Annotated in this window: 153 protein-coding genes, 1 pseudogene and 1 riboswitch; of the genes and pseudogenes, 80 read left to right on the top strand and 74 right to left on the bottom strand. The window is 62.7% G+C overall.

All coding sequences use genetic code 11. The features are described 5' to 3' along the window. Positions 1-34: 34 nt before the first annotated feature. From AC22G6_RS09105 to prfB, 4 genes are all read right to left on the bottom strand, one after another. On the bottom strand, positions 35-2824 hold the full coding sequence (locus AC22G6_RS09105) for an ATP-binding protein (RefSeq protein ID WP_487366512.1): 2790 nt from the start codon (positions 2822-2824) through the stop codon (positions 35-37). 5 nt (positions 2825-2829) lie between these two features. Continuing rightward, positions 2830-3543 carry a hypothetical protein gene (locus AC22G6_RS09100; RefSeq protein WP_487366511.1) on the bottom strand — a complete coding sequence of 238 codons (714 nt, stop codon included), beginning with the start codon at positions 3541-3543 and terminating at the stop codon, positions 2830-2832. Beyond that, entirely contained in the window at positions 3543-4841 is a 1299-nt protein-coding gene (locus AC22G6_RS09095; protein WP_487366510.1) for a hypothetical protein, read from the bottom strand. Before AC22G6_RS09095 ends, AC22G6_RS09100 begins: the two co-directional genes overlap by 1 nt. A 51-nt stretch (positions 4842-4892) precedes the next feature. Next, a protein-coding gene (gene prfB, locus AC22G6_RS09090) for a peptide chain release factor 2 (protein WP_108948417.1) occupies positions 4893-5997 on the bottom strand; the annotation gives its coding sequence in 2 pieces (ribosomal slippage) (positions 4893-5915 and positions 5917-5997; 1104 coding nt in all). A 404-nt stretch (positions 5998-6401) separates the two neighbouring features. On the opposite strand from prfB, the gene AC22G6_RS09085 reads away from it, so the two are divergent. Next, positions 6402-6806, top strand: coding sequence for a DUF2721 domain-containing protein (locus tag AC22G6_RS09085; RefSeq protein WP_108975190.1), 405 nt, complete (start codon positions 6402-6404; stop codon positions 6804-6806). Positions 6807-6833: 27 nt separating this feature from the next. Here AC22G6_RS09085 and AC22G6_RS09080 read toward each other — a convergent pair whose 3' ends face one another. Genes AC22G6_RS09080 through AC22G6_RS09070 form a run of 3 tightly spaced genes read right to left on the bottom strand, consistent with a single transcriptional unit; the run spans position 6834 to position 10076 of the window. Beyond that, the gene (locus AC22G6_RS09080; RefSeq protein ID WP_487366509.1) at positions 6834-7262 is read right to left on the bottom strand and encodes an HIT family protein; all 429 of its coding nucleotides are present in this window, start codon (positions 7260-7262) and stop codon (positions 6834-6836) included. A 55-nt stretch (positions 7263-7317) separates the two neighbouring features. Then, entirely contained in the window at positions 7318-9009 is a 1692-nt protein-coding gene (recJ, locus tag AC22G6_RS09075) for a single-stranded-DNA-specific exonuclease RecJ (RefSeq protein ID WP_487366508.1), read from the bottom strand. Beyond that, a complete protein-coding gene (locus tag AC22G6_RS09070; protein WP_487366507.1) occupies positions 9006-10076 on the bottom strand; it encodes a hypothetical protein in 1071 nt (356 codons plus the stop codon). Before AC22G6_RS09070 ends, recJ begins: the two co-directional genes overlap by 4 nt. Before the next feature lie 235 nt (positions 10077-10311). On the opposite strand from AC22G6_RS09070, the gene AC22G6_RS09065 reads away from it, so the two are divergent. The 3 genes from AC22G6_RS09065 to lolD are packed head-to-tail and all read left to right on the top strand — an operon-like array spanning position 10312 to position 14475. Beyond that, positions 10312-12450, top strand: coding sequence for a YgiQ family radical SAM protein (locus tag AC22G6_RS09065; RefSeq protein ID WP_487366518.1), 2139 nt, complete (start codon positions 10312-10314; stop codon positions 12448-12450). A gap of 53 nt (positions 12451-12503) precedes the next feature. Further along, complete coding sequence (locus tag AC22G6_RS09060) at positions 12504-13760, top strand: lipoprotein-releasing ABC transporter permease subunit (RefSeq protein WP_487366506.1); 1257 nt, start codon at positions 12504-12506, stop codon at positions 13758-13760. Beyond that, a complete protein-coding gene (gene lolD / locus AC22G6_RS09055; protein ID WP_487366505.1) occupies positions 13753-14475 on the top strand; it encodes a lipoprotein-releasing ABC transporter ATP-binding protein LolD in 723 nt (240 codons plus the stop codon). The genes AC22G6_RS09060 and lolD overlap by 8 nt, the downstream gene beginning before the upstream one ends. Before the next feature lie 19 nt (positions 14476-14494). On the opposite strand, the gene AC22G6_RS09050 is transcribed toward lolD, so the two are convergent. Beyond that, positions 14495-15058 (bottom strand): DUF2062 domain-containing protein, encoded by a 564-nt coding sequence (locus AC22G6_RS09050; RefSeq protein ID WP_487366504.1) that lies wholly within the window; start codon positions 15056-15058, stop codon positions 14495-14497. Between the two features lie 79 nt (positions 15059-15137). Between AC22G6_RS09050 and AC22G6_RS09045 the strand changes: the two genes are divergently transcribed. Together AC22G6_RS09045 and AC22G6_RS09040 are read left to right on the top strand one after the other, a co-directional pair. After that, a complete protein-coding gene (locus AC22G6_RS09045; protein WP_487366503.1) occupies positions 15138-17489 on the top strand; it encodes a DNA internalization-related competence protein ComEC/Rec2 in 2352 nt (783 codons plus the stop codon). A 132-nt stretch (positions 17490-17621) separates the two neighbouring features. Further along, positions 17622-20003 (top strand): protein kinase domain-containing protein, encoded by a 2382-nt coding sequence (locus tag AC22G6_RS09040; protein WP_487366502.1) that lies wholly within the window; start codon positions 17622-17624, stop codon positions 20001-20003. Between the two features lie 12 nt (positions 20004-20015). Here the strand turns inward: AC22G6_RS09040 and AC22G6_RS09035 are convergent, their stop codons facing one another. The 6 genes from AC22G6_RS09035 to AC22G6_RS09010 all read right to left on the bottom strand — a co-directional run bounded on the left by AC22G6_RS09035 (position 20016) and on the right by AC22G6_RS09010 (position 26670). After that, a complete protein-coding gene (locus tag AC22G6_RS09035) occupies positions 20016-22667 on the bottom strand; it encodes a chemotaxis protein CheW (RefSeq protein ID WP_487366501.1) in 2652 nt (883 codons plus the stop codon). A gap of 241 nt (positions 22668-22908) precedes the next feature. Further along, positions 22909-23448: a TPM domain-containing protein gene (locus tag AC22G6_RS09030; protein WP_487366500.1), complete on the bottom strand. Its 540-nt coding sequence runs from the start codon at positions 23446-23448 to the stop codon at positions 22909-22911. 2 nt (positions 23449-23450) lie between these two features. Then, positions 23451-24392 (bottom strand): TPM domain-containing protein, encoded by a 942-nt coding sequence (locus AC22G6_RS09025; RefSeq protein ID WP_487366499.1) that lies wholly within the window; start codon positions 24390-24392, stop codon positions 23451-23453. Positions 24393-24410: 18 nt separating this feature from the next. Continuing rightward, the gene (locus tag AC22G6_RS09020) at positions 24411-25028 is read right to left on the bottom strand and encodes a LemA family protein (protein WP_487366498.1); all 618 of its coding nucleotides are present in this window, start codon (positions 25026-25028) and stop codon (positions 24411-24413) included. A gap of 25 nt (positions 25029-25053) precedes the next feature. Continuing rightward, positions 25054-25941, bottom strand: coding sequence for a tellurite resistance TerB family protein (locus tag AC22G6_RS09015; RefSeq protein WP_487366497.1), 888 nt, complete (start codon positions 25939-25941; stop codon positions 25054-25056). Positions 25942-26064: 123 nt separating this feature from the next. Then, positions 26065-26670: a class I SAM-dependent methyltransferase gene (locus AC22G6_RS09010; protein ID WP_487366496.1), complete on the bottom strand. Its 606-nt coding sequence runs from the start codon at positions 26668-26670 to the stop codon at positions 26065-26067. A gap of 276 nt (positions 26671-26946) precedes the next feature. Between AC22G6_RS09010 and AC22G6_RS09005 the strand changes: the two genes are divergently transcribed. Continuing rightward, positions 26947-29682, top strand: coding sequence for a nitrate reductase (locus AC22G6_RS09005; protein WP_487366495.1), 2736 nt, complete (start codon positions 26947-26949; stop codon positions 29680-29682). Positions 29683-29709: 27 nt separating this feature from the next. Here the strand turns inward: AC22G6_RS09005 and AC22G6_RS09000 are convergent, their stop codons facing one another. The 9 genes from AC22G6_RS09000 to AC22G6_RS08960 all read right to left on the bottom strand — a co-directional run bounded on the left by AC22G6_RS09000 (position 29710) and on the right by AC22G6_RS08960 (position 40396). Continuing rightward, positions 29710-29928 carry a hypothetical protein gene (locus AC22G6_RS09000; RefSeq protein WP_108948399.1) on the bottom strand — a complete coding sequence of 73 codons (219 nt, stop codon included), beginning with the start codon at positions 29926-29928 and terminating at the stop codon, positions 29710-29712. Positions 29929-29958: 30 nt separating this feature from the next. After that, positions 29959-30660, bottom strand: coding sequence for a rhodoquinone biosynthesis methyltransferase RquA (gene rquA / locus AC22G6_RS08995; protein WP_487366494.1), 702 nt, complete (start codon positions 30658-30660; stop codon positions 29959-29961). 157 nt (positions 30661-30817) lie between these two features. Continuing rightward, positions 30818-31999 carry a formate-dependent phosphoribosylglycinamide formyltransferase gene (purT, locus tag AC22G6_RS08990; protein ID WP_487366493.1) on the bottom strand — a complete coding sequence of 394 codons (1182 nt, stop codon included), beginning with the start codon at positions 31997-31999 and terminating at the stop codon, positions 30818-30820. Between the two features lie 81 nt (positions 32000-32080). After that, a complete protein-coding gene (ettA, locus tag AC22G6_RS08985) occupies positions 32081-33745 on the bottom strand; it encodes an energy-dependent translational throttle protein EttA (RefSeq protein WP_487366492.1) in 1665 nt (554 codons plus the stop codon). Between the two features lie 101 nt (positions 33746-33846). Further along, positions 33847-35088, bottom strand: a complete 1242-nt coding sequence (locus tag AC22G6_RS08980) for a hypothetical protein (protein ID WP_487366491.1) — start codon at positions 35086-35088, stop codon at positions 33847-33849. Between the two features lie 115 nt (positions 35089-35203). Next, complete coding sequence (locus tag AC22G6_RS08975; protein ID WP_487366490.1) at positions 35204-35716, bottom strand: glutathione peroxidase; 513 nt, start codon at positions 35714-35716, stop codon at positions 35204-35206. Between the two features lie 55 nt (positions 35717-35771). After that, complete coding sequence (locus AC22G6_RS08970; protein ID WP_487366489.1) at positions 35772-38432, bottom strand: EAL domain-containing protein; 2661 nt, start codon at positions 38430-38432, stop codon at positions 35772-35774. Next, positions 38429-39463 carry a cytochrome-c peroxidase gene (locus tag AC22G6_RS08965; protein ID WP_487366488.1) on the bottom strand — a complete coding sequence of 345 codons (1035 nt, stop codon included), beginning with the start codon at positions 39461-39463 and terminating at the stop codon, positions 38429-38431. The genes AC22G6_RS08970 and AC22G6_RS08965 overlap by 4 nt, the downstream gene beginning before the upstream one ends. 156 nt (positions 39464-39619) lie before the next feature. Further along, complete coding sequence (locus AC22G6_RS08960; protein ID WP_487366487.1) at positions 39620-40396, bottom strand: ferredoxin--NADP reductase; 777 nt, start codon at positions 40394-40396, stop codon at positions 39620-39622. A 97-nt stretch (positions 40397-40493) separates the two neighbouring features. Here AC22G6_RS08960 and AC22G6_RS08955 point away from each other — a divergent pair, with 97 nt between their 5' ends. Continuing rightward, the gene (locus tag AC22G6_RS08955) at positions 40494-41420 is read left to right on the top strand and encodes a LysR family transcriptional regulator (RefSeq protein WP_108948392.1); all 927 of its coding nucleotides are present in this window, start codon (positions 40494-40496) and stop codon (positions 41418-41420) included. A 67-nt stretch (positions 41421-41487) separates the two neighbouring features. Then, positions 41488-42630: a methyltransferase gene (locus AC22G6_RS08950; protein ID WP_487366486.1), complete on the top strand. Its 1143-nt coding sequence runs from the start codon at positions 41488-41490 to the stop codon at positions 42628-42630. Positions 42631-42723: 93 nt separating this feature from the next. Here AC22G6_RS08950 and AC22G6_RS08945 read toward each other — a convergent pair whose 3' ends face one another. After that, the gene (locus AC22G6_RS08945; protein ID WP_487366485.1) at positions 42724-45336 is read right to left on the bottom strand and encodes a glycosyltransferase; all 2613 of its coding nucleotides are present in this window, start codon (positions 45334-45336) and stop codon (positions 42724-42726) included. 266 nt (positions 45337-45602) lie between these two features. On the opposite strand from AC22G6_RS08945, the gene AC22G6_RS08940 reads away from it, so the two are divergent. Further along, on the top strand, positions 45603-46040 hold the full coding sequence (locus AC22G6_RS08940) for a hypothetical protein (protein WP_487366484.1): 438 nt from the start codon (positions 45603-45605) through the stop codon (positions 46038-46040). On the opposite strand, the gene AC22G6_RS08935 is transcribed toward AC22G6_RS08940, so the two are convergent. The 4 genes from AC22G6_RS08935 to gcvT all read right to left on the bottom strand — a co-directional run bounded on the left by AC22G6_RS08935 (position 45942) and on the right by gcvT (position 52229). After that, positions 45942-47552 (bottom strand): glycoside hydrolase family 17 protein, encoded by a 1611-nt coding sequence (locus AC22G6_RS08935; protein ID WP_487366483.1) that lies wholly within the window; start codon positions 47550-47552, stop codon positions 45942-45944. The two genes, AC22G6_RS08940 and AC22G6_RS08935, sit on opposite strands and share 99 nt — an antisense overlap. A gap of 130 nt (positions 47553-47682) precedes the next feature. Next, positions 47683-50577, bottom strand: coding sequence for an aminomethyl-transferring glycine dehydrogenase (gcvP, locus tag AC22G6_RS08930; protein ID WP_487366482.1), 2895 nt, complete (start codon positions 50575-50577; stop codon positions 47683-47685). A gap of 67 nt (positions 50578-50644) precedes the next feature. Continuing rightward, positions 50645-51028 carry a glycine cleavage system protein GcvH gene (gcvH, locus tag AC22G6_RS08925; protein ID WP_487366481.1) on the bottom strand — a complete coding sequence of 128 codons (384 nt, stop codon included), beginning with the start codon at positions 51026-51028 and terminating at the stop codon, positions 50645-50647. Positions 51029-51137: 109 nt separating this feature from the next. Continuing rightward, the gene (gene gcvT / locus AC22G6_RS08920; protein ID WP_487366480.1) at positions 51138-52229 is read right to left on the bottom strand and encodes a glycine cleavage system aminomethyltransferase GcvT; all 1092 of its coding nucleotides are present in this window, start codon (positions 52227-52229) and stop codon (positions 51138-51140) included. A 165-nt stretch (positions 52230-52394) separates the two neighbouring features. Next, positions 52395-52484: riboswitch (glycine riboswitch) on the bottom strand. 181 nt (positions 52485-52665) lie between these two features. Between gcvT and AC22G6_RS08915 the strand changes: the two genes are divergently transcribed. Next, positions 52666-54558, top strand: a complete 1893-nt coding sequence (locus AC22G6_RS08915) for a SurA N-terminal domain-containing protein (protein WP_487366479.1) — start codon at positions 52666-52668, stop codon at positions 54556-54558. A gap of 343 nt (positions 54559-54901) precedes the next feature. On the opposite strand, the gene fabI is transcribed toward AC22G6_RS08915, so the two are convergent. Next, positions 54902-55693: an enoyl-ACP reductase FabI gene (gene fabI / locus AC22G6_RS08910; RefSeq protein WP_108948384.1), complete on the bottom strand. Its 792-nt coding sequence runs from the start codon at positions 55691-55693 to the stop codon at positions 54902-54904. A 131-nt stretch (positions 55694-55824) separates the two neighbouring features. On the opposite strand from fabI, the gene AC22G6_RS08905 reads away from it, so the two are divergent. The 5 genes from AC22G6_RS08905 (at position 55825) to AC22G6_RS08885 (ending at position 63239) form a co-directional block, all read left to right on the top strand. Then, positions 55825-56781 (top strand): bestrophin family protein, encoded by a 957-nt coding sequence (locus AC22G6_RS08905; protein ID WP_487366478.1) that lies wholly within the window; start codon positions 55825-55827, stop codon positions 56779-56781. Between the two features lie 121 nt (positions 56782-56902). Next, complete coding sequence (locus AC22G6_RS08900; protein WP_487366477.1) at positions 56903-59035, top strand: ABC transporter substrate-binding protein; 2133 nt, start codon at positions 56903-56905, stop codon at positions 59033-59035. After that, positions 59035-60012 (top strand): ABC transporter permease, encoded by a 978-nt coding sequence (locus AC22G6_RS08895; protein WP_108975140.1) that lies wholly within the window; start codon positions 59035-59037, stop codon positions 60010-60012. The genes AC22G6_RS08900 and AC22G6_RS08895 overlap by 1 nt, the downstream gene beginning before the upstream one ends. A 2-nt stretch (positions 60013-60014) precedes the next feature. Beyond that, a complete protein-coding gene (locus tag AC22G6_RS08890; RefSeq protein ID WP_487366476.1) occupies positions 60015-61421 on the top strand; it encodes an ABC transporter permease in 1407 nt (468 codons plus the stop codon). 258 nt (positions 61422-61679) lie between these two features. Further along, complete coding sequence (locus AC22G6_RS08885; protein WP_487366517.1) at positions 61680-63239, top strand: protein adenylyltransferase SelO; 1560 nt, start codon at positions 61680-61682, stop codon at positions 63237-63239. 48 nt (positions 63240-63287) lie between these two features. On the opposite strand, the gene smpB is transcribed toward AC22G6_RS08885, so the two are convergent. Beyond that, positions 63288-63734 (bottom strand): SsrA-binding protein SmpB, encoded by a 447-nt coding sequence (smpB, locus tag AC22G6_RS08880; protein WP_108948379.1) that lies wholly within the window; start codon positions 63732-63734, stop codon positions 63288-63290. Positions 63735-63825: 91 nt separating this feature from the next. On the opposite strand from smpB, the gene AC22G6_RS08875 reads away from it, so the two are divergent. After that, on the top strand, positions 63826-64263 hold the full coding sequence (locus tag AC22G6_RS08875; RefSeq protein ID WP_108948378.1) for a type II toxin-antitoxin system RatA family toxin: 438 nt from the start codon (positions 63826-63828) through the stop codon (positions 64261-64263). 2 nt (positions 64264-64265) lie between these two features. After that, entirely contained in the window at positions 64266-64589 is a 324-nt protein-coding gene (locus tag AC22G6_RS08870) for an RnfH family protein (RefSeq protein WP_108948377.1), read from the top strand. Positions 64590-64616: 27 nt separating this feature from the next. Here AC22G6_RS08870 and AC22G6_RS08865 read toward each other — a convergent pair whose 3' ends face one another. After that, positions 64617-65078, bottom strand: coding sequence for a DUF4124 domain-containing protein (locus AC22G6_RS08865; RefSeq protein WP_108948376.1), 462 nt, complete (start codon positions 65076-65078; stop codon positions 64617-64619). Positions 65079-65162: 84 nt separating this feature from the next. On the opposite strand from AC22G6_RS08865, the gene guaB reads away from it, so the two are divergent. From guaB to AC22G6_RS08850, 3 genes are all read left to right on the top strand, one after another. Next, complete coding sequence (guaB, locus tag AC22G6_RS08860; protein WP_108948375.1) at positions 65163-66623, top strand: IMP dehydrogenase; 1461 nt, start codon at positions 65163-65165, stop codon at positions 66621-66623. A 59-nt stretch (positions 66624-66682) separates the two neighbouring features. Beyond that, positions 66683-68248 carry a glutamine-hydrolyzing GMP synthase gene (gene guaA / locus AC22G6_RS08855; protein WP_108975126.1) on the top strand — a complete coding sequence of 522 codons (1566 nt, stop codon included), beginning with the start codon at positions 66683-66685 and terminating at the stop codon, positions 68246-68248. 442 nt (positions 68249-68690) lie between these two features. Further along, positions 68691-68981, top strand: coding sequence for a sll1863 family stress response protein (locus AC22G6_RS08850; RefSeq protein ID WP_108975122.1), 291 nt, complete (start codon positions 68691-68693; stop codon positions 68979-68981). A gap of 44 nt (positions 68982-69025) precedes the next feature. Here AC22G6_RS08850 and AC22G6_RS08845 read toward each other — a convergent pair whose 3' ends face one another. Beyond that, entirely contained in the window at positions 69026-69238 is a 213-nt protein-coding gene (locus AC22G6_RS08845; protein WP_487366475.1) for a hypothetical protein, read from the bottom strand. Between the two features lie 309 nt (positions 69239-69547). Here AC22G6_RS08845 and AC22G6_RS08840 point away from each other — a divergent pair. Then, positions 69548-70657, top strand: a pseudogene (locus tag AC22G6_RS08840) (IS3 family transposase). A gap of 148 nt (positions 70658-70805) precedes the next feature. Next, positions 70806-73898, top strand: coding sequence for an EAL domain-containing protein (locus AC22G6_RS08835; RefSeq protein ID WP_487366474.1), 3093 nt, complete (start codon positions 70806-70808; stop codon positions 73896-73898). 431 nt (positions 73899-74329) lie between these two features. Here the strand turns inward: AC22G6_RS08835 and AC22G6_RS08830 are convergent, their stop codons facing one another. After that, positions 74330-75217 carry an AraC family transcriptional regulator gene (locus tag AC22G6_RS08830; protein WP_487366473.1) on the bottom strand — a complete coding sequence of 296 codons (888 nt, stop codon included), beginning with the start codon at positions 75215-75217 and terminating at the stop codon, positions 74330-74332. Between the two features lie 218 nt (positions 75218-75435). On the opposite strand from AC22G6_RS08830, the gene AC22G6_RS08825 reads away from it, so the two are divergent. Both AC22G6_RS08825 and AC22G6_RS08820 read left to right on the top strand, forming a co-directional pair. Beyond that, complete coding sequence (locus AC22G6_RS08825; RefSeq protein WP_487366472.1) at positions 75436-76389, top strand: SDR family oxidoreductase; 954 nt, start codon at positions 75436-75438, stop codon at positions 76387-76389. A 14-nt stretch (positions 76390-76403) separates the two neighbouring features. Continuing rightward, the gene (locus AC22G6_RS08820) at positions 76404-76790 is read left to right on the top strand and encodes a hypothetical protein (RefSeq protein WP_487366471.1); all 387 of its coding nucleotides are present in this window, start codon (positions 76404-76406) and stop codon (positions 76788-76790) included. 78 nt (positions 76791-76868) lie between these two features. On the opposite strand, the gene icmH is transcribed toward AC22G6_RS08820, so the two are convergent. Genes icmH through tssJ form a run of 3 tightly spaced genes read right to left on the bottom strand, consistent with a single transcriptional unit; the run spans position 76869 to position 79685 of the window. Continuing rightward, entirely contained in the window at positions 76869-77657 is a 789-nt protein-coding gene (icmH, locus tag AC22G6_RS08815; RefSeq protein ID WP_487366470.1) for a type IVB secretion system protein IcmH/DotU, read from the bottom strand. Beyond that, positions 77654-78997, bottom strand: a complete 1344-nt coding sequence (gene tssK / locus AC22G6_RS08810) for a type VI secretion system baseplate subunit TssK (protein WP_487366469.1) — start codon at positions 78995-78997, stop codon at positions 77654-77656. Before tssK ends, icmH begins: the two co-directional genes overlap by 4 nt. 13 nt (positions 78998-79010) lie before the next feature. Further along, the gene (tssJ, locus tag AC22G6_RS08805) at positions 79011-79685 is read right to left on the bottom strand and encodes a type VI secretion system lipoprotein TssJ (RefSeq protein ID WP_487366468.1); all 675 of its coding nucleotides are present in this window, start codon (positions 79683-79685) and stop codon (positions 79011-79013) included. Here tssJ and AC22G6_RS08800 point away from each other — a divergent pair. The 8 genes from AC22G6_RS08800 (at position 79675) to tssH (ending at position 89158) form a co-directional block, all read left to right on the top strand. Continuing rightward, positions 79675-80403, top strand: coding sequence for a tetratricopeptide repeat protein (locus tag AC22G6_RS08800; protein WP_487366467.1), 729 nt, complete (start codon positions 79675-79677; stop codon positions 80401-80403). The two genes, tssJ and AC22G6_RS08800, sit on opposite strands and share 11 nt — an antisense overlap. Before the next feature lie 125 nt (positions 80404-80528). Beyond that, positions 80529-81032 (top strand): type VI secretion system contractile sheath small subunit, encoded by a 504-nt coding sequence (tssB, locus tag AC22G6_RS08795; protein ID WP_487366466.1) that lies wholly within the window; start codon positions 80529-80531, stop codon positions 81030-81032. Then, positions 81029-82510, top strand: a complete 1482-nt coding sequence (tssC, locus tag AC22G6_RS08790) for a type VI secretion system contractile sheath large subunit (RefSeq protein ID WP_487366465.1) — start codon at positions 81029-81031, stop codon at positions 82508-82510. The genes tssB and tssC overlap by 4 nt, the downstream gene beginning before the upstream one ends. Positions 82511-82544: 34 nt before the next feature. Beyond that, entirely contained in the window at positions 82545-83081 is a 537-nt protein-coding gene (locus AC22G6_RS08785) for an Hcp family type VI secretion system effector (protein WP_487366464.1), read from the top strand. Between the two features lie 60 nt (positions 83082-83141). Next, complete coding sequence (tssE, locus tag AC22G6_RS08780) at positions 83142-83621, top strand: type VI secretion system baseplate subunit TssE (protein WP_487366463.1); 480 nt, start codon at positions 83142-83144, stop codon at positions 83619-83621. 1 nt (position 83622) lies between these two features. Next, entirely contained in the window at positions 83623-85458 is a 1836-nt protein-coding gene (gene tssF, locus AC22G6_RS08775) for a type VI secretion system baseplate subunit TssF (RefSeq protein ID WP_487366462.1), read from the top strand. Then, complete coding sequence (tssG, locus tag AC22G6_RS08770) at positions 85422-86477, top strand: type VI secretion system baseplate subunit TssG (RefSeq protein ID WP_487366461.1); 1056 nt, start codon at positions 85422-85424, stop codon at positions 86475-86477. The genes tssF and tssG overlap by 37 nt, the downstream gene beginning before the upstream one ends. Before the next feature lie 14 nt (positions 86478-86491). Next, positions 86492-89158, top strand: coding sequence for a type VI secretion system ATPase TssH (gene tssH, locus AC22G6_RS08765; RefSeq protein ID WP_487366460.1), 2667 nt, complete (start codon positions 86492-86494; stop codon positions 89156-89158). 71 nt (positions 89159-89229) lie between these two features. Here tssH and AC22G6_RS08760 read toward each other — a convergent pair whose 3' ends face one another. Then, positions 89230-90030: an inositol monophosphatase family protein gene (locus AC22G6_RS08760; RefSeq protein WP_487366459.1), complete on the bottom strand. Its 801-nt coding sequence runs from the start codon at positions 90028-90030 to the stop codon at positions 89230-89232. Positions 90031-90110: 80 nt separating this feature from the next. Between AC22G6_RS08760 and AC22G6_RS08755 the strand changes: the two genes are divergently transcribed. The 11 genes from AC22G6_RS08755 (at position 90111) to iscX (ending at position 98387) form a co-directional block, all read left to right on the top strand. Further along, positions 90111-90842 (top strand): RNA methyltransferase, encoded by a 732-nt coding sequence (locus tag AC22G6_RS08755; protein ID WP_487366516.1) that lies wholly within the window; start codon positions 90111-90113, stop codon positions 90840-90842. A 77-nt stretch (positions 90843-90919) separates the two neighbouring features. After that, the gene (gene cysE / locus AC22G6_RS08750; RefSeq protein WP_487366458.1) at positions 90920-91675 is read left to right on the top strand and encodes a serine O-acetyltransferase; all 756 of its coding nucleotides are present in this window, start codon (positions 90920-90922) and stop codon (positions 91673-91675) included. A gap of 107 nt (positions 91676-91782) precedes the next feature. After that, entirely contained in the window at positions 91783-92265 is a 483-nt protein-coding gene (gene iscR, locus AC22G6_RS08745) for a Fe-S cluster assembly transcriptional regulator IscR (protein ID WP_487366457.1), read from the top strand. A 13-nt stretch (positions 92266-92278) separates the two neighbouring features. Continuing rightward, positions 92279-93427, top strand: a complete 1149-nt coding sequence (locus AC22G6_RS08740; protein WP_487366456.1) for a cysteine desulfurase family protein — start codon at positions 92279-92281, stop codon at positions 93425-93427. A 30-nt stretch (positions 93428-93457) separates the two neighbouring features. Then, a complete protein-coding gene (locus tag AC22G6_RS08735; protein ID WP_487366455.1) occupies positions 93458-94663 on the top strand; it encodes an IscS subfamily cysteine desulfurase in 1206 nt (401 codons plus the stop codon). Positions 94664-94686: 23 nt separating this feature from the next. Continuing rightward, positions 94687-95070, top strand: a complete 384-nt coding sequence (gene iscU, locus AC22G6_RS08730; RefSeq protein ID WP_108948335.1) for a Fe-S cluster assembly scaffold IscU — start codon at positions 94687-94689, stop codon at positions 95068-95070. 14 nt (positions 95071-95084) lie between these two features. Further along, positions 95085-95408, top strand: a complete 324-nt coding sequence (iscA, locus tag AC22G6_RS08725) for an iron-sulfur cluster assembly protein IscA (RefSeq protein ID WP_108951212.1) — start codon at positions 95085-95087, stop codon at positions 95406-95408. 26 nt (positions 95409-95434) lie between these two features. Continuing rightward, a complete protein-coding gene (hscB, locus tag AC22G6_RS08720; protein ID WP_108948334.1) occupies positions 95435-95968 on the top strand; it encodes a Fe-S protein assembly co-chaperone HscB in 534 nt (177 codons plus the stop codon). Positions 95969-95983: 15 nt separating this feature from the next. Continuing rightward, positions 95984-97855 carry a Fe-S protein assembly chaperone HscA gene (gene hscA, locus AC22G6_RS08715; RefSeq protein ID WP_487366454.1) on the top strand — a complete coding sequence of 624 codons (1872 nt, stop codon included), beginning with the start codon at positions 95984-95986 and terminating at the stop codon, positions 97853-97855. Continuing rightward, entirely contained in the window at positions 97852-98193 is a 342-nt protein-coding gene (gene fdx, locus AC22G6_RS08710) for an ISC system 2Fe-2S type ferredoxin (protein ID WP_108948332.1), read from the top strand. The genes hscA and fdx overlap by 4 nt, the downstream gene beginning before the upstream one ends. Next, the gene (iscX, locus tag AC22G6_RS08705; RefSeq protein ID WP_108948331.1) at positions 98193-98387 is read left to right on the top strand and encodes a Fe-S cluster assembly protein IscX; all 195 of its coding nucleotides are present in this window, start codon (positions 98193-98195) and stop codon (positions 98385-98387) included. Before fdx ends, iscX begins: the two co-directional genes overlap by 1 nt. 144 nt (positions 98388-98531) lie before the next feature. On the opposite strand, the gene AC22G6_RS08700 is transcribed toward iscX, so the two are convergent. The 6 genes from AC22G6_RS08700 to dapC form a co-directional block, all read right to left on the bottom strand. Then, positions 98532-98990: a response regulator gene (locus tag AC22G6_RS08700; protein WP_108975080.1), complete on the bottom strand. Its 459-nt coding sequence runs from the start codon at positions 98988-98990 to the stop codon at positions 98532-98534. Positions 98991-99050: 60 nt separating this feature from the next. After that, complete coding sequence (gene prmB / locus AC22G6_RS08695) at positions 99051-100016, bottom strand: 50S ribosomal protein L3 N(5)-glutamine methyltransferase (protein ID WP_487366453.1); 966 nt, start codon at positions 100014-100016, stop codon at positions 99051-99053. A gap of 7 nt (positions 100017-100023) precedes the next feature. Then, positions 100024-101166, bottom strand: a complete 1143-nt coding sequence (dapE, locus tag AC22G6_RS08690; protein WP_487366515.1) for a succinyl-diaminopimelate desuccinylase — start codon at positions 101164-101166, stop codon at positions 100024-100026. 24 nt (positions 101167-101190) lie between these two features. Further along, positions 101191-102369, bottom strand: a complete 1179-nt coding sequence (locus AC22G6_RS08685; RefSeq protein WP_108948329.1) for a PilT/PilU family type 4a pilus ATPase — start codon at positions 102367-102369, stop codon at positions 101191-101193. Positions 102370-102437: 68 nt separating this feature from the next. Next, entirely contained in the window at positions 102438-103256 is an 819-nt protein-coding gene (gene dapD, locus AC22G6_RS08680; RefSeq protein ID WP_108948328.1) for a 2,3,4,5-tetrahydropyridine-2,6-dicarboxylate N-succinyltransferase, read from the bottom strand. Positions 103257-103270: 14 nt separating this feature from the next. Beyond that, positions 103271-104464, bottom strand: coding sequence for a succinyldiaminopimelate transaminase (gene dapC, locus AC22G6_RS08675; RefSeq protein WP_487366452.1), 1194 nt, complete (start codon positions 104462-104464; stop codon positions 103271-103273). A 137-nt stretch (positions 104465-104601) separates the two neighbouring features. Between dapC and smc the strand changes: the two genes are divergently transcribed. From smc to galU, 4 genes are all read left to right on the top strand, one after another. After that, positions 104602-108138 carry a chromosome segregation protein SMC gene (smc, locus tag AC22G6_RS08670; protein WP_487366451.1) on the top strand — a complete coding sequence of 1179 codons (3537 nt, stop codon included), beginning with the start codon at positions 104602-104604 and terminating at the stop codon, positions 108136-108138. A gap of 14 nt (positions 108139-108152) precedes the next feature. Beyond that, positions 108153-109262 carry a cell division protein ZipA gene (locus AC22G6_RS08665; protein ID WP_487366450.1) on the top strand — a complete coding sequence of 370 codons (1110 nt, stop codon included), beginning with the start codon at positions 108153-108155 and terminating at the stop codon, positions 109260-109262. Then, positions 109262-111325, top strand: a complete 2064-nt coding sequence (ligA, locus tag AC22G6_RS08660; protein ID WP_487366514.1) for an NAD-dependent DNA ligase LigA — start codon at positions 109262-109264, stop codon at positions 111323-111325. The genes AC22G6_RS08665 and ligA overlap by 1 nt, the downstream gene beginning before the upstream one ends. A gap of 66 nt (positions 111326-111391) precedes the next feature. Further along, positions 111392-112294, top strand: a complete 903-nt coding sequence (gene galU / locus AC22G6_RS08655; protein WP_108948324.1) for a UTP--glucose-1-phosphate uridylyltransferase GalU — start codon at positions 111392-111394, stop codon at positions 112292-112294. Between the two features lie 191 nt (positions 112295-112485). Here galU and typA read toward each other — a convergent pair whose 3' ends face one another. Next, positions 112486-114303, bottom strand: coding sequence for a translational GTPase TypA (gene typA / locus AC22G6_RS08650; protein WP_487366449.1), 1818 nt, complete (start codon positions 114301-114303; stop codon positions 112486-112488). 151 nt (positions 114304-114454) lie between these two features. On the opposite strand from typA, the gene AC22G6_RS08645 reads away from it, so the two are divergent. Then, positions 114455-115192, top strand: a complete 738-nt coding sequence (locus AC22G6_RS08645; protein ID WP_487366448.1) for an S-methyl-5'-thioinosine phosphorylase — start codon at positions 114455-114457, stop codon at positions 115190-115192. 60 nt (positions 115193-115252) lie between these two features. After that, entirely contained in the window at positions 115253-115762 is a 510-nt protein-coding gene (locus AC22G6_RS08640) for a TIGR00645 family protein (protein WP_108948321.1), read from the top strand. 67 nt (positions 115763-115829) lie between these two features. Here the strand turns inward: AC22G6_RS08640 and AC22G6_RS08635 are convergent, their stop codons facing one another. Both AC22G6_RS08635 and map read right to left on the bottom strand, forming a co-directional pair. After that, complete coding sequence (locus AC22G6_RS08635; RefSeq protein WP_487366447.1) at positions 115830-118403, bottom strand: [protein-PII] uridylyltransferase; 2574 nt, start codon at positions 118401-118403, stop codon at positions 115830-115832. A gap of 24 nt (positions 118404-118427) precedes the next feature. Beyond that, positions 118428-119246, bottom strand: coding sequence for a type I methionyl aminopeptidase (map, locus tag AC22G6_RS08630; protein ID WP_487366446.1), 819 nt, complete (start codon positions 119244-119246; stop codon positions 118428-118430). 278 nt (positions 119247-119524) lie between these two features. On the opposite strand from map, the gene rpsB reads away from it, so the two are divergent. The 17 genes from rpsB to AC22G6_RS08545 all read left to right on the top strand — a co-directional run bounded on the left by rpsB (position 119525) and on the right by AC22G6_RS08545 (position 134964). After that, the gene (gene rpsB, locus AC22G6_RS08625) at positions 119525-120280 is read left to right on the top strand and encodes a 30S ribosomal protein S2 (protein WP_487366445.1); all 756 of its coding nucleotides are present in this window, start codon (positions 119525-119527) and stop codon (positions 120278-120280) included. 82 nt (positions 120281-120362) lie between these two features. Next, on the top strand, positions 120363-121253 hold the full coding sequence (tsf, locus tag AC22G6_RS08620) for a translation elongation factor Ts (protein WP_487366444.1): 891 nt from the start codon (positions 120363-120365) through the stop codon (positions 121251-121253). 12 nt (positions 121254-121265) lie between these two features. Further along, positions 121266-121982, top strand: coding sequence for a UMP kinase (pyrH, locus tag AC22G6_RS08615; protein WP_108948316.1), 717 nt, complete (start codon positions 121266-121268; stop codon positions 121980-121982). 17 nt (positions 121983-121999) lie between these two features. After that, the gene (frr, locus tag AC22G6_RS08610) at positions 122000-122557 is read left to right on the top strand and encodes a ribosome recycling factor (protein ID WP_108948315.1); all 558 of its coding nucleotides are present in this window, start codon (positions 122000-122002) and stop codon (positions 122555-122557) included. 48 nt (positions 122558-122605) lie between these two features. Then, positions 122606-123385 carry a polyprenyl diphosphate synthase gene (gene uppS / locus AC22G6_RS08605; protein ID WP_487366443.1) on the top strand — a complete coding sequence of 260 codons (780 nt, stop codon included), beginning with the start codon at positions 122606-122608 and terminating at the stop codon, positions 123383-123385. Then, positions 123378-124205, top strand: coding sequence for a phosphatidate cytidylyltransferase (locus tag AC22G6_RS08600; protein WP_487366442.1), 828 nt, complete (start codon positions 123378-123380; stop codon positions 124203-124205). Before uppS ends, AC22G6_RS08600 begins: the two co-directional genes overlap by 8 nt. A 14-nt stretch (positions 124206-124219) precedes the next feature. Further along, positions 124220-125422, top strand: coding sequence for a 1-deoxy-D-xylulose-5-phosphate reductoisomerase (gene ispC / locus AC22G6_RS08595; RefSeq protein WP_487366441.1), 1203 nt, complete (start codon positions 124220-124222; stop codon positions 125420-125422). Next, positions 125419-126798, top strand: a complete 1380-nt coding sequence (gene rseP, locus AC22G6_RS08590; RefSeq protein WP_487366440.1) for an RIP metalloprotease RseP — start codon at positions 125419-125421, stop codon at positions 126796-126798. The genes ispC and rseP overlap by 4 nt, the downstream gene beginning before the upstream one ends. A gap of 8 nt (positions 126799-126806) precedes the next feature. Next, positions 126807-129134, top strand: a complete 2328-nt coding sequence (bamA, locus tag AC22G6_RS08585; RefSeq protein ID WP_487366439.1) for an outer membrane protein assembly factor BamA — start codon at positions 126807-126809, stop codon at positions 129132-129134. Between the two features lie 34 nt (positions 129135-129168). Next, complete coding sequence (locus tag AC22G6_RS08580; RefSeq protein ID WP_108951208.1) at positions 129169-129669, top strand: OmpH/Skp family outer membrane protein; 501 nt, start codon at positions 129169-129171, stop codon at positions 129667-129669. A 15-nt stretch (positions 129670-129684) separates the two neighbouring features. Then, positions 129685-130710, top strand: coding sequence for a UDP-3-O-(3-hydroxymyristoyl)glucosamine N-acyltransferase (gene lpxD, locus AC22G6_RS08575; protein WP_487366438.1), 1026 nt, complete (start codon positions 129685-129687; stop codon positions 130708-130710). A gap of 5 nt (positions 130711-130715) precedes the next feature. After that, entirely contained in the window at positions 130716-131153 is a 438-nt protein-coding gene (gene fabZ / locus AC22G6_RS08570; protein ID WP_108948308.1) for a 3-hydroxyacyl-ACP dehydratase FabZ, read from the top strand. Further along, a complete protein-coding gene (gene lpxA, locus AC22G6_RS08565; protein WP_487366437.1) occupies positions 131150-131920 on the top strand; it encodes an acyl-ACP--UDP-N-acetylglucosamine O-acyltransferase in 771 nt (256 codons plus the stop codon). Before fabZ ends, lpxA begins: the two co-directional genes overlap by 4 nt. A gap of 4 nt (positions 131921-131924) precedes the next feature. Next, positions 131925-133088 carry a lipid-A-disaccharide synthase gene (gene lpxB, locus AC22G6_RS08560; protein WP_487366436.1) on the top strand — a complete coding sequence of 388 codons (1164 nt, stop codon included), beginning with the start codon at positions 131925-131927 and terminating at the stop codon, positions 133086-133088. Beyond that, positions 133081-133695 (top strand): ribonuclease HII, encoded by a 615-nt coding sequence (gene rnhB / locus AC22G6_RS08555; protein WP_487366435.1) that lies wholly within the window; start codon positions 133081-133083, stop codon positions 133693-133695. The genes lpxB and rnhB overlap by 8 nt, the downstream gene beginning before the upstream one ends. Further along, complete coding sequence (locus AC22G6_RS08550; protein ID WP_487366434.1) at positions 133692-134147, top strand: CopD family protein; 456 nt, start codon at positions 133692-133694, stop codon at positions 134145-134147. Before rnhB ends, AC22G6_RS08550 begins: the two co-directional genes overlap by 4 nt. 13 nt (positions 134148-134160) lie before the next feature. Continuing rightward, positions 134161-134964 (top strand): TrmH family RNA methyltransferase, encoded by an 804-nt coding sequence (locus AC22G6_RS08545; RefSeq protein WP_487366433.1) that lies wholly within the window; start codon positions 134161-134163, stop codon positions 134962-134964. Positions 134965-134975: 11 nt separating this feature from the next. Here the strand turns inward: AC22G6_RS08545 and bioD are convergent, their stop codons facing one another. From bioD to bioA, 5 genes are read right to left on the bottom strand one after another with little or no spacing between them, the layout of a single operon-like run. After that, positions 134976-135653, bottom strand: a complete 678-nt coding sequence (gene bioD, locus AC22G6_RS08540; protein ID WP_487366432.1) for a dethiobiotin synthase — start codon at positions 135651-135653, stop codon at positions 134976-134978. Continuing rightward, positions 135650-136444 carry a malonyl-ACP O-methyltransferase BioC gene (bioC, locus tag AC22G6_RS08535; protein ID WP_487366431.1) on the bottom strand — a complete coding sequence of 265 codons (795 nt, stop codon included), beginning with the start codon at positions 136442-136444 and terminating at the stop codon, positions 135650-135652. The genes bioD and bioC overlap by 4 nt, the downstream gene beginning before the upstream one ends. Next, positions 136437-137180, bottom strand: a complete 744-nt coding sequence (locus tag AC22G6_RS08530; RefSeq protein WP_487366430.1) for an alpha/beta fold hydrolase — start codon at positions 137178-137180, stop codon at positions 136437-136439. The genes bioC and AC22G6_RS08530 overlap by 8 nt, the downstream gene beginning before the upstream one ends. Next, the gene (gene bioF, locus AC22G6_RS08525; protein WP_487366429.1) at positions 137177-138340 is read right to left on the bottom strand and encodes an 8-amino-7-oxononanoate synthase; all 1164 of its coding nucleotides are present in this window, start codon (positions 138338-138340) and stop codon (positions 137177-137179) included. The genes AC22G6_RS08530 and bioF overlap by 4 nt, the downstream gene beginning before the upstream one ends. Positions 138341-138344: 4 nt before the next feature. Beyond that, a complete protein-coding gene (gene bioA / locus AC22G6_RS08520) occupies positions 138345-139691 on the bottom strand; it encodes an adenosylmethionine--8-amino-7-oxononanoate transaminase (protein ID WP_487366428.1) in 1347 nt (448 codons plus the stop codon). 107 nt (positions 139692-139798) lie between these two features. Here bioA and yaaA point away from each other — a divergent pair, with 107 nt between their 5' ends. Together yaaA and AC22G6_RS08510 are read left to right on the top strand one after the other, a co-directional pair. Beyond that, on the top strand, positions 139799-140584 hold the full coding sequence (gene yaaA, locus AC22G6_RS08515; RefSeq protein WP_487366427.1) for a peroxide stress protein YaaA: 786 nt from the start codon (positions 139799-139801) through the stop codon (positions 140582-140584). A 70-nt stretch (positions 140585-140654) separates the two neighbouring features. Continuing rightward, positions 140655-141785, top strand: coding sequence for a M14 family metallopeptidase (locus AC22G6_RS08510; RefSeq protein WP_487366426.1), 1131 nt, complete (start codon positions 140655-140657; stop codon positions 141783-141785). A 73-nt stretch (positions 141786-141858) separates the two neighbouring features. Here AC22G6_RS08510 and serB read toward each other — a convergent pair whose 3' ends face one another. The 15 genes from serB to AC22G6_RS08435 form a co-directional block, all read right to left on the bottom strand. Beyond that, positions 141859-142692, bottom strand: coding sequence for a phosphoserine phosphatase SerB (serB, locus tag AC22G6_RS08505; protein ID WP_487366425.1), 834 nt, complete (start codon positions 142690-142692; stop codon positions 141859-141861). Next, entirely contained in the window at positions 142689-143768 is a 1080-nt protein-coding gene (locus AC22G6_RS08500) for a 3-deoxy-7-phosphoheptulonate synthase (RefSeq protein ID WP_108948295.1), read from the bottom strand. Before AC22G6_RS08500 ends, serB begins: the two co-directional genes overlap by 4 nt. Positions 143769-143940: 172 nt before the next feature. Then, positions 143941-144762, bottom strand: coding sequence for a class I SAM-dependent methyltransferase (locus tag AC22G6_RS08495; RefSeq protein ID WP_487366424.1), 822 nt, complete (start codon positions 144760-144762; stop codon positions 143941-143943). A 90-nt stretch (positions 144763-144852) separates the two neighbouring features. Then, entirely contained in the window at positions 144853-145818 is a 966-nt protein-coding gene (gene corA, locus AC22G6_RS08490) for a magnesium/cobalt transporter CorA (protein WP_487366423.1), read from the bottom strand. 111 nt (positions 145819-145929) lie between these two features. Then, on the bottom strand, positions 145930-153792 hold the full coding sequence (locus AC22G6_RS08485) for a two-partner secretion domain-containing protein (RefSeq protein ID WP_487366422.1): 7863 nt from the start codon (positions 153790-153792) through the stop codon (positions 145930-145932). Positions 153793-153805: 13 nt separating this feature from the next. Beyond that, the gene (locus tag AC22G6_RS08480) at positions 153806-155599 is read right to left on the bottom strand and encodes a ShlB/FhaC/HecB family hemolysin secretion/activation protein (protein WP_487366421.1); all 1794 of its coding nucleotides are present in this window, start codon (positions 155597-155599) and stop codon (positions 153806-153808) included. 214 nt (positions 155600-155813) lie between these two features. Further along, a complete protein-coding gene (locus tag AC22G6_RS08475; protein WP_487366420.1) occupies positions 155814-156503 on the bottom strand; it encodes a response regulator transcription factor in 690 nt (229 codons plus the stop codon). Beyond that, a complete protein-coding gene (locus AC22G6_RS08470; protein ID WP_487366419.1) occupies positions 156500-158434 on the bottom strand; it encodes a sensor histidine kinase in 1935 nt (644 codons plus the stop codon). The genes AC22G6_RS08475 and AC22G6_RS08470 overlap by 4 nt, the downstream gene beginning before the upstream one ends. Continuing rightward, positions 158431-161877 (bottom strand): transcription-repair coupling factor, encoded by a 3447-nt coding sequence (gene mfd, locus AC22G6_RS08465; RefSeq protein ID WP_487366418.1) that lies wholly within the window; start codon positions 161875-161877, stop codon positions 158431-158433. The genes AC22G6_RS08470 and mfd overlap by 4 nt, the downstream gene beginning before the upstream one ends. Positions 161878-161971: 94 nt before the next feature. Beyond that, on the bottom strand, positions 161972-162511 hold the full coding sequence (locus tag AC22G6_RS08460; protein WP_487366417.1) for a putative metalloprotease CJM1_0395 family protein: 540 nt from the start codon (positions 162509-162511) through the stop codon (positions 161972-161974). 149 nt (positions 162512-162660) lie between these two features. Beyond that, positions 162661-163377, bottom strand: a complete 717-nt coding sequence (locus tag AC22G6_RS08455) for a dienelactone hydrolase family protein (protein ID WP_487366416.1) — start codon at positions 163375-163377, stop codon at positions 162661-162663. Between the two features lie 89 nt (positions 163378-163466). After that, on the bottom strand, positions 163467-164543 hold the full coding sequence (amrS, locus tag AC22G6_RS08450) for an AmmeMemoRadiSam system radical SAM enzyme (RefSeq protein WP_487366513.1): 1077 nt from the start codon (positions 164541-164543) through the stop codon (positions 163467-163469). Further along, complete coding sequence (gene amrA / locus AC22G6_RS08445) at positions 164543-165115, bottom strand: AmmeMemoRadiSam system protein A (RefSeq protein ID WP_487366415.1); 573 nt, start codon at positions 165113-165115, stop codon at positions 164543-164545. Before amrA ends, amrS begins: the two co-directional genes overlap by 1 nt. After that, positions 165096-165920, bottom strand: coding sequence for an AmmeMemoRadiSam system protein B (amrB, locus tag AC22G6_RS08440; RefSeq protein WP_487366414.1), 825 nt, complete (start codon positions 165918-165920; stop codon positions 165096-165098). Before amrB ends, amrA begins: the two co-directional genes overlap by 20 nt. 35 nt (positions 165921-165955) lie before the next feature. Further along, positions 165956-167227: an MgtC/SapB family protein gene (locus AC22G6_RS08435; protein ID WP_487366413.1), complete on the bottom strand. Its 1272-nt coding sequence runs from the start codon at positions 167225-167227 to the stop codon at positions 165956-165958. Between the two features lie 132 nt (positions 167228-167359). On the opposite strand from AC22G6_RS08435, the gene ispD reads away from it, so the two are divergent. Continuing rightward, on the top strand, positions 167360-168067 hold the full coding sequence (gene ispD / locus AC22G6_RS08430; protein WP_487366412.1) for a 2-C-methyl-D-erythritol 4-phosphate cytidylyltransferase: 708 nt from the start codon (positions 167360-167362) through the stop codon (positions 168065-168067). Beyond that, on the top strand, positions 168067-168558 hold the full coding sequence (gene ispF / locus AC22G6_RS08425) for a 2-C-methyl-D-erythritol 2,4-cyclodiphosphate synthase (RefSeq protein ID WP_487366411.1): 492 nt from the start codon (positions 168067-168069) through the stop codon (positions 168556-168558). The genes ispD and ispF overlap by 1 nt, the downstream gene beginning before the upstream one ends. A gap of 100 nt (positions 168559-168658) precedes the next feature. On the opposite strand, the gene AC22G6_RS08420 is transcribed toward ispF, so the two are convergent. The 6 genes from AC22G6_RS08420 to AC22G6_RS08395 all read right to left on the bottom strand — a co-directional run bounded on the left by AC22G6_RS08420 (position 168659) and on the right by AC22G6_RS08395 (position 175441). Next, positions 168659-169312 carry an HAD family hydrolase gene (locus tag AC22G6_RS08420; protein WP_487366410.1) on the bottom strand — a complete coding sequence of 218 codons (654 nt, stop codon included), beginning with the start codon at positions 169310-169312 and terminating at the stop codon, positions 168659-168661. 175 nt (positions 169313-169487) lie between these two features. Further along, positions 169488-169919 carry a host attachment protein gene (locus AC22G6_RS08415; RefSeq protein WP_487366409.1) on the bottom strand — a complete coding sequence of 144 codons (432 nt, stop codon included), beginning with the start codon at positions 169917-169919 and terminating at the stop codon, positions 169488-169490. Between the two features lie 182 nt (positions 169920-170101). Next, entirely contained in the window at positions 170102-170566 is a 465-nt protein-coding gene (locus AC22G6_RS08410; protein WP_487366408.1) for a flavodoxin family protein, read from the bottom strand. Further along, a complete protein-coding gene (locus tag AC22G6_RS08405; RefSeq protein WP_487366407.1) occupies positions 170563-171357 on the bottom strand; it encodes a M90 family metallopeptidase in 795 nt (264 codons plus the stop codon). The genes AC22G6_RS08410 and AC22G6_RS08405 overlap by 4 nt, the downstream gene beginning before the upstream one ends. A gap of 4 nt (positions 171358-171361) precedes the next feature. Next, entirely contained in the window at positions 171362-172255 is an 894-nt protein-coding gene (locus AC22G6_RS08400) for a DMT family transporter (protein ID WP_108948275.1), read from the bottom strand. Between the two features lie 78 nt (positions 172256-172333). Then, positions 172334-175441: a transglycosylase domain-containing protein gene (locus AC22G6_RS08395; protein WP_487366406.1), complete on the bottom strand. Its 3108-nt coding sequence runs from the start codon at positions 175439-175441 to the stop codon at positions 172334-172336. Positions 175442-175545: 104 nt separating this feature from the next. Here AC22G6_RS08395 and AC22G6_RS08390 point away from each other — a divergent pair, with 104 nt between their 5' ends. Further along, entirely contained in the window at positions 175546-177747 is a 2202-nt protein-coding gene (locus AC22G6_RS08390; RefSeq protein WP_487366405.1) for a RelA/SpoT family protein, read from the top strand. A gap of 99 nt (positions 177748-177846) precedes the next feature. Here the strand turns inward: AC22G6_RS08390 and ppk1 are convergent, their stop codons facing one another. Beyond that, positions 177847-179925: a polyphosphate kinase 1 gene (gene ppk1 / locus AC22G6_RS08385; RefSeq protein WP_487366404.1), complete on the bottom strand. Its 2079-nt coding sequence runs from the start codon at positions 179923-179925 to the stop codon at positions 177847-177849. Positions 179926-180087: 162 nt separating this feature from the next. Here ppk1 and ppx point away from each other — a divergent pair, with 162 nt between their 5' ends. The 8 genes from ppx (at position 180088) to AC22G6_RS08345 (ending at position 188545) form a co-directional block, all read left to right on the top strand. Then, positions 180088-181590, top strand: a complete 1503-nt coding sequence (gene ppx / locus AC22G6_RS08380) for an exopolyphosphatase (RefSeq protein WP_487366403.1) — start codon at positions 180088-180090, stop codon at positions 181588-181590. Positions 181591-181596: 6 nt separating this feature from the next. After that, positions 181597-182715: an ABC transporter permease gene (locus AC22G6_RS08375; RefSeq protein WP_487366402.1), complete on the top strand. Its 1119-nt coding sequence runs from the start codon at positions 181597-181599 to the stop codon at positions 182713-182715. Between the two features lie 11 nt (positions 182716-182726). Beyond that, positions 182727-183518: an ABC transporter ATP-binding protein gene (locus AC22G6_RS08370; RefSeq protein ID WP_487366401.1), complete on the top strand. Its 792-nt coding sequence runs from the start codon at positions 182727-182729 to the stop codon at positions 183516-183518. A gap of 3 nt (positions 183519-183521) precedes the next feature. Next, a complete protein-coding gene (locus AC22G6_RS08365) occupies positions 183522-184460 on the top strand; it encodes an MlaD family protein (protein ID WP_108948269.1) in 939 nt (312 codons plus the stop codon). Between the two features lie 47 nt (positions 184461-184507). Beyond that, positions 184508-185128 carry an ABC-type transport auxiliary lipoprotein family protein gene (locus tag AC22G6_RS08360; RefSeq protein WP_487366400.1) on the top strand — a complete coding sequence of 207 codons (621 nt, stop codon included), beginning with the start codon at positions 184508-184510 and terminating at the stop codon, positions 185126-185128. A gap of 61 nt (positions 185129-185189) precedes the next feature. After that, positions 185190-186842, top strand: a complete 1653-nt coding sequence (locus AC22G6_RS08355) for an acyl-CoA synthetase (RefSeq protein ID WP_487366399.1) — start codon at positions 185190-185192, stop codon at positions 186840-186842. 97 nt (positions 186843-186939) lie between these two features. Then, on the top strand, positions 186940-187740 hold the full coding sequence (locus AC22G6_RS08350; RefSeq protein ID WP_487366398.1) for an enoyl-CoA hydratase: 801 nt from the start codon (positions 186940-186942) through the stop codon (positions 187738-187740). Positions 187741-187762: 22 nt separating this feature from the next. Further along, entirely contained in the window at positions 187763-188545 is a 783-nt protein-coding gene (locus AC22G6_RS08345; protein ID WP_487366397.1) for a TatD family hydrolase, read from the top strand. Here the strand turns inward: AC22G6_RS08345 and AC22G6_RS08340 are convergent. After that, the gene (locus AC22G6_RS08340; RefSeq protein ID WP_487366396.1) at positions 188542-189141 is read right to left on the bottom strand and encodes a TetR/AcrR family transcriptional regulator; all 600 of its coding nucleotides are present in this window, start codon (positions 189139-189141) and stop codon (positions 188542-188544) included. The genes AC22G6_RS08345 and AC22G6_RS08340 overlap by 4 nt on opposite strands. Between the last annotated feature and the right edge of the window lie 185 nt (positions 189142-189326).

Here is a 189326-nt window from a genome sequence, read left to right as displayed (position 1 = left end):
CACACGACTCTGACCCCTTTGATTTACCTTTGATTTACAGTTCGCGGGTCAGCACGCCGATTGGCGGTGCCCATTCTTCTGCGGGCGGTTTTTTCCGCGTGACCAGCGTCAGCTGCGCGGGCGCGAATACGTTTGCGTTGTGCGTTACCGGCGTTGTGATCAGGTACTGCGCGCGGGTGGCGCGCAGGAAGGTGCCGACGCGGTCGATGTTGGCGACGTCGAGGTGGGCGAAGGGTTCGTCGATGAAGACGAAGCCGCCGGGGCGGGCGTCGTCCATCAGCAGGGCGATGAGCAGGATGAGGGATTTCATGACCTGCTGGCCGCCCGAGGCTTCGCCGTCATTGAGGCCGACTGCGCCCTTGCGGTCGAAGTCGAAGCGCACTTCGAGGCCGGCTGCACCAAGCGAGATGTCGTCGTTCTCAAGGTGCGGGGTGGGGCAGTCGACGCTGACGTTGGAGAGGTCGCCGAGGGATTTCAGGTTCTTGCCGTACTGACGCACGGTGGCGCGCAGCTTGGCGATGTAGGCGGCGCGGGCTTCGTCGGTGTGGCGGCTGGCGGTGGCGCAGTAGGCCTGACGGTCGCCATAGTCGCGTTCGCGGGTGCGCAGGTCGGCGGTGATGCGGTCGCGCAGGGTGAGCACCGAGATGTCGGTGATCCAGTCGCCTTCATCGAGGTGACGGTGCAGGCGCTCGAGTTGCAGGCGGGCGCCGCGGGCGTCGCCGTATTTGTCGGCGAGCAGCGCGATGTCGGCGTGGTCCATCCAGTGCGCGGGCATGCCGCGACGGCGACGGCGCAGTTTCATGATGCGCTGGGCCTGGGCGTGGCGACGCGGGGCGTGTTCGCGTGCAATGTCTGCCAGACGCAGGTCGACGGCTTTTTGTTCGCGGTTGCGGCGGTCGAGTTCGATCTCGATGCCGCGCAGCTTCTCGGCCACTTCGTCGAGTGCGCCGCGGGTGTCGGCACGCTCTGCGATGGCTTCGGTGAGGGCCTTGGTGGCGGCGGGCAGTTCGGCCTCCGCGCTGGCGTACTTCTCGGTGTTGGCCGCGAGCAGCTGGGCGGATTGCAGGCCGAGCAGGCGCTGGCGGATGCCGGTGAGCTTGTCGCTTGCGGCGTCGAGCCTGGGCCGGATGGCCTGCAGCTGCTTGTCGAGCTGGGCGATCTCGTCTTCGAGGTCGTCGATGCGCGACTGGCGGGCGAGTTCGCCGAAGTGGAAGTCGTGCGGGCGCCCAAGGTGCCGCGCACCGCGGCGTTCCCGGTGGTAGGCGTCGCGCGTGATCCATTCCTGCTCGCGCGGCAGGTCGCGGGCGGATTCCGCGTCCTCGACGCGGCGGATGCGGTTGAGCAGGTCGGTGAGCCAGCGCGGCACCGGTGCGCTGAAGTTGACCACTTCGGCCAGGCTCATCGGGCGCGGCGGTGGTGCGGTTTCGCGCTCGGGCACGACGAAGTGGCGGAAGCGCTCGCGCTCACCGAGTGCCCATGCGGCGTAGCGGTCGGATTCGCGCTCGAGCAGGATCACGTGGCGGTAGGGGCGCAGGATGGCTTCGATGGCGACCTGCCACGCGGGATCGGTGACTTCGACGACCTCGGCCAGCCCTTGGTGTGCGATGCCTTCGGCCGACAGGGTGGCGCGGAAGCGGCTGACCTCGACGTCGCCCGGCGGGCCGCTGCGGCTGCGGGCAGCGCGCAGCTGTTCGGTTTTTTCCTCGAAGGCGGCGAGCAGTTCGCGCTCCTTGCGGCGCAGGGCGAGCAGGGCGGCGTCGGCGGCTTCGTGTTCTTTCTCCAGCGCAACGGCGTCGGCGCCGTGCTCGGTGGCAAGCTGGGTGCGCAGGGCGTCGCGCTCGGCCAGGGTCTTCTCGAGGTCACGTACGCGGTCGTGAGCACCGAGGTGGCGCTGTTCGGCGTCCTTGTCCTGCTGCTTGAGGCGATTGCGTTCGGCGGCTGCGGCCTGCTGCTCGATCTGGATATCGGCGACGCGGGTGCGTGCATCGCGCTGCTCGGCGAGCTTGCTGGCGCGCTCGCGGTTGAGACGCAGCAGTTCGTCGCGCTCGGTGGCGATCTCGCGGGTGAGCTCCGCGCATTCGAGGCGCGGCACGATCTCGGCTTCGAGGGCGTGGATCTCATCGCTGAGCTGCTTCCACTCCAGGAAGCGATCGGCCTCGAGGCGCTTGGTTTCGGCCTGGGCGCGCAGACGGTCGAGGTCGATGCCGAGCGATTCGATCTCGCGTTCGGCGTTCTTCTGTTCCTCGCGGGCAGCGGCGTAGTTGTCGAGCACTTCCTTGTCGCCGAAAACGTCGAATACGAGTTCGAGCAGGGCCTTGGGCGAGTATTCGCACAGCTTGTCGGTGTCGCCCTGTTCGAGCGACAGCACCTTGGCGATGGCGGGGGTCAGTCCGCCCCAGGCGAGCCGGGTCTGGTAGTCGCGCAGGCCGGTCCAGTCGCTCGAGGTTTCGAGTTCTTCGATGGACAGGTTGCCGTCGATGATGGCGTAGTCGCGCGTCCATTCGCCGCCGCTCTTGCGGATGCGACAGGCGAGCGTGACTTCGTCGGCGAGGCAGGGGAAGAAGGGACGGCGCCCGTTGGTGCCGGGCACGTTGGCGACCACGGCGCGAATCCACGCGAAGCTGCGTTCGGCGCGGCGCACATAGCGGCGGAAGTCGCGCTTGCCCGAGCAGCGCAGCGCGAACAGCGTACGCATGGCGTCGAGCAGGGTGGTCTTGCCCGAGCCGTTGGGGCCGACGATGGTGATGATCTGGGCGTCCAGCGGCAGGCTGAAGCGGCGCCAGTAGTCCCAGTGGACGAGTTCGAGCGTCTTGATGTGGAACATCGTGATCAGTCTTCCGTGTCTTCGTCGGGCAGGTCGTCGTCGGGGAGCACGTCGGCGATGTCGAGCGCGTTCGCATTGGGTACTTCGTGGCCGGCTTCGGCGAGCACGTCGGCCAGGGTGCCGTGGATGATGCGGTCTGCGAGCAGGCGGTAATCGAGGGCGACGTCGAGCAGCGGGCCTTCGAGGATCTGGCCGTTGCGGCGCTCGATGAAGCCGAGGCGGGCGAGCTTGCCGAGGGCGAAGTTGCGCACCTTGGTCTTGCCGCCAAGGCGGGCACCGAAGTCTGCGATCAGCGAGGCCTCGGACAGGCCGGCAGATACGGAGTCGCCATGCGGCACCGGCTTGTCGCCGCCAAACATGTCAGTCTGGCCGTCGTCGATGACATCGCGCCGGGTGACCTGACGCTCGCGCTTGGGCAGCACGATGAGCGACCAGATGATGACCAGCAGGGCGATCTCGTCGCGGGTGAGGCCGAGGTTGCTGGCGGCGTATTCGCGGGTGGCGCCAAACACCGGTTCGTGCATGTCGGCGTTCAGGCCGACGGCGACATGCGCAGCATAGGGGTTGTCGAGCAGGCGCAGGCCGACGGCGGCAAGGCGACGGTCGAGATCGAGGCGGAAGGTTTCGTCCACCAGGGCGCGGCGCACCAGGCGATCGGTTCGCGGCAGCCAGCGATGGTTGAGCAGGCGCGCTGTGAGGGTTTGCAGTTCGTGTTCCATCAGGTCTCCGTGGCGGGGGCGTCCGCAGGGCGGGCGCTGCCTTGAGCGGGGCGGATCTCGCCTGCGGTCATGCGCGCAATTTCGTCTTCATCGACATCCACCAGCTGGTCGGTGAACTCGATCTGCAGCGGCAGGCGCATGAACTGGCCGACGGGGCCGTCGGCCGGGCCGCCCTCGCCGCCATCTGCGAGCAGGGCAAGCAGCGACAGGCGGTAACTTGCCGCGGCAAATCCGCCGCCGCTCACCATGGCGTGCAGGGGCGCCGGCTGCTGGAGTTGCTCCAGGCGGTGGCCGAAGTGTTCGAGCAGGCGCAGGTCTTCGTGCTCGGGGGCGATCGAGGTCGGGGCGTCGTGCGCCGCGGGCAGTTCGGCTGTGGCGGCTTTTTCGTGCGCGTCGGCGCCCAGCGCAGCTTCGGCACGATCCAGCAGTTCGTGGCCGCCGGCGAGGAAGGCGGGCGCGGGCGCAGCGTCGAGCGCGCCGAGGATCAGGTCGGCCAGGCGCGCCGAATCCTGATGGCGCAGCCAGGCCGAGACGTCGGACGAGGAAATGCCCGAGCCGCCGAGGGTGACGCGCTGGGTCTCGATCTTGTTGAGCGCACGCTGGAAGGCGGCGTCCACCCGGGCGAGGCGGGATTGCGCCAGACCGATGCGCTGGGCGACGCGGGCAATCTCGAAATCGACTTCGGGATCGGTGAGCAGCTCACGCAGGATGCCGGTGCCGCGGTCGAGCCAGCGGCCGTTGGCCTTGAGCCGGCTGCGGGCGGTGACGATGCGGAATTCCGAGCCCGAGGCGATGGCCTCCTCGAAGTGCCAGGTGAGGTCGTTGAGCTTGGACAACAGGTGGCTGAGGGCGTCGGGCGTAATGCTGCCGGTGGCGCTGAGGCCGGCGAGCTGTGCGGTGAGAAACCCGAGTTCGGCGTCTTCCTCGGCGCTGAAACGCAGCAGCATCGACAGCGAGGCGACCGCGTTGCGGCCCATGTCCGACAGGTGATAGAGGCCGTCGTCTGCGAATGCGAGCAGGTCGTGCTCGCGCAGGCGCTTGAGTACGGTTTCGAGCTTGACCGGGTCGAGGTAGGAAAACCGTCGGCGCAAGGTGTCGGGCGACCAGCGCGGGGCGTCCGCTTCCTGTCCGATCTCGCGCAACACCAGCAGGCGCAGCAACACCTCGGCATCCGAGCCGCGAAACAGCGAGATGAAGGTGCCGACAATCCCGCGTGCGGCCAGCAGCGGCGCGAGTTCGGGTACGTCATCTGTGGTGACGCCTGCGGCGAGGAAGTCGGAGAGGTCGGGATCGATCATAGGAAGGCACTGCACAGGCCGGTCATGATGACCGGCCTGTCCGGCGTGGGCTTAGACGCCCTGCTTGAGGCTGGCGGCGATGAAGTCGTCGAGGTCGCCATCGAGGACGGCCTGGGTGTTGCCGACTTCGTAGTTGGTGCGCAGATCCTTGATGCGCGACTGGTCGAGCACGTAGGAGCGGATCTGGTGTCCCCAGCCGATGTCGCTCTTGGAGTCTTCCAGCTTCTGCTGTTCGGACTGGCGCTTGCGCAACTCCAGTTCGTACAGGCGCGCTTTCAGCATTGACATGGCTTCGGCACGGTTCTTGTGCTGCGAGCGGTCGTTCTGGCACTGCACAACGGTTCCGGTCGGCTCGTGCGTAATCCGCACCGCAGAGTCGGTCTTGTTGATGTGCTGACCACCGGCACCCGAGGCGCGGTAGGTGTCGACGCGCAGGTCGGCGGGGTTGATTTCGATCTCGATCGAATCATCCACTTCCGGGAACACGAACACCGAGGTGAAGCTGGTGTGGCGACGCGCGTTGGAGTCGAACGGGCTCTTGCGCACGAGGCGATGGATCCCGGTTTCGGTGCGCAGAAAGCCGTAGGCGTAATCGCCGCTGACCTTGATCGTGCAGTTCTTGATGCCCGCGACTTCGCCTTCGGTTTCTTCCATCAGTTCGACGGTGAAGCCTTTCTTTTCGGCGTAGCGCAGGTACATGCGTTCGAGCATCCCGGCCCAGTCCTGGGCTTCGGTACCGCCGGCGCCAGCCTGGATTTCGATGAAGCAGGCGTTCGGGTCCATCGGGTTGCTGAACATGCGGCGGAATTCGAGCTTGTTGACCGAGGCTTCGAGGTCGCCGAGGTCTTCTTCGACGGCGACGAAGGTCTCGTCGTCATCTTCAGCTTCGGCGAGTTCGAACAGATCCTTCAGATCCTTCGACTGCTGGTCGATGTTCTGCAGGGTGACGACGATGTCCTCAAGCTGGCGCTTTTCCTTGCCAAGCTCCTGCGCACGTTCGGCCTTGTCCCAGACGGTGGGGTCTTCCAGTGCGAGGTTAACTTCTTCGAGCTTCGATGCTTTCACATCGTAGTCAAAGATACCTCCGGAGTTCGCGACCGCGGGCTGCGAGGTCGGCGAGTTTTTCGGCGATGGCGTTCTGGCGTTCTGCTTCCATTTACAGCTCCGGGGGACAATGCGGAAAACCGGGCATTATACCGGGGAAGGGCGTGGATTCGGGCAGAAGATGGGGGGTGAGCTGGGGCGGGGTGGGCTGGGCTGGGAGCTGGGGTCCGGTGCTGGGGCCTCGGGGCGTCACCGCGCGGGGCAGACGTTCGCGGCCTTCGGCTTCCCATTGCCAGCGGCACTGCGGCGGCGTCGGCGCAAACTCGGTCGCTGCGCGCCCTCAGACATGCGCCGCCGTGTTTCCGCCGCAGCACCGCTGTCAATGGCGCTCTCGACAGCCCCGCGCGGTGACACCCCAAGGCCCTTGGTACGACGGTTGCCGCTTCTCTGAATGAGGCGTGACTGCAGGTGGAAGAGGTAGACTGTGGCCTCAATGTCCCGCATCGGCCCCAAGTAATGGATCTCACCACGCCCGCCCTGTTGTTTCCCGCCATTTCGCTGCTGTTGCTGGCGTATACGAACCGCTTTCTGAGTCTGGCGCAGGTGATCCGGCAGTTGCATGCCTCGCCTGACCCGAGCAGCCCGGTGGTGATGATGCAGATTCCGGGGCTGAAGCGGCGGATCACGATGATTCAGTACATGCAGTCCTTCGGGGTGCTCAGTTTTCTGATGTGCGCGCTGTCGATGCTGGCGCTGTTCGTGCACAGCGAGGCGGCGGGAAAGCTGATGTTCGGCGTCAGCATCGTCACCTTGGCGGTATCGCTGGTGCTGTCGCTGGTGGAAGTGCTCGTCTCCACCAACGCGCTGTCGGTGGTGGTGGATGACATCCAGCGCATGGCCGACAAGACCCCGAAGCCTTGACCCGGGGTGTGCGGCCGGACCGAGTGCTCAGGCAGACTTCGCGAGTTCGGCGATGATGCGCTCGGCTAGTGCGGCAAGCTCGGCTGGCTCGGCCTTTTCGCGGCCGTGCGACTTCAGGCGCTGGTCGGGAAAGCGCGGAATGATGTGAAAGTGAACATGCGGCACGGTCTGGCCGGCAGCCGCACCGTTGAACTGCGACAACAGCAGGCCCGGTGCGCCGGTGACCGCCTGCACTGCACGGGCAAGTTTGCGCGTGGTGAGCATGGTGGCCTCGAGCGAGGCATCGCTCATTTCGGTGATGAACTCGGCCGGCGCCTTGGGCAACACCAAGGTGTGGCCTTCCGACTGCGGCATGATGTCGAGAAAGGCGAGGGTGTGCTCATCCTCGTAAAGACGCTGGCAGGGCAGCTCTCCGCGCAGGATGCGGGCAAAAACGTTGTTGTTGTCGTAGGCCATGGTCTGGTCTCCGGGATGTCAGGTCGTCGGGGGAAATGGCTGCCTTGTTTTTGCGTCAGGCAGCTTCGAAGTGTTCCAGCATCAACTGCACACTGGAGACGCCATTGTATTCATTGATGGCAAGTTTGAATGCCGCACGAATGTCTCCTGGCGCGCCGTCTGCATGGTTGAACTGGATGGCGTCATACCGTGTGCCGCCGCGCGACAGTTCGAGCTTGAGATGTTTGTCCTTCAGCAGGCGCTGACGCTCGACGCGGAAAACGTCGTCGAACACTGGTGCCGGGAAACCCTGACCCCAGATCTCCTGATCGAGCATGCGTGCCGATTCCAGACTCATGTAGCCGGACTCGAGCGCACCGTCGGTTTCGATGCGGCGCTGCAGGTCGGCCGGATCCACCAAGCCGCTGACCACTTCCTCGAATACATCGCGAAAGCGATCGAGCGCGGACTCGTTGATGGTGAGGCCGGCTGCCATTGCGTGGCCACCAAAGCGCACTATGAGGTCGGGCTCGCGCTTGGTGACGAGGTCGAGCGCATCGCGCAGATGCAGGCCGGGAATCGAGCGGCCCGAGCCCTTGAGCTCGCCGTCGCTGCTGCGGGCGAAGGCAATGGTGGGGCGGTGCAGCCTTTCCTTGATGCGGCCGGCGACGATGCCGACCACGCCCTGGTGCCAGTCTGGCTCGAACAGCGCGATGCTGGCGTTGTTGCCGGCATCGAAGCCTTCGAGGCGGAGCAGGGCCTCTTCCTGCATGCCGGCTTCGATCGAGCGTCGTTCGCGGTTCAGGCGATCGAGCTCCTGGGCCATGTTCATTGCGCGGCCGGGGTCGTCGGTGATCAGGCATTCGATTCCGAGACTCATGTCGGACAGCCGGCCGGCAGCGTTGAGCCGGGGGCCGAGGGCGAAGCCCATGTCGAAGGCACTGGCGCGCGAGGGATCGCGGCTGGCGATGGCGAACAAAGCGCGCACGCCCGGCTGCATGCGGCCCGCGCGCATGCGCTGCAGGCCCTGCGAGACCAGGATGCGGTTGTTGTGATCGAGCTTGACCACGTCGGCCACGGTGCCGAGCGCGACGAGGTCGAGCAGATCGGCCAGGTTGGGTTCCTTGCTGCCCTGAAAGGCGCCGCGCTCGCGCAGCTCGGCGCGCAGCGCAAGCATGGTGTAGAACATCACGCCAACGCCGGCCAGCGCCTTGCTGGGGAAGTCGCAGCCGGGCTGGTTCGGGTTCACGATCACGTCCGCCTCGGGCAGGGTCTCGGCCGGCAGGTGGTGGTCGGTGATCACGGTGGCCATGCCGTGAGCGCGCGCGGCGGCGACCCCTTCGACGCTGGCGATGCCGTTATCGACGGTGATCAGCACATCGGGTTCGAGCCGAGCGGCGATCTCCACCATGGCCGGGGTCAGGCCGTAGCCGAGGGTGACGCGGTCAGGCACGAGGTAATGCACGTCGGCACCAAAGGCACGCAGCGCGCGCACGCCGACTGCGCAGGCGGTGGCGCCGTCGCAGTCGTAGTCAGCGACGATCACCATGCGCGCGCCGGCCTCTATTGCGTCAGCGAGCAGTTGCGCCGCTTCACGGGTGCCGGTCAGGGCGTCCGGCGGCAGCATGGCGCGCAGCGAGGTGTCGAGCTCGCTCTTGCTGCGGATGCCGCGGCCGGCGTAAAGGCGGGCAAGCAGGGGGTGGATGCCGGCATCGGCGAGTGCCGAGACGGTACGCTGCGAAACTTCGCGGGTCTGGATACGGGTCATTGCGTGGGCTGGTCGGGCGTGGGCTGTACCGCGGGGGGCGGTGCCATGGATTTCAGGAGCGCATCGAGCGAGAGCGGTTTGCGCCAGAAGCGCCAGTGGTCGCGCGCGCCGGCACGAAGCTGCAGCGTGGAGCGGTCGCCCGGCGCGCTGAGTGTCAGTTGTTGCAGCCGACCGCTGCGCAAAGCCTGGGCGAGCGGGCCGAACCAGTCACGTTCGAGCGCGACGAGGCCGTTGCGCCAATTGTCGAGATCGAGCTGAAGCGAAGGCCGCAAGAGGGTGTCGAGCACCACGAGTGTGTCCTGCGCCAAAGCCTGAGCCGGGTCGGGTGCCGAACTCTGCGCACCGGCCGCGCGTGCAAGACCGATGCTCACCGGGTCGCTGGCCTGGACGGCTGCCATCGGCGTGCGTGGCGCCGTCTCGAATTGTCCCGCGCCCCAGAACCACAGGCTGTTCACCGGTCGTCGTCCGGCGGCTTCACGTGCCTGGCTGACGGGGTGGTTGTGCAGCACGATCTGAACTTCGTTCAGGGTTCGCTGCCACAGCCGGGCATCATCGCCTTCGGGCAGGAAGTGCTTGATCGGGCGTCCGACCACGTCGTGCAGTGGATAAAGCTTTGCGCGGGTGGGCTGAGCCAGCCGCACATACCAGCGCGTCGGGGTGCTGGCTTCGAAGCGGCCGATGTCGGCGAAGTTCTCGTTGAGCGCGGCAATCAGTTCGTCGGCTTCCGCGGCGCTGATGTCATCGGCGGGAAACTCGCCCAGCAGCAGATGTTCGCGGGCGAACGACAGGTTGACCGGGTCGGCGCACAGCCACTCGCCATCGCCGTCTTCGTCGATTGCGGGCGTCGTCGCAGGTTCGCCGAGGCGGCGCAGGGTGCCCAGCGGCAGGGGATCGGTGTCGAGGCCGAACAGGCGTGCGATCTGGCGGTCGAAGGGTTCGAAGTCCGCGATCTGCCGTTGCCCGAATCCGAGCAACTGATGCAGGCCGGGCAGTGCAAGGTCTGCTGCCGGGCCAAGCAGCGTTGCGCTGGGCCACAGCAGGCCGGGGAGAACAAGGTGAATCTGCATGGATCTGCCACAGGATGGAGCCGGGCGAGTCTAGCATGTGCGGGCCGCTCGCTAGGCTGCGCGGCGTCCCGGATGGAGCCGAACCGGATGAAGGTCTGGCTTTGATTGGTAAAAAGGTGCAAGCAGGAACGATGGCCAAAGGCCAAGGACCGATACAATGGCGCCCATCATGAGTGCTTCCCCTTCGATTCTTCCGGTCTCGGCGTCCCGCCGCAAGCCGGCCCCGTTCCTGCCCATGTCCCGCGCCGAGATGAAACAGCTCGGCTGGGATGCGTGCGACGTCATCCTCGTTACGGGTGACGCCTATCTCGACCACCCCAGCTTCGGCATGGCCCTGGTGGGCCGGCTGCTGGAGGCCCACGGCTTTCGCGTCGGCATCATCAGCCAGCCGGACTGGCATTCGGCAGAGCCTTTCCGGGCACTGGGCAAACCACGGCTGTATTTCGGCATTACCGCCGGCAATATGGATTCGATGGTCAACCGCTATACGTCCGACCGCAAGATCCGTTCCGACGACGCCTATACGCCGAACGCCGAGCCCAACAAGCGGCCCGATCGCGCGGTCACCGTGTATGCGCAGCGTGCGCGAGAGGCCTTTCCGGGCGTGAACGTGGTGATCGGCAGCATCGAGGCATCGCTGCGGCGGATCGCGCACTACGACTACTGGTCGGACAAGGTGCGGCGCTCGGTGCTGCCCGACTCCAAGGCCGACATCCTGCTGTTCGGCAATGCCGAGCGCGCGCTGGTGGCGCTGACGCAGCGGCTGGATGCCGGTGAGCCGATCGAGTCGATCCGCGACCTTCGCGGCACCGCCTTCATGGTCAAACCGGGCTCGCGCCCCGAAGGCTGGGAAGAGACCGCATCGACCGCGATTGACCGGCCCGGCCGCATCGACTCGCACCCCGACCCGTACTCGATGGAGCCCGCCGCGGCTGCACCTGCGGCGGCTGCCGATGGCGCCCAGCCGGTACGCATCGTGAGCCGCGAAGAGCGTGTGGCCAGCCGTCGCGCGCAGCGTGAGCACACCGTTGTGCGCCTGCCGTCCTATGAAGAAGTGAAGGACGACGCGGTGCTTTATGCCCACGCCTCGCGGGTGTTCCACCTCGAGTCCAATCCGGGCAATGCGCGGGCGATGGTGCAGCTTCATGGCGAAGGCCCCGGTGCGCGCGACGTGTGGCTCAACCAGCCGCCGATTCCGCTGAGCACGCCGGAGATGGATTTCGTCTACGGGCTGCCTTACGCCCGCCAGCCGCATCCGGCCTATGCCGGCGCACGGATTCCGGCCTGGGACATGATCAAGTTTTCGATCAACATCATGCGTGGCTGCTTTGGCGGCTGTACCTTCTGCTCGATCACCGAGCACGAGGGACGCATCATCCAGAGCCGCTCCGAAGCTTCGATCCTGCGCGAGATCGAGGAGATCCGCGACAAGTCGCCCGACTTCAAGGGGCATATCTCCGATCTCGGCGGGCCGACTGCGAACATGTACCGCATGGCGTGCAAGGATCCGGAAATCGAGCGTTCGTGCCGGCGCCTGTCCTGCGTCTATCCGGGCATCTGCGAGAACCTCGGCACCGATCACGGGCCGCTGATCCAGCTCTACCGCAAGGCGCGCGCGATTCCCGGCGTGAAGCGGATCACCATCGGCTCCGGGCTGCGTTACGACCTGGCGGTGCGTTCGCCCGAGTATGTGAAGGAACTGGTCACGCACCATGTCAGCGGCCTGCTCAAGATCGCGCCCGAACACAGTGAGGATGGCCCGCTGTCGAAGATGATGAAGCCGGGCATGGGCGCCTACGAGGCTTTCCGCGAGCTGTTCGAGAAGTATTCGAAGGAAGCCGGCAAGAAGCAGCACCTGGTGCCGTACTTCATCGCCGCGCACCCGGGCACGACCGACGAAGACATGCTGAACCTTGCGCTGTGGCTCAAGGAGCGCGATTTCCGCCTCGATCAGGTACAGACCTTCCTGCCCACGCCGATGGCGATCGCCACCGCGATGTACCACTCGCGCAAGAACCCGCTGAAGAAGGTTTCGGCCGATTCCGAAGTGGTGGAAACCGTGCGTACGGGCCGTATCCGCAAGCTGCACAAGGCCTTCCTGCGCTGGCACGACCCGGAGAACTGGCCGATCCTGCGCGAGGGCCTGATGCGCATGGGCCGCGCCGACCTGATCGGTGCCGGGCCGAGGTGCCTGGTGCCGCGCCATCAGCCGGCAGGCCCTGCGCCGGCAGGGCGTCCGGCGCCGCCGGTCGTCAGTCCTGCGCGCAAACCTGCGGCTGGTGCGGCGCGTCAGCCCGAGCGCACGGCCAGCGGAAAAGGTCAGCCCTCACGCAAACCGGCTGCGGGCGCCAAGCGCGCAATGCGGGACAGGTGAGCCGTCCCGTTTTCTGAGCACAACAACAATTCACTCTCTCGAACCCATTTCCGATGCGCTATGAATTCCTGGTTGGCCTGCGCTATACCCGCTCACGCAAGCGGGCGCAGGGGCGGAACCGTTTTATCTCCTTCATCTCGCTGGTATCGATGCTGGGCATTGCCCTCGGCGTGGCGGCACTGATCGTGGTGCTGTCGGTGATGAACGGCTTTCAGGAGGAGTTGCGCACCCGCATCCTCGGTGTGGCGTCGCATGTGCAGGTGCAGAGCCTGGATGGCGAACTGCGCTCGTGGCAGCAGGTTGGCGAACAGGCCCGCCGTCACAAGTCGGTCATGGCAACCGCGCCCTATGTGCAGGAGCAGGGCATGCTGTCCTTCGACGAGGCGGTGCGCGGCACGATGGTGCGTGGCGTGATTCCCGCGCTTGAAGATACGGTTGCGGACTTCGGTCAGCACATGAAGGCGGGCAGCTTCGAGGCGCTGCAGCCGGGGCGCTTTGGCATGATCCTCGGCCGCGATCTGGCGCTGGCATTGCGCGTCGGCCTCGGCGACAAGGTGACGCTGATCGCACCGCAGGGGCTGGTAACGCCGGCGGCGGTGCTGCCGCGGGTGAAGCAGTTCGAGGTGGTCGGCATCTTCGAAGCCGGCATGTACGAATACGACTCAGGGCTGGCGCTGATCCATCTTGCCGACGCCCAGGCGCTGTACCGGATGGGCGATGCGGTGAGCGGGGTGCGGCTCAAGCTCGATGACCTGTTCGCGGCGCCGCGTGTTGCACGCGAACTGCTGAGCTACCTCGAAGAGCCGGGGCTGGCGGTGAATGACTGGACGCGCAGCCACGCAAACTTCTTCCGCGCCGTTGCGCTGGAGAAAACCATGATGACGCTGATCCTGTTCCTGATCGTCGGCGTGGCCGCGTTCAACATCGTGTCCACGCTGGTGATGGCGGTGCAGGAGAAATACGCTGACATCGCGATCCTGCGCACCCTTGGCGCGAGCCCCGGATCGATCATGACCATCTTCGTGCTGCAGGGCTCGATCATTGGTCTGGTCGGGCTGGTGGCGGGGCTGCTCGGCGGGCTGGCGATCGCGCACAACCTGGATGTGGTCATTCCCGCGCTGGAAACGATTACCGGCGCGACCTTGTGGAACAAGGAAATCTATTACATCAACGAATTGCCTTCGAAGGTGCTGATGAGCGACGTGGTGAGCATTCTGACCGTGTCGTTCACGCTGACGCTGCTGGCCGCGCTGTATCCGAGCTGGCGCGCATCGAAGGTGAATCCGGCGGAGGCGCTGCGCTATGAGTGAAACCACGAATCGGGCGGCAGCCGAATCGACAAGCCTGTCGGCACACGAGCCCGTGCTCGCGTGTGACGGGCTGGAGAAGCAGTTCCGCGAGGGTGCGGATGCGGTGAAGGTGCTGGGCGGCGTGACGCTGTCGGTCGCGCGCGGCGAGCGCCTGGCCATCGTTGGCGCATCGGGCTCGGGCAAGAGCACGCTGCTGCACCTGCTCGGCGGGCTGGATGTGCCGAGTGCGGGCACGGTGCGGCTGATGGGCAAGGATTTCTCGAAGATGTCCGACGCGGCCCGTGGGCAGCTGCGCAATGGTGCGCTCGGCTTCGTCTATCAGTTTCACCACTTGCTGCCAGAGTTCTCGGCGCTTGAAAACGTGGCGATGCCGCTCTACATCCGCCGCATGAACCCGGCAGAAGCCAACGAACGCGCGGCTGCGATGTTGCGCGAGGTCGGCCTGTCGCATCGCCTCGATCATGCGCCCGGTGAGTTGTCGGGTGGCGAGCGTCAGCGTGCGGCGATTGCACGTGCGCTGGTCACCGAGCCCGCCTGCGTGCTCGCGGACGAACCCACGGGCAACCTTGACCGTCGCACCGCAGAGAGCGTGTTCGATCTCATGCTGTCGCTCAACGAGCGCCTGTCGACCAGCTTTGTCATCGTCACCCACGACGATGCGATGGCGCGCCGCACCCAGCGCAGCCTGCGGCTTGAGGACGGACTGTTGGTCTGAGCGTGGGGTTTGCGCAGGCTCAGCCTGCGTCACGCTGCCGTGGGGCGCGGTTCAGCTGCCGTGCCCGCCACTGGCGGATCAGCCAGATCCGCCACGCGCCGCGCACAATGAAGTAGCCGGCAAACGACAGGCTCGCAGCGAGCAGCACCAGCCCGAGCGCAAGCGGCTTACCGAGACCCGCCATCCAGTGGATCATTGCGCCGATCCATCCGGTGATGTCCATGCCCACGAGTTCCGGCGGTGCGCTGAACGCCACCGAGCCAGTGCTGCCGAGTGCGACATCACCAATTGCGAAGGCAGCTACATAGAGCGGCACGATGGTCAGCGGGTTGGAGTACAGGGTGATGATCAGGGCCAGCGGCAGGTTCACCCGCAGCACCACGCAGCAGATCGCCGCGCCGAGCATTTGCAGGGGGCCGGGAATCAGTCCGCAGAACAGCCCCACAGCCACCGCGCCCGCTGCCGAGTGACGGTTCAGGTACCACAGTCTGGGGTGCAGCAGCGTGCCGGAAAATGGCCGCAGCCAGCGGTTTTCGCGCACGGCCTCGTGTTTGGGCAGGAATCGTTTCAGTGATTTTCGCATGGTGTTCGCCCATTCTAGCGCAGCGGCCACCGCGCCTGATCTTGCCGGCAGACGGCGGCTGCGGGCATGATCCGTGTTTATGCGTATGGCAAGTCTCGCCTTCCTTCTCGGCATCTGGTGGCTGCAGCAGCAAGCCGCGCTTCCGCGCCTCGACGTGCCGTTCACCATTACCTGCGTGGCATGCCTCGTGGGGCTCATCCTTGCTGCTTTTCAGCGGCCTGCGGTCCGGTTCACGGGACTTGTGCGCTGGGGGCTGATCGCCATCGCGACGCTTGCGGTGTCCGGTGCCGGCTACCTGTACGCCGCGGCGCGGGCGAATGTCCGCCTCGCTGATTCCTTGCTGCACACCCTGGAGGGCAGGGATCTGGCGATGACCGGTGTCGTCGCGGAGCTGCCGCAGGCGGTGGGCGAGGGCGTGCGTTTCGTGTTCGAGGTCGAGGAGGCCGATGCCGGCGTACCGGGTCGGGTGCTGTTGTCCTGGTATCGGTCGCGCGACGAGGATGCGCCCTTGCCCCATGTCTCGCCTGGTGAGCGCTGGCACTTCGTGGTGCGCCTGAAACGCCCTCATGGCAACGCAGTGCCTGGCGGTTTTGACTACGAAGCATGGTTGCTGGAACGAAACCTTCGTGCCACCGGCTATGTGCGCAACCCAAACGAGGCGCTCAGGCTGGATGCGGATGCTCGCGGCTTCATGCACGGCGTGCATCGCCTGCGCGCCCACATTCGCGATGCCATCGGCGCTGCGCTGCCCGATGCCACTCATGCCGGCATACTGATTGCGCTTGCGGTCGGCGACCAGGGGGCGATCAGCCCCGCGCACTGGGAGGTATTCCGGCGCACCGGCGTGTCGCACCTTGTGGCGATCTCCGGCATGCACATCTCCTTGGTCGGTCTGATGATCGGCGGACTGTGCGCGCAGGTGTGGCGGCGGGTGCCGTGGCTGGTGCTGCGGGTTCCGGTGCGCAAGGCCGCGGCGACTGCGGCCCTGCTTGCCGCTCTTGGCTACGCGCTGCTGGCCGGCCTTGGCATCCCGGTGCAGCGTGCGCTCATCATGCTGATTGTGGCAGTGGTCGCGCTGCTCCTCGGGCGCGAGTCTGCGCCTGGCCGGGTGCTGGCACTTGCGCTGCTGTGCGTCGTGCTGATCGATCCGTGGGCGGTGCTGTCCCCCGGGTTCTGGCTTTCGTTTGGCGCCGTTGGCGTCATCCTGCTGCTGGCTGGCGGACGTGTGCGCCCGGGCTCCGGCTGGCGCATGGCGGTTCGCATCCAGCTTGCGATCACGTTTGCCACCATTCCGGCGCTGCTTGCCCTGTTCAATGCGTTCTCGCTGGTGTCGCCCGTTGCCAATGGGATCGCGATTCCGCTCGTCAGCTTCGTGATCACGCCGCTGACGCTGGGCGCAGTCCTGTGGCCCAGCCCCGTGCTGCTGGTGCCCGCACACACGGTGAGTGCGTGGATGTTGCATGTGCTCGAGTGGCTGGCCGATTCGCGCCTGGCGCTGTGGCAGCAGGCACAGCCACCGGGATGGATGATCCTCGCCGGATGCGTGGCTGCTCTCATTATGCTGCTGCCTGCTGCGACACCCGGCCGCGGTGCTGCCCTCGCGGTGATGGCAGCCTTGCTTTCATGGCAGGCGCCGCGGCCCGACTGGGGGCAGTTCAGGGCGGTGGTGCTCGATGTGGGGCAGGGGCTGGCGGTTCATGTGCAGACCGCGAGCCACGACATGGTGTACGACACCGGTCCGGCCTATGGTGCGAGTGATGCAGGGACGCGCGTGGTCGCGCCTTATCTGGGGGCGCTCGGCGTGAGCCGGCTCGACCGCCTGGTGCTGTCGCATGACGATGCCGATCACGTCGGCGGCACGCAGAGCGTGCTGGATGCGGTGGCGGTGACGCACATTCTGGCCGGCGACGAGGCACCGATCCTCCGCGGCCTGGCCCGCTGGCCGGGTGAGGCCTGTACCGCCGGTCGCACATGGGAGTGGGATGGCGTGGGCTTCGATGTGCTCTGGCCGCCGGCGAGGGCGCTGCCGGCCCGGCGCAACAACGAGCATTCCTGCGTGCTGCGAATCCATGGCGCAGGCGGCTCATTGCTGCTGGTCGGCGATATCGAGCAACTGGCGGAACAGGCGCTGGTGACGGCCCACGGCGATACGCTTGCGAGCTCGGCCATCGTCGTTGCACATCATGGCAGTCGCTCGTCGTCCATCGATGCATTCGTCGATGCGGTCATGCCCGAGCTGGCCGTTTTTTCGGTGGGCTACCTTAACCGCTTCGGCCATCCCCATCCTTCGGTCTGGACGCGCTGGGCGGTGGCAGGGGCGCGCAGCTACCGCACCGACAGTCAGGGCAGCATCACGCTGGAGGTGGATGCAGATGGCGTCACTGCAACGGCAAGTCGCGAACGCCATCCACGTTACTGGCACGGGCGTTGATCGGCCCGGCCTGCAGGGGGGTGCGCGGGAATTGAATGCGGAACCGTACCGAGTTACTCGACCGTATCGTTTTTCTGTAATACTTTTGACTTAGTCAATCTGCTTTCCACCACCCGCCAGAATCAGATAACAATGACAAACGCAATCGGACGCTTCGAAGTGCAGCGAGAACTCGGGCGCGGTGCGCAGAGCGTGGTATTTCTCGCCTTCGATCCCCAGCTCGAGCGCGAAGTGGCGGTGAAAACGGTACATTTCAGCGAGAAGCGTGCCGCCATGGGCGAAGCCCTGCTCGCGGAGGCGCGCAGCGTCAGTCGTCTGCGCCACCCGGGCATCGTGCCCATCTTCGAGGCCGGGGAGTTTGCCGGAGACCCCTATCTGGTGTTCGAGTATGTGCCGGGAGAGAGCCTTGCCCGGTTCATTAAACGTGAGGGCGTGGTCGAGCCCGCCCGTGCCGCAGGACTGATGGTGCAGATTCTCGCGGCCATCGCTGCCGCGCATGCGGAAGGGGTGATCCACCGTGACCTGAAACCGGGCAACGTGCTGATGGACGGCGGTGGTACGCCAAGGGTGATGGACTTTGGCATTGCCCGTCGGGTGGCGGGCGGCAAGGGCGCAGCAGGCGCGTTCTCCGGCACGCCGGCCTACATGGCGCCGGAGTACATTCTGGAGCGTGAGGTGAGTGCGCGCGGGGACGTGTTCGCCGCCGGGGTGATCCTGGTCGAGATGCTGCTCGGGCGCAGACTGTTCGTTGGCGACGACATTGATGCGGTGATGCGCAAGGTGGCCACGGAGTCGGTCGTTCTGCCCGACGATTGCGGGCTGGACGAGCGCCTGGCCGGGATTGCATTGCGTGCGGTTTCACGTGATCCGGCGACGCGCTACCAGACCGCGACCGAGTTCGAGCAGGCACTGCAGGGCTGGCTCGCGCCTCTGGAAGAAGCGCCGCCCACAGGCGGAAGCCAGAGTACGGTGGAGTTCCTGTTGCGGCGCCTGCGACACAAGAGCGATTTCCCGGCGCTGTCCGAGTCGGTCGGGGCGATCAATCGCATTGCCAGCAGCGAATCCGAGAGCATCAACAAGCTGTCCTCGCTGATCCTGCGCGACTTCTCGCTGACCAACAAGCTGCTGCGCCTGGTCAATTCGGTCTATTACCATCAGGCCGGGGCAGGCAATATCAGCACGATCTCGCGGGCGGTTCTGGTGCTCGGCTTCGATGCGGTACGCAACATCGCGATCACCGTGCTCCTGTTCGAACACCTGCAGAACAAGCACAACGCCAGTCAGCTCAAGGAAGAGTTTCTGCGCGCCAATCTTGCGGCGCTGCTTGCGCGCGACCTGGCGGTCAGACTGCGCTCGCGCGATCTGGAGCAGGCGTATATCTGCTCGATGTTCCACGGTCTGGGCCGTCTGCTGTCGCAGTTCTACTTTCCGGACGAGAGCGAGGAGATCCGGCGTCTGCTTGCACAGAAGGAGTGTGGTGAGGATGCGGCCGTGCATCGTGTGCTGGGCATCAGCTTCGAAGAGCTTGGTGTCGGGATCGCCCGCAGCTGGGGTTTTCCTGCGCTGATCGTCGACAGCATGCATCGTCTGCCAACGGACGCTGTGCGCAAGCCGGCGACGAACGAGGAGCGATTGCGCGTGCTGGCGGGATTCTCGAACGAGATCTGCTCTGCGCTCGCGCTGGTCAATCCGGAGCAGCGCGAACGCGAACTCCAGCGCACCGCGGCACGCTTCGGCGATGCCTTGCCGGCAGCCGAGTTCGATTTGCGGGAGACGGTCAATGCCTCGATCGAGGAGCTGACCGATTTTGCCCGCATCATCCGTATCAACCTGCACCAGACCCAGTTCGGCCAGCAGCTGAAGAAGTTCAGTCGCAGCAAGGGGTCGGCCCATGGCGGAAATGAGGCCGAGGACGCAGCGAGCGAGGCTGCCGCCGTCAGCAAGGGTGGCGCAGGTGGCACCATGCCCTCAGGCGTGTTCGATGCGGACGGGCTGCGGGTGGATATCGAGACCGTACTGTCGGCCGGAATTCAGGACATCAGCAACACCTTGGTCGAAGACTTCAAGCTCAACGATGTGCTGCGCATCATCCTCGAGACCATGTATCGCGCGATCGGATTCCGGCGGGTGCTGCTGTGCATCCGGGACGCCCGCAGCAACACCATGCAGGGGCGGTTCGGGCTGGGGCCGGAGGTGTCCGAGCTGGCCAGGAAGTTCTGCTTCCCGCTCAGCTTCACGCCCGACATCTTTCACGTCGCCACCTCAACGGGCGCCGACATCCTGATTTCGGATGTGAACGATCCCGGGATTGCCGACCGCATCCCGGGCTGGTTCCGGGACTCGGTGCAGGCGTCCACCTTTGTGCTGCTGCCGCTCACGATCAAGCAGAAACCGGTGGCCCTGATCTACGCCGACAAGGATCACGCCGGTGAGATCGTGATCTCGGAGCGCGAGCTTTCGCTGCTGAAAACCCTGCGCAACCAGGCGGTGCTCGCGATCAAGCAGTCAAGCTGACGGCGTCAGCCATCACTCGACGCCGTAACGCACTTCGAGCCGCGGCTGCATTTCCGCTTCGTCCCCGACCTCGCTCGCCGCCACGCCGGTCAGGCGACGCAGGATTGCTTCGGCTGACAGCATGATGAGAATGCGCTCGTTGCTGTGCGGTAGCGGCTTCACCAGGCTCTCGGTGAGGGCCTGCCCGCTGCGGCCCATCATCGCCGGAATGGGGTCGATTCGTGACGACGGAATCTCCGGAATGTCGCCAAGTTCGTCGACCAGAATGCCGAACTTCGCCTGATACTCTGCAACGTAGAGCACCACGATCTGACCCGCGGTGCGCAGTGGCGCGCGACCGGGCAGCATGGCCGACAGGTCGAAAACGCTGATCGCCTGGTCCTGGTACATGATGCAGCCGCGCACCCAGTCCGGCATGCCCGGAACGGCGGTGATGTTCTGCCTGTCGATGGCTTCCACCACGTGCGTGGTGCGCACGCCGTAGCGGCTGCCGGCGATGAGGAAAGTCGCCACCTCGACGCAGTCCTCATCCTTGGCTGTGCGTGGCGCGAATCCGCTGCTCTGTGCGGGTGCTTGCCGGCATCCGCCGGATCCCGCTGCGAGCGTCTCCGACAGGGGGACGAGCACGAGTGCGACCAGATCGTTGCGATAGCGATCGTCAGGGCCCTTGTACTCGCGGTAGCCTGAAGACATGCGCGATCCGACTGCGTAGTAGCGGTTGTCGAGTTCGACGATGTTGGCGCAGGATGCACCGGGCGCGAGTTCGAAGAAGCTGCGGTCGAGCACGATTCGGGCGCCGGGCTGGAATGAAGGGTTGGTGCTGGCGAGCACGCGTCCGTCAGGCGTGGCGAATACGCCGAAAGCCCCGCCAAACGCCTTCCCGTCGTCCTTGCGCGGCAGACTGTCCTTCAGCATCGCGGCGAGTTGCGGCTCGGCGTCGAACACGATGGCGATGCCGCCGACCACCTCGCCACTTTCGCCTGGGGCGCGAATCGCTGCGGCGTAAGTCCATGTCGGCCGATCGTCGTACAGGCGCGAGGGCGCAAACGGGGACACGCAATAGCCCTGGCTGTCGGGAAGTGCCAGCGTGGCGCGCACCCAGTCGCCTTGAAGGCGCTCGCCAATCAGCCCGGCAGCGGCAGGGTTCGACACCGCGACAACCGTACCGGATGCATCGAAGACCAGCAGGTTGGTATAGACGGTGTACAGGCCGTTGATCGTGCTCAGGATGTCCGTCAGCGCTCCGCTCCAGTCCCTCGGGCTGGTTTCATTCGATGCGAGGGCGCTGCGGAAGGCGCTCGTCAGTGCCCACCAGCGGCAGTCGTTGGCGCGCTCGTAGAGGTTGCGATCCATGATGTCCATCGCGAGCGCAGACTTGGCCACGCAATCGTGCAGCACCGACGACAGCACAGTCTCGTAGAGGTTGGTCGTGGAATCGCTGAACACCTTGTGCGTGCGCGCCCCGGTGCTGCCGATTTCGCGCAGCAGAACCTTTGCAAACGCGCCATTGAGTGCGGCGCCGTCGCGAGTCAGCCACAGGTGGCCATTCCATACCGCACGGTTGAGCTCGCTCTGAATCGTGGTTGCGCGTTGCGGGATCGCGCGCAGGTCGGGTGCGAAGAGGCGGGTTGTCTCAAGGGCGCCCGCCCGGATTGCGGCGGGTACCGCCTCCAGTTCGTGCGCAACGGCCATGTCGAAGGCATGGTCGAGCGGCGCCAGCGCGTGTCCCAGCCAGCCGGGACCAGCATAGCCCTGGTAGCTTTGCGCCGCACGGGTGGTGGCGAGATACTCGCGCCCGGCGAAGCGGACGATCTGGCTCACTTCGCCGCGACCATGCTCGACCTTTGCACCGAGGGGGAACTGATACTGGTCGCTGCTTGCAATGATGCAACCGCAGTCGTCGAGCAGGGTGATGACCGTCCAGTCATCGGCGTCGAGGAGGCTGTCGAAAATGCGTTCGCACTCGTCAGCAAAGCGGAAGCACAGGCAAAGTACGCCGACGGGACGGCTGCCGTCGGCCGACATCACCCGATAGGCGTAGATCAGCGGAGCGGCTTCGCCGGGCAGCAGGTCCGTCTTGCGGAACACTTCGACGTAAGGGGCGCTGGTGCTGAGTGCCTCGGCGATGAGCCGGTCGCCGGACGAGGACACCGGATTGCCCTCGTCAAGCTGTGCGAGCAGTTGCCCGTCGGGCGCGAGCAGAATGATGTTGTGATAGACGGAGTACTTGCGCACGTACTCGCGAAAACGCTGCCGCAGGGCATCGCGCTGTACAGGATCTGCGTCGGACGCCGACCCGGTGGAGGCTTCGGCAAAGTCGCGGATGTCCGCATCCGTTGCCAGAAAGCCGATATCGGCCGTGCGCTCGTACAGGTTGCGAACCAGCAGATCGATGGCGACCCGGGCGTTCGAGCCCAGACTCTGAACCGCCTTGCGTTGCAGCTCCCGCGCAAGCTGCTCCAGCAGTTCGCCGGCGAGCGTACTGAAATCGGTGCGCATCCCGCTGATATCCGTTCCTGCGCAGAGCAGCTGGCCGAGCAGGCTCAGGTTGTCGTAGATCGACTGTATCTCCTGCAGGCGGGTCTGATCTTCATGCAGACCGCTCATGAAGCGGGTCAGATAGGCAAGCTGGGGGACGGAGCGATGATGGCGTGTGCTGGACATGAGGGCACCCGATGGTTCTGTGTGCCAAGACTAAAGCAATAGCTGCGCCAGTCCGTGGCTGTCTGCGGCGAGGGCGCTCGATGTCAGGAAAAACACCTTCTGAACGGGCGCTTTGGCGCCGGTTCAGCGCGGCGCGCAGGCAGCGGGGCGGGTGAGCGCGCAAGTAAGCATCTCGGAATGCCCGTATCACGGCACGGATCAGGGGTTTGGTGCACCGGAACAGTGCGTACAAACCCCCGGCTCAGCGCACGACCGGTCGGTTGGGGAGCTGGTTTCCGCGCGCGCGGCTGATCGTTTGCCCGACGTCCGGGAAGCGCGCGCTCAGCGCGGCATCCACGGCATCGATGGCGATGCCCAGTCCCGCTTCATGGTCGCCGCTGGCGAAGGTGCCGAGCACGCGTGGCAGCACGCTGCCGAGCTGCTCAGGCCCGAGCAGGTCGGCGATGCTCCGGTCGGCGACGATCTCTATCCGGTGCTCGGCGAGCTGGACGTAGATCAGTACGCCGTTGTTGTCGGCCGTGTCCCACACCCGCATGGTGGAGAAGAGGTCGATCGCACGTTCACGCACAAGGGCTTCGATCGGCTCGCGGTGCCAGGCGTGGCGCCAGAGCATTCCCCGCGGCAGACTCGCCTCGATGCACAGGCAGATCTCGCCCGTGTGCTTCAGTTCGCTGTCGTGGATGCGCTGGTCGAGCCGGTTGAGTGCGGCCTCGCCCAGCAGGCGGAAGGCGTCGTCGGCGTCGAGCCAGAAATGGCGCAGGAGTCTTGTTGTCAGGTTCATGATCACCAGCCTCCCGACGCGCCACCACCACCGAAGCTGCCGCCGCCGCCAGAGCGGAAGCCGCCCCCACCGCTGCTGCGACCACCACCGAAGCCACCACCGCGGATGACGGGGCCGCCCCCGCCAAAGCCGCCACCCCCGCCGCCGCCAATGGCGATGGTGAAGATCAGCGCAAGCACGCCGCCGACGATGGCCAGCAGCAGGCTGCCGGTAATCAGCTGGACGATGAAGCCCATCACGCCGGCTGTGGCCAGGGTGCCGAGTTTGCGTCCAAGCACGCTGGTGAGAATGCCCCCGAGCACCGGCACACCTACAAAGAGAAAGGCGGCGATGTCTTCGAGCGAGAAGTCCCAGTCATCGCCTGAGGAGGCGGACTGTGCAGGGAGCGGCAGGTCTTCGCCGGAGATGCGGGCGATAAGGCCCTCCACCCCCGCCGCAATGCCGCCGGCAAAGTCACCGTCACGAAAGCGCGGGGTGATGAGGCCGTCGATGATGCGAAAAGCGATGACGTCGGGTACGGCGCCTTCGAGCGCGCGGGTGACCTCGATCCGAACCTTGCGGTCATTCTTGGCGACCACCAGCAGCACACCATCGCCTACCTCGCGGCGGCCGATCTTCCACTGATCGGCAACGCGGAAGGCGTACGAGGCGATGTCCTCCGGCGCGGTGCTCGCGACAACCAGCACCACGATCTGGCTGCCGCGTTCGGTTTCGAATGCGGCCAGTCTGGACTCGAGCGATTGACGGACGCCCGCGTCGAGCGTGCCGGTCTGATCGATGACCCGAGCGCTCAGTTCGGGCACCGGAAGCACCGCCTGAGCAAACACTGCCGGGCTCAGCAGCAGCATTGCACAGGCGAGCCAGCGCAAGGCGAGCGCGATCAGGGACGAAAGCCGTGTCCGGACGTGCCGACGAGCACTGCGGTGCGAACTGACGTGAATCATCCCGCGTCCTGACATGCCTCAGCGCGATCCCTGGCTACCGAAATCAACTGTCGGCGGACGCGAAATCTCGGCCTCGTTTGCAACCGTGAAGCCGGCCTTGGGCGCGTAGCTGAAGATCATCGCGGTCAGATTGGTCGGGAAGCTGCGCGCGAGCACGTTGTACTGCTGCACTGCGCCGATGTACTTGTTGCGGGCCACGGTGATGCGGTTCTCCGTACCCTCGAGCTGTACCCGCAGTTCTTGGAAGCCCTGGTTCGCCTTCAGGTTGGGGTAGTTCTCGGACACGGCCAGCAGTCGCGACAGGGCACCGCCGAGCTGCCCCTGTGCCTGCTGGAAGCGCTCCATGGCCTGTGGGTCGTTGAGGGTTTCAGGCGTGACCTGAATCGCCGTGGCACGCGAACGCGCTTCGATCACCCGGGTGAGGGTGGTCTGCTCGAAGTCGGCTTCGCCCTTTACGGTGGCGACGATGTTGGGAACGAGGTCGGCGCGACGCTGGTACTGGTTGAGCACTTCGGCCCACGCGGCCTTGGTCTCTTCGTCCAGACGCTGGAAGTCGTTATAGCCGCAGCCCGACAGCCCCAGCAGGGCGACCAGGCTGAGCAGCAGTGTAAAGCGGCGGATCAGGCGTTGAAGCATTTCAGTGATTCTCCGTTAAGCGGTCTCAGAGCTGAGGCGCGCCAGTGAGCGAATGCAGGCGTTCGACAGCGCTCGCATCCAGTTGCAGCATCTGCGCCAGGGTGCGCAGGTAGTTGCGCTCGGCTTCGGTGTCGAGGTTGATCGCAAGCAGGGATGCCGCATACACCTGAGTACCGACCAGCGCGTCGGGGACGTCGGCGACCAGCGCCTGAAGGTTGAGCGGTGCGCGCAGCTCATCGGTGATGAACTGCTTCTCTTCGGCGCTGACACCGTCGTCGTCGATCTTGCCGACGATGCGCTGGATCTCTTCGTCATCAACCTGGCCGTCGGCCTTGGCTGCGCTGATCATTGCGCGCAGCACCAGCGTTTCAGCCTGGGGCGATGTGAGCTCGGCAAACTGTTGCGGTGCGATGGCAGGCATTGCGGCAGCCGCGCCGGCGCTCTGCGACTGTTGCCAGTGCTTGAATGCGGCCATGGCCAGCGTGCCTAGAATTGCCATGCCACCACCGCTGGCACCGCCACTGGCGTCGCTGCGTCCGCCCCCGAGCAGCATGCCCGCGAGGTCGCCCAGACCGCCAGCGCCACCCGACGCGCCCGACCGCCCGCCACCAAGCAGCATGCCGGCCAGATCACCCAGACCGCCGCCTTGTGCGCCACCTGCACTGCGTCCACCGCCAAGTGCACCGGCCGCCATGTCGAGCAGACCGCCGAGGCCGCCACCGCCACCCCCCATTGCGTTCGACTGCGGGCTTTGCTGCGCACCACCCTGGCCGCCGAGCAGGCCGCCAAGCATCTCTTCGAGACCTCCCATGCCGCCGAGACCCTGTGAGCCCAGGGCGTGATCGAGGCGACCACGGCTCTGGTTGGCCATGCCTTGCTGCAGCAGTTGTCCGATGATGTTTCCGAAGCTCATGTTATTTACTCCTTCTGACGGGGCGTGCTGCCCCGAGTGAGTGGTGCCGGGCACCTTGCAACTGCGGCGGTCGGAGACCGCATCAAAATGTCAGTTGCAAGCATGCCTGAATAAGACGGGTGTTCAAAGCTTGCGCCACACGCTGGCAAGCCAGGGCTGTTGAGCGCACGGCAGGCCGGGTGGACGGTAGTAGTGATGCAGTTCGGTGAAGCCGGCACTGGCGAGTAACTGACGCCACGTCTCCAGATTGTAGTAACAGCCGTAGCGTTCGCCGCTGAAGCCTTCCTGGTTGTCGCCACGCGGATTCGAACTGAACAGGACGCCGCGCGGCTTCAGTGTGCGATGCAACTGTGTCAGCACATCGGGCAGCGCCGGGCGCGGCACATGGAACAGCGAAGCGTTGGCAAAAACGCCATCGAAATGCCCGGTCGGCAGATCGAGTGCGATGAAGTCCTGGTGCAGCACCGCGCAGCCGGTGTCGACGCTTGCCATGCCGACAAGGGCAGCCGAACCGTCCAGCCCGACTGCCTGATGCCCGAGCGCGCTGAAATACTTCAGATCACGCCCCGGTCCGCATCCGAAATCGAGCAGGGTGAAAGGGGCAGGTCCTTCAATCGCACCCAGGAATGCAGCGTAGTTCTGGCTGACGTCGTGACCGCGGGTTCCGTCGCGGAATCCGGCTGCTTCGCGGTCATAGTGTGCAATGGTGGCGCGGGTAAGTTCTTTCATCGATCCTGTTGGACGGAGGGGGGCACGGGCCCGGGGGCGCGATGCCGGCGACCAGTGCATCACTTGGCGCCAAACCCGAACAGCCTACCACCTGCACCCGTATGTCGGACGTCTGCACGGCACGATTCGTGACCTCTGGCACGGTTTCGGTGCGCAGAACGGGGGTGATGCACCGGATTGATGCGAGAGCTGCCGGGCTTGCCCCGGAAACGTGCCCGTTGCGTAGCGCTGAGTTGGCAAGCTTTCTGCTTTAGATCCTGAAACGAGGAGTCCAGTATGGCAGAAACGCGTTCCACCTGTTGTTATTGCGGCGTTGGCTGCGGTGTCATCATCGAGCATGAAGGCGATCAAATTACCGGTGTGCGTGGCGACCCCGCGCATCCGGCCAACTTTGGCAGGTTATGCACAAAGGGATCGACGCTGCATCTGTCGGCTGGACCTGAGACCCTCGCCGTCCGCGCGCTTCGGCCCGAGTTGCGCACTGAATGCGAGACCGCGCGTCAGGTGGTGAGCTGGGATGCGGCGCTCGATCACGTCGCCGACCGTTTTGCCGCCATCATTCGCGAACACGGGCCGGATGCTGTGGCGTTCTACGGTGCGGGACAGCTGCTCACCGAGGACTATTACGTCTTCAACAAGCTCGTCAAAGGCCTGATTGGCACCAACAACCTCGATACCAACTCGCGCCTGTGCATGTCGAGTGCGGTCAGCGGCTACAAGATGACGCTCGGCGCCGACGCTCCGCCGGCGAGCTACGAGGACATTGCGCATACAGACTGTCTGGTCATTGCCGGCAGCAACACCGCGTTTGCGCACCCGATCGTGTTCCGCAGGGTTGAGGACGCGCGCACGGCGAATCCGGCGATGAAGCTGATCGTGATCGATCCGCGCCGCACCGACACTGCCGAGGCAGCCGATCTTCACCTTGCGCTGCTTCCCGGCACCGACATCGCGCTCTACAACGCCATGCTGCATGTGATGCTGTGGGAAGGTCTGGTGAAACGCGAATACATCGACGCCCACACCGAGGGGTTCGATGCGATCAAGAAAACCGTGCGTGAATACACACCGGCCATGGCGTCGGCGATCTGCGGACTGAGCAAGAAGGAGATCGAAACGGCCGCTGAGTGGTTTGCCAGCAGCCCGGCCACGCTCTCGATGTACTGTCAGGGGCTGAACCAGTATGCGTTTGGCAGCCACAACAACGCGGCGCTGATCAACCTCCACCTTGCCACCGGTCACATCGGTCGGGCTGGCGCCGGTCCGCTATCCCTGACCGGACAGCCCAACGCGATGGGCGGGCGTGAGGTCGGCGGTCTCGCCAACCTGCTGTCGGCGCACCGTGATCTGGGGAACCCCGCGCACCGTGCCGAGGTTGCAGCCCTGTGGGGCGTGGATTCGGTGCCGGAGAAGCCCGGCAAGAGCGCGGTCGAGTTGTTCCAGGCGCTCAGGTCGGGCGAGGTGAAGGCGGTCTGGATTGCCTGTACCAACCCGGCGCAGTCGATGCCCGACCAGACCCTGGTGCATGAGGCGCTGGCGACCGCCGAACTGGTGGTGGTGCAGGAAGCCTTCGCCCACACCGAAACCTGCCGCCACGCCGATGTCTTGCTGCCGGCGACGACCTGGGGCGAGAAGGACGGCACGGTGACCAACTCCGAGCGCCGCATCACGCGCGTCCGGGGTGCCGTCCCGGCGCCGGGCGAGGCACGGCACGACTGGCAGATCGCGGTCGACTTTGCACGCCGGCTCGGGGTCGCGCTGGGCAAGGGTGAGCTTGCGCAGCGCATGTTCCCCTACGCAAACCCGGAATCGATCTGGAACGAGCACCGCGAAAGCACGCGCGGTCGCGATCTCGACATCACCGGCCTGTCGTATGCGATGCTGGAGGCGGACGGCCCGCAGCAATGGCCGTTCCCGACAGGTGCAAGCTCCGGAAAGCAGCGCCTTTACGAAGACGGTGTGTTCCCGACCGTTTCGGGCAAGGCGCGCTTCGTGGTGACCGAGCACGCGATGACGGCGGAGTCGCCCAGCGCGCGCTATCCCCTGCATCTGATCACCGGGCGTTTGCGCGACCAGTGGCACGGGATGAGCCGCACCGGTCTGGTGGCGCGCCTCTACAACCATGAGCAGGAGCCGCTGCTGCACATGCACCCCGAGGATCTCGCGCGGCGCAGGCTGAAGGGCGGTGATCTGGTGACGGTGCGCGCGCGTGGCGGCACGATCGTGGTCAAGGTGCTCGAGTCGACCACCGTGCGCGCGGGGCAGTGTTTCCTGCCGATGCACTGGGGCGGTAACGCGATGTCCGGACTGGGCTCGAACACGCTGACGCCGTCGAAGTTCGATCCGTATTCGAAGCAGCCCGAACTGAAGCATGCAGCGGTGCAGGTCGAGGCCTTCGTGGCCGCTCACACGCTGGTGGCAATGCGTGCAAGCGGCGAGGCCGGCGCGGACAATCCGCATGCGCTGATGGAGCGCCTGAGACCGCTGCTGTCGGGCTTCCCCTATGCCAGCCTGACCCTGGCCGGACGTGAACACCCGGTGGTGGTGCTCAAGGCGCGCAGCGAGCAGATCGAACCGGCGCTGCTGGCCGAACTCGATCGTGCGCTCGGACTGGACGATCCGGTCAAGACCCTGAGCTACAGCGACAGCCGCCGTGACATCGCAAAACATGCGCGCGTCGACGGTGACCGGCTGACGGCCGTTCGTCTGGCGGGTGAGGCGCTGGCGTCTGACTGGCTGACCGATCTGATGGTGAGGCGCGAATCCGCCGCGCCGGTGCGCAACTGGCTGCTGGCGCCGGTCACGCAGCCGCCCGCGGGCAAGGTGATGCGTGGGAAGGTGATCTGCAACTGCTTCGACGTTTCGGAAGACGACATCCTGGCGGCCTTCCACGCCGGCGAGTCGCTCGATGCCCTGCAGGCGCGAACCCGCTGCGGCACCAACTGCGGCTCCTGCGTGCCCGAACTCAAGCGCATGCAGAACGCCACGCCGACCTCCCGCACTGCCGCCTGAGCGCGGTGTCGGGGGAGGGGCCGGTTCTCAGCGCTTGCGCTTGGGGGCCGGCCCGTATTTCTTGAACACTGCGCGGGCGTCGAGGTCCGCACGTTCCTTGGTGCAGATCGACGGATCGTCGTCGTGGCCGCTGAAGAACTCATCTTCCTGCGCACGCATCACCATCGCAACGGCGTCTTCTTCGCTTTGGCCGAAGTTCTCGTAGAGCAGGGTGCAGACTTCGTCCAGATGTTCTTCGTAGGTCATGTCAGTTTCCGGATGTTTTCTCAGTAGCGGTCATGCCTTGCGGCGAATGGCGACAACATGCTGGTACAGCCCGCCGAACAGGGTGCGATGCGTCCAGTCGAACTCGCCAGCGCGGCCCGACATCGATTCAATCGGGGTGTCGAGCAAGGAGGGGGCGTAAGGCTCCAGCGTCCGGAACACCAGGTTCATCACCGGAGCAAGCGGGTTCCAGCGCGCGCAGCGATGATAATCGACAAACACCGCCTTGCCGCCGGGTTCGACTGCGGCGAGCAGATTGTCGACGATCTTCCGGCGCTGGTCTTCAGGGACTTCGTGCAGCAGAAAGAAACAGCACACCCCGTCATACGTCTTGCTGCCCAGCGGCTCGCTCAGATCGGCCAGGCGGGCACGGGCGTGAGTATGCGTGGCCAGTTTTCTGCGCACATTGGCGATCTGGATCGGCGCCACGTCGACGACGTCGAGCGCGCCGTTATTGCCGACGCGTGCGGCTAGCATCGGTGAGAATGCGCCATATACGCAGGCCGCCTGCAACACCCGCTGCCCTGGCGAAAACTCCGCCACCGCAGCACGCATCAGGCGCCCGGCATTGCCCCACAGAATCGCGGACACCACCAGGCTGCGATCCAGCCAGGGCAGGGTACGGTGGCTGAGGTAGGCCCAAGTATAGGTTTTTCGCAGGTAGTCGGGCAGGACGTCGGCGCTTGCGGCCGATTCGCTGGGGGGTGGGCTCATGGCGGCTCCATCGTATCGAGTCATGTCGGTGAGTCCGGGGTGCGACCGTCGCCGTCGTGGCCTGAACGAACCTGCGGCGATCGACGTTGCAGCGCACAACGCCTTCAGTATGCCCGCATACGGCCGGCGGCGAAACCGTCTGCCGGCCGTCCTGCGGTCAGCGCTGGATGCTGACTGCGCTCGCAGCCCTCAAGGCCTTGGCGCGCGCGTCCTCGATACTGTCGTCGAGTGCGAGCGCGACACCCATGCGGCGCTGGCCCTTGATCTCGGGTTTGCCGAACAGCCGCAGGGCGGTATCGGGCTCGCTCAGGGCTGCGTCGAGATTGCCGAACACCGGCTGGGTCGAATCGCCTTCGACCAGGATCACCGCGGACGCTGCCGGGCCGTGCTGGCGGATCGCCGGGATCGGGAGGCCGAGAAGTGCACGCGCATGCAGCGCAAACTCCGACAGATCCTGCGAGATCAGGGTGACAAGGCCGGTGTCGTGCGGGCGTGGTGAGACTTCGCTGAACCACACCTCATTGCCCTTGATGAACAGCTCCACCCCGAACAGGCCGCGTCCGCCCAATGCTTCGGTGACGGCCAGTGCGATGCGCTCGGAGGCGGCAATCGCTTCGGCTGTCATCGGCTGCGGCTGCCACGATTCCTGATAATCGCCTTTCTCCTGGCGATGACCGACCGGGGCGCAGAAGGTGGTGCCACCGGCGTGGCGCACGGTGAGCAGGGTGATCTCGTAGTCGAAATCGATGAAGCCTTCCACGATCACCCGGCCCTTGCCGGCGCGGCCGCCTTCCTGGGCGTAATCCCAGGCCTTCTGAACATCGTCTGCGCTCCGCAGCAGGCTCTGGCCCTTGCCCGAGGAGCTCATGATCGGTTTGACCACGCAGGGGAAGCCAAGCGCTTCAACCGCCGCCGCATAGTCTTCGAAACTGTCTGCGAAGCGGTAGGGCGAGGTGGGCAGACCGAGCGTCTCTGCGGCGAGGCGGCGGATGCCCTCGCGGTTCATCGTCAGCTGGGCCGCGCGCGCGGTGGGGATCACCGTGTAGCCTTCGGCCTCGAGCTCGACGAGGGTCGCAGTGGCGATGGCCTCGATCTCCGGCACGATGTAGTGCGGCTTCTCCTGCTCGATGACGGCACGCAGCGCAGCACCGTCGAGCATGCTGATGACGTGGCTGCGATGCGCGACCTGCATCGCGGGTGCGTTGGCGTAGCGGTCGACCGCGATCACCTCGCAGCCGAAGCGCTGCAGTTCGATGGCAACTTCCTTGCCGAGTTCACCCGAGCCGCACAGCAGCACGCGGGTGGCGGTGGGGGAGCGTGGCGTGCCGATACTGACCATGGCGGACATCCCTAAATGTGTTCAAACGAAAACAGACCGCCGGGATCGGCGGCGGTCTGTCCCTGGTGATGCGCAAGCCGCTTAACGTGAGATTGGCTTGTAGCGGATACGCTTGGGCTTGGCGCCTTCTTCACCCAGACGCTTGCGCTTGTCCTCTTCGTATTCCTGGTAGTTGCCAGCGAAGAAGGTCCATTGCGAATCGCCCTCGGCCGCCAGGATGTGGGTACAGATACGGTCGAGGAACCAGCGATCGTGCGAGATGATCATCGCGCAGCCGGCGAATTCGAGCAGCGCATCTTCGAGCGCGCGCAGGGTCTCGACGTCGAGGTCGTTGGACGGTTCGTCGAGCAGCAGCACGTTGCCACCGGCGATCAGGGTCTTGGCCAGATGCAGGCGACCACGCTCACCACCCGACAGGTTGCCGACGATCTTCTGCTGGTCGCCACCCTTGAAGTTGAAGCGGCCGATGTAGGCGCGGCTCGGCATTTCGAAGCGGCCGACAGTCAGGATGTCGGCGCCGTCGGAGATGGCCTCGAACACGGTCTTGTCGTTGGCCAGACCTTCGCGCGACTGATCCACTGCGGCAATCTTCACTGTCGAGCCGATGACCACTTCGCCACTGTCGGGCGTGTCCTTGCCCTGAATCATCTTGAACAGGGTCGACTTACCGGCGCCGTTGGGGCCGATCACGCCGACGATGGCGCCGGGCGGAACGCTGAAGCTGACCTTGTCCATCAGCAGCTTGTCGCCGAAGGCCTTGGAGACGTCGTTGAATTCGATGACCTTGTCGCCGAGACGCTCGCCGGGCGGAATGAAGATCTCGTGGGTTTCGTTGCGCTTCTGGTACTCGACCGTGGTCATTTCCTCGTAGCGCGCCAGACGGGCCTTGGATTTGGCCTGACGTGCCTTCGGGTTGGAGCGTGCCCACTCCAGTTCGGTCTTCATCGCCTTCTGGTGGGCGGCTTCCTGCTTGCTCTCCTGAGCGAGGCGCTCGCCCTTCTGCTCCAGCCAGGACGAGTAGTTGCCCTTCCACGGGATGCCGTGTCCGCGGTCGAGTTCGAGAATCCACTCGGCGGCGTTGTCGAGGAAGTAACGGTCGTGGGTGACTGCGACCACGGTGCCGGGGAAGCGGGTGAGGAACTGCTCCAGCCACTCGACCGATTCGGCGTCGAGGTGGTTGGTCGGTTCGTCGAGGAGGAGCATGTCGGGGCGCGACAGCAGCAGCTTGCACAGCGCGACGCGGCGCTTCTCACCACCGGACAGGTTGCCGACGACGGCCTCCCAGGGCGGCAGGCGCAGGGCGTCGGCGGCGATTTCCATCTGCGTCTCGATGTCGGCGCCGGCGGAGGACAGGATGTTCTCGTACTTCGCCTGATCTTCGGCAAGCTTGTCGAAGTCGGCGTCGGGTTCGGCATAGGCGGCGTAGATTTCTTCCAGCTTCTGGCGCGCTTCGACGATTTCGCCGAGGCCGGACTCGACTTCTTCCTTCACCGTCTTGGCGGGGTCGAGCTCGGGCTCCTGTGCAAGGTAGCCGATGCGCTGACCGGCGAGATGCTGGACTTCGCCTTCGTATTCCTTGTCGACTCCGGCCATGATGCGCAGCACGGTTGACTTGCCCGAGCCGTTGAGGCCGAGCAGGCCGATCTTGGCACCGGGGAAGAAGGAGAGGGAAATATCCTTGATGATCTGACGCTTGGGCGGAACAATCTTGCTCACGCGAAGCATCGACATTACATATTGGGCCATGGAGTTCCGGAAGGGATGGACACGAAACCATGGAGTCTACCCCAGCTGACGGGATGGCCGCCATGTGGCGATGGCTGCGGCGCCGCATTCGGGCGCGCCGCTCAGCGATACAGCGGCAGGGCGCTGATGCGGCGCTCGACTTCGGCGATCAGCTGACCGTAGGCCGCGCTCTCTGTGCTACCGAAGCGGCGGCGGAATTCCGCTTCGGTGATGAATTCGGGCAGGCCCCGCAGGATGGGGACGAGATCGCCGTCGCGCATCGGCGCAGCGAGCGCGGCGTCGATGCGTGCCGGATCGTCGGTGAGGAGCTTGCCGAAGCGGGTGCCGGCACGATCGGCGGCAAGGTCGGCGAAGGAGAAGCCGCTGCCGCTGCGGGCGTCCTCAAGCTCCTTGTACAGGCCGATGGCGTCCGCGATTGGCTCGCCTGCCCACGCCGAGAGCGCAGCCGAGATGATGAAATGCTGAGCGGTGTCCACGCGGCGGTGAAGCGTCAGCGCCCGGCGCGGCGGACGCGGCCATGCAGCCGCTTCGGGGATGACTGCGGCAAGGTCGCGCCCTGCGAGATAGCTGGCAAGGACGAGGAGTACAGCGCGGCGACGTGCAAGGGATGCGTCGTTACCCACCTGCAGCATGGGTTTAAGTACCGCAGGCAGGGGCAGTGCCTGTCCTTGCGCGCGGAAACCCAGCAGCCCCGCAAGGTCGCGCCGAGCGGCTTCGAGCTGTTGTGTGGTGTCGCTCGGGAGCGCCAGTGCGCGCGCGCGGCTCAGGAGTTCGGGCTGCCAGACATAGGCGATGTCCACCCTGTTGCCGCTGGCTGCAATCGCAACGCGCCTGACCGAGCTGCGGACGAGGCGCCATTCCTCGGTGTATCCGCCGATCCGCGCCAGCAGTCCGATGAGCGGCAACACCGATTGCGGCGGAAGGCTCAGACTGCCGACCTGAAAGCGATCGATGCGAAGCTGCTTGCCGTCATCGCTCAGGCGGGCGCGCAGGTTGAGATAGCGTTCCACCGGAATCAGCGGTACGGGGAGGGTAAGGCGGAGTTCCGCCTGCCTGGCCGCGGCAGTGAAGTCCGCCTGCCCGCCGCCGAAACGCGTGGCGAGGTGATTGACGCCTTCGTCGATGAGCCGCGCCGGTACCATGACCAGCCGCGACTGGCCTGGCTGCAGTTGCCTTGGATCGTTGTGCGCGAGCAGGCGGCGGGCCTCCGCGACCACTGCGGGCGAGATCGTTTCGCTGCGGCGGACCAGCGCGGACGAATCGAGGCTGGCCACGATCACAAGGGAGAGCGCGGCGAGCAGCAGGGTCCCTGCTGCGGCCAGAGCGAGAAACAGGCGGCGCATGTCTGTACGGAATACTCAGCTGCGCTTCGGCGAGCATGTGAGAGATGCCAATGAACACGGGCCCAATGAACCCGACTGCGTGACGCCAGCGCAGGTGCGCGCAAGCCAGCGCGACTCAGGCATCCAGCAGGCTCTCGATGTCGGACGCCATCGACGCTGGCGTCGTTGTCGGGGCGTAGCGGCCGACGACCACGCCTTCGCGATCGACCAGAAACTTGGTGAAGTTCCATTTGATCGATTCAGTGCCAAGCACGCCCCTGGCGTTGTCCTTGAGCCATTCGAAGAGCGGGTGTGCGTTGTCGCCGTTGACGTCGATCTTTGCGAACATCGGGAAGCTGACACCGTAGTTCTTCTCGCAAAAGATCGCGATTTCGCTTTCGTTGCCGGGTTCCTGCGAACCGAACTGATTGCACGGAAAACCGAGTACGACGAAGCCGCGTTCGGCGTAGTTCTTGTAAAGCGTCTCCAGGCCCGCGTACTGCGGCGTGAAGCCGCACTGGCTGGCGGTGTTGACGATCAGCATCACCTTGCCCGCGTACTCGGCAAGCGTGTGCTCCTGCCCGTCGAGTGCGCGCAGCGGGACTTCGTAAATCGGCGTGTTTGCCGGGGTGTCCGGGGTCTCATCCATGGCCTGACGCTCCTGCAGAAGGGAGGTCCGAGTGTGTCGTGGCGCGGCGCTCAGGTCAAATGCTGGTGACGTCCTCGTGCAGCTTGGCCAGCACGGTGCCTGGCAGCCCCATGCGACGTGCGGTCAGGGCTTTCTCGAACTCGGTGGCTGGCAGCGGACGACCAAACAGGTAGCCCTGGAACTGGTCGCATCCGTGCGCGAGCAGAAACTCGCGCTGGGCTTCGGTCTCGACGCCTTCAGCCACCACCTTCATGCCCAGACTGTGGGCGAGGGCGATCACCGCGGCGGCAATCTTGCCGTCGGTATTCTCGCGGTGGATGTCATTGACGAAGCTGCGATCAATCTTCAGCACGTTGACGCGGAACTGCTTGAGATAGGAGAGCGAGGAATAGCCGGTGCCGAAGTCGTCGATCGAGAGGTCGATACCCATGTCCTGCAGGATGTTGAGGGTCTCGATGGTGCGGTCGACATCGCGCATCAGCATGGTTTCGGTGAGCTCGAGCCCGAGCAGTCCGGCTGGCAGACGGGTTTCGGTTAATACCTCCTCGACCAGCGATGACAGCTTGCGCTGCGTGAACTGGTGCGCGGAGAGATTGACTGCAACCGGCACCGGCATCATGCCTGCGTCACGCCAGACCCGAAGCTGGCGGCAGGCCTCGCGCATCACCCATTCGCCGATCGGCACGATGAGCCCGGACTCCTCCGCCACCGGGACGAAGCGGCCCGGCGAGATGAGGCCGAGATCCGGGTGACGCCAGCGCAACAGGGCTTCAGCACCCACCAGGCGTCCGGTGGTCGCGCACACCTTGGGCTGGTAGTGGAGCTCGAGTTCGTTGCGTTCCAGGGCGCCACGCAGTTGGTTCTCGAGGAGCAGGTCGCCGAGCGAGGCCGAGTTCATGTCTGCCGAATAGAATTGATAGGCGTCGCGCCCCTCGGCCTTGGCCCGATACATGGCGGCATCGGCATTGCGCAGCAACTCGGCCGGGGTAAGCCCGTCGCCATCGAAAATGGCGATGCCGATACTGGCCGTGACCGTGATCTCGTGGTCGCCCAGCAGGTAGGGATGGCCCACGGTCTGCAGGAGTTTTCGTGCAACCATCGCCGCATCCTGGGGATGGTCGACGTCGGGAACGACCAGCACGAACTCGTCGCTGCCCGGTCTGGAGACGGTGTCGGTTTCGCGCACGACCGCAAGACAGCGGTGTGCGACCTGTTGCAGCAGACCATCACCAAGATCGTGTCCGAGCGAGTCGTTGATGGTCTTGAAACGATCTAGGTTGAGCAGCAGCACGGCGGTGTGGCTTCCGACCCGGCGCGACTGCAGGATGGCCTGTTCCAGCCTGTCCTGCAGCAGCAGGCGGTTGGGCAGGTTGGTCAGGCTGTCATGGTGGGCAAGGTGGTGGATGCGGGCCTCGGCCTGCTTGCGCTCGGTGATGTCGGAGAACAGCCCAATGTAGTGGCTGGTCGCGCCGTCCTGGTTGCGTACGGCCGTGATCGACAGCCACTCCGGATAGACTTCGCCATTCTTGCGCCGGTTCCAGATTTCGCCTTGCCATTGACCGCGCCTGTCCAAGGCACGCCACATGTCGCGATAGAAATTTTCGGGCTGACGGCCGGATTTCAGCATGGACGGAGAGCGTTCGAGCATCTCTGCAGTCGTGTAGCCGGTGATTTCGCTGAATGCCGGGTTCGTGGCGACGATCCGGCCGCTGCCATCGGTAATCAGCATGCCTTCCGTTGCATTGGTAAACACCGTCGCATAGAGCTTGAGATCATGTTGGGTGCGATCCAGCGTCGCGATGCGTTCCTTGAGCTGCCCGTTAACCTGTGCCAGGTCGCTGGATGTCCGCGCAAGGCGGAGCATGGCGAGCGCCAGATAGCCGGCAAGAACCAGCGCCAGCACAAAGAGGCTGACCCGGTAGTTATGGGCGGTGCGCGAAGCCCGTTCGTAACCGCGGGCATAGGTCTGCGCCAGCTCTTCGCCTAGCGCTGCCGTGGGCATGGCCAATGTCTCGCGGGTCAGGGTGTCGAGAATCGGCTTGTGCTCGAGGATTACACGGCCATGCAGCAGCACGTTGGTCATCTGCTGTTGATGCGCCCCTTTCAGCTGCGCGACGATCGATTCGAGCTTCGTCATGCTCTCTTCGAGGCGCTGTGCGAGCTGTACGTCAGCGTTATGCGCATGGGTCATCACGCCCCGCACGAAGATCCCGATAGGACGGGTCTGCGCGATCGGCGCGGTGTCGTCGCCGATCAGGAGATCGGTTGCGAGCGGCAGATAGGCAAGGGAGTTGCGGAGCACCGAGTGCTCGCGCTTGAACAGGTCGATCTGGCGGATCTTCTGTTCCAGCACATCCCGGTATTGTGCGACGCGGTTCAGCACCTGAAGACGGTCATTGGCGGACAGAAAGCCGGGTACGTCCTTGAGTTCGGACACCACCTCGTGCAGTTCACCGGTTGCCGTGCCGATGGTGTCGAAGTCAACCTGAATGCCGACGCGGCTGGCCAGCACCGCAGCGTTGAGTTCGGCGTCCGCCTGACGCAACAGCCTGAGTTCGCGCGCATAGTGCTCATGCGCCTGGGGCGAGATCGCATCGGCGCGCAGGAACAGCCAGCTCAGCAGGCTGGCAGCAATGCCGATGGCGACCAGCATCCACGCGAAGCCGGTGCGACTGACGATGGTGGGCAGCAGTGTCGGCCGTTCGTGGGCGCTCACTGCAGGGGGGCTCCACGAAAACTGCCGCTGAGCGTGTGCAGAAACGCCACGAGAAGCCGACGGTCCTCTGTGGTGAGCGGTCGGCCGAGCTGATAGCGTGCCATGATTTCTGCTGCATCTTCCAGTGTCTCGACGCTGCCATCGTGAAAGTAGGGGGCGGTGAGGGCGACGTTGCGCAGACTCGGGACGCGGAAAACGTATCGATCCTCCTGGCGGCCGGTGACGTTGAAACGGCCGAGGTCGGTCGGGCTGCTCATGCCTTTGTCGGCATAATAATCGCCCATCACGCCGAAGCGCTGGAACAGGTTGCCGCCGACATTGATGCCCTGATGGCAGCTGGCGCAACCGAGACTCTTGAAACGGGCGTAACCCTCGATCTCATCGGCGCTGAGGGCGTTGGTCCTGCCACGCAGGTACTGGTCGAACCGGGCGCCGGGTGTCAGCAGGCTGCGCTCGAAAGTAGCCAGTGCATCGGCGATCGTTTCCGCGCTGATGCCTTGTGGATAGAGCTCGGCAAACAGGCTGCGATAGTCGTCGCTCTTGTTCAGACGCTCGATCACCAGGCTCCAGCTGGAGCCCATTTCCACCGGGTTGTGAAGCGGGCCGGCAACCTGCTCTTCCAGCGTTGCGGCCCGTCCGTCCCAGAACTGAGCGAAGTTCAGGCCGGCGTTGAATACAGTCGGGGCGTTGGCGGTGCCGAGTGCGCCACCCACCCCTCTGGAAGCGGGCAGACCGTCGGTGCCGGCCCTGTCGAGCGGGTGGCAGCTGGCGCAGGAGATCGTGTAATCGACCGACAGTACAGGGTCGTGAAAGAGACGTTCGCCGAGGCCAGCGCGAAGCGGGTCTGTAAGCTGCGGATCGGCCGGCAGGGGGGAAATCGGCTCCGCGCGCCGGTCCACGCCGCCCATCATCAGCGTGATGGGCGATGGGGTGGCTGCCGATGGCGCTTCACGCCAGGTCAGGATGACCAGAGTGGCAGCAAATACGGTCAGCAGGCCAGCTATAACAAAACTAGGCGTACTGTCTTTCACCGCGGCATCTTACTTCCGCAGCTTTCAACCGATTTGACCCTGATCAAGGAATTTGAGAACTCTTCGTACTTCCGGAGAAGAGCCGAGAGAACTCTTCAGTAGTATGTCTTCCTGTCTGCCGGCCCGATTGCCGAAACAAGGGGGGCGGTCAATGGTTCAGCGCTCCACGAAAGCGCGCTCGATCACGTAGTCGCCCGGTTCCCCGATACGCTTGGAAATCTGGAAGCCCCGTTCATCGAGCAGGGTGCAGCAGTCGGCGAGCATCGACGGACTGCCGCAGATCATCGCACGGTCAAGCGCGGGGTCGAGGGGCTGCAGATCGCAATCGCTCAGCAGCTTTCCGGAGCGGATGAGATCGGTCAGGCGCCCGTTGTTGCGGAAGGGTTCGCGGGTGACGGTCGGGTAGTAAATCAGCTTTTCACGCACGGACTCGCCAAACCAGGGGTTCTCGGGCAGGTCCTTCTCGATGAAGTCGGCGTAGGCGAGTTCGGACGTATGGCGCACGCCGTGGATCAGGACGATGCGCTCGAAGCGCTCATAGGTTTCCGGGTCCTGGATGACGCTGATGAAAGGTGCCAGTCCGGTGCCGGTGGACATCAGGTACAGGTTGCGGCCGGGGCGAAGGTCGTGCAGCACCAGCGTACCGGTGGGCTTCTTGCTGACCACGATCGGGTCGCCTTCGCGCAGGTGTTGCAGACGCGAAGTGAGCGGACCGTCGGGCACCTTGATGCTGAAGAACTCGAGGTGCTCCTCGTAGTTGGGGCTGGCGATGCTGTAGGCGCGCGTCAGCGGACGGCCGTCGAGTTCGAGGCCGATCAGGACGAACTGTCCGTTCTCGAAGCGCAGGCCGGGGTTGCGGGTGGTGCGGAAACTGAACAGGGAGTCGTTCCAGTGATGGACGCTGAGAATGCGTTCCTGATTCAGATTGCTCATGGTGTGCTCTTGGATGAATGAGTGATGGGCGAAGTTTACCGGTGCTTCTTTACCTGAATGGTGGATAATTCAGCTAAGCCTTACCGGTTTTATAAATATGAAGTACACCCTTCGCCAGATTGAAGCCTTTGTTGCCATCGCCCGCAGTGACAATGTGTCGCGTGCCGCCGAAGCGCTCAACCTGTCGCAATCGGCTACCAGCGCGGCGCTCGCCGAACTGGAGAACCAGTTCGAGCATCAGCTCTTCGATCGTCACGGCCGGCGTCTGCACCTGAACGAGCAGGGACGTCTGCTGCTGCCGCGCGCGGTGGAACTGCTGGATCGTGCGGAGGAGGTGGAGGCGCTGTTGCGTGGAGAGCGCGGACTGGGCAGCCTGCGGGTCGGGGCGACGCTGACCATTGGCAATTACCTGCTGCCGCTGATTGTTTCGGGCTTTCTGCAGCGACATCCGGAAAGCCATGTTCAACTGCAGGTGCAGAACACGGCCAACGTGGTGGCCCAGGTACTTCATCATGAAATCGATCTTGGCCTCATCGAGGGGCAGGTTCTCGATCGCGAGATCGAGATCGAACCCTGGGTGGACGACGAACTGGTGGTGTTCTGTGCGCCGTCCCATCGCCTGGCGCAGCAGTCCACTGCGACCCTGGCCGAAATTGCAGCCGAGCCGATGATTCTGCGCGAGCGCGGATCGGGTACCCGCGAAACTTTCGAGCAGGCCCTGCGCCACTGGGAGGGGGGACTGCGAGTTCAGCTCGAACTCGAGCACACGGAAGCAATCAAGCGTGCAGTGGAGAGCGGACTTGGGATTGGCTGCATCTCGAGGCTGGCGCTGCGCGATGCCTTCAGGCGTGGCAGTCTGGTCCCGGTGGAGACCCCCGAGCTCGATCTGCGGCGTCGTTTTCAGTTCATCTGGCGTCGCGGGAAGTACCATACGGCAGCGATCAGAACCTTTCTCGACGATTGCCGGGCGCTGACGTCCGGCGCTCAGCGCAGTCACGAAATTTCATTGCCCGCGGTCCCCTGACCGCCGCATTTTCATCCTGCAGCGCCGCGGTGCGCGCAGGTCTTCAATCATTCCGGAGTTTCCGACCATGACTGATCCCCAGTTGAGCTGGATCGAACAAGACGAAGCGTGCACTGCGCGCTGGCATTCAGAAAGTGGAACGCCGCCACCGCGTCGCGTGCAGATGGCCGACGACACCATGAACGCGGATACGGCCTTCCGTCTTGCGTGCGAGGGCACGGCCCTGCTGTGGCGTGGCGACTTCCAGAACGCGCGCCTGCTGTTGCAGGCCGTGGCGCGGCGCGCCGAGCCGAAACCGAAAAAGGCTGCGCGCAAGAAGGCCAAGGCGGCCGATGTGACGCCAGCCCATGCCTTCCACCTCTATCGGCAGTCGCAGGCACAGCGCGCCCGTATTCTTGGCATGCTGCTGATTCCCGTGGGCGAGGATTACACCATTCCGCTGCGCCGTGCGCCGGATATCAGCGAAGCCTGCGTTGAGGCTTACGGCGAGAGCACGGGGCCCTTTGTCGTTTCCCTGCGTGAGTTGCTCGGGGTCGTCAGTGCCCATGAGTGGCGCAAGAAGGGCGTTGAGATTCAGGAGCTCGGTGCGCGGATCCATGCGCACTACGGCGTGTATTCGCCGGTGCGCGGCGAATATGTGGATCTCGTCGCCAAGGCGCCGCTGCCGGGCAAGGCGCTTGCGTTCGACATCGGCACCGGTACCGGCGTGCTGGCAGCCTTGCTGGTTCGGCGTGGCGTGGCACGCGTGATTGCGACCGATCAGTCGCCGCGCGCGATCGCATGCGCACGCGACAATATCGAGCGCCTCGGCATGAGCGACAAGGTCGAGATCGAGACCACCGACCTCTTTCCCGACGGCCGCGCATCGCTGGTGGTATGCAACCCGCCCTGGCTGCCGGCCGCCGCCAGTTCCCTGCTTGAGCAATCGGTGTACGATCCCGACAGCCGCATGCTCAAGGGCTTCCTGAGCGGACTGGCGGCACACCTGACGCCGGGCGGCGAAGGCTGGCTGATCCTGTCCGACCTCGCGGAGCACCTCGGCCTGCGCAGCCGTGAGTTCCTGCAGGAGGAGATCGCGAAGAATGGCCTGAAAGTCGTGGCGCGCACGGAAATCCGGCCCCGGCATTCACGTGCCACGGATGAGTCCGATCCGCTGCACCATGCCCGGTCGGCAGAAATGACTTCACTGTGGCGGCTGGCGGCGGCCTGAGCCTGCACGGATTCTGCCGTCCTGCCCACGGGCGGGGCACCAAAAAAACGGCGGGCCTGAGCCCGCCGTTTTTTCGTCTGTCGTTTGCGACCGTCAGTGCGCGGGCTGCAATTTGCAGTCGCTGTCGGCGGTCTGGCGGTCGGGCATGTACGCGGCCACCTGACACGCGATGGAGGCGACGTAGGGGATGCACTGCAGGCAGAGGATGCCAACCCACAGCTGGGTTTCGAGGTTGTCGGCGCCGCGGGTCATGACCAGCGAAACCGCACCCAGGATAAGCGCCAGCAGCATGCCGATCTCTTCCCGGATCGGGCCGAAGAAGGCCAGCGCACCCTTTGCCTTCCAGCCCTTGGGCGTAACGACGAACTCGCCCTTCTTCTTCGCCAGGCCGGCAAACACGCCGCGGGCGATCGAGTGCGCAAGTCCGACCGAGAGGATGGATGCGCCGAGGATGTCCCTCCACGGGCAGTCCATCGTGCGGCGATAGAGGATCGGTCCCAGCGCGGCCTTGAATGCCATGAAGCCAAGAATCGGGAAGGCGAGCGCAGTGACCGGCAGTCCGAAGGCCTTGGGGAAGGCGAGGATACCGAGCGTCCAGATCAGGCTGCCGAACGCAAACACCAGTTGCAGGGCATCTCCCAGCCAGGCGAACCAGCCCGTCAGGAAGTGATAGCGCTGCGCCAGGTTCAGCGTGCTGCGGCCGACCATGTGCGGCAGGTGGTTCTTGAGGATCTGCATTGCACCAAAGGCCCAGCGGAAACGCTGACTCTTGATGGCGGCAAAGTCCGACGGCGTCAGGCCGCGGCCGAGGATGTGATCCACGTAGCGCGTGTCGTAACCCTTTTCGATCAGGCGCAGGCCGAGTTCGGTGTCTTCACAGATACACCACTCCGACCAGCCGCCAACCTCTTCGAGCGCGAGCCTGCGCACCAGCGTCATGGTGCCGTGCTGGATCAGTGCGTTGCGCTCGTTGCGGTGGTGCATGCCAATGCGGAAGAAACCGTCGAACTCCCAGTTGCACATGCGGCGGAAGGGCTGGGTTTCCCAGTCGCGGTGGGCCTGCGGCGCCTGCACGACAGCGACATCGGGCTTGTCGAAGTGCGGAATGAGACAGGACAGCCACTCGGGGTCGACCACGTAGTCGGCATCGACCACACCGACGACTTCGGCACGCGGGTCGGTGACCTTGAGTCCGTAGTTCAGCGCACCGGCCTTGAAGCCTGGCCAGTTCATCAGGTGGAAGAAGCGGAAGCGCGGGCCGAGTTCGGCGCAACGCTTCTCCAGCGGCTTCCACAGGGCGTCATCCTTGGTGTTGTTGTCGAGGATGAGGACTTCGAAGTTGGCGTAGTTGAGCGCGGCCAGGCTGTCGATGGTGGCGATCACCATTTCCGGCGGCTCATTGTGACAGGCCAGGTGAATCGACACGAAGGGCTGCTCGTCGGGTGCATGCGGCGGCAAGGGCATGAAGCGGCGGCGCCACTTGTCCTTGAACAGCATTTCGCCGAATTCAAAGCCATGCGACAGCAGCACGGCCGCCGTCATGCCGGTCGCGGCAATGAGCATGCCGAGTCCGATCAGGTCGCGCTGGGTTAGGTAGTAGTCCACCGGTACGTTGAGGCCGACGATCAGGGTCGACACACAGGCCTGGATCATGCCGGCAAGAAAGATGCGGCCGGCGATGCTCCAGTCGGTGAGGAAGAAGGCAATCAGGAACATCGGCAGCAGCGCAAGGACGCCGGCGTTGCTCGCTTTCTTGCTCCAGTGCGGATCGCGCTGAACCAGGCCTTCAAGCGCAAACTTGGGCTGGCGGTCGGCGTTGAACATGCCCCAGTAGGCGCCCGCCCAGCCTTCGATTTCGACTTTCCACGGCTGGTCGATCGCTTCCATCAGGAAGTAGTCGATACGGGCGGTGCGGGGGTTGGCAAGGAACTCGCGGATGAAGCGGGCTTCGTTGTCGAGCGAAGGTACGGCCCCGCCGATGACCGGACCCTTGCTCGGCCAGCCGATCTCGCCAACGACGATCTTCTTCTTCGGGAAGGTTCTTGCCAGTTCGTCGTAACGCTCGAAAGCGTAGTTCACCGCGGCTTCGACCGGTACGCCTTCGTGGTAGGGCAGGAGGTGTACGGTGATGTAATCGACGTGCTTGGCCAGTTCCGGGTACTTGAGCCAGACGTGCCAGGGTTCGGCAGACGACACGGGCTTGCGCAGTTCCTTGCGCGCACGGTCGAGATAGACGATGAGCTCTTCCGGGCTGAGGTCTCCGCGCAGAATGGATTCGTTGCCGATCATGACGCGCTCGACGTGGCGCATCTTGCGTGCGGCCTCGACGAGGGCATCGATCTCGCGATCGTTCTTTTCCTTGTCGCGGTCGAGCCAGGCGCCGGCGGTGACGAGCAGGTCGCGTTCGCCTGCGATGGCGAGCAGGCTCGGCAGGTCGGTGACGCCGTAGGTGCGCAGGTTGTCGGCTGCGCTGGCAAGCAGGTCGAGGTCGCTACCAAGCTGGGCATCGGTGGGATAGGTACCGAGCAGCGGGCTTTGGTCACGCTGAAAACCGTTGTAGGCGAATCCCTTGATGCTCTGGGTCGCACCTGCAACTTCGGAACCACGGTTGAATTGTTGCCAGAGCCAGTACTGTGCGAGTGCAACAAGCGCGGCGATGGCAAACGCGAGGGCCAGGCGGTACGTGAGCGAGGCGGCGTTTTTCATGTCTAAAGCGTTTCCAGTCAAGGGCTTGTAGGCCCGGATCAACAGCGAGCACGGCTTTGTGGGCCCGAATTGAAGCGTGTCATCAGGCGCGCTTGCGCAAACGCACTCCGGGCCCGGCTTATGTGACAGAATCCACGCCGTCCGTTCCAGCTTCAACGGGCAGCATTTTATTCAGTATTTCAGTCCCTTAGGAGATTCTCTGTGGGCTGATTTGCAACAGGACGTATTGCGGGCGCATTACGATTGATTTGTAAGGGGAAAGCCGGGTGATTGGTAATAATTTGTTCAAACATGGCGGCCGGTCGGTGCTCGTTGCGGGCCTTGCCGTGCTGTTGATTGCAGCGGGGCTGCGTTACGGGGTGATCGAGAACGGTTTGCTGCCGCGCGACTGCGCCGCACCCGGGCAGGACAGCGGCCTTGCATGTACGCTGAAGTGGCTGCTGGTGCAGACTTTTCACCAGCAGCGCATGGGCTGGTTCAGCCTGATTTGCGGAGGGATCGCGTTCATGCTGTCCTGCCGCAAGCTCGCCTGGGCCGGCTGGCTGAGTGGTATCGGCGGCCTGCTGCTGTACAGCTACGATTACGCTGCCGTCGGCGGACTGCTGTCACTGCTCGTGTTGCTGCGTCCGCGCAAGCGCGGGCAGGGCGAACACGAGGCCGGTGAGCAGCCAGGCGATGGCCTGCGGGTTGGCGGGCTCAGGTAGCCAGCGGCCGACGACGGCAAGGACGATGAGCGCGGCGCAGACGCGTTCGGCGCGTCCTGCAGCCGGACTCCACCACGCGATCACGCCGTACACGCCTGCCGGCACCAGATAGAGCAGGGTGGGGAAGTCGCGATAGCGCGAATCGGCGAACAGCAGCAGTGCGGCGATGGCGGCTGCGAACAGCAGTGCGCCACGCAGCGCGCCGAGCGCGTTGGCGGCAGAAAGGTCGCCGCGACGCAGCGCAGCCCACGCCGTTTCCGCGCGTGGCAGGGCAGTCCCTTGCCAGCACGCCAGCGCGAGCGTCGATAGAACAGCAGCGACGGCCACGGCGCCGAGCACGGTCCATTCGGTGGCGTCGCGGTAGGCGAGGTGTGCATGCTCCCAGTGCAGCACCGCAAGCAGACCGGTCGTTGCGCCGCTCAGCGTCAGCGCTGCGATGCGCAGCAGCGAGGGCTTGCCAGCGCGCGACACGACGGCAAGGAGCAGGGCGAGCACGGCACCGACTGTGGCTCCGCCAATCGGCGTGGCAAGGTTGTCGCGCTCGGCAACCGGGCCTGAAAGCGGAAACTTGGCGTTCAGGGTCTCTGCATCAAGCATGCCCCAGAAACCGCCGACCGTGCCTTCGAGGCGACGTTTCCAGGGCTGGTCGATGGCCTCGATCAGGTTGTAGTTCCAGCCACTGGCGTGTGCCTGGTGGATGAATTCGCGAATGTAGCGCGCCTGATTGACGCGGGACGGCTTCGACTCCTCACGCTGACGACCGGCGCTGGGCCAGCCGGTTTCGCCGATCAGGATGTCCTTGCCCTTGAAGTGTTCGCCGACTTCCGTGCGAATCTGGGCAACGTGCAGGATGGCCTTTTCGATATCGACCGGCTCGTCTTCCCAGAAGGGCAGGATGTGGACGGTGACGAAGTCGACCGCGTCGGCAAGGCTGTCGTTACGAATCCAGAACTCCCACACGTCGGCATAGGTGACGGGCACTTCGGTCCTGGACTGCGCATAGGCGATGTGTTCGCGCATTTCGTCTACGGTGCGCTCACGTCGCAGCAGGACTTCGTTGCCGACGATCAGCGCCGTGACCACATCGGCATTGTCGTTGGCCACCTTGATTGCATGGTCGAGTTCGGTCTGATTCTTCTTGCGGTCGTAGCCGATCCAGGCCCCGACCAGCACCTTGATGCCGACCTCGCGCGCAACCGAAGGCACCTGATCGAGGCCCTGGTCTACCGAATACAGGCGCACGCACTCGGTGATCTTCGCCAGCGCAGCCAGGTCGTCCGCGATCTGCTCGCGCGAGATCACCGCCTCCGGGTCGAACGGCGTCTGGCCGGGGCGATGATAGGGGGCGTAGGACACGCATTTCAGCCGCTCGCCACCGGCAAGCTGGAGGTCGTGCATCGGCACGGGGCGGGTTTCCGACGTCACCCAGGCGAGTAGTGCTGCAAGTCCGGCGAGATGGGTGATCAGCAGGGCGATCCAGAGCGATCGGCGGGTCGGGCTGGGTGAGGTCATCGGTAGCCGGCTTTCGGTGAGAAGGTGATGAGCAGCGGGTTGCATGCGGGACACAAAAAAGCCACGCCCAAGGGCGTGGCTTCGTTGCGAAGCGCGTGAATTCTAACCCGGAAGCAGGGTCGGATCGCGATCAGTCAGCGTAGTCGCTCATCGGCACGCAGGCGCAGAACAGGTTCCGGTCACCATGCACGTCGTCGATGCGATTGACGCTCGGCCAGAACTTGTTCTCGGCCACCCAGGCCAGCGGGAAGACTGCCTGCTCGCGGGTGTAGGGACGATCCCAGTCGCCCATGACGTCCGCCTGTGTATGCGGTGCGTTCCTGAGCGGGTTGTTGTCCGCCCCCCAGGTGCCGCTCTCGATCTGACGCACTTCCTCGCGAATCGCGATCATGGCGTCGATGAAGCGGTCGATCTCGGCCAGATCCTCGGATTCGGTCGGCTCGACCATGATCGTCCCCGCGACCGGGAAGGACATGGTCGGTGCATGGAAACCGTAGTCCATCAGACGCTTGGCGATATCGACTTCGGTGATGCCAGTCGCGGCCTTGATCGGGCGGATGTCGAGGATGCACTCATGCGCGACCCGACCCTTGCTGCCGGTGTAGAGCACCGGGTAATGCGCGCCGAGCCGGTTGGCGAGGTAGTTGGCATTGAGGATCGCCACTTCGGTCGCGCGCTTGAGTCCGCTGCCGCCCATCATCGCGATGTACATCCACGAGATCGGCAGGATGCTGGCCGAGCCGAAGGGTGCAGCAGAGACGGCGCCCTGGCCCTTGTGCTCGCGCTCCGCTTCGCCCGTGGGGGCGACGACGTGGTCGGCCATGAAGGGGGCGAGGTGGGCGGCGAGGCCGATCGGACCCATGCCCGGGCCCCCACCGCCGTGCGGAATGCAGAAGGTCTTGTGCAGGTTCATGTGCGACACGTCGGCACCGATGGAGGCGGGCGAGGTGAGGCCGACCTGCGCATTGAGGTTGGCGCCGTCCATGTACACCTGGCCGCCATTTTCATGCACGACGGCGCAGATCTCGCGGATCGACTCTTCGAATACGCCGTGTGTCGACGGGTAGGTGATCATCAGCGCGGCCAGTTCATTGCTGTGCTGGGCGGCCTTGGCCTTGAGGTCAGTCACGTCGACGTTGCCGCGCTCGTCGCAATCCACCACTACGACCTTCATGCCACACATCTGCGCGGTGGCAGGGTTGGTGCCGTGCGCGGACTTCGGGATCAGACAGACCTTGCGCTGGGTGTCGCCACGGCTGGCATGGTAGCGGGCGATGGCGACGAGACCGGCGTATTCGCCCTGCGCACCCGAGTTGGGCTGCATGCAGATTGCGGGAAAGCCGGTCACGGCGCGCAGGTAGTCGGCCAGCCCTTCGATCATCTGCAGGTAGCCCGTTGCCTGTTCACGCGGCGCGAAGGGGTGCAGATTGGCAAACTCCGGCCAGGTCACCGGAATCATCTCGCTGGTGGCGTTCAGCTTCATCGTGCAGGAGCCGAGCGAGATCATCGAATGGTCGAGCGCGAGGTCGCGGTTCTGCAGCTTCTTGAGGTAGCGCAGCATCTCGTGTTCGGTGTGGTGAGTGTTAAACACCGGGTGCGAGAGCACCGCGTCCGTGCGCAACAGGCCGGCCGGGATGGCGCCGCCAGCCTGTGCGACGCTGACGTCGAGAGCGTCGACATTGGCGGTGGCGCCGAAGCAGCCCAGCACGGTCTGAATGTCTTCCCGGGTCGTGGTTTCATCGACCGATACACCGATCGAGGTGGCCGACGCATGACGCAGGTTGTAACCGGCGGTGTCTGCGGCGGTCAGGATCTGCGCGGTGTGAACACCCGTATCGACTTCAATGGTGTCGAAGAAACTTGCGCTTGCGAGCTTGAAGCCGGCAGCACGCAGGCCTTCGGCGAGGATGGCAGCGTGGCGGTGAATGCGCGCAGCGATGGTCTTCAACCCTTGCTGGCCGTGATAGACCGCGTAGAAGCCGGCCATGTTGGCCAGCAGCACCTGCGAGGTGCAGATGTTGGAGTTGGCCTTCTCGCGACGGATGTGCTGCTCGCGGGTCTGCAGTGCCATGCGCAGCGCGGTATTGCCACGGGCGTCCTTCGACACGCCGATGATGCGGCCCGGCATCGAGCGCACATGCGCCTCACGCGTGGCAAAGAAGGCAGCGTGCGGGCCGCCGAAGCCCATCGGCACGCCGAAACGCTGGGCCGAGCCGAGCGCGATGTCGGCGCCGAGCGAGCCCGGGCTCTTGAGCAGCACCAGCGCCATCAGGTCCGAGGCCACGGCGACCACGGCACCTTTCGCCTTCAGTGCAGCGATCGGGGCCGCGAGGTCAGCAACTGCGCCATGAGCATTCGGGTACTGCAGCAGCGCGCCGAACACATCGTGCTCGCCGGCGCTGGCCGCATCGCCGAACACGAGTTCGTAGCCGAAGAAATGCGCACGGGTGCGCACCACGTCGATGGTCTGCGGGAAGGTGGCCGCATCGACATAGAATGCGTTGGATTTCGACTTCGATACGCGGCGCGCCATGGTCATGGCTTCGGCTGCGGCGGTGGCTTCGTCCAGCAGCGAGGCGTTGGCCAGCTCCAGCCCGGTGAGGTCGATCACCATCTGCTGATAGTTCAGCAGCGCCTCGAGGCGGCCCTGCGCGATCTCGGCCTGGTACGGGGTGTAGGCGGTGTACCAGCCCGGGTTCTCCATCACGTTGCGCAGGATCACCGCGGGCGTGTGGGTGCCGTAGTAACCGGCGCCGATCATGGAGCGCTTGACGACGTTCTTCTCCGCGAGCTTGCGCAGGGCTGCCAGCGCAACATGCTCGGGCTGGGGCTCGGCCAGTGGCAGCGGCGCCTCGAGGCGGATGGCGGCCGGAACCGTCTGGTCGATGAGGGCATCGACGTCGGGCAGGCCGATGGCTGCACACATCTGAGCGATCTCGTCGGCATTGGGGCCGATGTGACGATGGATGAAGGCATCGCGCTGCTCAAGCTGCGCAAGCGGGGCGGAGAGGAGGGTGTCTGTCATGTCGGATACGGCTGGCAAGGTGGTGCGGAGCGGCTGGCAGACACCTGTCGGTGTCTGCCGAGGCGTCTTACTGAGCGGTTTCGGCGGTGTAGCCGGCAGCATCGAGCAGGCCGTCAACATCGGCTGCATTGGTGGGCTTGAGCTTGAACAGCCAGGCGCTGTACGCGTCGGCGTTGACGCTCTCGGGCGCATCGGCAACGTCCTGGTTGGCAGCGATGACCTCACCGGCGACCGGTGCGTAGATGTCGGAGGCGGCCTTGACCGACTCGATCACTGCGCAGGCTTCCTTGGCTGCAAGCTGGCGACCGGCTTCGGGGAGTTCGAGGAAGACCACGTCGCCGAGCGCTTCCTGAGCGTGGTCGGTGACACCGATGGTCAGGCTGCCGTCGGCTTCGACGCGGACCCATTCATGGGAGGTGGTGTACTTGAGATCAGCGGGGACGTTGCTCATGGAAATCTCCAGGATGTGTTCGCAATGCGAAAAGAAATGGCGGAAACGAGGGACTGCGGAATGATGGTGAGAGTGGCTGGCCGGCACATGGCCGGTCAGCAATCGTAAATCAGGCGACTGCCTTGCCGTTGCGTGCGAAGGGCAGGCGAACGGCGCGGGCCTTGAGCAGCTTGCCCCGCACCTCGACTTCGACGGCGTCGCCGGCTTCGACTTCGAGCGGCAGGCGGGCGAACGCAATCGATTTTTCCAGCGTCGGCGAGAAGCTGCCGCTGGTGGTTTCGCCTTCACCGGCTTGCGTGACCACTTTCATGTGCGAGCGCAGCACACCCTTGTCCTCGAGAATGAGGCCCAGCACGCGACGGCTGGCAGGTTGGGCAAGGAGTGCTGCCTTGCCGACGAAATCGCGCGACTCGTCCTTGAAATCGACGGTCCAGCTCAGGCCTGCGTTCAAGGGCGACACTTCTTCGTCCATGTCCTGGCCGTAGAGGTTCATGCCGGCCTCAAGGCGCAGCGTGTCGCGTGCGCCGAGCCCGCAGGGCGCAACACCCGCAGCGGTCAGGGCGACCCAGGCTGCAACGGCCTGGTCGGCAGGCAGTGCGATCTCGAAGCCGTCTTCGCCGGTGTAGCCGGTGCGGCCGACAAAGATGTCGCCGATGGCTGCGCCCGAGAAGGGCTTGAGCGGCTCGCTCGCGGCACGCAGTGCGGGCAGCGCCTGCCAGGTCTTCTCACGTGCGTTCGGACCCTGCACGGCGATCATGGCCAGATCGCGGCGGGCATTGAGGCTGACGTTGGTGCCGGTGCCTGCAATCTGCTTGCGCATCCAGGCCACGTCCTTGTCGGCGGTGCCGGCGTTGACCACGATGCGGTAGCTGGTGTCGGACAGACGGTAGACGATCAGGTCGTCGATCACGCCACCGTTCTCATTGAGCATGCACGAGTACAGCGCCTTGCCCGGTTCCTTGAGCTTGGCGACGTCGTTGGCGAGCAGGCCGCGCAGATAGGGCGTGGCGTCAGCGCCATCGAGATCGAGCGACAGCATGTGCGAAACGTCAAACATGCCGGCGTCGCGACGCACTGCATGGTGCTCTTCGATCTGCGAGCCGTAATTGACCGGCATGGCCCAGCCGGCGAAGTCGACCATGCGAGCGCCTGCGGCGACATGGGTGGCGTGAAGAGGGGTCTGTCTGACGGGTGCGTTCATGGAGGCTCCGGGCAAGTAAACGAAAAAAGGGGCGAAGCCGGCATGATGCCTGTTCGCCCCATCTGTCCCTTGTACCTGAGAGATTCCAGCACGGTGTGCCGGGTGCCCCTTCGGTGGATGTGCAGCCGGCTCTCGCACGCGCTCACATCACTCTCCAGAATTTCCATGCTGTGCGCGGTCCTTTTGCCTGAGCGATTCCGGGGGGTTACGCCTTCGGCGACTCTCTACGGGAGAGTGCTCTCCCGCGCAACGTGGCGGAAGATAGCATCCCGTGGGGCCGGGTCGCAACAGCAATTTGCGAGTGCGTGGCCTTGAGCGAGCGCTGCCGGTCGCGGTCATGCAGGCAGCCATCGGTCAGGATGCGCTACACTCCCGCCTCTGGCGCAAGCCTCACCGGTTTTGGCCACCCCATTTTTTAGTTTTCACGGAAATCGAGATGTTCGAGGCTGTCCGCACCAACCCACGCGTCGCACAGGTCATTCTGGCCCTTCTTATCGTTCCCTTCGCCTTCTTCGGCCTGGATTCGTACTTTACGGACGGACCGGGCGGGGGCGAGGTTGCAACCGTCGGTGGCACGCCGATCATGGCGGTGGAGTTCGACCAGGCGCTGCGCGAGCAGCAGGATCGCCTGCGCAATTCCTCCGACGGTCCGGTGGATCGCACTCTGCTTGAGTCCGAGGCACTGCGTCGCGCGGTGATCGAGAACCTGGTCAATCGCCGGGTGCTTGCACTTTATGCGGCAGAAAACCGCTTGGTAGTGACGCCCGCCCAGTTGCAGCAGACCATCTCCGAAGTGCCTTCGTTTCAGCAGGACGGCCGCTTCTCGCTCGAGCGTTACGAGGCGCTGCTGCGTGCCCAGGGGATGACGCCTGCGATGTTCGAAGCACGTCTCGCTCAGGACGTCCGGGTTCAGCAACTGGCTCTGCCGGTGGGTGAGGGCTCGTTCGCCGCGGTCGCGTCGGCCTCGCGCTTTCTCTCGGCGCAGCTTGAAGAGCGCGAAGTCAGCGAGCTGAAGTTCCCGGTCAGCCGCTTCGCGGGCGAAGTGAAGCTGACCGATGAAGCGGTGCAGAAATACTACGATGCCAACGGCGCGAGTTTCGAGCGCCCGGCCCGGGTGAAGGTCGAGTACGTGGTTTTCGATGAAGCCGCACTGCAGCAGCAGGTCAGCGTGAGCGACGAAGAGATCAAGGCCTTTTATGAAGAGAACCGCAGTCGCTTCGGTCAGCCTGAAGAGCGTCAGGCACGTCACATCCTGATCCAGGTTGCGGCCGATGCGGACGAAGAGACGGTCAAGAAGGCGCGTGCTCAGGCTGACGATATCCGGGCCCGCCTGAAGAAGGACCCGAGCCAGTTCGAAGCGCTGGCGGAGGAGTTTTCGCAGGATCCGGGCTCGTCATCGCGTGGCGGCGACCTGGGTTACTTCGGCCGCGGGATGATGGTGCAGGCGTTCGAGGATGCAGCCTTCTCCCAGGCCAAGGGTGAGATCGGTGAAGTGGTTCGCTCCGACTTCGGCTTCCACATCATCCAGGTCAGCAACATTCGTGCTGAGAGCACCCGTCCGCTCGAGGCCGTGCGTGAAGAACTGCGTGCCGAGCTGAGCAAGCAGGCGGCAGGACGTCGCTTCGCGGAGCTGGCCGAGCAGTTTTCCAACACCGTCTACGAGCAGGCTGACAGCCTCAAGCCCGTCGCCGACCTGCTCAAACTGCCGATTCAGAAGAGCGACTGGGTGCCCCGTGACGCCGAAGCCCTCGGCACCCATCGCAACGCACAGCTGATCGAGGCCGTGTTTTCGGATGACGCGGTCAAGCATCGCCGCAATACGCAGGCGATCGAAGTGGGTGGCAATACCCTGATCTCCGCCCGTGTCACGGACTACGAGGCCGCTCAGCGCCCGCCGCTGGCAGAGGTGAAGTCTGCGATCGAGAAGCAGCTGATCACCGAAGAGGCGGGCCGTCTGGCTGCCGAGGCCGGTGCGGCCGCACTGGCGGCGCTGCAGAAGGGCGAGTCGGTCGACGGCGCGTGGCTTGCCACGCGCAAGCTGCAGCGCGGCGCACCTGCGCTGCCGGGCAATGCAATGCAGGCGGTGTTCTCGGCCTCGAGCGTGAAGCTGCCGGCCTACGCGGGTGTCGCCCAGTTTGGTGAGGGTTACTCGATCTATCGTATTGAGTCGATCAACCGCCCGACGCTTGCAGCCGACGATCCGCGGGTTGCGGCCGTCGTGAGTCAGTATTCACGCGTACTTGCCGAGCGTGACTTCGCTGGTCTGGTTGCCGAGCTTCGCCGGCGCTACGAGGTTTCAATCAATCTGCCCGCTGTGCAGACGAATTAACGGGCGCGCCGCTACCCGCACTTAGGGGTAACGGGTCTTGAGTATCGGCGGCACGGTTTGTTGCCCGTCGAGAAAAGCGTCCCGCCAGGGGGCTGAGCGCTTAGCGGCGCTTGGCCCCTTTTCGTTTCGGAGCCAGGCGAGCTTGATGCGGCGGATGTCCACTGTCAGCTGACGGGATGAACGAGGACGGGCGCTGAGCGTGCGCCATCGGCGATACCGAGTATCGGCATGACGGGATGCGGCGTCCCGGCGCGCATAAAAAAGCCCGGCGCATCTGCGACCGGGCTTTCTTGCGACTGCAGCGAGCACATGTCCGGGCTTTGGCACCGGACCTGTTTCGGTGTTACATCGGGTCCGCGTTGCCGAGGGCAGTGGTGTTGAATCCGGCGTCCACATACATGATCTCGCCGGTCATGCCGCTTGCCAGATCGGAGCACAGGAAGGCGGCGGCGTTGCCCACTTCCTCAATGGTCACATTGCGGCGCAGCGGAGCATTGTGTTCGTTGAACGACAACAGCTTGCCGAAGCTGCCGATGCCGGATGCGGCAAGGGTCTTGATCGGGCCGGCCGAAATGCCGTTCACGCGTGTGCCCTCAGGTCCGAGACAGACCGCCATGTAGCGCACGGAGGCTTCCAGGCTGGCTTTTGCGAGGCCCATGATGTTGTAGTTCGGCATGGTGCGAACCGCGCCCAGGTAGGACAGCGTGAGCAGGGCGCCGTTGCGCCCCTTCATCAGCGGACGCGCAGCCTTGGCCAGCGCGGGGAAGCTGTAGGCGCTGACTTCCTGCGACAGGCGGAAGCCTTCGCGGGTGAATCCGTCCAGGAAATCACCTTCGAGCGCATCGCTCGGCGCAAAGGCGATCGAGTGCACCAGGCCGTCGAGTCCGTCCCACTGCGCACCCAGCTGCACGAACAGATCATTGATCTGTTCGTCGTCCTGAACATCACAGGGAAACAGCATCGTGCTGTCGAAATCTGCGGCGAGTTTGGCGACACGGTCCTGAAAACGGTCATTCACGTAGGTGAACGCGAGTTGTGCGCCTTCGCGATGCATGGCCTTGGCAATACCGTAAGCAATCGAACGGTTGCTCAGCAGCCCGGTGATGAGGATCCGTTTACCGGCGAGAAAGCCCATGGAATCAAAACTCCGAATGACAGAACGCGAGATTATAGCGAAAACAGCCACTGCGGAAGGGAGATGGGCGCCTCAAGGACAAGAACGGCTACAAGTGAGTTGCCGCCTGCGGCCGAAAACCTGCCAGAATCGTGGCTGTAACCCCCCCATTCACCGGGCTGTGCGCCCCATATATCGTGATCGTTCGTCCTCGTCCCCACTGGCTTCACCTGTTGTTCGTTCGCCACGGCTCCATCATTTACCGTATTTTTCCGCAGCTGCTGTTCACCACCGGCCTTGCAGGCGTGGTCGTGCTGGCACACGGGCAGCTGTTCCACTGGAAGGTGACGCTGACCTCCAGCCCGTTTTCGCTGATGGGCGTCGCACTCGCAATCTTTCTCGGTTTTCGCATCAACGCCAGCTACGACCGTTACTGGGAAGCACGCAAGCTGTGGGGGCGGCTGCTGATCGAATCACGCAACCTGACCCGGCAGGCGCTGACGCTCACCACCGCGGGTGAGGGTGTGCGAGAGTTTGCGCAGACGCAGATTGCGTTCGTGCGGACGCTGCGAAACCAGTTGCGCGGTCTCCCGCTGGCGCAAGGTCTCGACGGGCTGATTCCTCCGGAGCGGATCGAGCGACTGGCTGCAGCGCGGTTCGCGCCCAGCCTTGTGCTCTTGTGGCTGGCGGAATGGGTGCGTGATCGGCGGGAGCGCGGCGAGATCGAACCGATCCTTGCGCAACGCATGGAAACGCCCCTGGGCGGTTTCTCCGATGTGCTCGGCGGCTGTGAGCGGATTGCAAGCACGCCCCTGCCGTTTACCTACTCGGTCATCCTTCACCGTACGGTGTACCTTTACTGCATGATGCTGCCCTTCGGGCTCGTCGACAGCATCGGGCTGATGACGCCGGTGGTCGTGGCCTTCGTGTCCTACACCTTTTTTGCGCTTGAAGCGCTCAGTGACGAAATTGAGGAGCCTTTCGGAAACATGCCCAACGACCTCGCGCTTGACGCGATGACTGCCGGCATCGAAGCCAGTTTGCGCGAGATGCTGGGCGAGGTCCCTGCATCTGCGATGTTGCCCGATGCGCGCTACGTTCTGAGTTGATGGCACGAGACCGGCATACGTGATTTCAGGATCGATCATCCCATTGGCGCAGGCCTGCATCCGGAGGCGGTCCCGTAGCCTTGCAGCACTGCTGTGCGTGCTTGCGGCAGGCTGCGGCCCCGTGCTGAACGACCCTTACCCGGCGGCCGAACGCGGCCAGAACATCCTGTACACGGCGTTCACCCAGCAGCCGAAGCACTTCGATCCGGTGCAGTCCTACAGTGAGGACGAAGCAACCTTCCTCTATCAGATCATCGAGCCCCCGCTGCAGTATCACTTCCTGAAACGTCCCTATGTGCTGGAGCCCGCCGTGGCGGAGGCGGTGCCGGGCGTGCGGTTCTACGATGCGGGTGGCCGCGAACTGAAGAGCGATGCAGATCCCGCCAAGGTGGCGAAGAGTGTGGTCGAGATCCGCATCCGTCCGGGCATCATGTATCAGCCCCATCCGGCTTTCGCACGTGACGACGCCGGTGCCCCCCGCTACATGGGGCTGGACGATGCGGCGCTGCGTGGCGTGCGTACGCTGTCCGATTTTTCCGAGACCGGGACGCGCGAGCTGGAGGCGGGCGACTTCGTTCATCAGTTGAAGCGGCTGGCAGACCCCCATCTTCATTCGCCGATTTTCGAGCTGATCGCAGAGTATCTGCCTGGCCTCAAGACCCTTCAGGCGGAACTGGTCGAGGCCGGGAAAACGTCCAAGGGCTGGATCGACGTCGGGGATTTCGAGCTTGCCGGGGTTGAGGTGGTCGATCGCTACACCTACCGGATCAGTCTGAAGGGCGTCTACCCACAGTTCCTGTACTGGCTGAGCATGCCATTCTTCGGGCCTGTTCCGCCCGAAGTGGATCGCTTCTTCGGGCAGCCCGGCATGGCCGAGCGCAATCTGTCGCTCGATCGCTGGCCGGTGGGTACAGGGCCCTACATGCTGGTGGAAAACAACCCGAATTCCCGCATGGTGCTCGCCCGCAATCCCAACTTCAGGCTCGATCGCTATCCTTGCGAAGGTGAGGCTGGCGATGCCGAGGCGGGTTTGCTGGCCGATTGCGGCAAGCCGCTGCCTTTTGTCGACAAGGTCGTGTTCTCGCGCGAACGCGAAGGCATTCCGTACTGGAACAAGTTTCTGCAGGGCTATTACGACGCTTCTGGCGTGTCCTCGGACAACTTCGACCAGGCGGTGACAATGACCAGCCAGGGTGAAGTGAACCTGTCCGAGGACATGGAGCAGAAGGGTATCAGGCTGCTGACCTCGGTATCGCCCGCGGTCTTCTACCTGGGATTCAATCTCCTTGATCCGCTTGTCGGTGGTGGCAAGGATGCTTCGCCGGCTGCGCGCGAGCGCGCCCGCAAGCTGAGGCAGGCCATCTCGATCGCGCTCGACATGGAAGAGTTCGTATCCATCTTTCTCAACGGGCGCGGTGTGCCTGCGATGCATCCGATTCCGCCTGGCGTGTTCGGCGCGCGCGAGGACGAAGCCGGTATCAACCCGGTGGTCTACACCTGGCAAGACGGCGCGCCGGTGCGCCGCAGCCGTGACGAAGCGAAACGCCTGCTCGTGGAGGCGGGGTGGCCGGACGGTCGCAGTGCGGAGACCGGCGAGCCGCTGATCATCCATCTCGACACGACCCCGGGCGGGCTTGGTGACAAGGCGCGCTCGGACTGGCTGGCCAAGCAGTTCCGCGAACTTGGTGTGCAGTTCATCGTGCGCCCCACCGATTACAATCGTTTCCAGGACAAGGTGCGTCAGGGCAATGCGCAGTTGTTCTTCTTTGGCTGGAACGCCGATTACCCCGACCCCGAGAACCTGCTGTTCCTGCTTTACGGCCCCCAGGGCAAGGTCAGCTATCAGGGGCAGAACGGATCGAACTACCTCAACCCCGAGTACGACCGCCTGTTTGACCGCATGAAGGTGATGCCGGACGGGCCTGCGCGGCAGGCCGTCATCGACCGCATGGTCGCGATCCTGCAGCACGATGCGCCGTGGCTGTTCGGTTTTCACCCCAAGTCCTATTCGCTGCAGCATGGCTGGGTGTACAACCGCAAGCCGGGTTCGATCGTCCGCAACACGCTCAAGTACCAGCGAGTGGACGTGGCCGCCCGCGAACAGGCGCGTGCGCAGTGGAACCGGCCTGTGCGCTGGCCGCTCGCCGTGGTCGGGCTGCTGCTGGCGCTGATCATCCTGCCCGCGCTGCTGCACTGGCGGCGGCATGAACGGGCCACTGCGGTGGATGTACCTGTGAAGCGGGGGGCGCGCTGATGCTGGGCTACGTGCTGCGCCGATTGCTGTATGCGATCCCGATCCTGATCGGGGTGAATCTGATCACCTTCCTGCTTTTCTTCGTGGTGAACTCGCCAGACGACATGGCGCGAATGCAGATTGGCGTCAAGCGTGCGACCCCGGAGGCGATCGAGCGCTGGAAGGTTGATCGCGGCTACGACAAGCCGATGTTCATCAACGAGACGAAGACCGGGACGGCCCGTATTACCGAAACCCTGTTCTTCGACAAGTCGCTGCGCATGTTCGCACTCGATTTCGGGCGCGCGGACGACGGGCGGGATATCGCCACCGAAATTCTGGACCGGATGGGGCCTTCGCTTGCCATTGCGCTGCCGACCTTCCTGCTGAGCCTGTTTGCATCGATCACCTTCGCCCTGCTGCTGGTCTTCTTTCGCGCGAGCTACCTCGACTTCTGGGGCGTGGTGCTGTGCGTGGCAATGATGTCGGTCTCGAGCCTGTTCTACATCATCGGAGGTCAGTGGCTTGTGTCCAAGCTGTGGGCGCTGGTGCCAATTTCGGGCTATGCAGGCGGGCTGGACGCCTTCCGCTTCCTGGTGCTGCCGGTTCTCATCAGCGTGATCGCCGGTCTGGGGTCAAGTGCGCGCTGGTACCGGACCATCTTCCTCGAGGAGATCTCGCGGGACTACGTGCGCACCGCCCGCGCCAAGGGCTTGTCCGAGCTCAGGGTGCTGTTCGGCCATGTCCTGCGCAACGCCCTGATCCCGGTGCTCACCGGCGTTGTCGTGGTCATCCCGCTGCTGTTCATGGGCAGTCTGCTGGTCGAGTCCTTTTTCGCCATCCCCGGCCTCGGCAGCTACACCATCGATGCGATCAACGCGCAGGACTTTGCGGTCGTGCGCGCGATGGTGTTCATCGGGTCGGTGCTCTACATCATCGGCCTGATCCTGACTGACCTTTCATACACGCTGGTCGATCCGCGTGTAAGGCTGGAGTAGCCATGGATTTTCAGCCCGTCCTGTTGTGGACCGATCTCCTGCTCTTTGTGCTGGTGGCTGGCGCGCTGTTGATGACCCTGCATGTCCGCCGCCACGAACCGCTGCGCGCGGCCTGGCGCAAGGTCGGGCAGCGTCCGGCGGGAATGGCATCGATGACCGTTTTGATGGCGTTCGTCGTGATCGGATTGCTCGACAGCATGCACTTCCGTGCGGCCTTGCCGCCGGTCGAGGGCCAGCCGGACGCCGCAACAATCTACTCATCCGAAGTGCTGAGCGTGCTGGACCACGCATTGGCGCCCCTGCGGCTGCGCACCGAGAAAACCTACTCGGCCCCTTTCGCCGACCGCCTCTACCAGCGTGAAACGGTTGAGCTCGCCGGCGGCGGGCAGACCCGGATCTACCCGCGCCTGGAGCACGGTGGCAGCCACCTTCCCGAAGGGGCTTCGATTGCCGCTGACCTGGCGCAGCACCTTGTGACCATCCTGAGTCATGCCGGCATCGCGATGCTTGCAATGCTGACGGTGCTCACCCTCGTCGTGGGGCGGGGACGCCAGGGGCGTTATGGGGACGCGCTGCGAGCCATACTTTGCGGGCACACGACGCTTGCGTGGCGCGCTGCGCTGGTTACCACAGCATTGATTTCGCTGCTGGTGGCTGCGGCCTATGTGCTTGCGCCGCTCTATCACGTGATCGGGACCGACAAGGTGGGACAGGACGTGCTCTACCTGTCGCTCAAGAGCGTGCGCACCGCGCTCGTCATCGGTACCATCACCACGCTGGTCATGCTGCCATTCGCGGTTGCGCTCGGGATTGCAGCCGGGTATCTGGGCGGCTGGGTCGATGATGCCATTCAGTATCTGTACACGGTTCTGAATGCGATCCCGGGGGTCCTGCTGATCGCGGCGGCGGTGCTGATGATGCAGGTGGTGATCGACACGCACCCCGACTGGTTCGAAACCGCGGCCGAACGCTCGGACGCGCGCTTGCTGGCCTTGTGTTTCATTCTCGGCATTACGAGCTGGACCGGCTTGTGCAGACTGTTGCGCGGCGAGACCCTGAAACTGCGTGAGCTGGAGTACGTTCAGGCCGCACGTGCGTTCGGCGCCAGCACCGCGACCATCCTGCGGCGTCACATCCTGCCCAATGTCATGCATATCGTGATGATTGCGCTGGTCATGGATTTCTCGGGACTGGTGCTCGCGGAAGCGGTGTTGTCCTATGTCGGAATTGGCGTGGACCCGACAACGATCAGTTTCGGCACCATGATCAACATGGCGCGGGCCGAACTCGCCCGCGAGCCGATGGTCTGGTGGTCTCTCGCTGCCGCGTTCGCCTTCATGTTCGTGCTGGTGCTTGCGGCCAACCTGTTCGCGGACGTGGTTCGCGATGCCTTCGATCCACGGCGCTGACCCTCACGCTGTCTGAGGTCTGATGCGGTGGATTGACTGGGGCTTTCCGCGCGCTGCCCGTTTCTTGCTTCCACGGCACATGGCTCAGCCCAGGCGGGCATCGAACTCATCAACGGATTAAGGTTCTATCCCTTATCGAAAACGAAGCAACGCCCACGAACCTGCGGGTCGCGCGGGCCTGCTTGACGCAAGAGCGCTCAGGTTCAGGCCATGCTTCAACAACAGGACATCATTTTGGACGCTCCAATGCCCAGCCCCATGAAAGACCTCCAGTTCGACAATCGCTTCGTTCGCGAACTTCCTGCCGACCCTGAGACCGGAAGCCGGCTGCGGCAGGTGCAGGGGGCGTGTTACTCGCGAGTCGATCCAACCCCTGTCAGCCAGCCACGGCTGCTTGCATGGTCGCCCGAAGTTGCTGCGCTTCTCGGCTGGGACGCAAGCGATGTGGCGGACCCAATGTTCGCCGAGGTCTTCGGTGGCAACCGCCTGCTGACGGGCATGGAGCCTTACGCGGCCTGCTACGGCGGACACCAGTTCGGCAACTGGGCGGGCCAGCTCGGTGACGGCCGTGCCATCACGCTTGGCGAGACAATCAACGGCAAGGGGCAGCGCTGGGAGCTGCAGCTCAAGGGCGCCGGGCCGACGCCCTATTCGCGCCGGGCGGATGGTCGAGCGGTGCTGCGCTCATCCATTCGCGAATTTCTGTGCAGCGAAGCGATGCATCATCTGGGTGTGCCGACGACCCGCGCGCTGTCACTGGTCGGCACGGGCGAAGCGGTGGTGCGCGACATGTTCTACAACGGCAACCCGAGGCAGGAGCCGGGCGCCGTGGTGTGCAGGGTGGCGCCATCCTTCATTCGGTTCGGCAACTTCGAGATCTTTTCCGCACGCGGCGAGGTCGATCTGCTCGGGCACCTGATCGACTTCACCATCGACCGTGACTTTCCCGAACTCGAAGGCGATGGCGCGCTGCGCCGCGTACGCTGGTTCGAGGAAGTGTGCCGTCGCACGGCGCTGATGGTGGCGCACTGGACGCGTGTCGGATTCGTTCACGGGGTGATGAACACCGACAACATGTCGATTCTTGGCCTCACGATTGACTACGGGCCCTACGGCTGGATCGACAACTTCGACCCCGACTGGACGCCGAACACCACGGACGAAGGCATGCGCCGCTATCGCTTTGGTCACCAGCCCAAGATCGCGCACTGGAACCTGTGGCAACTCGCCAACGCGCTGTATCCGGCAATGCGCGATGCGGCGGCGCTGGAAAGGGCGCTCGCGCTGTTTGGCGACGTCTATGAGGTGGAGAACAGCAGAATGAGCGCCGCCAAGCTGGGGCTGGATGAATGGCGCGACGGCGATGCTGCCTTGCTCGAGTCCCTGCACCGCCTGATGTTCGAGGGCGAGATGGACATGAGCCTGTTCTATCGCACACTCGCCAACGTCGATACGCGGGCGCCGGATGCCGACCTTTTTGGCGATGTTTTTTACGACGAAAGTCGCCGCACCGAATCGCGACCGACGTTTGAAGCCTGGCTGGCGGAATACGCCGCACGGGTGGAGCAGGGGGGCGAGCCGGCCGAGGCCAGGCGCGCGCGGATGAATGCCGTCAATCCGCTCTATGTGCCGCGCAACTATCTGGCGCAGCAGGCGATCGATGCGGCGGAGCAGGGCGATCTGTCGCGTGTGAACGAGCTGCTGGACACCTTCCGGCGTCCCTACGAAGTGCAGCCTGGGCGGGAGCACTTCGCTGCCCGGCGTCCCGAGTGGGCACGTAACCGTGCAGGGTGCTCCATGCTGTCCTGCAGTTCCTGAACCCTGCGGTGGGCGCGAGCAGGGTGATTGCCTGCCGCGCCGGTCTGATCAGCCTTTCGCCCGCATCAGGCGCTGCTTTTCGCGTTCCCAGTCGCGCTTCTTGTCGTCCTCGCGCTTGTCGAACTGCTTCTTGCCCTTCGCCAGGCCGATTTCCGCCTTCACCCGGCCCTTGTTGTAGTGCAGGTCGAGCGGAACGAGGGTGAAGCCGGCGCGCTCGACCTTGCCGATCAGTTTGGCAAGCTCGTGGCCATGCAGCAGCAGCTTGCGGGTGCGGACTGGATCGGCGTGAATGTGGGTGGATGCGCTCGTCAGCGGGGTGATGTGCATGCCGAGGATGAAGAGTTCCTCGCCCCGCATGATGATGTAGGCTTCCTTGATGTTCGCGCGGCCGGCCCGGATGGCCTTGACTTCCCAGCCCTCGAGGACGAGCCCGGCCTCGTACTTCTCTTCAATGAAGTAGTCATGGTAGGCCTTGCGATTGTCGATGATGCTCATGGGCGGATATGTTCGTCCGGAATGACGGACCGAGCCTTTGCGGTAGAATCGCGCATTTTAGCAGTTCGGCGACTGGATCGCCCGATACCCGATGGCCGACGTCAAGAAACTGGTTCTGATCGAATTCACGCCCGCCCAGATGTTTGAACTGGTGGATCGTTGCGAAGACTATCCGCAGTTCCTGCCCTGGTGTGGAGGCACGGAAGTGCATCAGCGTACCGAGAAAGTCACCGGTGCGACGATTCATATCAACTATCACGGCATCAAGGCGCATTTCAGCACTGAAAACGAAAAGCATCCGCCAACCGAGATGATCATCCGGCTGACCGATGGCCCGTTCAATCACCTCGACGGCAACTGGCGCTTCACCGCGCTGGGCGAGACCGCATGCAAGGTGGAGTTCAACCTCCACTACGAGTTCTCGAGCAAGCTGCTGGAAAAGGTGCTGGGGCCGGTGTTCAACCACATCGCCAACACTTTCGTCGATTCTTTCGTCAAACGTGCAGCGCAGGTCTACGCGAAGGGATAAACATGGCCGCGACCATCAATGTCGAAGTTACCTACGCCTTGCCGCAGCGGCAGGAGCTTGTCAGTGTGCGTCTGCAGGAAGGTGCCTGTGTCCGCGATGCGGTTGAGGCGTCGGGCTTGTTGCAGAAATACCCGGAGATCGATATCAACGGCGCGAACAAACTGGGCATCTACGCCAAGCTTGCCAAGCCGGATGCGGTGCTTCGCGATCGCGACCGCGTCGAAATCTATCGTCCGCTGATCGCCGATCCAAAGGCCGTGCGCAAGAAGCGCGCGGACGAGGGCAAGGTCATGAAGAAGGGTGGCGGCCCGGCGGAAGAGTCCTGAGCGCCGGTTCCGGCGCGCACCGGGGCCTTACTTGCAGGATTCGTCGATCTGTTTCTGAATACGCTCGGTCTCGCTGCCGCGTTCGGCATCGGTGAGCATCACGCGTTCGCCCGCACTGTTGAAGCGTGCGATTCTTTGCCCGGACTTGAGCGCAGCGAGCTGGTTGCGCATGTCTTCGCACACCCGCTGGCGCTCGGCGGACTCGGACTGCTCTTTTTCGGCCTTGGCCTGGGCTTCGGCTTCTGCCGCCCGGCGCTGCCGAAACTCGAGTTCCTTCTCGGCCAGGGTCTTGGGTTTTGCTGCCGGCTCGCCCGATGTGGTGGTCGTGGCAGGGCGCGGCGCGGCTTCGCGCAGGGTTTTCACTTCGCCTGTCGGCGGGGGAACGTCTGAGAAATTGACCTTTCCGTCCTTGTCTTTCCAACTGAAAATTTCGGCTGAAACCGGCAGCGCGGTCAGAAGTGCGATCAAAACAAGGGCGGGACGCATCATCAGGCAGATCTCCGGGTTGCTGCACCGCTTACACGGCGCGAGAGGCCTCTGTATAATACGGATTTGGTCGAAAGGATAAAAGCCATGCGAGTGATCCAGAAGGCGCTGACGTTTGATGACGTCCTTCTCGTTCCCGCCCACTCGACGGTTCTCCCGCGCGATGTCGGCTTGCAGAGTCAGGTTACCCGTAACATCCGCCTGAATATTCCGCTGGTATCCGCTGCAATGGATACCGTTACCGAGTCCCGTCTGGCCATTGCACTGGCTCAGGATGGCGGGATTGGTGTGGTGCACAAGAACTTTACCCCGCAGCAACAGGCTGCCGAGGTGCATAAGGTCAAACGCCATGAGTCCGGCGTGCTCAAGGACCCGATTACCGTTCCGCCGACGATGCGGGTCGGCGAAGTCGTGGCCCTGACCCGTCAGCACAAGTTTTCGGGTCTGCCCGTCATCGACGGCAAGAAGGTGGTCGGTATCGTGACCAACCGCGACCTCCGGTTCGAGAGCAATCTCGAGCAACCGGTGTCCGCCATCATGACCCCGCAGGACCGCCTGGTGACGGTGAAAGAGGGCGCGAGCCTCGATGAGGCGCGTGAGCTGCTGCGCAAGCACCGTCTCGAGCGCGTGCTGGTGCTCAACGACGACGGCGAGTTGTGCGGGCTGATCACGGTCAAGGACATGATGAAGTCCACCGAGCATCCGCTTGCAGCAAAGGACGAACTCGGTCGTTTGCGCGTAGCGGCTGCCATCGGCGTCGGCGCAGGCACCGAAGAACGTGCTGAGCTGCTGGCTGAAGCAGGCGTGGACATGATCGTGGTCGATACGGCCCATGGTCACGCTCAGGGCGTGATCGACCGGGTGCGCTGGGTCAAGAAGAATTTCCCGCAGGTCGAGGTCGTTGGCGGCAACATCGCGACCGGTGACGCTGCACGAGCGCTGGTCGATGCCGGCGCCGACGGCGTGAAGGTCGGCATTGGCCCGGGTTCGATCTGCACCACGCGTATCGTTGCCGGTGTCGGTGTGCCGCAGATCACGGCCATCGACAACGTCGCCCGTGCGCTGCTTGGCAGTGGTGTGCCGATGATTGCCGACGGCGGCATCCGTTATTCGGGTGACATCGCCAAGGCGATCGCAGCCGGTGCCAACGTGGTGATGCTTGGCGGTCTGTTTGCCGGTACCGAAGAGGCGCCCGGTGAAACGGTCCTGTTCCAGGGCCGTTCGTACAAGTCCTATCGTGGCATGGGTTCGCTCGGTGCGATGGAAAAGGGCGCTGCAGACCGGTACTTCCAGGACAGTTCGGCCAACATCGACAAGCTCGTGCCCGAAGGCATCGAGGGACGCGTTCCGTACAAGGGTTCGGTCGGCGCCGTGATCCACCAGCTGGTCGGTGGCTTGCGTGCTTCGATGGGTTACCTCGGTTGTGAGAACATTCCCGCCATGCACGATCGTGCCCAGTTCGTCGAGATTACTTCGGCGGGCGTACGCGAGTCGCATGTGCACGATGTTCAGATTACCCAGGAAGCACCCAACTACCACGTCGGCTAAGTGCGTTTCTGAACCGGAACAGGCGGCCTCGGGCCGCCTTTCTTCATTTTGAGGCAGTCATGTCCCACCAGAAAATCCTCATTCTTGATTTCGGCTCCCAGGTTTCCCAGCTGATCGCGCGCCGTGTGCGTGAGCAGCAGGTCTATTGCGAGCTTCATCCCTACGATGTTAGCGACGAGTTCGTGCGCGAGTTCGGCGCTGACGGCATCATCCTTTCGGGCGGGCCGAACTCGGTGTACGAGGCGGCAGACTGGCGTGCGCCGCAGGCCGTGTTCGAGGCAGGTGTACCCGTGCTGGGTATCTGCTACGGCATGCAGACCATGGCGTCGCAGCTTGGCGGAAAGGTCGAGAGTTCCACGACGCGCGAGTTCGGCTATGCCGAGATGCGCGCGCAGGGGCACTCCAAGCTGTTCACAGATCTTCAGGATCGCAGCAATGAAGCTGGTCACGGCCTGCTTGATGTGTGGATGAGTCACGGCGACAAGGTCACCGGTTTGCCGCCCGGGTTCAAGATCATTGGCAGTAACGAATCCACGCCGATCGCCGCGATGGCAGACGAAGATCGGGGTTTCTACGGCGTGCAGTTCCATCCCGAGGTTACCCACACGATCAAGGGCAAGGAAATCATCGGCCGTTTCGTTCATGAGATCTGTGGCTGCGGTCATGACTGGAACATGCCTGACTATATCGCTGAAGCCGTGGAGCGTATTCGGGAGCAGGTCGGTGACGAGGAAGTCATTCTGGGCCTTTCCGGTGGTGTTGATTCTTCTGTCGCCGCGGCGCTCATTCACCGCGCCATCGGTGATCAGCTGACCTGCGTGTTCGTCGATCATGGTCTGCTTCGTCTGAACGAAGGCAAGATGGTGATGGAGATGTTTGCCGGACGCCTGCATGCGAAGGTGATCCACGTCGATGCGTCTGAGCAGTTCCTTGGTCACCTCAAGGGCGTCACCGACCCGGAGCAGAAGCGCAAGATCATCGGCCGCGAGTTCGTTGAGGTTTTTCAGGCCGAAGCGAAGAAGCTGCCCAAGGCCAAGTGGCTGGCGCAGGGTACGATCTATCCGGATGTGATCGAATCCGGCGGTGCCAAGAACAAGAAGGCGCACACGATCAAGAGCCACCACAACGTTGGTGGCCTGCCCGAGACACTCGGCCTGAAGCTGCTCGAGCCATTGCGCGAACTGTTCAAGGATGAGGTCCGCGAACTCGGCGTTGCGCTGGGATTGCCGCATGACATGGTGTATCGCCATCCTTTCCCCGGTCCGGGTCTGGGAGTGCGGATTCTCGGCGAGGTGAAGTCCGAGTTCGCCGATCTGCTGCGCCGTGCCGATGCGATCTTCATCGACGAACTGCGTGCCTCGGATTGGTACGACAAGACCAGCCAGGCGTTTGCGGTGTTCCTGCCGGTAAAGAGCGTCGGCGTGATGGGCGACGGCCGCACCTACGAGTACGTGGTGGCGCTGCGTGCGGTGCAGACGCAGGACTTCATGACCGCGCACTGGGCGGAACTGCCGCACAGCCTGCTCGGCAAGGTCAGCAACCGGATCATCAACGAAGTGCGGGGCATCAACCGGGTTGTGTATGACATCTCCGGCAAGCCGCCTGCGACGATCGAGTGGGAATGATTCGACGTCTGTGACTGCTTCCTGGCAGCACGAAAGGCAAACGAAGCCCGCGTAACTGCGGGCTTTTTCTTTGCTGGCATGAGTGGGTACTTCATGTCGCGAGGTTTGCGGCGCCTGGTTTGTTGCCGAGCCCTGATCCGCCATGCTGCCGCGCTTCTGTTCGGTAGCGGACATACGGGCGAGTGACAGCGCCTTACGCTCTCCCAAGTAAAGCAGGAAGCCGCTGACGATCTGCCCTTCGTCGCGCTGAACGCAGGCGGGCAGCGCGACCTTGGCAAGCAGGCGGGCGTGCGCGCATGAGTTGAATCGCCTGACGATCTCTGGCTCGTGATGAATCTGGAGGCGGACGACTTGCGAGTGGCCGCGGGCTGCAAGGAGTCGAATCCGTGTTTTGGACCGCACTGTTTGCGGTGGCCGCAGGATCAATGCAAGGAGACACATCATGGCAAAACGTGAAGAGTATCTGGCGCTGATGGAAAAGCAGTTGAACGAATGGAAAGCCAAGACGGAGCCATTCAAGGCCAGCGCAGAGCAGTGGGAAGCGCAGATGAAGGCTCAGTACGAAAAGAATCTGGAAGCATTGCAGGCCAAACGGGACGAAGCGTGGGAGCGCCTGTCCACGCTGAAGAGTGCGTCAGATGATGCCTGGGATCAGGTCAAGGCCAACATGGATAAAGCCTGGGAAGACCTCAAGGAAAGCACTGAAAAGCTGACCAATCTGCACAAGAAATGATCTGCGTGCGGCGTGATCCGGATGCCTCATCTGACCTGCCCGGCTCATTTGGGACCGGGCGGCTCCTTCATGAGCCTCAGCGCGATGCGCAAACCGAGCCAGAAATTGGCCAGCGCGAAGGTGGCGAGCGCCAGCATGATCGCAAGGGGAAACTCGCGGTTCTGCAGGAGCCAGGAGATCGCGGCTGAAAGCAGGTTGAGCGCCACAAGCAGCCAGAACTGCGGGTTTTTCGGTTGGAAGAGTCGCGAGAGCTTCAAGCGGGCATTCCTTGCGGTTCTGCTCAGGCGCCCATCATGACGCAGCGCCGGGCCAGGTGATCAAGCACCCTCAGCCTGCCGGGTGCGCCAGCGTACAACGAGCCACATCACGATGCCCATGGCGACGAGGCCGCTCACCGGCGTTCGACCATGCGAAACGGCGTGGCTGACTTGAAATACGGTCCCCTCCTGAGCAGCAATCCGGAAGACCGGTCCAATCCGGCTCGGGCCAACGGAAACCTGACCTGCTCCGGGCTTTTCGGGCCAGCTGAAACTTGAGAGGATGGCTTCCAGGAAGAAGAGGAAGCCATGCGCAAGAGCCGTTTTACAGAAGAACAGATCGTCAAGATCCTGCGGGAGATCGATCGTTTGCCGGTCGCGTAGGTCTCAAAGAAGTACGGAGTGAGCAAGCAGACGATCTACACGTGGCGCAAGCGCTTCGGCGCCATGAGCTCGGACGAGGTCAAGTGACTGCGGCAGCTGGAGGCCGAGAACGCGCGGCTCAAGTAGATGCTGGCCGAGCGGGATCTGGAGATCGACGTGATGAAGGAGATCACGGCAAGAAAATGGTGAGCACCTGCGCGCGTCGAGCGCAGGTGCTTTACGCAGTGAAGCGAGGCATTTCGCAGCGTCGAGCGTGCGCATCGTTGTGCGTGTCGCGCTCGGCACTTGGCTATGTGTCGCGGCTCGATGAGCGTGATCTTCCGCTGATCGGCGAGATGCGGCGATTGGCAGCGCAGTGCCCGCGCTACGGCTACCGACGCATCCGCATCTTTCTTCGTCGCGCTGGGCACCGGCTGAGCATCGGCCGCACCTGGCGTGCTGTGGCACAAAGCGGGCTTGCAGGTGCCGCGCAAGCGACCGCGCCGCCGGGTGGCCAGTCAGCGCGATCAGGTCGAGCGCGCATCGGAGGCGAACGGGATTTGGGCTTACGACTTCGTGTTCGATACCTGCGCGAACGGCCAGCAGCTCAAATGCCTAACGGTCATCGACGAGCACACCCGCGAGGCGCTGGCGATCGGCGTCGCAGGCAGCATCCGCTCGGAGCGCGTCATCGAGGTTATGAGCCGCTTGATCAGCGAACGCGGAGCGCCGAAAGCATTGCGCTCGGACAACGGCCCGGAGTTCGTCTCGACGCGGTTGCTCCAGTGGGCGACCGATGAGGGATTGCAGATGGCGCTGTCGCAGCCGGGCAAGCCATGGCAAAACGGTACCGACGAGAACTTCAACGGCAAGTTCCGCGACGAGTGCCTGTCCATGGAATACTTTCGCAACCGCCTTGAGGCGCGCGTCGTCATCGAGCAGTGGCGCCGTCATTACAACGAAGTACGACCGCATTCTGCGTTGGGATACCTGACCCCGGCGCAGTACGTTCAGAACCACTCAGGCAACGACCACGAGGCCATCCGTCTCAAGTAACTCGTGGTCCGAAGAATCGGGGCAGGTCAGGAAGTTCTCCGCTTTGTCACAAAGCTGTATGCACGACTCGTGCTTTCTTATTTGTTACAAACGAAAAGTATCAGATAGAGTGGGGAATGCTCTTCCCACTCTGATTTGGCACAGCAGCATGGTCCTCTCCCTGATCAATAACATTGCATTCCTGGTCGCTCTGGTGGCGGTCGGGCAACTCGTGACGTTGCAGTTTTACGATAACCTGCGGAGTCGCCAGATTCTGCTCGGATTATTGTTTGGCGGTGTCACCCTGTTGGTAATGGCTAACCCCGTTAATTTTTTGCCCGGCGTGTTTTTTGACGGTCGATCGATTGTGTTGTCGGTGGCTGGCTTGGTGGGTGGGGGTGTGACGGCAGCTATCGCAGCAGCGATGGCGGCGGTTTATCGCTATCAGCTGGGGGGTATCGGTGGGCCTGTCGGCGTCATGGTCGTACTGCTTTCCGCGCTGCTGGGGGTGCTAGCACGTAAATGGTGGCTTCGCCGTGCAAGCCCACCTCGACCCGTCGATTATCTCGCGCTGGGCGTGGTAGTTCAGCTGATGCAGTTGGCCGCATTCACACAGATTCCTGATCAGGCCGGTTTTGCCTTCATCGAGCAAGCTTGGTGGGTGCTGCTGCTGTTCTATCCACTCGCCACGATGTTGCTGTGCATGATTTTTCGCAATCACGAACAGCAACTGCATGACCAGCAGGCTTTATCTTCCGCGCAGGATGCAGCAGCGGCTGCGGAACGCGCCAGCTTAGAGCGCTTTCACGCCTATTTCGACAATGCCATCGTTGGCCTCGCGATAACCAGTCGGAACAAAGGCTGGATCGAGGTCAATGATGCGCTCTGCGCGATGCTCGGCTACACGCGCGACGAAATGACCCGGTTGACATGGACGGAGCTGACCCACCCCGAGGATAAGGCCGCCGACATGGCTCAGTTTAATCTCATGATGGCCAGCAAGATCGACAGCTATAGTCTTGAAAAGCGCTTCATCCAGAAGAATGGCCATGTGGTCGATACGCGCGTGGCGGTAAGCCCTGTGCGTAAGCCCGACGGCAGCATCGACTATATCGTGGCGATGGTCGATGACATCAGCGAACGCGTACGTGCGCAGATTGCCAGTGATGCACTGCGTAATCAGTTGCAAGCCACGCTGGATGCCTTGCCCGATCTGCTGTTTGACGTAGATTCCCAAGGTCGAATCGTCAGTTACCACTCTCACCGAAGTGACCTGCTGGCGGCCCCGCCGGAAGCGTTTCTCGGCAAAAGGTTTGCTGACTTTCTGCCGCCAGATGCTGCTCGTGCGTGTCAGAACGCAATCGACGAGGCAGCGAATAATGGTTTTTCGAATGGTGTTACCTACCGGCTCACCTTGCCGCAAGGTGAGCACTGGTTTGAACTCTCCGTGGCAGTCCTGCATGCAGATGCCAAGACAGACCGGCGCTTCATCATAATCTGCCGCGACATCACTGAAAGAACTCGGGCCAACGAACATCTTCAACAGGCAGCCAGTGTTTTTAGCCACACCCGTGAAGGCATCACCATCACCGACGTCAACGGCACTATCGTCGACGTCAATGAAGCCTTTACCCGGATTACCGGCTACAGCCGCGAAGAGGTCATCGGTCAGAATCAGCGCATCCTGAACTCTGGCAGGCAAGATGCCGGATTCTACAGCGCCATGTGGAATGCTTTGACCGAACAAGGTCATTGGAGCGGCGAGGTCTGGAACCGGCGTAAAGACGGCGAGATCTATGCCGAACTATTGACTATCAGCGCGATACGCGATGAGCAAGGCGCCACGCAGCGGTATGTGGCACTGTTCTCCGACATTACCGCCAGCAAGTCACACCAAAGAAAGTTGGAACACATCGCCCACTTTGATGCACTGACCAACCTGCCCAACCGCGTGCTGCTGGCTGACCGGCTAAATCAGTTGATGGCGCAGGCGCAGCGGTGTGCCATGAAGCTAGCGGTGGTCTTTCTTGACCTCGATGGTTTCAAGGTCATCAACGACACTCATGGGCACCAGGTTGGCGACCATGTGCTCATCGTAGTCGCCAAGCGCATGAAAAAGGCGCTACGCGAGAGTGATACCTTGGCTCGCTTTGGCGGCGACGAGTTCGTGGCGGTACTGATCGACCTCGAGGACACGCAGGCCAGCATCCCGCTGCTCAATCGACTGCTGACTGCGGCCGCACTGCCGGTGCAAGTGGGGGAGCTGCATCTGCAAGTCACTGCAAGCCTGGGCGTTTCCTTCTATTCGCAGGGGCAAGACATTGATGCCGACCAATTGCTGCGCCAAGCCGACCAGGCCATGTACCAGGCTAAAGTGGCGGGCAAGAACCGTTACTCCGTGTTTGATGCCGTGCACGACAGCAGCATGCGCTTGCGCCACGAAAGCATTGAACGTATCCGCCTTGCGCTGGCACAAGGCGAGTTCGTGTTGTTCTACCAGCCCAAGGTCAACATGCGCAGCGGCAAGGTCATTGGGGCCGAGGCGCTGATCCGCTGGCACCACCCTGACAATGGATTGTTGGCACCTGCCGCCTTCTTGCCGCTGATCGAAGACCACCCGCTGGCCATTGATGTGGGCGAGTGGGTCATAGACACCGCCATGCATCAAATGGAAGTGTGGCACGCTGCGGGTTTGGACTTGGCGGTCAGCGTCAACCTCGGTTCACGCCAATTGCTACAGGACGACTTTGTGGAGCGCCTCCAGGTCATCCTGACAAAGCACCCGCAAGTGCAGTCAAGCCGTATTGAATTCGAAATACTGGAGACCAGTGCCCTCGCCGATATGGCGCAGGCATCGCGGGTGATTGATGACTGTGCCAAGATGGGCGTGCGGTTTTCGCTGGATGACTTTGGCACTGGCTACTCATCACTGACCTACCTCAAACGCCTGCAGGTCGCGCTTCTGAAGATCGACCAGAGCTTCGTGCGCGACATGCTCGATGACCCCGATGACCTCGCCATTCTGCAAGGCATCATCGGCCTGGCCGCTGCCTTCAATCGCGACGTGATTGCCGAAGGCGTGGAGACTGTGGAACACGGCACGGCGCTGCTGCAACTGGGCTGTGAGTTGGCGCAAGGCTACGGCATTGCCCGACCGATGCCCGCAGATCAGTTGCCAGCTTGGGCCACCCACTGGCGGCCCGATGTGGCTTGGGGCGGGGTGAAGAGCTCCGCTGAAGCAACACGGGTCGCAGCTGATTAGGCTGGCCCAAAGCGGGTGCTCTCAAGGGTGGGTTTGCGTTGCATTGCCGTCGTTAAGATTGAAGACTTGCGATGGCTCGTATGGGTCGAAAGTTCGCGTTCGACGGATGAGAAAGCCGCCGTTCGTAGCCGTGCAGCGCTGAACGACAGATAACCGGTGCATTACTGCCCGATGCAGCGCGGCAGAGCAACGACAGGTCAGCCCGATCGGTTGCACTTGGCTAATGGTACGAGGCAGCGCATTGGCCTGACCGGCCATTGGATCTTTACGCCACGGACGGCAGCAACCAGTCAGTCCGCGGTCCTAGCCACGAGACTGCGGCCGACTGAGCGCTCGTCACTTGAGGCTTCAGCCGGCCTTGACCCGCTGTTGTCGTCCATCGCTATGAACTGAACGTCGCCGATTACGGACAACCTGTTGGGTTTCCGCAGCTAGGGCGCTGCATGGGGGCCGGCCTGGCTCCATTGCCGGGGTGGCTGCCCGTACAGGCGCTTGAACTCCCGGCTGAACTGGGATGAGCTTTCATAGCCCACCGCCATCGCGGCCTCGGTCACGCGCATGCCTCGGGCCATCTTCATGGCGGCGCTGTTCAGGCGCATGGCCTTTACAAACTGCATGGGCGACATCGTGGTCGCCTCCTTGAATTTGCGGTGGAGGACGGCCCGGCTCATCCCGACCTGTGCAGCCATGTCGTCGATGGTCACCGGCTCTGTCAGGCGCGACGACAGGTAGGCGATGGCTCGCGCGATGTCATTACCCACGCCGAACGCGCGCCGCGCGGCGTTCCCGGCCTCTCCTTTCAGTACGGCATAGCAGACCTCGCGCAGCCTGCTATCCCCGAGGATGGCCGTGTCCGCGGGACTGTCTCCCAGTTGAAGCAGGCGCAATAGCGCCCCGGTAAACGCTTCGTCCCAGTGGGCAAGCGCCAGGCCCGCTGGCTGCGGTGCTTGTCGGGAAGGTCGGCATACCCCGGCAGCACCTTCCATCGACAGGGACAGTTCGGTCATCACCCGGGTGTCCAGAGAGATCAGCACGCCGAGGAGCGGGTTGTCCGCCGAAGCAGTGGGCGTTCCGGCCTCCACGGGCATGGACATGGGACAGCACAGGTAGCGGCTGCTGTCGTACACGTGGCGGCGCCCGTCCAGCACGGCTTCCTTGCTGCCGCTGACGATGGCCACCACCGAAGGTTCGTACACGGCCGGCGCGCAGGGGACCGGGGCCGTGATCCGAAAGAGCTGCACACCTTTCACCCCGGTTTCCACCAGACCTTCCCCGCGGACCCGGCTTTCAATGAGTTGTCTGAGTTCCTGCTTGATCATGAAACCAATTTAGCACGCAATCGTCCTCCAGAAACTCACCTTGAGACGAATAGGCATGTTTTGGAGACGAAGCGGCCTATTTGTGTTCGACGCTGAGATTTAAAGTCATTCCCGTTGCAGCGAGACTGACCCGCTGCTGGCTGCAGGCGCTCAAGACGCAAGCACCGCAAGGGCTTACACGCTCCATGAATCGACACCAATTACACGGGAATTAAACCATGACGACGCACAACAGCTTTGGCCCAACGGGCTGGACACCCGAACGGCTCGGCAATCTCGCTGGCAAGACCTACCTCATAACCGGCGCAAACGCCGGGACAGGATTTCAGGCAGCGCGGGCCTTGCTGAAGAAGGGCGCGAAGGTCGTGATGCTCAACCGCTCTGCGGAGAAGTCGCAAGCTGCCATCGTGAAGCTCAGGAAGGAGTTTGGAGCCGGCGCCGACGTGAGCTTCATCCGCATGAATCTCGCGTCGCTGGCGAGCGTGCGCGAAGCGGCGGCTGAGGTGCTGAGAGCCGTCCCCCGGATTGACGCCTTCATCTGCAACGCGGCCATCGCGCAGGTGCCGACCCGGAAACTCACCGAAGATGGCTTTGAAAGCATGCTGGGTACGAACCACTACGGTCACTTCCTGCTCTGCGGCGTACTGTACCCGCGCATCAGGGACTCGAGAGGCCGCATCGTGGTCGTTGCCAGTCTCGGTTACAGGATGGGGATTCGGACCATTCAGTTCGACGACATGAACTGGGACAGGAACTACAACCAGAACAACACCTATTCGCAGAGCAAGCTGGCGCAGATGATGTTCGCCTACGAGTTGCAGGACCGACTGGCCGCGTCTGACCAGAGAGACGTCAAGGTCTATGTCTGCCACCCCGGCTCGTCACGGACATCGCTCATCAAGACCAGCGGCAACCTGCCGACGCGGATCGCTTTCGGACTCATGTGCCTGTCGCCGATGGTGCAATCAGCCGAAAGGGGATCCTGGCCCGAGGTCATGTGCGCAACCGAGAACGGCCTGGAGCAACGCGCCCTCTACGGTCCCACCGGCCGCATGGAATGGGTCGGTCCCGTCGGCAGGGGTACGCTGGAGTCTTATGCCTATGACAAGTCCGTCATGGAGCGCCTGTGGGCGCTTTCCGAGCAGGAAACCGGCATCGAGTGGGCGCTGTGATTGGGGAGAACTCAATGTCTGAACTTCGCATTTTCGGGATCGCCCTGACCATCCTAGGTGCAGTGGCTGCGGCGTTCCCCAACTGGTTCGGCCTTTTCACCGGCGGCCCGGAGGCTCCGGCCGACGCGTACGAGGCCATCGAGCGCAGGGTTCGCGGAGGCATGTTGCTCGGGGTGGGGTTGTGCTTCATCGCAGTCACCGCGCTTCGCCCCTGGTCAACGAGCATCCCCACTGCCGTCTTCTACTTCATGACGGGCGCACTGGCGGCACGTCTTCTCGGATTACTCGTCCACGGCCCTGTCACAAAGCAATGGCTCTGGGTTGCAGTGGAGGCCGTCGTGATGGCCTTGGCAGCGTTCTGTTTATGGCGCTGGGGCGGGACCGTGACCTGCGAACCTTAGGGTCCGGTCGATCACTGTGGCACTCGCGGACTGCCGGCATGCCGATCGAGCACATGAACCCGCCATATCTGCGTGCGCTCAGGGCAGTGTGATGGTAATGCTCGGCAGGTTGCGCGCAAAGCTCACCACATTTGAGTGAAGCGCCAGTTCTTCGCGCGTCAGGTTGTCTGTCCGTGTCTTGACGCCGAGATAGGCAAGCAGGGCTGCGAGCGCGAGCACTGAGGCGACGACCCAGAAGGGTACTTCGTGACGAAGAGTGTGGGCGACGCTGTCCGTCGCTCGCCAGTGCGGTGCAAATCCGGCGTGTCTGCCCCTGATGTGCTCGATCTGGTTACCGAGTTGGCTGGTGAGATAGTTGAGTTTTTCCGAGCCTTCGATCCGGTACTTGCCCTTGAATCCGAGCAGCAGACACATGTGGAAGACGTCCAGGCTGGGCAGGCGCGCCTTGCCTTTATCGCGGGCCCTCTCCAGTCGATCGAAGAAGTGCTCTCCGGCCAGTTGATCGCCGAACAGGCTCAGCTGAAGGGGGTGGCGCTCCCAGGCGTCGCGAAGCGGAAAGTTCGACGACAGTACCGCCTCATCGACCAGCGCACTGAAGGCGTACTTCGAGTCGAAGATGTCATCTGGCGAGTAATCGTCCTTTTTGGCCTGGCGTTCGAACTCAGTGAGGAAGGCCGTCACCCGATCGGAGAAGTCGGCGCAGGTCGTCGGTGACTTCCCGTTGCGTAACAGGAAGACCATGTAGAAACCCTCGTAGAGAAGGTCGACCAGGGTCGGCTTCGGGGCCGCATCATGCGTGCGTTCAATGGGTGTGTGCTCCCCTGGCGGATGCATGGAGCCGGTCAGTGAGGGGATGGGGGAGGTCATGATGAGAGTGCGATGAGTTCAAGACTGAGGTCTTGATAGTTGGAGGGCGCATAAATGGTGATGGCCTGTGCCTTCAGCATCCGCTGGTAGAGCGCGCCTTTTGAATCAAGGGCGAAATAGCAGGTGCCGGGGCGGACCGGTATTGCGCTTGGCACTTGAGGCGTATGGGTCAATTGCACACCGCTGAGTGCGGACAGCACGAGTTTCTCGACGTCGTCAGGGGCGCCGATTTTCATTCGCAGGGGAACGGATTCGATCAGTTCGGAAAGGGGCTGGTTTGCCCTGACTGCCAGATAGAACAGCGAGTCGGGTGTGATCTTTCCCGAATCGAGCCGGCCGGTATGGAAAGCGGGTTTTGATTCGTGCAGCGCGATGCTGAAATAGCGTGCCGAAATCACGGTTTCCAGCAAGGACCGCAGTATTTCGTCGATGCGAACAAACGACTGCCCGGGGTGCGCATGATCGTAGGCGGGCAGATCGGACAATTGATGTTGTCTGGAAAAGGTCATCAGGCTACCTCCTAGTCTGAGCAATTCCTGAAACAGGCGCTCGGGATGGAGCATTGGCGCATGGCGCAAATGCGACAGGGCAGCGTAGGCGCTGCTGACCGTGTGCTGAAGCCAGAACGAAGCATGGTCGCCAGATCTGAACTCGATGACGGACGGTGATGGCTCGCGGTGCAAGCCATGCAAGGCGTGCGATTTCGCTTCGAGAGAGTCGAGCAGGGCCTGAAGGCGGGACAACAGGCGCGGAGATGCGCTGATGCAGGTCATGGGAGGCATGAACTCCGGATCGCATTCGTATGCACCGCCCGCGGTCTTGCGTACCCGCAGAGCCGGAAGGTTCTGGTAGGAGTCGAGTGTCTCGAGCGCTGACTTCAGCACGCCGCGCTTGCGCAGCACGGATACCTCGGATTCCACCGCGTCGGTGCATCGATCGGACAGACTGATCGGTGTAATGATGAAACGGGTTTCGGCTGTCTGTGCGTCCTCGGCTGCGCAGTTGCTGCCATGTCTCTGGAGATGCCTGATGCCAAGGTGAAACTCGGTGGCGCCGTCGCTGAAGCGGGCGCGGTCGAGCATCACGGGCTCCGGCAAGCGATCGATCTGCGGCGCCCGGTATGTTTCGCCATCCTCGAACACGACGTCTGCGCAGTTGAGTCGGAGGATGCCGCTCGAAAGTGCGTCGAGATCCACCTCCAGCTTGCGAATGCCCCAGCCATAGGGCTGCGCGCAGAGAAGTGCGTTGCGGCTGAGGGATTCCAGGTATGCATCCTGTTGCTGAAAGTGCTGCGGCCGGAGAAACAGGCCTTCACCCCAGAGTACTTTTGACGTGTCCATGACGACTTTCCGTTCAGCTGTGTTTGCAGCGGATGTCTGCAACGACTGTGGCCGCTGCCTCACTTTTGGTGGTGTCCGCATCGGGGGTGGTGGCCATCGCACACACGCCGAGCATGAGTGCGATCTGATCTGTCGGCGCGCGCCCCCTTTCAATGGCGAGTTTCCAGCGCCCGTGCGCGGGGGAATGAAACAGCGCCACGATGCCGATGTGCCGGGTGTCGGGACGCATCTCCAGCGTTAGCGCGTAGTGTCTGCCAGGCAGGATGATCAGTTCCCGAACGCTTTCAAGTTCTGTCGCGAGTACCTCCGCGCCCATATCGTCCTGTTGTGCCTGCGCGTAGGTGAGCCGTGCGAATCCATGCTCGCTTTTCAGTTGATAGATGCGCAGCACCACGGACAGGGGCTCACCGGCAGCACTCGCGTTCAGTGCGGGTGCTGTCTCGATGGAAACCGGGACGGTAGCTGCGGATTCACGGTCGCGTCCCACACGCAGGCCTGAGGTTTCGAGTACCCCATTTACAGCACCGCTGACGGCTGCTCCCGCCAGCTGGATTGCGGCCGCGCCCGAGCAGCCGCTCAGGACTAACACCGAAGCAAGCACCCATAGCAACGCTCTGGACGGACACAACTTCTGTGGCAGCGCCCACCTTCGCGAAGACCTGAATCTGTGGTCTTTCATGAAATCCATTTGGCATTTTGAAAATGGCAATGTACTATGCGAACCGCATTTTCACAACGCTTACGGAGGCCCGAAAGTGAATGCTCTTCACCCGTTAAAAGTCGGTTCGAGCTTGTTGAATAGCGCACTGATCGTGGCCGTGATCCTGAGCCTGTCCGCATGTGCGACGGTGGCTGAGAAACCGGAGGCAACGGGATTTGCAGACGTGTACGAGGTGACAGGGGAAACGGTTGAGCGACTTCTTGTGGAGGAGAAGCGTGGCGAGGCCGTCGCGGTTCTGCAGACCGTCACCTCAAGATTTCCTCTGCACGCAGAGCCCTGGGTTCGCCTGGCTTCGCTGCATTTCGACGCTGGTGAGTATGGCCACGCCATCGTTTCCGCCGACGAAGCATTGCAACGCGATCCGGCGAGCCAGCTCGCGAAGAGCATCCGGGCCGTGTCGGGTTTACGCGTCGCAACGTCCTCGCTGGTCGATCTGCGCGCCGAGGCCCCATTGTCGGGTTCGACCCGGGCCGATGCGACGAGGCTTGCGATCGTGCTGCGCGGAACGCTCGGTGAGGAGGTTCTCGTACCCGAGGCGGTCCCGGCGCCAAAGCGGGTCACGCGGCGGGCGAGCGCTGCGGCTGCGGGGCGCGCCGTACCCGTCGTGCGTGAGCGTGGCGCAACGGGGGGCGCGAAGTCGTCGGCCACCGCCGTCAATGGTGATCCGTTCAGCGTTCTGAAATAGGGAAGCCTCTTGCAGGTTTGCCCGGTGCCGTGCGAACTGCTGCGGAACCATGCGGGCTTGCTCTGCAAGGCGGTGGCAAGTGTGTCTGCAGGGTCAGGAGGTGCAGCGTGTCAAAAAGGGAAAGCATGCAAAAGCGGCTGCAACGGGTGCGACCGCCCCGTGTTCAGCTTACCTACGATGTGGAGCGCGGAGATGCGATCGAGCACAAGGAGCTCCCATTCGTTGTTGGCGTGGTCGGTGATTTTGCAGCGGCGAGTGAAGCGCCGCAGCAGCGTCTGCGCGACCGGAAATTCGTGAATGTCGACCGGGAGAACTTCGACGACGTCATGAACAGCATTGCGCCGAGGACCGTCTTCAGGGTTCCGAACCGCCTGACGCATGCCGGCGGCGAACTGAGTGTGGAATTGAACTTCAGGCGATTCGAGGATTTTCGCCCCGAGTCGATTGTCGAGCAGGTCAGGCCGCTGCAAAGGCTGATGGAGGCGCGCTCGCGCCTGGCAGAGCTGAGGAACAAGCTCGCCGGCAACGAAAAGCTTGAAGACCTGCTGGCAGACGTGCTCGCCCGGACGGATGCGCTCACGCAGATTGGGCGCAAGGAACCGGGCTCAGACGGCGAGGTGACGGAATGAACTCCCGCCTCGAAGCTGCAACGGTCGTGCCCGTTCCCGGGCAGAGTCTGCTCGACAGGATCATCGACGAGAGTCGAGTTGCGCGATCGCCGGTCGAGCGGGATCGCGCGCGGGACATCATCGGTGAACTCGCTGAACAGGTCCTTCAGGGCGAGCTTGTTGTTTCGGAGAACCTCGCCGCCTCGATCGATGTCCGGATAGCGGAGCTCGATCGCCTGATCTCAGCCCAGTTGAGTGAAATCATGCACGCGCCGGCGCTCCAGGAACTCGAAGCGTCGTGGACAGGCTTGAACTACCTCATAAGGCAAACCGAAACGGGGACGAAGATCAAGATCAAGCTGATGAATGTGACCGCAAGGGAGCTGGTCAAGGACTTCAAGGTGGCGATCGATTTCGATCAGAGCGTGGTCTTCAAGAAAGTGTACGAGGAGGAGTTCGGCACCTTCGGTGGTGCGCCTTTCAGTGCATTGATCGGCAATTTTCAGCTCACCCGGCAACCGGAAGAACTGTATCTGCTTGAACAGCTGAGCCATGTCGCGGCGGCTGCACATGCGCCGTTCATCGCTGCTGCTTCTCCTGAACTCTTTGGCCTTGAGTCATTCACCGAGCTGGGGAAGCCGCACGACCTTGCCAAGGTGTTTGATACGGTCGAGTACGTGAAGTGGAAGTCCTTCCGCATGTCCGAGGATTCACGCTACGTCGGACTCACCCTGCCAAGGTTTCTCGGGCGCCTGCCTTACAACCCGGTGGATGGACTCGTCACTGAGGGGTTCAACTTCATCGAGGATGTCGACGGCGCCGATCATTCCCGCTACCTGTGGTGCAACGCGGCCTTCGCTTTCGCTGCCAGACTGACCAGCGCATTCGAACGCCACGGCTGGTGTGCGGCGATTCGGGGTGTGGAAGGCGGTGGTCTGGTCGAGGATCTTCCTGCTCACGTGTTCAGGACCGACGAGGGCGAGGTCGCACTGAAGTGTCCGACCGAAATATCCATTACCGACCGGCGCGAAAAGGAGCTGAGTGATCTTGGCTTCATGCCCCTTGTTCATTGCAAGAACACCGACTACGCGGCCTTCTTTGGTGCGCAGTCGGCGCAGAAGGCGCGGCGCTACGACACCGATTCCGCGAACGCGAACGCTTCGCTATCCGCGCAGCTGCAGTACATCTTTGCCGTGTGCAGGATCGCGCACTACATGAAGGCCATGATGCGCGAAAAGATCGGGAGCTTCGCGTCGGCGACAAACGTCGAGCGCTATTTGCAGCGATGGATCGACCAGTACGTCACGGCAGACGATTCTGCATCACAGGAAACGAAGGCGCAGTTTCCGCTTCGTGAGGCGTCCATCGAGGTCAGCGAAGTGCCGGGGCGGCCGGGCGTCTATCGCGCGGTGTCGTTCATTCGCCCCCATTTTCAGCTCGACGAGCTGTCGGTTTCACTGCGGCTCGTCGCCGAACTGCCGCAGACAAGCAAAAGTTGAGTTTTCTGTTCAATCACCGGGGAGTTGATGGGAAATGAAGGATATCTACGTTGAGTTCAAGGGTAGCGACATCAAGGGGGATTCACGGGATTCAAAGCACAAGGACCAGATCGAGGTCTACACCTGGTCGCACTCCATTCGACAGCCGAAATCCGCGACGGCGTCGAGTTCGGGCGGACACACGGCCGAGCGTTGCGAGCACGATGAAATGGTGTTCACCAAGGATATCGACGGGGCCAGCCCCAAGCTCTATCAGGCCTGCTCGTCGGGCCTCGTGATCAATGATGTGGTGATTTGTTTCTATCGCGCACATGGCGGAAAGAATACGACCGGCAACCCTGGCACAACGCAGAATCGCCACCAGTACCTGAAGATCGAGCTCAAGAACGTGCTGGTGGCGTCAGTGTCGCCGAATGTATCGAGCGAGGGTATTCCGATGGAAAGCTTTTCGCTCAAGTACTCCGCGGTCAAGTGGACCTACGACGAGTTGAACATCGACGGCAGCAAGACGGGCAAGGTCAATATTCAGGGCGCGTGGAATCTTGCCACGAACACGCCAAGCCTGACTTGAGTGCAGATGTGATCTTCGGGGTGGCGTTCGTTGGTGTCACCCCGGGCGGAGCCAGATGACGTGACAGGTTTTGAACCCTCTCTGCACGAGAAACTGTTTGGTGGTGCAAGTGATCCGGCGCCGCGTCAGGGCTTGTCCCTGGACCGGCTCAAGGCGTCTGTCGCGCGGGATCTCGAATCCTTGCTGAATACGCGTCTTGGCATGCCAGACGCAGCGTTTCACGCATTTCCAGAAGCGAGGCGCTCGGTCATTCACTATGGGTTGAGCGATTTCTCAAGCCTGAGCCTGAGCAGCCTCGCAGACCGTGCTGCAATTCTGAATGCATTGCGCGCAGCGATTGTCCTGAATGAGCCTCGTCTGAGAAACGTCGATGTGGCATTCGACAGCGATCGCAGATCGGAGAACCGTCTGCTGTTTACCATCAGGGCGCTGCTGGTGGTCCGGCCGCTTTGCGAGGCGGTGAGTTTCGACCTGATGCTAAAGCCCACGACACAGCAGTATCTGGTCGGGCCCGACAGCATGGCGCGTGCGAGGGTTTGAGATGAAGGACCTGCTCCCGCACTATGAGCGCGAACTTGCATTCCTGCGCACCCACGGCCGGGAGTTCGCCGAGCGTTATCCCAGGATTGCCTCCCGTCTGATGATGTCGGGGGAGGGCTCGGATGACCCCCATGTCGAGCGCATGATCGAATCCTTTGCGTTGCTCAGTGCCCGTGTCAGCAAACGCCTGGAGGACAGTTATCCGGAGTTCGCCGAGTCGCTGCTGAGCGTGCTGTACCCGCATTACCTGCGCCCGTTTCCGTCGTGCTCGATCGCCTGTCTCCAGAACGCGGAAACGCCTTCGGTGCAGCCTGAAGGCATCACGATTCCACGAGGAAGCACGCTGAAGTCACGCGCCGTGAACGGCGCCGAATGTACCTTCAGAACAGCCTGGGACGTATCGACATCCACAATGCACCTGAGTCGTGCGTGTTTCAGCCCGCTTCCACGCTTGCCTGCCGGGGTCAGCCTGCCTCCGGGCGCCAGTGCGATCCTGAGTCTGGGCCTGCGACGTACTCAAGGTTCTGGAGAGGCTGCGTGGTCAGGACAATCAACGGTGCGCCTGTTCATCGATGCTGCGCAATCGGTGACGGCTGCGCTGCGCGATGCATTGTTCCTCTCTGTTTCCGCTACGTTCGTCGAGTGTGAATCCCGCTGGCAGCGCGTGGCCGCAAGCCTGATCGAAGCCGTTGGCTTTCGGGCGGAAGAGGCGCTGGTCGACTATCCGTCCAACGTGCATGACGGTTACCGTTACCTGACCGAATACTTTGCCTTCCCGGAGAAATTCAGCTTTTTTGACCTGTGCCTCGACAGATTGCCACCGGATCTCCTAGAGCACGACGAACTCACGCTTCACTTCGCCCTTACCGGCCTGCATGCCGAGAGTGACGCGGCGCGCCTGCTTCAGGGCATCGATACACGGACTCTGCGCACAGGCTGCGTGCCGGTCGTGAACCTCTTTCCCAGGCGTGGCGAGCCGATCCGCTTGAGTGGTCAGAAGACCTGCTATCCGGTGATTGCCGATGCGCGTCGCGCGTATGCCTACGAGGTTGCGTCCATCGACTCGGTTCATCGGGTCAGTCAGAGCGGTCAGGGTGAGCAGATGACCGAGTTTCGTCCGTTCTTCTCCCTGCGCCATGGCGAACGTGCAAGCGAGGATGGCAACTACTGGATTTCTTCGCGTGATGCGCAGCTTGCGGAGAAGAGTCCTGGCCATGAAACCGGCATCGCAATCGTCGAGTCGGCAGCGGGGGTGCCGTCACGTCAATCCGATGTACTCAGCGTAGCACTCACGTGCACCAATCGTGACTTGCCGACCTTGCTGCCGGTCAATGGACCGGGCGCAGAGCTCATTCCAGAGGGGGATCCACATGTCGGCGCGCTTCGTCTGCTGAGGCGGCCGAGCGCGCCCTGTCGCTTCGACCATCAGCGGGACGGTCTGTGGCGTCTTGTGTCGCACCTTTCCCTGAATCATCTCTCCATTTCCGGGAGTGGTTTGCAGGCGTTCCGTGAAATGCTGTGCCTGTATGACCTCCCTCGCAACGCGCTCAATGGCCGGAAGATCGATGGGATCAAGGGCATCGAACATGTCACGAAAACCACATGGCTCAACGGCAAGCCCTTCGCCTGCTTCGTGCGCGGCATCGAGGTCAGGGTCACGATTGACGAGGATGCCTTCGTCGGTAGTGGTCTGGACGTCTTTGCCCGTGTGATGGATTGCTTTTTTGGCCTCTACGTTCATCTCAACAGTTTTGTCCAGGTGGTGCTGGTGTCGAGCCGCACAGCCGAGGAGTTGATCCGGTGCAAACCACGCAGCGGCGAGTCGATCCTGGGCTGATCGGGCATCTGCTCGAAGCCCCGTGGTCCTTCGAGTTCTTTCAGTCGGTCCGCCTGCTTGACCGTCAGCTCGGTTCGGGAGTGCGGCGGGAGAGTGCGCTCTCGCCATTGCTGCGCTTCTCCAATTCGCTCGGGCTCGGCTTTGCGCCGAGCCAGCTTGAGGCGGTGAAACCTGTCCGGGACGACGCGCAGGACAGTGAGATGCCCATGGCTGTGCGGGCGGTCGAGCTGACGCCGAGCTTCATTGGCTTTCTCGGCATCCACGGCAGTCTGCCCGCGCACTACACCGAACAGGTCATTGAGTCCCTGCGCATGGCCGGTGACCGCGGCGCGCACGCCTTCTTCGACCTCTTCTCCAACCGCGTTGTCGCTCAGTTCTATCTGGCGTGGAGAAAATACAAGCTTGCGCTGATGTACGAGCACGACAGACGCAAGCATTTCCTGCCCCAGGTGCTCGCGTTCTGTGGTCTCGGTCAGGATGGGCTGCGCGATCGTCTGAATCAGGCGCCAGGCGCGATTGACGATGAGTCGCTGGCGCATTTCGCGGCCCTGATCCGTCAGCGCCCGGTGTCGGGAACTGCGCTGCAGCGCGTGCTTTCGTCATACTTCTGCGTCGCGGTTCGGCTGGAACAGTTCGTTGGCCGCTGGTACCGGCTTGAGGCGCCACAGTGCGCCAGGCTTGGACAGGCAAACGCGAAACTCGGTCACGATGTCTTGCTGGGTGAGCGGATCTGGCAATGCGATCTGCGTGTCCGCGTCTTCCTCGGGCCGCTGCCACTGTCCACCTACCGTGCCTTTCTTCCCGGGAGTGAGCGTGCAGCGGCGATGAAGAAATTGCTGCAGCTGCTTACCGGGCTTCGGCTCGAATACGAGGTTCGACCGGTGCTCAAGGCCGAGGATGTGAAGCCCTGCAGGCTGTCCGGGCGCCCGGTGTATCGGCTCGGATTCGACAGCTTTGTGTGTTCCCGTCCCGCGGCATCCGACCGCAGCGACGCCGCGTTCGATCTTCACCCTTCCTGAGTTCTGTCCTCACCATGCAAATCTCGCTCAAATCCCTGATTGGCAAGCTCAACTCCGACTGCCGTGTTGCGCTCGAACGGGCCGCCAGTCTCTGCGTCGCCCGCACTCACCATGTCATCGAACTCGAGCATGTGCTGCTCGCATTGTGCGAACAGGAAACGACCGACTTCGTTCTGGTGTGCCGCAGCTTTGGCGTGAGTGCAGGCGCGCTTGCGGACGATCTTGAACGCACACTCTCCGGGCATCAGACTGGAAACGCACAGACGCCGGTGTTCTCGGCACGGCTTGTGCGTTTGCTGGAGCGTGCCTGGTTGCATGCCTCTCTTGAGTCACAATCGCCTTTCGTTCGCAGCGCTCATCTCCTGTTCGGGCTTGCAGGGGACCCGGAGTTGAGCCAGTTAGCGCAGCGTTTTCCTGCCACTCTGGGCCGGGTTCGCATCGATGTCTTGCGGGCCGAGTTTGATTCGCTTACCTCTGGCTCAAGTGAGGGCAGGGTGGCGCCGTGCTCCGCTGCTGACGCAGAAGGCAGCAATGGCTTTGCGCGCTCCGGGGCTGATCCAGCGTCGTGCCGTACCCCTGCGCTCGACCGCTTTACGGTCAGCCTGACCCGACTGGCGCGCGAGGGGAAGCTGGATCCGGTGATCGGGCGTGACGCCGAAATTCGCAGGATGATCGCCATCCTGATGAGGAGACGGCAGAACAACCCCATGCTTGCGGGCGAGGCCGGGGTTGGAAAGACCGCAGTGGTCGAGGGCCTCGCCATTCGGCTCGCCCGTGGCGATGTGCCTCCGGCGCTGAAGGACATGGAGCTGCTCGCACTCGATATCGGCTTGCTGCAGGCAGGCGCGAGTGTGAAGGGTGAGTTCGAGCAGCGTCTCAAGGGCGTCATCGACGAAGTCCGCGCCAGTGTGCGTCCGGTCATCCTGTTCATCGATGAGGCGCACGGACTGATCGGTGCGGGTGGGCCTGCGGGGCAAGGCGATGCCGCGAATCTGCTCAAACCGGCGCTCGCGCGCGGGGAGTTGCGCACCGTGGGGGCGACGACCTGGTCGGAGTACAAGAAGTACATCGACAAGGATGCTGCGCTGTCGCGCCGCTTTCAGGTCGTCCGGATCGACGAGCCCGACGAGACGCTCGCCTGTGCGATGTTGCGTGCCATGGTGCCAGCGCTGGAGGCGCACTTCGGAATCAGGGTTCTGGACGAGGCGGTGGTCGAGGCCGTGCGTTTGTCCAGCCGCTACATTGGCGCACGACAGCTGCCCGACAAGGCCGTCAGTGTGCTCGATACCGCCTGTGCGCGCGTCGCACTCGGGCAATGCGCAACCCCTGCAGAACTGGAGGACGCAAGGCAGGGCCTGGCCCGACTGCGAGAGGAGCAGTCTGCCCTGACGCGGGAATCGCTGAGTTCGGCCGCACACCGCGAGCGCCTTGCGGAACTGGATACGGCGATTGAAAGACAGTCGAAGGAGCTCGAGGTCCTGCACAGGCGCTTCGAACACGAACAGACCCTCGTGGCGAAGATCCGCCAGGCGCAGACTGCACTCGAGGCACTTCCTGCGACCGGGGCGTCGGCAAGGGGCTCGGGGCGGCGGCGGGGCGGCACCCTCGACCGGTTGCTGAAGACGCTGGCCTCGGTGCAGCAGAACGCATCGATGGTTCCCTTGCAGGTTGATCGTCAGCTGGTTGCCGATGTGGTGTCGGGGTGGACGGGCATCCCGCTCGGACGGATGCTCAAGGATGAGATCCGGACCATTCTCGGGTTGAAGGCGCTGATGGCAGAACGGGTCAGGGGCCAGGATCATGCACTGGAGGCGGTCGCGCAACGCGTGAGAACGGCGCGGGCCAATCTGGAGGATCCGTGCAAGCCCAAGGCGGTCTTCCTGTTTGTCGGCCCTTCAGGCGTGGGCAAGACGGAAACTGCGCTTGCGCTGGCCGACCTGCTCTATGGGGGTGAGCGCAAACTGGTCACGATCAACATGAGCGAGTACCAGGAGCCTCATTCGGTAGCGGGCCTGAAGGGGGCTCCGCCCGGCTACGTCGGATACGGGGAAGGCGGCGTGCTGACCGAAGCGGTGCGGCGCACTCCGCATTGTGTGCTGCTGCTGGACGAGGTCGAAAAGGCCCATCCCGATGTGCTGGAATTGTTCTTTCAGGTCTTTGACAAAGGGGTGCTCGAAGATGCTGAAGGGCGCGAGATCGACTTCCGCAACACGCTGATCATCCTCACGAGCAACGTCGGCTCCGCGCAGATCATGGCGTCGTGTCTGAACCTCGCGGAAGAAGCCGTGCCCACTGCAGACGAGCTCGCCTCCCGTCTGGCGCCTGTGCTGCATCAGCGCTTCAAGCCTGCATTTCTAGGGCGCATGAAGGTGGTGCCCTTCTATCCGATCAGCGACACGGTGCTGGCCGAGATCATCCAGCTCAAGCTGGCACGCATTCGTGAGCGGGTGGCCGCAAACCACAAGGCGCGCTTCATCCATGACGACACACTGACCGAGGCCGTGCTGGCGCGTTGCACCGAAGTGGACTCCGGTGCGCGCAACGTTGACCACATCCTGAACGGATCCCTGCTCCCCGAGATCGCGGGCGAGGTGCTTGCCCGCATGGCCGATGGCGAAGCCGTCAGCGAAATCCGGGTCTCGGCAGGCAAGCAGGGGCAGTTCCGCTACAGCGTGGTCTGATAGCGGGAGCAGGTACTGCGTTTTCCGTCACGGGACACCGCACGTGTGTGCAGTGTCCTGGCAAGAGCGGATCAGCTCTGGATGCTGTCGGTGCGGTAGGACTGGATGATGGGCAGCATCTGAGCGAACACCTTGGGGGTTCCGGCAACCACGTTGCCCGTCGTCAGGAAGTTGCCTTCGCCCGCAAAGTCGGACACCAGGCCGCCAGCCTCCTGAACCAGCAGGACGCCCGCTGCCATGTCCCACGGTGCGAGGCCCATTTCCCAGAAGCCATCGAGGCGTCCGGCAGCAACATATGCCAGATCAAGCGCGGCGGCACCCGGACGACGGATGCCCGCAGTCTTCTGCGTCAACTCGCGGAACATGGCGAGGTAGGCGTCGATGTTGCCGAATTCGCGATAGGGGAAGCCGGTACCGACCAGGGCGTCGGCAAGGCGCACACGACGCGACACGCGAATGCGGCGGTCGTTGAGGTAGGCTCCGCTGCCACGCGTTGCGGTGAACAGTTCGTTGTTGACCGGGTTGTACACGACGCAGTGCTCGGGCACACCGTTCTTGGTCAATGCGATGGAGATCGCGTACTGCGGGAAGCCGTGGATGAAGTTCGTGGTGCCGTCGAGGGGATCGATGATCCACACGAATTCGCTTTCGGCGCCGGACTCGCCGGACTCCTCTGCTAGAATCCCGTGCCCCGGGTAGGCTTCACGAAGTACTTCGATGATGGCTTTCTCGGCAGCTCGGTCAACCTCGGTCACGAAGTCGTTGGGCGATTTGGACTCGACCGTAAGCAGGTCGGTCTGGGTCGAAGCCCGGTTAATGACGGTTGCGGCACGGCGGGCGGCCTTTACGGCGATATTCAGGATGGGATGCATGCGGCTCGGTCTCGGCGGGTGGAGCGGTCCAGGGCAGTGCGCCCCGTCACGATCAGATACGAAAAACGGTGAATTTTAATATGAATGGCGGCTTTGCGCTTGATCGCATCCGTGTCGTGCTTTCCCGGCCGAGTCATCCTGGCAATATCGGGGCTGCCGCGCGCGCGATGAAAACCATGGGGCTGTCGCAATTGTGGCTGGTCTCGCCTGCCTGTTTCCCTGATCCGGTGGCCGATGCACGGGCTTCCGGGGCCACGGACCTGCTCGAATCGGCGCGTGTTGTGGATACGCTCGAAGAGGCGCTTGCGGGCACGGTGCTGGCTGCAGCCGTCACGGCCCGTCGTCGCGAATTGAGCCTGCCGCGCGTCACGGCGCGTGCGGCCGCGGCTGAAATGGTGCGGTGGGCGGATCGCGGCGAACTTGCGCTGGTCTTCGGCAATGAAACCAGCGGCCTGTCCAACGACGAGGTCGGCCTGTGTGCAATGCCGGTGACGATTCCGACCAATCCTGACTTTTCCTCGCTCAATCTGGGCGCTGCCGTGCAGTTGCTTACCTACGAACTGCGCATGGCCGCGCTCGAACCACCCGAGGTCTACGCGGGAGATCCTCAGCCTCAGCCTGCGACGCATGCCGAAGTCGAGGGTTTTCTCGCGCACCTCGAGCAGGCGGTGACCGAAAGCGGTTTCCACGAGCCACAGAACCCGCGCAGGCTGATGCCGCGATTCCGGCGGCTTTTTGGCCGGATCAGGCTCGAAAAGGAAGAGGTCGGCATTCTTCGTGGAATGCTCTCTAGCTTTCAGCGCAAAGCCTAGTAAAATAGTCGACTATTGTTGCCCAAGACGCCTGGGCATTCGAATTCTGTTTCATCTTTCCCCGGAGACCGCGTCAAATGTTTGAACACCTGCGTGAAGACCTGGCCAGCGTTCGCGAACGCGACCCTGCCGCCCGCTCTACATTGGAGGTGTTGACCTGCTATCCGGGTGTGCACGCGCTGATCTTTCACCGCTTTGCGCATGCCGCCTGGCAAAGACGCCTGTTCTGGCTCGGCCGCTTCGTCAGTCATGTCAGCCGTTTCCTGACCGGGATCGAGATTCATCCGGGCGCTGTCGTCGGGCGTCGGGTGTTCATTGATCATGGCATGGGCGTTGTGATCGGAGAAACTGCCGAGATCGGTGATGACTGCACCATTTACCAGGCCGTCACGCTGGGTGGAACATCGCTCTATCGCGGCACGAAGCGCCATCCGACACTCGGAAAAGGGGTCGTGGTGGGGGCTGGGGCGAAAGTGCTGGGCGGATTCACGGTTGGTGACGGCGCCAAGATCGGCTCCAACGCCGTCGTGGTCAAACCGGTACCCGCGGGGGCTACTGCGGTTGGCAACCCGGCGCGTGTGCTCGACGCCGAGCGCGACGCCGAGCGCGCACAGAAAGCGGAGCAGATGGGCTTCTCTGCCTACGGTGTGACCCGTGACATGGACGACCCGGTGGCGAAGGCCTTGCATGGTCTGCTCGATCACGCGGTAGAGACCGACCGTCGCTTCCAGGTGATCTGCAAGCGGATGGAAGCAGCGGGCTTGAAACTGGACCCCTCGGTCGAGTCTTCTGATGATTTTGATGCGTCCCGATTGTCCAAGATGGTCGATTGAATTGGCTGAAAGCCGATTAGTTGACCGTTTTTGTCGGGATATGTATAGTTGAGTGAAATGTTCGGGTATTCGCCCGTTTGCCCTCAATTCTGCTTCGAGGAATCATCATGAGACTCACGACTAAAGGTCGCTTTGCCGTTACGGCGATGATCGATCTGGCTGCGCGACAGGCGGACGGTCCGGTTACCCTCGCCGGCATCGCCGAGCGCCAGAAGATCTCTCTGTCCTATCTGGAGCAGTTGTTCGGCAAGCTTCGTCGCTACAAGCTGGTGACGAGTGTGCGTGGTCCCGGCGGTGGTTATCGTCTCGCGCGCGACATGCGCTCGATCACGGTAACCGACATCATCATCGCCGTCGATGAGCCGCTTGATGCGACAATGTGCGGTGGCAAACAGAATTGCCACGACGAGCAGCGATGTCTGACCCACGACCTGTGGACCAATCTCAACAAGCGCATGTACGCCTATCTGGATTCGGTGACGCTCGGCGCGCTGGTTGCGCGTGAAGTGAAGCCCGACCCTGATGTGAACGTGCTGCGTGAAGTGCGTCGTCGCGCAGCGAGCACGTTGCAAGACGTGGCGACGGCCTGAACAGGTGACTAGCATGTTTGCCCCGGTATACCTCGACTGGAACGCGAGTGCGCCGCTCGATCCGGCGGTGCGCGAGGCAATGCTGCCCTGGCTTGGGGAACGCTTTGGCAACGCTTCGAGCCGTCATGAGTATGGTCGTCAGGCGCGCGCCGCAATCGACACTGCGCGCGCTCAGGTGGCGGCGGCGGCGAACGCGCATCCGACCGAGGTGGTATTTACCAGCGGCGGGTCGGAAGCCAACAATCTCTTCATCAAGGGTGCAGCCGCCATGATGAAGCCTGGCCTGGTGGCGGTCAGTGCGGTCGAGCACCCCTGTGTGCGGGAGCCCGCACGGCAGCTGCGTCGCAGCGGCTGGGTGATGCGAGAGGTGGGTGTGGATGGCGAAGGGCGTCTGCGCGCAGATGACTGGCGCTCCACGCTTGAGGCCAGGCCTTCGCTGGTCTCGATCATGCTGGCGAACAACGAGACCGGTGTGCTGCAGGACGTGCGCGCCCATGCAGCCGAGGCCCGCGCCGGTGGTGCTTACATGCACACGGATGCGGTGCAGGCCCTTGGCAAGATCGAAGTTGATTTCCGTGCGCTGGGCGTCAATGCAATGACGCTGTCGGCGCACAAGATCGGTGGTCCGGTAGGTGCCGGCGCCCTGATCGTGGACAAGCGGGTTGAACTCGCTCCCCTGATCGCCGGTGGTGGTCAGGAGCGCGGGCTGCGCTCGGGTACCGAGAACGTGGCTGCAATCGTCGGTTTCGGCCTTGCCTGCGAACTCGCTGCAAAGCATCAGCGTGAAGAGCACGATCGCTTGCTTGTCCTGCGTGAGCGGCTTGAGCAGTCGCTTGCCGCCACCGGCGCAGTACTGTTTTCGAAGGCTGGCGAGCGCTTGCCGAACACCAGCTTTTTCGGCTTTGAAGGGCTTGATGGTGAAACCCTGGTGGGCAAACTGGATCGTGCAGGTTTTGCCTGTGCGAGCGGTTCCGCCTGTTCCAGCGCCAACCCGGAGCCATCGCACACGCTGCTGGCAATGGGCGTGGCGCCTGAGTTGGCCCGGTCGGCGGTCCGGGTCAGCCTTGGTCGTGATACCACCGCTCAGCAGCTTGCCGATTTCGACACTGCGCTGGCACGTATCGTGCACGAATTGAGAAACCTGGCTGCAATGGCAGCCTGACAAGACATAACGAATCCGCGGAGAAACGCAATGCTGAAGTTCCCGATCTATCTCGACTACTCTGCGACCACGCCGGTCGATCCCCGAGTGGCCGCAGCCATGATTCCCTGGCTTACCGAGCAGTTCGGTAACCCCGCCAGCCGCTCGCATGCATATGGGTGGTCGGCAGAGAAGGCGGTCGAGGACGCACGCGAACAGGTGGCCGCACTGGTGGGTGCCGATTCGAAAGAGATCATCTGGACCTCTGGCGCAACCGAATCCAACAACCTTGCGATCAAGGGTGCAGCGCACTTCTACAAGGGCAAGCACATCATTACCCTGAAGACCGAGCACAAGGCGGTGCTGGACACCTTCCGCGAACTTGAGCGTGAAGGTTTCGAGGCCACCTATCTCGACGTGCAGGAAAACGGTCTGGTCGATCTCGAGGTGCTCAAAGCTGCGCTGCGTCCGGACACCATCCTGGTTTCGGTGATGTTCGTGAACAACGAAGTCGGCGTGATCCAGCCGATCGCCGAGATCGGCGAGATCTGTCGTGAGAAGGGCATCATCTTTCATGTCGATGCAGCGCAGGCGACGGGCAAGGTCGAGATTGACCTGAACACGCTCAAGGTCGACCTGATGAGCTTCTCGGCGCACAAGACCTACGGCCCGAAAGGCATTGGCGCGCTGTACGTCCGGCGCAAGCCGCGTGTCCGTCTCGAGGCGCAGATGCACGGCGGCGGTCACGAGCGTGGTTTGCGCTCGGGTACCCTGGCCACGCACCAGATCGTCGGCATGGGCGAGGCCTTCCGTATTGCACGTGAGGAGATGAGCACCGAAAATACGCGCATTCGCGAACTCCGCGACCGCCTGCTCAAAGGGCTGACGGACATCGAGGCAACCTATGTGAATGGCGATCTCGAGCATCGCGTTCCGCACAACCTGAACATTTCCTTCGCATACGTCGAAGGCGAGTCCCTGATCATGGCGATCAAGGATATTGCGGTCTCGTCCGGGTCGGCATGTACGTCGGCCAGCCTTGAGCCGTCCTACGTACTGCGCGCGCTGGGGCGTAACGACGAACTGGCTCACAGCTCGATTCGTTTCACCATCGGCCGTTTCACCACCGAAGAAGAAATCGACTTCACCATCGACCTGCTGCACAAGAAGATCGGCAAGCTGCGCGAGCTTTCCCCGCTTTGGGAAATGTTCAAGGACGGCGTCGATCTCGATTCCGTGCAGTGGGCTGCGCACTAAATTACAGAATCAGGAGAACGAAAATGGCATACAGCGAAAAAGTTCTGGACCACTACGAAAACCCGCGTAACGTCGGATCGTTTGCCAAGGACGACGACAGCGTTGCGACCGGCATGGTCGGCGCGCCCGCCTGTGGCGACGTGATGAAGTTGCAGATCAAGGTTGGCAAGGACGGCGTGATCGAAGACGCCAAGTTCAAGACCTACGGCTGTGGCTCGGCTATCGCGTCGAGCTCGCTCGTCACCGAGTGGGTGAAGGGCAAGACGATCGATCAGGCCCTCGAGATCAAGAACACGCAGATCGCAGAGGAACTGGCGTTGCCGCCGGTCAAGATCCACTGTTCGATCCTGGCCGAGGACGCCATCAAGGCGGCCGTTGCCGACTACAAGAAAAAGCACGAAGCCTGAGCAGGAGGTTCATGATGGGCGTCACTCTTTCCGAAAGCGCAGCCAAGCACGTTGCCAATTTCATCGCCAAGCGCGGCAAAGGCTTGGGTATCAGACTCGGGGTGAAGACCTCGGGCTGTTCCGGCATGGCATACAAGCTTGAGTTCGTTGACGAGGCGCTGACTGAAGACCTCGTGTTCGACAGCCATGGCGTCAAGGTCATCGTGGACCCGAAGAGCCTTGTGTATCTTGAAGGCACCGAACTCGACTTCGTACGTGAAGGCCTGAACGAAGGCTTCAAGTTCAACAACCCGAACGTCAAGGACGCGTGTGGTTGCGGCGAAAGCTTCAACGTCTGACGGTTTGAACGGAAGCACATGACGGCATGAGCATCGACCTGACGCAGGATTTTTTCTCCCTATTCGGCCTGCCGCGCCGTTTCGAACTGGATGAGCCGAAACTGGATCATGCTTGGCATGAGCTCCAGTCACAGGTTCATCCGGATCGTCACGCACACCTTTCCGACCTCGAGAAGCGCCGCTCCATGCAGTGGGCGACGCGAGTGAACGAAGGTTTTCGTACCTTGAAGAAGCCCTTGCCGCGTGCTCAGTACCTGCTTGAACTGGCAGGTATCGACGCCGGCCTGGAGACCAACACAGCGATGTCCCCCGAGTTCCTCATGGAACAGATGGAGTGGCGTGAAGCGGTCGAAGAGGCCCGCCAGGCGGGCGAGATCGATGAGCTCGAGCAACTGCACCAGCGCTTGCGCGGGCACTCGCGAGAAGTGATGGGCAGCCTTGCCCGCGAACTCGACGAAGCACAGGATTACGCGGCCGCGGCCGATACGGTGCGTCGCCTGATGTTCATCGAGAAACTTCAAAACGAGATTGACGACGCCCTCGAGGCACTCGAAACCTGAATCTGGAATTCCCTGATGGCACTGTTGCAGATCGCAGAACCCGGAATGTCCACCGAGCCGCACAAGCACCGGCTCGCGGTGGGTATCGACCTCGGTACCACAAACTCGCTGGTCGCCACGGTGCGCAACAGCATCGCGGTGTGCCTTGCCGATGAAACGGGCCGTTCGATGCTGCCTTCCATCGTGCGATATCGCACCGATGGCAGCATCGATGTCGGTCAGTCGGCGATTCAGGCGCAGGCAAGCGACCCGCGCAACACGATCGTGTCGGTCAAGCGTTTCATGGGACGCGGGCTCAAGGATGTAGCTCACGTCGAAACCATGCCTTACGACTTCGAGGACAGCCCCGGCATGGTGCGTTTGCGCACGGTGCAGGGCGTGAAGAGCCCGGTCGAAATCTCGGCCGAGATCCTGCGCACGCTGCGCCTGCGTGCGGAGGCGAGCCTTGGCGGTGTGCTGAGCGGCGCGGTGATCACGGTTCCGGCCTATTTTGACGATGCCCAGCGTCAGGCCACGAAGGACGCGGCCCGCCTGGCCGGGCTGGACGTACTGCGACTGCTTAACGAACCGACCGCAGCTGCGGTGGCCTATGGGCTCGATAACGCGGCCGAAGGCACGTATGCGGTGTACGACCTTGGCGGCGGCACCTTCGATCTCTCCATTCTCAAGCTGTCACGTGGCGTGTTCGAGGTGCTGTCGACCAACGGCGACGCATCGCTCGGCGGTGACGACTTCGATCATCGGCTGTTCTGCTGGATTCTCGAAGAATCGAAGTTGCCGCCGCTGTCATCCACCGACTCGCGTCGTCTGCAGATCAAGGCGCGCGAGGCGAAGGAGTTGCTGACGGCCTGTGAAGAGGCGCCAATCCACCTTGTGCTGAGCTCGGGCGAGGAGATCAACCTGGTCATCAGTCGCGACCAGTTCGCGCAACTCACCCGTCACTTGGTGCAGAAAACCCTCGGTCCGGTACGCAAGGCGCTGCGCGACGCAGGCCTGAGCCCGGAAGAGATCAAGGGCGTGGTGATGGTGGGTGGTGCGACGCGCATGCCCCACATCCAGCGCGCAGTTGCCGAATATTTTGGGCAGGAGCCGCTGACCAACCTCGACCCCGACAAAGTCGTGGCACTCGGTGCCGCAATGCAGGCGAATGCGCTGGTCGGCAACCGCAAGGAAGATGACGAGGACTGGCTCCTGCTCGACGTCATCCCGCTGTCGCTCGGCCTGGAAACCATGGGTGGCCTGGTGGAGAAGGTTGTGCCCCGGAATGCAACACTGCCGATTGCACGTGCCCAGGAGTTCACGACCTTCAAGGATGGTCAGACCGCCATGGCTTTCCACGTGGTTCAGGGCGAGCGCGAACTGGTGTCGGATTGCCGGTCGCTGGCGCGCTTCGAACTGCGCGGGATTCCGCCGATGGTGGCGGGTGCAGCCCGCATCCGGGTGGCTTTCCAGGTTGATGCCGATGGATTGCTGTCGGTGTCTGCACGCGAGATGTCCTCGGGTGTCGAGGCCAGTGTGCTGGTGAAGCCGTCCTACGGCCTGTCCGACGACGAAATCGCTGGCATGTTGCAGGCCGGTGTCGAACGTGCCGGAGACGATCTCGTTGCGCGTGCCCTGCGCGAGCAGCAGGTCGAAGCCGACCGTGTCATTGAAGCGACCGAGCAGGCGCTGCTCAAGGATGGGCAGTTGCTCGACGAGGCTGAAAGAGCGCAGATCGATGAAGTGCTTGCCCGTTTGCGCAGCCTGCGCGACGGCGAGGATCATCGCGCAATCAAGGCCGGGATCGAGGCGCTTGCCAAAGCTACCGACGAATTTGCCGCGCGGCGCATGGACAGCAGCATCCGTTCCGCGCTTGCCGGTCACAAGATAGATGAGATTCCTGTATGACCCAGATTATTGTGCTGCCGCATGTCGAACTGTGCCCGGAGGGAACGGTTCTGGAGGTTGCCGAAGGCACCACCATCTGTGACGGCCTGCTTGAAAATGGCATCGAGATCGAGCACGCATGCGAGAAGTCCTGTGCGTGCACGACCTGCCACGTGATCGTGCGTGAGGGCTTTTCCTCGCTCGGAGAAGCGGAAGAAGAGGAAGAGGATCTGCTGGACAAGGCCTGGGGCCTGGAACCGCAGTCCCGGCTCTCCTGTCAGGCTGTCGTCCGTGCCGTTCCGCTGGTGGTCGAGATTCCCCGCTACACCATCAACATGGCCAGGGAGGGCAAGCACTGATGAAATGGACTGAAGTTCAGGAGATTGGCATCCAGCTTGCCGATGCACATCCGGATGTCGACCCGACCAAGGTGAATTTTGTCGACCTGATGAACTGGGTGCTCGCCTTGCCCGAGTTTGATGACGACGCCAAGCACTGTGGCGAACGCATTCTCGAAGGTATTCAGCAGGCCTGGATCGACGAGCTGAGCTAAGCGTTCAGTCAGCGACAGTGGGCGACAGCCCGGAGTCGCAAGGAAGAAGACCCGCAAGCGTCAAGCTGAGCGGGTCTTTTTTTGCGTATCAGGCGAGCGGCTGCACCGTGTGCTTCCTGCGCGTGAGCGGACCTGTGCAGTTGATCAGTACGGGCTGTTTGCCGCGCTTTCCGGCGTTTCGTTGAGCGTCAGCCAGTACAGGGCAATCTGGCTGACGGCGTGAATGAAGCGCTCGTAGTCCACCGGCTTACGAATATAGCTGTTGGCGCCGAGCCGGTAGGCCTGCTGGATGTCCTGGATTTCGCGCGATGTCGTGAGCACCACCACTGGCAGCATCGCGGTGTGTTCTTCGGCGCGAATGCGGCGCAGCACTTCCAGACCGTCGATGCGGGGCAGTTTGAGGTCGAGCAGAATCAGCACCGGCATGACCGTCATGTCCCGCCCCTGATGTGAGCCGGTTCCGGTGAGGTAATCGATGGCCTCGACGCCATCTCTGGCCACGACAACCGGATTGGTGATCCGGTTCTTTGTGAACGCGCGTAGCGTCAGGGCTTCGTCATCGGGGTTGTCCTCGATCAGCAGAATCGGGCGTTCCATCGCCATCTTGTTCTCTCCCCGAACGTGCCGGTCTGCCATGCAGGCCGGCACGGAATTCCGGTGCGCTCAGTCCTGGGCGCCCGGCAGATCTTCTCGTCGCAGAATGAATACCATGTCTTCGCCCCCGCGTGTGCTGAGCCAGTTGAACGGTAGTTCCGGGAATGCACTTTCCACCAGATCACGATTGTGCCCGACTTCCACCGCGAGTATCCCCTCGGGGTGGAGATGACTGGCCGCCTCCGCGATCAATGTTCGCACGATGTCGAGCCCGTCGCTACCGGCAGCCAGCGCCATTTCGGGTTCGTGGCGGTATTCGGTGGGCAGGGCTGCCATTGCATCGGCCGTGACGTAGGGCGGGTTGCTCAGGATCAGGTCGAAACGACGGTCGCCGACATTGCTGAAAACGTCGCTGCGGATCAGTTCGACCTGATCGCCAAGGCCGTAGTCGTCTACGTTGCGGCGGGCGACGGCCAGCGCGTCTTCGGAAAGGTCGACCGCAGCGATGTCGGCGTTGGGGAAGACGTGTGCCATCAGGATGGCAAGGCAGCCAGAACCGGTGCACAGGTCGAGTGCGCTGGTGACGGTGTCTGGGTCCTCGATCCAGGGCGAGAACCCTTCGTCGAGCAGCTCGGCAAAGAAGGAGCGCGGCACGATCACACGTTCATCGACGTAGAAGCGGAAATCCCCGAGCCAGGCTTCCTTGACCAGATAGGCCGTGGGCACGCGTTCAACGACGCGGCGCTCGATGTTCTCGAACAGTGCAACGCGCTCATCGGACGGAATGCAGGCGTCGAGGAAGGGGTCGAGGCGGTCGATCGGGAGCGCGAGCGAGGACAGGATCAGCCATGCGGCTTCGTCGAAAACGCTGGTGACGCCGTGGCCGCAAAAAACCTGGCCGCGATTGAAACGGGTGACGGCGTAGCGCAGCCAGTCGCGTACGGTAACGAGTTCGGCAAGCGGGCCACTTTCGTGCTCGTGCTCGTGGTCGTGATCGTGTTCGTCGTGCTCGTGAGCGTCGGTGTCGTGGGTCATGTCAGGGTCAGGCAGCCAGTAGAGTGCGCAGGGTGCGCATGTAAACGGTGGAAAGCGGTGCGATCGCATCAACTGCGACGCACTCGTTCAGTTTGTGGATGGTGGCGTTCACCGGGCCGAACTCGACGACTTCGCTGCAGATATCTGCAATGAAACGGCCGTCCGAAGTGCCGCCGGTGGTGGATAGCTCGGTTTCGACGCCGAGCGTTTCGCTGATCGCGCCCGACAGTGCGGCGACGAGCTTGCCACGACCGGTGATGAAGGGCTTGCCCGAGAGGTGCCAGTCGATCGTGTATTCGAGTCCGTGGCGGTCGAGCACTTCATGCGTGCGCGCCTTCAGTTCATCTGCGGTCGATACCGACGCGAAGCGGAAGTTGAACATCACTTCGCATTCGCCGGGGATGACGTTGTTGGCACCGGTGCCGGCGTGGATATTGGAGACCTGCCAGGTGGTTGCGGGAAAGAACTCGTTGCCTTCATCCCAGCGGATGGTGGTGAGTTCGGCCAGCGCGGGTGCGAGCATGTGAATCGGATTGCGTGCCAGTTGCGGGTAGGCGACGTGTCCCTGCTGGCCCTTGACGCGAAGGGTGCCGGAGAGCGAACCGCGGCGGCCATTCTTGATGGTGTCACCCAGGGTGTTCACCGAGGTGGGTTCGCCAACGATGCAGTAGTCGAGCCGTTCGCCGCGCGCAGCGAGCGCTTCGACGACCTTGACCGTGCCGTGGGAGGCAATGCCTTCCTCGTCTGACGTAAGCAGCAGCGCAATGCTGCCGCTGTGCTTCGGGTGATCGGCAATGAACTGCTCGATCGAGGTCACGAAGGCGGCGAGCGAGGTTTTCATGTCGGCCGCGCCACGGCCGTAGAGCATGCCGTCGCGAATCGTGGGCTCGAACGGGGGGCTGTCCCAGCGCTCGAGGGGGCCGGTCGGGACAACGTCGGTGTGACCGGCAAAGCACAGTACCGGAGCCTGTTCACCGCGGCGTGCCCAAAGGTTGCAGACGCCGCCGACATCGATACGTTCAAAGCGAAAGCCCAGCGGGGCGAGACGCGCCTGGATCAGATCCAGGCAGCCTGCATCCTCGGGGGTTTCCGAGGCGCGTGAAATCAGGTCGCAGGCAAGTGCCAGCGTCGGGTCGTCGGGGAGGGGCATGTTCATGTCTTATTGTGTGCGGTACTAGCCGTTGCCGTCCAGGTGCAGGGTGAATTCACGGAAGGAGGCGCCGTCGGGCTGGGTGCTCTCGAAGTCTGTGATCTGCGGGGCCGGTTTTTCGTTGTCGGTCTTGGCGTTGGGGTTGAACTGGGCGTTGTTGATCAGCCACGACAGGTTGGTTGGCGAATCGGAGTTGGCCAGGGCCTCGTCGAGGGTGATGATCTTTTCGTGATAGAGACGGAACAGGTCCTGCTCGAAGGTCTGTGAGCCGGGGGCAAGGCTTTGCTCCATGGCTTCCTTCACCGCATTGATTTCACCACGTTCGATCAGTTCCGCCACATGACGGGTGTTCATCAGGGTCTCAACTGCCGGAATCCGCCTTCCGTCGGGTTTGCGGACCAGGCGCTGCGAGATGATGCAGCGCAGGGCAACGGAAAGGTCGAGATAAAGGAGGGAGCGGTTCTCCATCGGGAAGAAGTTGGAGATCCGGTTCAGCGCGTGATAAGCATTGTTGGCGTGCAGGGTGGCCAGGCACAGATGCCCGGTCTGCGCATAGGCGAGCGCAGCCTGCATGGTTTCCTTGTCGCGAATTTCACCGATCAGGATGCAGTCCGGCGCCTGACGCATGGCGTTGCGCAGGGCTTCGTGCCAGCTATGGGTGTCGATGCCGACTTCGCGCTGGTTGACGACCGACTTGCGGTGCTTGAACAGATACTCGATCGGGTCTTCCACCGTCAGGATATGCCCGGTGCGATTGCGGTTGCGGTGATCGATCATCGACGCAAGCGTGGTCGATTTGCCGGAACCCGTGGCGCCGACAACCAGTACCAGGCCGCGCTTTTCCATCACGACATCATTGAGCGAGCCAGGCAGGCCGAGGCTCTCGATGGTGGGGATATCACCCTGGATGAATCGCACGACCACGGCAACCGAATTGCGCTGCAGAAACACGTTGACCCGGAAGTTGCCGACATCGCGACGACCGAAGGAGAGGTTCAGCTCCTTGTCGCGCTCGAAGTGCTCGATCTGCTCCGGCGTCATCATCTCGTAGATCATCTTCTGGGTCATGGCGGGATCCATGACCTGCTGATTGATCGGTACGGTATGACCCTGAATCTTGATGTGGATCGGTGCGCCTGCGGTGATGAAGATGTCCGAGGCCTGTTTTTCGGCCATGAGCTGGAAAAGCTTGTCGAAAATCATTGCTTCGGACTCCTTGGCAGGTCAATCAAATACGGGGCCGAAGCCCCGTTGAAGGCAGAAACGTCGGATCAGGCGCGCAGCAGATCGTTGATGGCGGTCTTGGCGCGGGTCTGTGCATCCACTTTCTTCACGATGACTGCGCAGTACAGGCTGTACTTGCCGCAGGCCGACGGCAGGCTGCCGGGCACGACAACAGCGCCGGCCGGGACACGGCCGTAATGCACTTCGCCGGTTTCGCGATCGTAGATCTTGGTGCTCTGGCCAATGTACACGCCCATCGACAGCACGGCGTTCTCTTCGATGATCACGCCTTCGACGACTTCCGAGCGGGCGCCGACGAAGACATTGTCCTCGATGATCACGGGGCCGGCCTGGATCGGCTCAAGCACGCCACCGATGCCAACGCCGCCAGACAGGTGCACGTTCTTGCCGATCTGGGCGCAGGAACCAACGGTCGCCCAGGTATCGACCATGGTGCCTTCATCGACGTAGGCGCCGATGTTCACGTAGGAGGGCATCAGCACCACGTTCTTGCCGATGAAGCTGCCCTTGCGTGCGACGGCAGGCGGCACCACGCGGAAGCCGCCTTCACGGAACTGTTCGGGGGTGTAATCGCCGAACTTGGTGGGGACCTTATCGAAAAAGTTGAGGCTGCCGGCCGGCATGACTTCGTTGTCGCGCAGACGGAAGGAGATCAGAACCGCCTTCTTGATCCACTGGTTAACCACCCACTGGCCATCCTTCTTTTCGGCAACGCGCAGTGTGCCGGCGTCGAGGCCTGCAATCACGCTTTCCACGGCATTGCGGATCTCGGCCGGAGCGGAGGAGGGCGACAGGCTGGCGCGGTTTTCGAAGGCGGTGTCGATGATGGTTTGCAGTTCTTGCATTTGAAGGGGCTCTCTTACAGTTTTTGACAGAAGGCGACGATACGTTCCGCCGCTTCCACACATTCGGCGGTGTCGGCCACGAGCGCAATGCGCACGAAGCCGGCGCCGGGGTTGATTCCGCCGGACTCGCGGGCGAGGTAGCTGCCGGGCAGCACCGTCACATTATATTCAGCCTGCAGGCGGCGGGCGAATTCGGTGTCGGGCAGCGGGGTGCGCGCCCACAGGTAGAATCCGGCGTCGGGCAGTTCGACTTCGAGACACGCTGACAGCATGGGCGTGATGAGGGCGAACTTTTCACGGTACAGGCGGCGGTTTTCCGCAACATGGGCTTCGTCATTCCACGCCGCAATCGAGGTTGCCTGCACAGTATTGCTCATCGCGCAGCCGTGGTATGTGCGGTAGCGCAGGAAGTCCTTGAGAATGCGCGCGTCGCCCGCGACGAATCCCGAACGCAGGCCGGGAACGTTGGAGCGCTTGGACAGGCTGGAGAACATCACAACGTTGCGGAAATCGGTGCGGCCCAGACGGTGAGCGGCCTCGAGCGCCCCAATGGGGCGAGCGTCGTCGTCGAAATAGATCTCCGAATAACACTCGTCCGCCGCAATCACGAAATCGTGCTGGTCGGAGAGTTCGAACAGGCGCTGCCATTCTTCCTGGCTCAGAACGCGCCCGGTCGGATTGCCCGGCGAACACACGAAAACGAGTTGTACGTCGCGCCAGACCTCGTCGGGAATGCTGTCGAAGTCGGACGCAAAGCCGTTGTCAGGCACGTTGTTCAGAAATACCGGTTCAGCGCCGGCGAGAAAGGCCGCACCCTCGTAGATCTGATAGAAAGGGTTTGGACACAGCACCTTGGCGTTCGGGCGCTTGCCGTCAATGACGCACTGGCCGAAGGCGAACAGCGCCTCACGCGACCCGTTAACCGGCAGCACCTGGCTTGCCGCGTCGATGGCGGGCAAGCCGTAACGTCGCTGCAGCCAGCCGGCAATGGCGCCGCGCAACGCATCCGACCCCTGAGTGGTCGGATAAGTCGCGAGTCCGTCGAGGTTGTCCGCCAACGCCTGACTGATGAAGCCCGGCGTCGCATGCTGGGGCTCACCAATCGAAAGCCTGATTGGCTTGAGGTCGGCGGGGGGCGTAATACCCTCGAACAGGTTGCGCAGTTTTTCGAAGGGGTAGGAGTGCAGACGGGTGAGGTTCGGATTCACTTTGGAACACTTTTCATCCGGTTCTGAGGCCGGACCGAGCGGGTCGTAAAGGCCGAAGATGTTATCATGCGCCGCCTTCCCGGCATTACCGAATCCGGGTCTTGTCACCCTGTTTCCCACTCTGCCTGCGCCCCATCGTGCGTCTTTCAAAGCTCAAACTTGCCGGCTTCAAGACCTTCGTCGATCCGACGACCGTGATCATGCCGGGCAACCTGGTAGGGGTTGTCGGTCCCAACGGGTGCGGCAAGTCGAACATCATCGATGCGGTGCGCTGGGTGCTGGGCGAAACGCGGGCGTCCGCGCTGCGCGGCGAGTCGATGCAGGACGTCATCTTCAACGGCTCGACCACCCGCAAGGCGGTGTCGCGCGCAAGCGTGGAGATGGTCTTCGACAACAGCGAGGGCCGGGCGTCGGGGCAGTGGTCGCGCTATGCGGAGATCTCGGTCAAGCGGGTGCTCGACCGCAGTGGCGATTCGAGCTACTACATCAACAACGTTCATGTCCGGCGCAAGGACGTGATCGATGTGTTTCTCGGCACCGGGCTGGGGCCGAGGGCTTACGCGATCATCGAGCAGGGCATGATCTCGCGCATCATCGAGGCGCGCCCCGAGGATATCCGTGGCTTTCTCGAAGAGGCCGCAGGCGTCACCAAGTATCGCGAGCGGCGCAAGGAAACCGAAGGTCGCCTGTCGGATGCGCGCGACAACCTCGCCCGTCTGGATGACATCCGCACCGAGCTCGGTGAGCGCATCGGGCACCTCGAGGCACAGGCGGAGGTTGCCGCGCGATACAACGCGCTCAACAACTCGCACATCCAGAAGCAGCAGCTGCTGTGGCTGCTCAAGCGCAATGAGGCGCGATCGGAGCACCAGCGCCTGGTGGAGGAACTGAACCGGAACAGCCTGCGGATCGACACCGACAGCGCCCGCCTGCAGGAACTCGACAGCGCGATCGAGGCCAGTCGCGAAGCACATTTTTCGGCCTCCGAAGCGGTTCACCTTGCGCAGAGCGATCTCTTCGCTGTCAGCGCCGAGGTGACCCGGCTCGAAACCGAACTGCAGCACCTTGCCGAGGCGCGAAAGCGTCTTGAGGCCAGTCTTGCACAGCTCGAACTCGATCATGCGCACTGGATCGCTCGCCGCGAAACCATGGGTGGCGAGCGCGAACGCTGGGAAGCGCTCGCCGAGAACGCCTCGATGCGCGCTGAGCAGGCCGAAGGCCGGCATGTCGAGATTGCCGACAGGCTGCCCGATGCGGACGCTGCCCGACAGGCGGCTGATGGCACCGTGGCGGCCGCACGTCGCGAACTCGCCCAGACCGAGCAGCAGTTGCGGGTGGAAGAAGCCAACCGCGCAAGCGCGACACGTGCGCTGGACGCCCTGCAGCAGCGTCGGGCCCGCCTCGAGAGCGAGCGTGGCGCGATTCAGGGGCCGGATGCACGTGAGCTGGCAGAGCGCGAAGCACGCGTAGAGGCGCAGCAGGACGCACTCGAGGAACAGCAGGGGGCGCTCCTCGATCTGCAGGGGCGTTTGCCGGATGCGCAGGCCGGGCTGAAGCAGGCGCTGGATCACGAACGGATGGTTCAACGCCGGCTGACCGAATTGCGCGCCCGGCGCGACGCGCTGGTGCAGCTTCAATCCCGGGTGCAGTCGCAGGGCAAGCTGGGCGACTGGCTCAAGCGCCACGGTTTCGTTGAACTGCCGCCGCTGTGGCGCAGCCTGCGCGTGACCGAAGGCTGGGAGGCCGCGGTCGAGGCCATTCTCCGCGAACGCCTGTCCGCCCTTACGCTCGACGAGGGAAGCGCCGACGAGGTTGCACGCGGAATGCTCGACGAGTTGCCGCCCGAGTCGCTCGCCCTGGCGCTGGGTGGTGTGCCGATGTCCGGAGCAGTCTCATCCCCGCCAGCGGGCACCACGCCGCTGATCGAGCGCGTTCAGTTGCTGGATGAAAATCTGCGTCCGCTGCTGGAAGACTGGCTGCGCGGCTGTTACGCGGTCGAGCACATCGAGGACTGGCTGCCGCGGCGCGGGCAACTCGATGCGGATGTCTGTCTGGTAGGCGCGCGCGGTCAGGTGCTGAGCCGTCATGCCTTGATTCATTTCGTGCCCGACAGCCGCACGCATGGCGTCATGGAGCGTCAGCGCGAGATCGACCAGCTTGCAGAACAACAGCAAATGCTGGAAGACGAAGCCCGTGGTGCGCACGACGCACTGCTGGCCGCCGAGGCAGCAACGGCCGACCTGCAGGAGCACATCAACGGCCTGCGCCGCGAGCTTCAGGGCGCACAGGCACAGCTGCATGCCGAGCAGGTGGATGTGCTCAAGCTCAGTCAGGCGCTGAGCCGGGCCGAAGAAAGACGCAGCCAGCTCGAGCGCGACCTGGACGATCTCGTACGTCTGGAAGCCACCGAGCGCGAGCACCACGCCCGGGCTGAGCTCGAACACGCCCGCGCGACCGAGCTTGCCGAGCTGCAGCGCAATCGGCTCGATGCCGCGACTGAAGTTCTGCAGGAACGCGAGCAGAGCCTGCGCGAACTGCGTGCGCTGGAGCAGGCCTGCGCCCGTGATCTGCAGGAGGCACGGTTTTCGGAACGCGAGTGTGCCGGCAAACTCGAAGACATCGCCCGCAATGAGCAGCTTGCCAGCGAACAGCTCGAGCGCATCGCGCGGGAAAACAAGACGAGGGGGCAGGAGCTCGAGGCAATCGACGATGTGCGCAGCGCCGATGCGCTGCAGTCTGCGCTTGCGCTGCGCTCGACCAGGGAGGCCGCGCTGGCGTCGTGCCGTGACGCGCTGGAGCAGATGACGACGAAGCTGCGCCAGGTCGAGGAATTGCGCATGCGGACCGAGCAGGAAGCCGCGCCGGTGCGCAACCGGGTTTCCGAGCTCAGGCTGGCGGTACAGGCGGCAGAACTGGCATCAGCGCAGTTCGATGAGCGCCTGGTCGAAGCGGGGGCGGACGAAGCCGCGCTGGCGCCGCTGCTGGCGTCAGACCCGAAGGAAACGACCCTGCAGCGCGAAGTGGCACGGCTGGGACGTGAAATTGCGGAACTTGGGGCGGTAAACCTTGCCGCACTCGACGAACTGCGGGCGGCATCCGAACGCAAGGGATACCTGGATGCGCAAACCGAAGACCTCCTCCAGGCCATCGCTACGCTGGAAGACGCCATTCGCCGCATCGACCGCGACACGCGTGAGCAGCTGCAGGAGACCTACAATACCGTCAATATGCAGTTCTCCACCCTGTTCCCGCAGCTGTTCGGGGGTGGGCGCGCAGAGCTGGTGCTGACGGGTGACGAGATTCTTGATGCAGGCATCCAGATCGTGGCCCAGCCGCCGGGCAAGAAAAATGCCTCCATTCATCTGCTTTCGGGCGGAGAAAAGGCGCTGACGGCGATTGCGCTGGTGTTTGCGATGTTCCAGCTCAATCCCGCGCCCTTCTGCATGCTTGACGAGGTTGATGCGCCACTGGACGATACGAATACCGAGCGCTATGGACAGATGGTGAAGCGCATGTCATCGCAGACGCAGTTCATCTTCATCAGTCACAGCAAGATCACGATGGAGATCGCGCAGCAACTGGTCGGGGTGACCATGCAGGAGCAGGGCGTGTCGCGCGTGGTGGAAGTGGATATCGAAGAGGCGTTGCGGATGGCTGAGCCGGCCGCAGCGTAACAACAGGAATAATTATGGACAGCGAACTTCAGATTGGGTTGATCGGTGCGGGTGTCGCAGGCTTCATCGCCATCGTCGCCTACAACAAGTGGCAGGAGCGCAAGCACCGCAAGCAGGCCGAGGAGGCGTTCCGTTCAGATCATCGAGACGTGTTGCTGGAGCCGGGTGAAGGGCCACGTGCAGAGGGTGCATCGGCACGCCGCGAACCTGTCGCAGACGATGTCGCGCCGGCGCGTGCCGCGCCGTCCCGTCCTTACCGCGATCCCGCCCCCAAACGGGTGTTGCCGGATTATCCGGAGGCGCTGGATGTGCGCGCCGACTGCATCATCCGGGTCGAAGCCATCGAGCCGCTCGATGCGTCCCGCCTGTGGGCTGCACAACAGGAAGCGCTGGATGGCCTGAGCAAGGCCGTGCGCTGGTTTGGTTTCGATGACAGCGAGAATCTGTGGCATCGACTGACGCCGCACAGTGCCGGAAGTTACCACTGGTTCTGCGTAGCGCTGCAACTGGTCGACCGACAGGGTTCGATTGGCGAAGGGGACTACATCCGCTTCTCGGGTGGTGTGCAACGGGTTGCAGAGCAGTTCCTGGCGGTGCCGGCCGGCTTGCCTGCACGCAGCGAAGTGCTGGGCAACGCGACCGAACTCGACCGCTTCTGTGCAGATGTCGATGTGCAGATCGGAATCAACGTTGTCTCCGCCAATGGTCAGCCCTTCCACGGTACCAAGATTCGCGGACTGGCCGAAGCCGAGGGCCTGGTGTTGCGTGGCGACGGCTGTTTCCATGCCTGCGACGAGGAAGGGAACACCCTGTATACCCTGTGCAACCTCGAGCCCACCCTGTTTACATCCGACGGCATGCGCAGCCTTCAGACCAACGGTGTCACGCTGGTGATCGATGTGCCGAGGGTGGCCAATGGTGGTGTGGTGTTCGAGCGCATGATGCAGTTTGCAGGCCACCTCGGCAACACGCTTGGCGGCGTCGTGGTCGATGACAATCGTGCGCCCTTCGGACCGGAGGCCGCGACCCTGATCCGTACGCAGATCCAGCAGTTTCAGGAACACATGGCCGAGCAGCGTATTCCGGCCGGCGGGTCACTGGCCAGGCGACTGTTTTCTGCATGATGCCGGCTGACAGCAAGACGATCGAGCGCGCAGCCTGGCTGCGCGCCGAACTGGCCAGGCACGAGCACGCCTACTATGTGCTCGACGCGCCGACCATTCCCGATGCCGAGTACGACCGCCTGTTCCAGGAGCTGGAGGGCATCGAAAAAACGTTTCCTGAGCTTGCAAGCCCGGACTCGCCGACACGGCGGGTTGGCGGCAAGCCGCTGGCCCAGTTTCCCGCCGTCAGGCACCGCATCCCGATGCTGTCGATCCGCACCGAGACCGACACCGAAGAGAGCGGGGCGCATGCCTTCGATGCGAGGGTGCGCCGCGAGCTCGGTCTCGACGAAAGCGATCCGGACGTGGAGTACGCGACCGAGCTCAAGTTTGACGGCCTCGCCATGAGCCTGCGCTACGAGGATGGGGTGCTGGTTCAGGCTGCAACCCGCGGTGACGGCGAGAATGGCGAGGATGTCACCAGCAACGTGCGCACGGTGAGGGCGATTCCGCTGCGTTTGCGCGGTGATGTGCCGCCGGTGCTGGAAGTGCGCGGCGAGGTCTACATGCGCCGCGATGACTTCGAAGCGCTCAATGCGCGTCAATCCGCAGCGGGCGAAAAAGTCTTCGTCAATCCGCGCAATGCCGCAGCCGGCAGCATCCGCCAGCTCGATCCGGGTATTGCAGCACGTCGCCCCCTGTCGTTTTTCGCCTACGGCCTGGGTGAAACCGTGGGGTGGAACACGCCGGCCACGCATGCCGGCATTCTCGATGCACTGGAGGCTTTCGGTTTTCCGGTGTGCAAGCATCGTGACGTGGTTGCAGGTGGTGCTGGCCTGGCAGGCTTTCACACCCGGGTCGGCGCGTTGCGTGACAGTCTTGCCTTCGATATCGACGGCGTCGTCTACAAGGTCAATGCGCTTGCCCTGCAGCGCCAGCTTGGCTTCGTGACGCGTGAGCCGCGCTGGGCTGTCGCACACAAGTACCCGGCGCAGGAAGCCGTGACGCGTTTGCGTGGTATCGAGGTGCAGGTGGGGCGTACAGGGGCGGTGACGCCCGTCGCCCGGCTCGAACCCGTGTTCGTCGGCGGGGTGACTGTGACCAATGCCACCCTGCACAATCAGGACGAGATCGATCGCAAGGATATTCGCTTGGGCGACTGGGTCATTGTGCGCCGTGCGGGCGATGTCATCCCCGAGATCGTTGCACCGGTGACCGAGCGTCGTGACCAGGATCTGCCGCGCTTCAACCTGCTTGAGAGTCTGCCCCAGCGTGACGGCCTGCCGTGCTGTCCGGTGTGCGGCTCGCATGTGGTCAGGGGTGAAGACGAGGCAGTTGCACGTTGTACTGGCGGGCTATACTGCCCGGCACAGCGCAAGCAGGCGCTGCTGCATTTTGCCGGTCGCCGTGCAATGGATATCGAAGGGCTGGGCGACAAGCTGGTCGAACAGCTTGTCGATGCCGCGATCATCAAGACCCCGGTCGACATCTATCGCCTCGGCATTCTTGCGCTGGCCAATCTCGAACGCATGGGCGAAAAGTCTGCGCAGAACCTGCTGGCCGCGATCGAGAAGAGCCGTCACACAACACTGGGAAGATTCATCTTCGCGCTTGGCATCCGCAACGTCGGCGAGGCCACGGCGCGCGATCTTGCACTGCATTTCGGCAATCTGGATGCGGTGATGGCGGCTGACGAGACGCGCCTGCAGCAGGTGCCCGACGTCGGTCCGATTGTTGCGAAATGCATCGTCGAATTCTTTGCCGAGGCACATAACCGCGAAATCATCGAGCAGTTGCGCGCTGCAGGTGTCGAGTGGGCGGAGGGTGAGCCCGCACCTGTCCCTTCTGGCGCACTGGCGGGGAAGGTCTTTGTGCTGACAGGCAGCTTGCCGACGATGAGCCGCGATGAGGCCAAGGCGCTGATCGAAGCCAAGGGCGGCAAGGTGACGGGCTCCGTCTCAAAGAAGACCGATTATCTGGTTGCGGGCGCGGATGCAGGCTCGAAGCTGACGAAGGCGGAGGCGCTGGGTATCGACATTGTCGATGAGGCCGGCCTGCTCTCACTGCTGGCCAGCGCGGGTTAGGGTCTTCCACGTACACGATCAAGCATTCCCAACGTTACAGAACAGGAACACCGAGGAGTCGAATACATGAAGAAAGTCACCAAGGCCGTATTTCCCGTAGCCGGCATGGGCACGCGTTTCTTGCCCGCCACCAAGGCGAGTCCGAAGGAAATGCTGCCGATCGTCGACAAGCCCCTGATCCAGTACGCGGTCGAAGAGGCAGTGGCGGCGGGTATCACCGACATGATCTTCATCACGGGGCGCACCAAGCGCTCGATCGAGGATCACTTCGACAAGGCGTACGAGCTGGAAACCGAGCTCGAGGCACGCGGCAAGAACGAGCTGCTCGAGATCGTCAAGAAGACCGTGCCGAAAGGCGTCAACTGCATCTACATCCGCCAGTCCGAAGCGCTCGGCCTTGGGCATGCGGTGCTGTGCGCAAGCCATGTTGTGAGCGATGAGGCTTTTGCGGTCATCCTCGCCGATGACCTGCTCGACAACCCGGGCTCCTCGTCGGTGATGCAGCAGATGGTTGGTGTCTACAACTACCATCGTTGCTCGGTGCTCGGAACCATGAACGTACCGCGCGAGGAAACCCGCCAGTACGGTATCGTCAGCACCGAGAACCAGAACGGTGATGTACAGCGTGTCACCGGCATCATCGAGAAGCCGAAGCCCGCAGATGCGCCGACCACGCAGGCCGTGGTTGGACGCTACATCCTGACCCCGCGTATCTTCGATCACATTCGTGCGCTCAAGCCGGGCGCCGGTGGCGAGTATCAGCTGACCGATGCGATCGCGTCCCTGCTCAAGGAAGAGGCGGTCCTGTCTTACCAGTTCCAGGGGGTGAGATACGATTGCGGCTCCAAGATGGGCTATCTGAAGGCGACGATCGAGCTTGGTCTGCGCCATCACGAGATCGGCGAAGAGCTTTCGAGCTACCTCAACGAGCGCTTTGGCGCCGCCGTCACCAAGAAGAAGGACAAGTAAGCACCGGACTGTCGTCTGCCTTCACGATTCCCCTGCGGAAAAGTCGAAGGCAGCGCGCGCCCCTGCAGCGATGCTGAATGTCCCGCTGTGCCGCGTGCCTTTCGCCCAAGGCCCAGCCGGAAACGAAAAACGCCCCGCCTGATCACTCAGGCGGGGCGTTTTGCTGTCAGAAGCGGACTGGCTGAACTGGCTTAAGCCGCGTCGCTCTTGGCTGCACGCTTGCGGTCGTTTTCCTTGAGGTGACGCTTGCGCAGGCGGATGTTCTTCGGGGTGATCTCGACGATTTCGTCGTCGGCGATGAACTCGATTGCCGACTCCAGCGACAGACCGATCGGCGGAATCAGGCGAACCGCTTCGTCGGTACCGGACGAACGCACGTTGGTCAGCTGCTTCCCCTTGATCGGGTTGACCACGAGGTCATTGTCGCGGGTGTGGATGCCGATGATCATGCCTTCGTACAGTGCTTCACCCGGGCTCACGAACATGCGGCCGCGATCCTGGAGGTTCCACAGTGCGTAGGCAACTGCGTCGCCGTCGTTCTGCGAGATCAGCACGCCGTTGCGACGCTCGGCCATGGCGCTGGCCATCGGACCGTAGTCGTCGAACACGTGGCTGGCCAGGCCGGTACCACGCGTCATGGTGAGGAACTCGCCCTGGAAGCCGATGAGGCCACGCGCGGGGATGCGGTACTCGAGACGGACACGACCCTTGCCGTCCGGCTGCATGTCCTGCAGCTCGCCACGGCGGCGGCCGAGCTCTTCCATTACGCCGCCCTGGTGATCTTCTTCCACGTCGACGGTCAGCATTTCGTACGGCTCGCACTTGACGCCGTCGATTTCCTTGAACACGACACGCGGGCGGCCCACGGCCAGTTCGTAACCTTCGCGACGCATGTTTTCGAGCAGGATGGTCAGGTGCAGTTCGCCACGGCCGGAGACTTCGAACACGTCGGAGTCGCTGGTGAAGTTAACCCGCAGTGCGACGTTCTTGAGCAGTTCCTTTTCCAGGCGCTCGCGAATCTGGCGGCTGGTAACGAACTTGCCTTCACGGCCGGCGAGCGGCGAGGAGTTGACCATGAAGTTCATGGTCAGGGTCGGCTCGTCCACCGCGATCGGGGTCATGCCTTCAAGGTTTTCGGGGTCACAGATGGTGACGCCGATGTTGACCTGCGACAGGCCGGCCACGATCACGATGTCGCCGGCTTCGGCGGATTCGGCCGGCGAGCGCTCGAGACCCTTGAAGGTCAGGATCTGGCTGATCTTGCCCTTGCCACGGTTCTCGTCGCCGTACATCACGACGACTTCCTGGTTGGGGCGGACACGACCGCGCTTGATGCGGCCGATACCCATCTGGCCCATGTAGGTCGAGTAGTCCAGCGAGCACACCTGCATTTGCAGCGGGCCGTCCGCATCCACTTCGGGCTGCGGTACGTGCTTGAGGATGGCCTCGAACAGCGGGCGCATGTCGGTGCGCTCGTCGTCTTCGTTGATCACGGCAAAGCCGTTCAGGCCGGAGGCGTACACGACCGGGAAGTCGAGCTGCTCGTCGGTCGCGCCGAGTTTGTCAAAGAGGTCGAAGGTGTGGTTGATCACCCAGTCGGTACGTGCGCCCGGACGGTCGATCTTGTTCACCACAACGATCGGCTTGAGGCCGAGGGCAAGTGCCTTGCGGGTCACGAAGCGGGTCTGGGGCATCGGGCCTTCGACCGCATCGACCAGCAGCAGCACGCTGTCGACCATCGACAGCACGCGCTCGACTTCACCGCCGAAGTCAGCGTGTCCCGGGGTGTCAACGATGTTGATGTGGGTGTCGCCGTACTGGATGGCACAGTTCTTCGACAGAATCGTGATGCCACGTTCCTTCTCGATATCGCCCGAGTCCATGATCCGCTCGCCCATCTGCTGGTTCTCACGGAAGGTGCCGGACTGGCGCAGGAGCTGGTCAACCAGGGTCGTCTTGCCGTGGTCGACGTGGGCAATAATTGCGATGTTGCGGATGGAACGGGACATGGGAAAGGGAAGTCTTTGAAAAGTCGATCATTCTAACACGTGCTATCGCGGCGCAGCATGAATCTTCCGCGTCATTTCGCTTGCGGTCGCGTGCGGAGCGGCAAAGTGGGCGCGTGATAGAATTCGCGCCGTTTTTCAGCGGAGAATTCTAATGCTCGCAATCATTGGCGGCACCGGTCTGACGCAGCTTTCCAGTCTCGAGATCGTCCGTCGCGAAGTCGTTCGCACTCCTTATGGCGAGCCCTCGGGGGCGCTGACGTTTGGCGCCCTGTGCAACACGCCTGTCGTGTTTCTTGCGCGGCACGGCTATGGCCACACGATTCCGCCGCATCAGGTGAACTATCGGGCGAACATCTGGGCGCTCAAGGAAGCAAAGGCCAGTGCCATCGTGTCGGTGGCTTCGGTGGGCGGCATTCGTGACGACTATGTACCCGGCGCGCTGGTGATCCCGGATCAGATCATCGACTACACCTGGGGCCGCAAGAGCACCTATTTCGACAGCGTCGACAAGCCCGTTCGCCACATCGATTTCACGCGTCCCTACGACGAGGCGCTGCGCCAGCGACTGCTTGCAGCGGCGGCGTCAGCTGGCGAGACCGTGTTTGATGGCGGCGTCTATGCGACCACCCAGGGACCCCGGCTCGAGACTGCGGCCGAGATCAACCGGCTTGAGCGTGACGGCGCCGACCTGGTCGGCATGACCGGCATGCCGGAGGCAGTGCTTGCGCGTGAGCTCGACGTGCCGTATGCGGCGATCAATGTCGTGGTGAACTGTGCCGCAGGGCGTTCGTCGAGCGAGCAGGGCATTCATTTCGACGATATCGAAGTGGTTCTGCAGGCTGCGATGGTGCGGGTGCACAATCTGCTGGAGCGTGTCTGCAAGGACTGAGCGTGGTGTAATGCTGCGCTGCTACAATCCATCGCTGTTCAATTCGCGTTGCGGAAACCCATGAAACGAATCGAAAACGCTTTCGAGCACCTGCTGTTTTCCAGTCGCTGGCTGATGGCACCGGTCTACTTCGGACTGGTGCTTGCCATGGTCGTTCTGCTGATCAAGTTCACCAAGGAAGTGTTTGGGATCTTTGGCAGCATCATGACCGCCACGGGTGGCGATTTGATCATCGGGGTGCTGTCGCTGGTGGACATCGCACTGATCATGAACCTGCTGATCATCATCATGTTCAGCGGCTACGAGAACTTCGTCTCCAAGATGGACGACCTGCACAGCCATCGGGACCGTCCGGACTGGATGGGGCACATCGGCTTCTCGGATCTCAAGATCAAGCTCATCGGCTCGATCGTTGCCATTTCGGGAATCGAGCTGCTCAAGGCCTTCATGAACGTCCAGAACCTGACTGACCGCGAGCTAGGATGGATGGTCGGCATCCACATCACCTTCCTGTTTTCAGGTGTGCTGTATGCGCTGATGGATCGCCTGCACGGCAGCAAAGGGCACTGAACGGTCGCCCGGCGCATCGATGTCTGCAAGCAGTCGGGGCGGCTCGTGAGAGTCGCCCCGACTGCGTTCACACCTGCAGTCTGTCGATGAGTTCCTGTTCGATACGCAGGACTCGCGCGTCCTGGGACAGTCCCCCTCCGCTAAGCAGGAAGGTGTCTTCGACGCGTTCGCCAAGTGTTGCAATCTTGGCGGTTTCGACGCTGACGCCATGCTTCGCCAGAATCTCCGCAACGTCGTACAGCAGGCCGGGACGGTCCGAAGCAGTGAGCGACAGGATGTGGTGGCGCCCGGCTTCGTCGGCGCGAAGGCTGACCTTGGGCGTGACCGGAAAGTGTCTGACCTGGCGCGAGACGCGCCCGCTTCCGGGCCGCTGCGGCTCGTCATGGTTCACCAGCAGGATGCTGAGTTCGTGCTCGATGAGGGCGACGATGTCGCGATAGCTCGCACTGCGCCCGCTGTCCTGCAGCATGAAACTGTCCAGCGCATAGCCGTGACGGGTCGTATGCACCTTGGCATCAAGAATGGTGAAGCCGAGCCGGCCGAAAAAGCCGGTAAGGCGAACGAAGAGATCCTTCTGGTCGCGGGCGAAGACCATGACCTGGACACCGTCCTCCTCGTCGGAGACGCGTGCCTTGACGACGGGCTCCTCTGCGTTCGGGCGGAAGTAGAGCACCCTGGTGTGCCAGGCAATCTCCTCGGGCGAATGGCGCATGAAGTACACCGCGTCCAGCTGGGCCCAGAGCGCATCTTCCACGCCCTGACGCAGGCCGTGGTAACGCAACAGGTGGCTTGCGTTCTCCTGGCGGTCGTCAAGCCCAAGCGCCTGTTGCGGCGTGGCGCCTCGGAGCAGGCGCTGGGTGGCGAAGAAGAGATCCTCCAGAAGCTTGCCTTTCCAGCCGTTCCATACCTTGGGGCTGGTGCCGCGAATGTCTGCGTGCGTCAGAAGATAGAGCGCGGTCAGGCGCCGCTCGTCACCCACGGTGGTTGCGAAGGCGTGAATCACATCCGGGTCGGAGGTGTCCTCCTTCTGCGCGACGTGCGACATGGTGAGATGGTGCTGAACCAGCCAGACGACCAGTTCGGCGTCATCCTTGTCGATCCCGTGATCGCGGCAGAAATCCCGCGCGTCGGTCATGCCGAGCTTGGAGTGATCGCCGCCACGGCCCTTTGCAATATCGTGGAAGAGGGCTGCGATGTAGAGCAGCCAGTAGCGGTCGAAGCCGAGGATGAGGCGGGTCATCAGCGGGTATTCATGCGCATGCTCCCCCATGCTGAAGCGGCGGACGTTGCGCAGGACCATGAGAATGTGCTGATCGACCGTGTAGGCATGAAACAGGTCGTGCTGCATCTGGCACAGGATCTTGCGCCAGGGCGGCAGGTAGCGCGACATGATGCCGTACTGGTTCATCTGCCTGAAGGCGTGAACGACGCCGCGCTTCTGGGTCACGATCTCCATGAAGAGGGCACGATTCTTTGGGTCGGCTCGGAACGCCGCGTTGACGCGCTTGCGATTGAGCCATACGGCGCGCAGCGTTCGCGCGGTCATTCCCTTCAGTTCGGAGCGCTGCTCCAGCAGCAGGAAGCACTCGAGCAGGGCGGACGGCGTGCGCTCGAAAACATTGTCATTGCGGATGTCCAGCAGTTCGCGAACCGCCTGAAAGCGGCTGTTGATGACGATCGCGGGTGAGTTTCGGTCCGGGAAGATCTCCGTGCCGTAGTTCTGCAGCAGGATGCCGTTGATCTGGGTGACCGTCTTCGCCGTAAGGTAGTAGCGCTGCATCAGGATTTCGGAGGCGCGCTTTGCGGCGGTAGCCTCGATGCCCATGATGTGGGCCAGTCTTTCCTGATGATCGAACAGCAGTCTGTCCTCGGCGCGGCCCGCGAGATAGTGCAGGCGGATCCGGACGTGCTGAAGGAAGCGTTCGACGCTGCGCAGGTCGCTCGCCTCCTCGCCGGTGATCAGGCGACGGCGGGCAAGTTCGCGCCAGTTTCGCCCTAGTCCCGCCGCGCGCGAGATCCAGCCCAGCATCTGCAGGTCGCGCAAGCCGCCGGGGCTCTCCTTGCAGTTGGGCTCAAGTTCGTAGGGGGTGTCGTGATAGCGGGCGTAGCGCTGCTCCTGTTCGAGCTGCTTGGCCTTGAAGAAGGCGCGAACATCGAGTTGCTCACGGTAGCGTTCGGTGAAGTCCTTGAACAGCTCGGCGTTGCCAGTGAGCAGGCGTGCCTCGAGCAGCGTGGTCTGCACCGTGATGTCGCCAAGCGACGCGTCGAGACACTCTTCGATGGTGCGCACGCTGTGCCCGATATCCAGGCCAACGTCCCACAGCGCCCCGACCAGCATCGACAGCTGGGACTGCAGTGCTTCGTCAGGGGGGGCGGGCAGGAGGATCAGCAGGTCTACGTCGGAGCAGGGGAAGAGCTCGCCCCGGCCATAACCGCCCACTGCGACCAGCGCAACGCTGGCCGGAATGCCGCTGGCCTTCCATAGCCGCCCGATCGTGCTGTCTACGAGCTTCGACCGGCCATGAAGCAGCTGGGCCGTGAGGGGGTGCGCTTCATAGGCGGCTCGCAGGCTTGCGTGTCCGTCGATCAGGTGCTGGCGTTCGTCGTTGATGGCTTGCTGCAGTGGATCGCTTGAGGTCAAAGTTGTCTTTCCTGCTGTGCGCCCTCAGGCGAATCGGTCTGCAACGAGTGCGGGCGGCGGCGGGCAGTTGGCGGACAGCGTGAGCACTTCGACGCCGGTCTCGGTCACCACGATGGTGTGTTCCCACTGCGCGGACAGGCTGCGATCCTTGGTGACGATGGTCCAGCCGTCGGGCAGCTCGGAAATCGCGGCTTTGCCTGCGTTGATCATCGGTTCGATGGTGAAGATCATCCCGGCTTCGAGCTCGACGCCAGTGCCCGGCTTGCCGTAGTGCAGCACCTGCGGTTCTTCGTGAAACTTGAGTCCGATTCCGTGCCCGCAGAATTCGCGCACGACGGAAAAACCGTTGCCTTCCGCGTGACGCTGAATGACGTGGCCGATGTCGCCCAGTCGCGCGCCCGGACGAACTGCTGCGATGCCGAGCCAGAGGCATTCGAAGGTCACCTGGCACAGGCGCTTGGCGAGAATCGAACCTTCCTTGCCGACGATGAACATGCGGCTGGTGTCGCCATGAAAGCCCTCGGGCGTAATCACGGTGATATCCAGGTTGACGATGTCGCCCTTCTTCAGCGCCTTGTCGCCCGGTACGCCATGGCAGACCTGATGGTTGATCGAGGTGCAGATCGACTTCGGGTAGGGCGTGTAACCCGGCGGCGCATAGTTGAGCGGCGCGGGGATGGTGTTCTGAACGTTGACCATGTAGTCGTGGCACAGGCGGTCGAGTTCGCCCGTGGTGACGCCAGGCTGTACAAAGGGCTCGATGTAATCAAGGACCTCTGCGGCCAGGCGGCAGGCGACGCGCATCTGTTCTATTTGCTCTGCGGTCTTTATCGTGATGCTCATGGTGGGGAAGAGGGGGTGTAAAAGGTCTCTAGGCTAGCGCATGCGTCCTCTGCGGGCAAACTCGACATTGCATCTTGGCTTGAGCGCTGTCATGTCTCAGTGCTATCATCACGGGCTTGTCTGCTTGCGCAGGCAAAATCCACACGCCGAATCGATCGGGGTCCGCATGCAGGTATTACGTCTGTTGCGGCGCAGGTGCGAAAAGCTTGTCAGGACGGGTGTCCGGCAGCGCTTCGCATCCGGTTCGGCGGAGGCTAACCCTAGATCTGGAGTTTCACATGTCAGTAACAATGCGTCAGATGCTCGAAGCGGGCGTTCACTTTGGTCACCAGACCCGTTTCTGGAATCCGCGTATGGCCCCGTACATCTTCGGCCACCGCAACAAGATCCACATCGTCAACCTCGAAAAGACGATGGTCAAGTACAACGAAGCCATGGACTTTGCCCGCAAGCTGTCGGCAAACCGCGGCACCATCCTGTTTGTCAGCACCAAGCGTCAGGCTCGCGAGATTCTCGCCGAGGAAGCACGTCGTGCAGGCATGCCTTTCGTTGACGAGCGCTGGCTCGGCGGCATGCTGACCAACTTCAAGACGGTCAAGCAGTCGATCAAGCGCCTGAAGGAAATGGAAGCGATGGTCGAAGACGGTTCCATGGAGCGTCTGAGCAAGCGCGAAGCCCTGACCGCCCAGCGCGAAATGGACAAGCTGCAGAAGAGTATCGGCGGCATCAAGGACATGGGCGGCCTGCCCGATGCACTGTTCGTGATCGACGTTGGTTACCACAAGATTGCCATCACCGAAGCCAAGAAGCTTGGTATTCCGGTCGTGGCCGTGGTTGATACCAACCACTCGCCCGAAGGCGTGGATTACGAGATCCCCGGCAACGATGACTTCTCGCGCGCCATCCGCCTGTACGCCCGCGGCGTGGCCGATGCTGTGCTGCAGGGTCGCAGCCAGGTGCTGCAGGAAATCGTGTCTGCCGGCGGCGACGAGTTTGTTGAAGTCGAAGAAGAGAACTCCCAGGAACAGGCCTGATCCTGCCTCGGGGTTGAAACGATAGTTTTCCGCGGCGGGCCGGTGCCCGCCGTGTGCTGTAAACGAACATTCAGGAGTTAGCATGGCGGAAATCACCGCAAGCATGGTCAAGGAACTGCGCGAGAAGACTGACGCGCCGATGATGGAGTGCAAGAAGGCACTGACCGAGGCAACTGGCGACATGGCCAAGGCTGAGGAAATCCTGCGCATCAAGCTCGGCAACAAGGCTTCCAAGGCAGCAGCCCGTGTTACCGCTGAAGGCATCGTCGGCACGCATCTTTCCGCCGACGGCAAGCTCGCAGCAATGGTCGAGCTCAACTGCGAAACCGACTTCGTCGCCAAGAACGATGATTTCATCGCGCTGGCTGCGTCGCTCGCGACCCTGATCGCCGAGAAGAACCCGGCTGATGTCGACGCGCTTGCTGCGCTCGAACTCAACGGCCAGACCGTCGAGCAGTTCCGTTCGGCACTGGTGGGCAAGATCGGTGAGAACATCACCGTGCGTCGTTTTGTTCGTATCGAAGCGAAGGGCTCTGTCGCCAGCTACATCCACGCCGGCGCCCGTATCGGTGTGCTGATCGACCTGGTTGGTGGTGACGAGCAGATGGGCAAGGATCTCGCGATGCACATCGCCGCGTCCAAGCCGAAGTCGCTCGACTCCACTGGCGTGCCTTCCGACCTGATCGAAGCAGAGCGTCGTATTGCGATCGAGAAGGCGCGCGAAGCCGGCAAGCCGGAAGCCATGCTCGAAAAGATTGCCGACGGTACCGTCCAGAAGTACCTGAAGGAAGTCACGCTGCTGGGTCAGCCTTTCGTCAAGGATGACAAGCAGACCGTTGAGGCGCTGCTCAAGTCGCGTTCGGCTTCGATTGCCAGCTTCACGCTGTATGTGGTTGGTGAAGGCATCGAGAAGAAAGTGAACGACTTCGCTGCTGAAGTGGCTGCCCAGGCTGCCGCTGCTGCGCAGAAGTAAGGAGCTTTGAAAATGACCGCTGCTGCTTACTCCCGCATTCTGCTCAAGCTTTCGGGCGAAGCCTTGATGGGTGATGACGCCTACGGGATCAACGAGGATGTGGTCAGCCGCATTGTCGCCGAGATCACCGAGGTGTCGCGTCTTGGTGTGCAGGTTGGGGTGGTGATCGGTGGCGGCAACATTTTCCGCGGCATGAAAGGCGCAGCGTCCGGTATGGACCGTGCCACGGCTGACTACATGGGCATGCTGGCTACGGTCATGAATGCCATGGCGCTTGCCGATGCCATGCGCCGGATGGGGCTCGAAGCGCGTGTTCAGTCTGCGCTTCGCATCGACCAGGTGGTCGAACCCTATATTCGCGGCCGCGCGATCCGTCACCTTGAAGAGGGGCGGGTTGTCATCTTTGCCGCAGGTACGGGCAACCCCTTCTTCACGACCGATACGGCCGCTGCGCTTCGTGGTGCCGAGATTGGCGCCCAGATCGTGCTGAAAGCCACCAAGGTGGACGGTGTGTATACGGCTGATCCGAAGAAGGATCCCGCTGCCCAGCGTTTTCACCGCATCAGTTTCGACGAGGCAATCGGCCGCAATCTCGCAGTGCTGGATTCGACCGCATTTGCACTTTGCCGAGACCAGAAGTTGCCGATCAACGTGTTTTCGATCTTCAAACCGGGCGCACTCAAGCGTGTGGTCATGGGTGAGGACGAGGGCACACTGGTTCATTCCTGATTCACGAAAGGACAACCATGATTTCCGAAATCAAGAAGACGACCGAACAGAAAATGAACAAGTCGGTCGAGGCACTCAAGCTCGACCTGGCCAAGGTGCGCACCGGTCGCGCACACACGGGCCTGCTCGATCATGTGATGGTCGAGTACTACGGCAGCATGGTGCCGGTCAATCAGGTCGCAAACGTCACCCTCATCGATGCCCGTACCATCGGCGTTCAGGCCTGGGAAAAGCCGATGCTGGCCAAGGTCGAGAAGGCGATTCGTGATTCCGATCTGGGTCTCAACCCTGCGAACATGGGCGAGATCATCCGCGTTCCGATGCCCGCGCTGACCGAAGAACGTCGCCGTGACCTGACAAAGGTCGTGCGTACCGAAGGCGAAAGCGCCAAGATTGCGGTGCGCAACCTGCGTCGTGACGCAAATCAGCAGCTCAAGGATGCCGTCAAGGAGAAACTGATCTCTGAAGACGACGAGCGTCGCGGCGAGGACGAAATCCAGAAACTGACGGATCGCCACGTTGGCGAGATCGACAAACTGCTCGCGCAAAAAGAGCAGGAGCTGATGCAGATCTGATCTGCCACAACCGAATGGCCCGCCAAGGGCCATGCGTGGAGTCCATTGATGGCAGATTCTGGCTTTACCAGTTCCACCCGTGCCGTTCCGGCAGCCAGCGGCGTGCCCCGGCACATTGCGATCATCATGGACGGCAACGGGCGTTGGGCGAAGAAGCGATTCATGCCGCGCGTCGCCGGCCACAGCCGGGGCGTCGATACGGTCCGCGCTACCATCCGGTCCTGCATGGATCGGGGGGTCGAGTACCTGACCCTGTTCGCCTTCAGTTCCGAGAACTGGCGCCGTCCCGCCGATGAAGTCTCATTTCTGATGCAGCTGTTCATCAAGTCGCTGCAGAAAGAGGTGGATCGCTTGCACGAGAACGGTATTCGCTTCCGTGTGATCGGAGATGTCTCCCGTTTCGACAGGAAACTGGTGGATGTGATCCATGCAGCCGAAGCCCTGACTGCAGGCAATACCCGCTTCAACCTCACGATCGCGGCAAACTACGGCGGTCGCTGGGACATTCTTCAGGCCGTTTCAAAAGTACTGGCCAAGCATCTGGGCGAAGAGTTACCCGTCACGGAAGAGGCGCTTGAGGCCGAGCTGTCGATGAGCTTCGCGCCCGAGCCGGATCTTTTCATCCGTACCGGTGGCGAGCAGCGCATCAGCAATTTCCTGCTCTGGCAACTGGCTTATACCGAACTACACTTCACCGATACGCTTTGGCCCGATTTCAATGCCAAGGCGCTTGGCCGTGCCATCGAGTCCTACCAGGGGCGTGAACGCCGGTTTGGTCGCACCAGCGATCAGGTGAAGGATGCTGCAAGTGCGGGGCGTCATGCTTAAAACGCGGATCATCACTGCGTTCATTCTGCTTTTCGGTCTGCTTGCTGCCGTGTTCATGTTGCCCGCCTCGCTCTGGCTCGCGTTCTGCGCGCTGGTTTGCGGCGGGGCCGCGTGGGAGTGGGGCGGACTCGCACGCTTCGCCATGCCCGGTCGCACGATCTTTGCGGTTCTGACCGGCGTGCTGTGCGGAGTGCTCGGGGCATTGTCCGGACTTGGTGGAGCGTCGACGCCTGTTATCGGCCTGCTGGCGCCGCTTTATCTCTCCAGTGCGCTTTTCTGGCTGCTTGCCATCCCCTTCTGGTTGCGGCTGAAATGGCGCCTGTCGAGCGCTGGCATGGCCATCGCGGTAGGGCTGGTGGTGATGGTGCCGCCGGCGCTGGCGCTGGCGCATCTCCGACAGCTCGGTCCATGGTTGCTACTGGCGATCATGGCAATGGTCTGGGTTGCCGATATTGCCGCCTATTTCAGCGGTCGCGCATTCGGGCGGCGCAAGCTGGCGCCCGGGATCAGTCCTGGGAAGACCTGGGAAGGTGCGTTCGGCGCCGCTGTGGGCGTAAGTGTTTTCGGCTACGTGCTGCTCTTTTTCTTTGCCGCTTTCGATACGCCGGGATGGCTGTATACGGCTGCCTTGCCCTTGCTGCTCGCATTTACCGCGGTCAGCATCATCGGTGACCTGTTCGAATCGCTGCTCAAGCGTCAGGCCGGGATCAAGGACAGCGGTGCCATCCTCCCCGGTCATGGCGGTATTCTCGATCGCATCGACAGTCTCACTTCAACCCTGCCAATGGCAGGCCTGCTGGCCCTTTGGCTCGCACGCTGACAATTTGACCCTTCATGCCTGACTCACGTCTGCAGCACGTCACCATTCTTGGCGCCACTGGTTCGATCGGCGTCAGTACGCTGGATGTCATCGGCCGTCACCCCGAACGCTATGCGGTCTTTGCGCTCACGGCCAATCGCCAGGTGGACAAGATGGTTGAGCAGTGCAGTCGCTTTGGCCCGCGCTATGCGGTGATGGTCGATGCTGACGCGGCGCTGCAACTGCGTGCACGGTTACGCGCGGCCGGTTGCGCAACCGAGGTGCTGTCCGGCGCCGCTGCGCTTGCAGAGGTCGCGGCCGCTGCCGAGGTTGACGCGGTCATGGCTGCAATCGTCGGCGCTGCCGGTCTTGAGCCTACGCTTGCAGCGGCACGCGCAGGCAAGAAGGTGTTGCTGGCGAACAAGGAAGCGCTGGTTCTCTCCGGGCAGCTGTTCATGGATGCGGTTGCGGCATCAGGGGCCTGCCTGCTCCCGATTGATAGCGAACACAATGCGGTTTTCCAGTCCCTGCCCGTCAGCTATCAGCGCAATCCGGGTGCGAGCGGTGTCCGGCGCATTCTGCTGACGGCCTCAGGTGGTCCCTTCCGAGATTCGGCGGTCGAAGATCTTGAGCATGTCACGCCCGATCAGGCTTGCGCGCACCCGAACTGGGTGATGGGGCGCAAGATTTCCGTCGACTCGGCCACGATGATGAACAAGGGGCTCGAAGTCATCGAGGCGCACTGGCTGTTTGGTGCGTCGGCGGACCAGATCGAAGTCGTAATTCATCCGCAGAGCGTCATCCACTCGATGGTGGATTACATCGACGGCTCGGTGATCGCCCAGCTTGGCAATCCCGACATGCGCACGCCGATTGCCCATGCACTGGCGTGGCCTGAACGGATCGATTCCGGCGTTGGGGCACTCGATCTGGTCGAGATCTCGCGGCTGACGTTCGAGCGTCCGGATCTCGAGCGATTTCCCTGCCTTGCCCTGGCATACCAGGCCTTGCGTGCAGGTGGCGCCGCACCCGCCGTGCTCAGCGCTGCAAACGAAGAGGCCGTGGCCGCATTCCTGGACGGAAACCTCGGATATCGGCGTATTGGCGATGTTATTTCTGCGACGCTGGAACGTGTCGGGGTAATGGCGGTCGATTCGCTGGAGGCAGTTCTGGCTGCAGATGCCCATGCGCGAGAAATCGCCCGAGACCAAATTACCAAGCGTGCCATGACCCGATGACCCTGTTTCACTACCTGATTCCGTTTGCCCTCGCACTCGGCCTGCTTATCCTGGTCCACGAACTTGGCCACTACCTTGTCGCGCGGTGGTGTGGTGTGAAAGTGCTTCGCTTCTCCATCGGGTTCGGCAAGCCGCTGGTGGTCAAGCGCGCTGGTGCTGACGGGACGGAGTGGGCGCTTGGCGCGTTTCCGCTTGGCGGCTACGTCAAGATGCTCGACGAACGCGAGGGTTCGGTTGCCGCGGACGAACTTCACCGGGCCTTCAATCGCAAGAGTGTCTGGCACCGGTTTGCGATCGTCGCGGCTGGTCCGCTTGCGAACTTCCTGTTGGCCATCGTGCTTTACTGGGGCATTTTCGTCGTCGGCACTGACGAACTTCGTCCCCGGATCTCGACCGTGGAGGTCAGTGACGCTGCGAGCTCGAACCCGGCACAACTGGCAGGCATTCGCGACGGGGATCTCGTTGTCGCGATTGACGACGAGCCCGTGCAGAGCTGGCAGGATCTGCGCTGGGTTCTTCTGCGCCATGCCCTCGACAGTAACAAGGTGAGCCTGCGCATTCGAACGCTCGAGGAAGTCGAGACCATGCGCACGCTGGATCTTGCCGGTCTGGATATCGATGACAGCAGCACGGACCTCATCGCACGGATCGGTCTGCGCCCATGGCGACCGGAGATTCCCGCTGTCGTTGGGAGGCTGGTCGACGACGGTCCCGCCGCTCGCGCCGGTCTGGTGGCGGGCGACGAGATCATCGCGATCGACGGCGAGCCCATCGGATCGTGGGGTGAAATGGTGGCGCAGGTGCGCGAGTCTGCCGGGCGCGAGCGTGTGTTCGGGGTGAAACGCGACGGCGTGGAGCGCAGTTTTGCCATCGTGCCCGACGCGGCCTCTGAGAATGGCGAAAGCATCGGACGCATCGGCATTGCGGTCGCGGAACCGGTGCTTGGCGGGCTGACGATGTTCGCCGAGGTTCGGTACGGCATCGTCGACGGCCTTGAGAAGGCCGTGCGGCAGACCTGGGATACCAGCGTACTCAGCCTGCAGATGATCGGACGGATGTTCACCGGTGAGATCTCGTGGAAGAACCTGTCCGGGCCGGTCACGATTGCGGACTATGCGGGGCAGTCGGCGCAGCTTGGACTGGGTCACTACATCAAGTTCCTGGCGCTCATCAGCATCAGCCTGGGAGTGCTCAACCTGCTACCCATCCCGGTGCTGGATGGCGGGCATTTACTGTATTATGTGATCGAAATCATCAAGGGCGGTCCCGTCTCGGAACGTGTCATGGAGATCGGCCAGCAGATCGGCCTTGCGCTCCTTGTCATGCTCATGGCATTTGCCTTCTACAACGACATCAATCGTCTAATCTCCGGCTGAATAACCGAATGAATCGCAAGCGCCTTTCAGGGCTGATCATGGCCCTTTTTGCCTCTTTTCCCGCGTTCGCCTTTGACCCCTTCGTGGTCAAGGACATCCGGGTAGAGGGTATCCAACGTACGGAAGCTGGTACGGTCTTCAACTACCTCCCGGTCCGTGTCGGTGACACGTTCGATGAAGGGCAGGCCGCCGAAGCAATCCGGGCACTGTTCGCTACCGGATTTTTCAGCGATGTGCGCATCGAAACCGAAAACGACGTGCTGGTGGTCCTGCTCGATGAGCGGCCTGCCATTGCCCAGATCGATTTTGTCGGGGTCAAGGAGTTCGACAAGGACCAGCTCAAGGCCGGCCTGCGCGAAGTCGGGCTCGCTGAGTCACGCATCTTCGACCGTGCCTTGCTTGATCGCGCCGAACAGGAGCTCAAGCGCCAGTACCTGAGTCGCGGCAAGTACGCTGCAGCGGTCACCACCACGGTGACGCCGCTGGAGCGCAACCGCGTCGGAATCAACTTCAGCGTGGAAGAGGGCGAAGTCGCCAAGATCGCCAGCATCACCGTGGTTGGTGCGAAGGCCTTCGATACCGAGGACCTCGTCGATCTGTTCCAGCTGACGACGCCGGGCTGGCTGACCTGGTACACCAAGAACGATCAGTACTCGCGCCAGAAGCTGTCTGCCGACCTTGAGAATCTGCGTTCCTACTATCTCAACCAGGGCTATCTCGATTTCAATATCGATTCGACCCAGGTGTCGATCACGCCGGACAAGAAAGAGATCTACATCACGGTGAATATCACCGAGGGTGAGCAATACACGGTCAGCGGGCTGCGTTTCACCGGCGAACTCATTCTTCCTGAGTCCGAGTATCTCGCGCTGAGCACGGTTCGTCCGGGCGAGATCTTCTCGCGTGAGAAGCTGACCGAGACCACCAAGGCGGTCACCGACCGGCTCGGCAACGAAGGCTATGCGTTTGCAAACGTCAATGCTGCGCCCGAAGTCGACAAGGCGAAGCGCGAAGTGGCCTTCACCATTTTCGTCGATCCGGGTCGTCGCGTATATGTGCGCCGGATCAACGTTGGCGGCAACACCAAGACCCGCGACGAGGTGGTGCGTCGTGAGATGCGCCAGATGGAAGGTGCCTGGTACGATGCCGCAGCGATCAATCGCTCGCGCGAACGTGTCGACAAGCTGGCCTTCTTTGACGAAGTGACGGTCGAGACGCCGGCAGTTCCGGGTACGACCGACCAGGTGGACGTGAATTTCGGCGTCAAGGAACGGCCCACGGGTAACCTGATGCTGGGCGCGGGCTTCTCCAGTTCGGAGAACATCGTGCTGTCGGCATCGATTTCGCAGCAGAACCTTTTCGGCAGCGGCAATGCGATGACGCTCGGGCTCAATACGAGCAGCTCCAGCCGCACACTGTCGCTGTCGTTCACCAATCCGTATTACACCGTTGACGGTGTGAGTCTGGGCTGGGACATCTATCACCGTACCTACGACACGACGGATTACTCTACGGTGTCGCCGTACAAGACGGTTTCGACGGGTGCCGGATTGCGGCTGGGATACCCGATTGCGGAAGACGACAGCATCAGCTTCGGCCTGGGGATTGACCGCACGCGTATCACGACCTATGACGACAGCACGGATCAGTACAAGGAGTTTTGTATTGATTTCGGTTGTAGCGATTCGAGCGGGATTGGTGACGTCACGGTGTCGAGCCTGTTGCTGACGGCGGGTTGGTCGCGGGACAGCCGCGACAGCTTCCTGTACCCGCGCAAGGGTGTGTATCAGCGCGTCTACGGTGAAATGGCCCTGCCGCCGGGCGATCTGCGTTATACCAAGCTGAACTACCAGTACCAGCACTGGTTCCCGATCGGCAAGGACTACGCGCTGATGCTCAACGGAGATATCGGCTGGGCAGCGGGATTCGGCGGCAAGCCGGTGCCGTTCTACAAGAACTTCTACGTTGGCGGTATCGGTTCCGTTCGCGGCTTTGACCAGAGCTCGCTCGGACCCAAGGATTCGGATGGCGACTCCATCGGTGGTACGCGCAAGGCCGTGGCCAACGCCGAGTTCTTCTTCCCGATGCCGGGTTCGGGCAAGGATCGTTCCTTCCGCATCTCGGCCTTCCTTGACGCTGGCTATGTCTGGGGTAAGGATGCGGATACGGGCGAGGACGAGAAGATCAACTTTGCCGACCTGCGTTACAGTACCGGTCTGGCCTTTGCTTGGACTTCGCCGATCGGTCCGTTGAAGTTCAGTCTTGGCTTCCCGCTCAAGAAGGAATCGGGCGACGACATTCAGCGCTTCCAGTTCCAGCTTGGCAGCGTGTTCTGATCGCGCCGCCCCCGGATAATTTGTGGAGACACATGTGAAAGTCAGTACTCTCTCCGTGATCGCAGTGGCCCTGATGGGGCTGAGCCAGGCTGCGTCGGCTGAAACAAAGATCGGGTTTGTTAATTCCGATCGCGTCATGCGCGAGGCCGGCCCGGCTGTCCGTGCGCAGCAGCGCCTTGAGAAGGAATTCGAGAAGCGCGACCAGGAAATGCAGCGCATGGCAAAGGACCTGCAGGCGATGCAGGAAGATCTCGAGCGCAACGGCGTGACGATGGCCGAGTCCGACCGTCGCAACAAGGAACGTGCATTCAACGATCTGAACCGTGATTTCCAGCGCAAGCAGCGCGAGTTCCGTGAGGATCTCAACCAGCGCCGTAACGAGGAACTCGCTTCGGTGCTGGACAAGGCGAACCGCACGGTCAAGCAGATTGCCGAAGCCGAGAAATACGACATCATCCTGCAGGAGGCGGTCTACGCCAGCCCGCGTATCGATATCACGGACAAAGTGGTCAAGGCCCTGTCCGAAGCCAAGTAAGGGCGTCGCTCGGCAATGATTCGCCTCGACGAACTGGTCCAAAAACTTGGTGGTGAGTTGGTTGGCGACGGCAGCGTCAGTGTCCGCAGGGTTGCGACACTCGACCAGGCAGGAGAGGGCGACCTCTCCTTTCTGGCCAATCCGAAGTACCTGAGTCAGGTCAAGAGCAGTGGTGCGGCGGCAGTCATTGTTGGCAAGAGCGCACGGGATGCGCTGACCGACCGGCCGCGCATCGTCGCAGACGATCCCTATCTCTACTTCGCGCACGTTGCAAGACACTTCAACCCGCCCGCAGCAGTGCTGGGCGGTATTCATCTTCTGGCTGCCGTATCCTGCTCGGTGCCGTCCTCGGTCGCGATCGATGCGGGCGCGGTTGTTGAAGAGGGTGTCGTGCTGGGTGAAGGCGCGCACATCGGTGCTGGCGCTTACGTCGGCCGTGGTGCCCACATCGGCGCGAACACCCGGATTGCACCGCGTGCCACGATCTATGCCGGCTGTGTGCTTGGCCAGGATTGCATTATTCATGCGGGTGCCGTGATCGGTTCGGATGGCTTCGGCTTCGCACGCCAGCGTGACGGTGCGTGGGTGAAGATTCCGCAGGTTGGCCGTGTCGTCATCGGCAATGATGTCGAAATCGGTGCAAACACCACGATTGACCGGGGTGCGCTGGACGATACGGTGATCGGCAACGGCGTAAAGATCGACAACCAGATCCAGATTGGTCACAACGTCCGTATCGGCGACTACACTGCGATTGCCGGCTGTGTCGGCATTGCGGGCAGCACGCGGATCGGTGCGCGGTGCATGATCGGCGGGCAGGCCGGCATCATTGGCCACCTCACGATTGCCGACGACGTCGTGATCTCGGCAGGGACGCTGGTGACCAAGTCGATCCGTCAGCCTGGCGTCTATACGGCCAATCTGCCGGTTCAGGGACACGCCGACTGGGTCAAAAATTTCGCGCACCTTCGCCATCTCGACACGCTCGTGGATAGAATACGCGCCCTCGAACAACGCCTGGAAGAACGGGAACAGAGCTGAATACCATGGATATCAACGAAATTCTTCAATACCTCCCCCATCGTTACCCGTTTCTGCTGGTCGACAGGGTGCTCGAACTTGAAGAGAACAAACGTATTCTGGCGCTGAAGAATGTGACCATGAACGAACCGTTCTTTCCTGGTCACTTCCCGCATCATCCGGTCATGCCGGGTGTGCTCATCGTCGAGGCGATGGCGCAGGCCGCCGCGCTGCTGTCGTTCAAGAGCATGGGCGTGAAGCCTGACGAAAACTCGGTGGTGTATTTCGCGGGTATCGACAACGTCCGCTTCAAGCGCCCCGTTGTTCCTGGCGACCAGCTTATTTTCGATGTCGAGATTACTCAGAGCAAACGCAATATCTACAAGTACAAGGGTGTGGCCAGGGTCGGTGATCAGGTCGCAACCGAGGCTGAACTGATGTGTGCGCTCAAGACCCTGTCATGATTCATCCGACTGCCATCGTCCATCCGGACGCGCGGATCGGCGAGAACGTATCGATCGGCGCATATTCGATTATCGGCGAGCACGTCGAGATCGGCGCCGGCACGCGGATCGGGCCTCACGTCGTGGTCGAAGGACATACGACGATTGGTTGCGACAACGAGATTTTCCAGTTCTGCTCGATCGGCGCTCAGCCGCAGGACAAGAAATACGTCGAGGAGCCGACTCGGCTTGAGATTGGTGATCGCAACACGATCCGGGAGTTCTGTTCGTTCAACGTGGGCACCAGCCAGGATGCGTACGTCACCCGCATGGGTAACGACAACTGGATCATGGCGTATGTGCACGTTGCACACGATTGTCAGGTCGGCAACCACACGATCTTTGCCAACAATGCGACGCTTGCGGGCCATGTGCATGTTGGAGACTGGGCCATTCTCGGCGGTTTCACCGGCGTGCACCAGTTCGTGAGGGTTGGCGCCCACAGTTTCTGCGGTGTCGGTACCGTACTGCTGCAGGATCTGCCCCCGTGCGTCACGGTCTCGGGCAACCCGGCTGCGCCGCACGGCATCAACAGTGAAGGTCTCAAGCGCCGCGGGTATTCCGCGGATGGGATCGCCGCGATCAAGCGCGCGTACCGCCTCCTTTACCGTTCGGGCTTGAGACTCGAGGAAGCACGGGAGCAGATTGCGGCACTCGCCGGCGAACACGCCGAGGTCCAGGCTTTCTCCGATTTCATCAGCCAGTCTGGCCGCGGTCTGGTGCGTTGATCACATGGCGCCCAGAATCGCCATGGTGGCCGGAGAAGCCTCCGGCGATCTCCTCGCCAGTCACCTGATCCGCGCCGTAAAGCAGCACGTTCCGGATGCCGTGTTCTACGGTATCGGTGGTCCCAAGATGCAGGCGGAGGGCTTCGAGGCGCGCTGGCAGTCCGAGCGCCTTGCGGTGCACGGTTATGTCGATGCGCTGAAGCGGTATCGTGAGCTCTCTGGCATTCGCAAGAAGCTGCTGGCCGAGATCCGTCGTGATCGTCCCGATGCCTTCATCGGCGTGGATGCCCCTGATTTCAATCTCTGGCTGGAAGGGCGGGTGAAGGATTCCGGAATTCCGTCGATCCATTTCGTCAGCCCTTCGATCTGGGCCTGGCGCGGTGGCCGGATCAAGATGATCGCGCGTTCGGTGAGCCGGATGCTGTGCCTGTTTCCATTTGAAGCGCCGATCTACGACAAGGCCGGCGTTCCTGCGACCTATGTCGGTCATCCGTTGGCGGACGTGTTTCCGCTCAAGCCTGACCGCGCAGCGGCCCGGGAGCGGCTGAATGTTTCATCCGACGCCAAGGTCATTGCGGTATTGCCCGGCAGCCGGCAGTCCGAGGTGCGCAATCTCGCGGATACCTTCATCGGTGCGGCAGCCATTCTCTCGCAACGTCATCCGGACGCGGTGTTCCTGGTGCCGCTTGCAACGCGCGAAACGAGAACGCTGTTCGAGGACGCGCTACGCCTCAACAGTGCGCGCGAGTTGCCGATCCGCATGCTCTTCGGACACTCTGTCGACGCCATGACGGCAGCGGACGTGGTGCTGGTTGCCAGCGGTACGGCCTCGCTCGAGGCAGCCTTGCTCAAACGCCCGATGGTGATCAGTTACCGGATGGGCGGCTGGCAGTACCGGCTGATGAAGCGCATGGCCTATCTGCCCTGGGTCGGATTGCCCAATATCCTGTGCAACGAGTCTCTGGTTGCAGAACTGCTTCAGGACGACGCGACGCCGGTCAGGCTGGCCGATGCGCTCGATCGCTGGCTGCTCGACCCTGCAGGTTGCGCGGCATTGGAAGAGCGCTTCACCGAGCTTCATCTCACGCTGCGCCAAAACACTGCGGACAAGGCTGCTGCAGCGATCCTGCCTTACCTTCAGGGCAAGACGGGAGTGACCCGTGTCTGATACCGACCGTATTGCGCTGATTTGCGGCGTGGATGAAGCTGGGCGCGGCCCCTTGTGTGGCGCTGTCGTTGCAGCAGCGGTCATTCTTGACCCGGCACGCTCGATCGAAGGTCTGGCCGACTCCAAAAAACTGAGCGAACGCGCACGGGACCGCCTCGCGCCCCTGATCCGCGAACGTGCTTTGGCGTGGGCAGTCGCCGAGGCTTCGGTCGAGGAGATCGATCGGCTCAATATCCTGCATGCAACGATGCTGGCCATGAAGCGCGCAGTGGAGGCGCTCCCGGTAAAGGCGGACGAGGCGCTGGTCGATGGCAACCGCTGTCCAGCGCTCGATATTCCCGTGCGGGCAATCGTGAAGGGCGACAGTCTTGAGCCGGCAATTTCGGCCGCATCGATTTTGGCAAAAACCGCGCGGGACGAACAGATGCGTGAACTCGATCTACGCTTTCCGCAATACGGACTCGCCGGGCACAAGGGCTATCCGACGGCAGCCCACCTGGCAGCGATTCGAAAACATGGCGTGCAGGATTTTTACCGGCGCAGTTTCGGACCGGTTCGAAATATTCTCGAAAACCCGCCGCTCTGGACCGAGGGAGACGATACGTGACCCTGCACCATCTGATGCTTTTCCTGCATGTCTGTGGTGTCGTCGTATGGGTTGGCGGTATGGCATTCGCGTGGTTCTGTCTCCGCCCCGCCGCGATGCAGCTGCCGCCCGATCGTCGGCTGGGACTCTGGGCTGGTGTGCTTCGGACATTTTTTCCCATGGTCTGGATCTCGATTGCACTGATCGTGGTGTCTGGCTTTGGCATGCTGATCGAAACCGGTTTTGCGCGGGCGCCACTTGCGTGGCACGTGATGCTGCTGACCGGCGTGGTGATGATCGGGGTGTTTGCGTCGATCTGGTTCGGGCCCTGGCGTTCGATGCAGCAGGCGGTCGCCGATGAGGATTGGGCGCGCGCGGCCGTGGCGATGAATACGATCCGCCAGCGTGTGGGCTTTAACCTCGGACTTGGGCTGCTGACCACCGCAATCGCCACGCTCGGCCTGGCTTTCTGAACGGAATCCGGGCGTGGAACGGCTGAGCTCTCGCGATAACCCCCGCGTCAAGCATCTTCATGCGCTGGCAGGTAGCGCACGGGACCGGCGCAAGCATGGCGAAACCGTGCTCGACGGCGCGCATCTGATCGAGGCTGCGCTGCAAGCAGGCATGCCGCTGAAGTCGGTGTTCGTCTCCGAGACTGGTCTTGCCACTGCCGAGATCGCGACGCTCGTCGATGAGCTGCCGTCCGCTACATCGCTGACCCAACTCACAGACCCCGTATTTGCCCACGTCAGCCCGGTTGACAGCCCGTCGGGCGTTCTCGCGCTCATTGACGTGCCGGCTCAGACTGCAGCGCCGACAAGCACGACCTCGGTAATCGTGCTCGACGCCGTGCAGGACCCAGGAAATCTTGGCACGATTCTGCGCACGGCCGCTGCGGCCGGCATCCGGACAGCCTGGCTGACGCCCGGTTGCGCACAGGCGTGGTCACCGCGCGTACTCCGCGCCGGCATGGGCGCGCATTTCAAACTTGAGCTGAACGAGCAGGTGGATGCACTGACCTCGCTTGCCAGCTTTCCCGGCAGGGTATTGGCCACCGGCCTCAGCGCCGGCGCCCGCCCGCTCTACGCACTCGATCTCGCTGGGTCAATTGCCTGGCTCTTTGGTGCTGAAGGGCAGGGCGTCTCGCCAGCGCTGCAGCGACGGGCCGACCAGATCGTGACCATTCCGATGGCCGAGGGGGTGGAATCGCTCAATGTTGGAGCGGCGGCGGCGGTCTGTCTGTTTGAGCAGATGCGTCAGCGCGAGTTTGCACGCGCAAGCGACAACTGATCGCCAAAGAATCAACCCGGTAACGCACACAGCTGTGAGACCGACGACGCATCGCCGCCCTCGACGAAGGGCAGTCGGGCGAGCAGGGGTGCATCAATCCGTGTTCGCAGGCTGTCGATATTCTCCTCCCTGCGCAGCATGGTGGGATCAATACAGTTCGCCACCCAGCCTGCCAGGCTGAGGCCGCGGCCCAGGATTGCATCGACCGTCAGCAGCGAATGGCTGATGCACCCCAGGCGCAGACCAACAACGAGAATGACGGGAAGTCCGAGATCACTGGCGAGATCTGCGGTGTCATATGCGGGCCCTAGAGGCACGCGAAATCCGCCCACGCCCTCGACGAAGATCCGGTCCGCAGCAGCGCTGAGAGTATTGAAACAGTCGATGATGCGACCGGGCTCGATTGAAAGGCCTTCTTCTGCGGCTGCGATATGCGGTGCAATTGGCGCCATCAGGCAGTATGGATTGATGAGCCCGAGACCCGGATCGAAGCTGCCCGCCGCACGCAGGAGGGCCGCGTCTTCGTTAATCCGCTCACTGCCAACCAGCTCGGCGCCCGCTGCGATCGGCTTCATGCCGAGCGTCCGATGGCCCTGCTTGCGGGCCGCGTGAATCAGCGCGGCGGTGGCAAAGGTCTTGCCGATGCCGGTATCTGTACCAGCTACGAACCAGGCGCGGGATTCATTCATGCAGGTTTCCTCAGTGCGATCAGGATCAGGTCATAGGTGGCGGGGAGCTGGCCGTCTGCCCGGCGCCATTTCTCATATGCGCACTGAAGCGTCGACCATGCGGACTTGCCAAGGGGCTGCCGGCGGCGATCGTCCAGTGTGTGTGCGCCGATCGCCTTGATGTCACGCAGCAAACTGCGCAGATCAGCCGCGAGCCCGGCAATGTCACTTTGTTCAACTGCCAGTGTTTCCAGCCCTGCCTGCTCGGCAGCGCTGCGCCAGTGTGTGGCGTCTTGAAAGCGAATCACATGTGCGACATCGTCGATTTGGGCAAAGGCGTCGCTCAGCTCGTGCAGGGTGCGAGGGCCGAGCGTGGCGATCCATGCCATGCCGCCGGGCGTGAGCACACGGGCGATCTCAGCTGCCACGTGCCCGCTGCTGCACCACTGTACGGCGAGGCTCGACCAGATGACGTCGATGCTGGCATTTCGCAGTGGCAGGTGCTCGATGTCTGCGCAGAGCGGGAGGGCCTTCGCACCGTCCTGACAGGCGCGCAGAAGCATTGCCGGCGAAAAATCGAGCGCGATATGCTGGGCTTGCGGGAAGCGCTCCATCAATGCAGCGAGTGCGTGTCCGGTGCCGCAACCGGCATCCACAACCCGCGACGCCTCATGCGCGAGCAAATGAGCACCGGCAAAAGTTCGGAGCCGGGCGCACGCTTCGCGCTGTACCGCGGCGGCGGCATCGTAGGTGGAGGCTGCGCGATCAAAGGCGGATCGCACCGCGCGTTTGCGCTTGCGCTGCTCAGTCATGGGCGAGCGCGCGGATCAGGTCGGCACAGCGATCAGGGCGGGAAAGGAGCGGCGCGTGGCCGCAGCCGCTCACAATCTCGACACCTGCGTTGGGGAGGGCTTGGGCAAGCCACTGGGCTGCAGCGACTGGCATCAGGGCATCGCCGTCACCGTGGATGAGTTGCACCGGCTGTTTGACCTGCGCGACCGACGGGCGCAGGTCGGCTTCTGCCAGAATGGAGAGGCCGACTGCAAGCGCACACTGGGCGCGACCTTCAGGATGTGCCTGTTGAGATTGCTCCAGCATTGGCAAGAGACCGCGGCGAGCACTGTCGCCAAGCGTCTGCAAGGCAAGAAAGCGCCTCAGTGTTGGCTGCGGCTCGGCGACATAACCGGACAAAAAGGACGACACGGTGTCTGGAGGCAAACCGCATGGCCAGTCGGCACTGCTGACGAACTTTGGTGATGCGCCGATCAGGGCCAGCCGCGATACCTTGTGCGGATAGCGGGCTGCGAGATCGAGAGCGAGCATGGCACCAAGCGACCAGCCAGTGACGACCGCGTCGTCGGGCAGCGCGGCCTGTATCGCATCGGTCCAGGCCTGGAGGATCGCGGACGCTGCGGCGGGTGCGCCGCCATGTCCGGGGAGTGCAGGGGCAAACACCGCATTGTCGCTGTTCAGCCGGGCGATCAACGGCTGCCACACGGCGGGGGTCATCGCCCATCCGTGGAGGAACACCAAGGGGGATGCATTCATAGGCTGTGTTCCAGACGGTTGAGCGTTGATGCCAGTCGTTCAACATCGGATTCGGTATGGGCAGCAGAGAGCGAGATTCGCAGGCGCGCGCTGCCTACGGGCACAGTGGGAGGTCTGATCGCCGGCACCCAGAGTCCTTCGTCCCACAGCGCCCGGGCCAGCGTGAGTGCTTCTGCGTTGTCGCCGACCCGAATGGGCTGGATTGGCGTTCTCGACGGCATCAGCTGCCAGCGTTTCAGCTGCAATCGACCGCGAAACAATGCGATCAAATGCTCAAGATGTGTCCTGCGTTCATTGCCGTGCAAGATGAGTTCCAGACTGCAAAGAAGTGCATGCGCCAGCGCCGGTGGCGCACCCGTAGTGAAGATGTAAGTCCGAGCCTTCTGCATCAGCCATTCGACAAGCTCGGTCTGCCCGGCAACGAAGGCGCCCGAGACACCCGCTGCCTTGCCCAGGGTGCCAATCAGGATCAGGCGCCAGGATGCTATGCCAGCCTCTGCCACCGCACCACGTCCGTTCGGACCCAGTACGCCGAAACCATGCGCGTCATCCACCATCAGCCAGGCATCGTAGGTGTCCGCGAGCCGGAGGAGGTCGGGCAGCGGCGCAACATCACCGTCCATGCTGAACACGCTGTCGGTCGCAATCAGCTTGCGGCGGGCCGTGCTCGCCTGCAGCATGCGTTCGAGTGCGGCGAGGTCGAGGTGCGGGTAGCGGTGCGTCTCCGCGCGCGACAGCAACATGCCATCGACCAGAGAGGCATGGTTGAGACGGTCAGCGAATACTGCACCACCACGTCCCACCAGTGCCGGTATTACCCCACTGTTGGCCATGTAGCCGGTCGAGAAGTAAAGCGCCCGCTCACAGCCGATGAAGCTGGCGAGGCCTTGTTCGAGCGAGTGCTGAACATCGTAGTGGCCGCTGACGAGGTGTGAGGCACCCGACCCTGCGCCCCAGCGTTGCGCACCCTCGGCAAGCGCATCGGCAAGTGCAGGATCGCCGGCCAGACCGAGGTAGTCATTGCTGCAGAAGGCGAGCATCTCACGTCCATCGACCACCGCACGTGGCGCGCACGGCAGCGCGTTGTTGCGTCGCTGTCGAATCAGGTGTGACTGCTCCAGATCACGCAGATCGTCGCGCAGGAGATCGAGTTGAGTCATGTGTTCAGACGAGAGCTGCATCGAGCGCAGCGGCTGCACCGTTGATAAGGTGTCGCAGTTCGGTCTCTTCGACAACGTAGGGCGGCATGAAATACACCGTGTTGCCGATGGGGCGCAGCAGCACACCGTGATCGAGCGCTGCGCGGAAGAAGCGCGTCGAAAAGTCTTTCATCGCGGTTTTCACATCAAACGCCAGGATCATGCCGCGTTGTCGCAGGTGCTCGACCTCCGGCCGTGAGCCGAAGCGCTCGCGGGCCAGCTTCCCGAGCAGCGCCGAACGAGTCCTGTTTGCAACGATTACATCGTCCTGCTCGAAGAGGTCGAGCGTGGCGAGGGCGGCACGGCAGGCCAGCGGGTTGCCGGTGTAAGAGTGCGAGTGCAGGAACGCGCGCGCGCTGCTGTCGGCGTAAAAGCTGTCATAGACGGCATCGGTGCTGAGCACCAGGGACAAGGGCAGATATCCGCCGGAAATGCCTTTGGACAGGCAGATGAAATCCGGCCAGTCGCCGCCGGTTTCATGCGTCGAGTCTGCAACCTGTTCCCAGGCGAAGAAGCTGCCGGTACGCCCGCAGCCGACGGCGATCTCGTCAGCGATCAGATGTACCTCGTAGCGAGTGCACAGTGCGCGTGCGAGGCGCAGGTATTCCGGGTCATACATCACCATGCCTGCCGCCCCCTGCACGAGGGGTTCGACGATCAGGGCTGCAATCTCGTCGTGACTTTCGGCGAGACAGGCTTCCAGTGCTGACGCTGCCCGGCGAGCAAGGTCGACAGGATCTTCACCCGATGACGCGAGGCGCGCGTCGGGGCACGGTACCGTGCTCGCCATTCTCACCAGCGGGGCGTAGGCATCGCGAAAGATTGCCACATCGGTCACTGCAAGCGCACCTACGGTCTCCCCATGGTAGCTCCCCGCCAGGCTGACGAAGCGGGTCTTGCCCGGGCGACCGCGGTTGCGCCAGCTATGCATGCTCATCTTCAGCGCGATCTCGGTCGCCGAAGCACCGTCGGACGCGTAGAAGGCGTGACCAAGGCGGTGTCCGGTGAGTGCAGCCAGCCGCTCTGAGAGCTCTACGACCGGTGGATGAGTGAAGCCGGCAAGCATCACGTGCTCGAGTGTTTCCAGCTGCGCACGCAGCGGTTCGTTGATGCGAGGATTGCAATGTCCGAAGAGGTTTACCCACCACGAGCTGATGCCGTCGAGCAGCCGCCGGCCGTCGGCATCAATCAGCCAGGGACCTTTTCCACGCACGATCGGGATCAGCGGCAGTGTCTCGTGCTGCTTCATCTGCGTGCAAGGATGCCATACGGCAGCGAGTGAGCGGGTAAGGAGAGGAGAATGAACGGACATCGAGACTCGGTGAAAAGTGAAACCGGTCAATACTGCGTAATCAGGCAGTGCGTGTCAAACCGGACGGATTTGCTAAGATCGAGGTCTCGATTCATTTGAGCTGCACCATGATCTTCGTCATCTCTCCCGCCAAGGCGCTCGACTACGAGACTCCCCCGGTTGTTGCCACTCACAGTCAGCCCGACTTCCTCGATCAGGCATCTGAACTGATCGACATCCTGCGTCAGCGCACACCGGCAGAGGTTGCCCAGCTGATGAAGCTTTCCGATCAGCTCGCCAGTCTCAACGTTGCCCGCTACGCGAGCTGGACGCGTCCGTTTTCGCCCGACAACGCCAAGCAGGCGGTGCTGGCCTTCAATGGTGATGTGTATGAGGGGCTCGATGCGGCCTCGCTGTCACCCGCAGATCTGGATTGGGCGCAGGCGCATCTGCGGATCCTGTCCGGGCTGTATGGCGTGCTGCGGCCGATGGACCTGATGCAGCCCTATCGCCTCGAGATGGGCACGAAGCTGGCAAACGCGCACGGCAAGGATCTCTACGCCTTCTGGGGCAACCGTATCACCGACGAGCTCAACGCCCTGCTGGCGCGTGAAGAAGAGGCCGGACGCGAACGGGTGCTGGTGAATCTCGCATCCGAGGAGTACTTCAAGTCGGTACGCCGCAAGCAGCTGCAAGGCAGGGTGGTCACCCCCGTGTTTGAAGACTGGAAGGCGGGGCGCTACAAGATTATCAGCTTCTATGCCAAGCGCGCGCGCGGCCTCATGAGCCGATATGCGATCACCCATCGTGCCGAGGACGTCGACGCCCTGCGCAAGTTCGATAGTGAGGGCTACGCTTTTGCCGCCGAGGCCTCGGACGCTGACACCTGGGTGTTCCGGCGACGCATGGACTGAGAGAAGCACGGCGGTCTGGATTGAACCGCGCGACGGCATGCGTCCGGCCGCGCCACAGGATGGAGAAAGCATGAAGATCAGTTCCAGCTTCGATTCAGGCTCAATCGAAGTCGTCAGCCTCGACGATCCACAGAACATCCGGCTGCGACTGCGTGCGGACAACGCAGCGGATTTCCGCCAGTGGTTCCACTTCCGTCTGCACGAGGCGGGTGGGAAGCCCGTGCGGATGGTGTTCGAGAACGCGGCGGACGCGGCCTATCCGGACGGGTGGCCAGACTATCGCTGTGTTGCGTCCTACGACCGCAAGAACTGGTTCCGGGTGTCCGGCACCAGTTACGAGAACGGCGAGCTCGTGGTCGAGCACACGCCCGAACGCGACATCATTTACTACGCCTATTTCGAGCCGTATTCACACGAACGCCATCTGGAACTGATCAGCTGGGCGGAAATGTCGCCTTATGCGACCGTGCAGAACCTTGGTACAACCGTGGAAGGGCGGGACCTCGACGTCGTGGTCGTCGGACGTCCGGTGGCGGGGCGCAAGCCGGTGTGGATCATTGCGCGCCAGCATCCCGGGGAGTCGATGGCCGAGTGGTTCATCGAGGGCTTGCTGAAGCGCCTGCTCGACAGCGCCGAACCGGTCGCACGCAAGATTCGCGAGCATGCCGTCCTCTACATCGTGCCAAACATGAACCCGGACGGTGCGGTGCGCGGAAATTTGCGTACCAACGCAGCCGGGCGCAACCTGAACCGGGAGTGGCGTGCACCTGATCCCGTCATGAGCCCCGAAGTCCATCTTGTCCGGCAGGCAATGGAGGAAACTGGATGCGAGTTGTTCCTCGACATCCACGGCGACGAGTCACTGCCATATGTGTTCCTTGCCACCGCTGACGAGGTGCCCGGCTTTACGGCCGAAATGGCCGAGCAGCAGGCGCGATTCATTGAGGGTCTACAGGCAGTCAGCCCCGACTTTCAGACTGAGCACGGGTATGTGAATGGCCGTTTCGGCGAGGAAATGCTGACACTCGCCAGCAAGTGGGTGGCGCACCGTTTTGGCTGCGTGTCGCTGACGCTGGAGATGCCGTTCAAGGACAACGCCAACATGCCTGATGGACAGACCGGCTGGAACGGCGCTCGCAGCCGCCGCCTTGGAGGCGCAATGCTGAACCCGATCCTCAGCCACGTCGCGGCGGAAGGCTGACGCGGTTCGCAGTCTGGAAGCCTGCTGGCGCCCTTGGCGGGGCGTGTCAGCAGGCTGCCAGAGCTGGGGAGTGTCAGGCAGGAAACAAGGCCAGGATGCCGTCAAGGCCGACGTGGTCGAAGCAGCAATTCGCCTCGGCACGCAACACCGGTTTGGCACGATAGGCGACGCCAAATCCTGCGGCCTGGAACATCGGAATGTCATTGGCGCCGTCGCCCGCGCAAATCACCTGTTCGGCGTTCAGCCCAAGTGCGTCGCGCGTGCGCTCGAGGTGCTCGGCCTTGGCATCGCCATCGACGATATCGCCGGTCACGCGGCCGGTCAGATAACCACCTTCAACTTCGAGTTCGTTTGCCCAGGCGTAGTCGAAGCCAAGCCGTTGCTTGAGGCGCTCGGTGAAGTAGGTGAAGCCGCCCGACACCAGCATGGTGCGGATGCCGGCCTGCTTCAGCCCGCGCATCAGGCGCTCGGCGCCTGGATTGAGCTGCAGCCGTTGCTCGTACACCTTTGCCAGCGCATCTTCTGGCAGGCCACGCAACAGCGCCACACGCCGGGTCAGCGATTCGCGAAAATCCAGCTCGCCGCGCATGGCGGCTTCGGTGATCTCGGCAACCTGAGCCTTCAGGCCCTGCATGTCGGCGATCTCATCAATGCACTCGATGTTGATCAGCGTCGAGTCCATGTCGGTCACGAACAGGCCGAAATCGCCCAGCCGGCGATCTTCAGCAACCCAGGCCCAGTCCAGCGCGGCGTGCGCACAATGCGTGGGCACGCCGGGGTCGGACTGCGCACCGCACAGGCGAAACGCCTGCGGCGTGATCTGCTCGATCGCTCGCGCGCCGGTCAGCTTGGCAAGCGATTTCAGGGCCAGGTTGTCAACGTCGAGCCCTTGTACGACAAGGCTCATTCAGTGCGCTCCCGGAGAGCCAGTGCCTCGCGCAGTTCTGCATCGGCACGCTTGATCATGTCTACAGTGGTGTCCCAGCCGACGCAGGCGTCAGTGACCGAGCAGCCGTACTTGAGCAGCGACAGATCCGCAGGAATGGGCTGGTTACCGGCTTCGAGGTTACTCTCGATCATCAGGCCAACGACCGAGCGGTTGCCTTCGCGCACCTGATGGACGACGTCCTTCATTACGAGCGGCTGCAGTTCGGGCTTCTTCCAGGAGTTGGCGTGTGAGCAGTCGACCACGATGTTGACCGGCAGCTTGGCCTTGACCAGCGCCTGCTCGGCCAGCGAGATCGATACCGTATCGTAGTTCGGGCGTCCGCCACCGCCGCGCAGGACGGCATGGCCGTACTTGTTGCCACGGGTGCGCAGAATGGCCGACTGGCCCTGTCCGCTGACGCCCAGGAAACTGTGCGGGCTGGCCGCCGAAATGATGGCGTTGACTGCCACATCCATGTCGCCGTCGGTCGCATTCTTGAATCCGACCGGTGTCGACAGGCCCGAGGCCATTTCGCGGTGCGTCTGCGATTCGGATGTCCGGGCACCGATGGCGGTCCACGAGATCAGGTCGCCGTAGAACTGCGGCGCAATCGGGTCGAGCGCCTCGGTGGCGATCGGCAGGCCGGTTTCGGCGACGTCCAGAAGGAAGCGACGTGCCTTTTCCATGCCCTCGTCGATACGGAAGGAGTCGTTCATGTAGGGGTCGTTGATGTAACCCTTCCATCCGGTCGAGGTGCGGGGCTTCTCGAAGTACACCCGCATCACCAGCACCATCGTTTCCGCGACTTCGTCCGCCAGCGCGCGCAGGCGGCGAGCATAGTCGAGGCCGGCAACCGGGTCGTGGATCGAGCACGGACCCACAACGACGAAAAGGCGCTTGTCCTTGCGGTCAAGGATGTCCATCAGCGCCCTGCGACCGGCCAGCACCGAGGCGGCGGCCTTGTCGGTGAGCGGCACGAGCGCTTTGATCTGCTCGGGCGACGGCATGTCATCGACAGCCAGGATATTGAGGTTTTCGGTCTGGGCGACAGGCATTGAGCGCTCCGCAAGGCTCCAAGAAAGAGCGGAATTGTAACCCGAAGGCGGGCTCAGGCCGGACTTGGACTGGAACTTTCGAACATGACAGCACGCTTGCCAGTCGCGCATACGGTCTGCAAGGCCGTGTGGCGAGGGGAGACGCAGGGCGCGATCGTCCTGCGTGTCGCGCTCAGTAGTTGAAACGTTCGGTCAGCGCGCCGAGGTTGAGCTGGTCGAGGATCTCCGCGAGACGCTCTCGTGCATTGCCTCGCGGGGCGCCGGTACGGCGCGCAACGATCAGCTCGTTCTTCATCGAATGTTCCCAGCCAACAAGCTCTGTCACGGTGAGCGAATACCCATGCGCTTCGAGCAGCAGGCAGCGCAGTACATTGGTGATCTGGCTGCCGAACTCACGGGTATGAATCGGATGGCGCCAAATTTCCGCGAGCGGCGTCTGCGACAGCGATTCGGCCTTGTGCTGGCGCAGGATGGCGGCCACTTCGGCCTGGCAGCACGGCACCAGCACGATGAACTGTGCCTGCTTGGCGAGGGCGAAGCGGATCGCATCGTCCGTTGCGGTATTGCAGGCGTGCAGTGCGGTGACGATATCGACGCGGTCGGGCAGGGCGTCGGACGTGATCGATGCCTCCACCGAGAGATCGTAGAAACGCATGCGCCTGAAGCCCAGCTTGTCGGCAAGCGCCCGCGAGCTCTTTACCAGCTCCGCCCGGGTTTCGATGCCGATGACCTTGCCCTTGTCGCGGGACTTGAGAAACAGGTCGTAAAGGATGAAGCCCAGATACGACTTGCCTGCGCCGTGGTCGACCAGTACGGGCTCGGCTGAGGTGGCAAAGGCTTCTTCAAGCAGGGGCTCGATGAAGTTGTAGAGGTGGTAGACCTGCTTCAGCTTGCGCCGGCTGTCCTGATTGAGCTTGCCGTCGCGGGTGAGGATGTGCAGCGCCTTGAGCAACTCGACGGATTGATCGGGGCGAATTTCGGGGGCAGCTGACATGACTTCGGTTTCGGGGGCAGGGCCCCGCATTCTAACCGTCCCGGGCACATCGCGCCCGGACTTGGCTCGCAAGACCGGGCTTCAAGGCTCCTACAACCACTTTGCCCGCTTGAATTGCCAGTACAGAACAGCCGACGCCAGCACGATCGCGATCAGTGCGGCGGGGTAGCCGTATTCCCACTGAAGTTCGGGCATGTGGCTGAAGTTCATCCCCCAGATGCCGGCGAGTGCAGTTGCCACGGCGAAGATACCGGCCCAGGCCGCAAGACGCTTGCTGACCTCGGTCTGATCGATGGTGACCATCGACAGGTTCACCTGGATGGCCGTGCCAATGGTGTCGCGAATGCTGTCGAGCGATGCGTTGAGGCGCGTAAGGTGGTCATACACGTCGCGGAAGTAGTGGCGGCTGTTGCTGCACACCTCGGGGACACGGCCGCTGTGCAGCTTTCCGGCCGCTTCCATCAAGGGCGTGACGGCGTGCTTGAGCAGGGTGACCTTGCGCTTGAGCCGGTACAGACGCCGGATGTTGGTGGGCGCAGCGCCCTTGGTGAAAATCCGCTCCTCCATCGCTTCGAGATCGGTTTCGAGCTTTTCGATGAGCGGAAAGTAGCGGTCGACCACCGCATCCATCAGCGCATACAGCACATAGCCCGGCCCCTTCACCAGCATCTTCGGTTCACGTTCGCAGCGCGCGCGGACGCCGAGGAAGTTCTGCTGGCTGCGGTTGCGGACCGAAAGGATGTAGTTGCGCCCGACGAAGGTATGCACTTCACCGACGGCGAGCTTTCCTTCCTGCTCTTCGACCAGGTGCATGACTGCGAACACCTCGTCGTCGTACTCCTCGACCTTGGGGCGCTGGCGACCGTGATTGGCGTCTTCCACTGCGAGCTCATGCAGCCCGAAAGCCGCCTTCATCTGCGCCATCTCTTCAGGGGTTGCATCCTTGAGCGCCACCCAGACGAAGCAGTCCTGCTTGTGAAGGTAGGAGGAGATTTCGCTGATCGGGAGATCGGCCAGCTTGCGGCCGTGCTGGTAGGCAGTGCAGTTTATGAGCATGAGATCATGGCGCAGTTGAGCTCATGCAAGTCTAACCCGCTTTGCGATTCGGGCAGCGGGGCAGCGGCTGTGGTGCGGCGGGCGCAGTGTCACATCCGCCGCACCTCATGCTTACTTCGCGGGTGCTTCCGCTGGTGCCGCTTTGGACTCCATGGCCTTGTCCAGCTTCAGCTTGTCGGCCTTGAGCTGGTCGATCGTCGCCCGCCGTTCGGCGGCCTTGTCCTCAGCCGACTGTCCGGTGTCGGTCGACGCAGCGGGAAGGTCGTCAGTCGTTTTGCTTCGCGGCGTGTCATCGACGGCTGTCCGGGTTCCGCTGTCAGGGATGTCGTCTGTCGTCTTCGAGCCGGTCTTCTTTTCCGGTGTCTTTGACTCGCTCGACGTCTCGTAACCTGCCTCGATACCGACGGCGATATCGCGATTCTCGGCCTGCTGCTTTATTTCATTGCCGATGATCTGCGTGCCGCCCTCTGCCTTGATGTCGGCCTCCTGGTTGATGACGTTGTTGCCCTTGATCGTCACCGTACCGCCCGAGCCGATCGACGTGGCGGTCGACTCTACCTTGTCTGCGTAGCCGACGTTGCCGCCAACGGCGCCGGTTTTCTCCTTGCCTTCGCTACCCGAGGTCGCCCCGATTTCGGCCTGAACGCCAAAGGACGTCGTGGTTTCGGTGTTCCTGGCTGCACGCAGATTGACGTCGCCTCCGGCGGCGATGCCCGTGTCGCCTTCAGCGCTGAGCGCCGTACCTTCGAAGTTGGCGTCCTTGCCTGCCGAGATGCTGATGCCACCGCTGCCAGCCTTGATCGACCCGACTTGCGCTGTGCTGCTGTTGCCGTTCTCCTGTTCATAGCCACCGCCCAGACCCATTGCCTTGTCGCCACCCTTTTCGGAACTCAGGGAAAGACTGGCGTTTGCGGCCTGGCTCGACGATTCGGTCGTGTCGCGTGCGGCCTTGAAGTCGACATTGCCCCCTGCATCGATGCCGACAGCATCGCCGGCTTCCAGCTGTGTCCCCTCGAAGCTCGCGTCGCCCGTGGTCTTGATGTTGATGCTGCCACCCGCTGCCATGCCACCTGCACGTGCGGTGCTCGTCTTCTCGCCCTCGTTCCCCATGCCGTATTCGGCATCGAGACTGCCGCCCGCCTTGCCGACCACGTCCACCTTGAGTTCGGCGGAGATGTCCTGCGACGAGCTGCTGCTGGTCGTGGTGTCCTTCGCTGCCTGGTAATCCAGCGAGCCCGCTTCGAGGTTGATGTCACCGCCGGATTCGAACTGCGTTCCGATCAGGGTCGTCTTCTCTTCCGACGTGGACGTGATGCTGCCGCCAGATTTGTAGCGCGTGGTGACGGCGGTCGTGCTGGCTTCACTCTCGCCTTCAGAAGCGCCGGTATAGCTGGCACGGAAACCTGCGCCAGCGCCTGCGCCAGATTCTGTTTCGGATTCACCCTTGGAGTTCGCACTGGCTCCGGCCTCCGCCGATGCTCCCGCACCGACGCCGATCCGGGCATCGTGACTGGAACTGCTCGAACTGGAGTAGCTGCTGTCCTCGGCCGCGATCTCGCGGATCTCGCGCGCGGTTTGATCAATGTTTCCGGCCGCTTCGATCTGCGTCCCCTGATCGACGATGGTGTCCTTCGCGGTCCGGGTGATGTTGCCACCTGACTTGAAGCTCGAAGTGACCTGGGTGACAGAGCCCTCGGCACTGGACTCCTCTTCCCTGTTGTAGCGCAGGCCGGTGCTCGCGTTTGCTTCCGCGCCGGCGCCGGCTTCTGCCGTGCCTGCCGCGCTGTTGCTCAGCCGTGTTGGATTGGCCTCGGTGCCTGCGTTTGCCTCGGCCTTCGCATCCGCGCCGACATACACGCCCGCAGTCTGCGTCGTCTTCGAGGAAGTGCGTTCGTCGATATCCTGTGCTGCCCGATTGACGATGTTCGTCGCCTCGATGTTCATGTCACCGCCGGATTCGACTTCGGCACCGACGAAGGTCGCATCCTGCCCAGCGGTGATGTTCATGCTGCCGCCTGACTTGAGTGTCGAGCCCGTGTTCCTCAACGTATATTCGGTTGTACTCTCGTTCTCAGTGCGCGCGCCAATCGTCGTCGTACCGCTGGCCCCGGCCGATGCGTCCGCACCCGCGCTGGCGTTGGTTCCGGTTGTGCCGGCTCTTGCCTGGGCTTCTGCGTTGGCACCTGCCGAAGACTCGCCGTCGTTGTAGATGCCCACCGACGTCCGGGTTGTCTCCGTGTTACTCCAGGTCTCGTTGCGCCCGGCGAGAACTTCGACGTTCTCGGCTTCGAGGTTCATGTCCCCGCCCGACTCGACGTTCGATCCCTGCACCCTGAGTGTGCCCTTGGTGCTTGCATTGAGGTTTCCACCGACCGTCAGGCTGGAAGCAACGCTGGTGTTGGAGCCCGCATTTGTCGTACTGACCGTGGTTTCCGCAAACTTGAGATCGGCTGAGCCGGACGCTTCCGCGTTGGCATTGGCGCTTGCGTCGGCGCTGGCACGTCCGGACGCGCTTTCCGATGCAGATGCCGACTTGCTGCCCGAATCGCTCTCACCCGAACTGCCAGTCTTGAGGAAGGTCGTGGTTTCGGTAACCGTGGTCGTGCGTTCCTCGTCCAGTCCGTCGAGAATATTGATGCCCTTGGTCGCGGTTATGTTCGCATCACCGCCGATCGCGACATCCGATCCCTGAATGGTCATCTCGTTCTTCGCTTCGATGTCGGCATTGCCGCCGACATTCAGCGTCGAACCCGCGTTGGTGCCTTTGAAGCTGTCCGTCGTGGTCTTTTCGGTGCCCCAGACGCCTCCACCGACGCCGACGCCGGATGTCTCGGTTACGCTCTTGGTGGTGAGCTTGTCCTGACGGGAGATGACATTGAAATCACCTCCGGTGTCGATATCAAGGTCGCCGCCGACGTTGGCGTTGGAACCCGCAATCGTAGTGTCGCCGCCACTGTTGAGCTTGAGGTTGCCGCCAGTCTGAAGGTTCGAGCCGATGTTGGTTTCGGCGGTGGTGGTGGTGGTCGTGGACGAGTTGTGTGCAGGACCAAGGTACAAAGATTCGCGCGTCGTCGTGGTGGTCTTGTCGACGATGGTGTCGAAGGTGATATCACCACCGGCCGTCAGCGAAGCGTCACCACCGGCAGTCACGTTAGCGCCAGTGACCTTGATGTCTTTGGCAGCGTCGAGGTCCAGCGAACCCGTGGCCTGAATTCCGCCAGTCTTGCCGATGGTCGTTATATAGTTTTCTTCGTTTCCGCTTCCCGACGTAAGGGTTTCATTGGTGATGTTGCCCTCGGTCGACCTGAGGCTGACATCGCCGCCGCTGATCGTCCCGCTCACGTTGGAAATGTCGCCCTTGGTGGTGATGCTCAGGCTCTTCTCGCCCGATATCGTGCCGCCGGTGTTGGTCAGGGTTGTGAGGTTAAGGGTGGCCTCGTCGGTCGCAATCACCGCTCCACCCGTAATCATGTCACGCGTGCTCTGGGCGAGATAGACCTGAGGCGCGAGCACTTTCTGCCCGGCAACCTCGACTTCCACCATCCAGACAATATCCTGGGAAAGCCCGGAAATCTGCGCGGCAGTCAGCGGCTTTCCGTACACCAGGCCCAGACTCTTGCCCTGATCAAGGGCCTGGTCCATCAATCGCTGCATTTGACCCGCTTCGTCGCCGTAGCCCTTGAGTACGTTGCTGCCGGTCTCAGCAATCAGTTGCTGACGAATCAGATAGGCTTCGTAGTTTGAATCACCAAGGCGCTTCAGGACGTTGTCGGGATTGTAGCCATAGCGGTTCTGCAGGTAGTCGGAACCAACGAAGTTGGAGCCAACGGCGAACAGGGGATTGGTTTCAATCAGGTAAGCCGAGCCCGGGTTCTTCGAGACCACAAAGTAGCCATTGGGGTTGGTTGGCAGGACGATGCTGACGCCGCCAAGGGGCACCGTCGAGCCCGCCACGACAGCAGAGCTGCCGGTCGCCGAGGTTCCGGAGACCGAGCCGACGCCTGTGGCACCACTTTGTGCAGTGGTACCGGCCCCGATGCTCGAAGGGCTGGCATTCCAGGGTGAGCTCTGGTTGTGAAGGGAGAACCCTGTCGCAATGAGCGAGCCCGCAAAGATCCCGGCGCCGTACGAATAGGAGGTCGCGGTCGCAGTCGTACTGCTGTAGCCCTGGTTGTAATACCAGTCACTGCCCGTGAGGGCCCAGTCCTTGTAGGTGTGCCAATACTCCGTAATCTGCTGGCTTTGCAGCGAGAGATCGTCGTTGGTGAAGCTGCCCGAACCGCTGATGGTCATCGTGCCCGCGCTGGCCGCGAGGACCGCCCCTGAGTTGAACGCAGCGCTGAACCCGGAGATGCTCATGTCGCGGCCCGCGATGATCTGCGGCTTCGTATTCGGGATGGCGGACGTAAAGTACTGGTACCGCGTGCCTGTGCGTTTGTAGTACCACCGCTCGTCACCGGGTGGTGGGCACGCACCGTTACACCAGTAGCCATCGTCTTTCGTACTGCCCCAACTCGTTGATGACCATTGGCGAGAAGGCACTCCCCCCGGGATTTCGTTACGGAAGGTCGTTGCCGAGATAGCGATATCGCGGCTCGCGTTGATCATGCTGTTGTTGGTGAAGGTGCCGCCTGCGATGAGCGTCATGTCCCCACCGGAGTCGAACGTGCCGGTGCTTGTGTAGTTGTTCAGATCTCCGCTTGTCGCCCGCAGGGTGAGCTGATTACCCGCATAGAAGGCGCCGTAGTTGTCGATATCGCTGCCGCCCGTAGCAAGCACGCTCAAGGTAGAGAGAGACGACATCCCGCCGGTGCTGCGGTTCGTCACGCCTGCCGCCGTGATTGCAAGATCGTCGTTCGAATGAATGGCGCCATAGTTGCTGACGCTGCCACTGACAGTCATCTGGCTGGCACCGGAGTTCATCGCACCAAACAGCAGGGCGCTGCTGTTGCTGGCACTGCCGTTGGTCAGGGATGATGCGGTGAGCGTCGTGCCACTGCTCCCATAGATCTTGCCCTGGTTTGAGATCCATCCGGCGACGATGTTCATCGTCGAGCCGGCGAAAAGGACGCCTGAGGCCGAATTGTCGAGCGTTTCGACACGGCTGCCACGACCCAGCGTCATGGCTGTGCCGGACTGAATGCGACCTGCATTGGTAAGGACAAGGGCGGTCAGGTCGACCGCGCCGTCGCCGATCATGGTGCCACCCGCCACGTTCGACACGCCATCCCCACTGACGATCGTCAGGGTGTCGGTACTGCGAACCTGACCACTGTTGGTCAGCACATCTCCTACCGTCCGGGTTGCGGTGAGCGTGGCGAGATCTGCGCTGTCGATGAACCCGGTGTTGTTCAGGGTGTTGCCCTGCAGGGCAAGGGTGTCGTTCAGTCCAGTCGTCTTGACTGTGCCGCTGTTGGCGATCGCTGCCGTGGCCACCACGGTCAGGCCGCCTGCGGACTGGATCGTGCCCTGGTTGTCGATTGCGCCGCTGACCGCAAGGCTGCCGTCTGCATTGGCTGCCGTTGAAACAATGAGGCGCGACGCGCTGCCACTGTTGGTGAAGCTCGTCGCATTCACCGTGCTGCCGGTGGCGGCCTGGATCGTCCCTGCGTTGCTGATGGTGCCCGCGGTGAGGGCAAGTGAAGCCTGGCTAAGGACGTTGCCACCGGCGAGGTTGTTCAGGTTGACCAGATGGCCGACGCCGCCGATTGTCAGCAGCGCAGCGGACTGGAGACGTCCGGCGTTGGTGAGCAGGAAGCTGGTTCTTGCGGAGCTGACATTGAGGGTGCTGTCAGCGATGATCCTGCCTGCCGCAAGTTGTTGAAACGCGTTACCGACATCGAGGCGCATCGCACCGCCCGCCTGCAATGCGCCACTGTTGGCAAAGCTCGTTCCGGTGGTGGCCGTTGCCGTTGCGTTCAGCAGGCCGCCTCCGTCGATGGTGCCGCTGTTGTCGATGGTCCGCGCTTCGAGGTCGAGTGTCCCGTTACTGCCTCCATTCCCGGTCCGGAGCGCCAGAATCTGACCACTGTTGGTGAGTGTGGTGCCCGCCTGGATGTCGAGCGCGCCAGCGGACTGGACCAGTCCCTGGTTGTCGAAAGTGCTACCGATGTTGAAGTCACCAGCGCCGTAAACGGCCGAGGTTGTTGATGCGATGAAGCTCGAGCCGGCGCTATTGATGAAGCGTGTGGCATCGACCGTGCTGCGATCGACCGCCTGTACCGTACCACTGTTTTCAACGGTGTCTGCGTTCACCGAAAGGGTCTTGGCAAGCAGTTCGCCGCCTGACTGGTTGAACAGGTCGGTGGCGCGGGTAGCGTCGCCCACGCCAAGCTCGCCGCCTGCCTCAACACGACCGCTGTTAATGAAACCGCCACCCTGGGCAATGACCTCGATATCACCACCGGCCGCGACATCGCCACGATTGTCGACGACAATCGCAGTGACCGAGAGCGCGTCGGCAACCTGAACGTCAGTGCTGGCTGAAAGTGCAACCTCACCGTTGCTCGCGGCCAATGTCACATCATCGGTGCTCAGGACTTCGGTATCGGCGAGGTCGATATCGCCGCTCGTAGCCTGGATGCTCAGACTGCGGCTTGTCGCTGCACTATTGGCGCCGCTGTAAAGCCGGGCGCCGTTGCTGGTCTGAATGTCTGCGGCGGTGATCTCGAGATCGCCACCCGCGCCCCAGACCGATCCGTTTGCGCTCGCTGCACCACTGAGGTTGATGCTCGAATCCTTGCCGGCAAAGCGCACCTTGCCTGTGGAGGCGTCGCTCATTGTTGCAGCATCGACACTCAGGTCGCTGGATGCGAACAGCTCGCCTTCTGCCAGACGGACCTGTCCGGCCGTTGCGGTGATGGCGAGGTCGTTGGCCGCCGAGAGCTTCGCGCCGCTGCCGTTGAGCAGCACATCGTCGGTTCCGCTCGCTGCGGAGGACGCAATGCGGTTGTCGCGGGCCGCGCTGATCGTCGACTGAACCTCGATCTTTCCGGCACTGGTCAGGGTGAAATCGTCAACCGTCGCTGCGGCTTCGCCGAGCATGCGCACACCTACGCCAGCCTCGGTCGCGATCAGCCGGATGCGGCCGGCGTACATGCCGCCCAGAGCGCTGGAGTCGATCGCGTATTCGGGTGCGGCGCCTTCTCCGGTTGCTGTTCCCGTGACTGAACGGCTTGCGTAGCTCCACTTGTTGGTGCCGGTCGTGACCCCGATCGAGCCGTCGGCAGCGGTGTTGATCTGACTGTCGATCCTGATCGAACGGGTTACGAGGTCCAGCGTCTGCTGTGCGCTCGCATTGAGCCCGGCACCGTTGATCAGGATATCGCCGCGGGTCACGGTGAAATGGGAAAGACTGCCGTCAGCATTGAAGCCGGGCATGCCGGTGGTGAGCGTGGCGCGGTCGGTATTGATGAAGCCACAACCCGAACAGGTAATCCCGTTGGGGTTGGCGACGATCACGTCGGCCTTCCCGCCGAGGACTTCGGTGAAGCCGGCGAGCGTGCTGCGCCGGGTCGACACCACTTCGTTGAGGATGACGCGGGCTTCGGCCGCGAGGTTCACGTTGGCCATGACCTGGCCCGCGAGTTGCGACTGGCGTGCGATCTCGGACGTATTGCCGTTGTTGAGCACAAGGCCAACTGACTCGACGTCGTAACGGGTGTACGTGTTGTGGGACAGTCCGGCCGCGTTCGCGGTGTTGATATTGACGACCGGGACGCCGTTGGGCGCGATATAGGCGTTCGTGTTTCCACCGGTCGGCACCACGGTAGTGGCTGCGTTAACCTGTGCGAAGGCACAGGACGACACGCCAAACAGGCCCGAGCCGATGGCCGCGACCAGCATTGCGCGGCTGGAGGGGGAGCAACTGCTCTTTGCGTGTCCCTTGGCGCTTTCCGGGGCAACGACATAAGCGCCTCTGGCGGCGCTCCAGATCAGGCGAAAGGCGCGGTTCATGGTGGCGTGTCCGTTCATGGCAATTTTTCTCTTATAGCGAGTAGCTGAGGCGAACCCAGGTCTGGGGCTCTTCGGCCGTCATGAAATCAGGCATGTCGATCGGGTAGGCGGTGAAGACATCCAGGCTCCCGCCCTTGATGGACAGCGTCACCCCGACGGCGCCGCCTTGCAGAAGGCCCTGCGGAATGCCAGCAACCCGGTTGCTGACCTCGCCTTGGTCAAGCGCCATGTAGAAGCGCATCGGCATTGCCGTGCCGTTCACGCTGAACGTGCGGCGCAGTGAGAGCTCATTGCGCACGTAGTAGCCGTGATCACCCGACAGCGTGTTGTCAACGAAGCCACGCACGGTGTAGATGCCACCGATCAGCAACTGCTCCGAGCCGTAGAGGGTGTCTTTTGCGATCTGTCCGGTCAGCTGGCTGGTAAATGCAAGATCAAGCTCGCCGACCTGGAAAGGGCGACTGAAGTAGTAGCCGTACTTGTACTTCTCGAACTGCGCACGCGGCGCTTCGCGCGGGAGATTCGGACCATCCTTGAGCGCGCCCGCAAAATCGAGGCCTCTGGCGTAACCGAGTTCAAGCGTCAGCGAACCACCCAGAAAACCGGTCGTGAGCGTGGTATCGAGATCGAAGATGGAAAGACGCCTGCTGCTGACTCCGAGCAGGAGTCCTTCGAGGTAGTTCTTCGACGACTTCATGGTGAGGGTGCCTGCGAGGCCGACTCGGCTCGTCTGATCACGAAACACTGTCCGATCCAGACGCCAGATATCGCTCTCGCTGGTACCACTCGTTTGCAGGTCGAGCCCGCTCGGGGCATTGACCATGCTGACGTAGCGCGATTCGCTCTTGGTGAAGGTGAAGGTCGAGTATCCAAGCGGCAGAACGAAGGTCAGGCTGTTGCTCTCCGACAGCTTGCGATCTTCATCGTGAGGCGCGGACTGACGGTGGGAGTACAGCAGAAACTCGTTCAGCCCGAACAGGCGGTCGGCGCTAAGGCTGACGCCGTATTGTTCGTCACCCGTGGACTTCGAGCCCTGGTTGTCGTACGACAGCGAGGCGTGAAACGGTGTGGACGGTTCATTGCGGACAGCGACGACACTGCCGCCAGGTGCGTCTCCCGGACGGATGTCCATGACCGCGTTGTTGGACGCAAGGCGGTTAATCTGCTCCATGCCCTGCTCAATGTCGCGCAGGTTCAGCAACTCCCCAGCCGAGACGGGGAAGGCGTTTGACACGCGCACGCTGCCCTCTGCGCCATCCTCAAGCAGAATCTTCTCGATGACGCCTTCGATGACGAGGATCTCGAGTTGACCGGTGCTGAGGTCCTGCTGCGGCAGATAGGCGCGTGTGGTGACAAAGCCACGGAATATGTAGTCCTGAGTGATGAGCGCAAGGATTTGCTCGATCTCAGAAACGCCGAGACAACGACCGGAGAACTCTGACTCGATCCGTTCCCTCGTCGAGGAGCTCAGATTGGGTGCGCCCGAGATGGAGATCTTTTTGATCTCCCGGCAAGTAAGGCCTGCGCCCGAGGCGTCCACCGGCGGCATCAGCCCGCGCGTATCGATGCCGCCACCACTGCGATCAGGCGGAATCTGGCGCTCAAGCTCCTGACGTCGTCTGAGTTCGTCCTGACGCTGCAGGATCTCAGCCTGACGGGCGGCTGCGTCCCGATCAGGCTGAGCCGGGGCTTGAGCACGTGCCTGAGGGATCAGAGTGAGGGTCAGAGCGAGCGCAACCAGCACGGGCAGGCTGCGGTTGAAACCATGGAGGAGTTGGGGCGTTACCCATTTCTTCAGTGCGGTTACGGCGGCGAGGCGAGTCATTGGCAGTCCGGTGGCTTCTAGCTGCCCCGGATGCTAGGTGCTATCGGATTGCTGAAACTTACATTTCCTGACAATTGCCAGGCAAGACGCCAGAAAACGGTAAAAACTCACGGTCGTTTGCAAAAAAACGACGGGTTGCTCGGCATTACTACTATTGAATTAGTCAGTGCTAATGAGAATTTCGCACTTCGGCCGCCGGGCAACCGGGCGCATTTCAGGCGATCAACACGACTGGCGCGCTGAACCGATAGCCTTCTCCCCGTTCGGTTTCGAGTGGCAGTCGAAAACCTGTCTTCTCCCGCCAACGGCGGCGCAGGCGACTGATCAGTGTGTCGAGTCGGCGTTGGTCGTAGTCCAGCCATTCGTGCCCCATTGCGGAAACGATCGAACGGCGGCTTACAGGCCCGCCTTGCTGCGCGGCCAATGCACGCATCAGCGTCATTTCGAGGGCCGTCAGGTCCATTTGTTCGCCAGAGGGTGCTGCGACACCGTATTGGCGACAATTCAACTGCCATTGCTCGCTTGGCTGGTCCGCGGCGGGAATGCGACGTCCGAGTGCTCGTATGACTGCAACCAGTTCATCGATGCTCACCGGTTTGACCAGATAGTGATCGGCACCGCCATCGAGTGCTTTCAGCTTTTCACGCGTATCGCTGCGTGCGGTGAGCATGATGATTCCCAGTGCCGCCTGGTCTGCGCGCATTCGGTAGGCAATGGAATGACCGTCCTCACCTGGCAGGCCGATATCCAGAATCAATAAATCCGGAATAAACGCGCCTCCACCGACCAAGTCGTCCAGCGCCGTTGCACTGGTCACCCCGCGTGCGTTGAAACCGGCATGCTCAAGCCCGAACAAGAGATCGTCCAGCAGGTCGTTGTTGTCTTCGACGATGACGATATTCATGGGTTTGGAGAGTCGGCAACCGGTTGGCGCGGAAATGTCACCCTAAAACAGCAGCTACCATGTGCATTGCGTTCAAGGCAAACCTCGCCGCCGTGGAGACGTGCAATCCTGCGCACGATGTAGAGCCCGAGGCCGGTGCCCGGAATATCTCCTTGGGAGGAGCCTCGAATATATCGGAGGAACAGGCTTTGCACCAATTCTTCCGGAATGCCCTTTCCGTGGTCGTTGACGCGAACATGCACGGCGTTTTCCGATTCGACGACGGACAAGGCGACCGGACTCCCCGCTGGTGAGTACTTGAGTGCGTTATCAAGCAGATTGCCGACCACGATCTGGAAAAGCGCGATGTCTACCCGCGCCCGGATGGCAAAGTCGGCGTTGAACTGCACACGCTGCTGCGATTCGAGGCCGCTGACCACCTGCCGACAGGCCTCAGTCAGATTCACCTCCTCGAATTGCGCCACCAGCCCCTCGTCGTCGACGCGGTCACTGGTAAGCAACTGGTTGAGCATGTCAGTGATCCTCGCGATGCCGCGCTGAATTCGGCCGTGACGCTTGGACGTCTCCGGATTTGCGTCGGCATCGAGGAGCTTGAGCCCATGCGCGGCGCCCTGGATCATCGCCAGCGGTGTGCGCAGTTCATGTGACAGCATGGCCATGAACTGCTGTTGCTGGGTTCTTGCGCTGTGCGCCTGCTCGGCGCGGATTTCGGCTCTTGCCGCGCGGTCGAGTGCGTTGCGGTGTTCTTGCTCCTGAGTCCGGAAGCGCGCACTCAACGCAAGATGAAAGGCCAGCACCGTACCCAGCGTCCCAGTCTGAAAGCCATGGCGCAGCCAGAAGTTGCCCGGCAGGATGCCAAGCAGCGTGAGAACGCCGGCCAGGCTGCCGAACAGGCCGGATGCGCAGGCCAGCGCAACGAAGGTTGCGCCAGCGCGGCGGGTGTGAACAAGCGCGAGGCTTCGACAGAGGCTGATGAGCGTAAGCACGACGGCGAACGCCATGGCAATGCGAACCACTTCCGTATAGTAGCCCACGAGGGCCAGCGGGATGCCGAACAAGGAAAACCACCACATGAAGCGGTAGAAGATGTGGAGAGCCGGGTTCTTGTCCGTGACTTCAAGCACGAGTTGGTAGAAGCGCGCTCCGCTCGCAAGCAGCAGCAGGGTGCTGACTGAAGTCCAGGCGTTTTCAAGCAAGGGCATCTCGGGGAGCAGGTATTGCCCGACGAAACCGTTTGTGCCAAGGAGGTTCAGCACCGTCGTCCCGAGGTAGATCAGGTAATAGCGGAACACGGCCTCGGTTCGCCACAGACTGGGCCAGAGATTGACCAGAATGATCATTACGATCACGCCGTAGAACAGTCCGAACAAGCCGTATTCGAGGGTTGCCGAGTCCTGGAAATCCTTGGGCGACCATCTCGTCAGGCTTAGCACCGACGAGCTGCTGGTCTCGAGACGCATGTAGTAGGTCTGGCTCTGTTCGGGATCCGGCTGGAGCGCGAACACGAATCCCCGGTATGGAATCTCCCGTGCGGAAAATTGGAGGTGGTCACCTGCGCGTCGTACCTCGAAACCATTCGGACGGGTCGTGTCGGGGACAAACAGTCGCAGGTCGTCGAGATACGGGGGGTGAGCGACCAGCCAGATCGGTGCGTTGTCATGCACTGAAGCGCCGAGCGTGAAACGGAACCAATGCACCTTGCGCGTGTAACCGGCGGAAAACCCGTTCGTGACCTCGACAAACTCGTGTGCACGCGCTGGCGCGCTGATGCGCTCGATCGTCTCCGTTCCATCCGGATCGACAAGAACGGCCAGGGCAACGGGTTCGCCGGCCTGTGCCAGCGCAAGTGCTGGCAGAAGGGCAAGACAGAAGACCAGCGTCCGGATGTACGCGAGGGAAAGCCGGAACGATGGTAACTGGTTCAGGCTCAAGCCTTCACCGCGTCCAGCAGCTCACGTACGGCTTTCACTCGCTGTTTGAGGTCGGGGAGGCTGGCGCGGCGGATAAGTTTGTCCGGCCCGGCCATCTTGGTGCTGCGGTCCTTCTGGATCAGGAAGATGACCTTGACCGGATCGATGGGCGCAGCCTTGCCGAACTGGATGCTGATCTGCGCATCGGATGCGTCGAGCTTCTGTACGTCCCAGGGCTTGAGCAGAAGGCGCATGCGGTGGGTTTCGAGAAGCGCGAGGGCCTGTGGCGGGAGTTCGCCGAAGCGGTCAATGAGCTCTTCCTGCAGATCGCGCAGTTCTTCCTCGGCCTCGCAGTTGGCCAGGCGCTTGTATAGCGTCAGGCGCTCCTGAACGTCAGGGCAATATTCGGTGGGGAGCAGGGCGGGGGTGTGCAGGTTGATCTCGGAGACCACTTCCAGCGGCTGGCTGAGGTCGGGCTCCTTGCCGGCTTGAAGATCCCGGACTGCATGCTTGAGCATCTCGGTGTAGAGACTGAAGCCGATCTGCTGGATCTCCCCGGACTGATGTTCACCCAGTACCTCACCTGCGCCCCGGATCTCGAGGTCGTGCATCGCCAGATAGAAACCCGAGCCCAGCTCGTCCATCATCGCGATGGCTTCCAGACGTTTCTGTGCCTGAGCCGACGGCTTGGCGTTGGCGTCGGTCAGCAGGTAGGCGTAGGCCTGATGGTGGCTGCGTCCGACGCGGCCACGCAGCTGGTGGAGCTGGGCCAGACCGAAGCGGTCGGCCCGATTCATGATGATGGTGTTGGCGGTCGGGATGTTGATGCCGGTTTCGATGATGGTGGTGCACAGCAACAGGTTGGCGCGCTGCTGGGTGAAGTCGCGCATCACGCGCTCGAGTTCGCGCTCCGGCAGCTGTCCGTGCCCGACCACGATGCGGGCCTCGGGCAGCAGGTCGGCGAGGTCGTTGCGCATGTTCTCGATGGTGTCGACTTCGTTGTGCAGGAAGTAGACCTGACCGCCGCGCTTGAACTCGCGTAACACCGCCTCGCGCACGATGCCCTTGCTCCAGCGCTGTACGAAGGTCTTGATCGCCAGACGTTTCTGCGGCGCGGTGGCGATCACCGAGAACTCGCGCAGCCCCTCCATCGCGAGGCCCAGCGTACGCGGAATCGGGGTGGCGGTGAGGGTGAGGATGTCGACCTCGCTGCGCAACTGCTTGAGGGCCTCCTTCTGACGCACACCAAAGCGGTGCTCTTCGTCGATGATCACCAGGCCGAGGCGTTTGAACACCACGTCCTTCTGCAACAGGCGGTGCGTACCGATGATGATGTCGACCTTGCCCTCGCCAAGCTGAAGCAGTGCTTCCGTCTGTTCCTTGGCCGACTTGAAGCGCGACAGTTCGGCAATCTTGATCGGCCAGTCGGCGAAGCGGTCGGCGAAGGTCTGGTAGTGCTGTTCGGCCAGGAGCGTGGTCGGGCACAGGACGACCACCTGCTTCCCGTCCGCGACCGCGATAAAGGCGGCACGCAGCGCGACTTCGGTCTTGCCGAAGCCGACGTCGCCACAGACGAGGCGATCCATCGGGCGGCCTGACTTCATGTCGGTTACCACGGCGTCGATGGCCGCCTGCTGGTCGGGGGTGGTTTCAAACCCGAAGGCCTCGGCGAAGGCTTCCAGATCATGTTGCTTGAAGTCGAAGCGGTGCCCCGGGCGGGCAGCACGCTGGGCGTAGAGCGAGAGCAGTTCGGCAGCGGTGTCGCGTACCTGCATCGCCGCCTTCTTCTTCGCCTTTTCCCATTGTCCCGAACCGAGCCGGTGGAGGTCGAGGTTCTCCGGGTCAGCGCCTGCATAACGCGTGATGACGTGAAGTTGCGATACGGGTACGTAGAGCTTGTCGCCACCGTTGTATTCGAGATGCAGAAACTCGGTATCCCCTTCACCGAGGTTCATGTGGATCAGCCCAAGATAGCGCCCAATCCCGTGCGAAACGTGCACTACCGGATCGCCGATCTTGAGTTCCGACAGATCGCGCAGCCAGCCCTCCATCGTTGCGGCCTTGCGGTTGTCGCGGCGGGCACGGGTGCGTGCAGTCGCGGCGTACAGCTCGGTTTCGGTAATGATCGCGAGCCTGGCTTCGGGCAGGATGAAGCCCGCACCCAGTGGTGCCGTGCCGAGCGCGATCGGCTCTCCGGACACGGCGAAGCCGTCGAAATCGGCGCTGGCTTCGGGCCAGACGCCATATTCGGCCAGGTACTCGGCCATGGTTTCGCGCCGTCCGGGTGAGTCCGCGAGCAGCAGCACCCGACCGTCGAATGCGGCGCAGAAGGCCTTGAGCTTGTGCAGCGGATCGCTCGCCTTGCGCTCCACCGCGATGTCGGGAAGGGGCAGGGCGGCCGGCGTACTGGCGCTCTCGCTGCTGCTGCCAAGGACCAGCCGGGGGTGATCCTTGAGTGCGACGAAGAAGGCTTCGTCACTGAGAAAGAGTTTCTCCGGTGGCATCACCGGCCGTGTTCGATCTCCCTTGAGCAGATCGTAGCGTGAGCGTGTGTCGCGCCAGAACTCCGCAATCGCGCCGGGCACGTCGCGATGCAAGAGCACCGGCGTATCTGCGGGCAGGTAGTCGAACAGCGTGGCAACTTCGTCGAAGAACAGCGGAAGGTAATACTCGATCCCTGCCGGCGCGATGCCGTTGGAGACGTCCTTGTAGATCGTCGCCCGGGTCGGGTCGCCCTCGAAGGTTTCACGGAACTGTCCACGGAAGCGGCTGCGGCCCTTGTCATCGAGCGGAAATTCCCGCGCGGGCAAGAGGCGGATCTCCTTGACCGGGTACACGGTGCGCTGCGTGTCGGGGTCGAAGGTCTTGATACTCTCGACTTCGTCGTCGAAGAGATCGATCCGGTAAGGCAGGGGCGAACCCATCGGGTACAGGTCCACCAGTCCGCCGCGTACCGAGAACTCGCCCGGGCTGACGACCTGGGTGACGTGCGCATAGCCGGCGACGGCCATCTGCATGCGCAGCTGCTCGACGTCAAGCTGCTCGCCTTGCTTAAGAAAAAAGGTATAGGCCGCAAGAAAGGCTGGCGGCGCCATGCGATAGAGGGCCGTGCTGGCCGGGACCAGGACGACGTCGGCCTCACTGCGGGTGATCGCGTACAGGGTGGACAGCCGTTCGGAGATCAGGTTCTGGTGGGGCGAAAAACTGTCGTAGGGCAGGGTCTCCCAGTCCGGCAGCAGATGCAGGCGCAAGCCTGGCGCAAGCCATGCGATTTCGTCCTGGAGGCGCTGTGCATCGAGCGGATTCGCGGTCACCACCGCCAGCATCCGGCCGCGCCCTGCCAGCTGCGCAATCACGAGTGCGTCAGCCGACCCGCTCAGTTGGGGCAGGTCGATCCGTTTGCCGGCCTTGGGCAATGCAAGGGCGGAGACGGTGGGGAGCAGCGTGTCGATTGAGCGGGGCATGGGGCTTCGCGGAGGCGTTCTTGCAGCAGGAAAGCGCCCAATTATAGGCGAACCAGTCACGCATGACGGCCGATGGGGCCGTCAGACGGTGATCTCAGGCGTAAGTGTCGATGGTGGGGCGTGCCGTGGGCGTCGCGCTGACCTGCGAAACAAGCTGGTTTAACGCCGTCTCGCGCCGCTCGGCGAGTGCGGGGTCCGCTTTGGCCTGGGCGTTGATCTCCTGGCGTGCTTCGATTGCCATGCGGTCCGCCTGCGCTGCGACCTGGCGGTCCTGCGCGGAAGGGTCGGCGGGTGCGAGGGCTGCGGCGCGGATTCTTGTCGCGCGTTCGAGCGTTTCTTCAGGCGTGCTGCCGGGCGAAGTGTCGATGCCGACCTCGCCCGCAACCGCGTAGCGCTTGTTATCGGGGCCGACCTGGTAAGTGAAACTGGCGCCGGAGGTAATCAGCTCGCCGCCGGCCGAGACGTGCGCCTGCTCGTGCGCGCGGACCTGCTTGTCTCGCGCCTCGAGCTGAGTCAGTGCCTGCTGTTCCGATTCGCTTAATGCGGTTTCATCGGGGACGCGACGGTTCGCGGCGTTGCCCTGAACCGTAGGTGTATAGGCGGTGAGCGATGAAGTGACACCGGATGTCATCATTTGCGTATGCGCTGCTCGAATGACCTCTTCGATTCTAGACGGCGTTTCACCTCGCGAAAAGCCGCAAACTCCGTCATGTGACAGCGTCCGTGACCGGTGACCGGGTTCAGGCCAAGTCGCCTCGCGTGTGCCCCGCGGCGGCGTGCTCTTCAGCTCGCTTCAGGTGGCAGCGCGTGGTCTTCGGGCAGATCGAACTCGAACTCGTCTGGAACCTGATCCCGCCTTGGCGGCATCTTCTTGCGCAGCCATTCCGCGACGAGGCTGGCGCTTTGCCTCAGATCCTCGGGGGCGAGGTGTTCAATTTCGCCGCCGTCAGCAGCCCGCCACTCGCGGTCGGCGGGGATCATGTCGAAGGCCTGACGCAGTATCGCAGTACCGGGGTCTTCTCGTCCGACCACGAACAAGGTCGGTGCCTGAAGGCTGCGCAACGGGCCCGCGCCCGCGAGGTCTGGACGACCTGCAAGGCAGGCGAGTGAGCCGAACCGATCAGGTTTCTTGGCAGCCGCTCGCACGATTGCGGCACTCGCCGTACCGAATGCAAGCAGACCGATGGGTAGGGCTTCGAGTGGTGGCTGGTGTTCGATCCAGTCGTTTGCAGCGAGCAGACGCTCTGCAAGCCGGGTAACGTTGAAACTGGCGTCCGGATCGTGCTGTTCCTCGTGGCGGGTCAGAAGGTCGAGCGAGAGCGTGGCGAAACCAGCGCCTTGAACAACGCCGGCGATCAGGGCCTGGCGCTTGTGAACGATCGGGTTTGCACCCGGTTGCAGGATCAGCACGAGGCCGCGGACGTCCGGTGCGTGCGAAAGCGTGCCGTCAAGCCAGATGCTTTCTGCCGGTATGCTGATCGGGGTGGTTCGCAGCTTCAATTTGTATCGACCTGAAGTAATAAGCCGGGGCGTCTCGCACAGCATCTCACAGCGTCGAGGGGCGTCGCAACCGCCACGCCTGGCGTGTGTCAGCCGGGCTCGCGATGAATCGGCACGCTGATCCGTCTCGGGCCAAAGGCGCCGACGAATTCGCCGAAGCGGCCAGCAAGCGGCGCATGACAGCTTGGGCACTCGCCCTTGCCGGTGAGTCGGTACGCCAGGATGTCGTACCAGTCACGCTCGATCAGGACTTCGTTGCACTGCGTACAGCGTGTGCGCCCCCCTTCCAGGTCGTGCACGTTGCCGGTGTAGACGTGCTTCAGGCCGGCGTCCAGCGCCAGTTTGCGCGCCCTCGTTAGCGTCTGCGGCGGGGTTGGGGGCAGGTCGTCGAGTTTGAAGTCGGGATGAAAAGCGGTGAAGTGCAGTGGTACTTCGGGGCCCATTTCGTCGTGCACCCAGCGCGACATCGCCTTGATCTCCGCGTCGCTGTCATTGCGTCCGGGAATCAGCAGGGTGGTCAGTTCGACCCATACCTGGGTTTCATGATGCAACCAGACCAGGGTGTTGAGTACGGGCTGAAGGTGGGCGCCGCACAACTGCACATAGAAATCGTCGGTGAAGGCCTTCAGGTCGACGTTCGCCGCGTCCATGCAGGAGAAGAAATCGCCGCGCGCCAGCTCGGTAATGTATCCGGCGGTGACCGCAACGGTTCGAATGTCGCGTCGATGACAGGCCTCCGCCACGTCGATCGCATACTCGGCAAAGATCACCGGGTCGTTGTAGGTGAAAGCGACGCTCGTACACCCGTGAGCCGCCGCCGTCGCAGCGATCTCGTCGGGCGAGGCTGCATCCATCAGGCGGTCCATGTCGCGTGACTTGGAGATGTCCCAGTTCTGACAGAACTTGCAGGCGAGATTGCATCCTGCTGTGCCGAAGGAGAACACGCTGCTGCCAGGGTAGAAATGGTTGAGCGGCTTCTTCTCGATGGGATCGATGCAGAATCCGGAGCTTCGCCCATAGGTTGTGAGCACCATGGCGTCGCCTTCGCGCATGCGCACAAAGCAGGCACCGCGCTGATCTTCGTGGAGTTTGCAGTATCGCGGACAAAGATCGCACTGGATTCGCTCGTCCGCGAGCCGATGCCAGTACTGCGCCGCATGGTTCATCATGCCTCCCGGGAAGTTTCCTCCCACTTTCTGACGCTGAAGCGGGCCGCCATCATGCCATTGACAGGCCGCTCGGGATCAAGCCCGGCTTTCTGCTTCAGGGCGGCAAGAAAATGCTCGGGCTGCGGCAGCTGCTCCCATACCTGAGGCAGAAAAGTCGCGCTGCGGCATCCGGCAAACAGAATGAGACCGTCTTCGTGCGGCGTGATCTGGCGGAGGAGATCGGCTTCGTCCGTGAACTCGATGAAATCCGGCGAGGACAGCAGGGAGACTTCGATCCGTACCTGTGCAAACTCGTCTGCCGTCAGCGGTGGGAAGCGCGGATCACGGCTGGCTGCCGCCACTGCATTGGCGGCGACGTCGTCAGCAAGGGTGCGCTGCGGACGGATGCTGCCAATGCAGCCGCGCAGAACGCCATCGATGGTGAGCGTGACAAAGCATGCCCCGCGCTGTGCAAGCCGGGCATCGCCCGCCGGCTCGGGGGCGATGCCAAGGTAGTGGCCAATGGCCTGGCGCGCACGGGCGAGAAGGCGCGGACCGGGATCGTCCTGTTCAGTGTTGTTTGCTTGCATGGGGCACCGGGTCACAGAAGGCAATACTGGCGTAACCGACGACACGGTTGCGGTCGCCGGCGGTATCGCCGGAGTTTCGGATGTCCAGCAGGTGAGGCACGAGTCCGTGGCGTGCTGCAGTCCGCAACAGGCCGTTGACCGGCGTTGCACCACAGGCTTGTTCGTGACCCAGACCGCTGCGCATGGCAAGGATTCGGTCAACGGTTTCGCGGTCCTGACACTGCGCCTGTTGGTAGGAGTGGAAGTGCGACAGGTCCGAACTGATCACGATCAGGGTTTCCGGTCCGCCCCACACCGACTCGATGAGCGCAGCGACGGCATCGGTGGAGGCGTCGCCCACCAGCACCGGCAGCAGGGTGAAGCGCTCCAGCACGGTCTGCAGAAACGGCAGTTGCACCTCCAGGCAGTGCTCATACGCGTGGGGTCGATCGTCGACGATCAGGTCCGGGCGCCGTTGCAGCGCACTCCAGCCCTCGCGATCGATCGCGACCCGGCCCAGTGGTGTTTCGAATGACTGTGCGGCGGGCAGGGCAAAGCCGTTGACTGCCATGCGGTGGGTCGGGCCGAGCATGACCACGCGGCGGATCTGGCTGCGCAAGGGGAGCAAGGCCCCGTAGGCCGCGGCGGCGACGGGGCCCGAATAGATGTAACCCGCATGCGGAACGATGATCGCCTTCGGTGGCGCTACCTGTTCCAGTGGAACGGCCGAGGCCAGCAGCTCGCTCAACTGCATGCGCAAAACGCGCTCGTCGGCGGGATAGAATTGACCGGCAACGGCAGCCGGGCGTATCGAAGCAATCGCCATGAACAGACCTTCCCCTTGCGCTGGTTCGGTTCTGATTATAGACCCAGCGCGTGCCAGCCAATTCCCAGCGTCAGCCCGAGCGCGACCGAACCCATCCCCGCGAACACCTTTCGTCCCAGCGACTGTCCGCCAATCACGGCGGCCATGCCGGCCTTGAAGCTGAGATTTGCAATCATGCCGAGACCGATCGCGATTGCCGCCGGCTCCAGTGCGAGCTTGTCGAGGGCAAACAGACGCAGGCTCGACAAGGCGATGGCGTCGATGTCGGTGAAGCCGGTGACGATCGCCAGCACGTACAGCCCGCGGGTGCCTGCATAGTCGGACAGCCATGCGGCACAGAAGAGCACGACGGCATACAGTGCGCCGAAGCCCAGCGCGGTGCGCAACTCGGTCGGGTTACTGGTTTCGGGCAGCACCGCATGGCCGCCATTGCTCAGCTGTCGCCAGCTCATCAGCAGCGCGATGGCCCCCAGGCTCAGCGCCGGTATCACGACATGGAACAGGGCGGGCAGGACGCCGGGGGCGACAACCGCTGCCACCACGGTGACGCGCACGACCATGACAAGGTTGGCGAGCACGATGACAAGGGCCGCCATCGACGACAGCCCTTCCGATGCGCGCGCATTGCGTGCATACACCATGGTGGTGGCCGTACTCGAGGCCAGGCCCCCGAAGATGCCAACGAAGGCCGCGCCATGCTTTGCGCCGACGAGCTGCAGCGCGGCGTAGCCCGCGAGGCTCACCCCCGAGATCAGCACGACCATCCACCAGATCTGGTACGGGTTGAGCGCTCCGTAGGGGCCGAACTCCTCGTTGGGCAGAATGGGAAGGATGACGAGCGACAGCACGCTGAACTGCAGGATGGAAATCCAGTCGCGCGGCCCGAGCCGGGTTGCGATCCCACGCAGCTGGGTCTTGAAGTACAGCAGCACGGTGGTACCAACGGCAAGCATGACGGCGATCTTGGCATAGCCGAGCCACACGGCCGTCCCGAGGCAGTAGCACACCATCAGCGCGGCGACCGAGGTCGTGCCGGGGTCGTTCGGGTCGGGGTGGCGCACGTAGGCGGCGATGATCATCGCCCCGATCACTGCCATCCCCACTGCAAAGGGCGCGATGCTCTGCAGGTGCTGGCTGAGCAGGCCGGCGAGGGCCCCAAGCAGGGCGACGAGACCAAAGGTGCGCAGGCCTGCGCGTGCGGACGGAACGCGCTCGCGCTCAAGCCCGATCAGCAAGCCGATGCCGATTGCGGTCAGGAAAGTCTCGATTTGTGCCGGATCGACCGGAATTGACGCATTGAATGGCATGCGTGCCGTCCTTCAGTAATACGCGTTCACGATGCTCGATGGTGCCAGGCAAGCGCCTGAGCGCGATATGGTGATCACTCTAGTCGATTCCGGGTTATGGCGTAATCGTGCGCTGCAGTTAGAATCCGCGCCATGCAGACCTCTCCCCCCAAACATTTCGCCATCGTCCCGGCCGCCGGCAGTGGTGCGCGCATGGCATCCGACCGCCCCAAGCAGTATCTCCCGCTGCTCGGGCAGCCGATGATTCGCCATGCACTGGCCACCTTGTGTGCGGCGCCCGAGATCGACAAGGTCTTTGTCATTCTCTCGGTCGGCGATGCCGAATGGGCACGTTACGACTGGCGTGATCTCGAACCCAAGCTGGTGCCGCTGTTCTGCGGCGGTCCGACCCGCGCGGATACGGTGCTAGCCGGTTTGCGGGCGATTGCGGGCGAGGCGTCTGCTGCCGACTGGGTGCTGGTGCACGACGCGGCGCGTCCCTGCCTGGCGCCCTGGCACATCGACAAACTCGTGCGCGAACTCGCCCACGATGAAGTTGGCGGTCTGCTCGGTGTGCAGGTTGCGGATACCCTCAAGCGCGCGGACGAACATCGGCATGTTGTAGCGACCGTCCCGCGTGACAGCCTGTGGCAGGCGCAGACGCCGCAAATGTTCCGCTACATCATGCTGCGGCGCGCGCTGGAAGGCGCGAGAAACGTCACCGACGAGGCCAGCGCAATCGAGGCTGCCGGCCTGCGACCGCGTCTGATCGAGGGCGACGCCACCAATCTCAAAGTGACCTATCCGCTCGACCTGCATCTGGCCGAGTGGATCCTGAACAACCGTGAAGGCATGAACTGATGAATATTCCGTTTCGGATCGGGCAGGGCTTCGACGTGCATGCCCTCGTCGCCGGGCGCCCGCTGGTGGTTGGCGGCGTCACCATTCCCCATGAGCGCGGCCTGCTCGGGCATTCGGACGCCGACGTGCTTCTGCACGCCCTGACCGATGCCCTGCTTGGGGCGGCAGGTCTGGGCGACATCGGCCGCCTGTTTCCCGATACCGACCCCGCGCATGCGGGCGCCGACAGCCGGGTGCTCCTGCGGACGGCTTTTGAGCGTGTGAAAGCGGCTGGCTGGGGCGTTGTGAACGTCGATGCGACAGTGATCTGCAAGGCGCCGAAGATCCTGCCGCATGCGCCGGCTATGGTTGGCAACATTGCGGCTGATCTCGAAATGGATGGCGCTGCAGTGAACATCAAGGGCAAGACCACCGAAAAGCTCGGCTTTACCGGGCGCGGTGAGGGTATCGCCGCCCAGGTCGTCGTGATGCTCGGGGCCTTGACGGCCTGAGCACAGCCTTGGAGCCTGGTCTGCGGCACCCTGCCGCCGGCCGACGGTCTGCTGCGGAGCCAGGCAGCGAACCTGCAATCGCTGCCTGCCGCCCGTTCGATCAGTCCAGCAGCAGTTTCAGCAGATCCGCAGGCGTTGCGGCTGCGCGCCAGTGCGGTGACAGCTCATCCTGCTCCAGGCTCCCGTATCCCCAGCTTGTGGCAATGAAGGGCAGCTTGTTGGCATCGGCCGATTCGCCGTCTTCCGCGCGATCGCCGATGTAGACCGCAGCCGAGACCGGGATGCTGCGATCTGCAAGCAGGCGGCCGATCATCGCCGCCTTGTTGGCGAGCCGGGGCTGGAACAGGTCAAGCGCATAGACCGCGTCAAAGTAGTCAGTCCAGCCCAGATGGTCGAGGATCAGGCGGGTAGGGTGGATGCGCTTGTTGGTGGCAATCGAGAGCGAGCGTCCGGCGCGATGAAGCTGCGCGAGCATGTCGCCGATTCCATCGTACGCTGCGGTTTGCAGCAGGCCCGTGGTGTCGTAACTGGCCTTGAAATGTTCGGCCAGGGTGGCGATCAGCTTTGGGTCCCGGGTGCCGCTCAGGAGTTCGAGCGTTTCGAGCAGGGGTGGGCCGATGATGCTGCTTTCGATTGCAACCGTCGGAGTCAGGCCAGCGCTGGCAAAGGCATCGCGAAAGCTGGCAACAATTGCGGGTGCGGAGTCGATCAGCGTGCCATCGAGGTCGAACAGGACGTGGGGGTATGAGGACATGTGCGGGCAGGCAATGGAGACAGGCCTGCATTATCGCCGCCCTGCATCGGTTCGGGACAGGACCCGTCGTGCATTCTCCGTGCGGTAAACGAAATTGCGGGGCGCAAAGCGCCCCGCGGCTCTTCGGTGGGGACGAGCCCTCACCATCGTCTTCGGTCAGAAGACGCTCGAAGAATCAAAGGAAGATGGCTGTTGACAGTCGGCTTGCGAGTTCCGACTCGGGTGCCTTGGTGTAGTCCTTCTCGAAACGGTCACTGACCAGCTGGGCAGTGGGCGCATCGAGGGAGTTATTCAACATTCCCATGAACGCCGGCGGGGCGACGATGATTGCGCGCTTGTACGCGTTGCTCGCCCGTCCGTTATAAAGCGTTGTCGCGATCTCCTGTGCAAACACTTTGGCTTCGTGCTGCTTGGGAACCGAGTGCGGTTCCATCGGACCGCCGTTACCGCCGGTACTGCCGGTGCGGTCACTTGCAAGCTCGGCGTTCTTCTGCCTGCTTTCGGGGTGGATCAGCTCCTTGACCAGCTTGAGACCCTTGTTCGGGCCGAGGTTCGCATACAGTTTTGCCAGGCTGGCGTTGGCAACCAGAATCCAGGTAATAGCCATGTGACACCCTCCGTTACTGAGAGAGAAGCGGGTTGCTGTGTTGGGTAACAGCACTTCCAGCTTAGACAGGGTGGTGCAGGACTGGCAAGCCTTATTATTACTGTTTCGGGAAATCTGAAACGTGCTGTGAGCCAGTGCCTTGACACAAGCACGCCATGGCGTCCTCTGCGCGATTTCGCCGTTCAGAAAATACCCATTGATAATCCGCTGGCCATCGCTTCACCGAGATCTGCGGCATTTTCGAGGTCTGCTGCGGTGATTTCCTTGCGCACGATCAGGGGCTCATTGATGGCGCGCCAGCCATATCCGTTGGCGATCCGGCCGATCTCGCGCACCGCGCCGGTACCATCATTACCTGCGCTGACGAAGACTGCAAAGGGCAGTCCGGTGGTCTTGCCCTCGCAAGGATAATACGTGCGGTCGAAGAAATCCTTGAGTGCGCCTGACATGTATCCGAAATTCTCGGGCGTTCCCAGCAGCAGTCCGTCACATGCGAGCAGATCGTCGGTGCCGGCATCGAAAGCGCGCAGCATCGTGGTCTCGGTTTCGGCCGTGCGCCGCGCGCCGGCCAGCACGGCATCGGCAAGGCGCCCGGTGTTGCCGGACTGGGTGTGATAGACAATCAGCAGACGTTTTTTCGCACTCATGTCGCGCCGCGGTGCGGGTCCGGCTCTGCCCTCAGGCCAGCCTCACCCGCTGCAGGATCCAGACCGTAGTATGACTTCAATTGATCATAGACTGCGGGAAACGCGTCGCGCAGCTGACCTGGCGTTTCGAAGAAGGCTTCGGACGCGACGGCAAAGAACTCTCCGGGGTTTTCACTGCCGTAGGGATCGAGCGCAGTCATCTCGTCAGCATCGACTTGGGCGCAGAGTTTTTCGTAGGCTGGCGTGAATGCGGCAGCCCAGTCCCTGCGCGACATGCGGGCGGGCAGTGCCGGAAACCCATCAGCCTCTCCATTTGCCATGTCGAGCTTGTGCGCGAATTCATGAATCACTACGTTCACGCCAATCGGGTGATGCCCTCCGAGCCAGGACACCAGCACCGGGCCGCCAGCCCATGCTTCACCCAGCACCTCGTCGTCGTAGCTGTGCACCACGCCGGCCTCATCGACCTCGTGGCGTGGAATGACGAAATCACCCGGATAGACGATGATGCCCACCCAGCCGCGGTAGGCCTCGAGGCCGATATTGAGTACCGGCAGACTTGCCTGCAAGGCGATGCCGAGAAGGATCTCGTCGGTCAGTTCGAGCCCTTGCGCACCATGGAACTCCTTGTCGGCCAGAAATTCCAGCGCCAGTTCGCGCAGACGAAGCCGGTCTGACGCTGTCAGAAAGTCGAGAAACGGCAGGCCGGATTCGATCCTGTCCCAGACTTCATCAGCGACCACGGGTCGTGGCGTTTCGAGTCCCAACCATTTTTTGAGGCGCTTCAGCATTGCGCTAGGTGGCGGGCCGCCGGGTTGTCAGCAGGATGCCGGAGAACACGAGCGAAATGCCGATGAAATGGTAGGCGTATGGCCGCTCACCCAGGAAAATCGCGGCGAGGATGGTAGCGAACACCGGCATCAGGTGGATGAATAGTGAAGCCCTGCTGGGTCCGACGGCGGCCACGCCGGCGTTGTAGAAAATGTAGCCAAGAAAGCCCGGAAAGACCCCGGTGTAAAGGATGCCGGTCAGGGATGCCGCGGACAGCACGATGTGGCGACCGGTACTCAGTTCCCAAAGATAGACCGGTGCCAGCGCAGTGAGGCCGACAAGGGTGAGCGCGGCAAGCATCAGCATCGGGTGCACGCCTTGCGGGCGCCACTGCAGGCCGACGGTGTACAGCCCCCAGACCAGCACCGCACCGAGCATCCACAGGTCGCCGGTGTTGAGACTGAGCCCGATCAGGGTGTCGATGCTGCCACGGCTCACGATGACGGTGACACCTGCCAGCGAGACGATGACGCCAGCGGCCTCGAGTCGGTGCAGGCGCTTGCCCAGCAGTACGAAGGCGAGCGCGATCGTGGCGATCGGAATGAAGGAGTTGAGCAGGGTGGCGTTGGTGGCAGTGGTGTGTTGCAGGGCAAGGTAGGCAAAGGTGTTGTAACAGCCAACGCCAAGAACCCCGAGGACGAGCACTTCCTTCCACGCGGCGCGCAGGCTGGGCCATTGCGCACGCAGGTGCGGCAGGGCGAATGGCAGCACGAGGGCCAGGGCAATCGACCAGCGCCAGAACGCGAGTGCGATCGGAGGGACGTCGCCGCGGATGCCGCGGCCGAGCACCATGTTGCCCGCCCAGAACAGGGCGGTGAGCGAAAGCAGCAGATAGGGGTTGGCGGTGAAGCGTTTCATTGCGCGCACTTGATCATGACGAGGCCGGATGATGGCACAGCCGCGCCCGCTGCCATACAGGGAAGGTGGCTGGCAGCCTCAATCCTGGCTGCTGCCAGCCTGAGACAGTGGTGCCGGGCAGCCCGCCCCGTGACTCGTCGCGGTTTCGCTCCACAGTGGCTTGAGCAGTGGCGCAATGCCGCGGGAAAGGAGTTGCACCGCGAGCGAACTGGTGAACTGGTAATCGGCTGCATGGGGTTCGGCTGCAAAGGCTGTCAGCGTGCCGAAGAAGCGGTCGCCTGCGAGAAAGATCAGCGTCGCCGAACGGGTGACGACACGCGAACTGACCAGGACACCGCCCGAACCATAGACCTCGTAGCGATGGTCCCCGGTTCCCGTCTTGCCGCCGACCACGAGCGGGCTTCCGTCGTCGCGGACAAACGCGCCGCTGAGGCGTCGCGCCGTGCCCTGTGTCGCGACGTCGATCATGGCCTCACGTGCAACCTGGGCGACCTCGGGCGGCAGCACCTGTTCGCCGGGTCCGGGCGCACGCTCCATGTAGGTCTCATAAGGGGTGTCTGAGGCGAAGTGCAGTCGCTCGATCCGCACGACGGGGAGCCGGAGGCCGTCATTCACCAGGATGCCAACGAGTTCGGCAAGCGCTGCAGGGCGGTCGGCGGAGCTGCCGATCGACGTGGCGTACGAGGGGGTGAGAGCTTCGAAGGGGTAGCCAAGCCGACGCCAGCGGCGGGCGATGTCGATGAATGCCTCGACCTCGAGCAGGCTGCGGATGCGCACGTCCTGGGCATTGCGGTGACGGGTGCGGAAGAGCCAGGTGTAGACCTCGATGCGCTGCTCCTGACTGGCCTCGGTGACCTGTGCGTGGGTCGCGCCGGGGTTGGCCTGAAGGAAGGCGAGCAGCCACAGTTCGAGCGGATGGATGCCCGCGAGGTAGCCACGATCCGGGAGCGAGTAGCGCTCCGGGCCGAAGCGGGAGTAAAGGTCCCGAAGATCGCCGTCGCTCAGCTGTGCCGGTGCATCGAGATGCTGTCGCATCTGTTCGGCGAAGGCTTTTTCATCGAGTTGCGGGCGCACCGAGCGCAGGATGACCGCAAGTCGCCGCGGCGTGACGCGAATGCCTTCGAGTACGCGTGTCAGCGCCTCGTCGCCGGTCTTGCCCTGATATTTGCGCAAGAAGCCGTTCAGGAAAACCCTGCCCTCCCGGTCGGCAAAACGGGTGAGGTAGGCCTTGCGGCGTGGATCGTCGGGATCCTCGAAGATGTCGGCTACGGCGGGATTGTTGCTGACGGTATAGCGCACGATGTCGCGCATCATGCGGATGAAGACCAGGTTGACCGAGTGGCGGAAGGCGACCTGCACCGGCAGGATCTTGTTGTTATCGTCGCGGCTGAAGTTCTCGAAACTGTGCAGGCCACCGCCGGTAAAGAATCTCTCGCCGGGATTGGCCGAGTAGGTGCGCTGCATGGCGGCGTCGAGCATGGGACGAAGCCTGCGTTCGTCGGTCGAGGCCAGATAGTCCAGCGCCCAGTTCAGCAGCGGGTTGTTCGAACTGCGCGGGGTGCTCCGCAGGGTTTCGCGGCTGTGCGCGCCGTACAGTTTGTGAAGCTCGGCGACGATCTCCAGATAGGTCACCAGGGTTCTGAGCTTGGCGGTTGATCCGAGGTCGAGTTTGGCGCCTTCGTTGATGTCGAAGGGCTGATCATAACTGTCGGTCTGAACACGCAGGAGATTGGCCGTGCCGACGCGTTCGTAAAGCGTGAAGCTGAACAGGACGCGGGAAGGGTCCTGCCCGGGGGCGAACATGCGCGGCCCGATCAGTCCGAGCGCTTCCGCCTGGGCGGGATCGCTGATGCTGCGCAACAGGCTCGTCACTGTCGATTGAATGCCACCGTGCAGCGTGCTGCCGGCGGTGAGATCGAGCCGGTCGAGATCGTAGAAGCGCGCAACGCCAAGCTGGCTGGACAGATGAGTGCGCAGCGCGTTGCCCGCCTTACGGGTAACGAAGGCGGTCTGGGGAGGGACTGCGGGCCCCTCACGCAGCTTGAGCGGCACAGCCAGCGCCGCATCGCGAAGCGCTGGCTGAATGATGCCGGCTTCAGCAAGGAGGCGCAGGTAGCTGTCGGTAAGCCCGCCGAGGCTCTGTGCGTTGCCGGCAAGATAGTAGGACGGACGACGTTGCGCGATCATCAGGGACAGGGCCTGCTTGTAGGCGAGCGCCTGTCTCAGCAGATCTTCATCGGCTGAATCCTGAAACCTGATCTTGCGCGTTCCTGAAGTGTTTGACTGTGCCTCGAGCAAGGCGTTGACTTCGCCGAAGTCTCTTTCATACCACGCCCACAGTCCGTCGCCGATGCCGTTGACCTCGCCAAAGCCGGTCTTTGCCGAAAGCGGCACGGTGTTGAGGTAGTCGGTGACGATGCGTCTGCGGGCGGTAAGGGTGTCCTCGCCCTCGAGGTAGGACCTCAGGGACGCACTGGCCATCTGCTTGAGCTTCTGCTCGCGTGAGGTGGTGCGCCCATCGGGCGAGTGGCGATACTTCTCGATCTGTGTGGCCAGCGTGCTGCCGCCCGGAGTGCTGCGGTCCTCGTCGATCAGGCCGACGAGCTGGTCGAAGGCGGCACGCGCGAAGCGGTCCCACTCGACCGCGGGATTGCGTTTGGGGCGACCTGGGTCGAGCAGTTCGCGGTTTTCGATGAACAGCAAGGTGTCGACAAGGACGCGGGGCACATCCTCGAAGCCTGGGTAGGTGCGCTCCGGGTAGCGTGAGACGTGCAGCGGGTTCGCCTGGCAGTCGAGCAGGGTAAGGCCGCCCTGATTCTTTTCGCGGTATATCGGAAACAGACCGAGGTCGTTCAGCTCCACGAGGCGCGCGCTCGCGCGCGCCTGCTGCATGACGGTATAGCCCCTGCTGCTGAGACGCTGCACGAAGGCAGGCATCTGGTTGTATCCAAGGCGGCTGTCGTAGGGGCCGGGCGGTGCGGGCAGGAGTTCGCCTGCACCCGGCGCCAGCTGGAAACCGGTTTCAGCTGCAATCCTGCTGAGATGGCGCGCCTGCAGGGCGGAGGTGCGCATCTCCTCCGCAAGCAGCATGATGCCGGCGACGATGGCGGCGACAATACACAGCAGGACGAGCCATCGCAGCGGTCGGGCGCGTTGGGCGGGACGGGCTTCGGAAGTTTGCTGCATGAGGGGCGGGAATTGAGTGACAGGTAGAGCGATGCCGTGGGCATCGGAGGAAATCCGTGTGGATGTTAGCACTGCCCCGCATCCGATATGGGATAATCGCTCGCATGGTTTTCGTTACACACGCTATTGCCCAGGATGCGTCAGGGCCACCAATCGAACTGCTCGCGGAAGGGCTGACGCCGCTTGAGCGGGCGACCATCGAGCAGGCGCTCGAGCTGGCCGCCGAAGCTTACGAAGGCAGGGTGCTGGGCACGGGCGAGTCGGCATGGACGCATGCGCTCGGCACCGCACTGATCGTCGCGTCCCTCAGGCTCGACGCCGACGCCCGGATTGCTGCGCTGCTGTTTGCAGTCGGCGAGTACATCGACGACGCGACCGAGCAGGTTGCGTCGCGCTTTGGTGTGCACGTGGCGCGTCTGGTGGAAGGCTTGCACAAGCTCAACGGCTTGCGCGTGATCACGCGCAAGACCACGAGCGCGACCGGGCCGGAGATTCGCGCCCAGACCGAAACGCTGCGCAAGATGCTGCTGGCGATGGTCGAGGATATCCGCGTTGTCCTGCTGCGCATCGCCTCGCGCACCCAGACGCTGCGGTATTTCACGGAAACACCGAGCGAGTCCCGTGTCGACGTGGCACGCGAAAGCCTCGACATCTATGCACCGCTTGCCAACCGGCTTGGCGTCTGGCAACTCAAGTGGGAGCTGGAAGACCTGTCGTTCCGCTTTCTCGAGCCGGAGACCTACAAACGCATTGCCAAGATGCTCGACGAGCGTCGCTCCGAACGTGAGGAGTTCATCCACAACGCGATCGAGCGTTTGCGGACAGAGATCGCTGCGGTCGGGATCAAGGCCGAGATCACCGGCCGGCCCAAGCACATCTACAGCATCTACAACAAGATGCGGGCGAAACGGCTCGATTTTTCGCAGGTGTACGATATCCGTGCGCTGCGCGTGCTGGTGGAAGAGGTGCGCGACTGCTACACCGTGCTTGGCCTGGTGCATCAGATCTGGCAGCCGATCAGCAAGGAATTCGACGACTACATCACCAAACCGAAGGGCAACAACTACCAGTCGCTGCATACGGCTGTGCTGGCCGGTGATGGTCGTGCGCTTGAGGTGCAGGTTCGTACCTACGACATGCACAAACATGCCGAGCTTGGCGTCGCAGCGCACTGGCGTTACAAGGAAGGCAGTGGCCACGGTGGCGATTACGACGACAAGATCGCGCTTCTGCGCAATCTGCTGTCGTGGCGCGACGAAGTGGCGGATTCTGCGCAATGGCTTGAACAGTTCAAGCGCGCCTCGCTCGACGACACCCTGTACGTGCTGACGCCTCAGGGGCGGGTCGTCGACCTGCCCCGCGGCGCCACCCCGATCGACTTCGCCTATCGCCTGCACACCGACGTCGGCCACCATTGCCGTGGGGCCAAGATCGACGGTCATCTGGTCACGCTGAACACACCGCTCGAGAACGGGCAGACGGTCGAGATCATGACCGCGAAGGAGGGTGGGCCCTCCCGTGACTGGCTCGATCCGCGGCAGCACTACGTCGTCACATCGCGTGCTAAGACCAAGATCAAGCAGTTTTTCAGTGCGCAGGACGAAGAAGAACTGCTGATCCGCGGGCGGAGTTTCGTGGCGCGCGAGATGCAGCGCGATGGTCACTCCCAGGCCAATATCGAAGGCCTCGCTGATCGCCTCGGGTTCAAGAACGCCGATGCGCTCTACGTTGCTGCCGGACGCGGCGAAGTTGGCCCGCGTTCGGTTCAGATGGCCCTGCGGGAAGCCGATGCACCGGCTGAGGCGCACGAAGAGCCCGAAATGGTGATCGGACGCAGTCGCACGGGCGACAACTCCGACAAGATCCTGATTGTCGGCGTTGGAAAGCTGCTGACCTCCCTGTCGCGCTGCTGCAAACCCGCGCCGCCCGATGCGATCGAAGGTTTCGTGACCCGCGGGCGCGGCATTTCCATTCACCGTGTCGACTGCCACGATTTTCAGCTGCTTGCGCGCCAGCAGCCCGAACGCGTCATTGCCGCCGAGTGGGGCGACCAGGCGTACAACAATCGTCAGGCGGTGTTTCCGGTTGATGTCGCGGTGCAGGCGAGCGATCGCCAGGGGCTGTTGCGCGACATCTCCGAAGTGCTGTCGCGTGAAAAGCTCAATGTGACGGCGGTCAATACCCTGACCAAGAAGGGTACGGCCTTCATGCGCTTCACCATGGAGGTTGGCGGCATCACCCAACTGCAGCGTGCGATCACGCTGATTCGCGAGGTGAATGGCGTGATCGACGCCCAGCGCAAGTAAAAACAGGACTGCCCGGTTGCATGCGTCGCAGACCGGGCAGTTTCAGTCGATGGTGAGTACGACTCAGCGCACGACTCAGCGCACGACTCAGCGCACGACTCAGCGTGCAGCCAGCTCACCCAGCAGGATCATCTGCGCCATGCGGCGGGTACCACGCGGCATCTTCTTCTTGTAACTGCCGTCCGACTGCATCTCCCACGACTGGCTGTTGTCACCCAGGTAGGGACGAAGGCCTTCCTTCATGACCCGGCGTTTGATGCGCGGATCGAGAATCGGGAAGGCAATCTCGATGCGGCGGAAGAAGTTTCGATCCATCCAGTCGGCACTCGACAGATACATCTGATCCTCACCGTCGGCATGGAAGTGGAAGATGCGGTGATGCTCGAGGAAGCGGCCCACGACCGAGCGCACGCGGATGTTGTCCGACAGACCCGGAACACCGGGGCGCAGCGCGCACGGACCGCGGATGATCAGATCCACTTCGACCCCGGCCTGCGAAGCTTCATAGAGCGCCTCGATGGTTTCCGGTTCGAGCAGTGCGTTCATCTTGGCAATGATTCGACCACGCCGTCCTTCGGCCGCGATCGCCGCCTCGCGCTTGATGGCCGTAACCACGTTGGGTTGCAGTGAAAACGGCGCCTGCCACAGATGGCATAGCGTCGTCGCCTTGCCGAGACCCGTGAGCTGCTTGAATACATCGGCGACGTCCTCGCCGATTTCAGGGTTGCTCGTGAGCAGGCCGAAGTCGGTGTAGAACCGCGTCGTACGGGGGTGATAGTTGCCCGTGCCGAGGTGGCAGTAACGACGCAATCCGTCTTCCTCGCGGCGCACCAGCATCAGCAGCTTGGCATGCACCTTGTAGCCGAACACGCCGTACACGACGTGCGCGCCGACTTCTTCAAGGCGGTTGGCCCAGGTGATGTTGGCTTCCTCGTCAAAGCGCGCCATCAGTTCCAGGACAACGGTGACTTCCTTGCCTTTCTGGGCGGCACGCGAAAGCAGTTCCATCAGCACCGAATCGGTGCCGGTGCGGTAGATCGTCATCTTGATCGCGACAACCTGAGGGTCGTCCGCCGCAGCGCGCAGCAGATCGATCACCGGCTCGAAGCTCTGGAACGGGTGGTGCAGCAGGATGTCCTGGCTGCGGATGGCAGCAAAGATGTCGCGCCTGATGTCGATTGGCTTGGGCAGTCCGGGCTGGAAGTTGCCGTACTTGAGGTCGGCGCGTTCGACCCAGTCCGGAACCTGCATCAGCCTGACCAGGTTGACGATGCCGGGCGTGCGGTAGAGGTCGGCGCGGCCAAGGCGGAAATGCTGCAGGAGGAAGTCCGCCATTTCTTCCGAGCAGTTGTCGGCAACTTCCAGGCGGACCGCGTCACCGAAATGGCGCTGTTGCAGTTCGCCCTTGAGCGATGCGCGCAAGTCCTTGACCTCTTCCTCGTCCACGAAAAGATCGGAGTTGCGCGTAACGCGGAACTGGTAGCAACCGAGTACGTTCATGCCGCTGAACAACTGCCCTACATGCGCATGCAGCACGGACGACAGGAACACGAAAGTGTAGGGCTGGTCGCTGATCTCGTTCGGCAGGCGGATGACACGGGGCAGGGCGCGCGGCGCCTGTACGATAGCTGCCCCCGAGTCGCGGCCGAAGGCGTCACGCCCTTCGAGCTCGACGGCGAAGTTCAGGCTCTTGTTGAGCACACGCGGGAAGGGGTGGGCCGGGTCCAGTCCGATGGGAGTGAGGACCGGCATGACTTCACGATTGAAGTAGTCCCTGATCCAGGCCCGCTGCTCGTCATTCCAGAGGCTGCGGCGCAGGAAGACGATACCCTCTGCCGCAAGCGCAGGCAGGATCTCTTCGTTGAGCATCAGGTACTGGTTGGCAATGATCTGATGCACTTCGGTGCTGACACGGGCCAGCAGCTCGTTTGGCTGGATGCCGTCATTGCTCGATGCATGACTGCCAAGCCTGATCTGCTCCTTGATGCCCGAGACCCGGATCTCGAAAAACTCGTCGAGGTTGCTCGATACGATGCACAGGAAGCGGAGCCTTTCGAGCAGCGGAACCGTCTCGTCCGCGGCCTGGGCAAGCACCCTGCGCTGGAACTGCAGCAGCGAAAGTTCGCGGTTGATGAAGTGCTCGGCAGGAAAATTCGATTGATGGACCGGTCTGTACATTTGGCATCCGCTGGAGTGACGTCCCCTAATTATGTGACATTTCTGTTGCATTTCAATGACGGCAGCAGGATTCTTAATGCAATTTCGATCACTGCGGTGCAGCCAGCCCGGATGGTAGAATGCGTGCTCTACGGCGCTTTGGGGCACGGATCCCTCTCCCTCATGATGCAAGACTTGATCGCCGCGATTGACCTCGGCTCCAACAGTTTCCGGCTCCAGGTGGGACGGATCGTCAACGACCAGATCTACCCCCTCGATGGCTTGAAGGAACCGGTACGGCTTGCGGCTGGCCTGTCGCCCGAAAAGTGGCTCGACATGGCCTCACAGCAACGCGGTGTCGCAGCCTTGCAGCGCTTTCATGAGCGCCTTGGCGGGTTCTCGCGCGAATCGGTGAGGGTGGTTGCGACCAACACCTTGCGTGTTGCGAAGAACGCATCCGAGTTCCTGATCCGGGCCGAGGCCGCACTCGGATTTCCGATCGAGGTCATTGCCGGCCGCGAAGAAGCGCGCCTGATCTACGTCGGGGTCGCGCATACGCTGCCCGACCCTCACAAGCAGCAGCTGGTTGTGGATATCGGCGGTGGTTCAACGGAATTCATCATCGGCAAGAGCTTCGAGCCGCTGCAGCTCGAGTCGCTTTACATGGGTTGCGTGGGTTACAGCCTCAATTACTTCCCCGAAGGGAAGATTGAAAAACGCGGGCTCAAGGAGGCAGAACTGGCGGCAAGGCGCGAACTGCAGGCGATTGCCCACGTTTACCGTGAAACCGGCTGGGAAGAGGCCGTGGGGTCGAGCGGCTCGGCAAAGGCGCTGGTGGAGATTCTCGAGCAGAACGGGTTGTCCGCAGGCGGCATCACGCGCGACGGACTGGAAAAGCTGAAGACTATTTTCCTGCGCGCCGGCCATATCGACGCGCTCGATCTTCCCGGTCTCAAAGGTGATCGTATTCCGGTCATCCTCGGCGGCTTCTCAATCATGAGCGCGATCTTCAAGGAGTTCGGGCTCGATCGCATGGTGTTCTCCGAGGGCGCATTGCGCCAGGGCGTGCTCTACGACCTGCTTGGGCGTTACCACCATGACGACTTGCGCGATGCGACGGTCTCTGTGTTCGGCACGCGTTACCGGGTTGACCGGCGCCAGGCCGAGCAGGTGGCCGACACCGCCAGCCATCTGCTGAGCCAGCTCGACCCCAGTGGCGAGAAGACGGACGAGACCGATCGCCGCTTCCTGCGCTGGGCTGCACTGTTGCACGAAATCGGCATCTCGGTCGCACACTCCAGTTATCACAAACACAGCGCCTACATTCTCGGCAATGCCGACATGCCGGGGTTTTCGCGCATGGACCAGGGCCGGCTGTCGCGGCTGGTGCTGGCGCACCGCGGCAAGCTGGAACGGGTCGCCGCGATCGATCCGGCGAGCTCGGACTGGCTGCTGATCGCCTGCCTGAGGCTCGCGGTGGTGATTCATCGCGCCCGCGATGCGCGGGGCGTGCCGCCAATCACCATGTCACGCGAGGGCAGGGGCTTCGCGGTAAACACGCCCTCAACCTGGCTGCAAAAGCTGCCGCTGACCGCGGCTGCGCTCGATGAGGAGCAGCGCCAGTGGATGTCGGTCGGGCGCGGGCTCTATGTTCGCAGCATGGCCAGTCGCACGATGGCAGGTTAGGCACAGATGTCGGGCACCATCTCTCCTGGGATTGCGATCGATTTGGAATCCGGGGTCTGGCGGCTGAGCGGCGACTGGACGCTGCGCGCACTGTCGCCGCAGGTTGCGTCAATCCGGCAAACGCTGGCGGCCCTGCCCACGGATGCACGCTGGGATCTCGCCGGTCTGAGACGTATCGACAGCTTCGGGGCGACGCTGCTGTGGGGCGGCTGGAAGCGACGCTGGCCGGATGCGGTCGAGCTCAGCGAATCCCACCGGGTGGTCATCGAACGGGTTGCGAAGGCGGATGCCAGCCAGCTTCCCAAAGCGCCCGGATTCACCGCACTCGATGCGGCCGCAACGCTTGGCTATGCACTTTTCGTCTTTCGCGATCACGTCCTGGCCTTCCTTGCCCTGCTTGGGCAGCTGTGCCTCGACGTTCTGCATCTGCTCCGCCATCCGCGCGAGTGGCCCTTGCTCGAAATCTCGGCCAACCTTTTCAAGGTGGGTGTGAAGGCCATGCCGGTCACGGCGCTGGTGGGGTTCCTCATCGGTGTGGTCCTGTCATACCTTTCCGCGCTTCAGCTCAAGGCCTTCGGCGCTGACGTCTTCATCGTCAACATCCTTGGCCTTGGCATCATCCGCGAACTTGGCCCGGTGCTGGTGTCCGTGCTCGTGGCCGGCCGTTCCGGCTCGGCGATGACGGCGCAGCTTGGCGTGATGCGGGTCACCGAGGAGATCGACGCATTGTCCGCAATGGGCGTGTCGCGCACGCTGCGGCTGGTGCTGCCCAAGGTGGTGGCGCTGACGCTCGCGATGCCGCTGCTGGTGCTGTGGACCTCGGGTATCGCACTTTTTGGCGGTATGGTTTCCGCACGTATCGACCTTGGCATGAGCTTCGGCTTCTTCATTGAGACCTTGCCTCGGGTCGTGCCAATCGCAAACGTGTTCATCGGGCTTGCAAAAGGCGCGGCTTTCGGTTTGCTGATCTCGCTCGTCGCCTGTCATTTCGGCTTGCGAGTGCGACCCAACACTGAGAGCCTCTCGTCCAACACGACTGCGTCAGTGGTTTCTGCCATCACCATCGTGATCCTGGTCGACGCGATCTTTGCCATTGCCACGCGTTCCATCGGGGTTCCCGCATGAGCGCGGCAACCATGAGTACGGCATCCGACACCTCGGCAGTGATTTCCCTGTCGGGTGTGGTGACGCGCTTTGGCAAGAACCTTGTCCATGACGGACTGGACCTGGATATCGCCAAGGGTGAGATCGTCTCGCTCGTCGGCGGCTCTGGCAGCGGCAAGACGACCCTGCTGAGACATATCATCGGCCTGACGCGCCCGGCTCAGGGTGAAGTCTCCCTTTTCGGCGAGCCGCTGCATTCGGGCTCCATGCATGAGCAGATCGCGCGCCGCAGGCGATTCGGTGTGCTGTTTCAGCAGGGCGCGCTGTTCTCTGCCTTCAGTGTTGGAGAGAACATCGCCTTTCCCCTGCGGGAGGAGCGTATTGCCACCGACGAGGAGATCCGTCAGCTGGTGACGCTCAAGCTCGCCATGGTGGAAATGGAACCGCAGCATGCCCTGTTGATGCCTGCCGAACTTTCGGGCGGGATGGTCAAACGTGCAGCGCTGGCACGTGCGCTGGCGCTCGAGCCCGAGCTGCTGCTGCTCGATGAGCCGACGGCGGGACTGGACCCCGACCGTAGCGCGAGTTTTGTGCGGCTGATCCTGTCCTTGCGCGACGAACTCGGGCTCACGGTCGTCCTGGTGACGCACGATCTGGACACACTCGCGGCGATGTCGAGCAAGGTGGCGGTGCTGGCCGACAGAAAGATACTGAGTTACGCCTCGCTGGAAGACACGATCAAGGTCGATCATCCCTTTATCGAACGCTTCTTTCGCGGCGCGCAGGGCCGACGTGCATTGGCACAGGTCCAAGGAGGAAACTGAATAATGGAAAATCGCGCCCATGCGATCGCGACCGGTCTCTTTGCCCTTTTTCTGGGCAGCATTCTGGTGCTATCACTCTGGTGGTTCTCGGAAGACAGGGAGCTGACACGGGACTATCTGCTGGTGTCGAACGGCACGGTAAATGGCCTCAACGTGCAGGCCCGTGTGCGTTACCGCGGGATGTCCGCCGGTAGCGTGACCGATATCGGCATCGACCCGGAGAATCCGCGCCAGATTTTGGTGCGCATCCGCATTCGTGCCGACCTGCCGGTCACGGACAAGACCCGCGCCAGCCTCGGGACGCAGGGCGTGACCGGACTCGCCTATGTCCAGCTCAATGAAACAGGCGATGGCGGGGTCCCGCTGGTGGATGAGGCGGGCAGACTGCCGAGGATTGCCCTGGAGTCGGGGCTGATAGACCAGATTGCCGACAGCGCACTGGCGGCGGCAAAGCGCTTCAAGGAAGTTGCCGACCGTATTTCCATTCTGTTCAATGACGAGAACGCGGATCGCCTGCGCGGCTCGCTCGAGCGCCTCGAGTCCGCCATTGCAGGCGTCGACAAGACCTTTGCCGACGCGCCGCGAACGCTGGCGGCCATCCGCAGTGCGTTCAGCGAGCACAACATGGCAAAGCTCTCGAGCACGCTCGCCAATCTTGAACGGACGAGCGCTGTGGCAGAGCCGACGATAGCCGAGTTGCGCGGCCTTCTGGTTCAGCTTTCCGAGATGTCGGCACGCGTCGATCGGGCCGCGATTGCGGCCGGTGACGGTTTGATCGACGGCACCTTGCCCCAGCTGAACGAACTGCTGCGCGACCTGACCGTTACCTCGCGGAGGCTCGGACGCTTGATCGAAGAAGTCGAAGCGACGCCCCAGATGTTGTTGACCGGACCGGCAGAGCGCACGCCAGGCCCTGGCGAGGCCGGTTTTCAGGGGCGCTGAGGACCCACTGATTGCCCCGAGAAATGCCCCCCGTGATGAAGGACACCATGCAAGCCTACTTCAAACTGTTGTTGATTCCGTTTCTCGGCATGCTGCTGGGCGCCTGCAATGGCCTGGTTGTGGCACCCAAAGCGGTTGCGATGTACGACCTCGGAATCGTCGAGACGCTCGAGATGCCGCCCGGGCGGGCACCGGCACAGATCCAGTTGCACGCACCGTCGTGGCTCAACAGCTCCGCAATGCAGTACCGGCTGGAATGGGATCGCCCTTTCCAGCGGCGGGCTTTCGTCGAGAGCAGATGGGTGGCGAATCCGTCCGAGCTGCTTGCGCGTTCGCTTGATCGTGCAATCCTGGGAGGCAGTCCGGTTGCCAACGAGTGCAGGCTCCGGATCGAGCTCGACGAATTCGTCCAGATGTTCGACAGCGAGACCAGCGCACGGGTTGAGATCGTGGCGCGTGCGGCCTGGCTTCCGGCCCGAAGTGACAGGGTGCTGGCACGCAAGGAGTTCCGGCTCACGCAGGACAGCACACCGGCCACGGCAGAGCAGGGGGTTGCAGCCTACCGTCGCCTGACAAGACAGCTGTCGCTTGATCTTGCCGAATGGCTTGAGGAGCTTGACCGCACATCAGGACAGGGGTTGAATGGACGGGCGCAATGTCGTGCCTGACATATTTTCGCGTCATTGCAGCAAGAATGCAGACCACAAAAATATTGCAGCGGGAGTCAAGATGACCGAGAGGAAAGTGTCGCCCTACGACCAGGGCCTGGACAAGAATGCGGCAAACTATGTGCCGATCACGCCGCTCACCTTCATTGAGCGCAGCGCGTATATCTACCCCGATCGCGTTGCGGTGATCCATGGTCAGCGTCGTTATACCTGGTCGGAAGCGTATAACCGCAGCCGCCGCCTCGCTTCGGCACTGAAGCAGCTCGGCGTTGGCAAACAGGACACGGTGGCGGTGGTGCTGAACAACACGCCGGAAATGTTCGAGGCGCACTTCGGCGTGCCCGGGTGTGGCGCAGTGCTCAATACGATCAACACCCGGCTTGATGCAGAGGGTGTGGCCTTCATCCTCAATCATGGCGAGGCAAAGGTCCTCATCACTGACCGTGAGTATTCACGCATGATGAAGACGGCCATCGAGCTGGCGAACCGCCCGGACATGATCGTCATCGATGTGGATGACCCCGAATACACCGGTCCCGGGGAGCGTGTCGGCACCATCGAGTACGAAGCGCTGCTGGAAACCGGCAGCCCGGAGTTCGACTTCGAGCAGCCGGCCGACGAGTGGGATGCGATCTCGCTTAACTACACGTCGGGCACGACCGGCAACCCGAAGGGTGTCGTGTACCACCATCGGGGCGCCTATCTCAACTCGATGTCGAACATCGTTTCCTGGGGCATGCCGCCGCAGTCGGTTTACTTGTGGACGCTGCCGATGTTCCATTGCAACGGCTGGTGTTTCGCCTGGACGATGGCGGCCAATGCCGGTGTCAATATTTGCCTGCGCAGGGTTGATCCGCGTCTGATCTTCGACGCCATCCGTGAGCACAAGGTCACTCACTATTGTGGTGCGCCGATTGTGCACTCCATGCTCGCCAATGCGCCCGAAGAGTGGCGCGAGGGGATCAACCACAAGGTGTCGGGCCTGGTTGCCGCAGCGCCGCCTCCGGCAGCGGTAATCGAGGGCATGGCCAAGATCGGCTTCGATGTCACACACGTTTACGGGCTGACCGAAACCTATGGTCCCGCCGCTGTGTGCGCCAAGCACGATGAGTGGGCCGATCTTCCGCTGGCGGAACAGGTCGTGAAGAACGGCCGCCAGGGTGTGCGTTATCACGCTCAGGAAGGCATCACTGTTCTCGATCCGGAAACGATGGAGCCGGTGCCTTGGGACAACGAAACCATGGGCGAGATCATGTTCCGCGGCAACCTGGTGATGAAGGGCTACCTGAAGAACGAAAAGACCACGGAAGAGGCTTTCCGCGGTGGCTGGTATCACACCGGTGACCTCGCAGTCATGCAGCCCGATGGCTACGTGAAGATCAAGGACCGGTCGAAGGACGTCATCATCTCCGGTGGCGAGAACATCTCTTCGATCGAGGTCGAGGACGCGCTGTACCGGCATCCTGCAGTGATGGCAGCTGCCGTTGTTGCCCTGCCCGACGAGAAGTGGGGCGAGGTGCCGTGCGCCTTCGTCGAACTCCGGAACGGCGCATCCGCGACCGAAGACGAGATCCGTGCCCATTGCCGCGAGCACCTGGCCGGCTTCAAGGTTCCGAAGAAGGTCATCTTTGGCGAACTGCCAAAGACCTCGACAGGCAAGATCCAGAAGTTCGTGCTGCGTGAACAGGCGAGGTCTACCGCGTCGTTCGAATAAGTTTGTCTAAATAAACATTCGTTCGGGATGGCCGATCATGAAGCTTCGCGCTAACATGATCGGCCGTTGACGTTAACGTAAACATAAAGGAGGAGACATGAGCGCCGTTCCCCATCCGGTCGATGAACCGATGCTGCTTCGCCGAGACGAAGCTGGTGTGACAACGCTGACGCTGAACCGGCCCATGCAGTTCAATTCGCTGTCACAGGCGATGCTCGAAACGCTGCTTGCCGAGATCGATGCGATTGCTGCCGACAAGAGCGTACGTGTGGTGGTGCTGGCCGGCGAAGGAAAGGCCTTTTGCGCGGGCCACGATCTCAAGGAGATGCGTGCCAACCACAACCTCGGCTTCCAGCAGGAACTCTTCCGCCTGTGCGGTAAGTTCATGGTCCGACTCACCGAGATTCCGCAGCCCGTCATTGCCCGCATTCACGGCATTGCGACGGCTGCCGGTTGTCAGCTGGTGTCGATGTGCGACCTCGCGGTGGCTTCCGATGTCGCCAGGTTCGCGGTCTCCGGCATCAATGTCGGTCTCTTCTGCGCCACGCCCAGCGTTGGCCTGTCGCGCAACATGGGGCGCAAAGAGGCCTTCGAGATGCTGGTCACGGGCGACTTCATCGATGCACACGAGGCCCAGCGGCGTGGTCTAGTGAATCGGGTCGTGCCCCTGGATCAGCTGGATGACGAGGTCGCAAGACTCGCTGCAGCGATCGTTGCGAAGTCACCGGTAGCCGTGAGCATGGGCAAGCAGATGTTCTATCGCCAGCTTGAGATGGGCATGGAGGCGGCCTACCAGATGGCGGCTGAAACCATGGCCTGCAACATGATGACGAACGATGCGGCCGAGGGTATCGACGCCTTCGTCGCCAAGCGCAAACCCGAATGGAAGGGGTGCTGAGCGCAAGGGCCTGACGGCGGTCATGCTGATCGATACGCATATCCATCTCGATGCCTCGGAGTTCGATGGCAGTCGCGATAGTGTGCTGATTGATGCGCGGGCCGCCGGCATTGGCGCGTTTGTCGTTCCCGCGGTGGATCGTGAGAGTTTCCACCGCGTTACTGCGCTTGCTGCGGCAAACCGCGATATTTACCCGGCGCTGGGAATCCACCCGCTCTTCACCGCTGCGGCAACCCAGGGCGATCTTGAAGTTCTGGAGCACGAGTTAGGCCGCACGAAGTGTGTTGCGGTCGGAGAAATCGGCCTCGATCATTTCGTCGAAGAGGCCGATCGTGAGCAGCAACTGCGCTTCTTCGTTGCCCAGCTTCGCATTGCGCAGCGTTTCCAGCTTCCGGTCATCCTTCATCTGCGGCGAGCGCAGGATGCGGTGCTGAAGCAGCTCCGACAGCATGCCGTGTGCGGAGGAATTGCGCATGCCTTCAACGGCAGCCGGCAGCAAGCGGACGCTTTCATCAAACTGGGCTTCAAGCTTGGATTCGGGGGCGCGATGAGCTTTGAAGGCTCACAGCGCATCCGCCGTCTGGCGACCGAACTGCCACTCGACTCAATCGTGCTTGAAACCGATGCGCCGGACATGGCGCCAGCCTGGGGGCAGGGGCGACCCAATGTCCCGGCCAATATTGCACGCTATGCACGGATTCTTGCCGAGCTGCGGGGCCTTCCCGTAGAAGAGGTGATTCGTGCGACCGGTGCAAACGCCCGCGCAGCCCTGCCCGGACTCGGCGCGAGCGGTGGAACGCCCTAGGTGGAGGTGGCCGCGCCCACGCACGAGCGCGCGATAAGATCGGCAATGTCGCGTTTCAGGCGTGCGACATCGCTGTCGAACTTCTCGTAGCTCATCAGGGAGACCCCGAACACATAGGCGTAAAGGAGCATGCAGCGGCTCGACGCTTCTTCCATTGGCACCCCACAGGCGAGAAAGAGATCGCGTGCGCAGCGCAGGCGGACGTCATCGACCTCTGCGACGATTGCCGCGGCATCGGCGTCACGGCGTGCCCAGTCGCGCACCGCGAGTTCGATCATCATGCCCCGGCGGCTTCGGTTCGCACTATAGACGTCGATGACGTGATAGATCTGCGCGAGCTCCTTGCCGGGGACAGCGGTGGTCTGTTTGATGATGTCGCGTATCCGTCCTTCCTTCCACAGGCCAAGGATGGCAATCAGGAGGTCGCGCCGATCCTGAAAATGCCAGTAGAAGCTGCCTTTTGTGACCTTCAGGCGCTTCGCCAGTACTTCGACCCGCAGTCCTGCAATGCCTTCTTCGGCGAGGACTTCGATGGCGGCATTGACCCACGCTTCGCGGTCGAGTTGAGTTCTTGGTTTGTTCGGGGATTTGTCCATACGGCATAGTATTGACGATTCTGTTTCCATACGCTACCGTATGTACCCCGTACCAATGCGTATGGTCGCAGACGTCATACGTATCGGCATGGGTGTAAAGCCTCGTCCGCAGTGACATAATGGTTCTGCTCTTCTGCTGAACAGCGGAACGGGGAGACAACGAAATATCCAAAGGAGCGCGACAT

This window comes from Parazoarcus sp. PS-13 R2A (genome assembly GCF_057621855.1).
The sequence above is the reverse complement of the archived record's forward strand: the minus strand, read 5'-3'. Positions and strand labels throughout refer to the sequence as shown.

Coding starts and splice junctions, on each gene's coding strand:
- AC22G6_RS09105 (WP_487366512.1), bottom strand. CDS start 2,824: ATGTTCCACATCAAGACGCTCGAACTCGTCCACTGGGACTACTGGCGC.
- AC22G6_RS09100 (WP_487366511.1), bottom strand. CDS start 3,543: ATGGAACACGAACTGCAAACCCTCACAGCGCGCCTGCTCAACCATCGC.
- AC22G6_RS09095 (WP_487366510.1), bottom strand. CDS start 4,841: ATGATCGATCCCGACCTCTCCGACTTCCTCGCCGCAGGCGTCACCACA.
- AC22G6_RS09085 (WP_108975190.1), top strand. CDS start 6,402: ATGGATCTCACCACGCCCGCCCTGTTGTTTCCCGCCATTTCGCTGCTG.
- AC22G6_RS09080 (WP_487366509.1), bottom strand. CDS start 7,262: ATGGCCTACGACAACAACAACGTTTTTGCCCGCATCCTGCGCGGAGAG.
- recJ (WP_487366508.1), bottom strand. CDS start 9,009: ATGACCCGTATCCAGACCCGCGAAGTTTCGCAGCGTACCGTCTCGGCA.
- AC22G6_RS09070 (WP_487366507.1), bottom strand. CDS start 10,076: ATGCAGATTCACCTTGTTCTCCCCGGCCTGCTGTGGCCCAGCGCAACG.
- AC22G6_RS09065 (WP_487366518.1), top strand. CDS start 10,312: ATGTCCCGCGCCGAGATGAAACAGCTCGGCTGGGATGCGTGCGACGTC.
- AC22G6_RS09060 (WP_487366506.1), top strand. CDS start 12,504: ATGCGCTATGAATTCCTGGTTGGCCTGCGCTATACCCGCTCACGCAAG.
- lolD (WP_487366505.1), top strand. CDS start 13,753: ATGAGTGAAACCACGAATCGGGCGGCAGCCGAATCGACAAGCCTGTCG.
- AC22G6_RS09050 (WP_487366504.1), bottom strand. CDS start 15,058: ATGCGAAAATCACTGAAACGATTCCTGCCCAAACACGAGGCCGTGCGC.
- AC22G6_RS09045 (WP_487366503.1), top strand. CDS start 15,138: ATGCGTATGGCAAGTCTCGCCTTCCTTCTCGGCATCTGGTGGCTGCAG.
- AC22G6_RS09040 (WP_487366502.1), top strand. CDS start 17,622: ATGACAAACGCAATCGGACGCTTCGAAGTGCAGCGAGAACTCGGGCGC.
- AC22G6_RS09035 (WP_487366501.1), bottom strand. CDS start 22,667: ATGTCCAGCACACGCCATCATCGCTCCGTCCCCCAGCTTGCCTATCTG.
- AC22G6_RS09030 (WP_487366500.1), bottom strand. CDS start 23,448: ATGAACCTGACAACAAGACTCCTGCGCCATTTCTGGCTCGACGCCGAC.
- AC22G6_RS09025 (WP_487366499.1), bottom strand. CDS start 24,392: ATGATTCACGTCAGTTCGCACCGCAGTGCTCGTCGGCACGTCCGGACA.
- AC22G6_RS09020 (WP_487366498.1), bottom strand. CDS start 25,028: ATGCTTCAACGCCTGATCCGCCGCTTTACACTGCTGCTCAGCCTGGTC.
- AC22G6_RS09015 (WP_487366497.1), bottom strand. CDS start 25,941: ATGAGCTTCGGAAACATCATCGGACAACTGCTGCAGCAAGGCATGGCC.
- AC22G6_RS09010 (WP_487366496.1), bottom strand. CDS start 26,670: ATGAAAGAACTTACCCGCGCCACCATTGCACACTATGACCGCGAAGCA.
- AC22G6_RS09005 (WP_487366495.1), top strand. CDS start 26,947: ATGGCAGAAACGCGTTCCACCTGTTGTTATTGCGGCGTTGGCTGCGGT.
- AC22G6_RS09000 (WP_108948399.1), bottom strand. CDS start 29,928: ATGACCTACGAAGAACATCTGGACGAAGTCTGCACCCTGCTCTACGAG.
- rquA (WP_487366494.1), bottom strand. CDS start 30,660: ATGAGCCCACCCCCCAGCGAATCGGCCGCAAGCGCCGACGTCCTGCCC.
- purT (WP_487366493.1), bottom strand. CDS start 31,999: ATGGTCAGTATCGGCACGCCACGCTCCCCCACCGCCACCCGCGTGCTG.
- ettA (WP_487366492.1), bottom strand. CDS start 33,745: ATGGCCCAATATGTAATGTCGATGCTTCGCGTGAGCAAGATTGTTCCG.
- AC22G6_RS08980 (WP_487366491.1), bottom strand. CDS start 35,088: ATGCGCCGCCTGTTTCTCGCTCTGGCCGCAGCAGGGACCCTGCTGCTC.
- AC22G6_RS08975 (WP_487366490.1), bottom strand. CDS start 35,716: ATGGATGAGACCCCGGACACCCCGGCAAACACGCCGATTTACGAAGTC.
- AC22G6_RS08960 (WP_487366487.1), bottom strand. CDS start 40,396: ATGAGCAATCTGAATCAGGAACGCATTCTCAGCGTCCATCACTGGAAC.
- AC22G6_RS08955 (WP_108948392.1), top strand. CDS start 40,494: ATGAAGTACACCCTTCGCCAGATTGAAGCCTTTGTTGCCATCGCCCGC.
- AC22G6_RS08950 (WP_487366486.1), top strand. CDS start 41,488: ATGACTGATCCCCAGTTGAGCTGGATCGAACAAGACGAAGCGTGCACT.
- AC22G6_RS08945 (WP_487366485.1), bottom strand. CDS start 45,336: ATGAAAAACGCCGCCTCGCTCACGTACCGCCTGGCCCTCGCGTTTGCC.
- AC22G6_RS08935 (WP_487366483.1), bottom strand. CDS start 47,552: ATGACCTCACCCAGCCCGACCCGCCGATCGCTCTGGATCGCCCTGCTG.
- gcvP (WP_487366482.1), bottom strand. CDS start 50,577: ATGACAGACACCCTCCTCTCCGCCCCGCTTGCGCAGCTTGAGCAGCGC.
- gcvH (WP_487366481.1), bottom strand. CDS start 51,028: ATGAGCAACGTCCCCGCTGATCTCAAGTACACCACCTCCCATGAATGG.
- gcvT (WP_487366480.1), bottom strand. CDS start 52,229: ATGAACGCACCCGTCAGACAGACCCCTCTTCACGCCACCCATGTCGCC.
- AC22G6_RS08915 (WP_487366479.1), top strand. CDS start 52,666: ATGTTCGAGGCTGTCCGCACCAACCCACGCGTCGCACAGGTCATTCTG.
- fabI (WP_108948384.1), bottom strand. CDS start 55,693: ATGGGCTTTCTCGCCGGTAAACGGATCCTCATCACCGGGCTGCTGAGC.
- AC22G6_RS08895 (WP_108975140.1), top strand. CDS start 59,035: ATGCTGGGCTACGTGCTGCGCCGATTGCTGTATGCGATCCCGATCCTG.
- AC22G6_RS08890 (WP_487366476.1), top strand. CDS start 60,015: ATGGATTTTCAGCCCGTCCTGTTGTGGACCGATCTCCTGCTCTTTGTG.
- AC22G6_RS08885 (WP_487366517.1), top strand. CDS start 61,680: ATGAAAGACCTCCAGTTCGACAATCGCTTCGTTCGCGAACTTCCTGCC.
- smpB (WP_108948379.1), bottom strand. CDS start 63,734: ATGAGCATCATCGACAATCGCAAGGCCTACCATGACTACTTCATTGAA.
- AC22G6_RS08875 (WP_108948378.1), top strand. CDS start 63,826: ATGGCCGACGTCAAGAAACTGGTTCTGATCGAATTCACGCCCGCCCAG.
- AC22G6_RS08870 (WP_108948377.1), top strand. CDS start 64,266: ATGGCCGCGACCATCAATGTCGAAGTTACCTACGCCTTGCCGCAGCGG.
- AC22G6_RS08865 (WP_108948376.1), bottom strand. CDS start 65,078: ATGATGCGTCCCGCCCTTGTTTTGATCGCACTTCTGACCGCGCTGCCG.
- guaB (WP_108948375.1), top strand. CDS start 65,163: ATGCGAGTGATCCAGAAGGCGCTGACGTTTGATGACGTCCTTCTCGTT.
- guaA (WP_108975126.1), top strand. CDS start 66,683: ATGTCCCACCAGAAAATCCTCATTCTTGATTTCGGCTCCCAGGTTTCC.
- AC22G6_RS08850 (WP_108975122.1), top strand. CDS start 68,691: ATGGCAAAACGTGAAGAGTATCTGGCGCTGATGGAAAAGCAGTTGAAC.
- AC22G6_RS08835 (WP_487366474.1), top strand. CDS start 70,806: ATGGTCCTCTCCCTGATCAATAACATTGCATTCCTGGTCGCTCTGGTG.
- AC22G6_RS08830 (WP_487366473.1), bottom strand. CDS start 75,217: ATGATCAAGCAGGAACTCAGACAACTCATTGAAAGCCGGGTCCGCGGG.
- AC22G6_RS08825 (WP_487366472.1), top strand. CDS start 75,436: ATGACGACGCACAACAGCTTTGGCCCAACGGGCTGGACACCCGAACGG.
- AC22G6_RS08820 (WP_487366471.1), top strand. CDS start 76,404: ATGTCTGAACTTCGCATTTTCGGGATCGCCCTGACCATCCTAGGTGCA.
- icmH (WP_487366470.1), bottom strand. CDS start 77,657: ATGACCTCCCCCATCCCCTCACTGACCGGCTCCATGCATCCGCCAGGG.
- tssK (WP_487366469.1), bottom strand. CDS start 78,997: ATGGACACGTCAAAAGTACTCTGGGGTGAAGGCCTGTTTCTCCGGCCG.
- AC22G6_RS08800 (WP_487366467.1), top strand. CDS start 79,675: ATGAAATCCATTTGGCATTTTGAAAATGGCAATGTACTATGCGAACCG.
- tssJ (WP_487366468.1), bottom strand. CDS start 79,685: ATGGATTTCATGAAAGACCACAGATTCAGGTCTTCGCGAAGGTGGGCG.
- tssB (WP_487366466.1), top strand. CDS start 80,529: ATGCAAAAGCGGCTGCAACGGGTGCGACCGCCCCGTGTTCAGCTTACC.
- tssC (WP_487366465.1), top strand. CDS start 81,029: ATGAACTCCCGCCTCGAAGCTGCAACGGTCGTGCCCGTTCCCGGGCAG.
- AC22G6_RS08785 (WP_487366464.1), top strand. CDS start 82,545: ATGAAGGATATCTACGTTGAGTTCAAGGGTAGCGACATCAAGGGGGAT.
- tssF (WP_487366462.1), top strand. CDS start 83,623: ATGAAGGACCTGCTCCCGCACTATGAGCGCGAACTTGCATTCCTGCGC.
- tssH (WP_487366460.1), top strand. CDS start 86,492: ATGCAAATCTCGCTCAAATCCCTGATTGGCAAGCTCAACTCCGACTGC.
- AC22G6_RS08760 (WP_487366459.1), bottom strand. CDS start 90,030: ATGCATCCCATCCTGAATATCGCCGTAAAGGCCGCCCGCCGTGCCGCA.
- AC22G6_RS08755 (WP_487366516.1), top strand. CDS start 90,111: ATGAATGGCGGCTTTGCGCTTGATCGCATCCGTGTCGTGCTTTCCCGG.
- cysE (WP_487366458.1), top strand. CDS start 90,920: ATGTTTGAACACCTGCGTGAAGACCTGGCCAGCGTTCGCGAACGCGAC.
- iscR (WP_487366457.1), top strand. CDS start 91,783: ATGAGACTCACGACTAAAGGTCGCTTTGCCGTTACGGCGATGATCGAT.
- AC22G6_RS08740 (WP_487366456.1), top strand. CDS start 92,279: ATGTTTGCCCCGGTATACCTCGACTGGAACGCGAGTGCGCCGCTCGAT.
- AC22G6_RS08735 (WP_487366455.1), top strand. CDS start 93,458: ATGCTGAAGTTCCCGATCTATCTCGACTACTCTGCGACCACGCCGGTC.
- iscU (WP_108948335.1), top strand. CDS start 94,687: ATGGCATACAGCGAAAAAGTTCTGGACCACTACGAAAACCCGCGTAAC.
- iscA (WP_108951212.1), top strand. CDS start 95,085: ATGGGCGTCACTCTTTCCGAAAGCGCAGCCAAGCACGTTGCCAATTTC.
- hscB (WP_108948334.1), top strand. CDS start 95,435: ATGAGCATCGACCTGACGCAGGATTTTTTCTCCCTATTCGGCCTGCCG.
- hscA (WP_487366454.1), top strand. CDS start 95,984: ATGGCACTGTTGCAGATCGCAGAACCCGGAATGTCCACCGAGCCGCAC.
- fdx (WP_108948332.1), top strand. CDS start 97,852: ATGACCCAGATTATTGTGCTGCCGCATGTCGAACTGTGCCCGGAGGGA.
- iscX (WP_108948331.1), top strand. CDS start 98,193: ATGAAATGGACTGAAGTTCAGGAGATTGGCATCCAGCTTGCCGATGCA.
- AC22G6_RS08700 (WP_108975080.1), bottom strand. CDS start 98,990: ATGGCGATGGAACGCCCGATTCTGCTGATCGAGGACAACCCCGATGAC.
- prmB (WP_487366453.1), bottom strand. CDS start 100,016: ATGACCCACGACACCGACGCTCACGAGCACGACGAACACGATCACGAC.
- dapE (WP_487366515.1), bottom strand. CDS start 101,166: ATGCCCCTCCCCGACGACCCGACGCTGGCACTTGCCTGCGACCTGATT.
- AC22G6_RS08685 (WP_108948329.1), bottom strand. CDS start 102,369: ATGATTTTCGACAAGCTTTTCCAGCTCATGGCCGAAAAACAGGCCTCG.
- dapD (WP_108948328.1), bottom strand. CDS start 103,256: ATGCAAGAACTGCAAACCATCATCGACACCGCCTTCGAAAACCGCGCC.
- AC22G6_RS08665 (WP_487366450.1), top strand. CDS start 108,153: ATGGACAGCGAACTTCAGATTGGGTTGATCGGTGCGGGTGTCGCAGGC.
- ligA (WP_487366514.1), top strand. CDS start 109,262: ATGCCGGCTGACAGCAAGACGATCGAGCGCGCAGCCTGGCTGCGCGCC.
- galU (WP_108948324.1), top strand. CDS start 111,392: ATGAAGAAAGTCACCAAGGCCGTATTTCCCGTAGCCGGCATGGGCACG.
- typA (WP_487366449.1), bottom strand. CDS start 114,303: ATGTCCCGTTCCATCCGCAACATCGCAATTATTGCCCACGTCGACCAC.
- AC22G6_RS08645 (WP_487366448.1), top strand. CDS start 114,455: ATGCTCGCAATCATTGGCGGCACCGGTCTGACGCAGCTTTCCAGTCTC.
- AC22G6_RS08640 (WP_108948321.1), top strand. CDS start 115,253: ATGAAACGAATCGAAAACGCTTTCGAGCACCTGCTGTTTTCCAGTCGC.
- map (WP_487366446.1), bottom strand. CDS start 119,246: ATGAGCATCACGATAAAGACCGCAGAGCAAATAGAACAGATGCGCGTC.
- rpsB (WP_487366445.1), top strand. CDS start 119,525: ATGTCAGTAACAATGCGTCAGATGCTCGAAGCGGGCGTTCACTTTGGT.
- tsf (WP_487366444.1), top strand. CDS start 120,363: ATGGCGGAAATCACCGCAAGCATGGTCAAGGAACTGCGCGAGAAGACT.
- pyrH (WP_108948316.1), top strand. CDS start 121,266: ATGACCGCTGCTGCTTACTCCCGCATTCTGCTCAAGCTTTCGGGCGAA.
- frr (WP_108948315.1), top strand. CDS start 122,000: ATGATTTCCGAAATCAAGAAGACGACCGAACAGAAAATGAACAAGTCG.
- uppS (WP_487366443.1), top strand. CDS start 122,606: ATGGCAGATTCTGGCTTTACCAGTTCCACCCGTGCCGTTCCGGCAGCC.
- AC22G6_RS08600 (WP_487366442.1), top strand. CDS start 123,378: ATGCTTAAAACGCGGATCATCACTGCGTTCATTCTGCTTTTCGGTCTG.
- ispC (WP_487366441.1), top strand. CDS start 124,220: ATGCCTGACTCACGTCTGCAGCACGTCACCATTCTTGGCGCCACTGGT.
- rseP (WP_487366440.1), top strand. CDS start 125,419: ATGACCCTGTTTCACTACCTGATTCCGTTTGCCCTCGCACTCGGCCTG.
- bamA (WP_487366439.1), top strand. CDS start 126,807: ATGAATCGCAAGCGCCTTTCAGGGCTGATCATGGCCCTTTTTGCCTCT.
- lpxD (WP_487366438.1), top strand. CDS start 129,685: ATGATTCGCCTCGACGAACTGGTCCAAAAACTTGGTGGTGAGTTGGTT.
- fabZ (WP_108948308.1), top strand. CDS start 130,716: ATGGATATCAACGAAATTCTTCAATACCTCCCCCATCGTTACCCGTTT.
- lpxA (WP_487366437.1), top strand. CDS start 131,150: ATGATTCATCCGACTGCCATCGTCCATCCGGACGCGCGGATCGGCGAG.
- lpxB (WP_487366436.1), top strand. CDS start 131,925: ATGGCGCCCAGAATCGCCATGGTGGCCGGAGAAGCCTCCGGCGATCTC.
- bioD (WP_487366432.1), bottom strand. CDS start 135,653: ATGAATGAATCCCGCGCCTGGTTCGTAGCTGGTACAGATACCGGCATC.
- bioC (WP_487366431.1), bottom strand. CDS start 136,444: ATGACTGAGCAGCGCAAGCGCAAACGCGCGGTGCGATCCGCCTTTGAT.
- AC22G6_RS08530 (WP_487366430.1), bottom strand. CDS start 137,180: ATGAATGCATCCCCCTTGGTGTTCCTCCACGGATGGGCGATGACCCCC.
- bioF (WP_487366429.1), bottom strand. CDS start 138,340: ATGACTCAACTCGATCTCCTGCGCGACGATCTGCGTGATCTGGAGCAG.
- bioA (WP_487366428.1), bottom strand. CDS start 139,691: ATGTCCGTTCATTCTCCTCTCCTTACCCGCTCACTCGCTGCCGTATGG.
- yaaA (WP_487366427.1), top strand. CDS start 139,799: ATGATCTTCGTCATCTCTCCCGCCAAGGCGCTCGACTACGAGACTCCC.
- AC22G6_RS08510 (WP_487366426.1), top strand. CDS start 140,655: ATGAAGATCAGTTCCAGCTTCGATTCAGGCTCAATCGAAGTCGTCAGC.
- serB (WP_487366425.1), bottom strand. CDS start 142,692: ATGAGCCTTGTCGTACAAGGGCTCGACGTTGACAACCTGGCCCTGAAA.
- AC22G6_RS08500 (WP_108948295.1), bottom strand. CDS start 143,768: ATGCCTGTCGCCCAGACCGAAAACCTCAATATCCTGGCTGTCGATGAC.
- AC22G6_RS08495 (WP_487366424.1), bottom strand. CDS start 144,762: ATGTCAGCTGCCCCCGAAATTCGCCCCGATCAATCCGTCGAGTTGCTC.
- corA (WP_487366423.1), bottom strand. CDS start 145,818: ATGCTCATAAACTGCACTGCCTACCAGCACGGCCGCAAGCTGGCCGAT.
- AC22G6_RS08485 (WP_487366422.1), bottom strand. CDS start 153,792: ATGAACGGACACGCCACCATGAACCGCGCCTTTCGCCTGATCTGGAGC.
- AC22G6_RS08480 (WP_487366421.1), bottom strand. CDS start 155,599: ATGACTCGCCTCGCCGCCGTAACCGCACTGAAGAAATGGGTAACGCCC.
- AC22G6_RS08475 (WP_487366420.1), bottom strand. CDS start 156,503: ATGAATATCGTCATCGTCGAAGACAACAACGACCTGCTGGACGATCTC.
- mfd (WP_487366418.1), bottom strand. CDS start 161,877: ATGCCCCGCTCAATCGACACGCTGCTCCCCACCGTCTCCGCCCTTGCA.
- AC22G6_RS08460 (WP_487366417.1), bottom strand. CDS start 162,511: ATGATGACATCCGGTGTCACTTCATCGCTCACCGCCTATACACCTACG.
- amrS (WP_487366513.1), bottom strand. CDS start 164,543: ATGAACCATGCGGCGCAGTACTGGCATCGGCTCGCGGACGAGCGAATC.
- amrA (WP_487366415.1), bottom strand. CDS start 165,115: ATGCAAGCAAACAACACTGAACAGGACGATCCCGGTCCGCGCCTTCTC.
- amrB (WP_487366414.1), bottom strand. CDS start 165,920: ATGGCGATTGCTTCGATACGCCCGGCTGCCGTTGCCGGTCAATTCTAT.
- AC22G6_RS08435 (WP_487366413.1), bottom strand. CDS start 167,227: ATGCCATTCAATGCGTCAATTCCGGTCGATCCGGCACAAATCGAGACT.
- ispD (WP_487366412.1), top strand. CDS start 167,360: ATGCAGACCTCTCCCCCCAAACATTTCGCCATCGTCCCGGCCGCCGGC.
- ispF (WP_487366411.1), top strand. CDS start 168,067: ATGAATATTCCGTTTCGGATCGGGCAGGGCTTCGACGTGCATGCCCTC.
- AC22G6_RS08420 (WP_487366410.1), bottom strand. CDS start 169,312: ATGTCCTCATACCCCCACGTCCTGTTCGACCTCGATGGCACGCTGATC.
- AC22G6_RS08415 (WP_487366409.1), bottom strand. CDS start 169,919: ATGGCTATTACCTGGATTCTGGTTGCCAACGCCAGCCTGGCAAAACTG.
- AC22G6_RS08410 (WP_487366408.1), bottom strand. CDS start 170,566: ATGAGTGCGAAAAAACGTCTGCTGATTGTCTATCACACCCAGTCCGGC.
- AC22G6_RS08405 (WP_487366407.1), bottom strand. CDS start 171,357: ATGCTGAAGCGCCTCAAAAAATGGTTGGGACTCGAAACGCCACGACCC.
- AC22G6_RS08400 (WP_108948275.1), bottom strand. CDS start 172,255: ATGAAACGCTTCACCGCCAACCCCTATCTGCTGCTTTCGCTCACCGCC.
- AC22G6_RS08395 (WP_487366406.1), bottom strand. CDS start 175,441: ATGCAGCAAACTTCCGAAGCCCGTCCCGCCCAACGCGCCCGACCGCTG.
- AC22G6_RS08390 (WP_487366405.1), top strand. CDS start 175,546: ATGGTTTTCGTTACACACGCTATTGCCCAGGATGCGTCAGGGCCACCA.
- ppk1 (WP_487366404.1), bottom strand. CDS start 179,925: ATGTACAGACCGGTCCATCAATCGAATTTTCCTGCCGAGCACTTCATC.
- ppx (WP_487366403.1), top strand. CDS start 180,088: ATGATGCAAGACTTGATCGCCGCGATTGACCTCGGCTCCAACAGTTTC.
- AC22G6_RS08375 (WP_487366402.1), top strand. CDS start 181,597: ATGTCGGGCACCATCTCTCCTGGGATTGCGATCGATTTGGAATCCGGG.
- AC22G6_RS08370 (WP_487366401.1), top strand. CDS start 182,727: ATGAGTACGGCATCCGACACCTCGGCAGTGATTTCCCTGTCGGGTGTG.
- AC22G6_RS08365 (WP_108948269.1), top strand. CDS start 183,522: ATGGAAAATCGCGCCCATGCGATCGCGACCGGTCTCTTTGCCCTTTTT.
- AC22G6_RS08360 (WP_487366400.1), top strand. CDS start 184,508: ATGCAAGCCTACTTCAAACTGTTGTTGATTCCGTTTCTCGGCATGCTG.
- AC22G6_RS08355 (WP_487366399.1), top strand. CDS start 185,190: ATGACCGAGAGGAAAGTGTCGCCCTACGACCAGGGCCTGGACAAGAAT.
- AC22G6_RS08350 (WP_487366398.1), top strand. CDS start 186,940: ATGAGCGCCGTTCCCCATCCGGTCGATGAACCGATGCTGCTTCGCCGA.
- AC22G6_RS08345 (WP_487366397.1), top strand. CDS start 187,763: ATGCTGATCGATACGCATATCCATCTCGATGCCTCGGAGTTCGATGGC.
- AC22G6_RS08340 (WP_487366396.1), bottom strand. CDS start 189,141: ATGGACAAATCCCCGAACAAACCAAGAACTCAACTCGACCGCGAAGCG.